The following is a 184,847-nucleotide window of genomic DNA, read 5'->3' as shown; positions in this document are numbered from 1 at the left end:
GCATGTTTTAAAGTTATTCAAGTAATGACGTTGTTTTACATAAAAATAACCAACTGTGTATTCAGTGTCATTTTAGAAAAAATGTACTCTGTATTTTATTTTTAATCATTAGTATTATCTCTAATATTCTGTAGAAGTTACTCATATTTATGTACAGCATCTATTTTAATGTAAGGATAGCAGATAGTGATAAGTCACATAAAATCTTAGAAATATTTCTAACATTTTATGTGACTTATGTTAGAGATTATTAATACAGAAAATATAGCATTTCTTATCGTTTTGAAAAGTAGTGTTGATGAACAATTACAACACAGAACATGGATGTGTTAGAAATATTGATGTATGCGCCGACAGAGTTTAATTTATCAATGTTATGAATGTTAGTCATAAATAATATTAATAACATTAATATTATTACTTTATATGAAATATTGCTACACAGTTGTATTATTCAGATATTTGTAAGTTAGATGACTAATTACAAGATGGTATTAGTGCCTTGTGTGCGTATTGTTTTCAAAAAGTAGATTTATCGTTTTTAAATAAAAGTATTTTGATAAAAATGTGATATGTACCTATGAATGTAGATATAGTTTTTTACATTTAAAGTACCGTGTATATATCTTAATAATTATTAATTATTATTAAGTCTTTCTATCGCTTCTCCAATGATTTTGGTGCTGGAATGCATGCGGTGACATTGATGATGGCAGTATTTTTGATATATACGATTATACATATTAGCGTACACGCTCACCAGTAAATATGTTTCGCATTTCAGATGGATGCGTTTCCCAACCGATTTCACCTGATAATACTGGAAAGTTATGCCCAAACTGCTCAAATAATTCTGTTGAATAGCGACAAGGAGGGTGATTAGTAATGTTAGCACTAGTTGAAACCAGCGCTGTGTTACATGTAAGACACAAATCAACAACGGAGGGATGATTACTAACTCGTACTGCTACTGTAGTAAACTCTCCTGTTAACCAGTATGGTGTGATATTGCGCGCAGGAAGTATCCATGTGACTGGACCTGGCCAGGTAGAAAACATTAGTTCTTTTTGCTGTAATGATAATTTTTCATCAGCTATCCAAGGAATCAATTGTTGATAGTTAGCGGCAATGAGAATAAAACCTTTCTTAATAGAGCGTTTTTTTAAGGAAAGTAAATGCATTATGGCTATTTTATAAGAAGGATGACAACCAAGTCCAAACATGGCTTCAGTTGGGTATGCAATGACCATAGCATTACCTACATACTGTGCGCATTGTAATAGGGAATGTCTCATAAGGCTCATTGTTACTCCGGTTGGTATCTGGGCGGTGTTGATGAACAATTTGATTGTCCACAAGACTATATTTACGAAAATACATATATGGGATGGTATACGTAAAGGTTGCTTGGTAGTTGAAATTTAGTCTTTAATGTTATTAAAGAAGATATATAGTTAATAAGAACATTTGTGTAATAGTATTTTACTTACATGAATTACGATGCGATTTAGTATCTTTTGCAGTTGTTATCGCTACAGTCATTTGTTTGCATAATTTCTTATAAGTAATTATCATGTTAGATGATAAGTACTTGCAGGTTAGATATGTAGTTTCACTGCGATGCATGTTAGCTTTTTCATACATTTGATTACAGGTAAAAAATTTTTTTTAGTTACTAAATTATTAAGTACTAAGTTTTTACTGAAAGATGAAATAAAAATTTTTACTGAAAGATTCAACATAAAATAATGTTATATAATGCTCGTATAAAAATAATATCCTTAATATTTTTAACTAGCAGTAGATTGTTAGATGCTGTATGTGATTTTTTGATAAAATAGTTTTACATTAAATTTTAAAAATACAGATATTTTTCATAAAATTAGATATTTAAAAAAGATTGATCTTATTTATTCCTAAAAGATGGATATTACCCATGATATATATCAAATATTATCCACAATACAACTTTAAATTTTAGGAATAGCGTGTAAAAAATTCTTGAACAAATTTTTTTACTTAAAGCATAGTTCTAGAAGAACAATTAATGTACAATTCCTTCATTTAAGTCAAAAATTAGCTCCTCCATTCTCTTGTAAGCATTTTCACAGCCAGGAATATTAAACAGTACCATGAGAACAACCCACTTGAGATCATCTATTTGAAGATCAAGAGTATCAAGTGCCATGATACGATCAATAACCATTTCACGTGTTTCTAAATTTAATACGTGAATCTGTTCTAGAAATAGTATAAAGCCACGACAGTTAACATCAAGTTGTTGCTTTTCAGCTATAGTGTAAATGCGCATAGATAAGGGATCAGAGGATAGAAACATTGAAGACGCCCGCCCAGATTGATAATCTGCTAATTTTTCTAACCAATTAAATGCATTAATAATATCATCACGATGAAAACCGGCGCTAGATAAATCGCTAGTTAACTTATCTTGATCTATATGTGCTGCTATTTGATTATGCATATATGTTTCAAATAAGTATATTAGCACGTCGAACATGGGTATGCCCCTCCTTAAATTAAATCGGGAATGGCCGTTACATATCGTTAGGGTATCTAGTATCTATGCATGCACTTAGCAGATAGCGTAATGTGTATAGTTAGTTAGATAGTTAGATAGTTAGATAGAGACCTATTAGCATGTTAAGTGATAATTTTGATAACTATTAACTCACCTTCCTGTCTAATTATAAAGATAGGAAAATGATGATGACTAATGATTCTATGTATTTTAAGGTAATTTTTCTTTATAGATTATTGTAAATCTATAATTTTATCATGTTTATAGATATAAATACATCTAGATTCATTAAATAATTAAGAAAAATATTTATGCAAAGGATGAACTATGAGCACAGAACAAAAAAAAAACTATTAAGAGCATTCGCTCGACCTAGAATATTACATAACTCTACTGCATATGACCTCTTGGTTTTAAAATCAATCTTTGACTAGATTTTTCCTAACTTGTATGATAGTTACGGAATGATCACGTTATATGACATCGACATCATCATAAGTTTTTATATAAAACAATATTTGGTGATGTAGCGTACTACGAATATTAAAATATATTTTAATGGCATCTTAAATATGATTTAATGCAGTATTTGTAAATAAAATTACAAATATCACATTATGTTCAGTTAGAACTAATTTAGTGTTACATTACATTAATATCTCTAAATTATATTATTTAACCAGAGTGCGTGTGTGGTAAAAAGAAAAATTTATCAGAACTAAGTTTGATAGTAAAATTATAAAATCATTTTGTTAGTTTTGAATTTAATTTATAGTTATAGCTGAATAATTAAAGTTGTATATAAATAATTTTATATTATATAATATTTTTATAAGTTTTTAAAAAGATAGATATATCTAATGTCTTAGACTAACTGTCACTGTATATTTTTGGTATGATTGTTTTTTTTAAAATCTATATGCCAAACGCAGATGATGTAGAAGAGATATGTAGTAAAAACGCAAAAGCATGTAAATTTTAATGCAAGATAAGCATCTATTATTTTATGCTAGTAATGATAATGATAATGATAATGATAATGATAATGATAATGATTTATAGTCATTATCTTATAAATTAACTAATATGAGATAGTGCCATAAAAATGAGTGCCATAAAAATGGTAAAATTTACTCAAAATGCATAATTTTATATTATACCATATACCATATAACAATATATTAATCTAATCTATTAAAAATAATTCTAGCATACAATTGAGAAATAAATGCCCTTTTTTGGTCACTTTCCAAAATTTAGTAGTTTCTATCAAGAAACCTTTTTTTATTGCTATCTCTATTGAGGTTCGAATACTATCTTCCGATAGTCCGGTATAATACGTATACTCATGTCGTGGTATTACTTCTAGTAAACGGAATCTATTCATAAAAAATTCAAATGGTTTTGAATGATTGTTTACTGTAAAGCGCTTGCATAGATAATTACTAGACATGAATTTCCGCGGGTGACGATTTTTACTGGTTCTGATAATAGAACCATCAAGCTGAGTTAGTTTTCCATGAGCACCACAACCAATTCCTATATAATCACCAAATCGCCAATAATTTAAATTATGTTCGCAAAAATAATTTGGTTTAGAATATGATGATATTTCATATTGTTGATAGCCGGAATCTGTGAGTAATTTATGGCCTTCTTTAAATATTTTCCATAGTTTATCTTCATTTGGTAATTGTGGAGCTTTTGCAGAAAACAGGGTACATGGCTCTATCATGAGTTGATACCATGATAGATGTGGTGCATTAAGAGATATTGCTATACTAAGATCATTAAGTGCGTTTTCTTGAGATTGATTTGGCAATCCATGCATAAGGTCTAGATTAAAACTACGTAGATTAAGAGAAGAAAGAGTTTTTACTGCTGTTTTTGCTTCGTGTGTGCTATACATTCGACCTAATTGCTTCAAACTATCTTCTTGAAAACTTTGTATACCAACTGAAATTCGGTTTATACCGGCATCTCTATAACCATAAAATCGTTCTATCTCTAATGTTTTAGGGTTAGCCTCTATTGTAATTTCTGCATTATTTGATAATTCTAAATTTTCACGTACGCCATTCAAAAGGCATTGCACAGTTTTAATATTTAAGAGACTAGGAGTCCCTCCACCGATAAAAATCGTATTAATTTTTCGGTTAGAAATCAATGGTATATCCAATCGGAGATCATTTAAAAGATGTTTTATATATTGCTCTTCTGGAATGTTCTCAAGTAATACATGCGCATTAAAGTCACAATATGGACACTTTTGAAGACACCAAGGAATGTGAATATAGAGACTTAAATTAGGAAGAGTCAGCATATGTGCACAATTATAAATAAAAATAAGATAAAATAATACATTTAATGCATCAATATATTATTGAAATAATAATAACTAATCTTTCATTTAACAACTACAACAACTTACGATGCAAGTTTTATAAATTTTATTAATATTATATATAATGAATGGTATTATAATAATAAATGAATATATGTACAGAGCATATAAACATTTTATTTAAAATATAATTTTTCTTAGCGTTATTAGTTAATTGTTTTGCAGATATATTTAGCTATATAATATAGTTAGACTCGTGTAAAATTAAGAGCGTTACATGAAGGTAATTGGCGAGAGCCATGCCACACTAATAATGAAATTGTATATATGTCACAAGATGGGATCTTAGGATGTTCATGTTTAATTTTAACTGAAAAATTATGATAGAGATTAAGAATGCGGGATATAACTAAAATAATGGATTATGCATGATATCATAAAATAAAAATAGTGCTTGTTTAATCAAATTTCGTAAACAGATAATTATTATACCTAAATTATGTAACAGGTTTTTACCTGATAAATATTTTTATTATCTGAGTAGTGTGATTAATGTATCAAGGATCATTATAAGAATGAATCAAATTTTTAATTTTAGTGCGGGACCTGCTATGCTACCAACAGACGTTCTGCGTCATGCCCAAAAGGAGTTTTTTAACTGGAAGGGTATAGGGATTTCTATAATGGAGATAAGCCACCGTAGTAAAGAATTTATAGAAGTTGCTGAAGAGGCTGAAACAGATTTTCGGGATCTTTTGAAAATTCCGAATAACTATAAAGTATTATTTTGCCATGGAGGGGCGCGCGCGCAATTCTCCGCAATCCCATTAAATTTATTAGGTCGGCATACCAAGGCAGATTATATTAATAGCGGATATTGGGCCCTAAATGCTATCAGAGAGGCTAAAAAGTATTGTAAACCTAATGTTATCAATGCTAAAATATCCATAAATGGCCTTCAAGCTATTGCTCCGATGCACAGTTGGAGCGTTTCAGATGATTCTGCTTATGTTCATTTTTGCCCCAATGAAACCATTGAAGGTGTTGCGATTCACGAGGTTCCAGATTTTAGTGGAAAAACTGTCGTAGCAGACCTTTCTTCAACGATTCTTACGACGCCAATCGACATCAGTAGATACGGTGTTTTATATGCTGGAGCGCAAAAAAATATCGGACCCGCTGGGTTAACCCTGGTAGTTATAAGTGAAGATCTTCTTGGTAAAGCGCGTAATGAGTTACCTTCAGTTTTAAATTACAAGGTGCTATCTGAGAGCAATTCTATGTTTAACACTCCCCCTATCTTTGCCTGGTATTTATCTGGTTTAGTATTCAAATGGTTAAAAAAACAAGGAGGGATTAGGGAGCTATCAAGACTAAATAAAGTTAAAGCAGATCTTTTGTATAAGACAATTGATAGTAGCAATTTATATAATAATAATGTGGCAGATAATAATCGATCACGGATTAATATACCATTTTACCTTGCAGATGAAACATTAAATAAACGTTTTCTTAAAGAGTCAGTTTCCGCAGGATTGCATTCCTTAAATGGTCATAAGATAGTGGGGGGGATGCGAGCGTCATTGTATAATGCCATGCCACTATCTGGAGTAAAGAAGCTAACTGATTTTATGACTGATTTTGAGTATCGCTATTATAAATAAAAATAAGATTTTGTCTCTCAATTACAATAACATTATTGATGATAATATATAAATTTAAATTATAGATAAATGGTCTAATATTGAAATATGTCTTAAAGATTTAATATTAAAAATTAAATACGCATAATAAAACCAAAATATCATATTGAGTTAAGCATAACCATCAAGAATGATGTATCTACGTTAAGTGTGATAGATATCGCAAGAAATACTATATGTGATTTATTGCATATGCATTCAGTTTTAGATGATTCCATCTGAAGATAAAATATCTTTATATAGTTATACTAACGTAATTTAATTAGTATTAATTACATGCGCTCATTAGATAATATTTTTAAATATTACAAAATCCCCAGAGATTTATATTTAGAATGTTTTATTTTTTTGCGGAATTTTGTATATAAAATCAGACGCTTATTTATAATATTAGAATGTCTATTTCAACACATATGAGATCTTTATTAAATACAAAGAGAAATTTTAGAAACCATCTGATAATATTTTGAAGGGGATGGATTAGAACTCTATTATTTAATGGATAATATCTATAGATGTATACAAGATGATAGATTAAAAATATTCCAGATAATTAGTCTAGCAAAATTATGAGAGAGAGATTATAACTTTTAGTTTTTATAATTATATTTATAATATAATATTCCATGTAGATTGATAATAGTATTTGAAACTTACATAGCAGACTGATTATATTAATTTTAATTGATTTTATTAATTTAAGGATAGCGATGGATTGATACTAATCAGCCTATATTTTTATTTTTATGTATATTTTAGAGATGATTATTAAAGGAATTTTATTGATACTTAAAATAGTTATTAAAATAGTTATTAAAATCAATTGGTATCATTTTTACTTTTTTACTTATAATTTTGTCATTAGATAGTTTCTAATTTTGTGATATATTTATAATAGGATGTATCAATAGATGAAAATGATCCTTTCATATAAATCATATATGTCAAATATGATCTACTAATTTAGTTTTTTATTGTTTATGAATGCTTATTAATAGTCATGAGATTCGGAGTAAAAGTTAAAAGTGAGAAATAGACATTTTTTAATAATTCATAACTCATTAGAATAGCTAGAATAGCATTGATGTTTATTCAAGGATAGTGGTATAACTATTGTTCAGATAGAGAGCTATGTAGAGAATTACTATAGAGAATTACTATGATGATTTGCGCTCCCGTCATTACGATAGATGGACCAAGTGGCTCAGGAAAAGGTACCCTATGTCAAGCTATGTCTCAGGAGTTAAAATGGAATATTTTAGACTCTGGCGCTATTTATAGAATATTAGCTTTATTAGTATTGCATCACCAAGTAGATATAAACTCTGAAAAGGCTATTATGCCACTGGCTGGTAATCTTGATGTGCAGTTTTTATTTCAAAATGGTGATCTTAAAGTAATGCTAAAAAGAGTAGATATTTCTATAAAAATTCGTAGTCAAATAGTTAGTGACCTGGCATCGCGGCTTGCTGTCCTTCCTCGTGTCCGTGAAATATTACTTAATTTTCAGCGTAGCTTTCGTAAGTTACCTGGATTAATTGCGGATGGTCGTGATATGGGGACAGTAGTATTTCCAGATACATCTTTAAAAATTTTTTTAGATGCTAATTTGGAGGCGAGAACTTATCGACGTATGTTACAGTTGCAAAAAAACGGTGTTAGTGTTAATTTTAATGAACTTTTATTTCAGATGGAAAAGCGAGATGAACGTGATTGTAATCGCTCTGTTGCGCCTCTTATTCTAAGAGATGATGTTTTGATAATTAATTCAACCCATATTCCAAAACAGAAAGTAACTGAAATAGCATTAGATTATGTGCGAACAAAACTAACTTGAATGTTAGTAGACAGTAAATCAAGTGAGCGGAGGTAAATGCTTAACAGCTCAACAAGAACATAAATCTAACTCTGTGTTATGGATGCCATAGATAATATGAACCAACCCACTTTATCAGGAAGACAGGTGGACGTTAAATTCAAGAATCTTGAAGATTACCAATATGACTGAATCTTTTGCTCAATTATTTGAAGAATCTCTAAAAACAACTGAAACTCGCCCAGGGTCCATCATACGTGGTGTTGTGATCTCAATTGACAAAGACGTTGTTTTGGTGGATGCGGGTTTAAAATCGGAGTCTACGATTTCTGTAGAACAATTTAAGAACGCTGCGGGTAAGCTAGAAATTAGTGTAGGCGATCAAGTAGACGTTGCTCTAGACGCAGTGGAAGATGGTTTTGGAGAGACAGTTTTGTCTCGTGAAAAAGCAAAACGTTATGAAGCCTGGGTTGTATTAGAGGCGGCTTATATAAGTTCGAAAAATGTTATAGGTGTTATTAATGGAAAAGTTAAAGGAGGATTTACAGTTGAGCTAACTGGTATTCGAGCATTTTTGCCGGGATCATTAGTGGATATACGCCCAGTGCGCGATACAAGTCATTTAGAAGGCAAGGAGTTAGAGTTTAAGGTAATCAAACTAGATCAAAAAAGAAATAATGTTGTAGTTTCTCGTCGCGCAGTCATCGAATCTGAACATAGCGCTGAACGTGATAGCTTATTAGCTAATTTACAGGAAGGTTTGTCAGTGCCAGGTATTGTAAAAAATCTAACAGATTATGGCGCGTTTGTGGATTTAGGCGGTGTAGATGGTTTGTTACATATCACCGACATGGCCTGGAAGCGTGTTAAGCATCCAGGGGAAATTGTTACAGTTGGTGATGAAATTACTGTTAAAATTCTCAAGTTTGATCGTGAAAGAACTCGTGTATCTTTAGGGTTAAAACAGTTAGGTGAAGACCCATGGGTTGCTATTGCAAAACGATACCCAGAGGGTACAAAAATAAACGGTCGAGTCACGAATCTAGCAGATTACGGATGCTTTGTTGAACTTGAAGAAGGTGTGGAAGGTTTAGTTCATGTTTCAGAAATGGACTGGACAAACAAAAACGTTCATCCATCTAAGATTGTTAATATATATGATGTGGTGGAAGTTATGGTATTAGATATTGATGAGGATCGTCGTCGTATTTCATTAGGTTTAAAACAATGCAAATCTAATCCTTGGCAGAAGTTTGCAGAAACCTATAATAAAAATGACAGAGTGGAAGGTAAAATAAAATCTATTACGGACTTCGGGATTTTTATTGGCTTAGAAGGTGGTATTGATGGCTTGGTTCATCTTTCTGATATATCCTGGAGCACTTCAGAAGAAGATGTAGTGCGTGATTATAAAAAAGGTGATGAGATTTCTACAGTGGTTTTACAAGTTGACGCAGAGAGAGAGAGAATTTCTCTAGGTGTGAAGCAGCTAGTAGAAGATCCATTCAGTGTTTATCTTGCTACTAACAAAAAAGGTGCCACTGTTTATGGCCATGTAAGTTCAATCGATTCTAAAGGTTTAATGGTGAAATTAAATGACGGAGTCGATGGCTATTTAGCATTTACCGAAGAAGGAGAGAATAAGGCAGACGATGTTTCTTCTATTATTGCAATTGGGGATTATATTTCCGCTAAATTTACTAGCGTTGATCGCAAAAATCGACTATTGCTACTTTCTAATCGTTCAAAGGATCAATCTAACACAAGGGAAGTAGTGACACCTATACCGTATAAAAAAGAAGATGAATCTTTTACTAGCGCTATGGCGGAAGCTTTTAAAGCCGCAAAAAGTGAGTGATTATAATGAGAATCAGGATAATTAACTATTAGTTAATTATCTTTTTCGATATGTTAATAAGAGCATGCTTGTGGGATTTATTACTACAAAAAAGATAATTCACAGGCTTAATAATTAACCATTTATATATTTTTTAAAAATTATATCGTTTATTAAAATACGGATAAGTTATAATTTAGCATCAAGATAAACATTATTGTAATTTAGAGTAGATAAAGTTTTAGCTTTAGTTTTGGTGCTTATGATGTTCGTATCTTTTTTATTTCTATAATGGCATTGGGATAATGCTATTATGTAGAATAATACCAAATAGTATGATTATCTGAATCAAAGATTTCATAATTCTTTGAGTATTAAGTAAAAAATTTCTACAAGATCTTTATAGATTTTTTAAACTTAATTAAAAATTTTTTATAGCAAGATATGAAACAGTTATTATTAGTATATTCCAGATGTGCGAAATAAGTTTTCTTTCGTAATGCAGTGATTTTAATAAGATTTTGAGAGAATGCGTATCCTATATTTTTTAGAAAAAATTTTATATCTTAGTTTTTACCTTAGTTATAGAGATTTTTTATAGAAGTGTTAAATTTCTTATTATCTTATAATAAATGCTATTATTTAACTTTAATATTTTTTTTGAGTGATATTCATTTTTATGTTTATTATTAAGACATTGATGTTATGTTAATAGATTGATAGTTATTTTGTGTTTATTTAGATTAAATTTTTTCTTATTTTTATGTGTGCCGCAGATAATATTGGAAAGGTTTTTTATTAAAATTTAATAATATAATAAATATTTAATAAATTTGTTAGCAATTAACATATTACTAAACCTAAAATTTAATAATATTTGTATATTAGAGGCATATTCGTTACATGTCTATTTAATCTATATGATCGCATCAAGCATTCATCAGTCATTATAATGTATCAAACATAGAATTAGTATTTTTAATTTTGGTTTTTATACCAGGAACATCTATAATGTTTGATATTAATCACCTTAAACATTTACTGAGAGATGAAAATACTGTAGTTCTAGCCTATAGTGGAGGTTTAGACTCAAGCGTTCTTTTGCATCAACTAGTTATGCTTAGAGAACAACGTCTTAATTTTCAATTCAGGGCTGTTCATATTAATCATGGACTGAATGATTCTTCTAATAAATGGGCCGCACATTGTTCACAACAATGTGAAGCCTGGAAAGTTTCTTATTTTCTTGAGAGAGTGCACATTAATTGTCAGAAAAGACTGGGTTTAGAAGCTGCAGCTCGGGAAGTTCGTTATCAAGCATTGTATAAAGCAATGAAAAAAGAAGAAACTTTATTAACTGCACACCATCAGGATGATCAGAGTGAGACAGTTTTTTTAGCCTTAAAGCGTGGTAGTGGGCCTACTGGTCTATCGGCCATGGCGCAAATCAAGATTCATGGAGATCATCGTCACATACGACCATTATTAATGTGGACTCGATCTGAATTAGAGGCGTGGGCTGACTACTATCATTTATCCTGGATTACAGATAATAGCAATAAAGATATACGATATGATCGTAATTTTTTACGATTACAAATCATGCCATTATTAAATAAACGTTGGCCATCTTTTTCACGTACTGTGTCGCGTAGCGCGCGACTGTGTGCTGAGCAGAATAGTCTTCTGGATGAAATGCTCGAAGAATCACTTTATCGCTTAATGGACAGATCTAATGCTTTGTATTTTTTACCATTAAAATCTATGAGTGTCGCTAGGCGATCTGCAATTTTTCGGCGTTGGATTTTGTATCAAAATGGATTCTTACCATCCTGTCATGTATTACAAAAAATATGGACAGAAGTTGCGTGCAGTCGTTTAGATGCTAATCCGAAATTAAAGATTTGGAAGTATGAGGTGCGACGTTTTCGTGATCGTCTTTACTGGCTGTCCATTACCAAACCATTAGGCAGCTGTCAATTATTCTGGCCTTTTCCTTGGTTTGCGTTGTTATTACCTGATGGATTAGGTGAAATACGACAGTTTTCCGGGGGTATAATTTTGCGTTCCCCTCAATTTGATACAAAAGTTAGTGTACGTTTTCAGGCTAAAGGTAAGTTTTATGTTCATGGTCGCCCTGGTAAGCGCTCATTAAAAAAATTATGGCAAGAATACGGCATTCCACCCTGGAGGCGTCAACGTATTCCATTAATTTTTTATAATGATTGTTTAGTGACAGCTCTTAATGTATTTATTACTGTTGATGGCGCTCCATTGCCAGATAAAAAAGAATGGAGAATTGTTTGGGCTCATAATGAAGCCATGCTTCTAAGTGGTAACAGTTCTGGAGATATTAACAATAATTAAAATTATTTGCAAATCGCAGAGTTTTACAGGCAAAAATTATTCTTACTTGTAATCAAATCAGAATTTTTTCTTTAATAGAGTAATATTCTTTTTTGACGATGTGATCATGAATTAAATTTTATTTAAAATAATTTTTCATACCGTATAAAATATAAGAGTTATGCTGTTTTTTTGAGATTAGAAGAATATATATAAATATATAGTGTGCTGCAATTTTTTAGAAAAATTTATGAAGTATTATGCTATAAATTTATCTTTTTAAGAGTCTATTAAAAATAAAATACTAAAATAATAAGATATTGATGATATTTTATCAGGTGGTAGTCATTTTTTGAATAGATAGTATTAGAAGCATGTTGCTATATACAACATAGGCTTATAAAAATAATAAGAATAAAATTATTTTTAATGTTGTAGAATATTTTGTTAAGAATATTAAAAGAATAGAAAAATTGACATGACGGAGTTTCTTTATTAGATTTTACTTAGATTTTCATTATTGGTGAAATAGTACGTTTAATTAGCTTTAATTTATCTAATGTGTTGCTGGTAAAAGATATTTGATCACTAGATTTTTGCTGAAAATATATTATGAAATATTCCCAGAGAGTTGGGATATTATTAAAAATAAACTGTATGCGAGTGATTATTAAGCATTAAATATATAGATGATGAGAGCAGGAAGATCATGTTTAGCAAAAATTAGTTAGTATAATTTAGATTATAAATTCTGTGATAATGTCTACAATCTTTTGGAAAAACTTTTCTATAAATAACATGAAGATGGAGATGTAAGTTAAAAAAGTTCTTTTAATGACATGAAAATAGAAAAAATATTTTTATTTAAAAAATATAACCGCATAAGTTTTTATTGATAGCGTTTAGTTTTATTTATGATTAATTTTATGATAGTAAAATGAAGGTTTAATATAATATCCATGCGGAGCTAAAATATGTAGAATATCAAAGAATTCATGAATAATTAATAAAAATTAAATTTGCAAAAATAATTCATCATGAGCTGAATATATATGTTACACACGTAGTAATGATGTATTATAATTTACGTACAGCTCTTTAATAAACATTTTAAAGCGTTTTGTTTTGTGCTAGTGATTATGAATAATAGGTCGATTAATGTTTGTTAAAGTAATTGGAAATTAGGCTAATATGCAGTATTTTTAAATTTTTTAGAGTAAATACTGTATTAATTAAGAATTATTTAAAATATTTTTTTTATCTAGTTATAGATTATTATACATGATAAACTATTTTTACGTAAGGTTGGTTGCGAGAAAAAGCAGATTTCCTGTAGTTAATTTTTAATATATGGTATATTCAGATCAATTATTAAAATAATATAATTATGTTAACCTGATGAATATCATCTCAGAAGTGACATATAATAAAGTATTAAGATTTATTATTAATAAGTTTTTGATTACCTGAAAAACATCATATAGCTTTATTAGGTTGAATTAATGAAATAATAATTAATATAGACAATAATATCGGTTTTATTAGATTGTAATTTTTGTATTTAGGCCCCTTAGCTCAGGCGGTAAGAGCAGGCGACTCATAATCGCTTGGTCGCTGGTTCAAGTCCAGCAGGGGCCACCATGTTGGAGTGTTGCTAGTTTTTAAATATTTTATTTGTACAGAAACTTATTTATTTAGTCATTCATTAACTTATCTATCAATGTAACAGATAGATTGGTAAGATATTTATAGAGTTATTATTAAGTGTGCTATATAAGTTAACACTCTGTTTAGCAAACTGACTAGATTATACGCATAATAATGCAAGTTAGAGTTAGATTCTTTTAAAATTTATATGAGAGTTAAGTGATTTTTTTATTGGCTTTTTATGTTAAAATTATTTATATAATGTCTTAAATCCTAAATAAAATATGCCATAGAATCATATTTTTCAATGCAGTATACTTTTAACCAACCGAAAATTATCTTTATTTTTTAATGATAATTTTGTTTAGTTACCTTTTTTTGTAAAAACATTAATCATATAGATCTTTTTGGTTTATTTTTTTATTTTCATAAAATCTACCTCCATTTCATCTTAATAATATTACTATATATATCAAATATAACCCCTAGTATATCTATATCGATAGATATACTAGGGGTTATATTTGCATGAGTTGAAGTAGTAAAATAGGTAATATCATATTTATCAGGTAATGTGAGTATAAAATATGCTCTGTAATATTCTATAAAATTATTAATAATATTCAATAAATACATTATGATTTACCAAAAATCAGAATATTAAATTGTGATTTAATTATTTGATTTTTTTAGATTAACCACAAGACATAGAATATCAAAAAAGTCTTTAATTAAAATATTTTTTTAGATTATTATTAATACAATAATTATAATAAGAATATTTTTATATCGTGTATTTAGAATGCTAATAGTATTAAATATATGCGTATGTATTAGATTTTTGAAGATATCAAAAGATAATATCCAATATTATTGATTGTATTACATGACCCAGATGTAATTCAATAAGTTGATAACAGTAGACACTGAAATGGCGAGATAGTTAAGATAAAGATCTGATAATTTAATTTAAACACCAGATAGAATAGTCTGTAACTAATATTTTTATATTCAGAGCCTATTATAGGGTATGTGAAACTCATCACTAATGAGTAAAAAATTTTACTGAACTTCCTTATATGAGAAAAGATTATGTTTGACAATTTAAGTGCTAGCATTTCTAATGCTTTTCGAAATATCACCGGTCGTGGTAGGCTAACTGCAGATAATATTAAAGATATTTTACAAAAAATACGTATATCATTATTAGAAGCAGATGTGTCTTTAATAGTAGTGGATGAACTTTTGGAACGAATTAAATCCAATGCGTTAGATCATGCCGTGAATAACAACCTAACTCCAGAGCAAGAGTTTTTGAAGATTGTAAAACATGAGTTAGTCTCAATTATGGGAGAAAAAAATTCTACTCTTAATTTACAAGTAGTGCCACCAATAGTTATATTAATCGTAGGTCAGCAAGGAGCTGGTAAGACAACCAGTGTTGGAAAACTTGGTAAATTTTTACGCGAGAAGTATAATAAGAAGATACTAGTAACCTCTGTAGATATTTATCGGCCAGCAGCAATAAAGCAGTTAAAAATTCTAGCTGAACAAGTGGGTATTGATTTTTATTCATCAGAATCTAATAAGAAAGTAAGTAATATAGCTAAAGATGCTTTACAGCAAGCCAAGATAAAATTCTACGACGTACTGTTGGTAGATACGGCGGGTCGTTTGCACACTGATGATTTGATGATGCAAGAAATTAAACACATTCATCTTGCCATACAACCTACAGAAACTCTATTAGTTTCTGATGCAATGACTGGTCAGGATGCGGCTAATATCGCAAAAGCATTTAATATCGCACTCCCATTAACAGGTATAGTATTGACTAAAGTAGATAGTGATACCCGTGGAGGTGCGGCACTATCTATGTCCTACATTACAGGTCAACCTATTAAGTTTATAGGGACAGGAGAAAAAAATGAGGCTTTAGAGCCTTTTTACCCTGATCGTATTGCCTCACGTATATTAGGTATGGGTGATATATTATCACTGATTGAAGCTATTGAAAATAAGGTAGATCGCAAAAAAGCTAAAAAAATAGCCTCTTCTTTGAAGAAAGGTAATAATTTTAATCTGAATGATTTTCTAGATCATTTACAGCAGTTACGTAATATAGGAGGTGTAAATGGCTTGATTGAAAAACTTCCCGGCATTGGAGGACTGCCAGAAAATGTTAGGTCTCAAATGAATGATATTTCACTAAAGCGTATGGAAGTAATCATAGAATCTATGACAAATTTAGAGCGTATACATCCTGAAATTATTAAGGGTTCACGTAAAAGAAGAATTGCTTTAGGTTCGGGTACGCTAGTGCAGGATGTTAATCAGTTTTTAAAACAATTTAATGAGATGCAGACTATGATGAAAAAAATACAAAAAGGCGGCATGAAAAATATGATGCGTAATATGAAAGATTTAATATCACCTGGAGTTTTTACCAAGTAATAGGTGAGTTCATGATTTATTTATAATAGAATTGAAATGACTCTCAGTGGTTTTATGATGCGGAGTTTAGATAATTATGTTCTTGAGAGGTGTATTAGATGTCATTCAATTATAATGGTTTCTGCATATATTAAGAGCATTGTCTTATGTATCGATATTATTTTTGGTGCATTACTAGTTAGTAATAATAATTATATATTATGATATAATATATCATATTTTAACTTCTATATAAGAAAGAAAATGATCTTTATGATTATTATAAATTGTAAAAAATAGTGGAAGACAAATTATACAGCATAAACTTGTGCCTTCTAAGTTTCTCTTAATATTATCCATTATATTTTGTAATATAATATATTATATATTGAAAAAGAATTTTTCTTAGGTATGCGTACTATAACTTCACGTTAATGTTTGATTTTGATCATATACTACTCATGTGCAATAATATTGTTCTTTTAATTTTCCATGTGATTCATGCCAAATGTCCACATAATCTTATGTGCTTGAGGTAGATCTTCAACTAGCGATAAAGTAGTTTTTACTAGACGATGAAGCGCAGAGTGAGAAGGGTGTCGTATAAGTATTTTCCATCGATATCGCCCTCTATTTTTAGCCTGTAGAGAAGGGATTGGACCTATTATTTTACATATTAGCGGATCATAAAGCGGACTTGATTGAAGTAAAATTAGAATTTGTTTCAGAAATTGACGAGCTTTGTGTTTGTTGTAGTCTTCCGCGCAGAAAAGAAAGCAACTAAAACACGGCGGTAGAAATGCGTTTTTACGTTCCTTGAGTTCTTTTTTAGCAAACTCATGATATCCGTTATATAATAAAGTTTGTAATAGTGGGTGTTGAGGATGATGAGTTTGTAATATCACTTCTACCTGTTTATTTCTAGATAGCGCACGCTCAAAAACTTGCGTGTATAATTGAGCAAAACGTTCTGCTGCTCGAAAGTTTGTAGAAAACAATACTTGATCTACATTTATTAGTGAGAATAATGTAACGTATGGAAAATTATCAATTTTAGATATCATTTGTGTACCTATTAAAATATGTGCACCACCATATTTTATTTTATCTAACTTTTTTTCTAATGTGCTATGTGCTTGCATAGTATCACGATCGATACGTGTTAATGGGGTTAATGGAAAAAGAGTTTTTAGGTTCTGTTCCAGTTTTTCTGTTCCCATTCCAATTGACACAATATGTGTAGATCCGCATTTTAAGCACTGTTTTGGTATATTTCTTTGGCCGTCACAATGATGACAGAATAGTTTGTTTTTTATTTTATGAAAGGTGTAGTTACGATTACATCGCAAGCATTTACTCCTCCAGCCACATTCGTGACACAATATAGAAGAAGAAAATCCTCGACGATTAAGAAATAATAAAACTTGATTATTGAGGGTTAGATGTTGGTTTATTTTGTTAATTAAAGTGATAGACAGGCCATTATTAAGTTTTGTATCTTTTAGATCTACTAAAATAGGATGCACTGTTTTAATATTTTGATGAGGCTGGCTGAGATTAATATGATGATATTTACTTAATTGAATATTATATAATGTTTCTAATGAGGGGGTTGAAGAAATCATTATAATAGGGATTTTTTCTTGTTTTGCGCGTAATATCGCGAGATCTCTTGCGTTATATCGAAAACCGTTGGTCTGTATATAAGAACTGTCATGTTCATTATCTAGAATAATTACACCAAGTTTATTTAATGGTGAAAATAATACAGAACGGGTTCCAATCATAATAGCTATTTTACCATCACGAGCTTTTTGCCATGTATTAAGATGTGTTTTATGATGTAATTGAGAATGTAGAGTGGCAGTAGAAGCATGTAGTTTTTGTTGAACAAGAGATATGGTTTGCGATATTAAGTGAATCTCTGGTACTAATATTAGAGCTTGTCGACCTTTTTTAAGAATTTCTCCTATAAAATTTAGATATACCGCAGTTTTTCCGGACCCGGCCATACCAGTAAGAATCCAAGTTGAAAATTGATGATCTGTGTTGCGAATGGTAGATACAGCGGTAGCTTGTTCCGTGTTTAATTGTTCGATCAATTTGACTATAGAATGGTTATGGAGAGAATCTTTTTGTTTTTGTGTGCATGGTGCTATGCTGTTCAGCTGTTTAGTGTGTGGAAATTTTAGTTTAGTTTTTGTAATATCTTTTAGATTCGATTTTTCCTGCAAGTCCTGTATGTGAGAAAAAGTAGTGATTATTTTTTTTTTATTATAAGATTGCAGAGAATTTGATTGTGTGGAATATGATCTTAAATCATTGATTTTATTTCTATTAATTGGAATATTTTTTATTGCGTATCCTCGACGTAATAGTATAGGAATAGCATTTAGCAAGATTTTACCTAATGAAAAATGATAGTAATTTGCAGCCCAATGTAATGTGCGCCACAAAGCGGGATCATATAATGAACATACGTCTAATGATTGCTCTATAGTTGGTAATTGGTTATATAGCAGATCATCATATTTATGAAAAACTTTTATTACAATGCCAATCATAATACGATTACAAAAAGGTACGCTTACGCGCCCACCAATGACTATATTGTTTAAATGTGGAGGGATAAGATATATTAAGTTATTCACATGAGTAAGGGGTAGCGCCACGTGTGCAATAGACATATTTAATCCGAATAGTTAATGCTACTAAATTAATTAAATGTAATTATTTGATATAAATTTAATTTAAACTTATATGAAGAATAATTTTAATTTGGATGATTGAGCATAAATGACACACATTAATGGATAGTTGATTTTAGTATTTTAGATATATACCCAGAGATATCTGAGTGTTACATGATTAGTGTTATCTGGCTAGCATTAGTTGGGGCTCAGATCAATTATCAAATTTGTAGGATTGAGTATCTAAATACACTAGAATATATACTTCTTTTCCAGAAAAACGAATAAATATTGATTTTTAAATATCAATAAGTAAACGATGCGGATCTTCTAAGAAGTCTTTAATTACTCCAAGACACCCTACTGATTCGCGTCCATCAATTAGTCGGTGATCATAGGAAAGCGCAAGGTACATCATAGGTAAGAGAGCCACTGCTCCATTAAGCGCTGAAGGACGATCTTTAATAACATGCACGCCTAATATAGCGCTTTGTGGTGGATTTATGAGTGGTGTAGACATAAGAGATCCAAACACTCCACCGTTAGTGATAGTAAAAGTTCCACCAGTTAGGTCTTTTATAGTTAATTTATTAGTGCGACCTTTTATTGAAAGTTCTTTAATTTTTTTTTCGATATCAGACATGCTAAGCGCATCAGCATTTTTTAATATAGGAGTGATTAAACCACGGGGTGTAGAGATTGCAATACTGATATCAAAATAGTTATGATACACAATATCTAATCCATCAATACATGCATTGACTTCTGGGTAGCGTCTTAATGCTTCCACTACCGCTTTAACGTAGAAGGACATAAAACCTAAACGAACACCATGGTGTTTTTCGAAAAGTGTACCGTATTTGTTTCGAATAGATATTACAGATTGCATGTTAACTTCGTTAAATGTAGTTAACATTGCGGTGGTATTTTTCACCTTCAGCAATCGCTCTGCCATTTTTACTCGTAGACGACTCATGGGTATACGCGTTTCACTACGTGATTCTGGGGAAGGTGTAGTTGATTCTTGATTGATTATCGATTTATCTGGCATTTTTATAGTTTTCAAAATATCTTTTTTTATATCTTCTTGTGTAAGATTCTTGCTGCGATCGTTTTCTTTTATTATTTTCGTTTCTGTGTCATATTCAGATATAAAGCGCCGCATAGCTGGACCAATAGCTTGTAAATTAACAGTTTGTTTAAGTACTGTTTCTTTTTCAAATGATGTGTTTTTTTTTGTTTGATCGGAAGAGGTAGTTGGGATGGTGTTATTGTGAGCACATCTTACAGAACCTATAATTTGACCGGATGTCACTGTTTCACCCTCTGTTACTAAAATTGTCTCTAAAATTCCATCAGTAGATGCTGGAATTTCTAAGACTACCTTATCAGTCTCAATATCCACCACTACGTCATCTCTTTTAAGTGTATCACCAATTTTTTTATGCCACGTAGTGACAGTTCCGTCAACCACAGATTCTGGCAAGTCAGGAACTATAATGTGAATATTGTTCATTGTTTATCCTTATCTGAATGTATTACTTGATAGTTAGCGCGTCGTTTACTAAATCTTGCTGTTGCTGATGATGTATGGATGTATAACCAACTGCTGGTGACGCTGAAGCTGAGCGGCCAGCATAGCGTAATAATGATCCTGATGTTAAAACCTCTCGAAGTGGATGTTGGGTGATATACCAGGCACCTTGGTTCTTTGGTTCTTCTTGGCACCAGATAAAATCATGTACGTTACCATACCGTTGCAAAATATTTTCTAGTTCTTTATAAGGAAATGGATATAATTTTTCGATACGAATAATAGCAATATAGTTTTGATTATTTTGTCGACGCTTATTTAGTAAGTCGTAGTAAATTTTACCTGCGCAAAATATTACACGCTGTACTGATTGATAAGCAATTGGATCAATTTCATCGATAACTGATTGAAAGGTCCCAGTAGCGAAATCATCTAAAGATGAGACTGCTTGTGGATGACGTAGCAATGATTTAGGTGACATAATTACTAAGGGGCGCTTAAGCTCATCTTGTGCTTGTTTTCGCAGTATGTGGTATAATTGTGAAGGTGTTGAAAGAACGCATACTTGCATGTTGTTTTCGGCGGAAAGTTGCAGGTATCGCTCTAGTCGAGCAGATGAGTGCTCTGGACCTTGTCCTTCATAGCCGTGAGGTAAGAGTAGTACTAATCCACACCGGTATCCCCATTTTTGTTCACCACTGCTAATAAATTGGTCAATCACTATTTGAGCGGCATTAGCAAAATCACCGAACTGTGCTTCCCATATGGTTAAAGTTTTAGGTGATGCCATTGCATAACCATATTCAAATGCTAGCACTGCTTCTTCTGACAGTACTGAATCCCATACATAAAAGGACCCTTGATTTTGATTTATGTGTTTTAATGGGATATATATTGATCCATTAGATTGATCATGAATAACGGCATGGCGGTGAAAAAAAGTACCGCGCCCTACATCTTCACCAGAGAGACGACATGAAATGCCTTGTTCTAAAATTGTAGCATACGCAAGGTTTTCTGCTGCCCCCCAGTCAAATGGTTTGTTGCCAGTTGCCATTTGAAATCGATCTGTGTAGATCTTTTTAACACGTGATTGCATGGTTACCGTAGTTGGTACTATGCTAATATTTGTGGCTAGTTCTTGTAAATAACTCAGGTCAAGATGTTTTTGGTATGTAAGATTTGCATTGGAATATTTCGAGGATGATAGAGAAAAGGCATTAGGGCTATTAGGATGACAAGTAGGAGCTATATATTCACCGGTATCTAATTTACTGCGGTATACATTTACCATTTCCATTGCGTCATTTTTGTTAATAACTTGTGTACATTCTAGGTAACGGGCGTAAATTTCTCTTACAGTTGGGTGTTTTTTAATTTTTTGATACATTAGGGGCTGTGTCACACTAGGTTCGTCGGCTTCATTATGTCCATGACGGCGGTAACAAATAAGATCGATAAAGACATCACGCTGAAAAGTACGACGAAAGTCTAATGATAGTCGAGTGACAAAAGCTACTGCTTCTGGGTCGTCTGCCATAACATGAAAAATAGGTGCCATTATCATTTTACCAATATCGGTACAATACTGACTTGATCGGGCATCCTGTAGGTTGGATGTTGTAAAACCAACTTGATTATTAATAATTACTCGTACTGTTCCTCCTACTTGATAACCGCGTACTTTAGACATATTTAAAGTTTCCTGTACTACTCCTTGCCCAATAATTGCCGCATCACCGTGAATCGTAATTGGTAATACTTGATTGCTGTCTTTGTGATATATAGTATCTATTTGAGCCCGTGCTGACCCCATTACTACTGGATTTACAATTTCTAAGTGTGAAGGATTGCATTCTAGCACTATATGGATGATGCCGTCTGTAGTTTGAATATTGGAAGAAAAGCCCATGTGATATTTTACATCCCCACTTCCTATATTTTCTGAAACTTTTCCAGAAAATTCGTTAAAGAGGTCTTGTGGTTTTTTACCTAATACATTAACAAGCACATTAAGTCGACCACGATGAGCCATACCTAAAATTATCTGATGTGTATTTTTTTTACGAGAATAATATATAATCTCATTAATCACTAGTAGTAGCGCATCCCCGCCTTCTAGAGAAAAACGCTTAGCACCTGGAAATTTAGAACCAAGATAACGCTCTAAACCTTCTGCAGCGGTGAGTGTTTTTAAAAAATTTCTTTTTTCTTTAATAGAAAATATAGTGTCTCTGTCTACTAATTCTAGTCTTTTCTGTATCCACTCTTTTTCATTTTTATCGGTAATATGCATGAACTCTGCCCCAATTGAGCCACAGTATATTTTTTTTAATAGGGCGTATATATTGATTAGTTTCATCGTTTTTGTATCAAGACTCAATGAGCTAATGTTAAAACTATTATGCAAGTCAGAATCTTGGAAGCCATGATAGGCGAGATCTAATTCTTCAATTTTTTTATGTTTTTGTAGTTTCAGCGGATCAAGATGTGCTTGTTGATGCCCGAAACAACGAAAGGCATTAATAAGATTTAAGAGATGAATCGGTTCAATATTTTTTTTAGGGTTTTCTCTAGCAGAAGAAACATATTCAGGGTTTTTTTCTAAGAACTGAGGATTATTTTCACTAGTTTTTGTACATGACTCTAGCTTTTCTCTAAAATCAGAAATATTCAAAAAAAGATCTCTCCAGTCCCTTGCAACAGAATTGGAATTATTTAAAAAATCTGAATAGAGAGACTCTACATAAGATTGGTTGGTTCCGCTCAGCCAAGAGGAGTCTAGCCAGAGTTTCATACTTATATTCTGCATCTTTATTCCTTCAGAATAATTTTATTAATGTACATAGTTCTTGTTCATGCTATTTATTTGATTGCCTGCCATCTGATCTAGTTTTATTTTGGTTGTTAGTCTTTATATTTTATAAATTTTTGATGATGAGGATATTTAATAATTGATGCTGTTTACCAAAAGGATTTTTTTATGATATAGGATCAGGAATTACCTAGTAAGTAGTATTTACATAGTTTGTAATAATTTAAATATAATTAGAATTTAAATATATGAATATTAAGCTCCTCTATGCAGAAGCATAGTTTTAATCGATCCAATAGCACTAGTTGGATTTAGCCCTTTTGGGCACACACTGACGCAATTCATGATACTATGACAGCGAAATACGCTAAAAGCATCGCTAAGATCGTCAAGGCGCTGATCTGTCTCAGTGTCGCGACTATCAGTAAGAAATCGATAGGCAGCGAGTAAACCTGCAGGGCCGATAAATTTATCTGGATTCCACCAAAAGGATGGACAGGCGGTAGAGCAGCACGCACAGAGTATACATTCATAGAGACCATCTAACTTGTTACGGTTTGTTTGTGTTTGAAGGCGTTCTCTTATAGGTGCGTCTGTCTTTGTATTTAACAAATATGGTTTAATTTTTTCATATTGTTGATAGAATTGACTCATGTCCACTATTAAATCACGGATAACTGGTAATAATGGTAATGGTCGAAGAGTAATTTTCTTTTTTTTATTAATCAATGAAGAAACTGGAGTAATGCATGCTAGACCGTTTTTACCGTTTATGTTTAAACCATCGGACCCACATACTCCTTCACGACAGGAGCGCCGAAATCCTAACGTTGGGTCAATTTCCTTTATAAGCATTAATGCATCTAACAACATTATATCTCGACTATCTTCTAGTTCTATAAAGTAATCCTCCATGTATGGATGATTATCTAGATCTGGGTTGTAACGGTAAATAGAAAATTCAAGTTTCATATTTAGGTGAATTCCTAATACTAAGATTAGTAGATGCGTTCTTGAGGTGAAAAGGCTGGGTGTAATTTTGGCTGCATATTAACATTACGACGCGTCATACGTTGATATTGTGGTAAATATAAAGTATGACAAAGCCAGTTTTTATCATCACGCTTAGGGTAATCTAATCGGCTATGTGCACCTCGGCTTTCAGTTCTATAGTGAGCTGACAAGGCAGTAACATAGGCTGTTTCCATTAAGTTATCTAACTCTAGGCATTCTATGAGCTGAGTATTAAAGTTACTAGATGTATCATCTAAGCGAGCATACTGCAGGCGATCCCGGAGAATCTGTAATTCAGAGATACCCCTTTCCATATCGATACCTTCTCGAAAAACAGAGAAATTTTTCTGCATACAGAACTGTAGAGCTTTTCGTATTTCGATTGGATTCCCTCCGGTTAAGTTATTACGCCAACGATTTAGTCGTATTAAAGAATGATTAACCTCTTCTTTTTTGGCTTCTAATAGAATACCCTGTTCTTCTATTGCGCTTTTCATATGCAAGCCAACTGCTCTACCAAAGACTACTAGGTCAAGTAAAGAGTTCCCCCCTAGTCGATTAGCTCCGTGTACTGATACACACGCCACCTCTCCTACTGCAAATAGTCCTGGAATGATAGTATCTTCTCCTATTGCATTCAAGGTTAACGCCTGACCTGTAATTTTAGTTGGAATCCCGCCCATCATGTAATGACAGGTTGGAATTACTGGGATGGGATCAAGAGCTGGATCAATATGAGCAAAAGTGCGTGATATCTCCATAATACCAGGAAGGCGTGATTCTAGTATGTTTTTTGCAAGGTGATTTAATTTGAGCTTAACATATGGACCAGATGGTCCATTAAAACCACGATTTTCACGAATTTCAGTCATAATTGAACGTGCCACTACGTCTCGACTAGCCAGGTCTTTTGCGTTTGGTGCATGCCGCTCCATAAATCGTTCGCCATGCTTATTAATTAAATAACCTCCTTCACCTCGGCATCCTTCGGTGATTAAAACACCGACACCAGCAATACCTGTTGGGTGAAATTGCCACATTTCCATATCTTGCACGGGGACACCTGCACGTAGCGCCATCCCGATACCATCGCCAGTATTAATATATGCATTAGTTGTTGAGTGATAAACACGCCCTGCCCCACCAGTAGCTAATATTGTTGCGCGTGTTTTAAAATATACTACTTCACTATTTTCAATGTTTAGCGCGGTACATCCTACTATGTTTCCATGGGCGTTTTTTACTAGGTCGATCGCGTACCATTCTGAAAAAATAGTGGTTTTATTTTTTAAGTTTTGTTGGTACAGAGTATGAAGTAGCGCATGTCCAGTACGGTCTGCCGAGGCGGCGGTACGAGATGCTTGCTTGTCACCAAAGTTTATCGATTGCCCGCCAAATGGGCGCTGATAAATTCGACCGTCATCTAATCGAGAAAATGGTAAACCCATATGCTCTAATTCTAAAATAGTTTTTGGGCCTGTTTCACACATATACTCAATTGCATTTTGATCACCAATATAATCAGATCCTTTCACAGTATCATACATATGCCATATCCAATTATCTGCATGTGCATTACCTAACGCTACTGTGATGCCTCCTTGGGCAGATACTGTATGAGAGCGTGTTGGAAATACTTTTGATAGTAAGGCGCAAGACATTTTTTCTTGTGTGATTTGTAACGCTGCGCGCATACCTGCGCCACCTGCACCGATAACAATAGCATCAAATTCTATTATTGGTAATTTCATCACGCACTCCAGACAATAATGGTGCCATAAATAGCATATGTAAACAATATTATAACTACTGCCAGCTGTAGAAACATACGTATAGCTAATGTTTTAATATAATCTGTTAAGACTTGCCACATTCCAATCCAACCATGTACTAGTATTGACAACAGTGTTAAACAGGTGAACACTTTAGTAAATGGTAGTTGAAATAAAGCTTGCCAGGTGTTGTATGTTATTTTTTCTGTTATTGCTAGCATAGCTAGGATGTAAATTATGTAGAAGGTTACAATGATAGCAGTAGTGCGCAGAAGCAACCAGTCATGTAAACCATTACGCCCTAATGCAGTAGCATTATTTACCATATAAAAACCCCGGATAAAATAGAAAATAGCATAGCAATTAAAAATGAGATTTGTGCAGAGAATTTTCCTGTTTTTAAAGTAACATCAAGAAAGTCACAATCCATCATCATATGGCGAATGCCGCTGGAAATATGATACGCTAATGCGCTCAGAATACCCCAAAGAATAAATTTAAAAATAAAATGATTCATCACTTCAGATGCCTGTAAAAAACCTTCAGGTGACGCTAGGGATAAACCAAGTAACCATAGAAGCAGTCCGGTCGATAAAAATACGATAACTCCGGATATACGATGCAGGATAGAAGCGATTGCAGTTAAAGGGAAATGTATTGTAGAAAGATCTAAATTAACCGGTCTTGTTTTTTTCACGGTATTCCATCAGCTTTGTCATATTTATTTTCCGGACCTACCTAATCTAATAAAGAATAAATAATATTCATACGTGATTACATAACACTAATAAAATTGAGTTTGCAATTGTTATAATAGTATTAGTTTAATAGACGTTGGTGTTGAATATCACTCCTTATCTAACAGGTTGTTCCGGCCCTTTAAATTCCTTAATGTTTGATCTTGATATAATGCTTCTTATAGAGAGCATTCAACTGAGTTAAATAGTATAAAACTAAGATAAGATGAATACAAATATAATTAATACCAACATAGTGATTAACTGGTAACTAGTAGCTAGTAACTAGTAACTAGTAGCTGGTTACTAGTAATTTTCATGAATGCATTGTGCTATAAATTATCCATTATATATTATTATTGTTGTAAACATAGATTTTAAATTTTTAGATAACAAAGAAAGATCCATAATAATATTTATGTATTTTAAAAGATTTAAGATTTCATGCTAAAATAATTTTGGTCACTTGTTTAAAAAAGGGCATTATAGATAATAGAGATTATCCTACCAATATATATGATGTTGATATGTTGGTTCTGTGTCGTTAATAGTTTGTGTAATGTTTAGATGAATCATCTGGAATAATATGCAGATATAAAATCAGTATTTTATTTCGTAGTAATAAGCATAAGAGAAAAGAGAAATAAGTAAAATTTTTAGATAGAATTTCTAGGATTTCAGGATAACCAAAAATCATTTTATTGATTAGATTGTATAAAAAATAGAATGATCATAGTTTTATAAAAAATAGAATAAAGCATGACAAACTTACCTTGAAGATTGGGGGGTTCTATTTAAAATATTATAAATTTCAGTTAAAGAGACTTATTGAAGATAGGATGGTGCGCTGAAACAATGAAGAAAATTGATTATGTCAATTTCAATAATTAATATATATAAAAATATAAAGAACATATTCCAATATAAGTAGATGTAGATATAGTGATCATAATATAGTGATCGCAATGGATACAGTTAAGCGTTTATTTTAAAGAGCAAAGGATTGTACAAACTATAAAAGATTGATTGTTGGTTGATTCCGTTTAATGGGCAACTAAAAGTAGGCGGTGTTATCTCAGTAAAGTGCGCGCTTATTAATTGTTAGGATTAGCTAATCAGGAGAAGATACTATATGGTTAAAAAAACAGCAATGATCATTATTGATGAAAAACCACCTATTGAGTTGGATGTTTTAACGGGAACCGTAGGACATGAAGAGATTGATATTCGAAGTCTTGGTTCTCAAGGATATTTTACATTTGACCCCGGATTTACCTCTACTGCATCTTGCGAGTCTAAAATCACTTACATTGATGGTGAAAAAGGTATTCTTTTACATCGGGGGTTTCCGATTGATCAATTAGCACTTCACTCAAATTATTTAGAGCTTTGTTATATACTTTTACATGGTGAAACACCTAGTAAAGAACAGTTCCAAGATTTTCATGTTTCTATAAATCAACATACTATGTTACATGAACAGATTCATCATTTATTCCGTGGTTTTTGTCGTGATTCTCATCCCATGGCATTAATGTGTGGTATTACTGGAGCTTTATCTGCATTTTATCATGATGCTATGGATGTAAACATCGAACGACATCGTGAAGTGGCGGCTATTCGTTTATTAGCAAAAATGCCGACTATGGCTGCAATGTGTTATAAATATTCTATTGGTCAGCCTTTTGTTTACCCCCGTAACGGTTTTTCATATGCAGGGAATATTTTGCGCATGATGTTTTCTACGCCCCTTGATGAATACGAAGTTAATCCAATTGTTGAAAGGGCTATGGATCGGATCCTGATTTTGCACGCTGATCATGAACAAAATGCCTCGACTTCTACTGTGCGCACCGTCGGTTCATCTGGCGCAAATCCGTTTGCTTGTATTGCAGCAGGGATCGCTTCACTATGGGGTCCGGCTCATGGCGGAGCAAATGAAGCTTGTTTACTTATGCTAGAAGAGATTGGTAGTGTTGATCATATTCCCAAGTTTTTGCGACGAGCCAAGGATAAAAATGATGCCTTTCGGTTGATGGGTTTTGGGCATAGGGTATATAAAAATTATGATCCAAGAGCTCTTGTTATGCGAGAAACGTGTCATGAAATTCTAAAGGAATTAAGTCTTGAAAAGGATTTAATGGAAGTAGCTATGGAGCTAGAGCGTATTGCTATCAATGACCCCTATTTTATTGAGCGTAAACTTTATCCTAACGTTGATTTTTATTCAGGGATTATTCTAAAGGCAATGGGTATTCCTGCTTCTATGTTTACAGTAATTTTTGCAATGGCTCGAACTGTTGGTTGGATTGCACATTGGAAAGAAATGCATGAGAACGGGATTAAAATTTCACGTCCTCGTCAACTTTATACCGGCTATAATAAACGTGAATTTGTTTCAAAAATTAATAAGTAAGTTATGACCTGATTCGTTTATATTTATTGAGTTGCTATAAGTGGAGTAAATTATCTATTTTAACCATTAAAAATGAGCTCAAGGTGAAAAAACTTAATCCCATAACTGATAAATTGGTGATGGTTTTTGTACCATTATGCTTTAAATATTTATTTAGCTTGGTGAGATAAATAATTAGATGAACTCATTTGTGAAAGGGCATTCTAAAAATACGATCTTGTGATAATCTTATTTGCAGATATTAGGCATTACCAGTATAAGTTTTTATATAGAGCGGAGAGCATCAAAGTAGGTTAGAGATTAAATTTTGTAATGCATGCTATTAAGAATAAGATGCTATTATACTTTATTTGAGCAATATAATACTGATAACTTAATAAAATCGAGAGTAAAATTCTATGCGCTAGCGTATCTGATTTTTCTATTTTATGCATAATAGCATGGTTATAAAACACACACGGCACTAACTGGCAAGAGGTATACAGTATTAGTGCATTACTGGTGATATTTAATGTTAGGATTGTGATACTAAAGTTTGTTGAAGAACGATTTATATATAAATGGAACATGTGTATATAAAGATATCTAATGTAATAAATATTAGATTAAGTTCATGCTTTATTTTGTTTTACATAAGAATTTGGAATATATCCATGCTATCTTGCGCAAGAGATCATTGATTGGTGATGTCAGATTTTTATAATTAAGAAAATTATTGATATTAGTAAATTTTATTCATAGTATATTTAATATGTTAAAAATGCGTTTTTACAATATCTTCTGATTTTATATTGTTAAAGGCATTTATATTTTATAGATTGGTTTCTTTTTCACGTGCTAAAAATTTATATACATTCACTATTAATGATATATATCATGATAAGGAGCTAAAAGCTATCTTTAGTTAAAAAAGATGAATGTTTTTAGTTTTTTAGAGTAATTTTTAAAAAAATATCGATCTTGTAAATACCAGAATATAAAAATCAATATATTAAGTGAATTTTATTTAGTTAGTGATTATGGTTCATGCGGTAACACGTTATAGAAGTTACAGTTATCCTTTCTTTTTCGTTGAATTGAAAATTGAGATTAGTTTCAAAGATTATTAGAGGTTTTTTTGATGTATGAAATATAATTATAGCTTAAAGGTATATTAGAGATTATTAAATAGTAAAATCACCTATTATTATATTTTATAAGAAATCATGATAAATTCTATCATAAAATTAGCATTCGGTATTGAGTATGATGGGACTCATTATTGCGGGTGGCAGCGACAGCGTGAAGCGAATAGTGTACAAGAAGAGTTGGAGCGAGCAATAGCAAAAGTTGCGAATCACGTTATTGATGTGGTTTGTGCGGGGCGTACAGATGCAGGGGTTCATGCTATTGGACAGGTTATTCATTTTGAGACTAAATCTGAACGTAAAGATATATCCTGGATAAGAGGCGTTAATTCTTATTTACCAGCTGATATTGTTGTGCGTTGGGTAAAGGTGATGCCAAATGCATTTCATGCGCGCTTTAGTGCTGTTTCGCGTAGCTATCGTTATATAATTTATAATCATCCGTATCATCGTCCCGCGATTTTTTCTAGCGGTATGACATATTATGATGATTTTTTAGATATAGATAAAATGCAGCGTTCGGCAAAGTGCTTGTTAGGTGAAAATGATTTTACATCATTTCGCTCTAGTCAGTGCCAATCAAAGAGCCCTAAGAGATATATGATGGATCTTACTGTCACAAGGCATGGTTTATATGTGATTATTGATATTCAAGCTAACTCATTTGTTCATCGCATGGTAAGAAATATCGTCGGTAGTTTGATAGAGGTTGGATGTGGTCATCAGCCTGAGAATTGGATTGGTAATATTTTATTAAGAAAAGATCGTCAATTAGCTGCTGGGACTGCATATGCTCAAGGGTTATATTTAATGTTAGTTCGTTACCCTCTTCATTATGAAGTTCCTCAGTCTTCAATAGAAGACTTTTTTTTAATTCCTTTGCTATCATAATACTTGTAAATTGATTGTTTTTTGTAAATAAGATGCATAGAGAGCGTGTGGAATCTGTTATTAATGTAGAAAAAAATAATATTTTGTAAATTTTTTATGTAGATTTTTTATAAAGAAGTGAGATAAAAGCGTAACTAGGTATTACATGATTCAACTTATTTCTTTAATACAAGTGTCTTTTATATGTATTGTATGTATTTAATTTTATTTAATTTTTATGTTTGGTGTTTTTAAAGTAAAAGTAACAAATATTCAATTTTGCTCTATTTTTGGGTTGTGCGCGTTATGATTAAAAACAATATAAAAAATATTCGTCAACGCATCTTATTAGCGACAGAAAGATGTCAGCGTGATCCAACAGAGGTGAGTGTATTAGCAGTGAGTAAAACTAAAACTACTACTGACATTAAGCAAGCAATAGCAGCAGGTCAAGATTTTTTTGGTGAAAACTACATACAGGAAGGAGTAAAAAAAATTCAATTTTTGGACAACCCGAGTTTGACGTGGCATTTTATTGGTTCAGTTCAATCTAACAAAATTCGTTTAGTTGCTAAATATTTTGACTGGTGTCAAAGCGTCAATTCTGTGAATTGTGCTAATCGACTGAATTATCAACGTATAAGTTTCCAGAAGCCGTTAAATATACTGATTCAGATCAATATTAATAATGAGCCAACTAAATCCGGTGTGTCTTTAAAAGAGCTTTTAGTATTAGCAGAACACATATCGCAATTACCATATTTAAAACTACGAGGTTTAATGGCAATTCCAGCATTAAAAGAAACTTATTGTCGTCAATTGAAAATCTATCAGAAAATGTCAGAGGCATTTCAAGAGTTGCAGAATGTGTATACTAGCGTTGATACTTTATCTTTAGGTACGAGTCACGATATGGAAGCTGCGATTATAGCAGGTAGCACTATGGTGCGTATCGGTTCTGCAATTTTTGGCAGCCGCGGGCAAGAATAAGTTAAGTTAGTTCTGTATAAAATACATTAACAAGTGTTTAACTTCAGGAGTCTCATGCTAGCATTAATTTTTTTAATAACCATTATAATGACAACGTATGTTAAGGTTTTGTTATTGCATATCTGGTTGCAGTGGGTAAATTGCGATTGTTATAATCCATTATCACAGTTAATAGTGAAGATCACTAGACCTGTACTTGATCCATTGCGTTGCATTTTTAAATATAGTGGATCATGGGATATAATGGCTTTATTTATAGCATATATTATAAGTGTAATATCAGCGCCAATAACATTAAAGTTATTTCATTTAGAGCCTGTTTTCTTTTATTTTGGGTTAGTAATATTACTTAAAGCTTGCGGGACACTGGTATTTTGGGTGATGATGTCACGATCATTGACTGGTTGGGTTAACTATGGGAATAATGCGATTGATTATGTATTGATACAGTTGACAGAGCCATTAATGATACCCATTCGTCGTCTGATTTCACCTGTCAGTGGTGTCGATTTTTCTATGATGGTAGTTATGATGATACTTTATATGCTAAATTTTCTTGGTGTAGAGTATGTTCCAGGCTGGGTCAATTTTTAAAAATTCAAGCGAAGCTGTATATTTTTTTTAAAAATAGTATTGGTTTTTATAATGTATTTTAATGATTGCATATAATGTTAGTTGTAGTGGCTTTTATTGTAAAATCTGATTTGTTTGTGAAGTTTTTTATTATTCTATTGTGGTGGGAGTAATAATAAATAACTTTATAGATTTTTCATGAAGTTATAATATTATAAATCAGTTAATGTATTTCATGTATTAAGGTCAGATGTGAGTATGTAGCTGGGACCATGTTCTACAGTGTTTATGTTAAATAGCTGTAGTGATCTAAATGAAAAAAAATATCATCCACCCCTTGAAAGAGGGGTTATCTAACCATATCTATATTATTAGAGGTCGCTTACTGTTTATTGTATAGTTGGCTTTTATCTGAAACTAACAAGGTAGCAAGGTTACTCAAAGGAGAGCTAACAATGAAAATTCGCCCCTTACATGATCGTGTAATAGTTAAGCGTGCAGCAGCTGAATCTAAGTCATCCGGTGGAATTGTATTAACTGGTACTGCGGCAGGAAAATCAACTCGTGGTGAAGTAATGGCAGTTGGCAATGGTCGAGTTCTGGAAAACGGTGAAGTGAGACCTATGGATGTAAAAGTAAGTGATGTAGTTATCTTTAATGAGGGTTATGGTGTTAAAACCGAAAAAATTGATAATGAAGAAGTTTTAATTCTTTCAGAAAGTGATATTCTAGCAGTTGTCGAGGCATAAATAATTAATTACATTATATCTATCATATTTAATGAATATTAATATAATAAGTAATAAGGAAAATATCAAATGGCAGCTAAAGATGTAAGGTTTGGCAATGATGCGCGCATCAAAATGTTGCGTGGAGTTAATATATTAGCTGATGCAGTAAAAGTAACTTTAGGGCCAAAAGGTCGTAATGTCATTCTTGATAAGTCTTTTGGTGCACCTAATATTACTAAAGACGGTGTGTCTGTAGCTCGTGAAATAGAACTGGAAGATAAGTTCGAAAATATGGGTGCTCAGATGGTGAAGGAAGTAGCATCTAAGGCTAACGAAGCTGCTGGTGATGGAACAACTACCGCAACTGTATTAGCTCAGTCCATTGTGAATGAGGGGCTTAAAGCAGTAGCTGCAAGTATGAATCCAATGGATTTAAAACGCGGTATTGACAAAGCAGTTATTGCTGCAGTAGAAGAGTTAAAAAAACTATCAGTTCCGTGTAATGACTATAAAGGCATTGCGCAAGTAGGTACTATTTCAGCAAATGCTGATGAAACTGTTGGTGAGCTTATTGCAAAAGCAATGGAAAAAGTAGGAAAAGAAGGTGTTATTAGTGTTGAGGAAGGCACCAGTCTTCAAGATGAATTAGCTGTGGTTGAAGGTATGCAGTTTGATCGTGGTTATTTATCTCCTTACTTTATTAATAAGCCAGACACTGGCTCTGTAGAGTTAGAATCTCCTTTTATTCTACTCGTAGATAAAAAAATTTCTAATATTCGTGAACTTTTGCCAACATTGGAATCTGTGGCTAAAGCTGGAAAGTCATTATTAATTATTGCAGAAGATGTTGAAGGTGAAGCTTTAGCAACTTTAGTTGTGAATACTATGCGTGGTATTGTTAAAGTTGCTGCGGTTAAAGCACCAGGATTTGGTGATCGTCGTAAAGCAATGTTACAGGATATAGCAGTGTTGACTGGTGGTACTGTTATTTCAGAAGAGCTTGGAATGGAGTTAGAAAAAGCAGTTTTAGAAGATATGGGTCAAGCAAAGCGTGTTGTTGTTAGTAAAGATACCACAACAATTATTGATGGTAGAGGCAAAGAATCAGCTATCTCTGGTCGCGTAACGCAAATTCGTCAACAAATAGAAGAAGCAACCTCAGATTATGATCGCGAAAAACTACAAGAGCGTGTAGCCAAATTGGCAGGTGGCGTAGCTGTAGTAAAAGTGGGTGCAGCAACTGAAGTTGAAATGAAAGAGAAAAAGGCACGTGTTGAGGATGCTTTAAATGCTACTCGCGCTGCAGTTGATGAAGGCGTAGTAGCTGGAGGTGGTGTTGCTTTAGTAAGAGTCGCTGCATTACTTGCAAACCTGCGTGGTCAGAATGAAGATCAAAACGTAGGAATTAAAGTGGCTCTACGTGCAATGGAATCCCCAATGCGTCAGATTGTGTCTAACGCGGGCGCAGAGGCTTCTGTCGTAACTAACACCGTAAAATTAGGTGAAGGTAATTACGGTTATAATGCTCAAACTGAAGAGTATGGGGATATGATCGGATTTGGTATTCTTGATCCAACTAAGGTGACTCGCTCTGCGTTGCAATACGCATCTTCTGTTGCTGGGTTGATGATTACTACTGAATGTATGGTAACAGATTTACCTAAAGGTGATGCGCCTGATGTTGGTGCGGCCAATAACGGTGGTATGGGCGGTGGTATGGGCGGCATGATGTAATGTCGTTTGTTTGGCTTCGCCTCCTACTAAAAGGTAGGAGGCGTTAGTAATACAAGATAAGATAAGTTTGTTTTGACACCTTGTGGTGACTACTACAATAAATATTAAAAATAATATTATTTTTAATATTTATTGTAGTAGATTTTTTTTGTTTTTAAAAAGATAAAATCTTATAAAAATAAGTTGACTTGATAAAATAAAGGTGTATATTAATATTTATTAACAGGAAGTATGTAAGAGTATTAAAATTTTCTGTTGTTCTTTAACAATTTATCAGAAAATCTGTGTGGGCACTCAAAGGATGTCTATCAGCACCGAAAGGTGCTAAGATATATAAATTCTTAAGAGAGAACTACTAATAGTATATAATATATAGTGCTAATTTAGTACTAATTAGGCATTAGTAATTAATGTTTAATATTAATATTTTTAGTATTTACAATATTATTTTATATTAGTTAATATACTAGATACATCTAGTACGATGTGTTTACTTATATCGCCTATTATATTGTTTATAATGTTTGATATATTAAATAGTATGCATTAAAATGTAGTGTAGTTTATTATATCGTTTAAACTTAAGTATTACTGGAGATTTAGTTTTCAGTAATTAAAATTAAATTTAATTGAAGAGTTTGATCATGGCTCAGATTGAACGCTGGCGGCAGGCCTAACACATGCAAGTCGAACGGTAGCGAAAAGAAGCTTGCTTCTTTGACGACGAGTGGCGAACGGGTGAGTAATATCTGGGAAACTGCCTGATGGAGGGGGATAACTATTGGAAACGGTAGCTAATACCGCATAATGTCTTTTGACCAAAGTGGGGGATCATTCGACCTCACACCATCGGATGTGCCCAGATGGGATTAGCTTATAGGTGAGGTAATGGCTCACCTAGGCGACGATCCCTAGCTGGTCTGAGAGGATGGCCAGCCACACTGGAACTGAGACACGGTCCAGACTCCTGCGGGAGGCAGCAGTGGGGAATATTGCACAATGGGCGAAAGCCTGATGCAGCCATGCCGCGTGTATGAAGAAGGCCTTCGGGTTGTAAAGTACTTTCAGCGGGAAAGAAATGAATAGAGTTAATAACTTTAATTATTGACGTTACCCGCAAAAGAAGCACCGGCTAACTCCGTGCCAGCAGCCGCGGTAATACGGAGGGTGCGAGCGTTAATCGGAATTACTGGGCGTAAAGGGCACGCAGGCGGACTATCAAGTCGGATGTGAAATCCCCGGGCTTAACCTGGGAACTGCATTCGAAACTGGTAGACTAGAGTTTCGTAGAGGGGGGTAGAATTCTAGGTGTAGCGGTGAAATGCGTAGAGATCTGGAGGAATACCGATGGCGAAGGCGTCCCCCTGGACGAAAACTGACGCTCAGGTGCGAAAGCGTGGGGAGCAAACAGGATTAGATACCCTGGTAGTCCATGCCGTAAACAATGTCGACTTGGAGGTTGTTCCCGAGTGGAGTGGCTTCCGTAGCTAACGCGTTAAGTCGACCGCCTGGGGAGTACGGCCGCAAGGTTAAAACTCAAATGAATTGACGGGGGCCCGCACAAGCGGTGGAGCATGTGGTTTAATTCGATGCAACGCGAAAAACCTTACCTAACCTTGACATCCATGGAATTTTATAGAAATATGAAAGTGCCTTAGGGAACCGTGAGACAGGTGCTGCATGGCTGTCGTCAGCTCGTGTTGTGAAATGTTGGGTTAAGTCCCGCAACGAGCGCAACCCTTATCCTTTTTTGCCATCGATTCGGTCGGGAACTCAAAGGAGACTGCCGGTGATAAACTGGAGGAAGGTGGGGATGACGTCAAGTCATCATGGCCCTTATGGTTAGGGCTACACACGTGCTACAATGGTGTACACAAAGAGAAGCTACCTCGCGAGAGCAAGCGGACCTCATAAAATACATCGTAGTCCGGATCGGAGTCTGCAACTCGACTCCGTGAAGTCGGAATCGCTAGTAATCGTGGATTAGAATGCCACGGTGAATACGTTCCCGGGCCTTGTACACACCGCCCGTCACACCATGGGAGTGGATTGCAAAAGAAGTAGGTAGCTTAACTTTCGAGAGGGCGCTTACCACTTTGTGGTTCATGACTGGGGTGAAGTCGTAACAAGGTAACCGTAGGGGAACCTGCGGTTGGATCACCTCCTTAACTTAATGATAGCATCTTGAGAAGTGTCCACACAGATTTTCTGATGAGTAGAAAAAACAAGCAAAATCTTTGTAGGCTTGTAGCTCAGGTGGTTAGAGCGCACCCCTGATAAGGGTGAGGTCGGTGGTTCAAGTCCACTCAGGCCTACCAAATTTTATAAATTCTACTGTTCGGTTACACTAAACAGTTTATGGTGCGCAATGAAATTGAAAACTGCCTGAGCATCATTGTTAGGATTTGATTTAATAAAACATAAAATATTTTATTTGTTTTTATGGGGGTTATAGCTCAGCTGGGAGAGCGCCTGCTTTGCACGCAGGGGGTCAGCGGTTCGATCCCGCTTAACTCCACCATGTGTTTTATTATAAATAAAAGTTGCATAAATAGATATTCCTTATTATACTAGTATAATAAAAGAATATATCAATATATTTTTATTTTTAATGCTCTTTAAAAATTTGAAACAAGCTGAAAGTTATTAATTAATTTAAATTAAATAGTAAATAGTAGTAAGACGCTTGTGGGTTGTAAGGTTAAGTAAAAAAGCGTACACGGTGGATGCCTAGGCAGTCAGAGGCGATGAAGGGCGTGCTAATCTGCGAAAAGCGTCGGGAAGGTGATATGAACCGCTATAGCCGACGATTCCCGAATGGGGAAACCTAATACAATAAATTGTATTATCATGTTATAAATTCATAGTAACATGAGGCGAACCGGGGGAACTGAAACATCTAAGTACCTCGAGGAAAATAAATCAATTGAGATTCCCTAAGTAGTGGCGAGCGAATGGGGAAATAGCCCAGAACCATCATCAGTTATCGAATTAGCAGAAGTGACTGGAAAGTCACACAATAAAGGGTGATAGTCCCGTACGCAAAAATACGATAATTGTGAGTTCGAAGAGTAGGGCGGGACACGTGATATCCTGTCTGAATATGGGGGGACCATCCTCTAAGGCTAAATACTACTGACTGACCGATAGTGAACCAGTACCGTGAGGGAAAGGCGAAAAGAACCCCGATGAGGGGAGTGAAAAGAACCTGAAACCGTGTACGTACAAGCAGTAGAAGCATTTTTATGTGACTGCGTACCTTTTGTATAATGGGTCAGCGACTTGTATTTTGTAGCAAGGTTAACCGTATAGGGGAGCCGCAGGGAAACCGAGTCTTAAATGGGCGAAAAGTTGCAGGATACAGACCCGAAACCCGGTGATCTAGCCACGGGCAGGTTGAAGGTTAGGTAACACTAACTGGAGGACCGAACCGACTAATGTTGAAAAATTAGCGGATGACCTATGGTTAGGGGTGAAAGGCCAATCAAACCGGGAGATAGCTGGTTCTCCCCGAAAGCTATTTAGGTAGCGCCTTGTAATATCATCTTCGGGGGTAGAGCTCTGTTTTGGTCAGGGGGCCATACCGGCTTGCCAAGCCAATGCAAACTACGAATACCGAAGAATGCAATTACAGGAGACACACGGCGGGTGCTAACGTCCGTCGTGAAGAGGGAAACAACCCAGACCGCCAGCTAAGGTCCCAAAGTTATGGTTAAGTGGGAAACGATGTGAGAAGTCTCAGACAGCCAGGATGTTGGCTTAGAAGCAGCCATCATTTAAAGAAAGCGTAAAAGCTCACTGGTCGAGTCGGCTTGCGCGGAAGATGTAACGGGGCTCAAACCATACACCGAAGCTGCGGCATCGAACGCATCACTGAAAATGCATTAAAATACATTTTCAGTGATGCGTTCGATGGGTAGGGGAGCGTTCTGTAAATCGTTGAAGGCATGCCGTGAAGCATGTTGGAGATATCAGAAGTGCGAATGCTGACATGAGTAACGATAAAGCGGGTGAAATGCCCGCTCGCCGAAAGACTAAGGTTTCCTGTCCAACGTTAATCGAGGCAGGGTTAGTCGACACCTAAGGTGAGGCCGAAAGGCGTAATCGATGGACAACAGGTTAATATTCCTGTACTAACTATGACTGCAAAGGGGGGACGGAGAAGGCTATGTTATCCAGGCGTCGGTTGTCCTGGTTTAAGCATGTAGGTTGAGTGTTAGATAAATCCTCTCACTCAAATAGACTGAGGTGCAATGACGAAGCGCTAAGGTGCTGAAGTAACAAAGGCCATGCTTCCAGGAAAAGCCTCTAAGCATCAGGTCATAGTTGATCGTACTCCAAACCGACACAGGTGGTCAGGTAGAGCATACCTAGGCGCTTGAGAGAACCCGGGTGAAGGAACTAGGCAAAATGGTGCCGTAACTTCGGGAGAAGGCACGCTGACATTAAGGTAAAGCGACATGCTCGTGGAGCTAAAGTCAGTCGAAGAAACCAGCTAGCTGCAACTGTTTATTAAAAACACAGCACTGTGCAAACACGAAAGTGGACGTATACGGTGTGACGCCTGCCCGGTGCCGGAAGGTTAATTGATGGGGTTATCTGTAAGGAAAAGCTCTTGATCGAAGCCCCGGTAAACGGCGGCCGTAACTATAACGGTCCTAAGGTAGCGAAATTCCTTGTCGGGTAAGTTCCGACCTGCACGAATGGCGTAATGATGGCTAGGCTGTCTCCACCCGGGACTCAGTGAAATTGAAATCGCTGTGAAGATGCAGTGTACCCGCGGCAAGACGGAAAGACCCCGTGAACCTTTACTATAGCTTGACACTGAACACTGATCTTTAATGTGTAGGATAGGTGGGAGGCTATGAAACGACAACGCTAGTTATCGTGGAGCCAATCTTGAAATACCACCCTTTAAGTTTTATTGTTCTAACCTGGCACCGTTAACCGGTGTGGGGACAGTGTCTGGTGGGTAGTTTGACTGGGGCGGTCTCCTCCTAAAGAGTAACGGAGGAGCACTAAGGTCAGCTAATCACGGTCGGATATCGTGAGGTTAGTGCAATGGCATAAGCTGGCTTGACTGTGAGAGTGACGATTCGAGCAGGTGCGAAAGCAGGTCATAATGATCCGGTGGTTCTGCATGGAAGGGCCATCGCTCAACGAATAAAAGGTACTCCGGGGATAACAGGCTGATACCGCCCAAGAGTTCATATCGACGGCGGTGTTTGGCACCTCGATGTCGGCTCATCACATCCCGGGGCTGAAGCAGGTCCCAAGGGTACGGTTGTTCGCCGTTTAAAGTGGTACGCGAGCTGGGTTTAGAACGTCGTGAGACAGTTCGGTCCCTATCTGCCGTGGGCGTTGGAAAATTGAGAGGGGTTGCCCCTAGTACGAGAGGACCGGGGTGAACGTACCGCTGGTGTTCGGGTTGTCATGCCAATGGCATTGTCCGGTAGCTAAGTACGGAAAAGATAAGCGCTGAAAGCATATAAGCGCGAAACTTGCCTCAAGATGAGTTTTCCCAGACTCTTAAAGAGTCCTGAAGGGACGTTGAAGACTACGACGTTGATAGGTCGGGTGTGTAAGCATAGTAATATGTTGAGCTAACCGATACTAATGACCCGTGAGGCTTAACCTTACAACACCAGAAGCGTCTCTAAATATAGAATATACAATTAAATAAATTCAGCTTGTCATAAAAGTTTTTAGAAACAAACTATAAAAGAGATATAAGAATCTTGTCTAGCGGCCATAGCGCGGTGGCCCCACCTGATCCCATGCCGAACTCAGAAGTGAAACGCCGTAGTGCCGATGGTAGTGTGGGGTCTCCCCATGTGAGAGTAGGGAACTGCTAGGCATCAAATTAAAAACAAAAGACCACCCATTTTTAAAGATGGGTGGTCTTTTGTTTTTAATAGTCTCTCAATAAAAGTGAAATAATTAACGCAGCCAATTTGGTATATTTTTCATACCTTGTGCATTCTCCAGTAGATGAGCCTTCATGCCTGGTAGTTTATTAATTACTGTAAGTAAACTATCACGTAAAAATTTTTTTCCTAAATGTTCACCTATAAAGATCCTATAGCAACCTTCTGTGCTAAGTAATGTTTGAAATGTGCTATGTTTTCGTCGTCTCTCATAACGACGTAGATGTTGGTATTGACCAATATCTTTACCTTGATGGCATAGGCAACGAATCTCACCAATAAGCTCAGCCGCATCCATCAGACCAAGGTTTAAACCTTGGTCTGATAAAGGGTGAATGGTGTGTGTGGAGTTACCGACTAAAACTAGTCGGTCAAAAATAAATTTATGTGTGTAGCATCCTTGTAATGGTAATACTTGACGTATACCTTCTGCATTACATAGTCCAAGTTTAACATCAAAGTTAACTGATAAATGCTGATTAAATAGTATTTCAGACGTGTCTGCTAAATATTTAGCTTTTTTTGGTAGAAGAGACCAAATAATAGCCCCTAAATGAGGGTTTCTGAGAGGAAGAAAAACGAGAATACTGTTATCATGGAATATCTGATAAGCTGTTTTTTTATGAGGCATTTCTGTGCGAATATTAGAAATCAGTACATGATGTTTATAATGCCAGGATAATAAAGGAATTTTAACATGCTGGCAAAGCGATAAGTGTGCCCTGTCTGCTGCGATTATAAGATTAGTGGAAATCATAGTATTATTTTTAAAGGAAATCAGAGCTTTCTCATTTTTAAAAGACACTTCTGTTACGTTTTCTGAGGTGATAATTGTTATATCATGCAGGTTTCTTACGTGTTTCCATAACAAATTATGTACTTTTTGGTTCTCAATAATATATCCCAGCGAGTGCGCAGGATTTTTTCTTGAGGCCTCATCAAAGGTAATGCGTCCAAAACTATCTCGTTCCCACATTTCCATACGATAGAAAGTACTAGTATTGGTATTTAATATATTACTCCATATACCAAAATGTTGAAATAAGAGTTTACTTGCCTGATTGAGAACTGAAAAACGTTTTGCATTAGGAGATATAATTTCTGTATCTACACAGGTCTTTGGTAAAGCTGGTTCGATTATAAGCATTCGAAGGCCTAGATTTTGTAAACCATAAGCTACTGATAATCCAACGATTTCAGCTTCAAAAATAACTATATCATAGTGATCCATAATTTCTCTCTCTAACTTTTTAACCAGCCTAAAGTCCATTGAGCAATTATATTTCGCAGCTGTGGGATGTGATCTATTACTGCCATTCCCACTGTTCGTCCAATTACTAATACTGCTTTTTGGTTAGAAAATATATTAATTAATCCATCAGTAATCGTAATAGTTGTTTGCACATCTCGTTCTCTTAGTTTTTGATAGTACTGTAGGGACCTACTATCTCCTTTGTCCTTTTCATTTTTCCAAGCAATTTTGAGGGTATCTATTAATGACGTAACGTCACGAATACCAAGATTAAAACCTTGTCCAGCAACAGGATGTAAGGTTTGTGCAGCATTGCCAATTAAAATTAGGCGATGAGATATATTTTTATCGACAATTTGTAATTTTAATGGGTAAATTTTCCTTTTTCCGGTATTTTCAAGATACCCTAGACGCCAACCAAATATTTTTTGTAGTTGAATGAGAAATTCTTTATCACTTAAATGATACATTGCTTCTGCTTTTGATATTGATTGACACCAGACCAGCGAGCTTCGTCCATTTTTTATTGGAAGCATGGCAAGCGGTCCATCAGTAGTGAATCGTTCAAAAGCCCATCCTTTATGTTTTAATTGTGTAGAAATAGTAGCTACAATCGCTTTTTGTGGATACTGAATGTAATATTGTTTAATTCCGCAAATTTTAGCAATATTAGACGATGTTCCATCAGCGGCTACTAATAAAGCACCATACAGTGTTCTATGATTATCTAGGATAACACGTACAAAATTTTTTGTACGTTCAACATGGGCAATTTTATTCGGACAATACAAGGAAACACCAGGCGTCTCTTTGAGACGAATGAACAATATTTTTAATGCACTTTTTAATTCTACCACCTGCCCTAATGAGGAGACATTGTAATCTGTTGCGCTCAGAAAAATAGAGCCAGGTAGACCACGATCACTGATGTGAATATTAGTAATTTTAGTTGCAATCGGCTCAAGAGATGACCAAATTTTAAGATCGGACAATTTTTTGCAAGTTGCTGTAGATAGTGCAATGCTACGTCCAGGATCATTTGAAGAAAAGCGTGTATTAGGGTCTAATTCTTCTATGAGATTTACTAATTGTCTACCTTGTGTTTCATGAGCAATGGCGAGTGCTAATGTTATTCCAACTATTCCTCCTCCTGCGATAATAATACTCATAATTTTTTTTTATTCATCATTAAATTTTCAATTTTTGTGATGTCTTTTTCTGCAAGAATAGTTAGATTTTCATTGCCATCTTTTGTAATAAGAATATCATCTTCAATACGAATACCAATACCAAGATATTCTTTAGGAGCATGCGCATCAGGAGCAATATAAATACCTGGTTCAACTGTAAGAACCATGCCAGGTTCTAGTACGCGGTTATAGTTTTCTCCATAACTACCTACATCATGTACATCTAAACCCAACCAATGACTTAGCTTATGCATGAAAAACTGATGAACAGCATTTTCCTCAATTAAAGTCTCTAAATTTCCACGTAAAATATTTAGCTGCATAAGACGCCTTGTTATCATTTGTGTTACTTTTTTTGTAACTTGAAAAATAGTAGTACCAGGTTTATATAGTGAAAGCCCTAAATTTATGGCATCTAGTACAATACTATAAATAGCACGTTGAGGAGCACTAAATATTCCATTTACTGGAATAGTTCTTGTAATATCCCCAGCATAGCCTTGTAATTCACAACCAGCATCTATGAGCACTAGCTCTCCAGATTTAATTTTTTTTTCATTGTTATTATAATGCAAAATACAGGCGTTTTTTCCAGAGCCAATAATTGTATTATATGATGTAAATCGCGCGCCGTTTCTATTAAATTCATATTGAATTTCACCTTCTAACTGGTACTCATACATTTCTGGAGACAAGCAAGCCATAGCACGCTGATGACCTAAGGCGCTAATACGTCCCGCTGCTCGTAATAGATCTTGCTCTGCTTTAGATTTTATCAAACGAAGCTCATGTACCCACGGTCGCCAGTCAGCTACTATACTGGGTGCAGAAAAATTTTGTAGTGAACCGTTTTTTAGTGTATTTAAGATGCCCAAAACGATAGCATCCGAAACATTATCCTGCCCCTTTGCATGATAGATAATGTTTAAACCATTTAAAAAGTAGCAGATATTATTGTTAATAGTGTCCCATGGAAAAGAATAATCAACTGCTAATTGAGAAGGTGCGGCGTCTTGGCCAAGGCAAGGTCCTAGCCAAGTCTGAGTCTGTAAGGTGGATCTACGATTAAAGAGAATACTATAATTTTGATAAGTTTTGCTTTTTATTAATAATAAAGCAGCTTCTGGTTCATTAAAGCCCGTAAAATACAAAAAGTCACTATTTTGTCGATAAGGGTAAGCGTTATCTTTATTCCTCATAATTACTGGTGCAGCAAAAAATAACGCTCCACTAGACGGAGCCATTTGAGATAATAGCATTTGACGACGATGTAAAAATTCTTTTTTAGTCATGATGAGTTCTAAAGATATATTGACGAAGATTTGTTAATAAAGTGCAATTTCAGTAAAGTTATGCGCCTGGTTCTAGTTGGGCATAATTTCTCAATGATAAAGTTAAAATAAAAAAGATAGTCAATTTTTTAATATAGATCAATATATCTATAAGTAACTATAGGTCATATATTGTTAAATCAAAAACTAAAACGATGTGTACGATATAAAATATTAGCATTAATGTTTGTCAAATTAACATCATAAACTTGATACGGAAATAGACATGCTGTATAACAATTTTAATAGCAAAATTAATTTTGAAAAAAATTATAAATATAACTTATTCTGAGAATATCATCACCTTTTAGCTTAATAGTATAGTTAACCAGAAAGAAATAAGTCAATAAATTCTATTTATACTACATCAATACTATAATTAATAATTATTCTATTATTATAGATGAGATGCACCTATTGTAAATCATCTTAATTACAATATAAAATAGAAAAATTCCTATTAGAATAATTAATAGATTAATTTTTTATTTTTTTATCGCAGAAAAATATTGAATGTTGAAATATAATTCTAAAATCAGAGAATTCTAGAAGATAATATAAACACATAGGATTCGATTTTATATCGAAAGACGCAGTAGATAGATAGTCAGATATGCATATTTAGCGATATTGTGATTGTGCGTATGATAATTTACGAGGGATGAATATATAATAATTATGGTAGTCTTTTTAAGACAGATAAATCTGATATACATGATTGTATATAAACGTTAATATGTAACATATAATATTGTGTTTATCTATTTTATCATTCAATATATCTGATATTTAATCATAATTAAACTAATAAGATATATGCTATAGATAATGTTATCTTTTAATGTTAAACTGCGGCATTATTTTTAATAATTTTTAATTTTTTGTAATTGTTAATGTTATTTATCTAATGATAAAATTTTTTTATTTATAAGATAACTGGAATAGTTGCTTTTAACTGAATAGTTAAGCTTTTTAAGCGTGAAAAGTATGTTTTTATCATTAAAACAGAAGATATACAAAAATTTATAATTTAATATTATTACTAATATAGTTATATTAAGTGATATAAAACTCACCTATAAGATTAATGATGTATTATTGTTGGTTTAGTTCATTTATGTGTTATAAACAATGTAAACTATTTCCGTTAGGTTTAAATATAAAAATGAATTAGGATGATCAGATGCCTGAGGAACCGGTAGATTTGTATATTTTTGGGAATGCATTACGAGTTAACTGTCCTTTGGATCAGAAAGAAGCATTAAGCGTAGCTGCAGAGGAGTTGACACAACAGTTAACCGATTTAAAAAATCGCACCAAGATCACCAATACTAACCAATTAATTTTTAGCACCGCGTTAAATCTTTGTTATGCATTAGCTCAGGAAAAGCTTAAAAAAAACAATGATGAAGAACATATGGCGCAACGTATAAAAATGTTACATACAACCCTAGAAAAAACACTACATAACACTAAAAAAGTACTATCTAATTAGATTAATAATAACAATATAAAATAGAACCAATGCAAACTTTATTTTTAGATGATTTTATATATTCTGATTCTAATAAAGTACAGGTGATATCCTATATATCTTAATATAAATTTATTTTTATGCTCGATATATAATATAAAGATGATTTGATATACGTAGATAGATGATAATACAAAAAATCTATAAGATTTTTTGTATAAATAATCATTGTTAATATATATCGAATGTATTGAAAAGTTTATCAACTAATGGTTAATTTTTAATTTTAGATAATCAAGTGATATTTGATATAGCACAAAATTTTATCTATGTTTTTATTTTTAGAAGCTGAAGAAGAATCTTTTGGATAATAAAGGTTGATTTTTATTTACTGAATAGATAACTTAAAGTGTTTTAAACTGTGAATTCTTATTAATTAAAATAAATAAAAATACATTTTAGTATGTTAGCAAGGATTTTTTAAAAAAACTAGCTATGATTGAATGATCATTCAATTTTATTGTGTATTTTAGTAAAAATACTATATAAATCTTCATCACTACGCGCAGATCGAAGACGGCGTAAAATAGATTGATTTGTTAATCTTTTCGCTACTAAAGATAGCGCATATAAGTGAGTTTTACATTGATCTATTGGCATTAATAACGCAAATAAAAGATCAACAGGTTGATTATCAATAGCATCAAAAACGATAGGATGTTCGAGACGTAAAAAAACACCAATAGTATGTAAAGTGTTTTCTTTTAATGTACCATGTGGGATAGCAATACCATTGCCAATGCCAGTGCTTCCCATTTTCTCACGTGTTTCTATTGCGTCTAAAATAATTTTTTGTGGTAGGCTCAGCTGATTAGCCGCAATTCCACTAATAATTTCTAAGGCCTTTTTTTTGTTATTACAATACACAGCATGACGTGTGCATGATATGCTCAGTAATGTGCTAAGCTCTAATTGAGAATTATTATTTATCATAGCTTGACTTATTTATATATTGTTAAGAGACAAGTAATGCTGTATTTTTACTAGAAAAATAAAAATACTCTATTAGAGTACACAATACATGCAATAAAAGTCTCTTTTTATTTAGCAAACTTCTTAACAATTATAGTATGAGAACTTCAAGTGACTTAATGATGACTAAGTTTAAGAGAATTGAAGGTTAATGAATAATATGTTTTTCATAAGTTTTCAGTAAAAATTGGGTTATATTGATGGTAATGGATACTTTTTATTCTCTGACTCAATTTCATTGGAATATGATCAAGTTTTATATATATAAATAATTTAAAGATTTTTATGTGAATGGTATTATTGTTATACATTTTTTATTATCCCAAGTCTGTTATATCATGTAATTTTAAAAATTATATATTAAGAAAAATAATATTGATTTTGTTTTTAATATACTCACACTAAAAGCGGGTCTGAATATTAAATATTTACTTGAATTATTTCTTTTTTATATATAAAAATATTACTAATTTATTATGTAGCAATGGTTGTTATAGTAAGCGCTGATAATATTATGAATAGAAATATTTTTCTAATATATCTTGACTGATAGATAAATATCTTTTAAAACAAGATTTATAGTGATAAATTAATCAGAAACAAATATTAAAATTTGTTGTTACTGATTTATAAGAAAATAAAAAGCTGCATAAAAATAATTTGATATAATACAAACTATTATCATATAAACTTCGTGATGTGTGATAATAAACTTATTTATATTTTATATAAAAATAAGATTTAGAAACCATTATATGCACGTATCATAAAGAATGCTAACTATTTAATAAAAAATAAATATACTTAGCGCCATGGCTTTTGATAACATTAAAAATATATTCTATAAATTTAAATATAATATAAATATAAAGATATATTTACATTGTTATTGTATTAGCATAAGTAATGAATATATGTAATGCATATGATACATATGTAATACATTACCAAAAAATACTCAAGTAAAACTCTAATTTTGATATAATTATTAACATGATGTATCTATAAAATATTTATTATTAAGAATAGATTTAAATTTTTAGACTAGAATTTTGAATAATTATATAATAATTACGATCTTCTAATGCAGAAAGATTCATAATATCTCAATGTAACAAACTTAAAAATATTTGTAATATAAGATCTATTATATTTTAAATTTTAATTTTGTTTTAAAATTTTTATTTTGTCTTTACTTCTAATATCATAAACATGATAATTTAAGATTTAAATTTTTACTGTTAAAAAAATTTTATCCCTTCTTGATATGATTTTTTAACATATAAAAATGCGACATTTTTTGATATTACACGAATAATAAAAAGATGGAATTTTACTCTCATGTAAATAATACCTATTAATAAAAAAATATTTTTTCTATAAAAATTTCCTGAAAATATATGAAAAAATATCAAGTCATTTTATTGTAATCTTCATTGTAAGTAAAACTTTCTAGGTTCTTTAAAGATTAGATAGTACCGTCCCAGTGCAGTACTATAAAACATTTATTCACAATTTAAATTCTGAGCCTAGATAGACACGCTGTACCTGCTCATCTTTCAGGATACTTGTCGGCATACCATGAGAAATTAAATGTCCTTGATTAACAATATATGCACGCTCACATACTGCTAATGTTTCACGAACATTATGGTCAGTAATTAATACACCTAAACCATTATTTCGAAGATGCTGTATAATATTTTTGATATCTGTTACTGAGATTGGATCTATACCAGCAAAAGGCTCATCTAAGAGAATAAATTTTGGATTTGCTGCTAGCGCGCGTGCAATTTCAACCCGTCGTCTTTCACCACCAGATAAAGTGTGCCCCATTCTGTTACGTAAATGATTTTCAATATGAAATTCATCCAATAGCTCATTAGCACGATTTTTACGCTGTGTTTTAGTGAGATCATGACGTATCTCAAGCACAGACATTAAATTATCATAAACGCTTAAACGTCTAAAAATAGAACTTTCTTGTGGAAGATACCCAATTCCACGTCGTGCTCTTGCATGCAGTGGAAGTAAACTAATATCTTCTTGATCAAGAATAATGCGCCCTGAATCACGAGTTATAATTCCAGCTACCATGTAGAATGTTGTTGTTTTTCCTGCACCATTAGGCCCAAGTAAACCAATAATTTCACCAGATCTTACATGTAGACTGACACCTTTTACTATAACACGACCTTGATAGGTTTTAATTAGATTTTCTATAAATAAGGTTGACATGTTAGTAATTTTTGCTCTTTAATGGTATATAAGGTTTATAGTTATTTTTTAATTCTGAAGGCATAAGAATTGTAGTAATTCGATGATCATGATTACTAATAGCTTGTATTTTCTGTTCTTTCATTAAGTAAACAAGATGATCACATTGTATCCTACTATGTAATTGTCTCAAACAAGCATTACCGATTAATTCTATTTTATTGTTTTCTAATTCATAATGAATTTTTTTTGCAGACCCTTGCACTGACGCGTGATTATCTTGCATTTGATAAAATGTTGTGAGATTACCATAAGCATCAACAATCATTTTTTTATTATCGCCATTTGGACGCATCATGATAACTTTAGTTGCTAAGATTTTAATAGTACCTTGCGTGACATGCACATTACCAGAAGCTGTTGCGGTATTGTTTTGTAAATTGACCATCTGTTTTTCTGAATTTATATAAACAGGCTGCCTAAAATCTCTAATTAGTGCAATTGAAGGTGTCTCATGCATTAGAAACAGGCCGCTTATACATACTTTTATGATTACGGCTTTTGTTTTTGATTTCATAAGAAGTTTTTACTTGACCAATTAATTCTGCTGTTTTTTTGCGTAAATTGCCATGTATTTGTGCACTAGTAGATTGAAAGTTTCGACCATAAAGCGTGACACTATCCTTAGCAATAATATCTTGCGTTACTAAGTTCACTATTGCTTTATTTGTTTTAATTTGTTTTATCTCTGTTTCATTAGAAAGACTATTTACTAGAATGTTTCCATATAAATATAGCATATTGTCATGAGTAAGTTTAGCTTGATTGGCGTGTATATTCCAGGCTGGAAATTTTGTATCGTCATATATTTCGATCATAGGATAAATGAAACAGCTAATTTTATGATTAGAGTAATATTGAGCTTTATCGGCCATTATATGATAAGATATAGAACCGTTGCTATTGTATAGTAGTACATGTAAGTTAGTGCTTATATAAATTGGTTCGTTAGCATGATTACTAACATTAAAGATATCTTCTATGTTATTATGAGTGATAAGTATTCCAAAGATTAACAGGGTAACTATAAAAGCTATTAATGTTATCATCCAGTTTTTTATTTTACTCATTACTACTTAAAACACAATCTATGGTCATTTTACCTTTTGATATCAAAATTAAATCACAAATTTCTCGTACAGCTCCACGTCCTCCAGCAGTCCGTGTGATATAGTCAGCCTTAGAAAGCAAGATTGGATGTGCGTCAGACACTGTAATGCTTAAACCTACTTTCGCCATAACTGGCCAATCCGTTAGGTCATCACCAATATATGCTACTTGATGTGCATTTAACTTAAGTTTTTCTAAAATTAAATAGAATGGTTGAATTTTATCAAACTGATCTTCATATAGGTATTTAATGCCTAAAGTAGCGCAACGATCTTTAAGTAATTTTGATTGGCGCCCTGTAATAACTGCAACTTCTATTTTAGAGGTTAACAAGCAATGAATACCATATCCATCACGTACATGAAAACCTTTAAATTCCTCACCATTATTTCCTTGGTAGATTATTCCATTTGACATAACACCGTCTACATCACAAATTAATAATTTTACCTGTTCTGCTTTCTGCATTAATTCCTGACTTACCGGTCCGTAGCAAGTTGAAATAAAAGCGTTTCTATTCTTCATAATAATGATTCACTTGTGTTAGTGCTATCCAGGATTAGATAGAGAGTGGAGAATGTGTAAATAATCTAAATATTATATATAATGTAATATTATAAAATATGTTATAGTATAATAGAGTTTTAAATCAGTTTTAATTTTTAGTATGATTTTATTTATGTATAATATAGTCTTTATGTGGCCACTATGACAAATGTATTCTGACATCAATAAAAGGCAAAAGAATATTACTCAATGAAGAGGTTGAATGCTATAATCTAAAGATTTGAGTTTGACATTCACATGAACTATTATATATATAATATAGTATTGTCTTAATATGTTGTTTTATATCTTTTTTTGTAAATAAAAATATTTTAGGATTAGATTAATCACTCTATATATTAAAGTTGTTTTTTAAAAAACGGTATCTGAATGTATTAGTATTTTTTGTATGATTAGATTTTATCTAAGAACAAAAATCAGACTAAGTAGTCTGATTTTTGTAAAATGTGCCGATATATTAAAATTCTCTATTTTTCATTTGTTAGGTTAGGTTTAAATGGGTATAGATTAATATCGATATAGCAGTTTTAGTATAGTTGAATATAATACAACTTATAATAAGACATAGCATAATTATAAGAAAATTGTTTTTTTATAATGCAAAGATCACAATACTGATGTGTGCGAATTTTGAATCTGATTATATCCAAATATTATTTTATGAGTTTTATTTACTGATAGTGTACTGTTATTTTTAGGTCATGATTTGCGTGACGCGTAACTTTTTTAATTTATTTTATTTTTTTAAGTTATGTTAGTATGTAAAATATCATGAATGTGAACTAGGCCTAATAATTGATCGTTTCTAGAAATCATAACACAGGTAATATTTTTACTTTTCATCATATTCATGACATCGACTACTAATGTTTTAGGTTTTACACGTATGCCAAATTGAGTCATGACGCTATCTATTCTAAGATTTCTTACATCAATGTTCATACTTAAGTTTAATATACGCCGAAGATCTCCATCGGTAAAAATACCTTTAATAAGTCCTTCTATACTGCAAATAACTATAACTCCCATTTTTTTAGATGTCATATGCAGTAACGCTTGACCTAAAGATGCCTCTGGTTGGATGCGAGGAATATCATTACCAGTATGCATAATATCTTCGACGCGAAGTAATAGTTTATGACCTAATGCTCCGCCCGGATGAGAAAGAGCAAAATCTTCTTGCGTAAAACCTCTGGCATTTAATAAAGCGATTGCTAATGCATCTCCCATAACAAGTGTGGCAGTGGTACTACTTGTTGGCGCCAGACCTAAAGAGCAGGCTTCTTGTGGCACTTTAACACATATATGAATCTTTGCAGCACATGCCATTGTGCTTTCGGGTCTGCTAGTGATGCAAATTAATATGATATCACGACGTTTTAAGACAGGGATTAATGTTAAGATCTCTAACGCTTCCCCAGAATTAGAAATGGCGATAACTATATCATTAGTACAAACCATTCCTAGATCACCATGATTAGCTTCAGCAGGATGTACAAAAAAAGAAGGTGTTCCAGTGCTAGCAAAGGTTGAGGCAATTTTTTTACCAATATGACCTGATTTTCCAATTCCCATAACCACTACTTTTCCACGGCAATGATAAATGATTTTGCAAGCATGAGTAAAATCCTCATTGATATACTGATCTAATTGTTGTAGTCCTTCACGTACAATTTGCAATACCGCCCTACCAGTTTTTTGAAAATTACAAGGATTTTCAGTGACCAGGTGCGTCATATATTTTTAGATCCTTGTGCTAGAAAATTATGAATTAGATAGATTTTTATTATTAAAAAATAATGTATATATTATGTATTATCAGTATATGCTATTTTGTGGTATAATTTTATGCTTAAAAATGTTTTATTGCTATAATAGCTCTCTGATGTAATTTGTTTAGATCACGACAATGATAGATAGATTTTTTAGGTATAGATACATAAGCTCTCTCTATAATACGAGTTAGTTTAGATTATTCTTGTCCTCTAAACTAGTCTTTTATATATCAAATTGATAAAATACATGCAAGCTTTGCTGTGTTGAGAATTCAGTAAATAAAATATCAGTATTATACTATATAAAAGCAGGAGAGCATGATTAAATTATAGACTCTTATTTTTAAAAAAAGAAAAATGATTACAGAATACTGAGTAAGGCATAATTAAGTTTACCACTATATTATACTTTTAAAAATATAATGTATTATATATTATATTTTTATTATGCAGAAGAATGGCACATGTTATAAGCATAAGATAATTTCATGCTGAATCATCGATAGATAAAGCGAATATCATGCACTTTGTGTTGTGATAATTTTCACAAGGAGTTAAAAATATTTCTTAAACTAAAATAGTATATTTTTAATAGCTATACATTCTCTCATTAATTAGTTTTTAATTTTTGATTTAATTAAAGAATATTTATTCTTTTTTCTAAAAAAGTGGATTCTTAAACAGTAACAGTCAGTATAGATTATTACAAGATAAGAAATTATTTCTATAATAATTTCTTATCTTGTATATCTAATACTATTAGATATACATAAAAGTAAGTGGATGTTCAATTACTAATACTGAGTGTGTTTATGAGGATCTATAAATAACTAATGTTTATTTTATAAAAAATTATAAAATCTATAAATAGCTCAAGAAATATTAATATTTCTCGGTAATTAATGCTGAGTGGATTATTGTGATCTGATTTTTTTATTTTCATAAAAAGTAACATATAAGAAATAGATGTATATCTTATATTTTAGATGTATATCTTATATTTTAATTGAATAGTTTTCATGGCAGTTATTTACATAGTAGTTATTTAGTAGAATCTGTAATCATTACATAATATATGTTTATCAAAAATCTTTAATTTTTTGTAAAGAAAAAAAGATGTGTTTATTCCTAGCATTAAGCAAGATAATATGACCGTAATATCAAAATTTCTATAATATTAGATAAATATGATATATTTTTTATCTTTAATATAGTAGCATTTATTAATATTTTATAAGATTTATTTTTAAAACATACAACAGATGATTATAGATAATATATAAAATTATACCGCAATATAAAAATAGTCATTCGATTTAATTAGCTTTTTAAAATTAATTATGTACTAAGTGCCAATATGAAAGATATTATCTAGTTCCATGATAGATAGTACGCGATATGGTACATGATATTATTTTATTTTTAAATTAGGTAGTATATGCTGTATATTGGAACTTTTTATTCTGTTTTTGTGAAAATATTATATTTAAGTAATATTAATGGCATTAATGATTTTCTCCGATCAGATATTATGTGGGATCTATTTAAACTGATTTGAGTATATATCATTTTACTACTTTGTAGTGATAGTATTCATATATGCGCTATGTAACCAGTTTATCATTTTGTACTATTAGTTCACAGTAGCGTTTAAATCTAACTAATAAAAACTACTATTATCGTTTTGCTAGTTTACTATATACTGGATTTTTTATAATCTTATCATTCTAAAAAATTGTAAGTGATATAATAACGTAGTTGATAGTTTATTGATTTTTTCTGATTAGAGAGGTTTTATGATAGTTTTAAGATTTTTATGCATAACTAATTTCTATTTTTAATGTGATGATTATTAAGTTACAATGGTAAAAAATTATATTTTGTAAGATTTTTATTAAATGGACATAAAGATCTTAGCTAGGATCTGTGTAAGATCTATTGCTTCTATATTTTAGCGGAAAGCATGCTACATTTTATTAATTTAATGAAGTTTATAGTTAAATCTGACATGCAGGAAACAATACATGATATTGTCAGAGCTATTATATATAGCGCAAAAAAGAGGATTGTTGCACCCTCTTGATTTGCATTTTGCTCGAGTTATCTCAGGAGAAGATGCACCTTTGCTTATGTTTTTTGCGGCATTAGTGAGCCGTAATACTAGAGAGGGGCATGTATGCTTATTACTCGATAAATTACGTTTTGAAGTTTTTTTTTCTGGTATGCATCAAGATTTAGCTCAGATGATATGGATGTCGGTTGGAGCTCCAGAAAATATTACAGATATCCTACTAAAACATTCAGCAGTGAGTGATGGAAAGTTACCTGCACCGTTAGTTTTAGATAGAGAGCGTCTCTATTTGTATCGAATGTGGTGTAACGAAATAGTTATCGCTAAATTTATACAAGATAAAAACTCTTCATTTTCTATAGATGAGCGCAAGACGCGTAAAATTTTAGATCGTTATTTTGGTCAAGATGCGTGTGATTTGCAAAAAATTTCTGCAGCAGTAGCTCTCACACGACAAATAGCAATCATATCTGGTGGCCCTGGTACCGGAAAAACCACCACGGTGGCTAAATTCTTAGCTAGTTTTATTGAGTTGTCACTAAAACCACAATGTATCAAGGTGGTTTCACCAACAGGTAAGTCTGCCTTAAAGTTAAGTGAGGCGCTTGGTAATGCCATAAAGAGGCTAAAGGCAAGTGATTATATTTTAAGTAGCTTTCCGCGAGACGCCGTTACACTTCATAGGTTATTAGATATCATCCCAAATAGTCAGTATTTCAGATTTTCTGCAGAAAATCCTCTTCGACTTGACCTATTGGTTATTGATGAGGCATCGATGATCGATTTATCTATGATGTCTCGTTTAATTACTGCATTACCTCATCACGCACGGGTTTTGTTGCTTGGAGATCGAGATCAATTAACTTCTATAGAAGCTGGATCTGTTTTCAGCGATCTTTGTTGTCATGCAGAGAATTATTATAGCTCTACAAGAGCTGAACAGCTTTTCCGTTTAACGGGTTGTAAACTGAGTAAGCAGGTAGCTAAGCAAAATAATTTAATAGGTGACATGATTTGTGTACTTACTAAAAGTTATCGATTTAAGCGATCATCTGGTATCGGTCAATTAGCGTTAGCAGTAAATAATGGACAGGTTCAGTGTACTGAGAAGATACTAAATGGTACATTTAGTGATGTGTGTCGTATTGCGATTAGATGCAAAACAGATTATAAGAGGCTAATAGAAAGTTGTGCTGATGGATATAGAACTTATTTATCTTTGCTTCACGCTGGTGCTAAACCTTATCAAGTATTAACTGCTTTTAGATGTTTTCAAGTTTTATGTGCAGTGCATAATGGGTTGTTTGGTGTAATAGAGTTAAATAAGCATATTGAAAATATGTTGCGTCAGGTTGGATTAATTAGTAAGGGTCCCTCTGTTATACAAGAATGGTATATTGGACGTCCAGTAATGATTATGAGTAATGACCAAGATATGAAATTATTTAATGGTGAGGTTGGTATAGCAATGGAAGATTATGATCACGAGATGAAAGTATGGTTCTTATTATCTGATGGTAGCATTACTGCAGTTCAAACTTGTTTTTTACCATCGCATGACACAGCTTTTGCTATGACAATACATAAATCACAGGGTTCAGAGTTTGATCACGCTATAGTTATTTTACCAAATCAAATTATACCAGTTTTAACGCGTCAATTAGTATATACAGCGATTACTCGTGCAAAGAGAAAGCTCACTATTTATTCTAAGAAATTAATTTTTGAAAGCGCAGTAAGATCTTGCGTATCACGTCAAAGTGGCTTAAGAGATAGGATTTTTAGCAGCTTTAAAATAGAATGAATTGCAAAATTAATAAAGTAGATAAAAATTGCAAAACACTTACTTATTAGATAGCATGTATGTTTTTTAACTAGTTAATCTATACTAATAATAGTATTATGATAGTGTGTTGATTATATATAATATGCTCAGTAATAGTTATAAAACCATCATATGAACCAGTTGAACCAGTTTTAATCGTAAACATCTAATAATTATAAAAATCAATATTATAACATTACTGTTAAATTAATATTAATATCAATATACCACTAAGTTATTTTTCTTGCAATTCAAAAAGAATAAATATTGGATATTTCGTATAAAGATGGTCATAAAATGCTTATTTATATTTTTATTGGATTTCATGGCGACTAGAATATACTTGGTGTTTTTTTTTATAATCAATCAAAAAGTTTTATTAAGTACAAAGATATGTGTGTTATATATAATCGGGATAATTTTGCCTATATTCCATAAACTACTTTGAAGATTTATTGGGGTTTGCTGCACCCCCCCCCTCAAAGGAGATGCAAGTAAAAGCATTTAGCGTACTCAGTGCATATTTATTTATGATATTATGTTCAGCTTAATGCATGAGTTATGCATATAGTTGCCAACTTAATTATCAGTTATTTTTTTTGCTATTGAGAGCGGATGATAGGATGTTATTCATAGGTCTCGATTATTTTTTTACTTTTAAAGTAATCTCGATTAATGTAATGATAAATATATCAATATTGAGATTTTATGATTTTTACTGGATTTTTTTCTTCTTCTGTTAAGGCATTTACTCGTTTACGTACACGAAACCAGCCTAGTGTGAGCACTATTCCAAGAAATGGAATTGATGCAATAGTATAGGTGCCATTTGGATAATCGAACGCCATTAAAATTAGAACGCTTACTAAAAATAGTAGCGTTAACCATGATGTAAAAGGAGCACCTGGCAGCTTAAAGCTAATATCTTCAGCCCTTCCTTCTTTAATAGCTTTTCGTAAGCGCATTTGACATATTACTATAAAAGCCCAAGATGAAATAATACCAAGCGTTGCTATATTGAGGACAATTTCAAATACGCTAGAAGGTACAATATAGTTCAGATATACTCCAATTATATATACACTTACTGTCATTATTATCCCAACATAAGGAACTTGATGTTTACTCATTTTAGACATGCATTTTGGGGCTGATCCACCCATAGACATGGATCTAAGAATGCGACCAGTAGCATATAGTCCTGAGTTTAAGCTGGATAATGCTGCACTTAGTACGACTATATTCATAATACTGCCGGCGTATGGTACGCCTAATTTTGAAAAGAAAGTGACAAATGGACTCTGTCCTGCTTGATAGGCATTCCAAGGTAGTAGTAGTACTAGTAATACTACTGATCCAACATAAAATAAACCGATACGCCAGATAACTCTATTAATAGCTTTCGGAAGTATATTTTTAGGATCTTTACATTCTCCTGCGGCGGTACCTACTAGCTCAATTGATGCAAATGCAAATACAACTCCTTGTATTAGCACAAGAGCTGGTAAAAGACCATTGGGGAAAAATCCACCATTATCAGTAATTAGATAGAAACCAGTAGCATTTCCAGCTAAAGGTTGACCACTTCCTAAAAATACAACACCTACAATTAAAAAGACTACAATAGCTAAAACCTTGATCATAGCAAACCAAAATTCCATTTCTGCAAACCACTTAACTCCAACCATATTCATACTGCCAACAATAGCTAAAGCACCAAGGGCAAATACCCACTGCGGTATATCGCCACAAGCATTCCAATAGTGCATATATAATGCCACGGCTGTAATATCAACAATACCAGTCATCGCCCAGTTTATAAAATACATCCACCCAGTAACATATGAAGCTTTTTCTCCTAAGAATTCACGAGCATAAGAGACAAAGCTTCCACTAGAGGGTCGATGTAAAACTAGCTCACCTAATGCACGTAAAATAAAAAATGAGAAAATACCACATACTAAATAGACTAAAGCTAATGCCGGTCCGGCAGTTTGAAGGCGTGCACCAGCGCCGAGAAAAAGACCTGTTCCAATTGCGCCTCCAATGGCAATCATCTGTACATGGCGATTATCCATGGCTTTGTGATAACCAGAATCTTGTGCATTTAACCAACGTCTTTTTGAAGCACGTTTTTCTGCGCCTACTGTTTTATCTGCGTTCATATGTAATCCTGATTCTTCTGTAAACGAATATTTTAGTTACCGCTTCAGGCATGTTTTTTCTTAATAGGATCAGAATAAATTTCTGATATGATTTACTAAATCAAAAGATTAAAAACCTTTTTTATGATATTTATACTCACGAATTATTCCTTGATTTGATGTCTTGGTTTGTAGTTTATATTTCTATTATTATAGAAATTTAGGGAATAACTTTAATCTACTCGTATAAATAAACGGAAAATATCAAATTATCTTTGATATGTTGCACTTTATTATCAATTATTAACCACACTTTACTGTGTTGTTCATCTCTTGATTGTTCACCAGAATGGTATTATACAATACTATATGGAATCTTAAGTGTATTCAAACCAAGTCTGTCACTGAATGTTAGTTACGGATAGAATTGGCGAAGATCAGTAACGCATAAGGGATGTAGTGTAACTATTACGTATTAAGATTATTACATAATGTATTACTTCATATTAAATAATGTATTACTTATACTTAGTAAGTAAGGTATAACAAGATATGAATTACTTAACAGTTAGCATACTTAACTGTAATATTAACTTCATGTATATAGTATACAATACTATTAAAAGTGGAGCTTTTGGTATCAAGTTAAGTTTAAGAAGAGTGATTATGATAATTCATCAATGATCATGGTGTAATTAGTTAGACTAAAAAATAAAGTTAAAATATTTTTTATCATCTAATTTTTCCATTACCAAGATAGTTCATAAGTCATTACAATTTTTACCACTTTTACCTCCTCTGTATGATGTTTCTCACGAGATAGACATCATGAGTTAATAAATAGTATTTAGAGTATATCCTAGATTAGAATTCGTTTTAATATTCTTTAAATTCAGTTACTTCAAACTTTTCTTTAGGGTTTTATGTTTTTAATTTAGCATGTTTTCTTCCTCCAATTTTCAACGACCAAAAATATTAAGAGTTTGATTAGTGATCAAGCCACTCTCAATTTCTCGCAGAGCAATAACAGTAGATTTATCATTTCCTTTAGGAACTAAAGGAGTTTTACCACCTATTTGGATTTGACGTGCCCGGCGTGCTGCTATTAGCACTAGATCGAAGCGATTTCCAACATTTTTTACTGCATTTTGAACAGTTACTCGAGCCATGGATGTCTAACTCCACTAATAGTGATATAAAAGAACTATAAATGATTAGATTTTGCTATCAAGTTTATATTGCTATCAAGTTTATATAGTTAATAGTAGTCAATAGGTTGTTATTATACGTGTATTTTATTAGCTCTCCAATAATTTACGAATTAACGAAGAATGATGTATTGCTTGGTGATGAACGCTTAAATTTTCGGAGCGTATAATAGCTTGCAAGTCTATAAGTGCGCGATCAAAATTTTCATTAATTATTAGGTAGTGGTATTCTGTATAATGCTTCATTTCATCGATAACTTGAGTCATGCGTTGCGTAATAACAGTTATACTATCTTGGTCGCGTTTATACAAACGACGTTTTAGCTCATCTTTTGATGGAGGTAAAATAAATATACTGCGTGAGGTTGGCATGATGCGTCGAATTTTTCTAGCGCCTTGCCAGTCTATATCAAGAAATATATTGATACCTTTCTGTAATTTATTCGTGATGTTTTGACGTGAAGTACCATAATAATTTCCAAATACTTTAGCATACTCCAGAAATTTTTTTTGATGAATCATATTTTGGAACTGGTTGTGATTAACGAAATAATAGTGTTCACCATGGCTTTCTCCAGGTCTTTTTTTGCGTGTAGTATGCGAAATAGATATTTGTGTGTTATATAGTGCCTGTGTTTTACACAGCGCTTTAATTAGGCTAGATTTACCCGCTCCACTAGGGGCGGAAACAATGAATAGTATCCCTGGAGTCATTATGCTTCTTTAAAATTCATATATACTTTTGATATATAATAATCTACGCATTTACTCGAATGTTAATTTATTTTAGGTTAAAGATAAATATAGGAATATTATGCTTTACCCATGTTTTAACATATAACCCATTTATGTACATATCTTTAATGATACCATGAATTTTATTGTTATATGATATATATAATATACTTTATCTGGAATTTTTCATTCTTAATGTGAAGTCAAATCTACCGTTCTTCTAAATATACAAGTTATTTTTATTAAATTAATTTGAATATTTGAATATTTGGTCTTTTCTGTATTGCAATATTTTCTGTATTACAATATAAGTTCTGATGTGAGAGATAAATAGATTTTTTTAAGTTTTCATTGAAACATAACCCTCTATTTTATGCATATTTATGCATAATTATACAATTTTAGGAAAATATAACAAGTTTTATTAGGTATTTGATTAATACTGGTGAGTTATCTTGTTTTTATTATAAGACGTAAGAATAGATGTAGAGCCTTTTCTATATTCCTTTTCTATATTCTATGATTTTATCATGGATCCTCTGAGATAGAAATTATTAGATTTTTATGCTGATTTATTTATATAACCGGGATATTATTTACTATCTTCAGTATTCTTTATTTTGCTTTGATATGTGTTTATAAACTTACTTATGAATATATTCTTTGGTATTGCTAGTATATTACTACTAATTTTTTACTATTACGATAATAACAAGCTAGTAGTTGTATGAGCGTACATATGCTGAATTATATCTTTGTATTTTGTAATGTTAATATAGATATTTCATATACACAAATTAAATTTATTTAAATATCTGATATTTCTTACTAGTATGTTCTAACTAGATAGTTATCTTAACTTAAGATATTTTAATCAAAATTATTTCGCATAATACGAAATAAAGTTAGTTTATTTTTAATAATATATAAGAATTTTTGCAATTATCTTTTAAATACAAGTTTATATCATAATTAGTTAATTGACACTATTGTTACTAACTTTATTGTGTAACCTCGTAAAGGATTGGTTTGATATGCACACAATTTAGCAGTAACACTTTTAATAACGGTAAGTTGAGTGTTAGTAAATTTATTTAAATAAGTGTAAATAGAATAAAAATTGATATTATTATTAGTATAAAATATTGTTAGAGAGATAAAGTGATCAAAAAATTGTATCAGTTAAAAAATTCTAACATAGTTCTCAATATTAGATCATCTGTGCTTTCTGCGATCTGTAATATAGTAACGCGTAATATGTTTTATCAGTTTTTTAGAAAATGAATTTATAATGAGTATATAATATATAATTAATTTTCAATAATCATGAAGAACTGGATTTGTATTATTAGAAATTCATAGCGTCTGTATAGTCATCATGTCACATGCCTCTATTTTAGATTAATATTTAGATATTTAAGAGAAAATGCTTAGTTTTTGTTTTTAATTGGCACATATTAAGAATTGCATTACAATTATAAAAATATTATAGATTAATTTAATATTAAGTAGCAAAATTTTTAGCATACTGAACTGAGATTAATTATCATTTATCCTTATTTCCAGCTAATAGCTTGTGCTGGTGTTCTATAGACAAAATATTTTTCTTCAGTAGCCATCCTGAGAAGAATAAATTAAGCTATTAACAAATATTAAAATAGAAGCTTGTATAAAAATAATGAGTATATATTTAATATTTTGGTTCTACATTGTTACTAATTTTGTATATGATAACTTACTATTATTACAATAGATGTTGGCGAAACATTGATTCTATAAAACACTAGCGTAGTTTATTTTTAAGAAAATTGTAAAATATTAAATAGAAAATTTAAGAGAAATACAAAGAGTTCGTCTTATTAGATGTATTGTCATCTAATTATTGTTTAATGAGATGGATTAAATTAACATATCGCTTATTAATCTGCAAAATAATAAAGTATTCTTGCGTGACTAGATATTAAAGAGAATGTTTTTAAAATTGTTATGTAAAATTAAAATTTGTGTGACATGTGATTTTTATCGGTTCTATAAGGGATGCTTTTAAGCAGAAATACTATTTTCGAATAATTTAAAGATTAGAAAAGTTTATGCTATTAGTTGGTTATTTTTGATAAAGCCTTAATATTCGTTATCATTTAGTCTTATCAATTCCCTAGAATTATCTCGTAATCTTTTAGAATTGATGTGAAATTACATGTCAGGAGTAAGCAATTATATCTAGAATCCTTCATTAATTGCATAAATTTTATAAGCGATATTTATGATAATTAGTAGAATATTAGTTATTTATTTTGAGTACATAGTATATAATTTTCTGATGCCTTTTCGCAAATAAGATACTTAGTCATGATAATATTTTTTATCGTTTATGATTTTATAATACCAGAATAATTCTATAAGGTGATATATTGTCTAGTGACATAATATAAAACACTAGTTTGTGTGGCTTTGACAATTCGATGCAGGCGTGAATATTTAATATCTTTCTATCAAGATCAGAAGATTTAAGAAAACATATTCCAGTATGCACTGGAATGCATGTAATTTTTAGTAAAAGATTCAAAAGTTATAAGGTTTTGCAGGGGTTATATATCTATCTAATTTTAGTATGCTCTTGTAATAAATGATCGGTGCAATATTCCATGAACTGTAATTCCAGTGCAGCATCATTGTTAATATTAATTTAGACATATCATGGAAACATTCAGTATGGTCAAAATTTCTGAGGATATTTATCTTAATTATACAGAATATTTTTCTGTATTAAAGTTAAGTTTTGCAAGTAAAAAGAAGCATAGTAATAAAATTAGTTATTTTTGAGGTTTTTTATGTTTACCGGTATCGTGCAAGGTATAGCGGAGTTGTATTATATTGAAGAAAAACAAAATGTACGAACTTATATTTTTAAAATGCCAAATCTTTTTTTAGAAGGACTAAAGACGGGTTATTCAGTTGCAAATAATGGTTGTTGTCTTACGGTTACACAGATAATAGGTGATTATGTTAGCTTTGATTTAGTAGCAGAGACACTATTAAAGACTAATTTAGATATGCTTAATGTAGGGGATAAGGTTAACATAGAGCGCGCAGCTAGATTTAGCGATGAAATTGGGGGTCATTTTGTGTCTGGTCACATCATGGCGACTGCAATAATCACTCAAATCTGTAATAAAAAAAGCAATTATACAATTTGGTTGACTATAGATGTTTTGAAGAAAAAAAAATATATTTTTTATAAGGGATTTATCACTATTGATGGAATTAGTTTAACTGTCGGGGAGGTTACACAAAAAGAATTTTGTGTACATCTTATTCCAGAGACTTTATTGCGTACCACATTGGGTCAAAAAAATATTGGCGATAAGGTAAATATTGAGTTCGATCTTAATACTCAAGTTATTGTAGATACAGTGGAGAGAGTATTAGCGACAAGTTAGAGTTAGTTTTGTTAAGAGTTCATTGTTGGTATAAATGATCCATAATTTCTTTTGAATTATATTCATTCATAGATAGAGAGAACTTCACTTAGCGAGTAATGTATACTAGACTATTTTAGTAACATAGAATTTTAGCAATACAGGATTAAAGAGTAGAGATTATGTTACATATATAGTAAGAAAAATACGATATTTTTATCTATTGACTAAAATTAGACTATATTATAGAAGGTTCAGATTGAATGATTATTATATAATGATAATTTTTATTAATTTTTTTTTGTGCATTAGTGATTATAAGATAATTTTAGAAGATTCTAAAAAATCAGCTGTGAACTCTCCCAGATAACATAAAATATTTACAGATATATTCTATATTAGTAATAATTACGAAAATGTAAACATAAGGTAGATGATATTTCTGCTAATATATTTTAAAATCAATACAGAAATATTTAATAAATAGATGTGACAAGATCTACTTGTTAGGTATCAGTTTATGATTTTAAGCAATCTAGTCATGGAATGCAAAAATTTGATTTAGATTCTAGATGATATATATGAGTAGGTTGATCAGATATAGATCATGAGATGTATATAGATGATATCTTCATAATTTTATTATGAAGTGAAATGACTAAATATAAATATAGGATATATTATAAAAAATAACATGAATAGATAGTTATTTAAAAAAATATTTTTATTAATTTTATCTTTTAAGTAATTTTACCAGTCTTAGAATAACATCCCAACTACTCTACAATAAATAACATAATCTATGTTAATAAAATTTTTATTTTAAGTTCTAAATCTTTTAATAAATATTGCTTATCTTAGAATAAGAGATAACTATACTCAAGATCAATAACTCAGACTGATAATTATATGAGAATATGATTGAATTTAATAATTATTAAACCTATGAAAAATCATTTTTCTGAGATTATGTATATATTGTGCTATAGAGTTAGTTGATATTTTTTTTGTAAGTTATGTATGGAATTGTGGTTAGTTACAATTTGTAATAGTATTACAGGTTAAGATTCTATTTAATCATAAACCAGCAGTAAGATACTTATGCTTCATGATTATTTGATAAATATTAGTAAATTTTAGTATCACTATGATTTGTTAACTAGAGTCTGCGTAAACAAGCTAAATGTTAGGTTGCGCGAGTGATTATCTAGATCTATTTTTATAATGTGGGTATACATCTTTGGTGTTGGAGTATACATAGTATATCATAGATATCTTTTAGATATTTCTTAGAGTAAGGGGGTACAATTACATACTATGATATGCTTTATCATGAGGTTTTATCTAAAAATACTCTTTTAATATGGTGCCATTTTCATAAAAACGGATAATAATAGGTACTAAAGTCACTCTTATGAAATTAGCACTGTGCAACTTTTTTAATAAAATACTTTCATTAGGTAATAGCCATGTCGAATAGTAAAAAAAAAGTCATTATTGGAATGTCTGGTGGAGTAGATTCTTCTGTGGCGGCTTTTTTGCTTAAAAAGGAAGGTTACCATGTTGAAGGTTTATTTATGTGTAACTGGGAAGAGACAGAGAGCTCTATAAGTTACTGCAGTATAGCAAAAGACTTATCTGATACAGAAATTGTATGTGATCAACTTGGCATTACTCTTCATACTATTAATTTTTCTGCAGAATATTGGGATAATGTATTTTCATATTGTTTAACAGAATATAAAAGAGGTCGTACTCCAAATCCAGATATTCTCTGCAATAAAGAGATTAAATTTAAAGTTTTTTTGGAATTTTCTACAGAAGAGTTAGGAGCAGATTATATCGCTACTGGTCATTATGTACGTCGTCAGGGGGATTATGCAAAAATTTGTTTGCTGCGTGGTTTAGATCTCAATAAGGATCAAAGTTATTTTCTTTATACTCTAGAGCCTCAACAGATTTCACAGAGTTTATTTCCTCTCGGGGCTTTATCTAAATCTGTTGTACGAGACATTGCTGCGCAGTTAGGACTTATTACCGCAAATAAAAAAGATTCTACTGGTATTTGTTTTATTGGAAAGCGCAAATTTATGCAATTTTTATCCAATTTTCTACCTGAAAAGCCTGGCGTGACTCTATCTGTACATGGTGAAACAGTAGGTTGCCATCAAGGCGTATATTACTATACTATAGGTCAACGAAAAGGTTTAGGTATTGGTGGCCGTAAAAATAGTAATGAGCTTCCTTGGTATGTAGTGGATAAAGATGTCTCTAACAATATGCTTGTTGTCGCACAAGGCTCAAATAATTCTCGGTTACTTTCAAGAGGCTTTATCACTAATCAGCTGCATTGGATAGATTGCAATACTCCAGTAGATCCTATACGTTGTACCGTAAAAACACGTTATCGTCAGAAAGATATACCTTGTACATTGATTCCATTGGATAGTCATTCTGTTAAAGTAATATTTAACTATCCAGTGGCAGCAGTGACACCAGGGCAGTCTGGAGTTTTTTATCTTAATGATATGTGTCTTGGTGGTGGTATTATTGATCAGCGTATACCGATGTATCATATCTAACTGCACGCGAAAGGGGTCTCTGTGGTAAAGAATTATCATGATATTATCTTGGCACTATCAGGTATTTGTCAATCAGCATATTTAGTGCAACAACTATCTCGCTATGGAAAGTGCCCTGCAGATATTTTTAAAATATCTTTAAGCAGCTTATTCAATCTGCAGCCACCTTCCATTTTAGCTGTATTTGGGAATCAGAAATCTAATATAAAATGTGGTTTAGAAACGCTCGTTGGCCTTTTAAACAGCAGAAGCTCTCAAGGTTTAGTCATTGAAGTCACCCATTATGCTATGAGTTTAATAGGATTGGAGCGTAAACTCAATAAAAATCAGTTGGCTTTAGGAGATTTAACTAATCGTATTAGGGATCTAAACAGGCAATTAGAGTACTATTCCATGGAATCTGAGAAGTTGTTAAGTTTGATTGCAGAGATTTATGTAGATATTATCAGCCCACTTGGTTTACGTATCCAAGTTCGCGGTTCTGCAGAGATACTAAAAAATATTAATATACAGAATAAAGTTCGTGCGATGCTATTGTCTGGTATTCGCTCTGCAGTATTATGGAAACAGGTTGGTGGATCTCGTTGGCAACTTATGTTTTTTCGTAACCGCTTGATGAATGAAGCTCAATTGATATTAAAAGATCTTTCAAAAAATTAAGTATAAAATGTTATCACCTTAACCCTAGAGAAGTTATAATGGAATTATCCCCGTTAACTGCTATATCACCTATAGATGGCCGATATGGTGAAAAACTTATGCTACTGCGGTCTGTTTTTAGTGAGTATGGCTTGTTAAAATTTCGCCTGCAAGTTGAAATACGTTGGTTACAAAAGTTATCTACCTGTCCAGAGATTAAAGAAATCCCTAAATTCTCTAAGCTTGATAATCAATTTCTTGATGCGCTCTTTACAACTTTTAGTGAAGAGGATGCTTTACGTATTAAGACTATTGAAAAAACCACGCATCATGATGTCAAGTCAGTAGAGTATTTTTTGAAAGAAAAAATGTCTACTGTGCCGACTCTGCATGCTGCATCCCAATTTATTCATTTTGCTTGCACTTCAGAGGATATAAATAATTTATCGTATGCGCTTATGTTAGAGCATTCTCGTCAAAAAATTATTATTCCATATTGGCAGCATATGATTACTATAGTCAGGGGTTTTTCTAAGCAATATCGAGAGGTTCCGCTTCTTTCGCGTACTCATGGACAACCGGCGACACCTACGACATTAGGTAAGGAAATTGGAAATATAGCATACAGATTACAACGGCAATTAGAACAGCTTAATAATTTAAAGATTCTCGGTAAAATAAATGGTGCTGTCGGTAATTATAATGCACATAAGATTGCTTATCCAGAAGTTGACTGGCATCAATTCAGTCAGGATTTTGTCACTTCATTAGGTATTACATGGAACCCATATACAACGCAGATTGAGCCTCACGATTTTATTGCGGAGATGTTACATTGCATGATGCGATTTAATACAATCTTAATTGATTTTAACCGTGATTTATGGGGTTATATTGCATTAAATCATTTTAAACAAAAAACAATTTCCGGAGAAATTGGTTCTTCTACTATGCCGCATAAGGTTAATCCAATAAACTTTGAAAATTCTGAAGGTAATCTTGGATTATCCAATATTATCATGCAGCACCTTGCAAGTAAATTACCAATTTCTCGTTGGCAGCGTGACTTAACCGATTCAACTGTTCTTCGCAATTTAGGCATGTGCCTAGGATATTCCATAATTGCTTATCAAGCTACCTTTAGTGGAATTTTACAATTAGAAGTGAATTATGATTCTCTGCTTAATGAACTTAATGATCACTGGGAAATCTTAGCAGAGCCAATTCAGATAATGATGCGTAGATATGGTATTACAGATTCTTATGAAATATTAAAAGAGTTTAGTCGTGGAAAATTATTGTCTGCTGAAGACATAAAGATATTTATTGATGATTTAGCGCTACCAGAGAAAGCTAAAGAACGCCTTCGGAAAATTACACCATCAAACTATTTGGGATATGCTATACAATTAGTTGATAACTTATAGCGTCCTATTTTAGAAAATTTGATATAATAGATGATTATATTAGATTCTTTATGATAAAAATAAAAGTTTAGAAACATGTCCGATACATAGAGATACAATTTTTAGAAGTAAGAGAAAATTCATGTAGTATTAAAATAAATCAGCTATAATATCTAAGTCAGAGGGTATCAGAATGTTACATAAAATATAATTATCGTTTAAAATAAGCAAAGCTCTAAGGTTATTTACTGACGGTTGTTTTAACAGTTAAAATAGTATTTTCACCATGTTAATTGTATCCATTTAAAATAATTGATTAAATTTCTTTATCCTCCAAAAACACTCTCATAGTTAATTCTAAGAAATGGAATGTAAGTTTTACTTAGAAGAAGAAACAAGAAAGGCCGGGTTCAGGCATGAGGTTTTTGGTAGATAGTTAATAGCTTTACCTTGCCAATCATTGATTGTAGCGCCGGCAGCCAAGGCTATTGCATGTCCTGCGCCTGTATCCCAAATATTTGTAGGCTCTAATCGTAAATAAAATTGAGCTTTTCCTTCAGCAACCATACAAAATTTTAATGAAGAGCCAATTTTTACTATATGATGGCAACCTAGAGTGTCAAGGTAATGAGACATTTCACCATCTTTTGAATGTGATCGACTAACTACTACCACTGGGGGTTTTAGGGATTTTACTTGAATTCGTATTCGGTTCTTTTTGTTTTCTTTCCAAGCTATACCTGCTATTGCAGAATAAAGTATCGCAAATACTGGCGCATATACCACACCAAGGATTGGCTCTCCTTTATTTATTAGGGCAATATTGACTGTAAATTCACCATTACGTTTAATAAATTCTTTTGTACCGTCCAATGGATCAACTAACCAATATTTTTTCCAGTTTTTTCTAATTTCCCAACATATTACTTCTTCTTCTGATAAGATTGGTATTGTAGGGGTCATCTCTTGAAGTCCTGCGGTGATAATGTGGTGTGCCTTAATATCCGCAGTTGTTACTGGAGAATGGTTTTCTTTTTGTCTAATATTAAAGGGGGATTCTCCATTGTATACTTGCATAATAGCATCGCCGGCTTTACGGGCTAGATGACATACTTCTTTTAACATTGAAACTCCGTAAGCTTTTTGTTTAAGTAGTTTTGTAGATAAAGTGGTATTTATGAGCTTTCGGCTCGGATAGTTAAAATATTAAAATACGTATAACAATATTAATTAATATGAATATAGCAATATAAATATATTAATAATAATATTACAAGGAAATTATTATTAATCAAAATTTAGTTTTATGCAGATAAAAATTTCTTAACTAATGATTGCAACTAATGATATCACGTAATTTATACAAAAAATACTATTCTTGGTATAGATTAATTATGCTTAGTTTTGATATACACTGTAGTACTAATGAATGCTAAATATCATTACATTATGATAGGGTTAGTAATTTTTTTTTTAGAAAAATACTGTCAAGTTTTTTTATTTTTCAACAGAAAAATCAGTAATAATTTTATTATCATGTTTTACATGTAATTTAATTTCCTATGATAGGAATATTTTTTTGAATATACGTTATTATTTGTAATAATGTTATGTTTTAATTGAGTATGAATCTTTAATTTAGGGTTATAAAGAGATATTCTTATTATATTTAGATTTTTTAAATGAAGTAATCTCAATAGTATCACTAAATTTTATTTAGAGTTCATATGATTTTATTATTTCAGTGATAGAAAGGTGATCTTTTTTCTTATGCTTTAGACAAATTACCGATGCCGCATATATTATTTAATTTTTGAATATGGTTAAATTTATAATTTACTTAACTGTAATAACAGATTTTAGTGTAAATGAAAGGTATACCTCATTTATTCAAAAATTTTTAAGTATTTTGATATATATAACACATGTAAAATATACAGAACTTTTAGCTAGAAATTAATAATACCTTATATTTTTACTGTTTGATCGATAACAACAAACTATTCATTCTGAAACGATTGATTATTACATTTTATAGCATAGAGATAAAGTAGCACATGCATCCTTTAATCATAATTACTTCTAAAGATAAATTTTTACTGACTGTAGCGTAAATATTTTATCATTGTTTAATATTAATACGATTTTATTTTAAAATAAGATAGTATTAAGCTATTATAAATTAAGATCTTAATATATATAAGTATATAGGATCATGATTGCTTACAAAGCATTAAGTTTTTTATTTTACTGGTACGCTCTGGTAATTATTTTTTCTAACAGATCCTGTATTCAAGTACTTAAGATGATCTTTCTAGCTTAGACTGAGCTTTAACTGAGCACGTGATAAGATGATGTGCTTACTATATAGTATCACTACATTACATATTGTGTTTATATGCTTAAAATTTATGACTAATTTTATTAGTATCTCTTAATTCATATATACATTTTTAATGCAAGTTTTATAATTGTGTATAACATAATTAGTGAATTTTATTTCACTAAAAAATAAAAATAAAAATATTTATTTGTTCTCAAATAGTAGAGATACTTAGTAATAAAAATTAATAATGACAGTATTATAGCGTTGAATATAAGGATGATTGCACTACGGAAATTAATGTTTTATTTTAGAATCTTGAGTTGAAATAATTCTAATCGCATGAGTATTTTTGAAATTGTTTTAATGAAAAAAATACCTATTGTACCGCCTAATAATGCAGCCAACATTGTCACTTTGTCATTACAGAAAAATCTCTGAAATATTCCACCTGCAGTAAATAAACCAAGTAATGGTGTCATGTATATAAAAAACGCTGTTATAAGAACTGTATTTTTACTTATAGATAGCTCGACTTGCTGGTCGTTAAGAAATTTTTGTTTATCACAAACTATAATCTTATGCATGTTCTCTGTATTATTGGAATGCAAGATGGATTCTAATAAGTTTAAAGAAAGAGAGCAGTTTTTACAAACTATATTCTTTTGGACATGCAGCGTCAGAATATTATTCTGATATGATGCTACGGTTGCTATTACTTTGATCATAATATGTTTCCTAACATTATCTTATCATGGATCCCTATAGACTTAGATGGAAAAGATAAATTCATTGCAGTACTCTAATATTTGATATATGTAATTGTCATATTAAGTGATTTTTAAAAATAGCCAGCAATGTTGTTTGTTTATATATGTCATAAGCAGATTAGCTAATATGATTTATATTGAATAAGCATCAATATAGATTCTAAGATATATAGAATTATATATAAATTCTTTATATGTGGTAGTAAGTATATGAGTAATATACTTCTTAAAGAAGACAAAAATTCTTCTTTAAGAAGACAAAAACCTAAAGCTAATCACGTTACGTAATGTTTGTAGCTAAATGAAAAATATCATAGATTGTTTTATATTTTATTTATAGATTAACGTTTTCCCTAAATATATAGCGCAATGATGATATCATTTCTCTAGATTCATTAATTAATATAAAAATCCACCATCCGGCGGTTTATTTTAGGTTTTCTTGTGTTAATGTTGTTAGTGTTTATGAATACAATCTATCTAGAATACTATAAAAATATTTATAATATTAGTGATATTAGAATTTTATAATAATCTTATTGTTAACTTAACGATAATTTAGAATTGAATAGAGAATTAATTTGTTATTTTGTATTTATTTTAAAATAAAATATCTAGTGGATCTCACCAAGATATCTAAGATTATTAAGTGTTAACGATTAATATTGTATACGCAATACAGTTACTTTCATCTATAATGGGAGATATCACTTACATCATAATATTTATATTAAAGAATAGTAGTGCTTAATTAAAGAATAATAAGGATTAATTCACTTCTTTTGTAATCTATCTATAATTCACTATTGCAATATTTTTAGTTTTAAATTATGAGGTGTCTTTTATAACTTGAATATAATTATGATGTAATTTTTTATTTTTTTGTGTTAAGTATGGTTATGAAAATTATGACGGATATCATCAGTTATGTTCTGGGAATAATATATCTCTGCACTGAGTTATGATTCTCCATCGACTGAAAAGCAATCTAAAAAATAGAAATAAATGTTATTATTGTTTTTATGTACATGATATTTATGTTGACGTAACCCCTGTATCAAACATTATTATACGATAATAATATGATAGAATAGTCTTTTTTTTGTAGCCAGTCCAAATTTATCATGAGATCCTGATAAATCATATCCACTTATATTGTAGTATATAGTCTCATTAAGATTGAGGTATTTTATAAAAAATATTTGAATTTTTATATTATGATTACTAAAATTACGACAGAATTTAAAAAATTTAAAATTCTTTAGAGTTTTGTAAAGAAACAAAATCTTTTTAGAGGTAAGCCATCCGATAATATCTCAAGTACTGTTATTAATAATAGTACCAATGAGATAATTTAATGAAATATAAAACAGGGCCCTATAGTTTTTGATTTAAGCAATAGTGACCAAAATAATAAAATTTATTATTGGCTAATGAATAATATTTAAGGTATTTTGTTTTGTAATGAATTACTTTAATAGTTTTATATATGTAATACTTTTATTGAATACATTTTGCTAAGTAAAAATTAATTACTATTCTTGGTTGAATATTGAGATTGGGTAGTAATGTTACCAGTGCTTTCTGATTGATGGAGAGAATCTGATTACGTACCGTATAGTATAGAATGACGAATGTTAAAAATTTTTATATTTAAAATATCTAGCTTATTATCTTCTATTTATCTATTCTTGGATTATATATAGTATTATATACTCATAAATTTTTTAATAAAAGCCATAGGTGAGGTTAATTAATGAGTATATTGAATTTTCAGATCAATTTTGTTGCTGTTACATATATGATGCTAGATAATATAATTGCAACAGGAAGTGTGAGCATCCAAGCTATTAAAATATTTTTAACCGTACGACCTTGAATACCATTGCCACTTGCTAGCATGGCACCTGCTACAGATGAAGAAAGGATATGTGTGGTTGATACTGGTATTCCGGTATAACTGGCTACCCCAATAGATACTGCTGCTGTAATCTGTGCGGACATGCCTTGAGCATATGTCATCTCCTGTGTTCCAACTTTTTCACCAATAGTTTTTGCTATACGGCGCCAGCCTGCCATAGTGCCTAAGGATAGCGCGCAAGCAATTGCTATTATAATCCATAATGGGGCATATTCTACAGTATTGAGCAAATCTGATTTTAATTTTTTTAAAAATAGCACATCTGAATCTGTTGCAGTTGGTAAGTGAGAGATCCTATCTATAGTATCAGTAATACATATCAATAAGCTTCTCAACTGTATTTTTTCTTCCACACGAAGTGTGTCATAGCTCACCAAGTTATCTAATAACTGTCGTGCTTCTTCACATAATAGTAATGTATCTGATAAAGTAGAATTTTTGACTGAATTTATATAATTATTTTTGACTTGGATACTTGATATAATAGGTGATACTTCTGTTATCTGTTGTGAAAAATTAGGAGTAAGCTTTTTATAATACTGCTGGAGATGAATCACGGCATCACGAGTGCGAAAGATGTCATAATCGTTAGCATTTATGTTAACTGCAAAACCAGAAGGAGCAACACAAATTAAAACTAACATAATAAGACCAATACCTTTTTGACCATCATTGGCGCCATGTGAATAGCTTACACCTATTGCTGAGAGAATTAAGGCAATTCTAGTCCAAAATGGTGGTTTTTTTTTGCCATCAAATTTTTCTCTTTCATTGGGTGTCATGTGGATACGTTTTCTTTTTTTATTACCACCCCAATATTTACGTAGAATAATAATTAGACTACCAGCAAATACAAAACCTAAAATTGGTGAAATGATCAATGATGTTAAAATATTGAGCATTTTTGGAATATTTAATGCTTCTAAGAGTGAATGCCCTGTTAGATAGGCGTTAGTAACACTAATGCCAATAATACCTCCAATTAGTGTATGTGAACTAGAAGCTGGTAATCCATAATACCAAGTACCTAGATTCCAGATAATGGAGGCAATCAACATAGAGCTAAGCATGATTAGTCCATCTGTAGATCTAACATTTCGTAGTAGATCAGCTGGTAGTAGATGGACAATCGCGTAAGCCACACTTAAACCACCTAGTAACACCCCTATAAAATTAAACACTCCAGACATCACCACGGCTAATTTTGATCGTAATGCGCGAGTATAGATAACGGTGGCTATGGCGTTAGCTGTATCGTGAAAACCATTAATGGTTTCATAAAATAATACAAAAAATAGCGCTAGTGTTAAAAAACATGTAGTATAATAATCAAGACCATAAAATAAATGTAGCATTAGAGTTTTGCCATTTTACATATTAGAGAAAAATTAGGAGTATTCTTTGTGACGTATCAAGCCTAAAAGTACAAAACATAGATCGTTAGTATCTTGTATATCAGCATCAAATAGATTGCAATTAAAAGTTATAAAATTTGCGGCAGTTATGTAAAACCTGTCATTAGCTTTACCTAATGATAAAGGTTTTAATTGTATTTACATTTTCGTAATTATAAAATATTTAACGTTATGTAATATCAGATTTTTATTTAATACTAAAAATTCATCTAAGATTCTGATAAGAATTTCTTTATTATTAATTTAATAATTATAATGTTATCAACAAAGAATTAATTTTGTTCTATGAAATGTTATTTCATACAATTTAATACCTAATAACCATATCATGTTTAGATTTTTATATATGTTTAAATGTTTAGATGTGTAAATGTTTGGATATTTTCTAGCAAAAATCAAATTTTAATTTAAGGTGTTGAGATTTTATAAGGTTTTTTATATCTTACATATAAAATGTTATTTAATCTAGTTTATTTTTATTCTCATAATTAATTAAACATAACAGAGAAAATTATTGTAAAACGATCAGTAACTCTTTTAAAAATAAAATTTACCATAACATAACTCTTTATATAGCTCTTTATAATATTGTATTGAAATATTGTATTAAAAAATATTTTTTAGATCAATGAATATTTTTTAAGTACTAGGATAACTGAAGATCATCACAATAGCTTTTTAAGCTAGTACTTAAAGCCAGAAGAGGGCGACATGAAATGAAATATATTAAACGATTTTTTTATGTTTTTTATTATTAGAGATAATACTTGTCATTAGCTAGCTTATTTATTTGATCGAGTTGTTAAATTTTTATTTAAGAAGTTATTTTTAAAGAAAGATTACAGACTCCTTTAATAAGTATAGATCACATATTATACAGGTTTAGCATAATCTAAATATTCTCTAATTATCTGAGGATTCTCTAATAAAAAAGAATATATAAATAAAAACATAATGAATAAAAATGTTCATTACTTTTTGGTAGGTAAGATAAAAAGTTTATGGTTTGTATGCTAAAGACTCTATGTGGACGCAATTTATATTTATCCTAGATCTTTTATTACTAATCAGTACATTAGTTACATGGGGCTAAAAGATGAAACGTGTGGTAATTATTGGGCTAGGATGGTTAGGTTTTCCATTAGGCATGTCTTTGATAGCAAGAAGTTGGCAGGTTAGTGGCAGCAAGACTACTCAGGAAGGAGTAGAAGCGGTTAGAATGTCTGGAATTGATAGTTATTTTTTAAAACTTACACCCAAACTCATTTGTAATAAACAGGATTTAAAAAATTTACTAAATGTAGATGCCATGGTTATTACATTGCCTTTCACTCGAAAAATTACCAGTAACACACAGAGTAGTGACTATTTTTTAGCTATACAAAATTTAGTAAACGTTGCGTTAAATTTTTCCATTACTCAAATAATTTTTACCAGTTCAATTTCCGTATATGAGGGGAGCGTCTTTAGTATCAATGAGAATACAACAGTTAAACCTCATAGTTTTACTGCACGCATTTTATTAGAGGTAGAAAACTGGTTATCCTGTTTAAAAATGGTGTCGGTGGATATTTTAAGATTAGCTGGACTAGTAGGTCCAAAGCGTCATCCAGGTACTTTTTTAGTTGGTAAAGCTGTATTAAAAAATGGATATCATGGTGTTAACTTAGTTCATCTTGATGATGTTGTTGCAGCTATAATTTTATTATTAAGCAATTCTTCTGGAGGGGGGGTTTATAACTTGAGCGCTCCACAACATCCGGCGCGTAATAGGTTTTACTCTCAGGCTGCTAAAACGTTGGGTTTATCGCCACCAAGTTTTTATTGTAATGACAGAAGAGAACTTGAGAAGATAATTGATGGTAGTAAAATTTGTCGAGATTTGGGATTTACTTATTGTTACCCTGATCCAATGTGTATGATATCATAATCATGATCAAGGAGTGCATATTATTGTAAGAATTAGTCTTATGTAATAAAATATTAAGTAATAATTAGATAAATTGATATTAAATACACAATATGAATTTATTAGAAATAGTAATTCAGAGAATTGTGGCATACAATGCAAGAATGAACATGGAATAGAACAGAAATTTATTTATAGAAAAGCATAAAAATAGACTAATATAGATAAGTCATCTTTATATAAAATAATCGTATACTATCAAATAAATCATAAATATGTCTGTATAATACAACATTATAATGTTGTATTATACAGTATCGCACTAATTATAGAAATCACAATTAGCTAGCATAAATACATTACATGTAAGTTTATTTTTTAAACGAAATAATTTTTAGTAAATTTATTATCTTTTATAAAAAATTGTATAAAATTATATAAGATCATTAATCCTATTAGAAGGTTAAAAGGTAAAAAGAGGTTGTTAAAATTACAGTTTAACAATTCTAAAATAAAACGAACGAACATGTAGGTCGCGGAGATTAAAGGAAATAATAACTTTCCTATCATAAATCTTTACATAAAAGAATTCTTCTTCCTAGTGTGAGTTAAACTATAAGTACTGATGTTTTTAACTTTAACTTATTAAAATTTATTAACAGCTAAATATTTATTCATGTAAATCAACACAGCTTATTAAATTTATTTAGTCATTAACTAAATCTCTATGGAGATTGTTGATCTCCATAAGATCATTAGATAGCTCTAGTGATCTTATGTTATTTTATATAGAATATTTCAAGAAGTTTACATTGTTTAAGTAGTATAGATTAATGATAGTATAGAACTAAATTGTGTATTTTTATAATAAAGATATAGTAAAATACTATAAAAATGTAAAAAAGATATAAAAAGACTGAGGTTTTTATCAGTATTCTTGATGAGTGTAAAATCTTTCGAGAACTGATAGTAAGCACATGATTTTAGTAATATGATGAAGGCATGGAATGACCTATTATGTACCGCATACCATCAATAGCTTTTTTATAATCGATTTGATTAAAAACAGCAGAACCTACTACAAACATATCAGCACCTTCGGCGACAATTTTAGAAAAATTACTCATTGTTATCCCTCCATCTACTGCTAAGCAGATATCATAACCACTATTATTAATAAGCTGTCGAACTTGATGTATTTTATGTAGAGTATTCGGAATAAATAATTGACCACTAAATCCCGGGTTAACAGACATGACAACAATTGTATCTAGTTTATGCATAACATAATCCAGAATACTAAGGGGTGTAGCAGGATTTAATGCTAAGCCGGCATAACAACCGTTTTCTTTAATTAGTTGCAATGTACGATCAATATGTTTAGATGCTTCCGGATGAAAAGTAATGTAACTGGCACCTGCTTCTGCAACATAAGGGATGATACAGTCAACTGGCTCCACCATTAAGTGAACATCAATGGGCGCAGTTATTCCATAATTACGAAGTGCTTTAACAACCATTGGTCCCATGGTAAGGTTAGGGACATAATGATTGTCCATAACATCAAAATGGACTAAATCACCTCCGGCATCTAGTGCTTTTGAGATGTCTTCTCCAAGTCGAGCACAGTCTGCAGAGAGAATTGATGGAGCAATTAAACATTTTTTCACCTAAAAGTCTCCTTTATTTTACTGCCACAGTCCTTTGAGTATTACCTTAATGGTTACTATAATATTACATTATATGAAGATCCTATAGTGATTATCAACATTAATATTAATAATTATTAGGAATTGCTTTTTACTAGTTGATACGTGTATTTATGATTTTTATCTCATAATAATACATTACAGTTATGATTAGTTATTAATTAATAAACAAGGGGGGTGGTTTTGTTATTTTTTATAAAAATTACTTTTGAGTGGAAGTAAAAAATAGTGTATATACTACACTATAAGTTTTGAATATATAAAAACATGGTGTGTAAATATATACTTCATTTTATTATGATAGTTTTATTTTTAACATTAAAATGTAAAATTTTATGACCTGTAGATTTTTGTTCTATTTATACAAATATTATTCTTTTATTCAGGGTTGATATGGATTCCATATTTCGTTTGTGATTATTATAATATGAAATTATGAAATTATAACATTATGATAAGAATAATATCTGCGCCTAAGTTCATATTATATTAGTTGGAGTTTTATAATAGAGATCTTGATATGAATTTGAATTTTTTGTAAAATATTAACGTTAGTTTAATTGTTTTAGGCTGAATAATTAATGCAATATGTTATTGCATATTTATAATGATTATAAAAAAGGATGATGTCTAGCTTATATTTTTAGAAATTAACAGTGAGGATATCCAGCATATTTTACGATGTTTGGCTTTTACTATTTATTTTTTCTGTATTACCCATGAGCTTAAGATGTTAATTTTTAATTTAAATTTATGTGTTTATCTAAACATATGAAGTTTTAACTATTCATGAAGATTTTTTGTGTATAACCTGAACAGGAGCATTTATTATCTTTTTCTGTGAAATATATTTCACATATAGTTAACAAATTCGTCAAGTAATTAGGTTGATATATTTGTTTCTACGATCTGTAAAATTTGCTTTAAAATCAATCTGAGGCTTTGCTTGTTAGTATGTATTGTAACATCAGAAATTTTTTTATATAGTAGATTTCGTTCATCAGATGATGTTTGTGTGGCCATTTTAGAATGATTTTTAGTAAGAGGAATGTGATATTTTTTGTTACGATAAGTATGTTCTTGTTGCCTTAAAGTGGTTATTTCGAGGTATATTACCATACCACGAGTAGAGAGATAAGTGCATATGTTTTGTGATTGTATACAGCTTTTTCCAGCTGCTAACACAATACCTTGTTTCTTTGTGAGCTCAGCGATAATTTTTTCTTCGCGAGCACGAAATCCAGTTTCTCCCTCGATGTCTAAAATCCAATCTATACTTACCCCACTGCAGCGTTCAATTTCATAATCTGAATCAAAAAATTCCATTTGTAGCAATTGCGATAAATGTCGTCCAATAGTACTTTTTCCTGAACCAGTGGGGCCAACCAAAAAGATATTACGTTTTTTTGCCATGTTATAGTCTTACAAAGGGACAAAGGGAATGCATGAATAATACTCTATGTATCATTATTAATGAGGAACAGAAACTGATATTTTTGGCATGCTGTTAAAAATAGAGAGTATATTAAATACAAAATATTTCTATAATAATTTTTAATAAATTATCAAAATAATACTATTTTTAGATAAATAAGCACTGCCCTTGGCATGAATAATACATGAGGTTGTAATTTTTAGACTTTTAAAACTGTAAATTTTTTATTTTTAGGAAAATGTTCGTCTTTTATAAGTTTTTAGTATTCCTTTCTATGATCTATAAATAATTATACCATAATACATAATATTGATGCATGAATATCAATATACTTTTAAAAAAAATACTAGATTAGTATAGATCATTGTAAAATACATTTTAAGCTGTAGGTATTTTTATAATATATGTTATAGAAGTATACTGTATCTATATTTTGTAACTTACTAAACCATAGCAGCGCTAGATTATGCCAAAATAACTCCCGATAAAACACTAAATTTTACTTAAATGTTACAGTTTGCTTACAGCTTCACAAGTAGAGCTGTATGTACGCATTCTATTTTTTAAAAAAGTATTTTATTTAAGAACCGAGATCTATAATTTAATCAGCGCGGAATTTATATATCTAGTTAATAAGCTAAATCAGATAAGTGGAGAGAATCATTTGTGCAGTATTTTCATTATATTATAAATATATCGTATATTGTATATGTAATTTTGTACACTACTATATATTAGTATTAAGCTTATAAAGGTGTTCGTAATTAATGGTGTTCGTAATCAATCTCTTTAATATATCTATTAATTTATTTAGGATATGATAAAAATCATTATGAAAAAGACAAAAATTGTTTGCACGATCGGTCCAAAAACTGAATCAGAAGAGATGCTTTTTAAACTTCTAAAAGCTGGAATGAACGTTATGCGTTTAAACTTTTCTCATGGTAATTATCTGGAGCATGCTCAACGTATTGCTAGGTTACGTAATGTTATGAATATAAGTAGATATCAGGCAGCTATTCTTCTTGATACTAAAGGCCCAGAAATTCGCACTATGAGATTAAAAGATGGCAAGGATGTTTCTTTAGTAGCTGGGCAGGTGTTTCATTTTACTACTGATCCAAATGTTATCGGGACTTCTGATGGAGTGGCAGTAACTTATCCAGGTTTTTCTGCAGACTTAAATATTGGTAATACTATTTTAGTAGATGATGGTTTAATTGGTATGCGAGTAATTTCAGTAACAAGGAACACAGTCACATGCCAAGTGCTAAACAATGGAAAACTTGGCTCTTATAAAGGCATTAATTTGCCTGGTGTTTCAATTAATTTACCAGCGCTAGCAGAGCAAGATAAATTAGATCTTATTTTTGGATGTAATCAGGATGTCGACTTTATTGCTGCTTCTTTTATTCGTCGGTGTTCTGATGTTATGAATATTCGAGAACACCTAAATTCTCACGGTGGTGAGCACATTCAAATTATTTCTAAAATTGAAAATCAAGAAGGTTTATATAATTTTGAAAAAATTCTTAATGTGTCTGATGGCATTATGGTTGCCCGTGGTGATCTCGGTGTAGAAATCCCGGTTGAAGAGGTAATTTTTGCGCAAAAGATGATGATTAAAAAGTGTAATTACGAGCGTAAGGTGATTATTACTGCCACTCAGATGCTTGACTCGATGATGAAAAACCCAAGACCAACTCGTGCAGAAGCTGGAGATGTCGCTAATGCTATCTTGGATGGTACGGATGCGGTTATGTTATCTGGTGAAAGTGCAAAAGGAAATTATCCAATAGAATCTGTCGATATCATGGCAAATATTTGTCAGAGAACTGATCGTGTCATGCGAAGCGTTACAGATTTTCAGAACGATAGTTGCACAATGCATATCACTGAAGCAGTTTGTCGTAGTGCAGTTGAAATTGCCGAAAAACTTGCATCTCCATTAATCATTGTAGCTACCGAGGGTGGAAAATCTGCTAAGTCTTTACGTAAATATTGTCCATGTGCGACCATTTTAGCGCTTACAACTAATGAAAAAACAGCAAGGCAGTTACAATTGAGTAAGGGTGTTGAAACATTATTGGTTGATAAATTTACATCTACAGATGATTTTTATAGATTAGGCAAGGAAGCGGCTGCGGCTAGTGGATACGCTAAAAAAGGTGATACATTAATAATGGTGTCTGGTGCACTGGTTCCTAGTGGTACTACTAACACATCATCAGTGCATGTATTATAAACGAGTGGTTTTAATTAGCCGACTTATAACAACTAGATTAGTGAATACTATTACTATAGTTGCATTATAGTAAGTATTGTTAATCAAAAATTAAATATAGTCTGTTTTTACAATATTCAAGAATTCTTGAGTAGTAATTTTGATGCGATTAAAGAATTTTATGCATAAAGAATTCATGAATTGAGAGTATTTTAGAAATACATAAAAATAAAGCTATAAAGCTATAAAACTGTAAAGCTAAAAAGGTTTATGTTTTTATTTGCTTTGATGCGTAAGGGTTTTCTTTAGTGGTTTGGTGTTATATATAAATCTTATTTTCAGAGAACTATTAAGCGACTCTTACTGGGGTGTAGATATTACACATAACATAATATGTCCCTCTATTATATTGCTGCATGGACAGCTTAACCAACAGATAATTATCAATTATATCAGGAGTATGTTTATGTATTTATTGTTAGCTCGCTTAATAAATGATAATAGCATTTAGACATGCCTATTTATTACAAGTAATATGAAACGCGTGCTATAGCTATAATGATTAGAGAGATATATTAAGGATAGTTGTGCTCTGTTAAGTATTTAATATGATCTTTCTTGGTTTTAGTATGTTGTATATAAATTATATAGTTCAAGTTTTATGGAGTGTGCTCGTATGGTGTGTTTTTGTGTGTAATGTTATGCAATAATATATAGATACCTTTATTATTATGGTAATAATCTGTAACTTATTTATAGAGTATCTTATGAAAACAGAATTTTGTGCGACTGATTAGATGTAATAATTTTTTTAGAAATTGAGTATAAAATATATAGATTAATCATAGGCAGGATATAAAATAACGGGATAAATTGTTATGATATCTAATTTTGAGTTAGAAAAAGGGGTTAATCAGCTCTTACATACTGAGACCTTTAGTGATAATGTGATCAACGGTCTGCAGGTAGAGGGGCGTAAGCAAATTAAAAAAGTGATTACTGGCGTTACTGCCTGTTATGATTTATTAAATGAGGCCGTTCGATTAGATGTAGATGCGATTGTGGTGCATCATGGTTATTTTTGGAACAATGAACCTTCTGTCATAAAAGGTATGAAACGACAACGATTAAGAACACTTCTAGTACATGATATCAATCTCTTTGCTTGGCATATGCCGCTGGATGTTCATCCAAAATTTGGAAACAATACAAAATTAGCAGAATTGTTAGATATTGAAATAAAAGGGAATATAATAAATCCTTTAATTCTATGGGGAACTCTTAAAAATCCAATAAGTGCAGATAGATTTAAAAAGTGTATATCTATGGCACTTGGAAGAGAACCTTTGCACTGTTATGCAAATAACGCACCACTATTGATTGAATGCATAGCTTTGTGCAGTGGAGGTGGGCAGAAATTTATTGATAAGGCCGCTGATTTTGGGGTTGATGCGTTTATTACTGGTGAGATATCAGAAAATACAGTACATAGTGCGCGAGAGCAAGGCTTGCATTTTTTTGCTGCAGGGCACCACGCTACTGAACGTGGTGGGATTCAGGCGCTAGGTGACTGGTTGGCAAGGAAATATAATCTTGAGGTTATATTTATTGATATTGATAACCCCGTTTAATATTCTTTATATTTAACAAGAGTAATCAGTTTAGAATGATTGATATCATGATACTATTTGATAGTAATCTTTTAAAGATGCTTATGTAATATTTTCAAAATCTAATATTTTACAAGATAGGGTCTGAGTATAAGTTATAAAAATAGATCATTATACATTCGGAGTATATTCATTTAGATTTTGTATAGTGGTTAAATAGTAATAGATAGTATCTTAAATAATTTTAGTGAGCTCGTAAAAGTTAGTGAGCTCGTAAAAGGCAAAATTTTTACATAATATACTATATATAGTAGTTGTTATCCATGCAAATAATATACAATTTATATTGTATATTATAGATGAGGTTTATAAAGAGAGTAGTATAAAAGCGTTTGTAATTTTTTTTATATATAATAGTACAAACATGAAAGAACAATTCTTAATAGAGAAATATAAAATAGATTACAATCATAATATGTATTATATACATGTGCAAATAATAATGTATTTAATAGCTAAAGGTATGCTTAGATTCACTGATATGTTTTATGTATTATAAAATTTAGACTAATATAGATATGTACTTGTCACAGAGGTGACATATTTTATGTAGTGAATTAAAAATGATTATCAACGATATACATACTTTTCACTTGGTACTTAAAATTTTTTTTATTTTTAGTTAAGCAAGATATTATTTAAAACCTTTTTTACGTTTAATTAGATTATAAGCTGCTTGTAGCGCCTGTGTTTTTTGTTTTGCCATTTGCATCATCTCTGGAGGCAAACCTTTTGCCACCAACTTGTCTGGATGATGCTCACTCATTCTTTTGCGGTAGGCTCTCTTAATTGTGGTGGCATCGTCATTACTTGAAACTCCAATCATAGTACAAGCATCCTCTAGTGTAGGGCCCGTGGTTTCTGGAGTGTAATTATTTGTATTTTTTGAGGATTTTTCATTTTGATAGGTTCCTCCAAATTGTTGTCCACTTTCCATCATCTGTAAAAATTGATCGAATTGTGCATGTGATATTCCTAATTCTTCAGCAATAATATATAGTATCTTGCGTTCGTTAGGGTGTAAAATTCCGTCAGAAAAAGCTGCTTGCATTTGAATTTCAAGAAACATCCGTAGTAGATCAAAACGATGAATACAGGCGATACGCAGTTCACGTAGTTTATCTCGCATAGGGTAGTTTATATTTTTTCCCTCACGAAAGGCATGCTGGGCTTCTTCACGACTTACCCCATGTAATCTCATTCGATCCATCAATTGGGATACTATTTTAATGTCTGCGTTTGTGACTCGTCCTTTTGATTTAGTTAAATGCCCTAAAACTTGAAAAGTAGTACAAAAGAATAGAGATTGACGTATTTTTTTATCAGACATATCGTGTTGATAAGTAGATGAGCGAGCTCTATCAAACATATATCCCATAAGGAGACCTATTAGGATACCCCAGAACCCTAAACCGGACAGCATACCCCAAGCTATTCCTAACACCTTTCCCCAATAGTACATAAACTCCTCATTAGGTCATCATATTTCTGATATCTTTTAAAATATTAACTTTTACTTTTCAATGTGAAAGAGAATCAATATGTATTAACATGGTGTGATATATTCTACAAAATATAATATATGTGGGATTTGTCTATGTTTTAATACATTCTCTCAAACAGGTTTCTAATAATTTTTTAAATAAGCATATTGCTTGAAAATTGTTAGAGTTCTCATTATTAATAATCTCCTGTCTATTATAGGAATCTTAAATTGCTTTAGATTTTTAAAGTTTACTTAGGTATATCTACATTTATAAAGTTTTCTCTCCATCTATTATCCATTAATATTAGCATGATATTTTTTGCAGTTAGTTAAACTGCACAAGATTTTTCTGGTGAACTGCATTAGTAGAATGTATTCTGTATTTGTTATAATACGATCATGGGGCTATAGAGCATTGTTCTCACCGATAGGTTCAACCCTCTCTAAAAATTAATTTTATTACTTACATTAGTAACTATTACTTACATTAATAACTATTACTTACATTAGTAACGTTTAGTAACGTATAGAGGTGTAGGCTGAGTCCTTTATTATTATATATTGTATAACTATTTTTGGAATCTTGCATGTAATGTGATTCTTGTTAGTTGAGAATATGCTATAGCATCATATCATGTCATTATCTACCATCGTGCGCTAATTGTGGGCTAGGTAATCATATTATTAGGTGGAGAGATTTTACTATCAAAATTTAATTGTATTTTTTCTAAAATAGACAAATATTCTTAATGATAAGAATGGTGTTTTATAAATCATGTATATAAAATATATTATTTATATGTATATTTTGATTATATGGAATTGCTAGTAGTATGTGTATGTTTGATTATTTATTTCGATTTCTTAAAAAGAATAGTATACATATGTTCTCTTGCATTAATAAAGAATATTTTTACCTAAAAGAATGCACTACTTTTGTTACTTGATTTAAAATAGTTATAAAATAGCTAAAAATAGTTATAATAATAATTTTCTTTTATAAGTACACACAGATGTCATAGAAACATCTAGAAATTTTAGAACAATATAAAACTATAGTTTTATTTTGTTAGCAGGGATGAAAAGTATAATAGACCAACATATATCACTAACTGTAAAAATGTCTTGTTCTTTATTAACGTATGCGTATTTTTATATAGAAGATGTTATCATTGTTTAGATAATATAAGTTTTATTATAAAATGATATTTTGATACAAGTACATATAGTTTTTTATAACTATTCATCTAATGATATTAATATAGATCATATTTTTTTGTTCTATCTGATAGACTTATAACATGCATCTATCGTGAGATAGATATTGGTTTGAGAGTATATTCTAGGCGGGGTGTTAGATTGAATAAATCTTTTGAAATACTTTAATTATTAAAATCAATCTTTAAACAGTGATATATAAGAATGTAATCTATAATTGAAAAGCATTATTTTTTCGAACCAGTTGTACTTTTTGAAAAATATAGGTTATTTTTTGATTTGATCTTATTACGATATAGCGCATATCGTAGATATATTAGTTATACAAATACAATATTAAAATATTATTTATATGTGAGAAAGAATGCTAGTTCCTGGGGAATTTTAACACGGCGCATGAATATCAGGCTATTTGTATTGTTGATTGCATTACTTGCATTAGTATTTGCTAGTAAGAAAACGTTAGCGAATAATTTAATAACAGAGCCAATTATTAAGGATTATCAAGATGATCATCTGTTCATTCAGAAAAAAAGGATAGACCAGTTACCTGTAGTGATTCACTCGGATACAGCGCAGGGCACTTATCCAGATGAAGTAATATTTAGTGGCCATGTTGATATTCAGCAAGGAAGAAGACATATTAAATCCGAGAAGGTTCAAGTTAATCGCTCTGTATCTAAAGGTACAGAAAGTCCAATACATACTGTCCTTGCATTAGGAAAGGTATGTTATTATGATAATAAGATAATGCTGAAAGGCTCGAGAGCTTGGTCAAATCTAAATACAAAAGATACTAATATTTGGGCAGGTAATTACCAGATGATTGGACGCCAAGGAAGGGGTATAGCCGATCAAATACAGCTAAGAAATTCTCATCGTTACACAATTCTAAAAAATGGAACTTTTACTTCTTGCCCAATAGGGCAAGATAGTTGGCATATTGCGGGATCAAAGATTATTTATGATCACGATGAGCAGTTAGCTGAAGTTTGGGGTGCACGTTTTAAGTTAGGATCTATACCAATTTTTTATAGTCCTTATTTTCAAATACCAGTAGGTAATAAAAGTCGTTCTGGTTTTTTAACTCCTCGCGCATATTATAATAAAAATGGCGGTTTTCAATATTCTCTTCCTTATTATTGGAAGATTGCGCCAGGGGCGGATGCTACGTTAATAGCGCATTACATTAGTCGAAGAGGGGTGCAGTGGAAAAACGAATTCCGTTACTTAATAGGTGGAAGTGGTACTATCGAATTTGATTATTTAAATCATGATCTTGTTTATCAGAAAGAACATATCACGTCTGGTAGATCTTTTAATAGGTGGTTATTTCACTGGCAGAACAGTAGTGTATATTTAGAGAATTGGCGATTTAAAGCTGACTATACAAAAGTGAGCGATCCTTATTATTTTTCAGATTTAGATTCAATTTATGGTATGACCAGTGATGATTATATGACTCAAAAGCTTAGTTTTGGGTATACTGAACATAATTGGAATACAATGGTATCAATAAAAAAATTTCAAAGTTTATCAGTCAAGGATCAACAGAATACTTATAGTGCGGAACCACAATTTGATTTGAATTACTATTATCGCCATTTTTATCCGCTGTATGGACACTTATACGCTCAAATATCAAGGTTTGTTAATGTGAATTCACATATGCCGAGTGCGATGCGTTTTCATCTAGAGCCAGATATTAAGTGGTCTCGTGTAAACGAGTGGAATGCCATACATGTTTCAGCAAAATTGTTTGCTACACATTATGAACAATATAATGTTCAATATTATAATTTTAAAAAACAGCATGCAGTTAAATTACAAAATTCAGTGAACAGAATTTTACCACAATTAAAAATTGATGGCAGCATGAGATTTGAGCGTAATATGAATTGGTTTACAGGTTATAGGCAAATGATAGAGCCCAGAGCACAATATCTCTATATTCCATATTGTGATCAGAGTTCTATTCAAGCTTATGATTCTACGCTTTTACGTAGAGATTATGATGGTTTATTTCGAGAGAGCACGCATAGTGGTCTAGATCGTATAACTTCTGCAAATCAAATAGCTACTGGTTTTATAATGCATATTATAAATCCTAATCTGTTGGAGCGTTTTAATTTTTCTGTAGGGCAGATTTATTCATTTAATGCAGTACATGGTCATCAAGATTTTCTTCGGAATCAGGCTCGAGGTTCTGTAGTATTAGCAAGTGATAGTTATTGGAAAATTACTGATAATTTAGCAATGCGCGGAGGCGTTCAGTATGACGTACATGTAGATAATATCTCTCAAGGAAATACGATTTTAGAATGGTGTCATGATTCTAGGCATGTTTTACAGTGTAGTTATCGGTATACTAATGCAAAGTATATGAAAAATATTCTGGCGCATTATAGTAATCAGGATAGATATGATAAAGGTATATCACAAGTAGGTGTTATTGCTAGCTGGCCCATTATGAACACATGGTCCTTGATTGGTGCTTTTTATTATGATCTAAAAACTGGATCGATAGCTGATCAATTAGTGGGTATGCAGTATACCTCCTGTTGTTATGCACTGCGTTTAGGTTATGAGCGTAAAATTAACGGTTTGGAGCAGAATCAAAGTCAGTATGACAATAAAATTTCATTTCATATTGAATTGCGTGGTATGAATTCCGATCATGAGTTAGATTCTAGCCAAATGTTATCTCAAGGTATTTTACCGTATCAAAAAATCATATAATATTATGATTTATAAAAATATCACTAACTTAAAAGTAGGAGATGTGAGAATGGATAAAGTATGATGAAGTGGAAACTATTAATTCTTGGCGTACTATTAGTTCCTGAAATTGTTTTTTCAGCGCCAAAAGTTTTAGATAGAATTGCGGCTATTGTTGATCACAGCATAATACTAGATAGTGATGTGATTGGTGTAATACGATCTATAAAAATACAGGCACAAAAATCTGGTAAAAATTTACCTCATGTAAATATTTTATATTCTCAGGTTTTAGAAAAATTAATAATGGATGCGTTGTTACTACAAAAAGCAGAAGAGTCTGGTATTTACGTCAGTGAGGAGCAACTGGAAGAGGCGATTTTAAATATTGCCAAAAATAATAAACTAAATATAACTCAGTTACATAGTTATGTGGCAGAGCAGGGATTAAATTATGTTACTTATCGTGAGCAAGTGCGTCAAGATATGATAATAGGAGCATTTAGTAATAGTGAAGTGCGACATCGTTTAAGTATACCGCCTCAGGAGGTGGACTCACTAGCTACGCAGATATCTTTGCAAAAACGTTCTAAGGTTAATTTTAATCTTACTAGTATCTTTCTTCCATTGCCAACATATCCAACACAAGAACAACTAATTAACCAAAAAAAAATTATTCAACAATTAATTCAAAATATTAATAATGGTTTAGATTTGCATAAAATACATACCTTAAAATTTAATACCTTGCAGTCTATTAAAAAAATGGATATGGGTTGGAAAAAAATGCAAGAACTACCGTCTCTATTTTCTCAATCTTTAGCATTTTCCCATAAAGGCGATATTATTGGTCCGATTAATTCTAGCACAGGTTGTTATATTTTAAAAGTTAATGATATACGTGGTGATGATAATGAGTCTGAGTCATTGGTAACTGAGCTATATGCTGATCATATTTTACTTAAACCATCAGTAATGATGTCTAATGCTGAAGCAAAAGAAAAGTTATTGCATGCTGCAATGAATGTGAATAGTCAAAGATCTTTTAATAAGATCGCAGAAAAGTTTTCGCAAGAGTTTGGCACATTATGTAATACCAATGATTTAGGTTGGGTCTCAGTAGAAAAGTTTGATGCAGAGTATCGTGATATCCTAAAGAATCTTAAAATCGGCCAGATTAGTCAGCCTGTTCATTCTGTATTTGGATGGCATCTAATGCATATTCTCAATATGCGTATAACAGACAAAAACTATGAAATGCAAAAAGAACAAGCTTATCGCTTATTATTTAATCGTAAGTTTTACCAAGAAATGGAAAATTGGATGCAAGATGAGAGAAATTCTGCCTACGTTAAGATTATTACTTAAAAATTCAATGTATACAATGAGAGTAGATAATCTTAACTAAAAAGGCAGATAATCGTTGCAAGATGATAACTAAGTTGTTTTTATTTCCCATGTTACGACTAGACTAACTGATTGAGTTTATTATGTATTTTTATAGAATTTAGTAAAAGAGTTTTTACTGAAGTCGTTTGTATTCAAACAATGAAGATTAGAATATTTACTTATGTAGTTAATAAGATTTATATTTTTATATAATGTATTTTGTAGATATTATTATAAGTATATGATATATTTCAAATATAGTGTGTAAAGTAAAAAATATCTGATTAAAGTGATTTTGATATCTAAAATATAATGCAGAGACAGATCAATATGCTTAATTAATGTTTATTAGACGGTTCTAGAGGCGTGATTTTTTTAATCTTATAAAATTAAAATCAGTCTTTAAATCTGAAAAAAGTCATACAGTACTGATTATTCATAAACTTTAAGATGATTAGAATTATTAATTTTAGTTATAAACATAACAAAATTGTTATTATCATTGATAATGAGGATTTATTTTTAATCTGTAATGATGGTTTTCGGTTTTTATTATTAATAAATATCTTTTTATGAAAATATAAATGATTCTGATTGAATAACATTTAAATTTTAGTATATACATACTACTAAACATAGTCTTAGTTTAGGGTGTTATTATCTGTAACAGATAATCTTGCTTTAATTATTTAAGATTTTTTTAACAATAAAACAGCTTCACAGGCAATGCCTTCTTTACGCCCAATACAGCCTAGTTTTTCTGTAGTTGTAGCCTTGATGTTCACACTGTCTTGATTTATACATAAATCTTCTGAAATATTTATACGCATTTGTGTTATATATGGAATAATTTTTGGAATCTGTGCAATGATTGTAATATCAACATTTCCAATTTGATAGTTCTTTTCTGTAACACGTGAAAAAACTTCACGTAAAAGAAAACGACTATCTATTCCTGCATAAAGAGGATTACTTTCGGAAAAAAGAGTCCCTATATCCCCAAGAGCTGCTGCGCCAATCAATGCATCTGTGAGTGCATGAAGAGCCACATCACCATCAGAGTGAGCTAGAAGTCCTTGACTATTAGGAATGAGAACACCACATAAAATTAGTGGTCTAATACCGCCAAATGCGTGTATGTCAAAACCGTGACCAATGCGCATGATATGTCCTGATAGATCAACTTTTGTAGAAAGATAAGCTTCAGCTAGCGCTAAATCTTCTGGATATGTAATTTTTACATTATCACTGTGTCCTTTAATTAATTCAGGTTGATAGCCACAGAATTCTAGTGCTGATGCCTCATCAGTAATATTTTTCCCTAAATCAATTACTCTTTGTAAGCAATTTAATAGTAATTTTAATGGAAATAATTGCGGTGTTAATGCATGCCACAAGGACTTACGCTGTATACTAGCATGAATCTGATTATTTCCATCTCCCGCTTGTTTGATGGTATCACGTACTGGAATCGCTAGAATGCCACCAATTTTGCTACTTAAAGTAAGACGTAGAATACGCTCTAAATCTTCTGATCGTAAACAAGGTCGCGCAGCATCATGTATCAATACCCATTGAACAGGTGGAGCCGCTTGGAGAGCTGCTAGCACTGAATTTGCACGCCATTTGCCACCCGTAACAGTAGTAATACGTAAATTGTGAGCTACTGATAGATGATTAAAGTATACATCTTCTGGATGTAGCGCAACTATTATTTTTTTAATCTCTATATTTTGTAACAATACATTCAAAGTATGTTCTAGAATTGTTTTTCCGGCGACAATGAGGTATTGCTTAGGTCGCTTGGATTGCATACGACTACCTATTCCTGCGGCAGGTACTATAGCGATTACATCCATTAATGAGGTATTATTTCCCATGATGCTTCATTTTATATATAAAAATCTAACCTGATTGTTTAATACGTTTATAGCCATGACCCTTGATCAGAGCATAAATAGTAATTTTTCTGGCAGACTAGATTTTATTTCTCAGAATTATTTTAATAACATTGTATTTACAATACATAATATAAAGTCATATAGAATTCTTATTTGTTATGTATCTTGGATTTTATTCAGTATTTGGATCTTCAAGAATTTCGTCAGAATTATTTAAATCATTGATTCTCGATAAAAGTTTTTCATTTCTATCTTTAAGCAGAGAATTATATTCTTTCTGTAGTTTTAGATCACTGTTGATATGGTGAAAACTATTTATTCCATTTTTTCCCAACCAAAGAGAATATTGCAGCCAACTTAAAAGAACTAGTAATAATAATATTAATTTATCCACAATACCTCTTTATTCAACATTTCTCTATATTAAATTATTTTCACGATTTTTAGAAATGGTCGTTATCTTTCGAAATTGTAAAAAATTAATAATATTAAATTTTTTATTTTACGCTTTAGGTAATATAAAACTAAAATATGATGAAATTTATAAGAAACTATTTTTTGAATTTTTTTAAGAAAATATATATTAAATTATTATTTTAAGTTGTGAGAATATTTTTTGAACGCAAAAGTTCCAATACTTGCTCAGATAAATGCGATACCTTGTATTCACCATTTAGTCGCATTTCAGGTTGGATTGGAATCTGATATTCTGAATTAATACCAGTAAAGTAGCGTACTGTTCCGCTACGCGCTTTCTGATATAAACCTTTTGGGTCACGCGCCTCACATATGGCAAAAGGTGTATCGACAAAAATCTCTAAAAATTTCTCTTCTGTTAACATCTCACGAACCATTTGACGTTCGGATCGATAAGGGGAAATTAACGCAGTCAGAACAATTAACCCGGCATCTACCATGAGTTTAGCCACTTCACCAACTCTTCGGATATTTTCATAACGATCAGGTTTATCAAAACCAAGGTCTCTGCATAAACCATGCCTTAAATTATCCCCATCAAGCAAATAACTGCTGATACCTAGCTGATAAAGTTTTTCTTCTACTGATCCAGCTATGGTGGATTTACCAGAACCAGATAGGCCAGTAAACCATAAAACTATACCTTGATGGCCATGTAGAGTTTCTCGAGATGCTCGATTAATTGGATGACTATGCCATATTATATTTTTCTGGTCTTGCATTATGTTTCGCCTATGTTGTAATATAAGATGCGTTCTAATGCGGGAAATGACGACGTATAAGAGCCTTTAGCTCTATCTCGAAAGACTCATAGTTGATTCCGTTAGTATTAACAGTCACAGGGTCTGGTAATACTTGACGTATCATTCCGGCTCCTACGGTAGCGTTAGTGAGACGATCGATGATAATCATTGAGCCAGTTATTTGATTTTGTTCATAAACATCAACTGAAAGCATTTCGTCAAAGATAACATCTATACGACCTATCGCGTTTAATGGAAGCTCTTTACTAGCATGCTGCGTAAAGTTATTAATATTTATTTGGTAACAAATTTTATCAATACGCATGGATGTTAATTTATTGGCGATTTTTATATTAAAAATACTGCCTGGAATAAGGGGTTTTTTTGCCATCCAGACTATATCTATACTAGCAGATCGAACTGGTATTAATGCATCCTCTGCGTCTATTAGAATATCTCCGCGGCTAATATCAATTTCGTTTTGTAATACCACAGTAATAGCTTCTCCCGCAATGGCATAGTCTAGATTACCATCAAATGTCACTATGCGAGATATATTGGATTTTATGCCGCTTGGCATGGCTTTTATTAATTGCCCTACTTGTAAAACTCCAGAAGAAAGTGTGCCAGAATAACCACGAAAATCAAAATTTGGGCGATTAATATATTGTACTGGAAAGCGCATGGGTTGTTTTATAATTCTACAATGGACTTCAGTAGTCTCTAATAGTTTTAAAAGAGTTGAGCCTTTATACCAATGTATTTGACCAATGGCTCCAGTAACATTGACACCCTCTAAAGCGGATATAGGTATACAGTGAATATCAACAATAGCAGGAAGTTTGGTTGAAAAATCAAGAAAATCTCTCTGAATTGTCTGAAAAACCTCTTCCCTGTAATGTACTAAATCCATTTTATTAATAGCCACAATTAAGTGTTTAATTCCTAAAAGTGTAGCAATTAAACTATGCCGGCGGGTTTGCTGTAAAATTCCTTTTCGTGCGTCAATAAGTAGGATGGCTAGGTCACAAGTAGAAGCGCCAGTTGCCATATTACGCGTATATTGTTCATGCCCCGGGGTATCAGCGATAATAAATTTACGACGATTAGTAGAAAAATAGCGATAGGCAACATCAATAGTGATACCTTGTTCACGTTCAGCTTGTAATCCATCTACTAAAAATGCCAGATCCAGTTTATCTCCTTGAGACCCATGACGCTTACTATCATTTTTTAATGATATTAACTGATCGTCATAAACGTGTTTTGTGTCATGTAATAAGCGACCGATAAGTGTACTTTTACCGTCATCTACACTGCCACATGTAAGAAATCGCAATAGGCTTTGGTTTTTTTCTTTATGTATGCATATTTTTGATTTTTTTTGAGTTAGGTTATCTGTTGTAATAAAATTGGTCATAAAATTTCCTTAGAAATAACCTTGTCGTTTTTTTAGTTCCATAGAGCTAGTTTGATCGTGGTCTATCATGCGACCTGTTCGCTCGCTATTTTTACTGAGAAGCATTTCGGAGATGATAGCAGGTACTGTATTTGCTGTTGATTCTACTGCGCCAGTTAGCGGCCAGCAGCCAAGGGTTCGAAACCGCACCATTTGTTTCTTAATAATTTCACCAGGTTTTAAGTTTATTCGATTATCATCAATTACCATGATTATATCATTACGTTTTAGAACTGGACGAACAGCGGCTAGATATAATGGAACAATTTCAATATGTTCAAGAGAAATATATTCCCAGATATCTATTTCGGTCCAGTTGGAGAGTGGAAATACACGAATACTTTCACCTTGATTAATGATTCCATTATAGTTATTCCATAATTCTGGGCGTTGGTTTTTAGGGTCCCATCGATGAAAGCGATCGCGGAAGGAATAGATACGTTCTTTAGCGCGTGATTTTTCCTCATCACGGCGGGCGCCGCCGAAAGCTGCATCGAAGCTATATTTATCTAGGGCCTGTTTGAGGCCTTCAGTTTTCATAATATCTGTATATTGTGCGCTGCTATGTTCAAATGGATTAATGTTTATCTCTTCCCCTTTTGGGTTACGATACACTAATAGTTCTATACCCAGTTTTTTTACAGTATGATCACGAAACTCGTACATTTCGTGAAATTTCCATCCGGTATCCACATGTAACAGGGGAAAGGATATGGTTCCTGGGTAGAAAGCTTTACGTGCTAAATGCAACATAACTGATGAGTCTTTTCCAATAGAATATAACATTACTGGATTAGTGAACTCTGCTACAACCTCGCGGATAATATAAATACTTTCCGCCTCTAGTTGACGTAGATAGGTTAGTTTTTTTAAATCCATAATATGCCCTTAAGAAAAATTAGAATATATAAACTTGTTATCCATGTATTTTCTTGGAATTTTGATACCATGCTAGTTGTTGGTGTAGATTAACTACCGCACCTATAACTAATAACGTTGGAGCGGAGGTATGTCGTGTGAGTTCGAATAGGTTTTGTAATGTTCCGGTTTTAACCTGCTGGTCTTGATGTGTTCCTCGACTAATAACAGCCACGGGTGTTTTTAGATCGCGACCATGTCTGATTAATTGGTGAGAAATTTTATCTGCAGTTATAGAGCCCATATAAATCACTAGCGTCTGATCAGAGTGAGACAGAGTTGACCAGTCTATGACTGCCCCGTTATCTCGGCAATGTCCGGTGACAAATAAAACGCTCTGTGCATAGTCTCTATGTGTCAATGGAATACCGGCATATGCAGTAACACCGATCGCCGCAGTTACACCGGGTACAACCTGAAATGGAATGCCAGCTGATGCTGCCGCTTGAAGTTCTTCTCCGCCACGACCAAAGATGAAGGGATCACCACCTTTTAAACGAACCACCCTTTTACCTTGTTTAGCTAATGTTACTAACATATGGTTAATATCTTTTTGCGAAATGCTATGAGAATTAGCACGCTTTCCTACGCAGATTCGCTCAGCATCTCGTCGACCTAAGTTTAAAATTTCATCACTGACTAAATAATCATATAACAATACATCAGCTAACTGCATCGCCTGTAATCCACGCAAAGTTAGCAGTCCGCTGCTACCTGGTCCAGCGCCTACTAGAATGATTTCACCTAGTGATGCGTTTATATCACCTAGCTGGCGATCTAAAACACGCTTGGCCTCGTCTATATTTCCAGAGGCTATGTGGCTAGAGAATAAACCGTTAAAAGCTTTATCCCAAAAATGACGACGGTCTGACAGTATATAAAAACGTGCTTTTACTTTACTACGCCACTGATTTGCTATTTTTGCCATTTGCCCTATATGAGCTGGTAGTAAAGATTCTATTTTTTCACGTAATAATCGTGATAGCACAGGAGCTGTTCCACCAGATGAAATAGCTATGACTACTGGAGATCGGTCAATAATAGAAGGAAAAATAAAAGAACAGTTTGGTAGTTCATCTACTACATTGGCTAGAAGATATCGATCAGTGGCATCTTGATATATTCGGCTATTTAGTTGAGAATCATCCGTGGCAGCAATTACCAGAAAAACTTGTGCAAGTTGGTTAGGGTGATAAATCTTTGCTATCCATTGGAGGTGATTCATTGCTAACATATCTAATAGTGTTTTAGATAATTTGCAAGACACAACCCGTACATTAGCTCCAGCCTGATTTAGCAGTTGAATTTTTCGTGCCGCTATTTGACCACCGCCTACTACTAGTACTGGTTTTTGTCTGAGATTAGCAAAAATAGGTAAATAATCCACATGAACCTTCATAGTAACATAAGCTGATACAGGAGTATATGTGCTATCCTGAAGCGTAATAAATTATTACTTAAAATTAGTAATTATAAAATAAGTTTAACATAATGTAGTAAAAAACAAGTACTGTAATTTTCAAGTCTAATAGAACAATAAGTGTTATGAACATAATAAATATAGTAGTTTCATAGTTTAATAGTCATTTCGAACATAGCGATGATTCTAAAAATTTATTAATACAACAAAGATTATATTTATAAATTTTAGTATTTATTCTATTTATAAATTTTAGTATTTATTCTAAATAATCAAATAGATGATATTTATTTGATTGGATAATTATCCATCTTATTTAAGATTATTTTATGATGTTTGAGTGATTCTAGGTTAGAAACTATAAAAATATAGAAAATTTTTCTGCGCATCATCTTGAGTATACGTGTTGTACATAGCACACTTATGAGTTTTAATAGAAAAGATAATTAAGGAGTATTGCGCCAAAATTATTTTCACTAATAAAGTATTAATTTTTAATACAGGCAGTTCATATTAATTTAGCGCCTTATATGTAAATAGCGTTCTAATAAGACATAACATGTAATAAAAATATTAATGACATTAATATTTTTATTGTTTATAAATCTAAAATATTGTTTATATATTTATATTTTTAGAATTTTATTTTTTATAAAATTGGATATAGATACTCTATCGAGCATAAATAGTGAGTCTATGCTTAAAATATCAAATATATCTCTATCATACCAAGAATGCTGGAGAAAAACTTTTAAAAATTCAATAGCTAATATAGATTTTTATTGTTTTTACATTGAGTACAAACTAAAATTAAAGAGTATTGTACATTTTTAATTTTATTGTGTTTTCTTTTAGAAATTTCGACTTACTAAACTATCGCTTATTGTGGAATTGTGAGCTAACAAAATATTAAATTATATAAAGTAATATCATAGAACGTATATATTATTTTAGGTGTAATATAGTACATTAAAGACTATTATAAAAGTGTTATGTCTAATATTACCCAAATCATCATAGATACATTTTTAATCTTCATGCAAGCCGCATTCTCTTTTTAGACCAAAAAATCGAGTATCTTCTTCTTTCATCCCTGTTTCTAATTTTTTCGTAGTATGAACATCTCCAATGGATACATAACCAAGATTCCATAAAGGATGGTAATTAAGATTGTGTTTCTTGATATAATTAAAAATTTTTCGATTATCCCAATCAATAATCGGAAGCAGCTTAAAAATACCATGCTGAATTGTTAGAATTGGTAGATTTGCGCGAGTACTTGCTTGAGTACGGCGAAGACCTGCAAACCAGGTTTTAGCGTTTAATTCTTTTATCGCGCGCTTTAGAGGTTCTATTTTATTTATCTGATTATATTTTTCAATGCCTTCTATGCCTTGCTCCCACAATTTTCCGTATCTTGATTCTTGCCAGGCTGGACTTTGCAAACAGCGAAAAACATGTAATTTTAGTTGCATTTTTTCGGTCAAGTGATCAATAAACTGATAGGTTTCTGGAAATAAATAACCAGTATCAGTAAGAACTACTGAGATATCAGTTTTTTGTTGTGTGACTAGATGTAGACTAACCACTGACTGTATACCAAAACTAGATGTTAAAATAGCTTCTCCTGGTAGGTTTTCTAGCCCCCACTTAACACGATCCTCAGATGGTAGCTTAGTTAACTCATGATTAATACTCTCAAGTGCTATAGCGCGTTCTTTTTTTGATAACTGGCATAGCTCCATAAGGTTAAGTATTTCCACTTATCTCTCCGTTATTGCCAAAAATCTCTGGCTGGATCCAGTACTGGTTTAATAAGGCTATTTCGAATAGCAAAATCACCAAATCCTTCATTTTCTTCTCTTAAATTAGACCATTGATAAATTAATTTATCAAGGATTTTTAAGGCATCTTCTATGCTAATATTTTTTTGATATATGCGAGGAATTCGCGTACCAATACGATTACCACCTAGGTACATATTGTAGCGTCCAGGTGATCTTCCTATTAATCCAATTTCAGCCAGCAATGCACGAGCGCATCCATTTGGACATCCGGTAATGCGCAGCACGATATATTCATCTTCCATGCCATATTTTTTCATAATTTTTTCTATATGTGTGACAAATTCCGGTAAAATTCGCTCTGCTTCGGCCATGGCTAGAGGGCATGTTGGAAATGAAACGCACGCCATTGAATGATGACGCTGATGGCTCGTGTTTCCCATGAGACCATATAATCGCGCCATTGTTTCAATTTTTTCTTTTTCTGATTGCGTTACTCCTGATACGATTAAATTTTGATTTGCTGTTAATCTAAAAACACCCTTATGAATTTTAGCAATTTCTGCTATACCAGTTTTTAAAGGACGATTTGGGTAATCTAAAAGCCGACCATTTTCAATAAATAAGGTTAAATTCCATTTATCGTCTATACCATGCACCCACCCAAAACGATCTCCGCGAGTTATGAAGTGATAATGACGTATTGGCTCAAAAGTTACACCGGAACGATTTTCAACTTCAGCTTTAAAGACATGAGGAGTAACACGCTCTAGGGTATACTTAGTTTTAGCATTTTTACGATTAGTACGATTTCCCCAGTCACGCTGAACAGAAATTACTGCTTCTGCTATTTTAAGAATGTTATTTTTAGATAAATAACCAAATTCAGTTGCAGTTCTTGGATAAGTTGTCTTATCATTATGATCTATTGAGAGGCCACCGCCCACTAATAAGTTAAAACCAGTTAAGATTCCATTTTCAGTAATGGCAATAAAATTCATATCATTTGCGTGTAGATCAACCTCATTATGCGGTGGAATGACAAATGTGGTCTTAAATTTACGAGGTAAGTAGGTTTTACCTAAAATGGGTTCTGAGTCAGAAATAGTAGTTGCTTGTTGTTTGTCAAGCCATATCTCAGCATAAGCTTTGGTGCGTGGTAGTAGATGCTCAGATATTTTTTTTGCAGTCTCATAGACTTCCTGATGTAATATAGATTCCATTGGGTTCGAACTACATAATACATTACGATTCACATCATTGGCAGTACCTAGCGAATCTAAGCCAACGCTATTAAGTATTTTATGTGTTAATTTTAGGTTTTTTTTTAAAATACCATGAAATTGAAAAGTTTGGCGATTAGTTAAACGAATACTGCCATATAAAGTATTTTCTGTAGCAAATTTATCTATAGCTAACCATTGTCCTGTGGTTATAATACCACCTGGTAAGCGACAACGTAACATCATGGCATGTTTTGCATCTAGCTTCTGCTCTGCGCGCTCAGCACGAAGATCGCGATCATCTTGTTGGTACATTCCATGAAAACGAATTAGAAAGAAATTATCACCACTAAAACCACCGCTGAGATTATTATTTAAATCTTCAGAAATACTTCCACGTAAATAACAACTTTGCGCCTTCATGCGTTCAGCATCAACCAACTTACCTTTAATTAATAGCGGTCCAGAATATTTTTGATTACTCATTAGTAGATATCTCTCTGATAGCGGCGCTGAATACGTAAATCACTTAATAAGTCACTAGCCTCTGCTGCACCCATGGAACCGAATTTTGTAATAATTTCTATTAATGCTTTTTCTACATCTTTTGCCATATAATGTGCAGCACCACATACATAAAGATGCGCACCGTTTTTAATCCAGCTCCATACTTCTTTGCCATTAGCACGGATTTTGTCTTGTACGTAAATTTTTTGACTTTGATCACGTGACCAAGATAAATCTATTCGAGTGAGTAGACCGTCTTTGATGTATCTCTGCCATTCTATTTGATAAAGAAAATCCTCTGTAAAGCGTGGATTACCAAAGAATAGCCAGTTCTTACCAGTAGATTCTTCGCAGTCACGTTGCTGCATGAAGGCTCGAAATGGCGCAATGCCTGTTCCGGCTCCAATCATGATTATTGGTGTTTGTGGGTTTTCTGGTAAGCGAAAATTATCATTTTTTTCAATAAAAATACGTACTTCATCGCCTATACTTAAATGGTCTGCTAAATAACTAGAAGCCCCTCCGGCTCTATCGCGCCCATCTATGCGAAAGCGTACTACATTAACAGTAATATGCACTTCATTTTCATTTTCTTCTTGCGAAGATGATATCGAGTATAACCGTGGCGTACATGGACGTAGTATGCTAATAAGTTCTTCGGCGCTTATCTGACTTTTAGAAAAGCGAATCATATCAACAATAGGTGTATTTTGCGCATACTTTTGTAATGATGTATTTTTATTATTAACTTGTTTTAATAAGATCTCACTTTTTGAGAGCTTAGCATAGTTTTCAACTATTTTTGGTGTATTAACAGTAAGTTCAAAATGTTTTTTTAGCGCCTCTGCGATGGGGATATTCTCTCCTTTTACTGAAACTAGCTCTTTCCCTGTAAACGATAAGAGTTCTAGTAATTCCTGCACTAATAAGGTGTTATTTTCAAACCATACACCAAGGGCATCGCCTGGTGTATAGCGCAAATTAGAATGCATAAGGTCTATTTCAATGTGGCGTACGTCTTTTTCTGATCCTCGTCCAGTAATTTTTTGATTAACCAATAAACGTGCTTTCAGCGGTTCATGTTTAGTATAAGTTATACAGTTAATTTTATTAGTATTATCCTTTATCTCATAATCTATCTGGTCAGATGCAAGAAGGACTCGTTTTTTTAATATCTGAATAAGTTGAGCGCGCCATGCCTGAGCTTGTTCGGAATATTCTATGTCAGCATCTACGCGATCAAGAAGACGCTCACCACCTAATTCAGCTAGTCTTTTATCAAAATCTTTACCTGCTTGACTAAATAGTTCATAGGAGCTATCTCCTAATCCAAATACCGAAAATGCAAGAGAATGCATTGCAGGCGCGTTTTTAGATATTAAAAATCGATATAATGCGATTGCTTCTTCGGGTGGCTCACCATTTCCTTGTGTGCATGTGATTAAAACTAATAGTCTTTCACGGCTGATATGTTTAAATTTATAATCACAAGCATGGATGTGATTTACATTTAGTTTTTCTGTTAGGCACTCAATACGTAATTTCTCGGCAAGATTACGTGCATTTCCAGTCTGTGAAGCAGATATGATTGTCACAGATTGGGGCTGGGTTAGTTTTAACTTAGTGTTAGAGTAATTGTTTTTTTCTTGGTGCATCTTCCCCCAGAAATAGCCAGATAACCAGGCTAGTTGAACCACTGTACAATCGTCTGTAGCAGATTGCACATGAGATAGTTTTTCTGCTTCGATGGGTGGTATATTTTTTACAGGTACTTTAGTAGTCATTATATCAAAAATCCCAGAGTTAGAGATCGATATCGATAAGGTAACGGTTAACACGCAAAACTGATAAAGAAGGGTTATTCTAAATTCACATAAGACATTAATTAAATAATTATCTAAAGTATTCTTCTATCAACAAAAAGATGATTTTTGTTGCAAGTTAGTTATTTGAGTATTATGCAAAATGATACTTTATCAGAATGTCTATTCTGAAATAAATGTACTTATATTACAAGTAAATATCTCGCTGATTACGAGAAATCAGTATCTTCTTTTATTAGGATTTTCCTTATCATGTCTTTAGGTTATCTTTTGAAGGATAAAAAATGGCATCGAGATATAAGATTTGATCTTATTAGTCGGAATATTGATGAAGTATGGTAGATAAATGCATATTTTATTATGTGACAATTTACATAGATGGTAAAATTATACGGTTAGTAACACATTAATTAAAGTGGAGATAAATATTTTATGGATAATGTATTAGTAGTTATAGTTATAAATGCTTAAGTTAGCACGCTCTATCTTACGTGATGCAAAATCTTGTGTAAAATATTTTAAGGTATTTTAAAAAAAACTGTAGCTATAGCAGTGATTAATAAACCTTTATGAAGTGAGGTGGTATAATGATAACATTATTTAAAGATTTTAAATTTGAAGCTGCGCATTATTTACCTTACGTACCTAATGGTCATAAGTGCGGTAATCTGCATGGACATTCTTTTGCAGTTCGCCTGGAGGTGACTGCAGAAATTAATCCGCATACTGGTTGGGTAATGGACTTTTCTGATATTAAGCTTGCATTTAAGCCACTCTACACTCAGCTGGACCATGCTAATTTAAATCAGATACCGGGCCTTGAAAACCCAACAAGTGAGGTATTAGCTGTCTGGATTGGTGAAAAAATTAAACTAGCCCTTCCGGCTCTTAGTGCAGTTACAGTGCAAGAAACCTGTAATTCTGGGTGCATATATCGTATATAATACCATATAAAATTTTAAAAGAAAAGACAAGGTAGTTAAGCTATGTAAAGATTAGTATTTTATATAATATGATATAATATATAAGTTTTTCATCCTATGTTTATAGCTATAGCGTTTTTTATGAAATTTAGACTCGTCATTATTGATATCTTGATAAATATGATATACTGAAATTAATAATGTATTTGTCACTGATTTTGAATAATGCTTTTTGGCTCGTTTCTGTTATCTAATTTTAATTAGATGACTTAGATGATGTAAAATAACATTAGACATCAATCTATAGCACAAAAATATTATGCAGAATATTATATATTTAATGCTATAGTATAAAATATATCTTAAAATATATCTTAAAAAGATAACACATAAGATATCATACAGATGACTGTCTAAGTGGTTATTTAGTTTTAAGAAAAATTCTTATACAGAATATAAAATAATTAGGCTGGATTCTTAGATCATTCTATTAAGGGATGTCTATATATTTGTGTGTCTGCATCGATAAACGCCAGTTTTTCTGGATACAAGTTTTAATACAGAGCTGCGTAGCGCTGGTTCTGTGATTAATGGGTTGTAACGAAATAATGCGTTTTTTTTCATCTGTAATTGTTTTGATGCAGTTAATTAATGCATCAATATCACGTTGGCGACTAACTGGGTGTTTAATTTCATCTGCTCTTTTTAAAGCTTGATATAGTAAATTATAGTTTTTATTTTTTTTGATTTTTGGAGAGACCGTAACCCAAGTTTTCATGGAGCATAATACAACATGTGTTCCGCTAGTTTCTATTTGACAAGTTAATCCGCTAGCTTCCAAAGCGGTACTTAGTGGTCGCAGATCATAAAGACATGGCTCGCCGCCAGTTATGACAACATGTTTTGCTGTCCAGCCTAGGCCGATTATAGTATCTAGAATTTCTGTGGTATCAGCTGATCCCCACGAGTTGTTATTTGAAATTTTTAATGGGATTAATTTCCATGGTATTTCTCTCTGAGATGTTTTATCCCATGTATATTTAGTATCGCACCACTGACAGCCAACTGGGCATCCTTGCAGGCGTATGAATATTGATGGAACACCCACATAAATACCTTCTCCTTGTAAAGTTTGGAATATTGCATTAATTGGGTATTGCATTTATTCCTCTATGATAATAGTCAATATAGTTTTAAACTATAAAATAATAGAGTATATCGATATCTAACATTTTACTAGTGTTGCATGCGAATAATTTTTTATTGATTGCATTAAAATAATCAAATAAGAGTGAAGTGTGTGTTTTTAGTATTGATTTATCAGGGATAATACTTGATGGTTTGCAATGGCTTTATTAAAGACTTATAGTTTCTGTTATCTAATGACATTTAATGATATTTAACCTGAGGATGAGATAGTTTGATAGTATGTAATTTAAACCCTTGTTCGCGATATTGTTTGTAACGCTCGCGTGCTAATTTCTTCGATGACTCCTCTATGGGAACAAAATCTATTATGTTATAAAAAGATAGTATATAATTAGAGCATTTTGTCAGTAGATTAATGACTACATCGTATTTTTTATTAGAGCAAGAATCTTCCCATGTAAGTTCTACCGGTGCGCCATGTTTTGGTCCTTCATTTGTTATGTTGTGAGGTATAAAAGAATAAGGTAAGCTTTTCCAGAGAATATTATCTAACCGAATCGCCTGTTTTTTGTTTGCACAGGCGATTAATACGCGTTTTTTTTTATCACGCCATATTTTGTAAACTAAACTACAAATTAATTCTTCTTGCGTGGTGATGGTAGATAATTGTTGATTAGGTGCTACAAGATAGAAGCTTGCGTGTTTCATCAGCATATTTTTAAAACGTCCACTAATGTAGTTATTAAGCATGATATAAGTTAAATATTTCCATCAATCTAGAACAAGTTAGATAAGAAAAAAAGAAATTTTTAGCATCGCAACGCGCTGGAATTTCGTTGCACGGATTGCACATGTCTTGTGTGTGTATTTCTGATTCATTCTAGGGGCATCCTAGGAAGATCTGCTCATACGATAGGCTCGATTGATTAAAAACTGAGATAATAAAGCTACTGGTCGACCGGTAGCTCCTTTCATGTGTCCAGACTGCCATGCTGTTCCGGCTATATCTAGATGTGCCCAATGGTACTTATGAGTAAAACGTGCTAAAAAACAAGCCGCGGTAATAGCTCCGGCATGTTTTTTGCCAATATTAGCTATATCAGCAACATTGGAGTCTAGTTGTTGTTGATATTGCTCCGTGATTGGCAGTCTCCAGATGTGATCTCCAGCTTGTTCTGCTGCAACTCTTAGTTCACTCGCTAGTGGATTATAGTTGGAAAATAATCCGCTCATGTGATGCCCTAATGCGACAACGCAAGCACCTGTTAATGTAGCTATATCAATTACTGTGTCTGGCTGAAAGCGCTCAATATATGTCAATACATCACACAATACTAATCGACCTTCGGCATCAGTATTTAATACCTCTACTGTTTGTCCGGACAAGGTAGTAACTATATCTCCTGGGCGATAAGCGTAGCTACCTGGCATGTTTTCACAACCGGCCATAATTCCAATGATGTTAAGTGGTAAGTTAAGCTCAGCAGCTACACGCATAGCACCATACACAGAAGCTGCACCACACATATCATATTTCATTTCATCCATATTTTCACTTGGTTTAAGTGAAATACCACCAGTATCAAAGGTTACACCTTTTCCAATTAAGATGATAGGATGAGTTTTTGGATCTAAAGCACCTGAATATTTAATTACTGACATTATAGATTCATTACGCGATCCATGACCAACAGCGAGATAAGCATTCATGCCTAACTCGGTCATCTCTTTCTCCCCAATGGAATAAGTAGTTATTTTGTGACTCCATTCTTCGGCTAGCTGGTGTGCTTGCGTGGCAAGATAAGAAGCATTGCAGATATTTGGCGGCATGTTGCTAATGTCTTTTGCTATTTTGATACTACTTGCAATAGCTAAACCATGTGTTATGGCATGTGTTCCGATACTGAGCTCGCTATTTTGAGAGAGACTAAAGATAACATTGTTCAATGAGGATGTTGGTAAATTTTTTTTATTTTTTAGCTGATTAAAGCTATATATCGCATCGTGAGTTACTTCTATAGCATGACGTATTCTCCAGTATACGTTACAGCCTTTAATATGAACTGGTGTTTCAGTAAGAAAACAAATGGCCTTTGTGAACCCTGAGTTGTTTAATTTTTGAATAGTTTTGTAAATAATTTTTTTATAATTTTCTTGGTTGATGTCTCGTTTTTTACCACACCCAATTAGTAAAATACATTTAGAAAAAATCTTTGGCGCATGATGTAACAACAGAGTTTGTCCAATTTTTCCTTGCATTGAGCTATTTATCAGTACAGAGCGAATGTAACCGTTACTAATTTTATCTAATTTTTCAGCAATTGGCGATAATCGTCGAGATGCAAAAACCCCTATAACAATGCAGGTATTTTTATATTTTTCTAAATTGCCAATCCGAACAGTGCATTTCATGTACTCTCCTGTTTATTCTTTTTAAATAAACGTCCATGTAGTTATGATAGAAAATGGTCTCTATATCGATAGTTTTTTGTTATATTTACATATATGTACAGCATAGTTTGTATCATGATAGATGCATATTTCCCTTAAATTGTTATATAATTTTAAGATTCTAAAGTATTTTAATATTTTTTATAGAATGTTCAGCTTCATTATTTTTATTACTCATCTCGGAATGGATTTATTACTATACATATTCTATGTAACAGATTATATCTAAATAGATTAAATAGATAATTAACTACTTAGATATAGATATATCTATTGATTTGTATAATTTTTGAAATTTATATAAATTTTAACAAGTATCAGAGATTCAACAATTTATTCTATTGAAGTAAGTCTTTTTAGACCAGATTCTTCCCGTAGCTGAATAGCTTTATCGGTTTTTTCCCATGGAAACTGTTCACGACCAAAATGACCATAAGTAGCGGTTTCATGATAGATTGGGCGCAGCAAATTTAACATCTGAATAAGACCGTATGGTCTTAAGTCAAATATTTTATATACTAATTTAATAAGTTCTTGATTTTTTATCTTTTCAGTACCAAATGTTTCTATCATAACCGAGGTTGGCTCAGGGATTCCTATAGCATAAGAAATTTGAATTTCACATTTTTCGGCAAGTCCGGCAGCAATAATATTTTTTGCAACATATCTTGCTGCATATGCAGCAGAGCGGTCAACTTTTGAGGGGTCCTTTCCAGAGAACGCCCCACCACCATGACGAGCCATGCCTCCATAAGTGTCTACTATAATTTTACGACCAGTTAATCCGCAGTCAGCCATTGGACCGCCGATAACAAAGCGACCAGTTGGGTTAATATGGTACTTTATAGTGTTGCGAATCCATTGTTTTGGTAGGATGGGTTTGATAATTTCTTCAAGTACCGCCTCTTGGATATCTCTTTGTGAGATCTCTTCTGAATGTTGAGTGGAGAATACAACTGTGTCAATGCCAATAATCTTCCCGTTTTCGTATTGAAATGTAAGCTGACTTTTTGCGTCTGGACGAAGCCAGGGTAATGTGCCGTTTTTTCGAACTTGAGATTGTCGCTGAACTAATCGATGTGCATAAGTTATTGGTGCGGGCATAAGGACATCTGTTTCATTGGTTGCATATCCAAACATTAATCCCTGATCACCAGCCCCCTGTTCAACTGGGTTGGGGCGATCGATGCCTTGATTAATATCAGGTGATTGTTTACCAATAGCATTTAGCACAGAGCAAGAGTTTGCATCAAACCCCATATCAGAATGAATATAGCCAATATCTCGAATGCTCTGTCGAGTAATTTCTTCGATGTCTACCCAGGCGGTAGTAGATATTTCACCGCCCACCATAACCATACCTGTTTTTACATATGTTTCACAGGCTACCTTGGATCGTGGATCTTGTTTGAGGATGGCATCCAGTATAGCATCAGAAATTTGATCAGCAATTTTATCAGGATGCCCTTCTGATACTGATTCGGATGTAAAAAGATATGTAGACATGTTTTTTATACCTAAGCACTAGTATGCTAGTAGTTACATTAAAGATTATAACACATTAAAAAAATCGATCTTAGATGCGTAATCAATATGTATATTTAGGATGTAATATCTGTAATTTATATCGATGAGTTTAAATATAATTGGTTTAATTTTAGAGGCAAGAATTCTAAAATTTCAGATAGTAACGTATCTAGTGATCTGTATTATATTACTCTAATGAATTACGACATGCATAACTAGTTGACTGACTAATTTTGATGATCATGAGATAATTGGTGTTATTAAGGTCATTAATTTTATGAGAAATACTATAATTATATGCTAAAATTTGATTTTAATGGTTATTAACACACTAAGTTTTATTTCTTTTTATATATAATATCTGGTTTTTCAAATAAGTAAACATTTGTAATATTATATTGTATACGTGATATCTATTATTATAGATGCCAGCTTAATAATTTTTTAGATTATATCATCAAATATAACATATCAATATAAACATACTAAGATTATATTGCAAACAATATAGTCCTGGTAATTAATGATGATTAAGATTTTTATCTTCTATTATATTATTATCACAAATATTATAACGATAATTTATTTACATTGTATGTATAATTTTATTATAAATACAATTATTGTAAAGTGCTATGATCATTACAACTAGAATTTTATTCAGAAGATATTCTCAAATATTTCATTATCAGTTTAATATTTACTGTTGTAATATATATTTTATAAGTCACTATCGTTTTGTAGTTTTTTAGTAATACAGATGATATATTTTATGATAATAATCACTTGTGATTGTAGATTCAATAAATTTATTTATTTTATTTATATTAGATAAACAATATTTTTGACGTAGGGGTAATATTTCTTGAATAGATGCTATTATAAAGACTATGGCGTGAATTGCACCATTACTAGATGATATTAAACTTTCATTAGTTTTTAATTAAAAGCAAGACGAAGCTTTAATAATACTGGTTGCTTAAAGTTTTTTGAGTAACAGTAAAGATAAAATGATAATAATTAATATATAAAAAATCTAAAATATGATTTTTAGTTGTATAAGGTTATTTAGTGCATGTTTTAATGAGTATATTTATTTAATTTTTTAATTACTATTAATCTATTATGATGCTAAATCATAATAGATCTTATTGGTTAATTGGGAATAATTTAGATCAGGTTCTAAATTTTTTAAATAAAAACAGCATATATATTTTAATTTGATTTATCTTATATACGAACATGAAATAGGAATTATTAAATAGTAGTCAATAAATCTACATTAGTAGTCAATAAATCTACATAATTATGATTTAATCAGGCTTTCTCGAAGGGCATTATGTTTTATGAAATTTTTCAATGTGATAATCAATATCTGTTGCAAGTACATTCATTATATTTTCTATTTGTTATTTTTTTTTAGTACAATTTCTTTAGTTTTTGCTGTGACCATACCAATTTTACCTAAAGAGGAATCTGCCGAGGATGCATTAAAAACAAAATTAGCATCTCATGCTGATCCTGAGTCTCATGTAGTATACGCCATCTCTTCTAACGGAGAAGTTGCAGGAGGATATTCTTCTATTCAGGAGTACCAGAGGCAAGCGTCTGTTTGGTCTGGTTTATCCTGGTCTCATCCAACTAAATTAGGCACATTAAAATCTGATAATACAGGAATGGCCAGCATACTAGCTTTATCTACTGATGGAAAAATAGCAGGAGGCTATTCCACCCCTGTTAATACAGATTCGCGACATGCAGTGATATGGTCTGGAGATAACTGGAAAATAGCAACCGATATAGATAGTAAGAGATCTAATCATGCTATAGTTTCTGAAGTATCATCTTTGTCTGCTGATGGAAAAATAGCAGGAGGCCACTCTAGTGCGAATGATAAAGATTTGCTGACAGGCGCGATTTGGTCTGGCGATCATTGGGGGACTTATACTAATGTTGGAATGGATATAGAACATGCCAAATATCCTATATACTCTGGAGTATCAGTGTTATCTGGTGATGGAAAGGTAGCAGGGGGATATATGAGCCGCAATAGACATGCTTCGCATGCGATTATCTGGTCTGGTGATAATTGGGGGAAAAAGACTATTGTTGATGGATCATCTTCTGATAGTATTTTTGATAAACTGTTTAATAATTCCATATCTGAGGTATTAGCTTTGTCTTTTGATGGAAAAGTAGCAGGCGGGTTTAGGATTAATGAAAAAAAAATTCCCCAAGCTACTCTTTGGGTAGGTGATAATTGGGTAAAACAAGTTCATTTAGGTACACTAAGCAGCAATGCCTCCGGGGAATCAAAAGTCCTATCTCTTTCTCCTGATGGTCTAATAGCAGGTGGATACTCTAGTATTAATGGAAACAGTTCTGTGTGTCATGCAATTATTTGGTCCGGTAAGGATTGGAAAAATAAAATTGATTTAGGTACATTAAAAAATGATCTCTCTGGATCTTCTGAGATCTTTTCTTTTTCTCCTAATGGACAGATCGTCTTTGGAGAATCTGATTCGGATGATGGAGTAAAACACCCATTTTTATTTAGAGTACCGCGAGAGGTCTCTCCGTCCTTGCCGCTCAACTCTGTTAGTTCTAAAAGATTAATTGAAGATAAAAATATACCTATGATGAAACCATTCTTGGTTGATTCAATTAATACTCGCTCCTCCATTAACCAAGTTTCTACTGATACTTTTACATTACTTAAATCACAAGAGAACACGTTAACAAATTTACAGAAAGGATGCGTTGCTGGTAATAACCGGTTATGCTGGTTGATCTATGCTAAACCTGCAACGTTTATGACGAAAAATGTTATACCTGTCGTTAATTTAGGATATGGAGTTACAGAAACATTTTCTCTGGGGGGTGTTATTACATATCCATTATCTCGTTATTTTCCTAATAGCTGCAAAATGAATGGAAATAATCTGGGATTTGGGTTATATGCCGACTGGCATTCTTTTAAGAGATTCGGAGAGCTCTATTTTCGTCCGGCTATATCTTTTAGCCAGTATGAAGTGGATATTGAACGATTTGTATTACCTCATACTGAATATGGTCGAGGTAATAGTACGCTAAATGGATTTAGTTCATCTTTAGAATGGGGAGGTGGTAATCCTATTATTGATCAAGTTGTTTTATTTTTCTGGCATACAGGTTTACGTTATAACCATTTTTCTCGTAATGCATACCAGGAAGATGATGTGATTACTCTTCCTGTGTTCTATAATAAGATTAATCATAACAATGCAAGAGGAGATCTTGGAGCTGATATTCGAGTGTCGATTGTACGCCATCTGATATGGCTCTCCGGAATTAAAATAGAGCACATCCTTAAGGAAAATAATTTAACATCGAATTCCAGTATTTATGAAACCAGTCGCCTTAGTATTCGTGATAGATCACCAAAAACCTCCACTACTTTAAAAAATGGGATGGTATATACATTAAGTGATAATATTTCTTTATCTGTATTTGAATCAATTATCCCAAGCAATTCGGGGCATGAGAATTGGAAGCTTTCTTGTAACTTAACCGGAACATTTTAATATTTAGTACTTATTATATGATGAGATTAATGATATGTAATAATTATTACGTATCATTGTCAGGTATTTATATGTTCTTTTATTGCTTCTTTAAAATTACCAATGTATTAATGCCGGCACAACATAAAAATTCTCCACAAATCTCTAGAAGATACTTAAGTACTGTTTAATGTAGTATTATACCAATCTATAAATATATGAATGATTTTTATCCAGGTTAATTAGAACTCTTTATCATGATAGGTAATAGTTTATTCAGTATTAGCTTTTTTAGTATGCAGCTAAATTACCGTTATTCTATGCATGAGATACTTTTCGTATTATGCCTTATTTTTACTATTTTCATTTGAAATTTTATTTGTGTATGTGATCATACTTGAGGTTCTCTAGATGGCTTCTATAGATATAAAAATTTTTATATATTAATTTATTTTTTCTAATATTTAATAATAATTAATAAAAGGATGCGGATAAGATATGGAAGTAATTAAATCATTTCTGTAAAATATTTTTTACTGGTCAATTTATGGTACTTGAATGTGATGTAGAATTAAAATAATTCATTATGATATAATTTTGTAATTAATTACTTAATTATAGTTCAATGATTATATATGACAGCCCATTTATGTTGTGATTATAAAATGATCTTTTTTTTGCATTAATGTTATTTAATATTATTGATATTTCACTAGGTGTATAATATTAATGCAGTTATCCAATAAAACTAATAACTTCTTGATTTCTTCAGGTTGATGGAATACGTAAACTGATATTGATCAGTATAGTTATTTTTCAAGAGATCTTAGATATTATGTAGGTAGTTTTTATTAATTTCCATAGAATTGTTTGCGCTATAGACGATTAGTTTTATCTTCTGAGATTAAACATATTGTATGTACTATTTTAGAGATGCGCAGGTATAATAGTGGTGTTTTATCTATGTAAACAAACCTGGGGGGAGAGGATAAGATACGTGGTGTCTTCTATATGTAGAGGTTATTTGTTATTTAGTTTTTTATAAAAATAATTATTGCAATTTTGGGGTTTTTTTAATTAGATTATAATTGTTATTAATATATTCTTATTCGCCCAGAATTGATGAAAAAAATATATTTTTCTTGTAGTAATATAATTATATTTGGATGAATTATTAGAGAGGTCACATATTTATAGGGTTTCTTTATATGTTAAGAATAACTATTCTAGTTCTAGGGTGATGATAATATAAATAATTTATTGTGGTATAATATTACATGCATTATGGTGTTGGTATTTATTTTTTATTTGAAAAATATTTGAAAATTAATAGCAGAATAAGTGATATTTTTATCACAGGTTAAAGATTGATTTTTACAATTATATGATGATAAAAATCAGAATGTCATAGTTTTTTAGGTAGTGTAGGTTATTAAATAAAATTTAAGGATAGAGATCTAATTTAGATTTTAGCTAAAGATAATTAGGATTAATTATGATTTTTTTAAATATTATTAATTTTTGTCATATTGATATTATTAATTTCGATACTCTTAAATTTTAAAAGATAAAATAGTATATGCATAATTCCAGAAAATAAAAAATTGCTTGATAAAGAAGTGATATTAATTAAAGAAGTGATATTAATTAAAGAAGTGATATTAATTATTATTAAGTCATTAAAGATTAAAGCGTGTAAGATAATCTGTCTAAGATACTAAGATACTAAGATACTAAGATACTAAGATACTAAGATACTATAAGATACTATAAGATACTATAAGATACTAAGATACTAAGATAAAAGATGATTTAGATATTATCATAAGAGACACATATAATCATTAATTATCTTAAAGTATTAGATAGGCGCGATATTGAATTCAGTGAGATAGTTAAAGATTATCAAGCGGTTCATTGTTAAGAAAGAGCTAAAGAAAATAATTAATCTAGTTCAGATTATATTAATATATGGTATATTTTTCATTGTATTAGTTTTTGTGAATTATTCAGCAGAATTGTCTAGTATGTTTCAAATTACATCATTTATTATAAGTGAAATACATATATTTTTATAAAAATTATAACTCTTATTTTATGTTTTAAAATAAAATTCAATACTATTGATTGCTCTATCTTTATTAAGAATTATTAATCTTACATGATCTAATATTTCAAATATCATCAATAATTTTTTTAAATTTGAATATTAAATTCATCATGAAATAAAATCATAAAATATATTTATTGATTATTGTTTTACGTTTTACGTTTAAAAAGGATAAATAAAGTCTCTAAATTATTCTTATTAGCTAATGATAAAACTTTTAAAGATAGTCTTCAGAGATCGATTAAGGAGCTTAACTATAGAAAAGAACTAGTGATAAGTAAGATAATTATTTTAAATAGTTTAAAGCTTTATTTTTTCTGGGTACATTAATCATGACTCAATATTTTTTTATTACTGGCACAGATACTAATATTGGTAAAACTATAGCAACATGTGCTTTATTACAGGCTGCTACACGCTCCGGTTATCTTGCTGCAGGATATAAACCAGTTGCATCAGGATGCATGATTACATCTGATGGGCTTCGTAATCGTGATGCATTAGCGTTAATGTGTAATAGTAATGTACGTATTAACTATAATCAAGTAAATCCATATCCGCTAAGGTCTCCCATTGCGCCATATCTAGCGAGTCATGATGAGGATAAATTAATTGATCTCAGTATGTTGTCAGCAGGGTTGTTATCGTTAGGATCGATCGCTAACTGGGTTGTAGTAGAAGGAGCAGGTGGTTGGTTAACACCATTAGGGGAGAAATATACCTATTCTGATTGGGTTATTATGGAAAATCTTCCGGTAATTTTAGTTGTTGGGCTAAAATTGGGTTGTATTAATCACGCATTGCTTACAGCAAACGCGATTCATCAAACGGGGCTAAATTTTCTTGGATGGATTGCTAACCATCCACTCAAGAATAGTTATCGTTCTCAGGATTATCTGATAGCACTAGAAAAACGTTTAGATATTCCTTTGCTTGGAGTAATTCCGTGGATAAAGAATGCAATCGATGTGCCTTTATTTAACTATCTCAATATCTCGATTTTAGAAAAATTTTATTGAGTATCAAAATGATGTGGTTTATAGTGAAGAGATGATATAATAAGTGCTACTCATATATAAGATTTTATTAAAAATCATTATATTTCTATTAGTTTTTCTAAACTAATTATAATTAATGATATTATCTTTAATTTTAGATCAATGATAGTATATACAATATTTTTCTTGTACAGTCCTTTTATGATACAATAAATTATTATTACATGGTTTATTTGATAAAATCTAATAATAACATTATAAAAATTATCACAATCACATAAAACATAAATTTCTTTATTTTTTAGTTTTAAATGTTCTTAATTATTTCTTAGATTTATATATTGATCATCTTGTTGAATTTTTATATATTTTTGATACTCGATTTTATCTGTTATATATTATCTGTGATATATAAAACACCACAAAATTAAGGTTAACTTAAGAAGTTGTAATGAAAAACGTTGAATAATTTTGGTATTTTTTATATAAATCACACACAATGAGTTTATATAGTATATATAGCGAGTTTGAAAAGATCGTATGATTTTAAAAAACTACTAATAATTTATTCATTCTAACAGATAAGAGATATGTTGTATTCTAATAAGAATATTCTATTTTAATAGAATATTAACAAATATATTTCTAGAAAACTGTAGTGCGTATATATCACATAATATAACAGGTATATTCGAATAATTCATTAGGGTATTCCGATATTTTTGATTAAATATAATTAATTTTTATTTGTAAGGAATTTAACCATAATTTAACCATGCAATAGAAGTATTATTAAATAAAATAATAGACTTATTAGTAATATAAGGTATTAAAATTTTATATTTTTTTGAAATATTGGAAGGAAATCCTTAGTATTTATATGTGTCAAATAAGAACATGAGAATATTATTCTCTAACATAGATAATAGGGAATTTTATACCAATTTATGAAATAAAGTTCATAACTTTATTTTTTCTTGGTTATATTTTATTTTTATTAGTACGATAATATAAAGTAAAGCATCACAAGACTGTATCAGTATAATTACAAATTTTTGGAAAATGAGCTTATCTAATATACTTGTTTTGGATTCATGCTTCAGATTAATAATAAATCTTAACAATATTTTTATTAGAACTATTTATGTAATTGATATTGTTACTATTTTTTTGAGCTGAGATCTAGAAATAATTTTATATTGTTCTAAAATATTACGATTGCTACACAATCAAGTCATAATCAAGTCATAATCAAGTCATAATCAGCATATGTAATTTTAATTTATATTCTATAATTATTATTATAGATCATTAATTTTTACATATTATCTTAATAAATTAATTTAATACTTGTATAAATGTTTATTATAATATGTAAAATTAATCATAATATTGATATTTTAAGATTTGAAGTGTGTATTACTGACTTGATGCATACGCTGTAATCTTGTGTTGTTTACTGATAATTGAGATCACTTTTAAGATTAATACCTGCATTAAGCGTTATATGAGAATATAGTTCTTCAGATAATATCGAATATCTCTCTAAGAGATAGAACAATAAGGATATTGGTCCTGTATAACAGTTGTATGTAAATAGCATTTATTCTGACTACACTAGAACTTTTTAAAGAGCACTAGATTATAGTATAGTTTTATTTTATTTTTATAAAAAATAAAATAAGATATAATCAAAGTATATAGATTCTATTACTAGATTAGCATATATAAAAGTAACATTAATCATGATGACGCATGACATAAAAATAATAAATCTTAATGAGTATAATTTAATTCAAGTATAACACATATAACACATTAATATCTTTTTTAATATTACAAAATAAATACAGAATTAATATTCTATTGATAGATATATTTAAAATACTATTTTGCCTCATATTTATTTAATAGTAGATGTGTAAAATATGTACAAAATATAGAATTCAAGGGGTAGATTAAATTGACATAAAATATCTTAGTGGCGCGTGTAATGTAGTAATAGTTCTTCTTTTTTATTATTAATAATATATTAGAGATTTTTTGAGCTCAGAAATCAATAACCCATTTTAGACAACTAGCAGAGATTAGCATAACAGCAAAGAGATTCCATTCTGGACGAAACAAGAGAACAGCTGTTCCACTTAGCAATAGAGTTTGATTAAAAGTTAGCCAATAATGCCCTGAATGTTGATTTAGAGACGACATGGTTAAATTTTTAGTTAGATTGTCTTTATTATATTGTAGTTGTATTTTTTTGTTTTGTAGAAGAGTTTCATATAATAGATCTGGTAATTCAAATAAACGCATGGCCCATGTTGGTGTATATTTTTTAAATTCATGAAAAACAGAAGAAAGACCAATTTGATTTTGAATCCAATCTTCAAGAAAAGGCTTAGCGGTTTTCCATAGATCTAGCTGTGGATCGATTTGTCGACCTAATCCTTCGACATAAAGTAATGTTTTTTGAAGCAAAACTAACTGCGGTTGTACTTCCATATTAAAGCATCGAGCTGTATGAAAAAGCTGAACTAAGATATTTCCAAAAGAAATATCTATCAGAGGTTTTTGAAAAATAGGTTCACAGACACGACGAATAGCGAACTCAAAATCTATTAAGTTAGTATCAGATGGTACCCAGCCTGAATCTATATGTAATTCGGCAACTTTATGATAGTCTCTATTAAAAAATGCAATAAAATTTTCTGCTAAATAATGTTTATCTGATTCGTTTAAAGCACTAACGATTCCGTAGTCAATCCCTATATATTGGGGGTTCTCTGGATGTTCATAGCTAATAAAGATATTACCAGGATGCATATCGGCATGAAAAAAACTATCTCGAAAAACTTGATTTAAAAAGATTGTTACACCCCTTTCAGCTAAGAGTGGCAAATTAACACCATGTTGTTTTAACATTTTAATATTAGAGACAGGAATACCATAAATACGTTCCATTACTAAAACATTTTCACTGCAATATAGTGGGTAAATTTTTGGTACATATAATATGGAACTCGTTTCAAAATTACGACGCATCTGAATCGTATTGGCTGCTTCATGCAAGAGATTAAGTTCGTTGAGCAATGTACTCTTGTAGTTTGAGACAATTTCTAAAGGCTTTAGGCGTTTAGCGTCAGGAAAAAAATATGGCAACCACCTAGCCAATCGATATAGTAGTTTTAAGTCTGCTTGTATTACTGATGATATATTTGGTCGAATAACTTTGATGATTACTTCGTGTCCATTTTCTTTTAATATCGCAGTATGCACTTGCGCAATGGATGCTGTAGCTAATGGAATTATGTTGAAGTTATCAAATTTATCTGAAATAAGCATGTTTAATGAGGATTCAATTAATTTTAATGCTTCTTTTCCATCGAAGGGAGTTACATTATTCTGCAGCATTGCTAATTGATTAATGATTTGTATTGGAAGAATATCATGACGGGTAGATAACATCTGACCAAATTTTATCCATACAGGACCTAATTTTTCTAAAGCAAAGCGCAAGCGAGAACCCAAAGATTCTCTTGTGTTTTTTTTTGATATCCAAAATGTGCATTTACAGAGTATCTTTATGGGTTTCGATAAATGCTTTTGTGGAATGAGATGATCCAGATTATAACTAAGAAAAATATGGATAATATAATAAAAGCGATGTAACTCACCAAAGGTCATGATATCTCCAAAAGGTGAATGCGATTGTCGAAAATATCTAAAATATTTAGACATTCTTCTACCTCTTTAATAAACCAGGACATTTCAATAGATCCTGGTGATAAACGCCACTCCTCAATGATAGTTTGTGATAAACATTCTTTTTTGCGTTGCATTGCATAATTCATTAGTTTATAACGATTATAAAAAAATTGACCAATGCTCTCTGCGATAATATCTCCAACCCATGGGGAAAGATATTCTCCTAGATCAAATTCCATATCATCTAATGCTAGTGTCATTAAGAATACTTCTATAATCTTCAGATCACCTGTTACCCTTAGTTTTTCGTCCTGCAGTAGTTTAATGAATTCTTGATAATTATATAGTTTTAGTAATGTAGTTAAGGTAGTAGTCAGCGTACAGTCTGCGACACCCCTGTAGTGATTAAATATTTTTGCTTGATTTTTGCCAAAAATGAATACCATTGATAAATTTATTTCATTTATTATCAATAACAAGCTGTGACCACAGAGGTTTTTCTGTGTAGATTCTATGGTCTGCTCGCGATAAACAATGGCATTAATGATCTTTTCTAATATTGTCATCATGACCGTGAGAAAGATTATATATATTCTTATTAAAATTTAAATCCTCGGTGTAATGCAACAATGCCACCTGTAAGATTTATATAGCTAGTTTCATAAAATCCAACGTCTATCATGATTCTTTTGAGAGTTTCTTGATCAGGATGAACATGAATAGATTCTGCCAGGTAACGATAACTATGCGGATCTTGTGCTATGAGTTTTCCGAGGAACGGTAGGACCTGAAAAGAGTAAATGTTATAAATTTTATTTAATAAGGCGGACTCTAGTTTAGAGAATTCTAAAATTAGGAGACGCCCTCCTCTTTTCAGCACTCGAAACATAGAAGCAAGCGCTTGATTACTTTCAGTAATATTACGTAAGCCAAATGCAATAGTTATACAATCGAATACTGTATCCGGAAATGGTAAGTTTTCTGCATTTGCTTGTACATATCGCACGTTCCTAAGAATTCCTTTGTTCCGTAATTTCTTGCGGCCTTCTTGTAACATTGAATTATTAATATCAGCTAAAACAACTAACCCATTCTCACCTACTAAATGTGAAAAATGTGCTGTTAAGTCACCAGTACCGCCTGCTAAGTCTAATACATAATGACCTGGCTTGACACCGCTATGCTGAATAGTCAAACGCTTCCAAATTCTGTGAGTGCCTAATGACATTATATCATTCATGAGATCATATTTGGCTGCTACAGAATGAAAAACATGACCAACTAGAGTAGTTTTTTCTTCTTTATAAACTGTTTTATATCCAAAATGAGTAGTATTCTTTGATTTATTTAACATTTGTTGAACCATCTCTAATTATTTTATATTTTATACATCTAAAGATAAACCAGAATACGTAATTAACTGATTATATTCGTATTTATCTAATATGTAATTAAGATATATAATGTAACTTTAGTAATTACACGTTAGGTTCAGTAATGAGCTTTCTGGAAAATTAGGTAAAACTATTCTGGTTATTTACATCTAGAGCTTAAATTTTGTCGAGGTATATTTTATTTATAATAAAATAAATTATCTAAAATTCTCTAGTTTATGTTTAGAGATATTGCATATTCCTTAAATCATATATCTTCAATATTACTTATATCTATTTTGTATTCGGTATTGCAGTTTCTATAGTGCTAGAAATATAGAATGTGTATTGTAACGCGATTAATTAAATTTTTAGTTTGGTGTAAGAATAATTCGCATAGTTTTTGCGAAAATGTGTTTATTATTTTAGTTAAAAAATTATTTTTACATAAAATATCGTATCAGAATGGATCATATTAGATATGTAAGAGTTATATTTATGGGATACCCTGAGGATTGCGACAATGTAGTTGCATCTAAAACTACATACTGGTTTATTGCCCGTTGTAAGGTTAATAACGCATATAGGAGATTCCTAGTATAATGATGAGATTTTTTAATAAATTTTGATTATTTTTGTGATTTTATAATGTATCTATATGCAATTACTAGAATTACTAGAATGAATATCTATTTATAGAATAAATTTCTATATGTTATAGTGTGTTTAGGAGACCATTATTTCCTAGTTATTGAGTAAAATATGAGCTAATCAGGATATTATGATTAGAATCAGTTCATATATTTATTGTTTCTGATATATAATAACATTATATAACGCTTTGCATTTTAGGAGAACATAACAGATTTCATCATAGATTTAGATACAATAGGTACGGTTCTTTTATATTATAAATTAATTGCGCGTAAGTTAATATTAAGATCTATTTTTACTATAAAGCAGTATAAACGGTAGGTTTTGATAACTAGATAAGTCTGCTAAATAAATATATAGTATTCTAAATATATAGTATTCTGTTGAGTATTACTTAAAGTATATTGATAGAGTGTTAGAAGTAATATCACTGATTATAATATTCATATCCTGAAGCATTATCAGAGGAAGCAGGCATATCTATAAAATATACTAAATCTATAGAAAATACCTCATAGTAATTTTGAAAAACTTCTAGAGTGAGATATCTCTATAATAGATGTTTCAAAAACCCGATATAGGAAAATGATGGTATATTCTTATATTGTATCGCGTAAAGCAATATTTATATTGTTATATTATTGCATAATAATATATTATTTGTTAGATATTTAAGATAAAAGATACTTTAGTGATGCATTAGTATTCATAAGGATCAATAAAATATAGAAAGAAGCATTTTAATGATTATTAATGTAATGCATTTAAAAACAATGAATGATACTCACAGCTTTATTGGTCCTCAAAAATCTCGTCTGTTACAGAATCTTCGGGTATAGCTTTTTTTGCTAGATCTGGATTGATTGGTCTTGTTATTTGCACACCCATTTTACGAAAACTTTCCGCTTGGGAAATTAAATTACCTCGTCCTTCTGATAGCTTCTTCATTGCTTGCTGATAGCTATTTTCAGCTTTATGCAGGCTAAATCCAATATGCATCATATCGTCTATAAATAATCGCATCTTATCATATAATTGAGTGGCGCGATAAGCAATGCGTTGTGCATAGCGAGTTTGATTTTCAAAATGCCAGAGATTGTTAATAGTACGCAATGCTACTAGTAGAGTACTTGGGCTGACTAACATAATATTTTTCTTAAAAGCTTCATTAATCAGTTCGGGTTGTTTATTTAACGCAAGAAGAAATGCTGGCTCTATCGGAATAAACATTAAAATGTAATCTAAAGATCGTAAGCTAGGTAATTTTTGGTAATCTTTTTTATTTAATTCTCGTAAATGTCCGCGAATGGCGGCAATATGCTCTTTAAGAGCAGTTTCTCTTTGTATATCGTTAACAGCGTTAAAGTAACGCTCATATGCTACTAGTGTCATTTTTGAATCAATAATTACATCCTTACCTTGTGGTAATCGTATGATAATATCTGGTTGAACATACCCATTGTTTTCTAGTGGGACATGCATTTGCGAGTGATACTCATGCCCTTCTCGGAGACCGGCGGTTTCTAAAATACGATTAAGCACTATTTCTCCCCAATTACCTTGAGTTTTATTATCACCTTTTAATGTTTGTGTTAGTTTGGAGGTTTCTTGGGTCATTTTCTCATTGAGCTTTTGAAGATGACGGATTTCATGTGATAGAGTGTAGCGCTCGCGAGCTTCTTTTTCCAGGCTTTCTTGAACTTGATGATGAAATCTTTCAAGCTGTTCACGAAGGGGTGCTGTTAAGCTTTGTAAGCTTTGGCGATTTTTTTCATCAATACGACGTCCGCTATTTTCGAATATTCGGTTAGCTAGATTTTCAAATTTAGTATTAAGATATTCCTCGTTATTAATTATTAGTTGTTGTTGTTTTATGGCAGCCATTCTTGCCTCTTCAAGGCGAATTGTCATTTCACGTAATTCTATTTTTTGAGTATTGTTAATATTTATTTGTATTTGGTTATCGTGCATTAATTGCTCAGTTTTTCTACGCCAAGAGCTTTGGTCTTGTAGTTGTTTTTCAGCAATGATTATAGCGGTATTCAATTTTTTATTGGTTTGTTCATGTTCTTGATTGATAGAGTATAAACTTTCTAATTGTTTCTGTAAGCCTTCAATTTTATTTTGAATTAATTTTTCCGCTTGAATAATTTTTTGTTTTTTAGATTGCTTATTTTTTTTTATATTCAGATAATAAAATATTATTACAAAAACACTTGTTAGCATGCTAACCATAACGAAGAAAATCATACAATATGTCATTATATTTTTCACTTTATTTTCCTTGTATATAGACAAGAAGAGATTGACCTATTTTAAATAATATAAATACTATTTAATTGCATAATATATTTGCTAATCTGATTGAATAGTTCTGTATTAGTATATTAGAAGTAATTTTTATTGTTATGAGAGCATGATCAAATATATAAGGAAATTTAGTGACAAGCATGACGAAGGCAATAATTAAAAATAGAGTGGCTATTTTATTTTTCCATGAAGAAAACACTTTCACCTGAGTTAATAGATTTTTCGCGTAGTAGCATGCTCAGTATTTGATACCCTATACAATCTAAGAATATAAACATGATTTACACTTTATATTGCAATTGAGAGGAAATTAATTAATCATGTGTTTTTATGTGGGTATATCTAATGAACGCAGACTAAGCTTAATTAAATCTAAAAGAAAAACTCGTTATAAGTAATGTTATTTAGATGTAGTAAATTTTAGGCTTTTAACGAGATTATTGGTAGGTTTTGTAGTATCCGTATTTCTAAAACGTATTATTATATATTTTATATTATATCGATACAATCCATCAAAATTAGATCGAAAGATATCGCACTAATATTACTAAATAGTGCGAATTTACTATTATATAATATAATACAGACTTCTATGTGTTTGTGAATCTCAAGCTAAGTATAAAAATGTGATAATATATTAGGCAGTAGGTTTTGTTTATCTTCTATGCTCTCTTTCAATATAGATATTATTACTATATGACGTTATTGGCTGTTATTTGGAAGTCCGAAACGCTTATTAAAGCGATCTACGCGGCCTCCGCTAGCCACATCACGTTGCTTACCGGTGTAAAATGGGTGACATTTATTACATACATCTAAAAGCATATCTTGACAGATAGTGGAACGAGTTTGGATCTTATTACCACAAGAACATTTAGCGGTAATATGAGCATAGTTTGGGTGAATATTTTTTTTCACTAGAACACCTCATCTAAGTTTTAAAGAACTGATAAGTAATAATGCTCAACTATGCAGTTAATTGGAACATGTACGTAGAACGATATAACATATTATCATAATAATAATGAGATTATCGAGATTATCTCTACGAAAAGAATTAAGCATAAATAAGATTATTTTCTTATTAATTCAATATCAATATTATTGATATAATAAAAGCATATATAATATCAGAATTAGTTAGGTACTTTAGATCATTTATATGTGCTTGATTGTGCTTGATATGTCGACTGACAATTTACATTTATTAAATACCAGCATAACACTAGTATAGTATTAGTATACTAATACTATAGTAGTAGTATAGCATTAGTATAACAGCTTAATATGCTTTATGAAAGTAACGAGTACTTAACATATTTAATCTTACTCCATGATATAAGGATAACAAATATAGGTTTATCTAGTAATAGCATAGATTATTATTTTATTAGTTTGTTGTGTCTTGTTCCTATTATTATTAATTATGCTAAATAAGTTAGACAGTATTTTAAAAATGTTGTATTAGAACCATCCATGTTACTAATAGGCTTATATAAATTTTATATTTTTCATATTTGACAGTATTGTTTTAAATAGATCTTAGAACAATTTGTTATTTATAAACCTTAGTTCTGTGTCAGTTTAATAGTTTTTATTTTTAAGTAGTCTCTTAAGATGCTGTATTTATATAGTTAAAGAAAAGAATGTGTCTAAAGTGTACATCATAAACAACAGCTTGGTGTAAAGTAATGTGGTTTTCTGCAATAGTTTATACTGTTTAGATAGAGAGAACTTTTCTTGATACTTAGAGATTTATTGAAAGATAATATAATTAAGGTTTAGTTGAATTATCGGTATGATGCTTATTTTTGGTATTCTGGTAATAGTCGCTTACTAGATTTTTGAGATAAAATGAATGAGCTATGCTCTAAGTATATTTATATAAACAATTATTTTAGAGTGTTATCGGTTTATTGATATTTTAATTTGAATTTCGTTATAGTATCAGACAAAATTGCATACTAGGATATAACGTCAGCATATTTCTTGAATGAAAGTAAACAGGATATAATCCAGTAGGATATCTCAACAAAAAATCTTTTTAAGATATAAAATAGACTACAGATTAGCTTATGTAAAAGTTTAGTAAAGTATAATTAATTATTATATGTAAAATAATGATATAGATATACGACTTAGGTAAGGATTATATTTTTTGCGTATTAAAGAGTAAAGCGATTTTGTTTTATCAAGTCTATGCTATCCAGCTTATTTTACATTCATCAGATTTCATGATGATAGTTTATATCAAAGCTGTGTCATTATTATTTGAGAAAATTTAGTCTCTATAAATAAAAGAATATAAATATACGCTGAAGAGTGATTTTTGTATTACGTCTTCAGTAAGATTATGCAATTATCCGCATATAGCAAGATACTAGTTATGATAAGTGAGAAAATTTAGTAAAAATAAAAGATTACTATGGATTACAGAAAATAAAATAATCTAGCTTAGATTGTAATGAGTCAATAAATTGCATTAGGATACTGTATATGCCATTTAAAAAAACACATGCAAGCCTGTTAGGGTTGCAGGATGTGACGATTATTAATGAGGTTAGATTACGAAAGGCTATCATAGCGACTGTGCTAGGAAATGCGATAGAGTGGTTTGATTTTAGTGTATACGGGTTTATGGCTGGCGAATTAGGGCAAGTTTTTTTTTCAGGAATTGATATCAGAACACAAAGGATTACTGTTCTAGCAATATTTTCGTTACCTTTTTTAATTCGACCATTAGGAGGTATTTTTTTTGGGATTTTAGGGGATAAATATGGTCGAAAAAAAATACTTTCTATTACTATTATGATGATGTCAATAAGTACTGCATGTATTAGTTGTATTCCCTCCTATGCTGTTATAGGAATCTGGTCTCCAACGTTACTTTTGATATGTAAAATAATGCAAGGATTTTCGGTAGGGGGGGAATATATCGGCTCTGCTATTTTTATAGCCGAACATTCACCAGATCGTAAACGTGGATTAATCGGTAGTTGGTTGGATTTTGGCTCAATCGCTGGTTTTTTACTGGGAGCGATCTTAGTTGTTATTATTTCTTGTGTTACTGGTACGGAGTGTTTTTTGAGTTGGGGGTGGCGTATTTTATTTTTCATGGCATTACCGTTTGGTGCTATTGGGTTATATTTGCGTTATATGTTAGAGGAAAGCCCTGCATTCCAAGGGAACCTTAAGAAATCTATTATTAGTGATAATAGCGTTATTTTTTCAAGAAAGAGAGATTCATATATAAAACTAATTATTCAGTATCGGAGAAGCTTGCTTGTTTGTATGGGCCTAGTCATAACAACTAATGTTACATATTATATGTTGCTAGCTTATATGCCTACCTATTTATCGAAGAATTTGAATTTTTCAGAGGATGATGGGATTATTGCTATAATAGTTATTATGATAAGTATGCTTTTTTTACAACCTACTATAGGTTTAATGAGTGATAAGTTCGGTTGTCGCCCATTAGTAATTTTAGGTAGTTTTGCTTTGCTATTTTTTTCAATTCCTTGTTTTTTATTAATTAATGCTCATGTAACAGGGCTAATGTTTTTAGGTTTACTTATATTGGCGCTTATTCTTAATAGTTTTACCGGTGTGATGGCATCCAGTTTACCGGCAATGTTTCCAGCACATATTCGATGTAGCATATTGGCTACTATGTTTAATATTTCTGTCTTTATTGCTAGTTTAACCCCAACGATAGCTGCGTGGTTAGTAGAGGAAACTGAAAACCTGTATATGCCAGCTTATTATTTAATGATTGCAGGAAGTATTGGTGTTTTAACAGGTATCAAGATGCAGGAAACTGCCAATTTACCGTTACATGGAGCCAATCCTGTAGCTTCAGATATAATAGAAGCAAGAGCGATTATAAAAGAAAACCATAATCATATAGAAAAAAAAATAAAAAGATCAATTAATGAATAATTTTTTTTAGAAAAAATATTTTTAGTTAATTAACTAACATTTACATATGCGCGAATAGTGTAATAGAAGTTTATTCTTAAATATTATTTTCCTCAAATAATATTATTATAACTAATATATTTCACAGAGTTTTTTGCAAGGTAAAATGAATAGAATATAGTGTATTTTAAATGCTATATCGTTTAATTATGCGATGATCTTTGATATTATAAATAGTAACAGACTATATATAGACTCTTTCTGAGAGAGAAATGATTTGACTTTAAAAAGGTAAATAGTAAAATATATAAAATAGTTGCAAAATCTTAATAGAAAACCATTGATGTAAGAATCTTTGAGAATAAATTGAGGTTATTTTTATTGGTGAGATGGCCGAGAGGTTGAAGGCGCTCCCCTGCTAAGGGAGTATACGGAGAAAATCTGTGTCCGGGGTTCGAATCCCCGTCTCACCGCCATAATGCATCCATAGCTCAGTTGGATAGAGTACTCGGCTACGAACCGAGCGGTCGGAGGTTCGAATCCTCCTGGATGCACCATAATACTTGATGAACCAGAATATTTGTGTAATTTTTTTATTGATTTTATAGTGTTTTTGCAGGGTTTTCAGGAAATAAGACATATTTCTTATAACAGAGTAAACAAAACAATACATGCTATTATTGTATATAATAATAGTAGATTTACTAATAGTAGAGTATATTGATTTTTATTTATATATTTTATTTTAAATTTTTTATAAAAATTAAATAAAATAAAATTTTAAAAGTTTTGTATATCATACATAGCGCTAATTTTAGAATGTTTTTATGATTTTATATTAAATTAATTTTATTTGATTATTTTACTAATCTGCTATTATTTTACTAATTTTAATAAAAATTTTCTAGTTAGAAGCCTCAATAATATTGATCTATTAGTATTTAGTAAATAAGGAGAGTCTTCATAGACTCGTCTAGTAGACGTAAATATTATTTATGTCTTTATATGTACAATATGTACTACTCTATGTTCTTAGAAGAGTAACTTTTTATAAAATATTACAATTATGATGTATCCTTTCATAAAGGATAAGTGTTTTTGTGTGATGATTTTTAAGTGATAACCGGATATATATTAGAGAATTAGCATTAATATTAGAGTTAGTGTTCTTTGAGTTTTTTGAATCAGTATGATATTATTAGTATTAGCATGTCTTCATATGATTATTTTTTGAAAGAAAAACGCATTAACAGTATATGCATAAACACTAGATATTTATAAAAATGTTTTATTGATGACGCATATCAACAAAAGACCTCTTTAATAATAAAATGATTTAAAGAAAAACAATGACCCAAATAGTTAGGTAATATAAATTGATAGCTAGCATCCTATGGAGTATTCTATGATGGAGCATGTATCGCATACTACCATGGCGTCATTAATCGATAGTCCTTCTATTACCTCTTCTAAGGTTGTGATATTTGACTCTGGTGTAGGCGGATTATCTATTTATCACGAGATTTATAAAATTTTTCCAAATTTACATTATCTTTATGTTTTTGATAATGTTGTATTCCCTTATGGTGAAAAATCAGAAAAAAAAACCATTCAGCGCGTAGTATCTATTATTACAGCAGTTAGTCGTTTTTATCAGCTATCTTTAGTAGTAATTGCTTGTAATTCTGCGAGTATTGTTAGTTTACCAGCGCTTAGATCCCGTTTTATGTTCCCTATAGTTGGAGTGGTTCCAGCAATTAAGCCAGCGGCTCGATTAACGCGTAATGGTGTGTTAGGAATTTTAGCAACTCGTGGAACACTTAGGCGTTCGTATACGAATAAGTTGCTTTCTCGTTTTGCTGGAGCATGCTCAATCACTACGTTAGGTTCTAATGAATTGGTGGAGTTAACTGAAAATAAACTTCGTGGTCAGACAATATCTAACAAAATTATTAAACACATATTAAGACCATGGTTAATTATGTCTGTGCCTCCTGATACGGTAGTATTGGGGTGTACTCATTTTCCTCTGATTCGTGAAGAACTAAAAAATGCACTACCTAAAGGGACACAGTTAATTGATTCAGGTGCAGCTATAGCACGCCGTATAGAATTTTTGTTGGGCAATACATGTCACACAATAGGTCCAAAGACTCATAACATAGCGTTATGCATGAGTGTAAATCAGAAAGCACTTCAGTTACTTCCTGTTCTCAAATATTATGGTTTTTTAACGCTTGAGGAATTAAAATTATAAAATACGCTAACGATTACTAAAAGCATACAAAGCTTGACAATTGGTGTGTGCTGAGTAAGCATAAAGCTACTATTATGATAGCTAATGAGATCTTAAAGTTTAAGGGGGGGGTTAACATAAAGTGTATGTTTTTATAAGCCTTCAGATAATCAAGAAATACACAATAGCTATAATATAATGTTGCATATAGAAATAGTATTTATCAAATGCTCAGTATTAAGTTAACAAGATATTATCTAGGATAATAATTTTATTATTTATTTTTTTATTTTTGATCTAGTGCTGTTTTGCAAAAGAGAAGATTTTTAATGTATGATCGAAAATAACTATTCAGTATAATTTTTATGTGGTATGATATTATCATTAAAAATTGATTATTAATAGAGAAAAAAATAATTCTAATATTTCAATATTACTGTTTAAAGCTAAAATTAGTGACTGTATATAATAGATTTTGTATATGATTTATAGATGTAATTTATAAAAATCATAAAAATGTTTTTAATATTAAAGAATAGAGTTGAAAGAAGTCTAAAAGTAATTAAATTAATTAGAAGAGTGAGTGCTTTTTATTATTATTAACAAATGATACAAAGATTATTTACTAAGTATTTACTCAGTGTATAAGGAAGTCATATATTGATCTTTAATAGTTTTAAAAACTAGCATTGGTCGTAATTGTATTATAAGAGTTTTACAACAAGATTAATATTTGACGCATAATATATCTCAGTATATCTATAAAAATTTATAAAAACGAGGAAAATATAGAGCAATGAGTTTTTATTTAATTTTATGTTAAATTTGAATTGTTTGTATTATTCATAATAGATTATTGCAGAGTGAAAGATGTTAATGTTAATAATGACAGATTTCTTTTCAAAGAATTCTTTCAGGAAGATTTTTAGATCAAATTAAGTCTCATTGATCAAAGTATTATAAGGGTCCCCATCGTCTAGAGGTCTAGGACACTGCCCTTTCACGGCAGTAACAGGGGTTCAAATCCCCTTGGGGACACCAAATAAGACTTGATTCTATCTCTAAATAAAGAATACCGTATAATAAGAGTTTATGCACTCTAGATTATATAGTATCAAGTGTTGATGCTAACAGATATAAGATAAAACAGTAAAAATATAACAAATATTTATTGGAGCGTAGTTGAGTTTTATTCTAAATAAAAATATAATACTGATTGATAGCAAATAAACTCAAAGTAAGATGCTTTATTTTTAATTAATTAGATATTTCAATAATTATGTTGTTATGACAAGTGGTTGTATTTAACAATTTTTCTCTTTTTTAAATAGTTATATTATGTTTTTAATTTTGAATTATATGATTTTAGTATTAGCTTTTTGTTTTTTTCTTTTTTTTTCTAAATACCCCTTACTAAAATAGTATTTATATTTGTTTGAGGATATTATTTGGATAAATGTTATTTTAGTAATATTTTGATATTTAATATGATATTTAATATATAGTAACATTTTTAATCTGTTTGTATTTTGTATGCTTGATTGTAATATGATTACATAAATTATGATTTTTATAAGATATGAGAAGTCATATAGTAATTCTATGAGCACAAAAAAAGATATGTTAGTATAATATATAGTATTATATATACTATATATACTATATATGAAAATTTTATGTTTTTAAAAATTTAGTGCATAATATTTTATGCGACTTGATTTTAAATCATAGTTTTATAAGTAAGAGAATTAAATTTTATAAATATAATAGACATAGAAATATGGGTATTTTTTATCTTGTTATAAAAAATATCAGCATATCAGAATTTTAATTATTTTAGAGAAGATTTTTCCAAAAATCTTTAACTTTTAGAAATTATCATCTAATAATTATTTATTAAAAGAGATCCGGACAGAGAACAGAGAATTGGTTATCTTATAAAATAAAGATTTTCAGTTTATATAGTTTTTAATGCAATAAAAGATATTAAAAGAAAAATTTTATTTATTAAGAAATTATCTAAAAACGATAATTTTTATGGCATAAAGAAAATCTTTATTTCTAATATCAAGGGAACATATTCAGAGATCTTGATCGATGTTTGTTCAAAACAATAATATATAATTTTTTCAAAAATAATATATAAAATAACATATCAAAAAAATGATACTAATCATTCATATATGAATTATAAATTCATATATTGTTCACAACAATATAACAAGATATTTATAATTTAGCTATAAAATTGTCTTTTATTTTTTTTAAGTATTTTTATTGTTTAGTATTACTGTTTTACAGATACAAGAGATTAGTTCTTATAAAGAAAAACTCTTTAAAAAAATCTAATTAATTACTTTAGAAGACACATTTCAAATTAAACAGTATGAATGTATAAAATTTTTTCAAATCATTATATGATTTGAAAAAAACTGTATGAGTTTGCGTACGTTATGTAAGAATAAAATATTTTTTAATAAAGAATGTTTAGTATTGAAAATTTGATGATGCTGTGAAATGAGTGTTTCATATACACTTATAGTTTTTTAAAAGTTTTGTGACAAAATCTTTACAATGGAAATTTATTTCAAAATGAGATATCTAGGGGCGTAGTTCAATTGGCAGAGCACCGGTCTCCAAAACCGGAAGTTGTGAGTTCGACTCTCTCCGCCCCTGCCAGTAGAGTAAATCGTGCCTATATGCTATATAGATGGAGTATATCTATACTCTGAAGTTTTAAAATCATTGGTAATAAATTATTATATATTAAAAAATTAAATAGAGCACTTGAAGTTAATGCGTCTTCAGTATTATAAAGGTTATAACTTTGAGGTGGAGAACGTACTACTGATTTTTGTATGACTTATCTCAGAATAAATTTTATTTTTTTATATTGAACAATATATATAATAATTAACTAAAAAATGTATTACTTAGGTATTTTGGTTCTATATTTTCAGGTAATATGGTGGAACCCGCTAGAAACATGCTTTTTGCTAAAGGTAACATATCTTCCGCATGAGGTATTTCTATGTCAGAGATTAAAAGATCAAGATTGGTTTTCTCTATTAACTCTGGATAGGATTGCCACCCTGTGCCGACACAGGTCCACTTACCTGTTAGTTCTTTCATCCGTTCCAGTATGTCTGTAGGTTTTACTATAACTTCATTGTATTGGCATTGCCAGTTACCAAGATGATTACGCTGATATTCAGACCAGTATATATGACCTATATTTGCATTCATAGCAATGAGAACACGTGGTGAAATTAGCCTACTCCAGGCAGCTTGTGCTAGTATTTGAAAATTGGAAATACCCACCAATGGGAGATCAGATCCCAATGCTAGACCCTGTGCAATAGTGATTCCTACGCGAACACCAACAAAACTTCCAGGGCCACAACCAAAGGCTAATAAATCGAGTTCATGTAATGAAATATTACTTTTTTGTAAAATTTTTTGTATTAATGGCAAAACATATTGAGTATGTTTATAAGTACATGGTTCTGCATAAGATAATTTTTTATGCGCCTGTTGTAACGCAACAGAGCAATATGCTGTGCTTGTATTTAAGGCTAATATCTTCACTAATTAGTTCCCTCAATGAAAAATAAAAATTTTTATAATTGGAACGCAATTTATTGTTAATTTTTTTAGTTTTAAGTATTTTTTAAATTATTTTGATCTAGAAAGATATGACGTTTAAATATATTTATATGATCTTTTATCTAATGCTGCACTTAATAAAAATATCAATCTTTAGATGATTCTGAGATATAGAAGATATTTTTATATTTTATATATCTGTTGTTTTTTGTATATTACACAGATATTAGTATAATGTTTGCGCATTGCAATATATTTAAAGTTACCAAGACTCAAAGGTAATTAAATGGATCAAATTAAGTTAAAATATTGATTATATACCCGAATAAGTTTAAAAGAATTAGAATTTTTTACATAATTTTATTTTATTCGTGAATGTTTTTGTTATAAAGAATATTATTCAACTTAATATTTTTATGGTAGATTTTGTATTTTAAAATGACAGATATATAATTAAGATATATAACACAAAATGTAATAAGATAGGATGCGATTAGTCATTGAGCATTTTTAATGATTCCAGTAAGGATTAATAATCGTATTGTAATTAACGCTGGTTAAGCCATGAATTTCGATCAAGATATCTCTACATGGAAAACATTTCATCGACTTTGGCCAATTGTTACACCTTATAAAATAGGGTTAATTGTAGCTACTATTGCACTTATTTTAAATGCGGTGGGAGATGCGGTGATGTTATCACTGCTCAAACCGTTACTTGATGATGGTTTTGGTAAATCAGGTCGTTCAGTATTATTGTGGATGCCTGTAGTAATTATTACCCTCATGTTATTACGAGGTGTAACTAGTTATGCTTCGAGTTATTGTATTTCATGGGTTTCTGGTAATGTTGTAATGAAAATACGGCGTAATTTGTTTAATCATATGATGGGGATGCCAGTAGCTTTTTTTGATCAACATTCTACTGGGGTGTTATTATCTCGCATGACCTATGACGTTGAACTGGTTGCTTCTTCATGTTCTAGTGCGCTAGTAACTATAGTGCGCGAAGGTGCATCTATTATTGGTTTATTTATGCTCATGTTTTATTATAGTTGGCAATTATCTTTAATTTTAATTGTATTATCCCCCTTAGTATCCTTATCTATTAGGACCGTGTCTAAACGTTTTCGCACTATTAGTAAGAATATGCAAAATACTATGGGGGAGGTAACCGCAAGTGCAGAAGAGATGCTTAAAGGTCATAAAGAGGTGTTAATTTTTGGTGGTCAGAGTATTGAAAATGAATCTTTTCATCGTGTAAGCAATTGCATGCGCCAACAAGCTATGAAAATGGTTTCGGCATCATCTATTTCTGATCCTATCATTCAGTTAATTGCTTCACTGGCATTAGCGCTTGTTTTATTTGCTGCAAGTCTTCCTAGTGTAATGGAAGCATTAACTGCAGGTATTATCACAGTAGTATTTTCATGTATGATAGGATTAATGCGGCCGTTAAAATCTTTAACAAATGTTAATACACAGTTTCAGAGAGGTATGGCAGCATGTCAGACATTATTTTCTATTTTAGATAGCGAGCAAGAGATAGACCGTGGTAGGTATATTGTAAAACGCGCTATTGGAAATATTGAGTTTCGTAATGTAACTTTTAGTTATCCAGGTCGGGATATTCCAGCTTTAAAAGGTATTAATCTTAGTATTCCATCTGGGAAGACTGTAGCGCTTGTTGGGCGATCTGGATCAGGGAAGTCTACTATTGCTAGTTTATTAACTCGATTTTATGATATTCAACACGGTAATATTTTTATAGATGATTATGATTTACGTGAATATAAGTTAAGTTCTCTGCGACATCAAGTAGCTTTAGTGTCTCAGAGTGTGCATTTATTTAATGACACTATAGCAAATAATATTGCTTACGCTTGTCATGACAAGTATAGTCGGGCAGATATTGAAAAGGTTGCTATAATAGCGCATGCAATGGATTTTATTAGTAAGATGGAGAAGGGTCTAGACACAATTATTGGTGAAAATGGTATATTTCTTTCTGGAGGTCAAAGACAACGTATTGCTATTGCACGCGCAATGCTACGTGATTGCCCGATTTTAATTTTAGATGAAGCTACATCTGCACTTGATACGGAGTCTGAACGCTTAATACAAACTGCGTTAGATGAGTTACAGAAAAATAGAACTTCCTTAGTTATTGCACATCGTTTGTCTAGCATTGAGAAAGTAGATGAAATCATTGTAGTTGAGGATGGACAAATTGTAGAAAGAGGGTCTCATAAAGTATTGCTAGCCGCACAAGGTGTTTATGCTCAACTTTATAAAATGCAATTTGGATAATGATGAAAAATTTTTGGAGCGCAAGTTATCTTCGCTATTTATTATTTCCATTTAGTTTAGCATATGGCCTTGTAAGTAATCTTGTGCGACTGAGTTATCTTCTTGGCTTAAGAAAAGTATGGCGGGCTCCTGTTCCTGTAGTAGTAATTGGTAATATTACTGTAGGTGGTAATGGTAAAACTCCTCTGGTTATTTGGTTGGTATTAGCTTTACAGCGTTATGGTCTTCAAATTGGTGTGGTTTTACGTGGTTATAAAGGGAAGGGGGGAGCTTATCCATTTTTAGTAACTAGGGATACTCAAGCTCATCAAGCAGGTGATGAGGCGGTATTAATTTATCAACGAACTAAAGCTATAGTTGGAGTAGCGCCTTCAAGAAAAAAAGCAGTAGAAGCAGTTCTAAATCATTCTGCAGTGGATATTATTATTACTGATGATGGATTGCAACATTATGCGTTAGCGCGTGATATAGAAATTATAGTGATTGATGGTGAGCGGCGGTTTGGGAATGGTTGGTGGCTTCCTGTTGGTCCTATGCGCGAACTTAAGAGTCGTTTAGATAATGTTGCGGCAATTATTTCCAATGGAGGGCGATCTTTACCCGGTGAGTTAAAGATGAATTTAATACCAGGTTTAGCGGTGAACCTAAAATCTGGACAACGGAAGTCTGTAAAAGAATTAGATAATATAGTTGCGATAGCAGGCATTGGAAATCCGGAGCGTTTTTTTAATACTCTTTACAAACATGGTGTGAAGCCACTTAAAACAGTATCTTTTTCTGATCATCAGATCTATGATCCGCTTAGTTTAAATGCATTGACTTCCTTTGGGCAGATACTTCTTATGACCGAGAAAGATGCGGTGAAAGTTCGTAGTTTTTCTGAGGAGAATTGGTGGTATCTTCCAGTAGATGCTGTCTTATCTAGTGTAGCGACCAAGCAATTGCTTATTACTATTTTTAGAGTTATTTTATCTGTATCATAATAGATCTGAGCACTTGATTAATTGCTTGCTTTAAATTAAAGGAATATTAAGTATATTATTAGTTTTTTTAGTAGTTGTGGATTTGACTGATACTGAGTGCATCTGTTATATAGATTCGGTCATTTTTTCTTAGATATATTGGAGAATATAAAGAGAAAGAATGATAATAGTAATGAGAAGATGATGTTGCAATATAATTATAGGGTTTGAATATTTTCTTTGTTCTACAAACATAAAAATATATTTTTATGTTTGTAGATAATTTTATTTATTGGCCTCTATTTAAAATATAGAGTAATTGCTAATAGCACTGTATGCTGATAGTAATCAGATATTCCAGTATTTAATATTTATTATATCACGATGTAAAAGAATTTATGCAGTTAAATAAACTATATTATTTGTTTTTATCAACGTGTTAATAGTCAAAACTGCAAGATTGCTTAAATATTGATTTTATTATAAAAATGATTTATTTAAGAGATTTTTACCTAAATTTATTGCGTAAAATTGACCTTTCTCTTATTTATAAGAGAAAAATATTTTAAAAATAAAGAGGATTTTTTATCCTACATGATGTGTTATATGGTAATATAATAAGTTTAATATTAATATGAAATATTACTAGATGCATTACTAACAAAATGATTTAATCATATTAAATTTCAGATTATTTCGCTAAAAAATAAAATTCTTCTTATGTTTTTACTAGATTTAACCTAAATAATAGTATTTACTAATAAGTAACAAAATGCAAGAGTTTATGATTTATATTTTTAATAACATGCAATTTCAGACGGTGCTTATTGGATTCTTATCTTAAGAGAACCAAGGGGCATTTGTAATATTTTTTGATTTATTGAATTATAATGTTTTTTGAGAAAATAAGCGATTTTAAAATTATGAGCATTTATGGATATAAAATTTTAAAAAATAATTGTCAAATTTTTAGTGCAAATAATTTATATTTTAAATTTTTTATGTATGTTTTTAGTTTTGATGACTGAGTGTGATTAAGTGAAATATCTGTTGGTAAGTTAAATAACTTAGCTATAATGAAATTATTTTCATTAATTTTTTAAAAATTTTATGTTTTTATATGATACATTTAATATAATTTAATATTTTATGGTATCTTTATCGAAATTAAAGAATGTAATAAGATGTTGATAGCAATTAACTTTATTATTTTTTAGCTTTGAATATTTACAATTTTATTTTTTCTATGTTATTTTTCACTATTTTTATTATTTTTGAGAGAGAAAGTGTTGCTCTAAATAAAAATTCATCAATTTAAACTGGTGGAGATAAGCGGAATTGAACCGCTGACCTCTTGCATGCCATGCAAGCGCTCTGCCAGCTGAGCTATATCCCCTTTATTTATGAGAATATATTAAAGAAGTACCATATTATCATATGCAAAATATAACATCTAAAGATAAGATTGTTACAAAAGATGCATCCTATTGGAAGGTGATTCTTTTTTTTAATCCTTTACACATGAAAATATTTACAGTAATCTTTATATATTTTTAAAAAAATATGTAGTGCAATTTTTTTGTTTAATATATTGGATGTTTTGGTTAGTGGACTTTACACACATCTTAAACATTAATAATTATTAATTTTATTGTTTGTCTTATAGATTTTTTATTGAAAAATAAATAATAATACTTAGCATTAGCTTTCATTTTACTAGTCAAAATTGTGTGTGATTATTTTTAGAGTAAAATTTTAGAAAAAAATCAAGTAAAATTACTGAATTTAAGTATCATACTATTGCATGTTTTATACATGTAAGTTTCCTATTCATAAATATTATGCAAAATTAATATTTTGCAATATAAATTATTAATTAGCAAGATTTGGATCTTAAGGTAACACAATATACCAGAATTATAATAAAAATATAGGTTTTTTAAAAATAGTCTGGTAAATATTTTATTTTAAACTAAAGATGAGTCTTAAAATAAATAATAATCCCTATCTTAATAAAGATGATGTGTGATATTTTATCATCAGATGCATAGTTAAAAACTGATGATAATAAAACGTTTTGTTATTAAATTTTATTTATATAAAACAGATAGGTTTTGTTTATTCCGGAACCTTGCTATGCCGGTATTTAATTAATAGATTTGTAATCTACAAAGCTCTTAAGATTTATAGATTTAAAGGAATAACTTAGTTTACTAATATAAAATGATAAAATGATAAAATTCATGATAAAAATCATAGAATTATAATGTTTTTATTTGATTAGCCAGCTTGTTTCTAATAACATCATGTTTATAATAGAATCATTAGGAATCGATAATATCAGTTATAGTATAAACATAAAAATTCTATAGGAATAATTATATATATTTAATATCTTAATTTAGAAAATTATTTAATAAAAAATGTATTTTCAATAATTTATACTAATTATATATTATACATCGCTTTTATAAAATTTTTTATAAAAGTAACGTATAATAATTTATTATACTAACATATAAAATATAAGAGAAATTATACTTTTAACATGTTTACAACTATTTATCTGGATTAATACTTAATGATATGGGTTTTACTTTGATATTTTGCGCATATTTAATATAAGAGTATTAATTCTAGAATTAATATGTTATCTTTTTTTAAATTCTACTAAAATCAAATATTTTTGATAGATAAATATCAAAAAATAATAATTTTTAGCTCTGAAGACTACTTCATGTATCTAGAGTATGATTTTAAGACGTTTAAAAATTAATGAAGATGATTCTTTTGTATATTAATTATTTTTGTATATTAATTATTTAATGTGATTAATTCTAGAAATGGTTTAAAAGTTTTTTAATTAAATAAAAGAAATTTTTATTTTAAAGTACTCTATATAGTTTGAAAATAAAAGCATTTAAAAATTTATTTTATTCATGGTTGAGCCATATTGTTATCAAGTTATTTTATTCACTGCAGTGAAAACGGCGTTAAGTTTTGAGAAAATGATTATTAGTTTAATTGCAGCTTTTTCACTAAATCGCATAATTGGTGAGAATAATTCTATACCATGGTATTTACCGGCCGATTTAGAGTGGTTTAAGCAACATACATTAACTAAACCTGTTATTATGGGGCGTTGTACATGGGAGACTATTCGCGCGCCTTTACCAGGACGATTAAACATTATTATGAGTCGTTATTTACGAAAAAGTACTATAGTTAAGTGGGTAACTAGTGTTGAAAATGCACTAATGGAGGCAAAAGGAGCAGAAGAAGTTATGGTGATTGGTGGATCAAATATTTATAATCACTTTATATTACTGGCTGATCGATTGTATCTCACTCATATTAATACAGTCATGAGAGGTGATTCGTATTTTCCGCAGTATAATTATAAAGAATGGCACCAAATTTTTAGTAAAAATTATCACGCTAATCAATGTAATCAATATGATTTATTTTTCGAGATATTAGTTCGTTCATAATATTTTTTACTACCTTGAATTCACATGGGCATGCTCTTTAGAGAGAAACATCAAGATGGCGTTGGTATATATGATTTGTTTACTCTCTGTTAATTTTTTTTAAGATAATACATCTAAAATATTTTTATAAATCTTACATCTTTTAAATATTATACAGATATTTCTAGTAAAACTAGTACTTTATAAGATATATATATAATTAATATTTTGGTGAATCAAATATATCTGCAAATCTTTTATTTTTTATGAACGATTACTAATATGGTGAAATAATTTCAACTTATATTACTCCATAGGGAATATTATTTTGTAGATAGTATCTCATACACAGTATTTACAAATATTTACGGTTATTTGATGGTTATTGTAAAATAAGGCTGAAGGTGATTATAAGGATCTGTCTTTATCTCTAGTGAAAATTTTTAAAATTTACACATTAGTTATTTAAATTATAAGTAAAAACAAACAATGGATTCTTTTAAATAGAACCGTGATAAATAAAAGTAAACTACTTTGTTCTATTATTTGTTAAAATTATATATTATTGAATATATTTAGGGGTGGTGATTTATAAGCCTAAGAGATAGGAATTACCGCATAAAGTTACAGTTTAATATGAATAGTGTTTAAATAGCACATCTGTTTTAATAAGAGCAAGTAATAAGTGAATAGAAAAAAGATTTTATTTTATAAGCAATTATAACTTAGGTTTTTATTATTTAGAACAAAAAGATAAGCATGAAATTTCTGTAAAAGATAGGTATCATCTTGGCAAGTAAATATTATTTATATTGTTGATAAATAAAATAGATTTACATATTACTTTCATATATCTTTATAAATTGATAATCAACTACAGATCGGCTATCTATAGTTGTTAGAATTTTTTTTACTTGGGCTGATTTGATTTTATTAGTCAGTTACTGTTTAGTATTTTGTATTAGGAGTTTGAAGTTATATTGCTTAGTATTTTAAAATAATGTAATATAATTTTTATATGTAGTAAGATGGTTTTTGTAATTTCTTTTTTTATTTAATTTGATATTTTTCGACATATTAGAAAAGTACTTCATATATTATTATAAGTATTTTATTCAAAAGTTTTTAAATAAAAATAATTCTTAATTTCAATGAAAATTTTAAGAATAATATGCATTATAAATATAATATTAGCTATAATTTTATTATAAAAATCACACTGTGTCAGTGCATTATTAGTTATACTAGGTATATATGAGACATAATATATGATGTGTAGTTATTCATTTTAAAAATGTATATGTAGTATATTACACTACATTTAAAATCTACGCATTCATATTATACGTCATAAGTTATATTTTTCCCCTTTTTAAGTCAGCATTTAGGTTATGGATCTGTTGAGTCTCGATTCGAGAATATAAAGTTTTAAATGTATTAATATGATGATTTAACAAGGGTTGTTTGATTTTTTCCCAATTCAGTGAATAGTTTAAAAAATATTCAGCGCGTCTTGCAAGTGTAGGCATGACTGGTTTGAGCCAGTTCATTAGTACGTAGAATAGATTAATACCCATTGAACAAATATCGTGTAAATCAGACTCTCTACCTTTTTGTTTTGCTAAATACCATGGCGCTTGTTCATCAATATAACGATTTGCAATATCAGTAAATGTCATGATGCTACGTATAGCGCGATTAAACTCACGTTTATCAAAAGCATCACCAATGCCAGTAGACGCATTAGCAAATGTTGCATAAAGATCAGGATCATGAATAGTTGAAGACAACTGTCCTAAAAAGCGTTGATTTATAAAAGATGCTGTTCGTGAAGCTAAATTAACCACCTTGTTAACAATATCGTTATTTACACGGTGCATTATCTCTTCAAGATTTAGATCGACATCCTCAATATTTGATGATATTTTTGATGCATAGTAATATCTAAGACTATCAGAATCAAAATATTTTAGCCATGATTTAGCTGTAATAAATGTGCCTCTTGATTTGGACATTTTAGCGCCATTAACTGTGATATGCCCATGTACAAAGAGATTTGTCGGGGTACGTAGCTGACTACCAGCAAGTATAGCGGGCCAAAATAGACCATGAAAATATATGATATCTTTACCGATAAAATGGTAAAGATTGGCTTGGGAATCGATCTTCCAAAAAGACTCAAAGTCAATATCTGTACGCTTCTCGCATAAGTTTTTAAACGAAGCTATATAGCCAATAGGTGCATCTAACCAAACATAAAAGTACTTGCCTGGTGCATTTGGAATTTCAAAACCAAAATATGGTCCATCGCGTGAAATATCCCACCGCTTCAGACCGGTGCGAAACCACTCTTGTAGTTTACGGATAACTTGCTCTTGTAAAACCCCTGAATGAATCCATTGTTGTAAAAAATTACTAAATTTCGGTAGATCAAAAAAAAAGTGTTCTGAATGACGCAAAATAGGTACAGTACTAGATAATACAGATTTTGCATTAATTAATTCAGAAGAGCTATATGTTGCAGAACAGACCGCACAATGATCACCATATTGATTTAGTGATTGACAGTAAGGACAGGTCCCCTGAACAAAACGATCAGGTAGAAACATACCTATTTTATCATCATATAGTTGAGAGATAACTTGAGTTTTAATAAATCCGTTATCTTTTAAACGCGTATAGATATACTTAGACAAATCATGATTTTCTTGACTATGAGTAGAGTAGTAATTGTCATGGCTAATTTCAAAATTTAAGAAATCTGTCTGATGTTCATCATGTATAAGCGCAATCATCTCTTCTGTTGGAATTCCTAATGCTTTAGCTTTTAACATAACTGGTGTTCCGTGTGCATCATCAGCGCAGATAAAATATACGTTTTTACCTCGTAGTCTTTGATAGCGCACCCAAATATCCGCCTGTATATGCTCAAACATGTGACCTAGATGGATGGAGCCATTCGCATACGGTAAAGCACATGTTACTAATATATCCTTTTTAACTGTAGTCATAGTAAAATTTTATCCATTTTAAAATATAGATAGAAGGCTTAATAGTAATTAATTGTATTGTAGTACGTGCATTATAGTCCTGATATAAATAGATATGTTTTTTTAAAATGTGCTGATTATAACATCATTATATAGCTTATTTATACAGTTTGCTCATACAGCATTTAACTATTGTAATCTAGATAATCATATTTCATAAAATGTCAGTAGCATAAAAGAGCTTAAGTGATATTTATTAAGAATGATATACGAATCCTGTGATGCATTCGAAAAGAATGTACGATATAGCTATATATCACAGATTTTAAATTATAGTGTCTAATAATATTACAGTAAAACATGCAATATAGTAACCATACTCAAGCAAGTAATGTTAAGATATTGTTATTTTTTAGGGTTTAATTAATCTAATTAAGGTAGATTGAATTATTAGAGAAATTTTTACAGTGTTTTACTAAGAAAACTTTACTAAAAGATTTGATATGATATTTAATGATATGTTAAGTATTGCATAAAATGAGAATTTTTTACGAAAAATACTATAGTGAAGTGATTTGTAAATATATAATAACTATTTTTAGATTAAAATTTAAAGATTATTTAGTACATATTAGTGGTAGTTGTTTTTTGAAAAGCTTTGTTAGCATTATATATCATGTAATATTAGTTACCAGAAATATGGGTTAAGTAAAATCTCAAGCTAATATAAAGATAGTCTAGTAGAAGACATAGGTATATTTTTTCTTGTTATGGAAGAATCTTGTGATTTGCACGAACCAGGGGCTTGTATACTTAAAAGACTAGTGATTAATGAATAAATATTAGGCAGTTATATGAAAAAACCTGTTGTATTTAGCGGTGCAAAACCGTCCGGTCAGTTGACTTTGGGAAATTACATTGGCGCACTACATCAGTGGGTGCAGATGCAGGATAAATATCAGTGTATGTATTGTGTAGTTGACTTGCATGCACTTACTGTACGGCAAGATCCAGGATTGTTGCGTCATGCCATATTAGATACAGTAGCACTTTATTTAGCATGTGGTATTGACCCACAAAAAAGTATTATTTTTGTTCAGTCACATGTATCTGAGCACGTTCAGCTTAGCTGGGTTCTAAATTGTTATACTTCTTTTGGTGAGTTAAGAAGAATGACGCAATTTAAAGATAAATTAGTGAGCCATCAAGAGAATATTAATGTTGGTTTATTTAATTATCCAGTTCTAATGGTAGCTGACATTCTTTTATATCAAGCCTCAAAAGTTCCGATTGGGGAAGACCAAAAACAACACTTAGAACTAAGTCGTCATATTGCTAAGCGTTTTAATAGATTATATGGTAATATTTTTCAAATACCCGAACCAATATTTCCACAGCTTGGTGGGCGTGTTATGTCATTACTAGAACCATCTAAAAAAATGTCTAAAAGTGATCATATTCTAGGTAATGTTATTACACTTTTAGAAACTCCTGAATCAGTTATAAAAAAAATTAAGCGCGCTATTACTGATAATGACTATCCTCCAATAGTGCGATATGATCTTCAGGGTAAGCCAGGTATTTCAAACTTATTGAGTATTTTATCAGTTATAAGTAACACCCCTATCACAGAGTTAGAGATTATGTTTCATAATAAGCAATATAGTTATCTCAAGAAAGTAACAGCAGAGACGGTTTCTAATATGCTTATCAAATTTCAGGCATCATACTATGATTATCGAAACCATGAAGATTTTCTTTTACAGGTGATTCGAAGAGGGGCACAAATAGCGCGTAGTGAAGCTCAGATTACATTACAAAAGGTTTATCATAGTATTGGTTTAATTCCAGAATTTTAAATAATCTTGCTTATTGTATAAAAATCCTGCATTTTTTTGTGATAGTTAGTTGAATTTTTAGTAACTTAAGATGCGTATCTAAAATAATTGTTAAGTAGTAAATTATATATCTGATAAAATCAAGTTTTCTCAGAAAAGTAATCTAAAATATATACTGATTCGACATATTTTATTTTTCATATTTATTTTACAGCAATATCTGATATCATTATATAATTTTCTAATTTTGATAAATCTTATTATTTTGATTATTGTTTTTATGTAGATAAATTGAAGATTTTATTAGATGATGATTCATCATTAGTATGATGAATATGATACAATCATAAAATGATATTATATCTATAATGACAGTATAAAGACTGATTATTATCTTTCTATAGTCAGTCAGCAGCGTTAAGTTAGATAACAGTATTTATTGGTAATTTACTTCTTATATTAGTAGAGAGAAGATATTAAATAGTGCTTTTTTATTTAATAGATTATTTATATTGAAAATATTGAAAAGTTTTCAAGCGTATTAGTGCAGCATTGATTAACTTTCAGTTGATGTAGATATAGAAGCGCACTGAAACTAAATAGCTATAAATAGAAGGTCAAATTTCAAGGATTAAGTTTGGTTAAGGTTTTATGCTAATTGATTCTAGCAGTTTTAACTAAAACTGATTAAATGAGATTTCGGTTAATCTGCATGGTACATTTAGCTTTTAATTAATAATTATAGCTATCTTCCATAAAAATTTTGAATTTTAATTTTATATTAAGAATATAATATATGTATATTTATGGAAATATTTAGTTATTTTGGTGTTTTAGGAATGCTTTTTAAATGTAAAGTATTTATTTATTATTATATTTTTTTAACGTAATATTATTTATATTAATTTTTATCATGTGATTATATATATGTATTTTAATTTTAGAATATTAATACTATATACTATATAGTATTAATGGAGATTATCATTATAAATGAATGTATTATAAAAATAATATTTTTTATTTTTTTATTGTATGATCTCGTATATCAACTATAATTATTTTATGTAAATTATATTTTATAAGAATTAATTATAGATCAAGCGCTTATTGCTAATAAACATAGATTAGTATATTTTAAAACAATGTACCTATTAAAAATTAACACTAAATCAATTGCAGTCTCTTTTCTTAGTTTTGTTTAATATTTTAAAGGTGTTATGTTATAAACAGTCTTTTAAAGACATTTTAATTACAAATTTTTTCAAGAAAAAGTAGATATATATCCTGTGATTGAGAATAGTAAAGTTTTATTGAGAGCCCTGGAGATATCAATATGTCACATATCTGCCAAGTTACTGGAAAGCGTCCCATGACTGGACATAATCGCTCGCATGCAATGAATGCAACTAAGCGTCGTTTTCTTCCAAATCTGCACTTACATCGGTTTTGGGTTGCAAATGAAAAACGTTTTATTAAGCTACGTTTATCTGCAAAAGGTATTCGTATTATCGATAAAAATGGTATCGAAAAAGTTTTGTCTGATTTAAGACGATATGGTCATAAGTATTAATAGAGGGATTTTAAATATGGCAAAAGGAGTTCGCGAGATAATTAAGATGATTTCATCTGCTGGTACGGGTCACTTTTATACAACCACAAAGAATAAACGTAATAAGACTGAAAAATTAGAATTAAAAAAATTTGATCCAATAGCGCGTCAGCATGTGATTTATAAAGAGGCTAAGATTAAATAAGAAATTAATTAAATGTATAATTATTTTGATAGTATTCACAGAATATTGACTGACTTTATCAAAGTATATACATATTATAGTTTATGTTTAAAATTATCACGCTAATTACGATGTTTCTTATATCAAAACATATACATCTATATATTTCTATTTTTATGGTAATGCTATTACAGAGTATAATTTAGGCACTATAATTGATTTAATCAATAGAAAATTTTAGGTTTGTAGGTATAATTTTTATATAAAATTATAGGTTGTAGAATTTAATGGAATTCAGTGAGTTTATGTCAGATAGAAATCTGACTAATATTTTAGGTATAGAATTGCAGGAAGTTATGCATCTACTATTGGTTTAGCCCTGAGAAGAATAAAATTCTTTGTTCAGTTTTAACTAAATTTTCAAAGGTAATTCTTACTATAAATTATAGTGTATGTTATTTTTACAATCCAACATTGATCATATGTTTAATTGATATTTTATCTGGGGCTTAATTTTTAATGAGTAATGGATGTGTTAGTAAGATATTAAATTCAATATAGATGATGAAAAATATTTAATGTTTAGATCATTACATGATGTATGATGCGCTCATAATTTATCTACATAAAGATTTTAGAATTCATTGTTTAGCCAGAAATTACAGAATTTTTACATGCATCAAGAAAGTGATACAATGATAACTAGCAGCTAGAAGAATAAAAGATATCAATAAGTCAGCAAGTTCCTAATGTTTTAGATAGATAGCGTATTCTAGGTTTATTTCGCAAACCTAAAAGGGATGACATGGGCATAAGATTATGTCAATCTCGAAAGAAGTTGCATAGTTTTGAACACTGAATATTTGATTAGTACATATGAGTTTAGTATTCTCTAATTATCATGATTCCAATCCACGTAATTAATAATCCACGCGATTAATATCACTACTCTTTTGACTATGGTCCATGTAATATAATTTTATTTATAAAATATAAAATAAATTAGTTGAAGATAGGAATGGGAATGTATTGGTACCCTTGGTTGAATAATAGTTATCGTCAAATACTTACGCAATATATATTAAATCGAGGACATCATGCATTACTGATTCAATCTCTACCTGGCATGGGCTCTAAATCGTTAGTTAGAGCAATAGAGAGATGGTTGATGTGCAAGAAACCACAAGAAACAAAAAGCTGCGGAAAATGTCATTCTTGTAGGTTAATGATCTCTGGAAATCATCCTGATTTATATCATCTAGAATCTGAAAAAGGTCAGAATACTATTGGTATTGATAGTGTGCGTAAGATCAAAGAAAAATTGTATCATCATGCTAGTTTAGGTGGCGCTAAGGTGTGTTGTTTGTTAGAGGCGCACCAACTAACAGACTCTGCTGCTAATGCATTATTAAAAGTCATAGAAGAACCACCTGCTAATACTTGGTTTTTTCTTTATCTTCGTGAATCTGAGTATTTGTTAGATACATTACGTAGTCGCTGTATTGTATGGAAATTGCCTATTCCTGATAAAGAGTTAAGCCTCATATGGTTACATCATCATCATCCTTCTGATATTCAAAAACATAATATAGCGCTTCGTTTATCTTTTGGAGCACCAGTTAGCGCGCTAGAATTATTATCAGAATCATGCTGGAAGCATCGTTTACAGATATGCAACGCTTTCTTTAAAGCCATTGATGGTGATATTTTAAGTTTATTACCAATACTACATCAGAATAATACAATTAGATGTATAGAATGGTTGTGCTCTTTATTGATTGATGCGGCAAAGTGGACTCAAGGTGCAATGCAGTTTATTAGTAATTTAGATCAGACATCGTTAGTGATCAATATTTCAAAATGGTTACCAATGAATATACTTAATGACAGCATGCGCCAATGGATGATATGTCGATATAGGTTGTTAACAATTTCAGGAGTAAACTGTGAGTTATTGTTAACAGAGCAATTGTTGCAGTGGGAATATGATATTTCTTCTTGTAAAGATTAATGATTTTAATCTTATAAAAATATATTGCGTGATATATCAATTAAAGCAAATGGTACAGCAAGAATTATATATAAAGTAATATTTGATAATACTTTCATTCAGTATCATAAGTAAGAAATATTTTTGTATAGATATATTATATTTATTTTTACAGAGTAAAAATTAAATAAGCCTCTTATCATGATAGCTCACTTAATCTAATACTGGAATATAGTTTAGACTATAGATTTTCTTACCAGATTGATGCCGTGATAAATAATAATTATTATAGTTAAGCTTGATTTATAAAGAATTTGTATTTCATCAGATCAGTAAATATAATTATAGAAATTTCCGTAATTATAAGAATTTATATAGTCAGCATGCGACTGATAGCTATCATGATTAGCAAAATTAAAAAATAAACTTAATATCAAAATTAATACTGTAATTATACCACTATAACAACATAAATAGTATCTTCTTGATACATGTAGAATTATATATAATAAGTTGTATTTATATGAGAAAGTCTTAATAGCACTTTATAATATTATCTGCTTATTATGATTATATTTCAGAGTTAATTAGTTCACATGTTTTATGTTAAAGATTCTATATAATGTTATATTTTGTGTTCATCTATTATAGTAAGGTTAGAGAAAGGGTATTTTTAAACGTTTAATATTTTTATTGTTTCCATGTCACCAACATTACAAGACTAACAGTAAAAAATATCATGCTGGGAAGCAAGGCACCTAAGATTGGGGGGGTGTGACAGATTAAACTAAGTAATCCAAAAATTTGATTTAGAACGTAAAATAAAAAACCTAAAATAACACCTACAATTATTCTGATGTTCATTGCTGCATGCTGCAATGGGCCAAAAAGGAATGATATTGCCATTAAAATCATTACCATTAAAGATAATGGGTCAAAAATTCTTCTCCAAAGATTAAATTTATAACGTATACTGGCTTGACCGGTTTTCTGAAAATACTTCGCATAACTATATAGTCCTCTAATGGATAATGTCTCTGGATTAAGAGCAATAACTTGTAGTTTTTTAGGTATAAGAGAAGTACGCCAAGTTTGATGCAGCACATGAGTATGTTTAATTTGTCTTATATTTCTAAAATCAGATTGATCAACTTGCTCTAATATCCAAAATTTTTTATATATGTTATACTTAGCAGATTTTGCATATTTTATAATTTGAAGAGGTCTGTTTTTACCAAAACTTTTACCAAAACAGTAAATAGTAACGCCAAAAATATAATTAGGTCTGTAAATATTTTTAATAAATATAAAATTTTCATTATCCTTTGCCCATACCCCGACTCGATTAAAACGAAGTGTTGTATTTATTAGCTTGTTATCTCGATAGTTATGTGCTATTTGTTCTCCTATGGGGGCAATGAATTCACCGATAACCATCATAATAAATATAAGAGGAATAGTAATTGTCATCACTGATTTTGCAATTTTTACACGAGTAAAACTCAATGCTTGCATTGCAATTAGTTCTCTATTTTGCGTCAGAAGGCCCAAACCTATTAACGCTCCTAGTAGTGCTCCCATGGGAAAAAATAACTCGATATCCTTAGGTATACTGAGGATTGTATATATTAGAGCACCCAATGCAGTGTATGTTCCTTGTCCGATTTTTCTTAATTGATCGACAAATTTAATTACACTAGAAAGAGATACTAATACAAATAGTGTTGCAAGAATATTATAAAATATTGTTTTACAAATATACCGATCAAGTATATTAAGCATTTAAGATTACATCTTTTCGGATAAAGCGCTCACGAAATCGACGGATTGGCATAGTATCCCACACATTTAATGTTATACCTATACCTAAATAAGTAAGATTAATTAACCACATTGAGACCGCGGGGTCTAGAAAACCTTTTTTACCACTAGATTGCATTAAGCTTTGTAGCAAAAAGAATACAAGATATAAAAGAATCGCTGGTAACATGGAAAGCAAACGTCCATGTTTAGAATTGATCCCACTCAGTGGTATAACGATTAACCCCATAATAAATACTGAGAAAATAAGCGTTAAACGCCAGTGCAATTCACTGTGGTAGTCAGGTTTTTTTATATTAGAATGCCATAAAATAGGAAAGTTCATTTGTTCGGCATTATAAATCGTCTGGTTGATATGTGGAGGGTAAATTATTGCTTGATAGTTTGTAAAATGTGTAACTCGAAAATTACAAAGTGATGTAGTTCCCTCAAATTGTGCCCCGTTATTTAGTGTGATTATTTGAGCGCCATCTTTTCTGCGATCAATTTGCCCATATTCTGCAGTAACAATGCAAGGTCGATTGTGTCTCTTTTGTTGTAATTGTATAAGAAAGATTTCTTTAAAAATGTTATCTTTGATTTTTTGAACAAAAAATATTATATTCCCGTCAGCTGATTTTTTAAATTGACCTGGAATTAATGATCTCGCGCTAAGAGTCATTTTCGTATTTTGGATGATCGTATATTGATATCTTGCAGCCCAGGGTCCTATCCAGCCACTATTGATAGATGCTATAAATATATTTAAAAATATAATTACCATGGAGGCTCGGATTAGCACGTGTTTATTTAGACCACAAGCATGCATAACGATGATTTCGTTGTTAGTGTATAGCCTGCCTAATGTAATTAAAATAGCTAAAACTAAACTCAAAGGTAGGATCAACTGCGCCATAATTGGTATACCAAGAGCCAATCCTGTAATGACTATATTAATAGGAATATCATTTTCTACTGCAGACCCTAGTATTTTTACTAATTTCTGACAAAAGAAAACTAAGAGCAGAATAAATAAGATAGTTATCTGGGTTTTAAGTATTTCCCTAACTAAGTATCTAGTAATAATCACACGAATAATGCTTATCAGAATTATTTTGTGTTAGAAAAAATTTTAGCATCATCTGATGTATTTTGTGCACCTCTTGTTGTAGAAAAAAATTTTATAATTTTTATATGTCGCAGTAAGGTATAATTTTTGATGCATTAGTTGGAGATTGAAAAGATGGTCTTAACAAAATTACTAGTAAGAGCGTCTAGTGACTGTGTCAGATAAACATTTTTTAAGATTAAAGCAAATCAGGGTGGTCCAAGCTTACTTAGAATTATCAATATCATTATCTTGTTATCGATCAGAACTTTAGTCGCATATAATTTTAGTCATGCTAGCAATATTTCTGTAAATAGATAACTGTAATTTAATACATACCCTATATAAAAATATTTTTTATTAAATTTATATAACTTAATATAAATTATTCCTATTTTAGAGACTTTATTCTATTATCTTAATCTTTTAATTTTGATTGATGTGTATTTTCATGTTTTCTCTAATATGAGAAATAGAATGTTGAAGTTCATGTAAGATATATAAGTATCTTATATATGATAATGGTTGATATTATAACTCTGAATTATCTTAGTATTTGAGTGAATAAATGGTATTTTGTAAATAATTATTTTATTTTCTTAGAAAGATATAATATAGATTATACAGTTCTTGATTGGGCATATCTTTGAGCAAATACATTTTTGATTTATTCAATTTATCAATTTATATATTGTAAAAGAGTGTGTATAACGCACAACTATATTATTTAATTAAGTGAAATAGATAATCCGATCTATATATTATACTTAATATTATACTATATTTTACAGTTAGTACATAAAGTTTTGATTAAAAAATGATATTAGATGGCTATCTAGCTAAGATTTTTTATTAAAAAATCTTATAAATATACATTATATTTATAAATTTTTTATCTTATTGTCACTGTATACTTATTGTAAAGGTTTTTATTTTAATGTTTAATTAAAATTATTTTGACGAAAATATGACATATATCATATAGATTCAACGAATCATATGATATATGTCAAGAAACTAGCTGTCATAATAAATATTACTTCGTTTTTAGATTATATTGACACTGAATAAAAATATATTAGTAAATTGTTTGCTGTGTTTTTTCTGCTTGTATACGCTGATAAATTTCTTCACGATGCACTGAAATTTTTTGAGGAGCGTTAACACCAATACGTATTTGATTACCTTTGACTCCTAATACAGTAACAGTTACTTCATCACCGATCATCAGAGTTTCACCAACTCGACGAGTTAGAATAAGCATTGTTGTCTCCTAAACAGATTAATATAGTGGTCGCACTGTGGGTTCGAGAGTTCTAAGAAAATATTAGAATACTACGTTATATGCTAGCTTAGACACTATAGTCTTATATGTATACTATACTATCTTATTCTATTTCTTAAGATTAAATATAGATAAAAAGCCATATTATATTCTTACCGTAGATATTATGATCTTCAGTTTCTTAGGATAATTTAAATAATGCTTTTCTGAGTACTTTGATAGGCTTTCTTGTATAATATAATATTTATTATACAGTATATTCTGTAGGTTAATTTGCTGTTTTACTAAATACATTGCTTACCTTATTATGATTTAATCCGTGCACCTTAAATAAGATAGAATTTTTTAGATAACATTGCACTTTAAGAAAGAGAAAATTGTATAATAATTAATGAATATTATTAAAGCATAATAACAAACATATTTCTTTGTCAATGTAAAAATAAAACATACATAAGATTATTCTAACCTGTCTGAGATCCATGATTTTACGTTAGTTAAAGCTTTAGGTAAAGCCTCTGTATTTATACCAGTTGCTTGCGCCAGATATGGGCTTCCTCCACCCTTTCCGTTAATTTGTTTTGCTAGATACTCTAAGAGATGAGTAGCTGTAATATGATGAATGAGATCCTTCGTTACGCCAGTAACTAGAGAGATCTTGCCGTTCGAAATAGTTGCTAACACAATAATCGTTGATCCTAAATGATTCTTAAGATTATCAACTAGGATGCGGAGCATTTTAGGTTCTAAAATTTTTATATGGTTGATTATTACCGGAGTATTTTTTATTTTTATAGATTGTTTTCTCAAGAATAAACTCTCTTGTATAACTTGTTGTTTTTGTAGTTTTTGTAATTGTTTTTCTAAAGTATGCGCATATTCCATGAGAGAGCTGATTTTTTTATATAGATTACGGTGATTAGATTTTAGTAGTTGAGCAATTTCTGATAATGTGTCATATGGGTAGTATATATGTAATAATGCTTCTTCTCCAGTTACGGCTTCAATACGTCGCACTCCTGATGCACTACCTGATTCAGAAGTTATACGAAAAAGTCCAATATCGCCTGTACGATGAGCATGCGTTCCTCCACAGAGCTCTATAGAAAAGTCATCTATTTTTAAAACTCGAACATATTGGTCATATTTTTCATTAAATAAAGCTATAGCTCCAAGATTTATAGCTTTATTTAATTCCATTACCTGTGCCTCAATAGGTACGTTTCGGCGAATTTGTTCATTAATTATTATTTCCACTTGACGAATTTCTTGTTGCGTCATTGGCTGATCATATGCAAAATCAAAACGTAAACCTTGTGCAGTAATGAGTGACCCCTTTTGCGCAACTTTTGACCCAAGAATGAGGCGTAAGGCAGCTTGTAGTAGGTGGGTTGCTGAATGATTGAGGCGAATACTTGTTTGATTTTTTTCATCAACTTGCGCTAAAACAGTGTCACCCTTACTTAGTTTTCCATGATTGAGTGTACCGATATGACCGATAGCTTGAGAGTATCTTTTTGTATTTTTTATTATAAAACAAGTATCATGATGAGCCTGGAGAGCACCGATATCGCCAATTTGTCCACCACCTTCAGGATAGAAGGGTGTATAATCAAGAATTATAATTCCATCTTGTCCAGAATGGATAGTATCTACTATTTCTTCATTAACAATAATCATAGAAATCATTGCATTTAGTTGTAAACAATCATAACCTTTAAATTTTGATTTATGAGTGATATAGAGTATATTGTTATAATTAGCATTAAAACCACTTGAATTTCTTGCTCTCTGGCGCTGTTCTTGCATAGCAAGTGTAAAACCTACTTTATCTACGGATATGTGACGCTCGTTGCATATATCTTCAATTAATTCTACGGGAAACCCAAATGTATCATATAAGCGGAATATTACCTTACCATTAAGTATATTACTTGATGTCTTTCTCAGTTCTTGATTTAATAGAAGAATTCCATTCTTTAGTATTTTTGCGCATTTTTCTTCTTCAGTTTTTAGAACTTTTTCTATTTTATTGTGATTTTTCTTAAGAATCTCTGCACCTTCATTCATAGCATAAATTAATGGAGATACTAGTTTAAAAAAGAAACCTTTTTGCGCGCCTAATGTGTACCCATGACGTACAGCTCTGCGAATTAGACGGCGTAATACATAAGAGCGGTTCTCATTTGATGGTAGCACTCCATCTGCAATGAGAAACGCACATGACCTAATATGATCTGCAATAACGTGTAATGATTGATCATGAATTTTAGTAGTTCCTGTAATTTGAATAATTGATTTAATTAGTGCTTTAAATAGATCAATATTATAATTTGAGTGAACATTTTGAATAACTGCTGCAATACGTTCTAGCCCCATTCCTGTATCAACTGCCGGCACCGGTAGAGGTATCATAGTGCCATCGGACTTACGATTAAACTGCATGAAGACAAGATTCCATATCTCAATATAACGATCTCCATTCTCTTTTGTGCTACCTGGTAGCCCTCCTGGAATATGATCACCATGATCGAAGAATATTTCAGAGCATGGACCGCAAGGGCCTGTTTCGCTCATTTGCCAAAAGTTATCTGAGGCATAAGGGCCGCCCTTGTTATTACCGATTCGAATAATACGCTCAAGCGGTAATCCAATGTTTTTTTCCCAAATTTTAAAAGTTTCATTATCTTCTGCGTATACCGTAACTAATAGTTTATGTTTCGGTAATCCAAACCATTTTGGACTAGTGAGCAATTCCCAGGCAAATGAGATTGCCTCTTCTTTAAAATAATCACCAAAGCTAAAGTTTCCAAGCATTTCAAAAAATGTATGATGACGTGCAGTATAGCCTACCTTTTCTAAGTCATTATGTTTACCGCCGACTCTCAAACAACGTTGAGAAGTAGTTACACGAGTATATTTTGGTTTTTCTTGTCCAAGAAAAATACTTTTGAACTGATTCATGCCAGCATTAGTAAATAATAGTGTTGTGTCATTAGGCAGTATCAGTGGGCTACTAGTTATAATCTTATGCCCTTTGCTATAGAAAAAATTAAGAAATTCTTGACGAATTTGTGCAGTGCTTTTACTCATATTTATTCCAGATGATATTAATGTATACTGCGAAATTTATTATGTATTATACAATAATAAAACATTATTAAAAATAAATCATTGTGACTTAAGTGATTGATATAGAATATTTTATCAGAGTATTAAAAGGTTAAAAATAGTAAATATATTTTAGAAGATGAATATATATGTTTTAAAAAACTATATGTTTTATATAAGATGTTTTAAGTTTTTTTTAAAAAGATAGATCTTTGTATTAATCAAAAAGATTGTTGCTGTATAGGAAATACAAGATAATATTTTTAGTTGAGCATGTTTTTAACTAAATAATATATCTTTTTCTATACTGTAGCATAGATGTATAAAAATTTTTTAGATAGATTGTATCTATACACTCCATGTCATGCATTAATGGATGCAATAAGAGTACTTGAGTATGTTGACAGCACTAATTTTATTTAGATATATCTTGTGTGTAATTAGTGAAATAATTCATAATACTAGTGGCATGAGTTGATATGATGATCTAGTCGTAAACTACAGTTTATTGATTGATCATGTATCTTGAATAAGTATCTTTTTAGTAAAAATAAGTAAAAATTATAATAGAATATTATTCATTAAATTTCAATATGATAAAAAGAATATCAAAAAGTCCATGGATATTTTAATACATAAAATAAATGTAGTATAAGAGATATACAGTCGATCTATATTGAAATCAGGTTTAGTATGTCAGATATCATTATGAATCAGCTGTACTTAATAGTCAGATATAGATAAATAACCCTATATTTTTGGAGATATTCCTTATAAAATCTTGATGATATAGTATTATACTATGATGTTAGAAGTACGATGGCATAGGTTTTAAATATTTATAGCGTTCATATTATACAATGTTATAGGTTATAGAAGTAATTACATTTTGCTAGATTCCATGATGTCATTTGGTATGCGTTAGGTTAAAAATATGCATAGTTTTAGACATCATGTACTGTGCGTATGATCATCTTTAGAGATTTTATAAGGTTATTTATCAAATATAATGATGGCGGAAAAAAGGTGTAGAGAATTGTAAGATATTGTATACTGATTTATATTTTACCGCTTTGTATATATAATTGATTTATTATAATGCGTTTCTCTATAGTTTACTGAAAATCACCTGTCAGCATTTTAATAGATTTCACTCTCAGGGATGTGTGGATAAATTGTTTTGTCTTTCTGTTTTATATTTATAGTTTTTTATTAATCAGGTCTTTTAATTTGGACGCCGAACCAGTTAATTGTATTAAGAAGAATTTTTAGAGAATAGTAGACAGTGCGAATTAGTTTATCTAGTGTTATTAACATTACGCGATATATTATCCCTTGTCTGAATATTTTAAGTTAGTGGTAATTTTTTACCTTATCGTTGCATGTATTCTGATATAATCCATGATTCTTCAAACACTCGTTAATCGTGTATAAAATAATAGATTTCACTGACATGAATAAAATATTTACAGTTTAATACAGTCAGTAATAATTTTTACGTTTCAATCCAGTATTGCACAGTATCTCTGTGTTAAATTAGAAGAATTTTATGCTAAATCTATCTTATATGCAAGAGGTCTTGCGCCGACGTACGTTTGCTATTATTGCTCATCCGGATGCTGGTAAAACTACTATTACTGAAAAGGTGCTATTATTCGGACAAGTGTTTCAAATTGCCGCTGGGGTTAAAGGTTCTACTGCTAATAAATACAGCAGATCTGATTGGATGACTATAGAAAAGCAACGTGGTATTTCTGTAACCACGTCCGTAATGCAGTTTCTTTATCAAGGTAGTTTAATTAATCTTCTAGATACTCCAGGACATGAAGATTTTTCTGAAGATACTTATCGCACTCTAACGGCAGTAGATTGCTGTCTCATGTTGATAGATTCCGCAAAAGGCGTAGAAGATCGAACCCGTCAACTTATGAGTGTCACCAGATTGCGAAATACACCGATTATTACTTTTATGAATAAAGTAGATCGTGATATTCGTGATCCTATAGAAGTTCTAGATGAAGTGGAAAGCAACCTTAAAATTATCTGTGCCCCGATAACTTGGCCAATAGGTTGTGGAAAATTATTTAAAGGAGTCTACCATTTATATAAAGATATTATATACCTCTATCGATCTGGTCAAGGTCATACTATTCAGAAAGTAAATAAAATTCAAGGTTTATATAATCCAGATGTAGATACTGCAATTGGCGAGGATCTTGCAGATCAACTGAGAAGCGATCTAGAATTACTTCATGGTGCGTCACATGTATTTAATTGTGAGACATTTAGAAGCGGCGACTTAACTCCAGTATTTTTTGGCACTGCATTAGGTAATTTTGGGGTTGATCACATGCTTGACGGGATTGTTCAGTGGGCGCCACCTCCGATGCCTCGGCGTACAAATTTGCGCACTATAACCGCGAATGATAAAAAATTTAGCGGTTTTGTCTTTAAAATTCAAGCTAATATGGATCCAAAACATCGTGATCGAGTGGCTTTTATGCGAGTAGTCTCTGGAAAATACAAAAAAGGAATGAAATTACATCAAGTTAGAACTGGAAAAGATCTAATGATTGCTTATGCGATAACCTTTATGGCTGATGACCGTTTAAGGGCTACCGAGGCATATCCAGGCGATATAATTGGATTACACAATCATGGCACAATCCATATTGGAGACACCTTTACAGAAGGTGAGAAAATAGAGTTTACTGGTATTCCAAATTTTGCTCCAGAACTATTTCGTCGAATATCTCTTTGTGATCCCATGAAGCAGAAACAACTTCTAAAGGGTTTAATACAACTATCAGAAGAGGGTGCTGTACAAATATTTCGACCGGTACATAATAATGATTTGATTCTTGGAGCAATAGGCGCGCTACAATTTGATGTAGTTGTTTCACGCCTTAAAAATGAATATAACGTTCATGCGGTGTATAAGATGATAAATATCATTACTGCAAGATGGGTAGTATGTGATAATAATAGGGAATTTTCAAAATTTCAGAATTATAATGAGAGCAATTTAGCTATTGATGGTTCTGGTAATTTAACTTATCTTGCCACTAGCATGGTCAAATTACAGATGACCCAAGAACGTTATCCAGAAGTTATTTTTTTGGAGACTTGCGAGCATTAGAAGGAATATATTTGATATTATATTCTGATATGGACTTTTACAATAAAACCTTACAGGTACGATGAGCTGTAAATATTGTGACTATACTTTATGAGTATATATAATAACACAAAAGGTAAGTTATTTATATACAGTTAATAAAAAATATTATTTAGACTTATTATAAGCATGATGTTTGTTGGAATAAGGTTGTGGCTTGATAATAAATCAAAAAAATAATTTTATGCTAACATATAGATTCTTATCATAATTATAGCGCAAAAATCTACATAATAATTAGTAATTTATTTACCAATGCATATATTTATAGTTTATACATATGAACTAAATAATTATTTAGTTTACATTGAGTTTTATCACTATAACTGCAGAGCTTAAACTATATAATATATAATATTTTGTATGTTATAAAGAATAAGATTCTATATATTATAGTGAATGTAGCTTAATATCATACGATTTATTTCTGTTTTTAATTTTTGTTCTTTATGTGATTCAGATGTATGGTTCTATACTTTGCTACCTACCATGTAGATTAGTAAAGATAAAAAACTAACCATACTTCAAAGAGAAATTCTCCTTGAAGTATGGTTAGTTTTTTAGAAATTAATTGATCTTCTTTGCTATAATTAATTATCTAAAATTAAATTGAGATTATTGTATACGTAAAAATAATAAGGTTCGAATAAATACAGAAGTTATTTTGCTATATTTTTATATAAATTAATGGGACATTTTTGTATTGTAGCTTTTAAAAATCTTTTTAAATAGAAGTCACATTTTATGTAGAGTCTTTTATTTTAAAAAGTGTATAGGATATTGTCCTATATGTAAAACAGGATGCATGCTATCTATAGTAGATGCATAAAAATATTAATAAAAATAGATATAATTACAAATGAAATGAATTATATATACCTAGAGTGTCAGAATGTATAGAGATACTAATCTATATTAGTCTTGTTATTTAGTGATACTGAAGAAGATCTTTTTAACGCTATTATAGGGCGATATATTTCAACACGATCACCATTGTGAAGTTTGTCATTTAATGTAACGAATTGATTAAAAATGCCAACTTTATTTTTCTGTAAATTAATTTCTGGACGTAAGTCTAAGATGCCAGAGGCTATAATAGCTTGCTGTACGTTGCTATCTGAAATTAATTCTACACGATAAAGATATTGCTTGTTTGGTAAAGCATAAACAATATCAACTAAAATATTAGACAAAATAAACCTCTTGTGCTCGTCGATTAAATGCTGCTAGAAAGTTTGTGCTTAGTTTTTTACATATCTTATTAAAGGCTAGCTGCATAAATATATTATTAAACTCTATATTTAAATTCAATGTTATTTGGCAAGATTCTGTATTGTGAGCGCTAAAACGCCAGATACCATTAAGTTCTCGAAATGGTCCTTTAATCAATTGTATCTGAATGCTATGATTATTAGTTAATGTATTACGAGTCACTAAGGTTTGGCGCACAATGCCTATCGTAAAAATATCCATAGAAGCGGTAATTTCAACTGGGTTTGAATCTAGAATTTGACTACTAACGCATCCCGATAAAAATTCTGGATAACTCTCTATATCATTAACTAGAGAATACATTTTTGTAACGCTAAATGGTACGAATAAAGAACAATTTATCTGGGTCATACTTGTTCCAGTAATGCCTTTTTATCTTTTCTTATAAACCTAGAAGCTTGTGAATTATTACTTAAAATATTGCACGCCGTTTTTATTTTTATTTTTTAAAAAATTTTATTAATTATCCAAAAAAAGACTTAATTTTTACTATTAATATCAGCTGATTAGATGTTTTAGAGATTCCCTAAATATTTTGTACACTGTTTATATATGACAGTATTTAGAATGTATTCAATATTAAGGTTAATATTTTATATATTATATTAATTTAAAAATAATTATTTTAGAATTACAATAAATTGTAAAATAACTCTCTTTCATCTAATAAAAAATCTTACTTATATTTATATCAATAGGATTTTATGTTAATTCTTTTGTGGATATTGAATAGATTAATTACTATATTTTATAGAATCTTGATATAACTTTCAATCTTTTTAGATTGGCGATAAAATGATATTTTTCATTATATTTTATGATTTAATTTTACAGATAACTTTAATGTAAATTTAATTCTATTTTTGAATTAAGTAATAACTATTATTTAAGTGTAAATAGATAAAATTAAACTAATTATTGCTTTTAATAGTATAGTGATGATTGACAGGATAATGTACACTGCTAAAATAAATAAATAAATAAATAAATAGCTAAATAGCTAAATAGCTAAATTTTTGATATATTCCAGTAGAATAAAAAGTGTTTTATCTATAATATTATTATAGATGCTACATGTAAAATCATTATAGTAATGAAATAAAATATATTTTTTGTTAACTTATTAATCTTTAACAAACTCACTATGGTATTACTAGTGCTTCTATCGTTATGAAGAAATTAACTAAACCTGTTTGTATTTCAATTGCTATGAATAAATATGCTTATTATTCATATTTTATTGAAAAAGAATTTGAAGCCGGATTATTATTGAAAGGATGGGAGGTAAAAGCTCTTCGTGCCGGTCAAGTAAATATTAGAGAAAGTTACATAATTTTACATAGTAAAGAAGCATTTTTAATTAACTCAACGATTTTAGCTCTTCATGTGGTATCACCAGATATGAAGTGTGATGCAAGACGTACTCGAAAGTTACTACTTAATAAGCAAGAGTTGAATATATTGTCTAATATAGTGCAAGGTCATGGATATAGTATTGTTTCATTATCAGTATATTGGAAAAATTCATGGGCTAAATTGAAGATTGGTGTCGGAAAAGGTAAAAAACAATATGACAAGCGAGAAGCAATTAAAGAGCGTGATTGGAAGTTAGAGAAGATACGTATGAAAAAAATAAATTTTTAACTAAATAGTGCAATATGAACAAAATAGATATACTATAAGGGAATGTTATTCCATGGGGCTGATTATGGATTCGACAGAATATGTAAAACTTTAGGAGCATGCCGAGGAGCGGTTTGCCTCGTTAAAAGCCGTAAAAAAATAGTTGCAAATGACGATAGTTTTTCGCCTGCTGCTTTAGCAGCGTAATTAGTCTAATAAACTAAAGGCGTCCTCTCTCCTAGCCTATTCTCTTGAGGACGGGATCAAGAGAGGTCAAACTAATAAAGAGATCGCACATAGGCTTTGCTTTTGGTAGATGTGTTAAATAAAATTAAGCTAGTTTTTAGTGGCGTGTTAGTTCGCAACTATTTAATGAAAATAATAACTATACTAAGCATGTAGTTCTGACAGCAGAACAATTCTGGACGCGGGTTCAACTCCCGCCAGCTCCACCAAAATCTTTCTAAAAATATCAATTATTTTCTAAAATATTTACTCTGTTGAAACTTAGTTACAACCTATATAAAACAGATCCCAGAGTAAATAGATTAAAAAATTTTATACTTTTTATTCTTTTTCTAATATTATTCGTTATTTCTAAGCTTACATCCATGATTGACTTATACTTGAATATTAAATATTTTAGCGTGTTAAATTTATTCAGTTTTAGCACTACCAGGTGAAAACATAATAAAAGAGTTTAAAGATTTAGGAATAAGCACGTATAATATGATATGTCTATAGTTATAATAAAATTTTTTTTTTTTTACTTCAGAACGTGTTTTAAACATATGATTAAAGAATGGATGCATTACATATAATGTATTGAATAATATGTGTTAAGAAAAATAATTGTTAAAATATAGAAAATAATTTTAGAAATATAATCGCTTTGAAGAGTTGGATTTCTTAATAATTTATTATTACATGATGATACTACTATTGTAGTAGATTTTATAGATTATCATGGCATGATATTCTGTATATTATAGTTGTAATAAATTAAAAATATAGATTGAGTACTATGCATGTATGTTAATTAAAAATTGAACCTAATGGCATCTAAAATCATATTTATACTGATATTTCTTATATTATGGTTGATGCCAACGTGTTTTTATCGACACATATTAAGTAATAACACGATTATTTATCTTTTCAACATCAAGAAAAACTGTACTAATTTAGATCACCATTAATAATGATTAATTTATTGAGTAAAGTTTATATAATTTAATATATACTTTATGGTATCAAGTTGTTAAAATTAATAATTTTTTCGCTCTATAATAGTTCTTGGATCAATATCAGAATGTTAATAGACTGTGTAGTGATATAATAAGAAAAGCTTTTCTAAAATATTTTTAATAGTGATTTATTAAAATTAATAAATTTTATTTATAAGCATATGGATTAAATCATGGCGATTATTTTTTTTCAAGCAGGATATGCGTAGTATAGAATTTTTAATTCTACTATAGATTATAATAATATAGTTATTAAGATTAATCAGGGTATTATTGTATATATAAGGATTATAAGGATAATGCAAGAAAGCATACAACAACACAAAATTTTAAAAATTGTATGTCCTGATGCGCCAGGGTTAATTGCAAAAATTACTACTATATGTTATCAGTATAAATTTAATTTTGTAAAAAACAATGAATTTATTGATGAAAAAACTTCTTATTTTTTCATGCGTTCTGAGCTATCTGGTTGTTTTTATTATCAAGACAATTTTTTCAAAGATCTTAATACCTTACTTCCAGTTGGTTCACAATATTCCCTAAAAGATACTGATCGCCGTAAGATTGTTATTTTGGTCGGTCAAGAGGCCCATTGTTTAGGGGATCTATTAATAAAAAGCGCTTATGGTGAGTTGGATGTTGAGATTTCTGCAGTAATTAGCAATCACAAACGATTAAGTGAGTTAGTTAATAGTTTTGATGTGCCATTTATTTTTTTACAACACGAAGGCTTGTCGCGTTTAGAGCAGGAAAATAATATTGCTGATAATATTAATTTTTACCAACCTGATTATATAGTACTTGCTAAATATATGCGTGTGCTTACACCAGACTTTTTGCGTCGTTATCCGAATAAGATTATTAATATTCATCACTCTTTACTTCCTGCATTTGTTGGTTCACATCCATATCACCAGGCTTATGCTCGTGGTGTAAAGATTATTGGCGCTACTGCACATTACGTAACTAATCAGTTAGATGCTGGTCCCATTATCATGCAGGATGCTATTCATATTGATCACAGTTATTCAGTAGAAGATATGATGCGAGTCGGTCATGATGTGGAAAAAAACGTACTTAATCGGGCATTGAATAAAATTTTGAAGCATCGGGTCTTTTTAAATGGTAATCGTACTATTTTGTTATAACAGAAAGATTATCATTTCAGGCGGAATATAAATCTGTACTATATCTAATAAATTTAAGAAGAATGACTTGTTTATAATGTTGGCGTATTATTACAAATTGTTCACTTTTAAAGTATAGGTATCTATTTAATCTATATAAATACAACTGTGTATCTAATTATAATAATATATAACATATTACACTAAGTGTATATTACAAGATTTTTAAAAAGTTTGCATTAAGGGAAAGATAGATATCGCAAAATTATTGACTTAGTTGATGAATGATATATAATAATAATGTTATTCGTATCATGCGGGTGATTAGCTCAGTTGGTAGAGCACCTCCTTTACACGGAGGGGGTCGGCGGTTCGAGCCCGTCATTACCCACCATATTGGGTCGTTAGCTCAGTTGGTAGAGCAGTTGACTTTTAATCAATTGGTCGCAGGTTCAAGTCCTGCACGACCCATCATACATATATTTAAAGAAAAATTAGATAAAAATTTCGCTTGAAATCTGTCAGATAAATAGTAAAGTTTCATAGAAATAGTTCATATGTAATTTACTACACTAGATTTTGATATACGGATGAATTTTATATATTTATTAATTTACTACATATTTAACAAGATTAACAGTGTTTATCATTTTTAAAAAATGCATATTCAATAAATAATCATTAATAAATACAGTAGTGTTTATTAAATTTTTTACATTTCTCTTCTTGATTACCATCATTCATATTTTCAGTAAATTATAAATAATTTAATTTTTTTGAAATGAATCATAACGAAAGCCATCTATAGTATATAATTTCGTATTATAGCTAAATTGGTGATAGTTTTAGCAATATTAGCTTTTCTACCGTATTAGTACATTTAATATGTAATAACATTTTTTGTTGAACTAAAACATCATAAAAATGATCGTAAACATAATAAGTAGAATAAATTTTTATTCCTGATGGTTTTATTAATTTTTTACAAGTATTTTTGAGTAAATTGCAACTTTTTAAAAATACTATCATATCTCACTTCTGGGTTGACCATTAATAATCGAAAAAATTAATGATATTTTATAATATCATCTCTCCATGCAGGATAATCTAAAAGATTGACTAATAGGTCTGCTCATATAAATATCAATGTGATTAAAAGAGATAGACACATTTTTAAAAACCACTAAATATTACGTGATTATGTAATTTTTTTCATTCATTAAGAGTAATAGTGTTATTTTTCTAGGTTTTTTCAGAAATATCTAGAATTGTATTTTACTCAAGAAGAATTAATTCATGCAATGTCAACGGAGAGATTCTAATATCTTTAAGACTTACCAAACGTGATGTCGCCTCAAGTCGTACTGGTTAAGAAAGGGATTTTTTATATGATTAATATAAATATGATTTTTAAAACGATTGAAAACTATAAGGTAAAAACAAGGAAGATTAAAACATAACTCTATAATCATCTTGATGTTTTTAAAATGAACATAATACCATCTAGTATACCAAAAAAGTGTGTTATTTTAGTATTTATTGCAAATTATCATGCTAAGCTTTTATCCTAGCTTAGGAGTTGAAATTTTTTTTGTTTTATGGAAAATTTAGGGATAAAAATCCCAAGACATAACATAATCAGTAGATATTTTAGAAATTTTCTATAATGGCTAATATTTTTTAAAATTGTAGACAAAGTATAGGTGGATTATTAAATAATGGTTAAGAAAATATATTTTTGCTCTTAATACGACATTGAATCCCAGTGGCATAATATTGATTATGTAAAGAATTATAATCTTCTGATTAGAAGAAAAAATTAACATATTGTAATAATAAGTGCTTAACTCCTCTCATTTACGTTAAAGTAATTAGATTAAAATCTCTCATTTGAGAAGCCTTTTTAGAATTAATTGAATTTTTTCAGGGCTGATTTCCGCCATGTTTTTTTGTAAGGAAAGCACTGAAATTTGATTATGACCATAACCACCAATCAAATCTACGTTAGTTGGTCCATATAAAGTAATATTCGGACAGTTGAGAGCGGCAGCGAGCTGACTTAATCCTGTATCTACAGAGATTATTGCTTTAGCCCCTATAAGTATATGGGCTATCTCCTGTAGCATCAGTTTAGGTAAGACTTCTACATAACTTAAATCTTGCGCTAACCTTTGCGCACGTAAGAATTCATCGTGCGTTCCCCAGGGTAGTTTAATAGTTATTCCTTCAGATTGTAAAGAGTTAATAAGCGTCCTCCAATGAGTCTCTGGCCATTGTTTGTTACCTTTTGTAGTTGCGTGCACAAAGACCAGATAGTTATTAGTTTTTATTGGTTGATTTTTTTTAAAGTGTTGTAGAATTCCATAATCACCCATTGTTTTTGGTAGTGTATAGTTCAGGCTTTTTGCAAAGAGGCTTCGTATTCGTTGCACAGCATGTTGATTTTTGTTGATAGCATAGCGCTTATCATACCACCAGCTAGCAACAGGTTCTCTTATGCTGCACATATCACCTCCGTGTTTCACACCTGTAGCAAGGCGGCTTATTAAGGCAGCGCTTTTTATTAAGCCCTGAGCGTCAATCACTGCATCATAAGAGCGATTTTGTATGGCATTTTTAAAATTAATACGTTCTTTTCGTATTAACTTTTTAAACCAATTTTTTCGCCAGCGACGAATGGCTACCGGAATAACATGAGAAACTGCTGGGTGCCAAGTAGGAATCTCAGAAAAGCTCTCTTCTATGACCCATTCGCAATACATATTAGGAAAAGCTAATTTAGCGTCAGTCAGTGCAGGTAGTGAATGTATCACATCCCCCATGGAGGAAGTTTTAATCATTAAAACTAACATTTATACTCCTACAGCGTAATGTAAGAGTTTTAGTTCCATCATAACTCTTTCTGGTGTAATTTTGATGAGGCTAGGATGATATTCTTCATGGGCGTTTCTTTTTTGTAATGAATCACAGTTACTAACTAAAGAAATGATTTTAGATTTTTTTGATAAAGGGGGGGTAAAACTAGGATTGCTAGGCCCATATAGCGCGATTAATGGACGATCTAGAGCAGCAGCAACATGCATAAGCCCGGAATCATTACTAATTACAGTATGACAGCAGGATAGTAGAACTACAGCTTGTTTCAGATCAGTCCTACCAATAAGATTATAAGAATGGTTTTTGATTTCCTGAGAAAGATTTAGTAGAATGCGCTCTCCAGTAATAAAATCTTTAGTAGAGCCAAGTAAGAGAATTTGATATCCATTTTTAATTAAAAACTCTGCTAGTTGCGCATAATGATAGTGTGGCCATTTTTTCAAAGGATTAGATTCAGCTCCGGGGCAAAATCCAATAATAGGTCGTTTCGAATGTATTTTAAAAGTATACAGAGCTATCTCTTTTTCTTTTTCTTGTACTTTAAGGGCCGGCATATAAAGTGGTTTAGGGAGATCTCTGCTACTACTTATACGTGATCTATGATAACATAGTGCTATATATCGTTGCACCATTAGTGGAAAATCAGTATTGTTCAATATACGCATGTCATTAAGCAATCCATAGCGCATTTCACCTCTCCATCCTATGCGATGTGGGATTTTAGCAAAAAAAGGAATAAGCGCGGATTTAAGAGAACCTGGTAGAACAAAGGCTTGGTCATAATTTTTTTTACGCAGCATTTGACCTAATCGCCAACGCATAGGTAGCGCAACTATATTGTGCCCTACAGGTAAAAGTAACGCTTCATTAACTTCTGGCATTCTCGAGAGCAAAGGATGACACCATGCAGGAGCCATCACATCGATCATGATATTAGGATTTTGGCTTTTTAGAGTACGATAAAGGCTTTGTGACATCATCATATCACCAATCCAAGAAGGGCCTATTACTAGAATTTTAATCTTTTCAGAATTGATCATGCTTTATATTGTAGCCATTTTATGTAATTTTTTACACCTTTAGACACAGTTTCAAATGATTTTTTATAACCTATCTTTCTTAGTTTTTTAAGATCAGCTTGCGTAAAAGCTTGATAGAATCCTCTAAGTTTTTCTGGAAATGGAATGTATTCAATTACACTATTTGCATAAAATTTTAGCATTACATTAGCTATTTCTTGAAAAGATACTGCTTGACCAGATCCACAATTAAAAATACCTGAAACTGAGTTTTCTAAACACCATAGATTTACTGATGCTACATCTTTAACATAAATAAAATCTCGCTTAAAATTATTACTTCCTACAAATAACTGAGCGTTTTTGTTATTTTTTAGTTGTTGATAGAGCTGTAGAACTATACTAGCCATGTTTCCTTTATGTGTTTCACGTTCTCCATAGACATTGAAATAGCGTAAGCCACATATCTGTGATGATGCTTTTGGTAGAATCTTACGAACATAATTGTCGAACAGCATTTTTGAATATCCATATATATTAAGCGGTCTCTCATTTTGACGTTCTTCAAGAAAGTTGCAGGTATTTTGACCATAGATTGCAGCAGAAGAAGCGTATAAAAATGGAATATTTTTTTTTAGACACCAATGTAGGAGTTCTTTTGAGTATTGATAGTTATTATCCATCATGTATTTACCATCCCATTCAGTAGTAGAAGAGCACGCTCCTTCATGGAACACAGCTGCTATATTGAGAAAGTAATTAGTGCTTTTTGTAATAGCAATCCGAAAATCGATTTTATCGATATAATCGGCAATATCAAGATCTGATAAATTTAAAAATTTAGCACCATTTTTTAGATTATCTACAACTAGAATATCAGTATGACCCTGACGGTTAAAAGTATCAATAATATTACTTCCAATAAGTCCGGCGCCGCCTGTAACAATTATCATAACTTTTACCTTACAAAATTAGCCTGGCATTAAATAATTTTTTTATTTTTATGATTGTTATATAAATTTTCTAAATTTATGATTAAAGGCAGAGTTTGATGTAGCATCCATTGTTTTTTTAACAGCATTACATTATTTTACTAAAATGATTAGAAGAATGAAATAATGGCAAGAAAACTATTGGTCTCATTTGATCATAAAAGCACTTCCAGTAAAAATGACTCTCATTAGAATTGCAAAATAAAATTTTTATTTTACATTTTTATTGCATCAATAAGTAAATTAAGTTCTCACCACGTTTAATACTTAACGCAACTACTGTAGGTTTGCTATCAAGCACTTTTTTTAGTTCAGTTAAGTTACTAATAGGCTGTTGGTTTACTCCAAGAATGATATCATCTCTTTTGAGTCCTATGCGTGCTGCAGCTGACCCTGTTGTCAGGGTTTCAATTTGCACTCCCTTGATATCTTTTTTGTTATAATTTTTAAGATTTGCTCCCTCAATACCATCGTAAATACTACCAGAAGAAGCTCTTTCTGTGTTGCTTTCTTGTAAAGCCAGTTTTGTTTTTATTAGCTTTCCATTACGTATTAATCCAAGTTCTATAGTAGTTCCTACTGGAAGGGATCCAATTTGAGCGCGTAGAGCCGCAAAGCTAGAGATTGTTTTATTATTGATTAATATAATTATATCCCCTGCATGAATGCCAGCCTTATCTGCAGAAGATTGAGGCAAGACTTGACTAACAAATGCACCTCTTTGAATATTTACTTTCATTGCTTTAGCTAGCTCCGAGTTTAGCTCGGTTCCAATAATTCCTAATTCTCCTCTTCTCACTTGTCCATAAGCAATCATTTGATTGCATAGATTTTTTACCATGTTTGATGGAATAGCAAACCCAATACCAATATTGCCACCGTCTGGAGCCAGAATAGCAGTATTAATCCCGATTAACTCGCCATTTAAATTTACAAGCGCCCCTCCTGAGTTTCCACGGTTAATTGCAGCATCGGTTTGAATAAAATTTTCATAGTTTTCAACATTCAATCCACTTCGACCTAGGGCAGAAATAATCCCAGATGTCACAGTTTCACCAAGACCATATGGATTGCCAATGGCGACGGTGTAATCTCCAACGCGCAAACTATCAGAGTCTGACATTATAATGGCTGTTAAATTTTTGGCTTTTAGAACCTGAATTAAAGCAATATCAGAACGAGGATCTTTACCAATTACTTTAGCATCATACTTGTCTCCGTCACTAAATTGTACTTGAATTTTTGTGGCGTTTTCTAGTACATGATTATTAGTGACGATGTAGCCTTTTATGGAGTCAATAATAACTCCGGAACCTAGAGATCGAAATTTTTGCTGTGGAACTTCCGCTCCATAATTATCATTAGAGCTATTTCCTTGGCACAGTGGGGAGCCAAAAAATGGAGACCCTTCTTGACATAAGGGTGATGAAGGTCCACCAAAGAAAGGTTGAAATTGCTGCATAGGTTCTGTCTTGCGTGTCATTGCGCCTTCAACATTAACGCTTACAACTGATGGCATAACTTTCTCTAGCATAGGAGCTAGACTTGTTAATTGCATAGCATTGACGGGATGACAGATATTTTTAATATTATCAGCCTCCACTGGAATTGGTAGAGTTAAATTGAGACCTAAAATTAATGTGTGTAATAATAAAATCTTTTTTTGCATCATAATAATTCTCTAGTGACTCCATATCAGTAGTAATAAAGTGTATTATTTATCAGATATTTGATATTTATAATAAATGGATATTTTAGCATGATATGTATAAATATATTTGTACTATTTATGTATGATAATAGTTAAATATAGTCAGTATTACCTATATCATGCTGCTAAAGAGATTTTTTTTTTAAATTCTTTAGTTTTTGCTATAAATAAGTACGACATGTGTCTTCTAGTATCATTATAGTTCTCAATATTTAAAAATAAGAACACAGGGTATTGTTAATAATATTTTTAGTTTTTGAAAGTTTTAGCGGACTACATAGTATTTTTTCTTTATAAGTAACATTACTCACATGTGAAGTCTTAATAAAATAATGAAATTTGTGGTATTCTATTTTGTGGTATTCTATTGAGTAATATGTGCTTATGCGGGTAATCTCTCTAGTATTAAAAGAATGAAGTACTCTTACGATCCTGATGATGGTCAAATATTTTAAAAATTTTTGAATGAGATAGATATGATTTGAATATTTTTATATATATTTTTATATACATTAAGTAAAAATAATATTTTAACGAAAGGCCACGAACTTAAATTATTTTGTATAATGTTTTAATTTTATCGCATTCTATTTGAAATTATAAGAATAAATAAGTAATTATAAATTTAGTGGATTTTTTAGAGAGAGCTGTTTACGATAAAGAATTAGCATCTTATTAAAAATTTATATTTATTTTGGAGTTGCATTACTATTGAATAAATAGCAATATTGAAACATACGTTGTAAGAATCAAGCAGATTACTCTTATTTTTAGGATAGATAAATCGTAGATTTATATATTTATTTTACATTAATAAATATATAAATTATCAATAAATATTAACAATTTTTTTAAAGTTAAGCATTAGTTTATTATATATTAATAGGATTTATTTTTATTAGTTTTATCTCTAAAGAAAGATAATTGTAAATTTTTCAAGTTAATTACTTAACGAGTTTTACTGATAGCAGAATAAAGCCTATAATAGTATTATTATATATTATAATACTTTATAACCTACATGGATGTATTGTACAAAATTATTAATAATTTTCTAGTAGAAGGTATTTTATGCTTAACTTAAGAGCCTATGTATTAAGGATGAAGTAATGCAAAATACTGCTGTAGTGCTTTTTAGTGGCGGTCAAGATTCTACTATATGCTTGATACAGGCCATTCGAGAATATGAGTTCGTTCATTGTATTACCTTTGATTATGGTCAACGTCATAGCTATGAGCTAGATGTAGCACGGGATATTGCCAAGAAGCTAGGGGTCAGTTCACATAAGTTCATTAATGTTTCTATTCTAAATGATTTGATTTCTTGCAGCTTAACGAGAAAAAATTTGTCTGTTTCTAATTTTAGTAAACAACAAGACATGGATTTACCTGATACTTTTGTGCCTGGACGTAATATTATTTTCTTAACATTGGCTTCAGTATATGCTTATCAGTTAAAGGCAGAAACATTGATTACAGGAGTTTGTCAAACAGATTATTCAGGATATCCTGATTGCCGAAATGAATTTATCATAGCTTTGAATACTGCGATATCATTAGGTATATCAAGAAAATTAATTTTTAAAACTCCATTAATGTGGCTTACTAAATCTGAAATATGGGCATTGGCGGATATATTAGGTGTATTACATTTTGTAATAAATGAGACTATAACATGTTATAATGGGATCAAGAGTGATGGGTGCGGACAATGTAATGCCTGTCACTTGCGCAATAAAGGTCTTAGAGAATATTTAAGTAATCAAAATACTGTAAAAAATAGTTTACATAATAAGAAAACTTTATATCAAACTGATGCAAGAACTGATACAAGTTCTTAAAATATGAGATATAAAGAATATATGGACATTACATAAATTACATAAGTTGCACAAGCTCAATAACTTACATAAAGACTATAGCCCCGCGATACAGGCATCTTCATTTTATTATTTATAATTTGCATAAAGAGAGTAACTAATACTTTACTTTAACAAAGAACTTTAGTGGATATATTGCAGCATTATATATATCTTAAGTAATTAATTACTGATGATAAGGATTTAAGTCTTTTAACAGTTTATATAGATTTTAATTTTTTTCACATATTTGGGAATATTATTATTTTACTCTTCAGGTAAATCATGGCAGGACTCTCATCTGTTTATAGTGTTTGTTATTTTTATTTAAGTGATTTATTTTCTTTCTATTAGCATAAACTATATTAAAAATAAATCGCTCAAATAGTGTAAATATTTTTGTGAAAATTTGTATATAGAACAAATCTATAGCATTATTTTTCACTGTTTCAGACGTATCTGATGCAGAATTGATTGTACAATACGTGCGTTACCTGCTATAAGATTGCCGGAAAAAAAATAATTATTGTCACCATTAAAATCAGTAACTAGTCCACCAGCTTCTCTTACTAATAAATCCCCAGCAGTGAAATCACGTGGTTTTAGGTTTATGGCATAATATCCATCAAGCCGACCGGAAGCTACATAAGCCAAATCTAAAGCAACTGAACCACTATGACGAAAATCAGCACATTTATAAAGGAGTTTTTGAACAGCATTAACGGCAGAAATATTATTTTCATGTTCTTGAAATATAGCATTAGTTGATAAAAGAGCCTCACTTAAAGATCGGAGAGAGCTTCCTCTTAATCTATAACCATTTAATTGTGTTCCATGACCTCTCCAAGCGCAAAATAATTCATTACGCATTGGATCATATACTACAGCGATCTCACTGCGTCCTTTAACGCGTGTCGCAATAGAAATGCTAAAATGTGGAAGCCTTTTAAGATAGTTAATATTGTCATCTAGCACATTGATTATCCATTGTACTTTTTCAGTCTTTTGATATATTTGACTATCATTTTCTGTAAAAATAATGTGATCTGGATAAGACTTGAATATAATATCAATTATTTGGCGTTTCGCTTTTCTTTCAACAAAATTAGTTAAGTCATGATTACCTTTTTGCTTTAATTCAGCGGAATCTGCTGTGTCATAGTATTTTGTGACGATGTTTCCGGCCTGTCGTACAGCCCGGATAGCAATGTTGAGCATTGGATTCATAAGTGTTATAATCTCCGTAAGTGTTAAATAATAAAATAGAATCAGTGTGATTGATAGAAGCTTATTGCACAAAGTGAGATAATCACCTTTAAAAAACTGTCACATTGTTTCACCTTAATAATGATAAAATTTATATATGAGTTCTTAAATTAAGAAATAGTGTTCAGTAGTAATAATAAAGATTACTAGTAAATACCTTGTATTAAGATGTAGATGTATTTGCATGAAGTACCATATAGTATTCATTATTTTATTAAGGGTAGAATTTAATATATAAGAGATACTATTGAGAGTTCTAAGTATTAAATAGTCCTGGTTTTTTTATAAAAATCCATATCTTCTAGAGCTCTATATAATATAATTATTTATATTAAGTGCACTAATTATTTATTGATAGATATTAAGGATTTGTACGTGGTTGGATTGCACTCTTTTATAGCATTAAATATTAAAGAATATTTTGTCTTAGTAAGATTTATCTAACTTTATTTAATATAAGTATTGTTTTCAAAAAATAGGAGGTTATACGTATAATGTATTGGTTTTAAAGAGAATTGGTACAATCCCAAGGTGTAAAACGTGCATAGGAGTGGATAATGGATGAAGCAGATTTAGCTCAAAAGCGTGAGCAAGATATTATTAACGCAGCACTATCATCCCGCGAAAAAAGCTTGCAAAGTCCAGATGGAAAATGTATTTGGTGCAAAGATGAGAATGTTGTTGCAGGAACAGCATTTTGCTCAGCGGAGTGCGGAGATGATTATAATAAGTATCAGAGGGAAATGAAGCAACGGCTAGGTAGGCAATATCAATAATAGAGATTATAACAACATATATGGATGGCCGGGGGATCTATTTATACTGAAATCCGTTGATATAAAGCAATGATCATAAGGAGGTGCTTAAAATATAAATTTTATAATATACACGCACAATTATATCTGATATATAATTTTGTAAACTAATAAATTTTTTAATATTTTACAAGAGATATTGTGTAGATAATTAATTTAAGATTATGAGATATAAAATAGATCCTAAGTATTTAGCTTTAGATTCTATGTAAGGATGTTTATTACTAGGTTTTTATACATTAAGATCTATTAAATATATGCTATATATCATGAAAATAGTAAATTTTTTCTAAAATAGAATTTAAAATATTTAATGGATCGGTAGTATTAATTTTAATAAATTACTTTATTATCTTGTTAAGTTTTGACAGATCTTCTGGCGTATCTATACTATTTGTAAGATGGGTGTTTGTAATATCAACATGTATTTTTTCACCATACCACAATACACGAAGTTGTTCTAAAAACTCTTTCTTTTCTAAAGAAGTAGATTGCCAACTAACATAACGACGAATAAAGCCAGCATAATAGCTATAGATTCCAATATGACGAAGAAGTGGGCTGCAGATTTTATTTTTTGTAATTGAATTATCTGTATCACTCCAAGGGATCATTGAACGAGAAAAATATAGTGCATAACCGCGGATATCTCGGACTACCTTCACTAAGTTTGAGTTTTGTGCTTCTTTCAAAGAATGTATTGGTGTTGCTAACGTAGCTATATTTACGTTATAATAGGATAGATTTTTTGCTACCTGTTGTATAAACATTGAGGGTATCATAGGCTCGTCACCTTGAACGTTTACGATTACCTTTTCATTAGGAAATTGATAGTGTTCAATTACTTCGGATAGGCGTTCCGTTCCAGATTGATGATGTTTTTTTGTCATCAAAACCTCAATATTAGCAGAACGCACTACGTTAGCTATGTCAGAATGATCAGTTGCAACAATAACTTTTTGTGCGCCAGATTTAAGTGCTTTCTCTGCGACATGTAGTATAATTGGTTTTCCATGTAATTTTAATAATGGCTTTCCTGGCATGCGGTTAGAAGCAAAACGTGCTGGAATGATAGCTATAAAATTCATGAATTTTTTTCCTTTAAGTCTAAATGACGAGCGGTTTCCGCTAGCAAGACTGGAATACCATCTCGAATCGGATAGATTAATTGGTCTATGTGACAGATAAGTTCTAAGCTATTTTGATTATTATATAGCTCTAACCGTTGATAACAATGAGGACAAGCAAGTATATCTAGAAAGTTAGGATCCATAATATTCCATCAAGTGATATCAGATATACAATTTATATATTTATATATTTATATATACATATAATTCCAGAACCATACTCAATAGCATAACATATGCTATTGAAGAGTTGTTCGTTCTAGTTTATACACTGGTTTTGATTATTATATTTAAATTATTCTATGGTGATATACACTACTTTAGTAATTTATTATAAATAGCCATTGATAGTATGCAGTATCTCAGAGGTTATTTCACCAGATCTTCCCCTAGTTGAATATCATGCTTAAGTTGATCAAGCATACTGATCAGTGCATGTTCTTCAAATTTACTAAGGTTCCCAATTAAGCAATACTTAGTAATTCCATTCTGACCTAACACGAGGGGCTGCGAGAAGAATTTAGCATATTCCCCTTGCCCTTCAACATATGCGCATTCTATTATATTACTTTCTCCTGTCAAAGCGCGTACGAGCGAAAGACAAAAACTTGTTGCTGCATATGCCATTGAGAGCGTAGCAGATCCACCGCCAGACTTTGATTCAAGCACTGTTGTGCCTGCATTTTGGATACGTTTTGTAAGATTATCAATGTCTTTTTCAGTTAATTGAATATTACTGTTAGTTTGAGATAAGAGAGGTAGAATAGTAGAGCCTGAGTGACCTCCAATAACTGGGATGTTGAATGATTCTGGTTGCTGACCAGTCAATAAAGCAAGAAAAGTATTAGTGCGGATAATATCTAGAGTAGTAATACCGAATAGTTTTTTTCTGTTATAAACTCCAATTTTTTTTAGCACCTTGGCAGCTATAGGAACAATAGTATTAATTGGGTTAGTTATGATTCCTATCATAGCATGTGGACTAGTGATAGCTATTTGAGATATTAGATTTTTGACAATCTCTGCATTTAAATGCAGAAGATCGGATCGATCCATGCCAGGTTTTCGTGCAAAGCCAGCTGAGACCAGTATTATCTTGGCATCTTTTATCGCTAGAGCAATATTATTTCCTGTAAATCCTGTGATTTCAACAGAAGTAGGTATATGACTTAAATCAACTGCAATACCTGGGGTAATTGGCGAAACATCATATAAAGATAGCTGAGACCCTTCTGGAAGACGTGTCTTTAGCAATAAAGATAGAGCTTGGCCAATACCTCCCGCTGCACCAAGAATGGTCACTTTCATTGCGTACTCCTTAATTTATCTAAAATTTAAATTGTGTCAGTTATATTGCGTTATAATCAGATTAATCTATAGTGATTAATGTTCTGAATAACAAGGTAATATTTATTATTATTTAAAATACTTTGTATAAAGTTATTAACAAAACTGAAAGAAGTAAGTTTATTATGAAGCATAACTTGGATTACGTATGATATAATGCAAAATTAACAGATTATATTTTTAATATAAGAATATTATATATTACGTTATCTTTTTTTTAGATTCAATAATGATATATGTCATAGACATAAAAATTTATAATATATAAAAACTTGTGACTATGAGTCCAGATTGTGCGTTTACTGATAGCGCTTACTTTTATGAAAAGTAATAAAATTATTCAAGCATTTCAAATATTTTAATATTATAAAATATTAGATATAATAACATATGAATTATTGTATTGTTTCTTAATGTTTCTCTAGGTTTCTATCAGTTAAGATGATCCTTGGATGTTAAGATGATCAATTAATATCTCCAAGCACATGCAATTAGGATTGAGACTTAATAATTATGGTTTTTAATTTCAAATAGAATAAGTGTTATCTAACACTAAACAATTTTTTTTATCTGGCGTGTTGTGGGTTTAACAAGATTATATATTATACTTTTTTGATTTTTAGTTTTAACATTGTTTGTTCTATTTCACTTCGATTGGTGATTTTGTTATCAATTTTTACATAAACACTTTCTTCTTGAGGTAATACCCAAGCATCAAATATACCATCTTGCTTTTGTAAAAATTGTTGCAATCGCATTGGATCTTGTGTGTCATCTTTGACTTTAAGATGAAAACGTAAAGTGCTAAGATAACGAGGTTCACTTATATTCAGGCTCAATACAAACCAAGATAACGTCATTAACATGTTAGATAAAAATAGGACATTGCTACCCATAGTATCTAATACCCAGCCACTAACGAAACCCCCAGTTGCTACACCAATGCACTGACTGGTAGTGTATACTCCCATTGCTGTTCCTTTATACCCAGCGGGAGATTGTTTACTGATAAATGAAGGTAAGATTGCCTCCATTAGAGTAAAACTAATAAAGAATATCTGTAGACTAGCGATTAGCGGCCATATTGGGCACTTTATTATCCAAAAAATGCTCTCAGACCCTAAGATGCACCCTATAGCAAAGATAAAAACTTTTTTCATTTGATGCTTGCGCTCGGCATAGATTAGTAATGGCGCTGTAATAGCTAAGGCTATTGACATTGTAAATAGGTATATTTTCCAGTGCTCGCCGGCAGATAATCCTGCTTTTATAAATTTTTTAGGCAGTCCAAGGAAGTTTGACATTAGTAGAGCATGCAAACAGAAAACACTAAAATTAAGCTTCATAAGATGAATATTTCTAATAACATGACGTATACTACTTGTTACTAGTGAGGATTCGCGATTTAGTGTGCGTTTGGAGGGTGATGGCACAATAAGTAGTATGATTGTTATACTAATTATTGTCAGTATCGCAATTATCCAGAAGAGTTCTTGAAGGCCAAGCGCCTGTGTAATAATAGGTCCAAGTACTATAGCGAGAGAGAAGGTGATTCCGAAACTAATTCCAAGAAAAGTTATTACCTTAGTATAGTTTTCTTCACTTAGGAGATCAGATAAAAGAGCCATGATTGTTCCAGCTATTGCACCAGCTCCTTGCAAAGCACGTCCCAAAATTACACCCCATATAGAGTGCGTCATGGCAGCAATTATGCTACCAATAGTAAAGACAGATAGGCCGCTGATAATTAACGGTTTTCGCCCAAAGCGGTCAGAGAGTAAACCGAAAGGAATTTGAAAAAAAGCTTGAGTGATACCGTATATACCAATCGCTAACCCCGTTAATGTTTCATTGGCTTCATCTAAGGTGAATCCATAAGTTGTGAGGATAGGTAGAGCCATAAAGAGCCCTAACATTCGCAATGAAAAAACCACCCCAAGACCCCAGCTTGCATTTTTTTCAACCGAGGTCATTTGATTATTAGCCATGATTTTTGATCTCTATAGTAATCACGTGCTCATATGATTAGTTATGTTAGAAAAGAATATTAAATAGAATAATAACATATGACTGTTCTGTATTACATGTAAGAAAATACTTCTAAATTTTAACTTAAACATATTGGTGCAGGTTTTGGATTTAATTCCATCACGTCGACAGACATCATAATACTTACAGTTGTAATGACTACAATGGAAATAAGAAATAGTTTACGCGCCCATATTAAATTATTTTTTGTCCAATAACCTGATATAGCGGTCATTAGCCACCAAGCATTGACCGTAGAAACTACCAGTAGATATTTATATCCAGTGTAACCAAAAATTTTTAGCATCAGAGTTGCTACAATAAATAATATAATATATAAAATAATATAATTTTTTGTTACAAAAATACCTTTAACAACTGGTACAATAGGAATATTAGCTAATTGATAATCTTGAAGTTGATAGATAGTTATGGCGTAAGAATGTGGAATTTGCCACAAACTAAAGATCATGAGTAGTATAAGTGCACCTGGCTGTAGTTGGCCAGAGATTGCGCAATAACCAATTATTGGTGGTGTCGCACCAGAAAGGCTTCCAACTAATGTACTATGAATGGAATTGCGTTTCATATATAAACTGTAAACAACAACATAGATTATCATGCCTAAAGCAGCAATTAACATGGCGAGAAAATTTACTGCTATATATAATATAGTAAAACCAGTTATACCTAATACAGTCGCATAAATCAGACTACATTTTACAGAGATCAATCCTTGAGCTAATGCTCGATCTTTAGTTCGATTGGTTTTTTTATCAATGTCACGATCTATATGGTTGTTGTATACACAACTAGATGCAATCACTAGTCCGACACCTAAAACAGTAAAAAGAAGTAACATATAATTAATGTTATCTTGAGCGGAAAGTAAAAACCCTCCAATTACAGAAATTAAATTTCCAAAAACAATGCCTGGCTTAGTGACCTGGATATATTTAGCAGTCAAGTGATTTATGATCTCAAAGTATTTCAATTTCAAACTAAGAGTCCATCATATTGTAATTAAGATTCCACATAATCCATAGTGAGCCAATAATTATAATTAGAACAATCAATGCTGCAAATAGAATAGCAATTAAGTTCCATCCTTCTTCTGATTTTCTGTTTAAATGCAAAAAGCATATTAAATGTACAAAAACTTGAATAATTGCACAGATTATTGCGAGAGATAAAACTGTGTTTTTTGATCCGGTGTGAGTTATAACTACCCAAAATGGAATAACAGTCAAAATAATAGAAAGAATAAAACCTCTTAGATAAGTTTTGAGGTCAGAACAGGTATCACTATTTTTTTGTGTAGGATATCTCATTAAACCTCCCCTATAAGATATACAATAGTGAACACACAAATCCATACAATATCTAGGAAGTGCCAGAACAGGCTAAGACATGTAAGACGTATACGATTGGTTTCGGTTAGACCTTTGTTGATTATTTGCAATATTAATAGAATCATCCAGAGCATACCAAAAATTACATGCAAGCCATGAGCACCAACCAGAGTAAAAAATCCAGACAAGAACCCACTCAGATTAGGCGTAATGCCTCTGTTAAAAAGATCCAGAAATTCAGCGCTTTCTATGCTAATAAACCCTAGAGAAAATAAAAAAGTTAGTGTTAGGTAACCTATTACTGCATTTTTACGTCCTAGACTCATTTGAATAGTAGCGAAACCATGCATTACAGAGCTTAATAAGAGAAGGATAGTTTCAAGTAATACACACTGTAGATTAAAAAAATCCTTACCTGTTGGTCCATTAGCGATATTATTTACGATGACGCCATATGTAGCAAACAGTGTTGCAAAAATTATGCAATCACTCATTAGATACAGCCAGAACCCGAATATTTTCTGTGTTTCTATATTTTTGTATTTAATTAGGGTTTTAGTTAACATTTTCAATCCTATTTTGCTTTTTTTTCCTCGATATGATGATTTTCAGTTGCTACAATCTCTTCAATAGGGACTAAATAATTCACATCATCATTAAAACTTTTTGTGCTCCAAAATAGGAGAATGGCTAATAAAGATATAATAACAAGCCACCAAATATGCCAGATCATGGCAAAACCAAAAATTAGACTCAAAAATGCGATTATAACCCCAGCGCTGCTATTTTTTGGCATATGAATTTCTGTATAATTAATTGCTTTCACTAAGGTCTCATTTTGGCTTTGTCTGTTCATTTTTTCTTTTATCGCCCAAAAAGCGTCACGTGTATCTACTTTAGGCAAAACAGCAAAATTATAGAATGGAGCTGGCGATGAGGTAGACCACTCTAAAGTACGTCCATTCCATGGATCACCGGTGACATCACGGTTCTTGGCACGATCACGTATCGTAACATAAAATTGAATAATTTGACAAATCACACCGCAACTGATTAAGGCGGCACCAACAGCAGCAATAACTAACATCGGATGAAATTGCGGATCGATATCCTGACTAAGACGACGTGTCATGCCCATAAAACCCAAGACATAAAGTGGCATAAAAGCAAAAAAGAAGCCGACAATCCAAAACCAAAATGCACGAACCCCCCAAGTTTCGTCTAAAATAAATCCAAATGCTTTTGGAAACCAGTAGGTTATGCCAGCAAAGCACCCAAACACTACGCCACCAATAATTACATTATGAAAATGAGCCACTAAAAACAAACTATTATGTAGAACAAAATCTGCTCCAGGAATGGCTAATAGAACACCTGCCATACCTCCTAAAGAGAAAGTAACTAAAAAACCCATAGTCCATAGCATTGCAGGATGCAGTGTAATCCGACCTTGATACATTGTGAATAACCAGTTAAATATTTTTACACCAGTAGGAATAGCGATAATCATCGTCATAATCCCAAAAAAAGCATTAACGTTTGCTCCTGCGCCCATTGTGAAAAAATGATGTAGCCATACAATAAAAGATAAAATTGTAATGACGATTGTCGCCCAAACTAGTGATGTGTAACCGAATAATCTTTTATGCGAAAAAGTAGCCACTACTTCAGAGAATATCCCAAAGACTGGTAAAACTAGGATATATACTTCTGGATGACCCCAGATCCAGATAAGGTTAACATACATCATCATGTTTCCGCCCATTTCATTACTAAAGAAATGGAAGTTTAGGTAGCGATCTAAAGTGAGCAATGTAAGTGTCGCAGTTAGCACTGGGAATGCGGCTACAATCAGAACGCTAGTACATAGAGATGTCCAAGTAAATACCGGCATTTTAAACATCGTCATTCCTGTTGTGCGCATCTTTAGAATGGTGACTATAAAGTTTATTCCAGTGAGCGTTGTAGCAACTCCAGAAATTTGTAAGCTCCATATCCAATAATCAACGCCAACTCCTGGACTATATTCAGGTCCAGATAGTGGCGGATAAGCTAACCAACCAGTTTGTGCGAATTCACCGAGACCTAGTGATAAGTTAATTAAAACGACACCAGCGGCTGTTAACCAAAAGCTCAGGTTATTTAGGAATGGAAATGCTACGTCTCTTGCACCAATCTGTAATGGTACTATAATATTTATTAACCCTACTACAAATGGCATGGCTACAAAAAAGATCATAATCACACCATGTGCGGTAAAAATTTGATCATAGTGGTGAGCTGACAAGAAGCCTTCTTTTCCAGAGGAGGCAATAACCTGCTGAGTGCGCATCATGATTGCGTCAGCAAAACCTCGCAATAACATCACAAATCCCATAATAATATACATTATACCAAGCTTTTTATGATCTACAGAGGTAAACCATTCGGACCAGAGATATGTCCATTTTTTAAAATACGTAATAACCCCAGATATAGAAATACCAGTAAAAATAATAGCGGCAACTGTAACCATGATAATGGGTTCATGGAATGGGATTGCGTCTAGGGTTAACTTGCCTAACATCGTGTGTTTCCTCATCATTTCATGCAGTGTAGAATAGATATTATGTGTAGTATTTTATTAAATGACTTTTAACTCTAAGCTCTAATCTAAATAGGGTTGATATTATATACTTTTGTACTGATAGGATTGACATTTATTTTAGGAGGTATTTTTATATCTTCTTTATTTTTTAAATCAAATTGATGAATGATATTTTTAAATAGTTCTGGTTTTACATTTGAAAAGAACTGAACGGAATTATCATTTTTTAATGAACCTA

Annotated in this window: 107 protein-coding genes, 10 tRNA genes, 3 rRNA genes, 1 other RNA gene and 2 pseudogenes (1 of these 123 only partly in view); 52 read left to right on the top strand and 71 right to left on the bottom strand. The window is 30.9% G+C overall.

The window, feature by feature from the left end; genetic code table 11:
• Positions 1–743 precede the first annotated feature (743 nt).
• The 3 genes from tsaC to hemW all read right to left on the bottom strand — a co-directional run bounded on the left by tsaC (position 744) and on the right by hemW (position 4,862).
• Entirely contained in the window at positions 744–1,304 is a 561-nt protein-coding gene (tsaC, locus tag ERCISPPS3390_RS03285) for an L-threonylcarbamoyladenylate synthase type 1 TsaC (RefSeq protein ID WP_197095375.1), read from the bottom strand.
• 740 nt (positions 1,305–2,044) lie between these two features.
• A complete protein-coding gene (locus ERCISPPS3390_RS03280) occupies positions 2,045–2,518 on the bottom strand; it encodes a DUF494 family protein (protein ID WP_197095374.1) in 474 nt (157 codons plus the stop codon).
• Positions 2,519–3,725: 1,207 nt separating this feature from the next.
• Entirely contained in the window at positions 3,726–4,862 is a 1,137-nt protein-coding gene (gene hemW, locus ERCISPPS3390_RS03275) for a radical SAM family heme chaperone HemW (protein ID WP_197095373.1), read from the bottom strand.
• Positions 4,863–5,458: 596 nt separating this feature from the next.
• Between hemW and serC the strand changes: the two genes are divergently transcribed.
• The 6 genes from serC (at position 5,459) to ffh (ending at position 16,686) form a co-directional block, all read left to right on the top strand.
• Complete coding sequence (gene serC, locus ERCISPPS3390_RS03270; RefSeq protein ID WP_197095372.1) at positions 5,459–6,547, top strand: 3-phosphoserine/phosphohydroxythreonine transaminase; 1,089 nt, start codon at positions 5,459–5,461, stop codon at positions 6,545–6,547.
• Between the two features lie 1,198 nt (positions 6,548–7,745).
• Positions 7,746–8,423, top strand: a complete 678-nt coding sequence (gene cmk, locus ERCISPPS3390_RS03265; protein ID WP_197095371.1) for a (d)CMP kinase — start codon at positions 7,746–7,748, stop codon at positions 8,421–8,423.
• Positions 8,424–8,586: 163 nt separating this feature from the next.
• Entirely contained in the window at positions 8,587–10,260 is a 1,674-nt protein-coding gene (rpsA, locus tag ERCISPPS3390_RS03260) for a 30S ribosomal protein S1 (RefSeq protein WP_197095370.1), read from the top strand.
• Positions 10,261–11,250: 990 nt separating this feature from the next.
• Positions 11,251–12,606, top strand: coding sequence for a tRNA lysidine(34) synthetase TilS (gene tilS / locus ERCISPPS3390_RS03255; protein ID WP_197095369.1), 1,356 nt, complete (start codon positions 11,251–11,253; stop codon positions 12,604–12,606).
• A gap of 1,543 nt (positions 12,607–14,149) precedes the next feature.
• A tRNA-Ile gene (locus tag ERCISPPS3390_RS03250) sits at positions 14,150–14,226 on the top strand.
• Positions 14,227–15,324: 1,098 nt separating this feature from the next.
• Positions 15,325–16,686, top strand: coding sequence for a signal recognition particle protein (gene ffh / locus ERCISPPS3390_RS03245; protein WP_197095368.1), 1,362 nt, complete (start codon positions 15,325–15,327; stop codon positions 16,684–16,686).
• 461 nt (positions 16,687–17,147) lie between these two features.
• Here ffh and priA read toward each other — a convergent pair whose 3' ends face one another.
• From priA to sdhC, 7 genes are all read right to left on the bottom strand, one after another.
• Positions 17,148–19,352: a replication restart helicase PriA gene (priA, locus tag ERCISPPS3390_RS03240; RefSeq protein ID WP_197095367.1), complete on the bottom strand. Its 2,205-nt coding sequence runs from the start codon at positions 19,350–19,352 to the stop codon at positions 17,148–17,150.
• Between the two features lie 301 nt (positions 19,353–19,653).
• The gene (sucB, locus tag ERCISPPS3390_RS03235; RefSeq protein ID WP_197095366.1) at positions 19,654–20,871 is read right to left on the bottom strand and encodes a dihydrolipoyllysine-residue succinyltransferase; all 1,218 of its coding nucleotides are present in this window, start codon (positions 20,869–20,871) and stop codon (positions 19,654–19,656) included.
• A gap of 22 nt (positions 20,872–20,893) precedes the next feature.
• Positions 20,894–23,701, bottom strand: a complete 2,808-nt coding sequence (locus tag ERCISPPS3390_RS03230) for a 2-oxoglutarate dehydrogenase E1 component (protein WP_197095365.1) — start codon at positions 23,699–23,701, stop codon at positions 20,894–20,896.
• Positions 23,702–23,959: 258 nt separating this feature from the next.
• On the bottom strand, positions 23,960–24,676 hold the full coding sequence (locus ERCISPPS3390_RS03225) for a succinate dehydrogenase iron-sulfur subunit (protein WP_197095364.1): 717 nt from the start codon (positions 24,674–24,676) through the stop codon (positions 23,960–23,962).
• 26 nt (positions 24,677–24,702) lie between these two features.
• The gene (gene sdhA / locus ERCISPPS3390_RS03220) at positions 24,703–26,469 is read right to left on the bottom strand and encodes a succinate dehydrogenase flavoprotein subunit (RefSeq protein WP_197095363.1); all 1,767 of its coding nucleotides are present in this window, start codon (positions 26,467–26,469) and stop codon (positions 24,703–24,705) included.
• Positions 26,469–26,816, bottom strand: coding sequence for a succinate dehydrogenase, hydrophobic membrane anchor protein (gene sdhD / locus ERCISPPS3390_RS03215; RefSeq protein WP_197095362.1), 348 nt, complete (start codon positions 26,814–26,816; stop codon positions 26,469–26,471). Before sdhD ends, sdhA begins: the two co-directional genes overlap by 1 nt.
• Positions 26,810–27,187: a succinate dehydrogenase cytochrome b556 subunit gene (sdhC, locus tag ERCISPPS3390_RS03210; RefSeq protein ID WP_197095361.1), complete on the bottom strand. Its 378-nt coding sequence runs from the start codon at positions 27,185–27,187 to the stop codon at positions 26,810–26,812. Before sdhC ends, sdhD begins: the two co-directional genes overlap by 7 nt.
• Before the next feature lie 1,172 nt (positions 27,188–28,359).
• On the opposite strand from sdhC, the gene ERCISPPS3390_RS03205 reads away from it, so the two are divergent.
• The 11 genes from ERCISPPS3390_RS03205 (at position 28,360) to rrf (ending at position 41,525) form a co-directional block, all read left to right on the top strand.
• Complete coding sequence (locus tag ERCISPPS3390_RS03205) at positions 28,360–29,643, top strand: citrate synthase (protein ID WP_197095360.1); 1,284 nt, start codon at positions 28,360–28,362, stop codon at positions 29,641–29,643.
• Between the two features lie 1,205 nt (positions 29,644–30,848).
• The gene (truA, locus tag ERCISPPS3390_RS03200; RefSeq protein WP_197095359.1) at positions 30,849–31,661 is read left to right on the top strand and encodes a tRNA pseudouridine(38-40) synthase TruA; all 813 of its coding nucleotides are present in this window, start codon (positions 30,849–30,851) and stop codon (positions 31,659–31,661) included.
• A gap of 285 nt (positions 31,662–31,946) precedes the next feature.
• Entirely contained in the window at positions 31,947–32,630 is a 684-nt protein-coding gene (locus ERCISPPS3390_RS03195) for a YggS family pyridoxal phosphate-dependent enzyme (protein ID WP_197095358.1), read from the top strand.
• A 54-nt stretch (positions 32,631–32,684) separates the two neighbouring features.
• Positions 32,685–33,224, top strand: coding sequence for a YggT family protein (locus tag ERCISPPS3390_RS03190; protein ID WP_197095357.1), 540 nt, complete (start codon positions 32,685–32,687; stop codon positions 33,222–33,224).
• A gap of 434 nt (positions 33,225–33,658) precedes the next feature.
• Positions 33,659–33,952 carry a co-chaperone GroES gene (locus ERCISPPS3390_RS03185; protein WP_157989379.1) on the top strand — a complete coding sequence of 98 codons (294 nt, stop codon included), beginning with the start codon at positions 33,659–33,661 and terminating at the stop codon, positions 33,950–33,952.
• A gap of 69 nt (positions 33,953–34,021) precedes the next feature.
• Positions 34,022–35,668, top strand: a complete 1,647-nt coding sequence (groL, locus tag ERCISPPS3390_RS03180; protein ID WP_197095356.1) for a chaperonin GroEL — start codon at positions 34,022–34,024, stop codon at positions 35,666–35,668.
• 626 nt (positions 35,669–36,294) lie between these two features.
• Positions 36,295–37,836 (top strand): 16S ribosomal RNA (locus ERCISPPS3390_RS03175).
• 73 nt (positions 37,837–37,909) lie between these two features.
• Positions 37,910–37,986, top strand: a tRNA-Ile gene (locus ERCISPPS3390_RS03170).
• Positions 37,987–38,113: 127 nt separating this feature from the next.
• Positions 38,114–38,189: transfer RNA gene (locus ERCISPPS3390_RS03165), tRNA-Ala, on the top strand.
• A 178-nt stretch (positions 38,190–38,367) separates the two neighbouring features.
• Positions 38,368–41,306 (top strand): 23S ribosomal RNA (locus ERCISPPS3390_RS03160).
• Positions 41,307–41,409: 103 nt separating this feature from the next.
• A 5S ribosomal RNA gene (gene rrf, locus ERCISPPS3390_RS03155) occupies positions 41,410–41,525 on the top strand.
• Together the 16S, 23S and 5S rRNA genes with 2 tRNA genes alongside form the textbook arrangement of a ribosomal RNA operon.
• Positions 41,526–41,608: 83 nt before the next feature.
• Here rrf and ERCISPPS3390_RS03150 read toward each other — a convergent pair.
• Genes ERCISPPS3390_RS03150 through pepP form a run of 3 tightly spaced genes read right to left on the bottom strand, consistent with a single transcriptional unit; the run spans position 41,609 to position 45,329 of the window.
• Entirely contained in the window at positions 41,609–42,826 is a 1,218-nt protein-coding gene (locus tag ERCISPPS3390_RS03150) for an FAD-dependent monooxygenase (RefSeq protein WP_197095355.1), read from the bottom strand.
• A gap of 11 nt (positions 42,827–42,837) precedes the next feature.
• Entirely contained in the window at positions 42,838–44,016 is a 1,179-nt protein-coding gene (ubiH, locus tag ERCISPPS3390_RS03145) for a 2-octaprenyl-6-methoxyphenyl hydroxylase (RefSeq protein WP_197095354.1), read from the bottom strand.
• Positions 44,013–45,329: a Xaa-Pro aminopeptidase gene (gene pepP, locus ERCISPPS3390_RS03140; protein ID WP_197095353.1), complete on the bottom strand. Its 1,317-nt coding sequence runs from the start codon at positions 45,327–45,329 to the stop codon at positions 44,013–44,015. The genes ubiH and pepP overlap by 4 nt, the downstream gene beginning before the upstream one ends.
• A gap of 1,222 nt (positions 45,330–46,551) precedes the next feature.
• Between pepP and zapA the strand changes: the two genes are divergently transcribed.
• On the top strand, positions 46,552–46,863 hold the full coding sequence (zapA, locus tag ERCISPPS3390_RS03135; RefSeq protein WP_197095352.1) for a cell division protein ZapA: 312 nt from the start codon (positions 46,552–46,554) through the stop codon (positions 46,861–46,863).
• A gap of 486 nt (positions 46,864–47,349) precedes the next feature.
• Here the strand turns inward: zapA and ptsN are convergent, their stop codons facing one another.
• The 6 genes from ptsN to kdsD form a co-directional block, all read right to left on the bottom strand.
• Positions 47,350–47,835, bottom strand: a complete 486-nt coding sequence (ptsN, locus tag ERCISPPS3390_RS03130; protein ID WP_197095351.1) for a PTS IIA-like nitrogen regulatory protein PtsN — start codon at positions 47,833–47,835, stop codon at positions 47,350–47,352.
• A 1,548-nt stretch (positions 47,836–49,383) separates the two neighbouring features.
• Positions 49,384–50,112 carry an LPS export ABC transporter ATP-binding protein gene (lptB, locus tag ERCISPPS3390_RS03125; protein WP_197095350.1) on the bottom strand — a complete coding sequence of 243 codons (729 nt, stop codon included), beginning with the start codon at positions 50,110–50,112 and terminating at the stop codon, positions 49,384–49,386.
• A gap of 1 nt (position 50,113) precedes the next feature.
• Entirely contained in the window at positions 50,114–50,668 is a 555-nt protein-coding gene (lptA, locus tag ERCISPPS3390_RS03120; RefSeq protein ID WP_197095349.1) for a lipopolysaccharide transport periplasmic protein LptA, read from the bottom strand.
• Entirely contained in the window at positions 50,604–51,221 is a 618-nt protein-coding gene (lptC, locus tag ERCISPPS3390_RS03115; protein WP_197095348.1) for an LPS export ABC transporter periplasmic protein LptC, read from the bottom strand. Before lptC ends, lptA begins: the two co-directional genes overlap by 65 nt.
• Positions 51,214–51,786: a 3-deoxy-manno-octulosonate-8-phosphatase KdsC gene (gene kdsC, locus ERCISPPS3390_RS03110; RefSeq protein ID WP_197095347.1), complete on the bottom strand. Its 573-nt coding sequence runs from the start codon at positions 51,784–51,786 to the stop codon at positions 51,214–51,216. Before kdsC ends, lptC begins: the two co-directional genes overlap by 8 nt.
• Positions 51,787–52,572: 786 nt before the next feature.
• Positions 52,573–53,565, bottom strand: a complete 993-nt coding sequence (gene kdsD, locus ERCISPPS3390_RS03105; RefSeq protein ID WP_197095346.1) for an arabinose-5-phosphate isomerase KdsD — start codon at positions 53,563–53,565, stop codon at positions 52,573–52,575.
• A gap of 2,062 nt (positions 53,566–55,627) precedes the next feature.
• On the opposite strand from kdsD, the gene recD reads away from it, so the two are divergent.
• Complete coding sequence (gene recD, locus ERCISPPS3390_RS03100; RefSeq protein WP_197095345.1) at positions 55,628–57,478, top strand: exodeoxyribonuclease V subunit alpha; 1,851 nt, start codon at positions 55,628–55,630, stop codon at positions 57,476–57,478.
• A 387-nt stretch (positions 57,479–57,865) separates the two neighbouring features.
• Here the strand turns inward: recD and ERCISPPS3390_RS03095 are convergent, their stop codons facing one another.
• The 4 genes from ERCISPPS3390_RS03095 to gmk all read right to left on the bottom strand — a co-directional run bounded on the left by ERCISPPS3390_RS03095 (position 57,866) and on the right by gmk (position 61,565).
• On the bottom strand, positions 57,866–58,003 hold the full coding sequence (locus tag ERCISPPS3390_RS03095; RefSeq protein ID WP_197095344.1) for a hypothetical protein: 138 nt from the start codon (positions 58,001–58,003) through the stop codon (positions 57,866–57,868).
• A 188-nt stretch (positions 58,004–58,191) separates the two neighbouring features.
• Entirely contained in the window at positions 58,192–59,664 is a 1,473-nt protein-coding gene (gene ansP, locus ERCISPPS3390_RS03090; RefSeq protein ID WP_197095343.1) for an L-asparagine permease, read from the bottom strand.
• Between the two features lie 938 nt (positions 59,665–60,602).
• Positions 60,603–60,812 (bottom strand): DNA-directed RNA polymerase subunit omega, encoded by a 210-nt coding sequence (gene rpoZ / locus ERCISPPS3390_RS03085; RefSeq protein WP_197095342.1) that lies wholly within the window; start codon positions 60,810–60,812, stop codon positions 60,603–60,605.
• 129 nt (positions 60,813–60,941) lie between these two features.
• Positions 60,942–61,565, bottom strand: a complete 624-nt coding sequence (gene gmk / locus ERCISPPS3390_RS03080; RefSeq protein ID WP_197095341.1) for a guanylate kinase — start codon at positions 61,563–61,565, stop codon at positions 60,942–60,944.
• Positions 61,566–64,417: 2,852 nt separating this feature from the next.
• Here gmk and ERCISPPS3390_RS03075 point away from each other — a divergent pair.
• The 4 genes from ERCISPPS3390_RS03075 to purB all read left to right on the top strand — a co-directional run bounded on the left by ERCISPPS3390_RS03075 (position 64,418) and on the right by purB (position 69,653).
• A complete protein-coding gene (locus ERCISPPS3390_RS03075) occupies positions 64,418–65,026 on the top strand; it encodes a riboflavin synthase subunit alpha (RefSeq protein ID WP_197095340.1) in 609 nt (202 codons plus the stop codon).
• A gap of 1,448 nt (positions 65,027–66,474) precedes the next feature.
• Positions 66,475–67,587 (top strand): tRNA 2-thiouridine(34) synthase MnmA, encoded by a 1,113-nt coding sequence (gene mnmA, locus ERCISPPS3390_RS03070; protein ID WP_197095339.1) that lies wholly within the window; start codon positions 66,475–66,477, stop codon positions 67,585–67,587.
• Between the two features lie 21 nt (positions 67,588–67,608).
• Entirely contained in the window at positions 67,609–68,247 is a 639-nt protein-coding gene (hflD, locus tag ERCISPPS3390_RS03065) for a high frequency lysogenization protein HflD (protein WP_197095338.1), read from the top strand.
• 38 nt (positions 68,248–68,285) lie between these two features.
• Positions 68,286–69,653, top strand: coding sequence for an adenylosuccinate lyase (purB, locus tag ERCISPPS3390_RS03060; RefSeq protein ID WP_197095337.1), 1,368 nt, complete (start codon positions 68,286–68,288; stop codon positions 69,651–69,653).
• Between the two features lie 357 nt (positions 69,654–70,010).
• Here the strand turns inward: purB and cysQ are convergent, their stop codons facing one another.
• The 3 genes from cysQ to pitA all read right to left on the bottom strand — a co-directional run bounded on the left by cysQ (position 70,011) and on the right by pitA (position 76,001).
• Positions 70,011–70,757 carry a 3'(2'),5'-bisphosphate nucleotidase CysQ gene (gene cysQ / locus ERCISPPS3390_RS03055; protein ID WP_197095336.1) on the bottom strand — a complete coding sequence of 249 codons (747 nt, stop codon included), beginning with the start codon at positions 70,755–70,757 and terminating at the stop codon, positions 70,011–70,013.
• Positions 70,758–72,260: 1,503 nt separating this feature from the next.
• Positions 72,261–72,683 (bottom strand): SoxR reducing system RseC family protein, encoded by a 423-nt coding sequence (locus ERCISPPS3390_RS03050; protein ID WP_197095335.1) that lies wholly within the window; start codon positions 72,681–72,683, stop codon positions 72,261–72,263.
• A 1,815-nt stretch (positions 72,684–74,498) separates the two neighbouring features.
• Positions 74,499–76,001, bottom strand: coding sequence for an inorganic phosphate transporter PitA (pitA, locus tag ERCISPPS3390_RS03045; protein WP_197095334.1), 1,503 nt, complete (start codon positions 75,999–76,001; stop codon positions 74,499–74,501).
• 1,156 nt (positions 76,002–77,157) lie between these two features.
• Between pitA and ERCISPPS3390_RS03040 the strand changes: the two genes are divergently transcribed.
• Complete coding sequence (locus ERCISPPS3390_RS03040) at positions 77,158–77,991, top strand: Rossmann-fold NAD(P)-binding domain-containing protein (RefSeq protein ID WP_197095333.1); 834 nt, start codon at positions 77,158–77,160, stop codon at positions 77,989–77,991.
• 962 nt (positions 77,992–78,953) lie between these two features.
• Here ERCISPPS3390_RS03040 and rpe read toward each other — a convergent pair.
• Positions 78,954–79,640, bottom strand: coding sequence for a ribulose-phosphate 3-epimerase (gene rpe, locus ERCISPPS3390_RS03035; RefSeq protein ID WP_197095332.1), 687 nt, complete (start codon positions 79,638–79,640; stop codon positions 78,954–78,956).
• A 921-nt stretch (positions 79,641–80,561) separates the two neighbouring features.
• Positions 80,562–81,092 (bottom strand): shikimate kinase AroK, encoded by a 531-nt coding sequence (gene aroK, locus ERCISPPS3390_RS03030; RefSeq protein WP_197095331.1) that lies wholly within the window; start codon positions 81,090–81,092, stop codon positions 80,562–80,564.
• An 854-nt stretch (positions 81,093–81,946) separates the two neighbouring features.
• Between aroK and pykF the strand changes: the two genes are divergently transcribed.
• Together pykF and ERCISPPS3390_RS03020 are read left to right on the top strand one after the other, a co-directional pair.
• Positions 81,947–83,359 carry a pyruvate kinase PykF gene (gene pykF / locus ERCISPPS3390_RS03025; RefSeq protein ID WP_197095330.1) on the top strand — a complete coding sequence of 471 codons (1,413 nt, stop codon included), beginning with the start codon at positions 81,947–81,949 and terminating at the stop codon, positions 83,357–83,359.
• 860 nt (positions 83,360–84,219) lie between these two features.
• Entirely contained in the window at positions 84,220–84,969 is a 750-nt protein-coding gene (locus ERCISPPS3390_RS03020; RefSeq protein WP_197095420.1) for a Nif3-like dinuclear metal center hexameric protein, read from the top strand.
• 673 nt (positions 84,970–85,642) lie between these two features.
• On the opposite strand, the gene djlA is transcribed toward ERCISPPS3390_RS03020, so the two are convergent.
• Positions 85,643–86,470 (bottom strand): co-chaperone DjlA, encoded by an 828-nt coding sequence (gene djlA, locus ERCISPPS3390_RS03015; RefSeq protein ID WP_197095329.1) that lies wholly within the window; start codon positions 86,468–86,470, stop codon positions 85,643–85,645.
• Positions 86,471–88,108: 1,638 nt separating this feature from the next.
• Here djlA and lptD point away from each other — a divergent pair.
• The gene (gene lptD / locus ERCISPPS3390_RS03010; RefSeq protein WP_197095328.1) at positions 88,109–90,451 is read left to right on the top strand and encodes an LPS assembly protein LptD; all 2,343 of its coding nucleotides are present in this window, start codon (positions 88,109–88,111) and stop codon (positions 90,449–90,451) included.
• A gap of 63 nt (positions 90,452–90,514) precedes the next feature.
• The gene (gene surA / locus ERCISPPS3390_RS03005) at positions 90,515–91,798 is read left to right on the top strand and encodes a peptidylprolyl isomerase SurA (protein ID WP_197095327.1); all 1,284 of its coding nucleotides are present in this window, start codon (positions 90,515–90,517) and stop codon (positions 91,796–91,798) included.
• Between the two features lie 710 nt (positions 91,799–92,508).
• Here the strand turns inward: surA and ispF are convergent.
• The 10 genes and pseudogenes from ispF to cysJ form a co-directional block, all read right to left on the bottom strand.
• Positions 92,509–92,982 (bottom strand): 2-C-methyl-D-erythritol 2,4-cyclodiphosphate synthase, encoded by a 474-nt coding sequence (ispF, locus tag ERCISPPS3390_RS03375; protein WP_231517356.1) that lies wholly within the window; start codon positions 92,980–92,982, stop codon positions 92,509–92,511.
• Positions 92,983–92,991: 9 nt separating this feature from the next.
• A pseudogene (ispD, locus tag ERCISPPS3390_RS03370) lies at positions 92,992–93,699 on the bottom strand (2-C-methyl-D-erythritol 4-phosphate cytidylyltransferase); the annotation flags it as partial.
• A gap of 193 nt (positions 93,700–93,892) precedes the next feature.
• Entirely contained in the window at positions 93,893–94,114 is a 222-nt protein-coding gene (locus tag ERCISPPS3390_RS02995) for a septum formation initiator family protein (RefSeq protein WP_197095325.1), read from the bottom strand.
• A 202-nt stretch (positions 94,115–94,316) separates the two neighbouring features.
• Positions 94,317–94,922, bottom strand: coding sequence for an adenylyl-sulfate kinase (cysC, locus tag ERCISPPS3390_RS02990; RefSeq protein WP_414626234.1), 606 nt, complete (start codon positions 94,920–94,922; stop codon positions 94,317–94,319).
• Positions 94,923–94,953: 31 nt separating this feature from the next.
• Positions 94,954–96,360, bottom strand: coding sequence for a sulfate adenylyltransferase subunit CysN (cysN, locus tag ERCISPPS3390_RS02985; RefSeq protein ID WP_197095323.1), 1,407 nt, complete (start codon positions 96,358–96,360; stop codon positions 94,954–94,956).
• 9 nt (positions 96,361–96,369) lie between these two features.
• Positions 96,370–97,278 carry a sulfate adenylyltransferase subunit CysD gene (gene cysD, locus ERCISPPS3390_RS02980; RefSeq protein WP_197095322.1) on the bottom strand — a complete coding sequence of 303 codons (909 nt, stop codon included), beginning with the start codon at positions 97,276–97,278 and terminating at the stop codon, positions 96,370–96,372.
• A 37-nt stretch (positions 97,279–97,315) separates the two neighbouring features.
• A complete protein-coding gene (gene cysG, locus ERCISPPS3390_RS02975) occupies positions 97,316–98,704 on the bottom strand; it encodes a siroheme synthase CysG (protein ID WP_197095321.1) in 1,389 nt (462 codons plus the stop codon).
• 1,061 nt (positions 98,705–99,765) lie between these two features.
• Positions 99,766–100,500 carry a phosphoadenylyl-sulfate reductase gene (locus tag ERCISPPS3390_RS02970; protein WP_197095320.1) on the bottom strand — a complete coding sequence of 245 codons (735 nt, stop codon included), beginning with the start codon at positions 100,498–100,500 and terminating at the stop codon, positions 99,766–99,768.
• Between the two features lie 11 nt (positions 100,501–100,511).
• Positions 100,512–102,230, bottom strand: a complete 1,719-nt coding sequence (gene cysI / locus ERCISPPS3390_RS02965; RefSeq protein WP_197095319.1) for an assimilatory sulfite reductase (NADPH) hemoprotein subunit — start codon at positions 102,228–102,230, stop codon at positions 100,512–100,514.
• A complete protein-coding gene (gene cysJ / locus ERCISPPS3390_RS02960) occupies positions 102,230–104,035 on the bottom strand; it encodes an NADPH-dependent assimilatory sulfite reductase flavoprotein subunit (RefSeq protein ID WP_197095318.1) in 1,806 nt (601 codons plus the stop codon). The genes cysI and cysJ overlap by 1 nt, the downstream gene beginning before the upstream one ends.
• Before the next feature lie 623 nt (positions 104,036–104,658).
• On the opposite strand from cysJ, the gene queD reads away from it, so the two are divergent.
• Positions 104,659–105,018, top strand: a complete 360-nt coding sequence (gene queD / locus ERCISPPS3390_RS02955; protein ID WP_197095419.1) for a 6-carboxytetrahydropterin synthase QueD — start codon at positions 104,659–104,661, stop codon at positions 105,016–105,018.
• A gap of 469 nt (positions 105,019–105,487) precedes the next feature.
• Here queD and queE read toward each other — a convergent pair whose 3' ends face one another.
• From queE to metK, 4 genes are all read right to left on the bottom strand, one after another.
• Positions 105,488–106,159, bottom strand: a complete 672-nt coding sequence (gene queE, locus ERCISPPS3390_RS02950) for a 7-carboxy-7-deazaguanine synthase QueE (RefSeq protein WP_197095317.1) — start codon at positions 106,157–106,159, stop codon at positions 105,488–105,490.
• A 227-nt stretch (positions 106,160–106,386) separates the two neighbouring features.
• Positions 106,387–106,896, bottom strand: a complete 510-nt coding sequence (locus ERCISPPS3390_RS02945) for a DNA polymerase III subunit chi (RefSeq protein WP_231517347.1) — start codon at positions 106,894–106,896, stop codon at positions 106,387–106,389.
• A 141-nt stretch (positions 106,897–107,037) separates the two neighbouring features.
• Positions 107,038–108,558, bottom strand: a complete 1,521-nt coding sequence (gene pepA / locus ERCISPPS3390_RS02940; RefSeq protein ID WP_197095315.1) for a leucyl aminopeptidase — start codon at positions 108,556–108,558, stop codon at positions 107,038–107,040.
• 372 nt (positions 108,559–108,930) lie between these two features.
• Positions 108,931–110,103, bottom strand: a complete 1,173-nt coding sequence (gene metK / locus ERCISPPS3390_RS02935) for a methionine adenosyltransferase (RefSeq protein WP_197095314.1) — start codon at positions 110,101–110,103, stop codon at positions 108,931–108,933.
• A 1,466-nt stretch (positions 110,104–111,569) separates the two neighbouring features.
• On the opposite strand from metK, the gene ERCISPPS3390_RS02930 reads away from it, so the two are divergent.
• Entirely contained in the window at positions 111,570–113,687 is a 2,118-nt protein-coding gene (locus ERCISPPS3390_RS02930) for a hypothetical protein (protein ID WP_197095313.1), read from the top strand.
• Between the two features lie 2,421 nt (positions 113,688–116,108).
• Positions 116,109–116,795: a dethiobiotin synthase gene (gene bioD / locus ERCISPPS3390_RS02925; RefSeq protein ID WP_197095312.1), complete on the top strand. Its 687-nt coding sequence runs from the start codon at positions 116,109–116,111 to the stop codon at positions 116,793–116,795.
• A gap of 2,028 nt (positions 116,796–118,823) precedes the next feature.
• On the opposite strand, the gene ubiB is transcribed toward bioD, so the two are convergent.
• The 5 genes from ubiB to rpmE form a co-directional block, all read right to left on the bottom strand.
• Positions 118,824–120,455, bottom strand: coding sequence for a ubiquinone biosynthesis regulatory protein kinase UbiB (gene ubiB, locus ERCISPPS3390_RS02920; protein ID WP_197095418.1), 1,632 nt, complete (start codon positions 120,453–120,455; stop codon positions 118,824–118,826).
• Positions 120,452–121,042 carry an SCP2 sterol-binding domain-containing protein gene (locus ERCISPPS3390_RS02915; protein WP_197095311.1) on the bottom strand — a complete coding sequence of 197 codons (591 nt, stop codon included), beginning with the start codon at positions 121,040–121,042 and terminating at the stop codon, positions 120,452–120,454. Before ERCISPPS3390_RS02915 ends, ubiB begins: the two co-directional genes overlap by 4 nt.
• A gap of 32 nt (positions 121,043–121,074) precedes the next feature.
• The gene (ubiE, locus tag ERCISPPS3390_RS02910; RefSeq protein WP_197095310.1) at positions 121,075–121,830 is read right to left on the bottom strand and encodes a bifunctional demethylmenaquinone methyltransferase/2-methoxy-6-polyprenyl-1,4-benzoquinol methylase UbiE; all 756 of its coding nucleotides are present in this window, start codon (positions 121,828–121,830) and stop codon (positions 121,075–121,077) included.
• 1,465 nt (positions 121,831–123,295) lie between these two features.
• Positions 123,296–124,729 carry a DNA recombination protein RmuC gene (gene rmuC, locus ERCISPPS3390_RS02905; RefSeq protein WP_231517355.1) on the bottom strand — a complete coding sequence of 478 codons (1,434 nt, stop codon included), beginning with the start codon at positions 124,727–124,729 and terminating at the stop codon, positions 123,296–123,298.
• 786 nt (positions 124,730–125,515) lie between these two features.
• Positions 125,516–125,731 (bottom strand): 50S ribosomal protein L31, encoded by a 216-nt coding sequence (gene rpmE, locus ERCISPPS3390_RS02900; RefSeq protein WP_197095309.1) that lies wholly within the window; start codon positions 125,729–125,731, stop codon positions 125,516–125,518.
• A 1,578-nt stretch (positions 125,732–127,309) separates the two neighbouring features.
• Between rpmE and proP the strand changes: the two genes are divergently transcribed.
• The 6 genes from proP (at position 127,310) to ERCISPPS3390_RS02870 (ending at position 133,649) form a co-directional block, all read left to right on the top strand.
• The gene (gene proP, locus ERCISPPS3390_RS02895) at positions 127,310–128,755 is read left to right on the top strand and encodes a glycine betaine/L-proline transporter ProP (protein WP_197095308.1); all 1,446 of its coding nucleotides are present in this window, start codon (positions 127,310–127,312) and stop codon (positions 128,753–128,755) included.
• Between the two features lie 362 nt (positions 128,756–129,117).
• Positions 129,118–129,210 (top strand) — tRNA-Ser (locus ERCISPPS3390_RS02890).
• A 4-nt stretch (positions 129,211–129,214) separates the two neighbouring features.
• Positions 129,215–129,291 (top strand) — tRNA-Arg (locus ERCISPPS3390_RS02885).
• Positions 129,292–130,139: 848 nt separating this feature from the next.
• On the top strand, positions 130,140–130,991 hold the full coding sequence (murI, locus tag ERCISPPS3390_RS02880) for a glutamate racemase (protein ID WP_197095307.1): 852 nt from the start codon (positions 130,140–130,142) through the stop codon (positions 130,989–130,991).
• 944 nt (positions 130,992–131,935) lie between these two features.
• A tRNA-Glu gene (locus tag ERCISPPS3390_RS02875) sits at positions 131,936–132,011 on the top strand.
• A gap of 1,562 nt (positions 132,012–133,573) precedes the next feature.
• Positions 133,574–133,649 (top strand) — tRNA-Trp (locus ERCISPPS3390_RS02870).
• Between the two features lie 234 nt (positions 133,650–133,883).
• On the opposite strand, the gene tsaB is transcribed toward ERCISPPS3390_RS02870, so the two are convergent.
• Positions 133,884–134,558, bottom strand: a complete 675-nt coding sequence (gene tsaB, locus ERCISPPS3390_RS02865) for a tRNA (adenosine(37)-N6)-threonylcarbamoyltransferase complex dimerization subunit type 1 TsaB (RefSeq protein WP_197095306.1) — start codon at positions 134,556–134,558, stop codon at positions 133,884–133,886.
• Between the two features lie 582 nt (positions 134,559–135,140).
• Here tsaB and msbA point away from each other — a divergent pair.
• Complete coding sequence (gene msbA / locus ERCISPPS3390_RS02860) at positions 135,141–136,886, top strand: lipid A ABC transporter ATP-binding protein/permease MsbA (RefSeq protein ID WP_197095305.1); 1,746 nt, start codon at positions 135,141–135,143, stop codon at positions 136,884–136,886.
• Positions 136,886–137,869 carry a tetraacyldisaccharide 4'-kinase gene (gene lpxK, locus ERCISPPS3390_RS02855; protein WP_197095304.1) on the top strand — a complete coding sequence of 328 codons (984 nt, stop codon included), beginning with the start codon at positions 136,886–136,888 and terminating at the stop codon, positions 137,867–137,869. The genes msbA and lpxK overlap by 1 nt, the downstream gene beginning before the upstream one ends.
• A 1,299-nt stretch (positions 137,870–139,168) precedes the next feature.
• On the opposite strand, the gene ERCISPPS3390_RS02850 is transcribed toward lpxK, so the two are convergent.
• A tRNA-Ala gene (locus ERCISPPS3390_RS02850) sits at positions 139,169–139,244 on the bottom strand.
• Between the two features lie 1,615 nt (positions 139,245–140,859).
• Between ERCISPPS3390_RS02850 and folA the strand changes: the two genes are divergently transcribed.
• A complete protein-coding gene (folA, locus tag ERCISPPS3390_RS02845; RefSeq protein WP_197095416.1) occupies positions 140,860–141,339 on the top strand; it encodes a type 3 dihydrofolate reductase in 480 nt (159 codons plus the stop codon).
• A 1,349-nt stretch (positions 141,340–142,688) separates the two neighbouring features.
• On the opposite strand, the pseudogene metG reads toward folA, so the two are convergent.
• Positions 142,689–144,329: pseudogene (gene metG, locus ERCISPPS3390_RS02840) on the bottom strand (methionine--tRNA ligase); the annotation flags it as partial.
• A gap of 833 nt (positions 144,330–145,162) precedes the next feature.
• Between metG and trpS the strand changes: the two are divergent.
• From trpS to holB, 4 genes are all read left to right on the top strand, one after another.
• Positions 145,163–146,167 carry a tryptophan--tRNA ligase gene (gene trpS, locus ERCISPPS3390_RS02835; RefSeq protein ID WP_197095302.1) on the top strand — a complete coding sequence of 335 codons (1,005 nt, stop codon included), beginning with the start codon at positions 145,163–145,165 and terminating at the stop codon, positions 146,165–146,167.
• 1,315 nt (positions 146,168–147,482) lie between these two features.
• On the top strand, positions 147,483–147,719 hold the full coding sequence (gene rpmB / locus ERCISPPS3390_RS02830) for a 50S ribosomal protein L28 (protein WP_197095301.1): 237 nt from the start codon (positions 147,483–147,485) through the stop codon (positions 147,717–147,719).
• A 16-nt stretch (positions 147,720–147,735) separates the two neighbouring features.
• Entirely contained in the window at positions 147,736–147,903 is a 168-nt protein-coding gene (rpmG, locus tag ERCISPPS3390_RS02825; protein ID WP_197095300.1) for a 50S ribosomal protein L33, read from the top strand.
• 1,003 nt (positions 147,904–148,906) lie between these two features.
• Positions 148,907–149,893 (top strand): DNA polymerase III subunit delta', encoded by a 987-nt coding sequence (gene holB / locus ERCISPPS3390_RS02820; protein WP_197095415.1) that lies wholly within the window; start codon positions 148,907–148,909, stop codon positions 149,891–149,893.
• Between the two features lie 669 nt (positions 149,894–150,562).
• Here holB and lptG read toward each other — a convergent pair.
• The 4 genes from lptG to alaS form a co-directional block, all read right to left on the bottom strand.
• Positions 150,563–151,654: an LPS export ABC transporter permease LptG gene (lptG, locus tag ERCISPPS3390_RS02815; protein WP_197095299.1), complete on the bottom strand. Its 1,092-nt coding sequence runs from the start codon at positions 151,652–151,654 to the stop codon at positions 150,563–150,565.
• Positions 151,647–152,762: an LPS export ABC transporter permease LptF gene (gene lptF / locus ERCISPPS3390_RS02810; RefSeq protein ID WP_197095298.1), complete on the bottom strand. Its 1,116-nt coding sequence runs from the start codon at positions 152,760–152,762 to the stop codon at positions 151,647–151,649. The genes lptG and lptF overlap by 8 nt, the downstream gene beginning before the upstream one ends.
• Before the next feature lie 1,096 nt (positions 152,763–153,858).
• Complete coding sequence (gene csrA / locus ERCISPPS3390_RS02805; protein ID WP_157990576.1) at positions 153,859–154,044, bottom strand: carbon storage regulator CsrA; 186 nt, start codon at positions 154,042–154,044, stop codon at positions 153,859–153,861.
• 480 nt (positions 154,045–154,524) lie between these two features.
• On the bottom strand, positions 154,525–157,158 hold the full coding sequence (alaS, locus tag ERCISPPS3390_RS02800) for an alanine--tRNA ligase (RefSeq protein WP_197095297.1): 2,634 nt from the start codon (positions 157,156–157,158) through the stop codon (positions 154,525–154,527).
• 1,567 nt (positions 157,159–158,725) lie between these two features.
• On the opposite strand from alaS, the gene prfC reads away from it, so the two are divergent.
• Positions 158,726–160,315 carry a peptide chain release factor 3 gene (gene prfC, locus ERCISPPS3390_RS02795; protein ID WP_197095296.1) on the top strand — a complete coding sequence of 530 codons (1,590 nt, stop codon included), beginning with the start codon at positions 158,726–158,728 and terminating at the stop codon, positions 160,313–160,315.
• Between the two features lie 944 nt (positions 160,316–161,259).
• Here prfC and ERCISPPS3390_RS02790 read toward each other — a convergent pair.
• On the bottom strand, positions 161,260–161,547 hold the full coding sequence (locus ERCISPPS3390_RS02790; protein WP_197095295.1) for an RnfH family protein: 288 nt from the start codon (positions 161,545–161,547) through the stop codon (positions 161,260–161,262).
• Positions 161,540–161,977 (bottom strand): SRPBCC family protein, encoded by a 438-nt coding sequence (locus tag ERCISPPS3390_RS02785; protein ID WP_197095294.1) that lies wholly within the window; start codon positions 161,975–161,977, stop codon positions 161,540–161,542. Before ERCISPPS3390_RS02785 ends, ERCISPPS3390_RS02790 begins: the two co-directional genes overlap by 8 nt.
• Positions 161,978–162,796: 819 nt before the next feature.
• Between ERCISPPS3390_RS02785 and smpB the strand changes: the two genes are divergently transcribed.
• The 5 genes from smpB to ERCISPPS3390_RS02760 all read left to right on the top strand — a co-directional run bounded on the left by smpB (position 162,797) and on the right by ERCISPPS3390_RS02760 (position 166,097).
• Entirely contained in the window at positions 162,797–163,270 is a 474-nt protein-coding gene (smpB, locus tag ERCISPPS3390_RS02780) for an SsrA-binding protein SmpB (RefSeq protein ID WP_197095293.1), read from the top strand.
• Between the two features lie 54 nt (positions 163,271–163,324).
• Positions 163,325–163,704: a transfer-messenger RNA gene (gene ssrA, locus ERCISPPS3390_RS02775) on the top strand.
• Between the two features lie 1,091 nt (positions 163,705–164,795).
• A complete protein-coding gene (gene purU, locus ERCISPPS3390_RS02770) occupies positions 164,796–165,647 on the top strand; it encodes a formyltetrahydrofolate deformylase (RefSeq protein WP_197095292.1) in 852 nt (283 codons plus the stop codon).
• A gap of 297 nt (positions 165,648–165,944) precedes the next feature.
• Positions 165,945–166,020 (top strand) — tRNA-Val (locus ERCISPPS3390_RS02765).
• 4 nt (positions 166,021–166,024) lie between these two features.
• Positions 166,025–166,097 (top strand) — tRNA-Lys (locus ERCISPPS3390_RS02760).
• 1,415 nt (positions 166,098–167,512) lie between these two features.
• Here ERCISPPS3390_RS02760 and rfaC read toward each other — a convergent pair.
• The 4 genes from rfaC to degP form a co-directional block, all read right to left on the bottom strand.
• Positions 167,513–168,478, bottom strand: coding sequence for a lipopolysaccharide heptosyltransferase RfaC (gene rfaC, locus ERCISPPS3390_RS02755; protein WP_197095291.1), 966 nt, complete (start codon positions 168,476–168,478; stop codon positions 167,513–167,515).
• Positions 168,479–169,525, bottom strand: a complete 1,047-nt coding sequence (waaF, locus tag ERCISPPS3390_RS02750) for a lipopolysaccharide heptosyltransferase II (protein WP_197095414.1) — start codon at positions 169,523–169,525, stop codon at positions 168,479–168,481. It abuts the gene before it with no gap.
• A gap of 14 nt (positions 169,526–169,539) precedes the next feature.
• Complete coding sequence (rfaD, locus tag ERCISPPS3390_RS02745; RefSeq protein WP_197095290.1) at positions 169,540–170,475, bottom strand: ADP-glyceromanno-heptose 6-epimerase; 936 nt, start codon at positions 170,473–170,475, stop codon at positions 169,540–169,542.
• Between the two features lie 262 nt (positions 170,476–170,737).
• Positions 170,738–172,183, bottom strand: coding sequence for a serine endoprotease DegP (degP, locus tag ERCISPPS3390_RS02740; protein ID WP_197095413.1), 1,446 nt, complete (start codon positions 172,181–172,183; stop codon positions 170,738–170,740).
• A 1,151-nt stretch (positions 172,184–173,334) separates the two neighbouring features.
• On the opposite strand from degP, the gene queC reads away from it, so the two are divergent.
• Entirely contained in the window at positions 173,335–174,066 is a 732-nt protein-coding gene (queC, locus tag ERCISPPS3390_RS02735; RefSeq protein ID WP_197095289.1) for a 7-cyano-7-deazaguanine synthase QueC, read from the top strand.
• Positions 174,067–174,525: 459 nt separating this feature from the next.
• On the opposite strand, the gene suhB is transcribed toward queC, so the two are convergent.
• Positions 174,526–175,311, bottom strand: coding sequence for an inositol-1-monophosphatase (gene suhB / locus ERCISPPS3390_RS02730; protein WP_197095288.1), 786 nt, complete (start codon positions 175,309–175,311; stop codon positions 174,526–174,528).
• Between the two features lie 596 nt (positions 175,312–175,907).
• On the opposite strand from suhB, the gene ERCISPPS3390_RS02725 reads away from it, so the two are divergent.
• On the top strand, positions 175,908–176,126 hold the full coding sequence (locus ERCISPPS3390_RS02725) for a hypothetical protein (protein WP_197095287.1): 219 nt from the start codon (positions 175,908–175,910) through the stop codon (positions 176,124–176,126).
• 380 nt (positions 176,127–176,506) lie between these two features.
• On the opposite strand, the gene kdsB is transcribed toward ERCISPPS3390_RS02725, so the two are convergent.
• The 9 genes from kdsB to cyoA form a co-directional block, all read right to left on the bottom strand.
• Complete coding sequence (gene kdsB / locus ERCISPPS3390_RS02720; protein WP_197095286.1) at positions 176,507–177,253, bottom strand: 3-deoxy-manno-octulosonate cytidylyltransferase; 747 nt, start codon at positions 177,251–177,253, stop codon at positions 176,507–176,509.
• The gene (locus ERCISPPS3390_RS02715; protein ID WP_197095285.1) at positions 177,250–177,438 is read right to left on the bottom strand and encodes a Trm112 family protein; all 189 of its coding nucleotides are present in this window, start codon (positions 177,436–177,438) and stop codon (positions 177,250–177,252) included. Before ERCISPPS3390_RS02715 ends, kdsB begins: the two co-directional genes overlap by 4 nt.
• 226 nt (positions 177,439–177,664) lie before the next feature.
• Complete coding sequence (mdh, locus tag ERCISPPS3390_RS02710; protein WP_197095284.1) at positions 177,665–178,603, bottom strand: malate dehydrogenase; 939 nt, start codon at positions 178,601–178,603, stop codon at positions 177,665–177,667.
• A 641-nt stretch (positions 178,604–179,244) separates the two neighbouring features.
• Positions 179,245–180,630 (bottom strand): MFS transporter, encoded by a 1,386-nt coding sequence (locus tag ERCISPPS3390_RS02705; protein WP_197095283.1) that lies wholly within the window; start codon positions 180,628–180,630, stop codon positions 179,245–179,247.
• 119 nt (positions 180,631–180,749) lie between these two features.
• Complete coding sequence (gene cyoE / locus ERCISPPS3390_RS02700; RefSeq protein WP_197095282.1) at positions 180,750–181,637, bottom strand: heme o synthase; 888 nt, start codon at positions 181,635–181,637, stop codon at positions 180,750–180,752.
• A gap of 34 nt (positions 181,638–181,671) precedes the next feature.
• On the bottom strand, positions 181,672–182,001 hold the full coding sequence (locus ERCISPPS3390_RS02695; protein ID WP_197095281.1) for a cytochrome o ubiquinol oxidase subunit IV: 330 nt from the start codon (positions 181,999–182,001) through the stop codon (positions 181,672–181,674).
• On the bottom strand, positions 182,001–182,588 hold the full coding sequence (gene cyoC / locus ERCISPPS3390_RS02690) for a cytochrome o ubiquinol oxidase subunit III (protein ID WP_197095280.1): 588 nt from the start codon (positions 182,586–182,588) through the stop codon (positions 182,001–182,003). The genes ERCISPPS3390_RS02695 and cyoC overlap by 1 nt, the downstream gene beginning before the upstream one ends.
• 8 nt (positions 182,589–182,596) lie before the next feature.
• Positions 182,597–184,588: a cytochrome o ubiquinol oxidase subunit I gene (cyoB, locus tag ERCISPPS3390_RS02685; protein WP_197095279.1), complete on the bottom strand. Its 1,992-nt coding sequence runs from the start codon at positions 184,586–184,588 to the stop codon at positions 182,597–182,599.
• An 86-nt stretch (positions 184,589–184,674) separates the two neighbouring features.
• Positions 184,675–184,847, bottom strand: the final stretch of a protein-coding gene (gene cyoA / locus ERCISPPS3390_RS02680; RefSeq protein ID WP_197095278.1) for a ubiquinol oxidase subunit II. It continues 775 nt past the right edge of the window; only the last 173 of its 948 coding nucleotides appear in the window; its start codon lies off the right edge, out of view; it ends in the stop codon at positions 184,675–184,677.

It is taken from the genome of Candidatus Erwinia haradaeae (genome assembly GCF_900698885.1).
Classification (GTDB): domain Bacteria; phylum Pseudomonadota; class Gammaproteobacteria; order Enterobacterales; family Enterobacteriaceae; genus Erwinia_E; species Erwinia_E haradaeae_H.
The sequence above is the reverse complement of the archived record's forward strand: the minus strand, read 5'-3'. Positions and strand labels throughout refer to the sequence as shown.

Bases quoted from the DNA above. Each gene is read 5' to 3' on its own strand.
- csrA (WP_157990576.1), bottom strand. From the start codon at position 154,044: ATGCTTATTCTAACTCGTCGAGTTGGTGAAACTCTGATGATCGGTGAT.
- ERCISPPS3390_RS03195 (WP_197095358.1), top strand. From the start codon at position 31,947: ATGATTAAAAACAATATAAAAAATATTCGTCAACGCATCTTATTAGCG.
- cyoB (WP_197095279.1), bottom strand. From the start codon at position 184,588: ATGTTAGGCAAGTTAACCCTAGACGCAATCCCATTCCATGAACCCATT.
- priA (WP_197095367.1), bottom strand. From the start codon at position 19,352: ATGTCTATTGCACACGTGGCGCTACCCCTTACTCATGTGAATAACTTA.
- rpsA (WP_197095370.1), top strand. From the start codon at position 8,587: ATGACTGAATCTTTTGCTCAATTATTTGAAGAATCTCTAAAAACAACT.
- ERCISPPS3390_RS03225 (WP_197095364.1), bottom strand. From the start codon at position 24,676: ATGAAACTTGAATTTTCTATTTACCGTTACAACCCAGATCTAGATAAT.
- truA (WP_197095359.1), top strand. From the start codon at position 30,849: ATGATAAATTCTATCATAAAATTAGCATTCGGTATTGAGTATGATGGG.
- mdh (WP_197095284.1), bottom strand. From the start codon at position 178,603: ATGAAAGTGACCATTCTTGGTGCAGCGGGAGGTATTGGCCAAGCTCTA.
- rfaD (WP_197095290.1), bottom strand. From the start codon at position 170,475: ATGATAATTGTTACAGGCGGCGCCGGACTTATTGGAAGTAATATTATT.
- tsaC (WP_197095375.1), bottom strand. From the start codon at position 1,304: ATGAGCCTTATGAGACATTCCCTATTACAATGCGCACAGTATGTAGGT.
- alaS (WP_197095297.1), bottom strand. From the start codon at position 157,158: ATGAGTAAAAGCACTGCACAAATTCGTCAAGAATTTCTTAATTTTTTC.
- queE (WP_197095317.1), bottom strand. From the start codon at position 106,159: ATGCAATACCCAATTAATGCAATATTCCAAACTTTACAAGGAGAAGGT.
- rmuC (WP_231517355.1), bottom strand. From the start codon at position 124,729: ATGCTAACAAGTGTTTTTGTAATAATATTTTATTATCTGAATATAAAA.
- suhB (WP_197095288.1), bottom strand. From the start codon at position 175,311: ATGAATCCAATGCTCAACATTGCTATCCGGGCTGTACGACAGGCCGGA.
- cysI (WP_197095319.1), bottom strand. From the start codon at position 102,230: ATGAGTAATCAAAAATATTCTGGACCGCTATTAATTAAAGGTAAGTTG.
- purU (WP_197095292.1), top strand. From the start codon at position 164,796: ATGCAAGAAAGCATACAACAACACAAAATTTTAAAAATTGTATGTCCT.
- ERCISPPS3390_RS02695 (WP_197095281.1), bottom strand. From the start codon at position 182,001: ATGAGATATCCTACACAAAAAAATAGTGATACCTGTTCTGACCTCAAA.
- ERCISPPS3390_RS02915 (WP_197095311.1), bottom strand. From the start codon at position 121,042: ATGACAATATTAGAAAAGATCATTAATGCCATTGTTTATCGCGAGCAG.
- groL (WP_197095356.1), top strand. From the start codon at position 34,022: ATGGCAGCTAAAGATGTAAGGTTTGGCAATGATGCGCGCATCAAAATG.
- sdhA (WP_197095363.1), bottom strand. From the start codon at position 26,469: ATGAAATTACCAATAATAGAATTTGATGCTATTGTTATCGGTGCAGGT.
- serC (WP_197095372.1), top strand. From the start codon at position 5,459: ATGAATCAAATTTTTAATTTTAGTGCGGGACCTGCTATGCTACCAACA.
- ispF (WP_231517356.1), bottom strand. From the start codon at position 92,982: ATGCGCATTGGTCACGGTTTTGACATACACGCATTTGGCGGTATTAGA.
- queC (WP_197095289.1), top strand. From the start codon at position 173,335: ATGCAAAATACTGCTGTAGTGCTTTTTAGTGGCGGTCAAGATTCTACT.
- ERCISPPS3390_RS03230 (WP_197095365.1), bottom strand. From the start codon at position 23,701: ATGCAGAATATAAGTATGAAACTCTGGCTAGACTCCTCTTGGCTGAGC.
- tilS (WP_197095369.1), top strand. From the start codon at position 11,251: ATGTTTGATATTAATCACCTTAAACATTTACTGAGAGATGAAAATACT.
- surA (WP_197095327.1), top strand. From the start codon at position 90,515: ATGAAGTGGAAACTATTAATTCTTGGCGTACTATTAGTTCCTGAAATT.
- holB (WP_197095415.1), top strand. From the start codon at position 148,907: ATGTATTGGTACCCTTGGTTGAATAATAGTTATCGTCAAATACTTACG.
- ERCISPPS3390_RS03205 (WP_197095360.1), top strand. From the start codon at position 28,360: ATGGTTAAAAAAACAGCAATGATCATTATTGATGAAAAACCACCTATT.
- cmk (WP_197095371.1), top strand. From the start codon at position 7,746: ATGATGATTTGCGCTCCCGTCATTACGATAGATGGACCAAGTGGCTCA.
- ERCISPPS3390_RS03040 (WP_197095333.1), top strand. From the start codon at position 77,158: ATGAAACGTGTGGTAATTATTGGGCTAGGATGGTTAGGTTTTCCATTA.
- kdsB (WP_197095286.1), bottom strand. From the start codon at position 177,253: ATGAATTTTATAGCTATCATTCCAGCACGTTTTGCTTCTAACCGCATG.
- bioD (WP_197095312.1), top strand. From the start codon at position 116,109: ATGACTCAATATTTTTTTATTACTGGCACAGATACTAATATTGGTAAA.
- lptB (WP_197095350.1), bottom strand. From the start codon at position 50,112: ATGTCAACCTTATTTATAGAAAATCTAATTAAAACCTATCAAGGTCGT.
- ERCISPPS3390_RS03075 (WP_197095340.1), top strand. From the start codon at position 64,418: ATGTTTACCGGTATCGTGCAAGGTATAGCGGAGTTGTATTATATTGAA.
- ptsN (WP_197095351.1), bottom strand. From the start codon at position 47,835: ATGATAAATAATAATTCTCAATTAGAGCTTAGCACATTACTGAGCATA.
- ERCISPPS3390_RS03185 (WP_157989379.1), top strand. From the start codon at position 33,659: ATGAAAATTCGCCCCTTACATGATCGTGTAATAGTTAAGCGTGCAGCA.
- cysJ (WP_197095318.1), bottom strand. From the start codon at position 104,035: ATGACTACTAAAGTACCTGTAAAAAATATACCACCCATCGAAGCAGAA.
- gmk (WP_197095341.1), bottom strand. From the start codon at position 61,565: ATGACTCCAGGGATACTATTCATTGTTTCCGCCCCTAGTGGAGCGGGT.
- kdsC (WP_197095347.1), bottom strand. From the start codon at position 51,786: ATGAAGAATAGAAACGCTTTTATTTCAACTTGCTACGGACCGGTAAGT.
- ERCISPPS3390_RS03280 (WP_197095374.1), bottom strand. From the start codon at position 2,518: ATGTTCGACGTGCTAATATACTTATTTGAAACATATATGCATAATCAA.
- ffh (WP_197095368.1), top strand. From the start codon at position 15,325: ATGTTTGACAATTTAAGTGCTAGCATTTCTAATGCTTTTCGAAATATC.
- rpmG (WP_197095300.1), top strand. From the start codon at position 147,736: ATGGCAAAAGGAGTTCGCGAGATAATTAAGATGATTTCATCTGCTGGT.
- pepA (WP_197095315.1), bottom strand. From the start codon at position 108,558: ATGAAATGCACTGTTCGGATTGGCAATTTAGAAAAATATAAAAATACC.
- ubiH (WP_197095354.1), bottom strand. From the start codon at position 44,016: ATGAGTATTATTATCGCAGGAGGAGGAATAGTTGGAATAACATTAGCA.
- cysD (WP_197095322.1), bottom strand. From the start codon at position 97,278: ATGGATTTAAAAAAACTAACCTATCTACGTCAACTAGAGGCGGAAAGT.
- metK (WP_197095314.1), bottom strand. From the start codon at position 110,103: ATGTCTACATATCTTTTTACATCCGAATCAGTATCAGAAGGGCATCCT.
- degP (WP_197095413.1), bottom strand. From the start codon at position 172,183: ATGCAAAAAAAGATTTTATTATTACACACATTAATTTTAGGTCTCAAT.
- pykF (WP_197095330.1), top strand. From the start codon at position 81,947: ATGAAAAAGACAAAAATTGTTTGCACGATCGGTCCAAAAACTGAATCA.
- lptA (WP_197095349.1), bottom strand. From the start codon at position 50,668: ATGAAATCAAAAACAAAAGCCGTAATCATAAAAGTATGTATAAGCGGC.
- lpxK (WP_197095304.1), top strand. From the start codon at position 136,886: ATGATGAAAAATTTTTGGAGCGCAAGTTATCTTCGCTATTTATTATTT.
- ERCISPPS3390_RS03150 (WP_197095355.1), bottom strand. From the start codon at position 42,826: ATGGATCACTATGATATAGTTATTTTTGAAGCTGAAATCGTTGGATTA.
- cysQ (WP_197095336.1), bottom strand. From the start codon at position 70,757: ATGTTAAAAGAAGTATGTCATCTAGCCCGTAAAGCCGGCGATGCTATT.
- hemW (WP_197095373.1), bottom strand. From the start codon at position 4,862: ATGCTGACTCTTCCTAATTTAAGTCTCTATATTCACATTCCTTGGTGT.
- lptC (WP_197095348.1), bottom strand. From the start codon at position 51,221: ATGAGTAAAATAAAAAACTGGATGATAACATTAATAGCTTTTATAGTT.
- ERCISPPS3390_RS03050 (WP_197095335.1), bottom strand. From the start codon at position 72,683: ATGATCAAAGTAATAGCAACCGTAGCATCATATCAGAATAATATTCTG.
- sucB (WP_197095366.1), bottom strand. From the start codon at position 20,871: ATGAACAATATTCACATTATAGTTCCTGACTTGCCAGAATCTGTGGTT.
- ERCISPPS3390_RS02715 (WP_197095285.1), bottom strand. From the start codon at position 177,438: ATGGATCCTAACTTTCTAGATATACTTGCTTGTCCTCATTGTTATCAA.
- sdhD (WP_197095362.1), bottom strand. From the start codon at position 26,816: ATGGTAAATAATGCTACTGCATTAGGGCGTAATGGTTTACATGACTGG.
- recD (WP_197095345.1), top strand. From the start codon at position 55,628: ATGATATTGTCAGAGCTATTATATATAGCGCAAAAAAGAGGATTGTTG.
- purB (WP_197095337.1), top strand. From the start codon at position 68,286: ATGGAATTATCCCCGTTAACTGCTATATCACCTATAGATGGCCGATAT.
- aroK (WP_197095331.1), bottom strand. From the start codon at position 81,092: ATGGCAAAAAAACGTAATATCTTTTTGGTTGGCCCCACTGGTTCAGGA.
- ERCISPPS3390_RS02725 (WP_197095287.1), top strand. From the start codon at position 175,908: ATGGATGAAGCAGATTTAGCTCAAAAGCGTGAGCAAGATATTATTAAC.
- trpS (WP_197095302.1), top strand. From the start codon at position 145,163: ATGAAAAAACCTGTTGTATTTAGCGGTGCAAAACCGTCCGGTCAGTTG.
- ubiE (WP_197095310.1), bottom strand. From the start codon at position 121,830: ATGTTAAATAAATCAAAGAATACTACTCATTTTGGATATAAAACAGTT.
- ERCISPPS3390_RS03190 (WP_197095357.1), top strand. From the start codon at position 32,685: ATGCTAGCATTAATTTTTTTAATAACCATTATAATGACAACGTATGTT.
- djlA (WP_197095329.1), bottom strand. From the start codon at position 86,470: ATGTACTATTGGGGAAAGGTGTTAGGAATAGCTTGGGGTATGCTGTCC.
- zapA (WP_197095352.1), top strand. From the start codon at position 46,552: ATGCCTGAGGAACCGGTAGATTTGTATATTTTTGGGAATGCATTACGA.
- ubiB (WP_197095418.1), bottom strand. From the start codon at position 120,455: ATGACCTTTGGTGAGTTACATCGCTTTTATTATATTATCCATATTTTT.
- prfC (WP_197095296.1), top strand. From the start codon at position 158,726: ATGCTAAATCTATCTTATATGCAAGAGGTCTTGCGCCGACGTACGTTT.
- ERCISPPS3390_RS02705 (WP_197095283.1), bottom strand. From the start codon at position 180,630: ATGGCTAATAATCAAATGACCTCGGTTGAAAAAAATGCAAGCTGGGGT.
- rfaC (WP_197095291.1), bottom strand. From the start codon at position 168,478: ATGTTAGTTTTAATGATTAAAACTTCCTCCATGGGGGATGTGATACAT.
- pitA (WP_197095334.1), bottom strand. From the start codon at position 76,001: ATGCTACATTTATTTTATGGTCTTGATTATTATACTACATGTTTTTTA.
- ERCISPPS3390_RS03095 (WP_197095344.1), bottom strand. From the start codon at position 58,003: ATGCTTTTACTTGCATCTCCTTTGAGGGGGGGGGTGCAGCAAACCCCA.
- ERCISPPS3390_RS02945 (WP_231517347.1), bottom strand. From the start codon at position 106,896: ATGCTTAATAACTACATTAGTGGACGTTTTAAAAATATGCTGATGAAA.
- ansP (WP_197095343.1), bottom strand. From the start codon at position 59,664: ATGAACGCAGATAAAACAGTAGGCGCAGAAAAACGTGCTTCAAAAAGA.
- smpB (WP_197095293.1), top strand. From the start codon at position 162,797: ATGAAGAAATTAACTAAACCTGTTTGTATTTCAATTGCTATGAATAAA.
- lptG (WP_197095299.1), bottom strand. From the start codon at position 151,654: ATGCTTAATATACTTGATCGGTATATTTGTAAAACAATATTTTATAAT.
- cyoC (WP_197095280.1), bottom strand. From the start codon at position 182,588: ATGTTAACTAAAACCCTAATTAAATACAAAAATATAGAAACACAGAAA.
- cysN (WP_197095323.1), bottom strand. From the start codon at position 96,360: ATGACCAATTTTATTACAACAGATAACCTAACTCAAAAAAAATCAAAA.
- lptD (WP_197095328.1), top strand. From the start codon at position 88,109: ATGAATATCAGGCTATTTGTATTGTTGATTGCATTACTTGCATTAGTA.
- rpoZ (WP_197095342.1), bottom strand. From the start codon at position 60,812: ATGGCTCGAGTAACTGTTCAAAATGCAGTAAAAAATGTTGGAAATCGC.
- rpmB (WP_197095301.1), top strand. From the start codon at position 147,483: ATGTCACATATCTGCCAAGTTACTGGAAAGCGTCCCATGACTGGACAT.
- kdsD (WP_197095346.1), bottom strand. From the start codon at position 53,565: ATGACGCACCTGGTCACTGAAAATCCTTGTAATTTTCAAAAAACTGGT.
- ERCISPPS3390_RS02785 (WP_197095294.1), bottom strand. From the start codon at position 161,977: ATGACCCAGATAAATTGTTCTTTATTCGTACCATTTAGCGTTACAAAA.
- proP (WP_197095308.1), top strand. From the start codon at position 127,310: ATGCCATTTAAAAAAACACATGCAAGCCTGTTAGGGTTGCAGGATGTG.
- msbA (WP_197095305.1), top strand. From the start codon at position 135,141: ATGAATTTCGATCAAGATATCTCTACATGGAAAACATTTCATCGACTT.
- pepP (WP_197095353.1), bottom strand. From the start codon at position 45,329: ATGACTAAAAAAGAATTTTTACATCGTCGTCAAATGCTATTATCTCAA.
- murI (WP_197095307.1), top strand. From the start codon at position 130,140: ATGATGGAGCATGTATCGCATACTACCATGGCGTCATTAATCGATAGT.
- mnmA (WP_197095339.1), top strand. From the start codon at position 66,475: ATGTCGAATAGTAAAAAAAAAGTCATTATTGGAATGTCTGGTGGAGTA.